Raw genomic sequence first — 168,260 nt, forward strand, 5'->3', positions numbered from 1 at the left:
GAATTTTCCGAGAATCACGCCGATAAATCTGGCGTCCCCTAGGGGATTCGAACCCCTGTACTCACCGTGAAAGGGTGATGTCCTAGGCCTCTAGACGAAGGGGACCTAAAGTCTTCCGTTTTGGTGGAGGTAAGCGGGATCGAACCGCTGACCTCTTGCATGCCATGCAAGCGCTCTCCCAGCTGAGCTATACCCCCGTACGGCGAAGAAGTGAGACTATAGCGCGGTTTTTTAGAGTTGGGAAGCCCCTCTCCCCAAAATATTTTGGAAAACAGGGCATGCGGCGCGCACCCTCGCCTCGCTGTCGTGGGCCTTGTGTGTGTCCGCCGTCATTGACTCAGCCCGCGCGCCTCGATGGCCCATAGCCCCTCTACGCGAGCGTGCCGCACCGCGACATATCGGTCGTAGAGATTGACCGTCGGATCGCAATGACCCGGCACAAGCAGCATCGGTTCGCCGAGCCAGGGCTTGCTGTCCTCGCCGGGCGATGTGAGTTCGAGTACGCCATGTTCGTCCGACGCGATGGCGTAATGCGGCTTACCCGGTTGCTGCGACGACCAGAAGTGCGGCAGCCCGGAATCGGTCGACACGCTCTTGAGCCCCGCGTCGCAGACAATGACACCCGCGCGGGCCGTGCTCATGACCGTCGACAACAGGAACAGGCCGTGGCGGAAGCGCCAATCGTCGCGCCATTCCAGCGAGGCGTAATGACCGTCGAGGAATACATACGAGCCAGGCTGGATCTCGGTATAAACGCCGCTCTCGATGTCGAACTCTGCCGTACCGGTACCGCCGCCCGTCACCACTGGACACGTAATGCCGCGTGCCTCCAGAAATCGCACGTAGGCCGATGCCCGGTCAGCGGCGAGCCGCGCCGCGTCTCGCCGCTGGTCCCAGCGATCGACGTGCTGCGCGCTGCCGTGATACGCCTGCAGCCCGCCGAAGCGCAACCCTTCGTAATGATCGATCGCGTCGATCAGTTTGCCCACGGCATGCGTCGAATCGACGCCGCATCGCCCCTGCCCCACGTCGACCTCGGGCAGCACCGCGATACGCACACCCGCGCGCTGCGCAGCCTTACCGAGCGGCGCCACCTGACGCACATCGTCCACGCAGACCGACAGTGCAACGCGCGAGGCCATCGCGACGGCCAGCGCGACACGCGCCTCGCCAACGAATTCGTTGCTGATGTGGATACTGCCGATGCCCGCATTGACGAATGGAATCGCCTCCGTCACCTTCTGGCAGCAAATGCCCACCGCGCCTGCCGCCATCTGCGCCCGGGCGATCGTGACGGACTTGTGCGCCTTGGCGTGCGGGCGCACCGCCACCCCGCGCGCCGCCGCCGCGCTCGCCATACGAGCGACGTTCGCGTCGAACGCGTCGAGATCGAGCAGCAACGAAGGCGTCGCCACCTGGGCGAGCGAATCGCCCACCCGGGCGACCGGAGGCACCGCAATGGGCCCGGAAGCCACGTTCGCAGACGTCGAAACCGTTTTGACCGAATCTGACATCACAATCCTCTGAAGGGCGCTTTCGGAATAAAGACAGCGATCATGAGGGCAGCGCGCGGGCCAGCACACACGCCACATGCTCCGCCGCCGCCTTCGCCCCATCATGAATCTGATGCCGGCAACTGGTGCCGTCGGCAACGACGATGGCGTTCGCGCCGCGCTGCCTGACCGCTGGCAGCAGCGCCAGTTCGGACATCGCACGCGAGGTGTCGTAGTGCTCAGCCTCATAACCGAAACTGCCCGCCATGCCGCAGCATGACGACTCGATCGATGATACCTTCAGCCCCGGCACCCAACCAAGTACGGCTGTGACGGATGAAAACGCGTCGAGCGCCTTCTGATGACAATGACCGTGCACCAGCGCTTCGTCGACCCCACCGGGCAACGCCCGCCATGTCACCTCGAAACGCCCCGCTGCCTGCTCACGAACCAGAAATTCCTCAAACAGGAACGCGTTCTCAGCCAACTTGCGGGCCGCATCGCCGAAGCCGTACCCAAGCACCTCGTCCCGCAGCGACAACAGGCACGATGGCTCCAGACCCACCACCGGCACGCCATGCTCGACGAACGGCAGCACGGCGTCGAGCAAGCGGCGCGCCTCCGCCTTCGCCTCTTGCACCAGCCCAGCCGCGAGGAAGGTACGTCCGCAGCACAATGGCCGCTCGCCCGCCGGCCGATTCACATGAACGGTGTAGCCGGCGGCTTCGAGCACGCGCTTCGCGGCGCGCGCGTTCTCCGGCTCCATGTAGTTGTTGAAGGTGTCGACGAAAAGCAGCACCTGGCGCGTCGCGGTCGACTCTGGCACAGGGGCGGCCGCGAGCGGTCGCTGCCCCTCCAGGAACGACGCCTTGAGCGCCGGCAGCGAGCGCTCCGGCGCCAGGCCGAGCCAGCGCTTCGCAGCGTTGCTGCCGGGCAGGCGCTGGGCCGCATCGAGCAGACCGCCGACGCGGCTGGCCCAGGGCGCATAGCGCGGCAGATAGGCGATCAGCCTGTCCCGCAGCGACACGCCATGGCGTTTGGCGCGCGCATGGCGCGCCTCGATCTTGAAGCGCGCCATGTCGATGCCCGTCGGGCACTCGCGTTTGCAACCCTTGCACGACACGCACAAGTCGAGCGCGGCCTTGACGTCGTCGCTCGCGAGTCCGTCGTCGCCCAACTGTCCGGAGACGGCCAGCCGCAAGGTGTTCGCCCGGCCGCGCGTCAGGTGCTGCTCGTCGCGGGTCACGCGATAGCTCGGACACATCGTGCCTGCATCGAACTTGCGGCAGTGCCCGTTGTTGTTGCACATTTCGACGGCCGACGCGAGGCCGTGCGTGGCATCGCCCCCGGTGTCGGGCGCCGTCTGCTCGCCGCTCAGCGCGTTGCGATGCACGTTCCACGCCGTCCAGTCGAGCGCGGGCGCGAGCGGCTCGGCCGCATAGCCGGGCGCGAAGCGAAACAACGCACGCGTGTCCATCTTCGGCGCCCGCACCATCTTGTCCGGATTGAAGCGGTTTTCCGGATCGAATAGTTGCTTGATCTCACCGAACGCCGCATTGATGCGCGGACCATATTGCCAGGCCACCCACTCGCCTCGGCACAGCCCGTCGCCATGCTCGCCCGAGTACGCGCCCTTGTATTCGCGCACAAGCGCCGCCGCTTCTTCGGCGATGGCCCGCATCTTCACCGCGCCGTCGCGGCGCATGTCCAGTATCGGCCGCACGTGCAGCGTGCCCACGCTCGCATGCGCATACCACGTACCCTCCGTCCCATGCCGATGAAACACCTCGGTCAGGCGCCGTGTGTACTCCGCGAGGTGCGCCAGCGGCACTGCGCAATCTTCGATGAACGACACCGGCTTGCCGTCGCCCTTCATGCTCATCATGATGTTCAGGCCCGCTTTGCGCACTTCCCAGAGCGCCTTCTGCGGCCCGGCGTCGGGCATCTTCACCACGCATTCCGGCAAGCCGAGATCCCCCATGAGCGCGGCGAGATCGTCGAGTTTTGCGCGCAACGCGCCAGCGTCGTCGCCGCTGAACTCCACGAGCAGAATCGCCTGCGGATTGCCGACAAGCGCCTGCTCGATCACGGGACGAAACGCGGGGTTGTGCATCGCGAGATCGATCATCGTGCGGTCGACCAGCTCCACCGCCACCGGCCCCAGCCTGACGATGTGCTGGGTGAGATCCATCGCCTGATAGAACGTGGGGAAGTTCACCACGCCGAGCGTCTTGTGCACCGGCAGCGGCGTGAGCTTGAGCGTGATCTGACGACTGTACGCGAGCGTGCCTTCGGAGCCGACCAGCAGATGCGACAGGTTGGCGACGCCGTCGTCCGTGTAGGCGCGCGGGTTGAGGCAGTCGAACAGATCGAGGTTGTAGCCCGCCACACGCCGCAGTACGCGCGGCACACGCTCACGCAATTCCTCGCGCTCACGCACGGCAATCTCGTGAACGCCCGCGAGAATCGCCTGCGTGCGGGCGTCGGCGGGAGGCGTACGCAGCGAGCCGAAGTGCAGTTGCGCGCCATCGGCCAGCACCGCATCGATCGCGAGCACGTTGTGCACCATGTTGCCGTACTCGATGGAGCGCGAGCCGCACGAGTTGTTGCCCGTCATGCCACCGATGGTGCATTGGGCCGCAGTCGACACGTCCACCGCAAACCACAGACCATGCGGCTTGAGCCACGCGTTCAGATGATCGAGCACAATGCCCGGCTCGACGGTGACCGTGCGCGCCTCGGCGTCGAACGCCACCACGCGGTTGAGCCATTTGCTGTTGTCGATGACGAGCGCCTCGCCGATGGTCTGGCCGCACTGGCTCGTGCCCGCGCCGCGCGCGAGCACCGGCACCCGCTGGTCGCGCGCGATGTCCAGGGCGCAGACCAGATCGTCCTGATCGCGCGGCACGACCACGCCGATAGGGAAAATTTGATAGATCGACGCGTCTGTCGCATAGCGGCCGCGACTCGCGCGGTCGAAGTAAATGTCGCCGCGCAACTCGCGGCGCAGACGGTCCTGCAACGGCGTGAGCGCAACCCCGCCGCGTTGCATCGGCATCAGATGGACGGGCTGGCGGATGAGATTCGCGGGCGCATTCGCGCGAGCGTTCGATGGGGAATTCATGACGTCTCTGACATTGGGCTGGCGGCGCCGTGGGCGCGCCGGGGGAGACCGGCCTGCGGCGGGCAGACGCGACGCCTGCCCGGCAGGTGCTTTCTAGAGGATGCCGCCGAGGTCGTCGGCGCCGAAATCGGCACGACTGCCGGACGGACCTCCTGGCTATGTCACGCGGCCTGACGCGCGCTGCTCGCCGCGCCCGCTTCGCCATCGAGTGCGAACTTGCTCTCAGGCTGCATGCGCAGGGCCAGCACTACGCCGAAGGCCATGAGAATCATGCTGCCGACGAACGGCAATTCCCAGTTGCCCGTGCGATCGATGAGATACCCCGAGAGGACTGGCGAGATGATCGCGGCCAGTGCCGAGCCGGTATTCATCATGCCGCTGGCCGTGCCCGAGTGTTCAGGCGCGATATCCATCGGAATCGCCCACATCGGCCCGATCGTCATTTCGGCGAAGAAGAAGCCGAAGGCGAGACATGCCACCGATACATACAACTGGTGCGTGAACAACATCGGCACGAGCGAGAGCAACGTGAGCAACATGCAGCTCGACACCATCCAGCTACGCGCGCGCTTCAGGCTGCCGGTGAGCGCGTATAGCTTGTCGGTGACGACCCCGCCCAGCGTATCGCCGATCACGCCCGCAAAAAACACACTCGAAGCGAACAGCGCCGACTTCTTCAGATTGAGGTCGTAGCTATGCAGGAAGTACTGCGGAATCCAGGACAGGAAGAGCCACAACGTCCAGCCGTAACAGAAATACACGAGGGTGACGGGCATCATGCGCTTGAAGAGCGGCCCCCATGGCACCGGTGCGCGCTTGGCTTTCGCCGCCGGCAGCACGGCCAGCTCGTCGGCCGTGATGCGCGGGTGCGCCTGCGGGCGCTCGGTGAACGTGAGTCCCCACAGGACCACCCAGACCAGGCTCACGATCCCGCACAAATAGAACGATTCGCGCCAGCCGTGCGTGGTCATGATGAAGACCACGACGGCCGGTGCCACGGCGTTACCGATGCGCGACGCCGCGTGCGTGATGCCCTGCGCGAAGCCGCGCTTTTCCTTGGAGACCCAGCGCGACATGGCCGACGTTGCCGCCGGGAACGTGGCGCCTTCACCGAGACCGAGCAGCAAACGGGCAAGCAGCAGCGTGACGAGACCGCCCGCCATGCCGGTGAGAATCGTCGCCACGGCCCACAATGCACCGCACGCCAGCAGCGTGCGCTTCGCACCGAAGCGGTCGCTCACCCAGCCGCCAATGATTTGAAAGACCAGATAGGGGTAAGCGAATGCGGAGAAGACGAGACCGATTTCCGTCTTGTTGAGACCGAATTCCTTGCCGAAACCTGCGGCCGCCGTACTGACGTTGACCCGATCGAGATAGGTGATGAAGTACATGGCGCATAGCATCACCAATACGACCCTTGTCGCTTTGAATAGCTTCATTGCATGTCTCCTGAAACATCCTGTGAAGCGCGCCCGCAACTTGCAGACAGCGCAAACGGTGTTGCTGGGGGGCACGGGCCCTTCTGGGGTGTGGCCCTGTGCCGTGTGAATGACACGTCAAGCGATGACTGCGTGGCCGTCGTCATGCGGCGGCGGCCCTGATGCCCACGCGCACTGGCGATGAAGGCACCTCGTCAGGCGGCGACCTTGAGCGACGGCGTGTCCTGCGCCTGCGCCAGAGCGTCCATCGCGGCAACCACCCCGGAACCGGCAAGTTTCACGCCGGAGATCTGTAATCCCATTTCGCAACCCGCGAGCGTTGCCATCAGGGTGAGGTCGTTGCAGTCGCCCAGATGGCCGATGCGGAACATCGTGCCGCGGATCTTTCCAAGCGCCTGACCCAGCGACATATCGAAGCGTTCGTAGATGCGCCTGCGCACCTCGTCGGCGTCGACGCCTTGCGGCATGACCACGCCGGTGAGCACCGGGCTGTACACCGCCGGGTCCTGGCACTGGATCTCCAGCCCCCACGCGCGCACCGCACGACGCGTTGCTTCGGCCAGACGCTGGTGGCGTGCAAACACGTTGTCCAGCCCCTCCTCGAAAATCATGTCGAGCGCTTCGGACAGGCCATAGAGCAAGTTGGTGTTCGGCGTGTAAGGCCAGTAGCCGGTCTTGTTCGCTTCGATAATTTCCTGCCAGCCCCAGAAGGCGCGCGGCAACCTGGCGTGACGTCCGGCATCGAGCGCCTTGGCCGACACGGCGTTGAAGCTGATTCCCGGTGGCAGCATCAATCCTTTCTGCGACCCCGAGACCGTGACGTCCACGCCCCACTCGTCGTGACGGTAATCGGCCGAGCCGAGGCCCGAGATCGTGTCGACGAGCAGCAGGGCGGGATGGCCTGCGGCGTCGATGGCGCGGCGCACGGCGGCGATATCCGACGTCACTCCGGTGGAAGTTTCGTTGTGCACCACGCACACGGCCTTGATGTCATGTGCGGTGTCGGCGCGCAGACGCGTTTCGATCATGTCCGGCTGCACGCCGCGACGCCAACCGTCGGTGCCGGGCAGGCCGACGAACTCAGGCGTCAGCCCAAGGTTCTCGGCCATCTTTTTCCAGAGCGTGGAGAAGTGCCCTGTCTCGAACATGAGCACGGAATCGCCCGGCGAGAGCGTGTTCGAGAGCGCCGCCTCCCACGCACCAGTGCCCGATGCCGGATAGATCACCACGGGCTGTTCGGTCTTGAAGATCTTTTTGATGTCGGCGAGTACCTTGCGCCCGAGCGCACCAAACTCCGGGCCACGGTGATCGATCGTCGGGTAGCTCATCGCGCGCAGAATCCGGTCGGGCACCGGACTGGGGCCGGGAATCTGCAGGAAATGGCGGCCCGAGGGATGGAAATCGAGCTTCAGCATGAACGTCTGTCTCCTCTTGAAAATTCGTTTTGCATTTTGCATGCAAAATACTTTATCAGAGCGGAAGACTTTCGCAAGCGGTAAGAAGCGCTTTCAATACAGTCGTTTACCCTGAACGCGCGGGTGCCTCGCGCGGTACGTTACAATCTCATTCATTGAGGCTTGCCGATTTTGAATGCAAAAAATGGAAAACACGTCGACGATTGCCGCCCCAGAGATTCCGCGTGTGGAGCGCCTGCGTCTGCACGACACGGTCGTCGAGCACCTGCGCAAGCTCGTCATCGAGGGTGTGCTCTCGCCCGGTGTAAAGCTCAACGAACGCGAGTTGTGCGAGACCCTCGGCATCTCGCGAACGCCGTTGCGTGAAGCTTTCAAAGTGCTGGCGGCAGAGGGGCTCATCGAGATCGCGCCGAATCGCGGTGCGAGCGTCGCGCGCATGACGGAGAAGGAAATCCGGGAGATGTTCGAGTTGATGAGCGCGCTCGAAGCGTTTTCCGGCGAGTTGGCCGCCGAGCGGATGACACCCGTCGAACTGGCCGAGATCAAGGCACTGCATTACGCGATGCTCGCTTGCCGCGCGCAGCAGGATCTGCCGGGCTATTACGCCCGCAATCAGGCCATTCACGACCGCATCAATGAAGCAGCGCGTAACGGCGCGTTGCGCCAGACCTATGTCTCGATCAATCGCCGTCTCATGGCGCTGCGCTTTCGCTCGAATTTCCACGCGGACAAATGGGACCGCGCCATTGCCGAGCACGAGCAGATGATCGATGCGCTGGAAAAGCGCGACGGCAAGCGCCTTGGCGAGATCCTGCGCAAGCACCTGCTGGCCAAGCGCGATGCCGTGCTGCAGATCCACGCTGAACCCGCGCACGACGCACCGGGCAACTGAGCCGGCCCCGCCCATGCAAAAAGGCGTGGGCGCCATTTGAACGGGTCCCGGCCGTGGAATCGATGTCCAGGTTCGGGGGCATTCAAATGGCGCCCACGCCTTTGTCTCAGGTTCTGCGCATGAATCTTCGGCGAGCTATCGCGGCCCGGAAGCCATGAAGCCATGCGTGCGTGGATCCGTGGATCCGTGGATCCGTGAAACCGTAAAGCCGTAAAACTGTAAAGCCGTGGATCCGTGATCAAAGCCGGCGCTCGGCCGCCTCGCGCGCACGACGTGCCAGCACCGCGGGCGACTCGAGCACTTCTCCCGCCAGGCTTGCGACCAGCGCGGCCACATGGCGACCATAGTGCTTGCCGGCGATCACGTCCGCCGGGTCGAGTGCATACGCCGCATCGACTTCCGTGCCCGGCGCCGTGACGGCGGAAAAATCGCCGGGACGCCGCCGATTGGACAACGTGCGCGGCGCGAGTTCGGAATCGTCGGCATCGGCCCACACCATTGCGTGCTGCGCGGCAAGCGCCGCGAAATAATCGAGCGTGTCGCGCTTTTGCTCGCCAGCGCGATAGCTGAACGAGAATCCGCCGGCCACCTTGTTGCGCCAGCCTCGCACGCGCCACATGCCGGTCGTCGCGTCGGCAAATGCCTTGAACGGGGCGGCGATCCCCCCTTGGAATGCCGGCGCGCCAAAGATGATGGCATCCGCAGCGGCCAACCGCGCGAGCATGGCGTCGTCGTGCCACTGTCCGTCGATGAATTGGTGCGGCTCGATGCTGAGCAATTGCGCGTGCGCACCGGCGTCGTTCACGCCCTGGGCGACAGAATGGGCAATCATGGCGGTTGCGCCGCCTTGCGAGTAATAGACGATTGCGATATTGGACATGGCGTAGTGCTTCCCGAATGGATGTCCGCCCCATGGCACCGCCGGGATCGCGCTTCCCTACGCTTCCTCTGGCTTGTCTGGACATCGGTCAAGGCCCAATGATGCCAGTGATAACCCTTAGGGAATAGCCCGCATCAACGGACATGACTGTTCCGCCAACGATAACAATCGAGCGGCCAGACGACGCTGTCGGCCATGCCCAGCCCCCACCTCACCGGAAGATAGCCTCCGACTGACCGAATGAATACGCTATCTCGCGACGTTCGGGCGAAAGCGTCCCCGCCCCCCGAGGGGGCGTCGCGTCACCTGTTGGGGGAAGTCAGCGTTTCCCGCTCGGCGTCATCGCCGCACCTGGGAAAATTCCGATGTATGAGCGGCCCCGCCCAGACGTCGCAGCCTGAGGGTCATCGCAAACCGGGCCTGAATGGTGAGGATGGTGTCGGCGCAATGGCGACCGCCCATCGACTCAACGTTGCACCGGCGCCCCAAGACGCACCGACAATTGGTCCGCCAACTCGCGCATCTGACGCCCAATGCGCCGTCCCGTCTCGGCGTCGATCTCGTTCGTGAGGAAGCTCACGGCAAGCGCTGCGACGGCGTGCTCGCCGCTCGCGTCGAACACCGGCGCGCCGAAACAGATCATGCCTTCATGCATCTGCCCGTTGTCGATTGAATAGCCATCGCGACGCACTTGCGCCATTTCTTCGGCCAACGCAGCAAAGGTCCCCACGCTGGCCCGCGTGAGCGGTTCGGGCCATGCGCCGGCGAGCATGTCGGCAGCCTCGCCGGGGGGCAGCGTCGAGAGCATGGCCTTGCCGGTTGCCGTGTAGGGCGCGGGTAGTCGCATGCCGATGCGAAATGTCACGCCGAGCGGCCGGTTGCCATTGTGACAGGCGAGATAGATGACCTCTGTGCCATCGAGCACGGAAAGCGTCACGGTTTCCTGGGCAAACGTGTGCGACGCTTCCCAGACGGTACGAAACTCTTCGGTGAGGTGGGTCTGCGACAGAAACGCATTCGCCCATCTCATCACATGCGAGCCCATCGTCATGCCGCCGTTGGCGTGGCGCTTCACCAGCCTGAGCTTGACCAGCGTGTCGCACAGACCATGCAGCGTGCTCTTGGGCACGCCCGTCGCTCGGGCCAGATCGGCGAGCGCGAGCGGTGTCGACGCCGCGCCAATCGCATCGAGGATATGAACGGCGCGCACCACGGCCGGCGATGTGGTCTTGATCGGCTCGGCGTCGAGGACGCCGGCGGCGGTGTTCGCGGGTATGTCGAGTTTGCGCTTGGGCATGGATCGGCAATCGAGATTCGAGATTCGAGATTCGGGCGTCAGGAACTGGCGACGGGGTCGTGCAGCCCAATCGGAGGCAGGCCACGCCATGTGCATGCGGCAGGCGGCAGGCGGCAGGCGAGTCGTGCGCGCTACGCCCTAGGAAAACCCCTTGGTTGCACCGACAACGTTCGATACGTAGAATCAAATTCAATATGAAGAATATCGTTCAATAGACGGAACAGCAAGCGCCTTTCGACATTCTGCGGCGCACCCTTTCATCAACGGGAATCGCCGGCGAACCCGGCCAACTGCCATGCAACTCAAAGACACCACCCTGTTAAAGACACTCGCCTGGGTCGACGGTCGATGGATCGCGGCCGACAGCGGCAAGACGTTCGACGTTCTCGACCCCGCCACGGGCGACGTGCTGGCAAAGGTGCCGGCACTTGGTGAGGCGGAGACGACGCGGGCCGTGGCTGCTGCCGAAGCCGCGCAGAAGCCGTGGGCGGCACGCACCGGCAAGGAGCGCGCCGCTGTCCTGCGCCGCTGGTTCGATCTGATGGTCGCGAACACGGACGATCTGGCGTATCTGATGACGCGCGAACAGGGCAAGCCGCTGGCCGAGGCACGCGGCGAGATTGCCTATGCCGCGAGCTTTATCGAGTGGTTTGCGGAAGAAGCCAAGCGTGTGGACGGCGACGTGCTCGCCACGCCCGCCTCGGACAAGCGCCTTGTCACGCTCAAACAGCCGGTCGGCGTGTGTGCGGCCATCACGCCATGGAATTTCCCGGCAGCCATGATTACGCGCAAGGTCGCGCCGGCATTGGCCGCTGGCTGCGCCATCGTGGTGAAGCCGTCCGAACTCACGCCGCTCTCGGCGTTTGCGCTGGCCGAGCTGGCCCACCGTGCCGGAATTCCGGGCGGCGTGTTCCAGGTCGTGACCGGCGACGCACGCGCCGTGGGCGGTGTGCTCACCGCGCATCCGAGCGTGCGCAAGCTGTCGTTCACCGGTTCGACGGGCGTCGGCCGCCTGCTCATGGCGCAGTGTGCGCCGACGGTCAAGCGCCTGTCGCTGGAGTTGGGGGGCAACGCGCCGTTCATCGTGTTCGACGATGCCGATCTCGACGCCGCGATCGAGGGCGCGATTGCGGCAAAGTATCGCAACGGCGGTCAGACGTGCGTGTGCGCAAACCGCTTCTATATCCAGGATGGCATCTACGACGCGTTCGCTGAAAAATTCACGAAGCGCGTCGCCGAGATGAAGGTTGGCAACGGTCTGGAGGACGGTGTGGTCATCGGTCCCCTGATCGAAGGCCGCGCCGTTGACAAAGTGGTGGCGCTGGTCGAAGACGCGAAATCGCGGGGCGGCCGCGTGCTGGTGGGCGGCGAGACGCACGCGCTGGGCGGCACGTACTATGCCCCGACGGTGATCGCCGACGCGACGTCGCAGATGCGCGTGGCCCGCGAGGAAATCTTCGGTCCGGTGGCGCCGTTGTTCCGCTTCACACGCGACGCCGATGCCGTGGCACTGGCGAACGACACCGAGTTCGGTCTCGCGGCCTATCTATACACGCGCGACATCGCACGTGCCTGGCGCACGGCAGAGGCTCTCGAGTACGGCATGGTCGGCCTCAATACCGGGCTGATCTCGAATGAGGTCGCGCCATTCGGCGGCATCAAGCAATCCGGGGTGGGCCGCGAAGGCTCGCACTACGGCATCGAGGAATACCTCGAACTGAAGTATCTTTGTCTGCAGGTGTGACGCGCCTGGCATCGGCACCGCACCGCACCGACATCGCCGAGGCAGCACGGCGCATCGGTCAACGACTCTCGTCAATGTCGCGTAGGTGTCGCATACGTGTCGCATAGGTGTGGCGTGGCGCCCGAGCCGATCTCAAAAGGACATCGAACATGAACGCTTTTCGTTTCCAGACGGTCCCGACCGTCGTGGTGGAATTCGGCGCGGCGCGTCGTCTGGGTGCGCTCATGCGTGAGCAATACCCGACGGGCACGCGCCTGTGCGTGGTGACGGACGGCTTTTTACACAAAAGCGGATTGCTAAGCCCGGCACTGGCAGATCTGGCCAAGCACGACTGGCAAGTCTCGGTGATCGACGATGTGATCGCCGACCCGCCCGAACACGTCGTCCTGGAAGCGGCCCAGCGCGCTCGCGCCGCCAACGCCGAAATCGTGCTGGGACTCGGCGGCGGCTCGTCAATGGACGTAGCAAAGCTGCTCGCCGTGCTGCTGCCCGGCACACAGTCGATCAACGAGTTGTACGGTATCAAGAAAGTGACCGGCACGCGCCTGCCGCTGGTGCAAATGCCAACGACAGCCGGCACCGGCTCGGAAGTGACCGCCGTGTCGATCGTCACCACCGGCGAGACAACGAAGATGGGCGTCGTCGCCCCCCAACTTTTCGCCGATCTCGCCATCCTGGACGCCGAACTCACCCTCGGCCTCCCACGCGCCGCGACCGCCGCCACCGGTATCGACGCGATGGTCCACGCCATCGAAGCCTATACGTCCGCAAAACTGAAAAACCCCATCTCGGACATGCTCGCCGTAAAGGCCCTCGACCTGCTCTCGCGTAACCTCCTGCCCGCCTGCCACGACGGCAACGACCGCAACGCCCGAGAAGCCATGCTGGTCGGCGCCATGTTCGCCGGACAATCGTTCGCAAACTCGCCCGTCGCCGCCGTTCACGCCCTCGCTTACCCCATCGGCGGCATCTTCCACGTCGCTCACGGCCTCTCGAACGCCCTCGTGCTTCCCCACGTCATGCGCTTCAATGCCCCAGCCACATCCAAACTCTACGCCGAACTCGCCGACGTTATCCTCCCCACCCAACCCGCCGGCAGCGATGAAGCCAAAACCCATGCCCTCATCGAATTCATCGACGCCTTGATCGTCAACACCGCCATCCCACGCACGCTGCGCGAAGTCGGCGTCAAACCCAACGACATCCCCCGCATGGCCCACGACGCCATGCTCCAAACGCGACTTCTCGTCAATAACCCCCGCGAGGTCTCTCAAGACGACGCGTCTGCCATCTATTCCGCCGCGCTCTGACCCGCTTACCCACCACTACTTCTCGCCCCTGCAGTGCCTCCCCGACGGACCGGGGCCCCTTTCCGCCGCTCAGACATAAACCCAACTCGCTGCAGAAAGGGGCCCCGCTCCGTCTCCCCCCCCCCCACACCTTCCCGCCTCATCCACATACGTTCACGTACATTCACTTACACCCCCAGGCGTCGCACAACGCCCGCGTCGCCGCAACGCCAAACCGCACACCCCGTCACCACGATTTCACAATGCATCAGAATGCGTAACGCACCCCGATCTGCGCGCCCCACGGCTGACTAATCCGACGCCCAGTCCCCGTCTCAACTTCCGCATACAACTGCAAATTCCGACGAGGCTGCCCCACTACGCCAGCACCAATCTCCGCCCGCGTCCCAGACTCGTCATTGTTGAAGTTGAGGCCGTTCACCGTAATCCGATTGCTCGTGATGAACTCCTGCGCAATCGCTATCTTCAAATACGGCTGCAACAATCCCCCTCCAGGCAATTCGAACGTCCGGCCAAACGCCGCCCCAATTCGCGCTTCAACCGACCCCGTGTGCGATGTGCTCGACGTCATGCCATTGGTCAACGTGAAGTCGTCCCCACTCACCCGCAACATCGACGCCTGAACGTACGGCTCGAAGAACCAACGATTCGCGAACTCGAGATGACGCCCAAATTCCAACGTCATCCCAATGCCGTTGTTGTTGAAACTGCCATGCGCCGCCACGCCATTGCTCATGACAGCATCCGCATCGTTCTGGAATCGATTGAGCTTGAGCACTCCATCAAAGTACCAGCCCGTCGCCCCCAGCCACGTCGCGTACAAACCCCCGGTGTAACTGTTCACGCCCCCCGTCGAACTGTTCTCGAAACTCAACTTGCTATGACTCGTGCCAAACATCACACCCACCAACCACTTCCCCCCCCACGCTTCCCCCACCTTGGCGTCCACACCCCCCATCACCCCATACTGCGTCTGACGATAGTTCGCCCCATCAGCCGGATGCGCATTGTATTGCTTGCCAAACGTCCGAACCCACACGCCGCTGCCACTCTGATCGCCAATGCGCAACTCGCCCAGCCGTGAGCGAAGCACCGACGCCTCCCCATACCAAACCGTCGGCCCCGCACCCGACAGTCCCAACACAGTTTCCGCACTCGGCGAGAGATCGCCCCCACTCCCGGCATCGCCGTCGCCATCCGGCGGAGGCGCATCGGTCACCAATGCCCAGTTGTTTCCCTGCTGCTCCAGACGATAGCTGTAAACCCCCGCATCCACCTTGCCACCCACGACCGAAAACGCCGCACCACCCCCGCCCGTGCGCACCAATGTGAGTGGAGAATAATCGGTGGGCTCCACGCCGGTGTTGCGCACATTGAGCGAATAGGCGCCCGTCGCATTGCCCGTCACATTGAGCAAGTCGCCGGTATGCGCCCCAAGGTTCGTGCTCATGAGAAACGTGCCATTGCCCGAGAGCGTACCCACCGTGAGCACATGGTTGGAAGCCGTCCCCACCGCAGCACCGGAAATATCGATACTGCCCCCGTTCATCGACACAGCAGATACGGTGTTGCTATTCGCCAGCAGCCACTTTGCCCCGGAATTCACGGCCAACGAGTTCAGATTGACCAGATCGCCGCTAAGCGTCGCATTGTTCTGCAACGTCAAATTGACCGTGGCAACCCCATCGCCACCAACGTTTCCAACGATGTTCGAGTTGTCGACCGTCGCGTTGGCCGTGATCGGGCCCGTCGCCTGCAAGGCATAACCATTGCTGCCGCTGAGCGTCGTGCCGCCGGAGATATCAATCGTCGCCGTGTGTCCTTCATACCCGGCGCCCGCTTGGGCCGGCTTCACCAGAATTGCCGGGCCGCTCGCCGCACTCACCTTCACGCCATCGAGCACCGTCGTAGACGTTGTCTGTGTCGTCTGATTGGTGGTGCTGGCAAGCACGCCCGACAGATTCCCGCTGATCTCACCACCCACCGCAGACACGGTCGAGTCGAAGTTGGCAACCCCCGCGTTAAGGCCCGACGACAACCCGGTACCGGCGCTTACGACCGAATTGGATAGCGAGAGCACGCCATTCGACGACACCGAAATGCCAAACTGCCCCCCGGAGATCGTGCTGCTGATGACGGACGCTGTCGGCGCGGACAGCCCGGCTTGGCCACCCATCAAGAGTCCAATTCCTGCGGCGCTTGACACCGTTGACGAGTTTCGGATGATGGCGCTGGCGTTCCGAAGCTCAACACCCGGCGCCGCTGTCGTCGACACAACGGTGGCATTCGAGGTCTCCAAGCCGCTTCCGGCTTCGATGAGTATCGAATTCGTCGCTACCCCGATGTCGAGCCCAAGCTTCGCGCCATTGATGACATCGAAACTCTCGGCAGGGTCACCCGGCGCGACGATGACCGTATCCGTGCTGATGGTGGTAGCGGCCGTCGCTGGCACTGCAAGCGAAGTCAGCGCGCACCCGATGGCCGTGGAGAGAACCCGCTTGCGGGGCTGCGAAGACAGACATTTAGGCATGACGCTGGCTCCTTGCACTAAGAATCACTACGGTGACAACCTCCATCAACTCCGTGACCTATTGCTCAAGTCCCACTGCATGCTCAGACGCCTATCGGGCCAACGTCGCGAGCGAACCCGCCCGAGACCGTCCCCGAGCCGCCAGTTCGTCGCATTGTAAGGCGAGGTAAGAAAATTGCGTTGCGGCGATGCAACACAGCCCCGGGCCGTGCCACCGGCCCAAATGGGGATACGCCATCGGTCTGAATGGCCGATGGCCGCGTGCGGCTATCGTTCGCCGAAGTGAGGCAGCGCCTGGCCCGCCCGCTGCTGCGTGGCCGCAAGCGCCTGAACGACGGTCTCGACCAGCACCGCAGGATCGACTGCACTCACGTCCGAGTCGGTCTGCAGAGGCGTCGACTGACAGCCCGGCGTGAGCCGAAGATACGGCGGTTCCGCCTTCGCGAAGAGGGTGACGCTCGGTGTCGCGGTCGTATGCGCGACGTGCATCAAACCGCCATCCGCCCCCACGAAGAGCGCGGCATTCGCGATGACGCGCTTAGCATCGCGCAACGTCAACTGACCAACATATGAGGTCAGTTGCAGATGGATGAACTTTGCCTGCATCAATGCGCCCGCCGCATCGGCACCGTTGCCTGAGCCCAGCAACACAATGCCGCTGGGCATCCCCGGCCGGTAAGCAATGTCGTACGCCTGCAAAAACTCGCGCCAATGCGCGTATGTCCGGCGCGGCTCGACGCCCCCCATCGCAAGCGCCAGAAACGGCCCCGGCGGCAAGTGCTCGGCAACGGCCTCAGGCAACGTGCACTCCTGCCGCAGATAGGGCTTGGCACGCGCAAACAACGCGTCGGATGCGAGACCGAGTGAAAAAACGTCGTTGACGGCCGCGAGACTGAATTGGGTCTGATTGCGATCGGGACCGTGAAAGAAGCGGAACAGGCAGGCAAACGGGAGCGACGGAAAATACGTTCGCTTCAGCCGCAGCGTCGGATAGTTGAACTCCTGCAGCACGACGACGTCGTATTCGCCCGGCTTCACGTTGGCAGGATCGTCGTAGACCCGCCGGAAGATGTCGTCCCCCTCGAATACGCTCTTGAGCCCCGGCGTAATCAGCAGATCGACGGGCCCCTCGCGCCCGCGCAGCAACGCGCGGCCGGACATGTCCATCACGGCGTCGCCCACCGATGCCTTGCCGCCGTATATCCACAGCACACGCGCGCCCGGCGCCACATGACGCACCTCACGGCTCGACTGCCCGCTCAGCGCGAGACGCAGGCGCCGGTGCAGGTATTTTTTGGCAACGCTCAACGATGACGTGCGCTGCATGAAGACGTCGGGCTCGTGGTACACCCACGCGTAAGGAATGCGGGTGCTCGGCTCGGTGAGGGCGCCCAGTCGGCGGGCAATGAAGCGCTGCAATGGCATGGTCGAATCGAGAGCGAGGCGGCCGCAGCGCTGGCCCGCGTGCACGTGAACCCGGTTCACATCAACGCGTCAGGCGGCGGCGTCAGAAGTTCGGAAGTATGCCACGTCTGCCCATGGGAACTGCGGCGCCGCCCCCGCCGACTGCACCGTCGGCACCGCTTTCCATCTCCCCTTCAGTCTCGCTCACACGACCTGAAAATGGTGGGTTCCGTCGCGATGCAACTGGTCGACGAGACCGAACTCCCAGTCAAGATAGGCCTGCATCGCCTGCGCCGCATTGTCGGTGCCTTCGTACGGCCGGCGGTAGCGGTCGTCGCGCGCGCTGGCCAGCCGGGTCTCCCCCGTCTCGAGCGGTAAGCCGGCATTGATCCACGCCTGCGTGCCACCGTCGAGCACGACGATCTCGGCGTCGGTCAACCGTCGCAGATCGGCCGCCGCAAAGCGCGCGAGCAGGCTGGAGCCGCAGGTGAGGACATAACGCTGCGCAGGACCGATTTTGTGCAATGCCTCGCCGAGGCGCGCACGAATGACGAACCACGCGCCCGGAATGTGACGCTTGACGTAGTTGACGCCCGACGTGACGTCGAGCACCGCGATTTGGCCAGGGACCGCCTCGTCAAGCCAGCGCGCGAGCACGGCCGGCGCGACGATCGCGACGTTCGCGGCAGGCGCACTCGGCGTGTACAACGGCCATCCCCCCTGGGCGCTGCGCGCGTCGGCGCCATGCGGCTCGACGACGTACACCGTCCAGCCCATCTGGGCGAGCCACGACCCGGTCATGTCCGCGCGTACGCCGTCGTCGTCGGCGAGCACGATCCACGCGCCGCGCACCGGCACCTGATGATCGGTCTCCTGCACGAGCTGTCCGCCCGGCGCACTGGCAAAGTCGGGCAAGTGCCCGGCAGCGTACTCTTCCGGCGTGCGCACGTCGAAGCGATACACGGTGCGCCCCGGCACGCTCAGCGACGGCACGTCATGCAACGCAATCCGGCGCACCCCGGCACGATCCGCAACGGCCGCGGCGCCGATGCGCGCGGCGGCCAGCGTCGCGTCGCGCACCGCGGCCGGGTGCCGGCGGTCCGCCCCATGCTCGAGCGCCTGACCGGCAAGCGTCCAACCGATGGTGCCGTTGCGCAAGGCGGCGACCGGGTTGGGCAATCCAGCGTTGACGAGCGATTGCGTGCCGATGATGCTGCGCGTGCGTCCGGCACAATTGACGATCACACGCGTGGACGGGTCGGGTGCGAGTTCGCGCACACGTAACACCAGCTCGGCGCCCGGGACGCTCGTCGAACCGGGAATGTTCATGGTCTGGTATTCGTCGAAACGGCGCGCGTCGACGACGACCACGTCGGCGCGGGCATCGAGCAACGCCTGCACTTCCTGCGCCGATAGCGACGGCGTGTGTCGCAGCCCCTCGACCCACTCGCCGAAGGCTTTGCTCGGCACATTCACGTCGCGGAAGACTTCACCGCCCGCGTCGAGGCCGCCCGTCAGCAAATTGACGTCGGTGTAGCCGAGCTTGCGCAGCACGCTGGCGGCGCGCGGCGCGAGGTCCTCGCCGTTGTACTCGCCATACACGACGACACGCGTGTCGCGCCGCGGAATGCGCGCCCAAGCGTCGATTTCCACGCGCGAGAGCGGAAGATTCGCCGCCCACAGCGGGTGCATCTGCGCGAACGGATCCTCTTCGCGCACGTCGAGCAACGCGATCTCCTCACGGGCGAGCAGCGCCGCACGCACGTCGGCGTAGGTCAGTTCGGGGAATGTCGGATCGCCAGCAGCGTATGTCTGGTCGGCCGTCTGCGACGGCGCGTCGGTCGAGGGAGAGGACACGGCAGTTCCTTGATTTCGTCAAACGTCGATTCGGTGCAAGTGTCGGTGCGACGCGCGTGCGCGTCTGTGCACGCAAACGGCCATTGTGGCAGAAGACGACAACGAGCGTATCGCCCGGCGCGCTGCGCTGCGCTGTAATAAGGAGCGCGCGCGCTCAAGTCCAATCGGATGCCTGGGGCAGCGATGCGCCACGGCTTCGGTCACGGCGCATTGGCATAACCGGAGACGAACCCTTTGCGTTCGCCCGATTCGGTGAACACGCTGCGATGCACGGCACCAATGTTGGCGCCATACACATGAATGCTGACCGACACCCGATCGTCGAAGGCGTTGCTCACGCGATGAATGTCACCCAGACGCGGCGAGAGCACTTCCACGTCGCCCGGCGACAGACGCACCGGCTCGCCTGCGACGACCGGCACGCCGTGTGCGTCGAGCAGGTAGGGTTGCGAATCCTCCGCCCCGCGCAGCATGCCGATCAGACCCCACACGGTGTGGTCGTGAATCGGCGTGCGCTGGCCCGGCCCCCACACAAAACTCACCATCGAGAAGCGCTGCGCCGAATCGCAATGCAACAGGTACTGCTGGTAGTGCTCGGGATGCGGCACCGCGAACGCCTCGGGCAACCAGTCGTCGCGCGCGACCAGTTGCGCGAGCAGCCCCTTCCCTGCGTCGAGCAGCGCCGTCTCATCCGGGTGTCGCGTCAACAGCCGAGAAAATGCGGCGACGAACGTGCGCAACGGTTCGAGTGCTTTGCCGTCGAGGCCGGGCAAATCGCCAGAAAGGGCAATGCCAGCGAATGATTGGGTCATATGAATTCCCGGAAAGGGTGACGCGATAGCCAACGAGGCGGGCGACGCCTGTGGTAGCGTGACGCTTTGCTTCTCACCTGCGCGTGCATCTCATCCACGCCCATTCCTCATGCTCGATTTCGACGCCGACGCGCTGATGCGCCTCGTCACCACCCCCATGCCGTTCGGCAAGCACAAGGGTACGCTGGTCGCCGATCTGCCAGGCAATTACCTGAGCTGGTTCGCCCGCGAAGGCTTCCCCCCCGGCGAGATCGGCCGCCTGCTCGCGCTGATGCACGAAATCGATCACAACGCGCTGGGCGAGTTGTTGCGTCCCCTGCGCGCCCAGGCGCAAGCCGCCCGCACCCGGTAAGCCGCACCAGCCCGCGCCGCAACGCCGAAGTCTCGACCAGCCCGACCGGCCCGACCGGCGCGACCATCCCGACGGTCTCGGCGATCCGGCAGACGTCAGGTTCGTACGGTGCCCGTGAGCAACGGCGGCAGACGGCGACGTACCCACTGCGTTTGCTGCTCGTGCGCATGCGCCAGTTGCAGCACTGCAAGATCGGCCTGCGCCGGCCCGATGATTTGCAGTCCCATCGGCAGACCGCGCGCATCGAATCCGACCGGTACGCTGACCGCCGGCAGCCCTGCAAGCGTCGGCCCGATCACGACTTCCATCCACCGGTGGTAGGTGTCCATCGGCTTGCCCGCCACCGACGACGGCCAGTGCATTTGTGCGTCGAACGGAAACACCTGCGCCGACGGCAGCAACAGGAAATCGTATCGCTCGAACAGACGCGCCAGCGAGCGGTACCACTCGCTACGATCCACGCTCGCGTGAAACACGTCGGCAGCACTCAGCGCGTCGCCCCCCGCAACCTCCCATTGCGCCTCCGGCTTGAGCTGGTCGCGACGCGACGGATCGGCATACATCGCGCCCAGCGCGCCGTTGACGAGCCAGTGACGCATCGTGAGCCACGTCCGCCAAAGCCGGTCCGGCGCGAAGTCCGGTGCGCACGGCTCCACCTCGCATCCCATCGCCGTGAAGTCGCGCAACGACGCCTCGCACAGCGACATCACGCCCGCTTCCATGGGCAGATGGCCGCCGTAGTCCCCCAGCCAGCCGAGCTTCACGCCCTTCACGTCGCGTTGCAGCGCGCTCGCGAACGGCACCGCGCCCCGGGCCAGGGAGAGCGGGCTGCGCGCGTCGTAGCCCGACTGTGTGTCAAGCAATTGCGCCACATCGGCGACGGTTCGTCCCATCGGCCCCTCGGTACTCAGTTGCTGGACGAAGATCTCCGGTGCCGGACCGTACGGCACCCGGCCCTGCGACGGCCGGAAACCATATACGTTGCCGAACGCCGCCGGATTGCGCAGCGACCCCATCATGTCGCTGCCGTCCGCTACCGGCAGCATGCGCAGCGCAAGCGCACTGCCCGCCCCGCCGCTGCTACCGCCCGCTGTGCGCGTCGTGTCGTAGGCGTTGCGCGTGGTACCGAAGACCGGGTTGTAGCTATGCGACCCCAGCCCGAACTCGGAGACGTTGGTCTTGCCGATGAAGATCGCCCCGGCCGCACGAATGCGTGCGACGCCGATGCTGTCTTGTGTGTCGGGCGCCGACGACGTGAGCGGCGAGCCCTTGCGCGTGGGAAACCCCGCGCAGGCCGCCAAATCCTTCACCGCGTGCGGCATGCCGTGCATCCAACCCAGGTACTGACCATCCGCCAACTGCCGATCGCGCGCGTCGGCCTGCGCGAGCAAGACCTCGGCATCGCGCAGGGCGACGATGGCGTTCACCGCCGGGTTGTACCGGGCGATGTGCGTGAGATAGGCCTGCATGACCTCACGGCACGACACACGGCGCGTGCGAATGGCGTCGGATAGCGCCAGCGCGTCGAGCGCAACGATGTCGTTCAGGGTCGTGGCAGAGGGCACCGCCGGGTCGGCTGGAACTGCCCTCGAATGAGCAGCCGAGGGCGGCTGGGCTGGCGCTAGGGCCATGTCTCTCTCCTTGGCGGGGCGTCATCGCGTGTGACGCCGTTGTCTGACCCGCCATTGTCGGTCAAACCCGCCCAGGATGCCGCAGGAAAATTATGCGCTCGTACGGCAACGGTGAAACGTACATTCACCGCTCAGCAACGCTCGGCGCGTCAATGCGCGAGCGGATCGAGACCGGTGGCCCCGACCTCCTTCGCGACGGCGGGCGCGGCCATGTACATCAGCAGCTTCTTCGCTTCTTCGGGGTGCGGCGCGTTGACCGGCACGCCGCCGGCGAAGCGCGTCACCGATTGCAGCGATTCAGGAATCTTTCCCGCGTACGTCACGCCCTTGACAGGCAACAACTCGCTCACCTGTTGCAGCCCCAGCGCATAGTCGCCCGCCGCCACCTTTTCCGCGACCGGCGTCTTCTGCACCATCACGCCCTTGCCGCGCATCTGATCGGCAATGCCAAGCTTCTTGAAGAGTTCGCGCTCGACATAGACGCCGCTGGCGCTATCGGAGTACGCGACCGATTTCGCGGCAAGCAGTGCGGCCTTGAGCTTTTCCGGCGTGCTGACGTCAGGCACCGGCGTCCCCGCTTTCACGACGACACCAATGCGCGAGTCGGCCAGATCGACCCGCGAATCGGCCCGCACCTTGCCCGCCTTGATGAGACCGTCGAGCGCGTAGCCGACCATGATGACGGCGTCGGCCGACTCCCCGCGCGCCAGACGGTTCGGGATCGCCTCGGGCGCCTTGCCCATCGAGGGACCCCACGCCGTGTCGACGTGATCGCCGCTCGACGCCTCGAATTTGGGCAGCAGCAACTTGTAGGCCGCCGTGAAGCCGCCGGAGTTCATGACGTGCAAGTCTTGCGCGCTGGCAGGCGCGGCGCCCAGCAGGGTTGTCACGGCAACTCCCGCGCCGAGCGCGACAAGCAGGTGTCGCGCCGAACGCGTGTGGACAGGACTGGAGATGGCTTTCATGGCAATGTCTCTCTGACTTTTTACTTTTGGAAGGAGGATGCGCGACGGCATCCGGTGCAGGAAAGGTTTGGAGTTCGGTACGGGTCTGCGCAGATATGCGGAGATTTGCGCGCAGATTTGTGCGCGAGTTTGTGCGCGAGTTTGTGCGCGAGTTTGTGCGCGGGCAGGCGCGCCCCCAGCGGCGGGGCGCACCTGCCGTGCGGCTCAACCCGCGGCGAGTTCGGAACGGGCACTGCCCTGCCCGCGAGGGCGGCCACGATACAGCGCCAGCGTCGCGCAGATAGCGCAGATCGCCGCGAAGCTCATCCAGTAGCCCGGTGCGGCTTTGTCGCCCGTGACATGGATCAGATACGTCGACAGCGCCGGCGTGAAGCCGCCGAACAGCGCCGTCGCCAGGCTATAGGCGAGCGAGAAGCCCGCCACACGCACGTCCGGCGGCATGATTTCGGTCAGCGCCGCGACCATCGCGCCGTTGTACATCCCGTAGAGGAACGACAGCCACAGCAGCGCGCACAGCATGTGCGTGAAGCTCGGTGCATGGACGAGGAACGACAGCACCGGATAGGCGGACACCAGCGTCAGCCCCGCGAAGAGCAACAGCACCGGTCGACGGCCGATACGGTCGGAGAGCGCGCCGCCAATCGGCAGCCAAATGAAGTTCGACACGCCCACGCACAGCGTGACGAGCAGCGCATCGGCGCTCGAGAGGTGCAGCACGCGCTTGCCGAATGTCGGTGCATAGACGGTAATCAGATAGAACGCCGTCGTGGTGAGCGCCACGAGCATCGTGCCGCCGAACACGACGCCCGCGTTGGTCATCATCGAGCGGAACACCTCGCCCACGGCGGGGTGATGCTTGCGTTGCTTGAATTCCTCACTCTCCTGGAGCGAGCGTCGCAGCGCGAAGATCACCGGCACGATCAGGCAGCCGACGAAGAAGGGCAGACGCCAGCCCCACGCCCCGATCTGCTGCGCGGTGAGCGTGACCGAGAGTACAAAGCCGAGCGCCGCCGAGACGACGATGGCCACCTGCTGGCTCGCGGACTGCCAACTCGTGTAGAACCCTTTGCGGCCCGGGGTGGCAATTTCCGCCAGGTACACGGACACGCCGCCGAGCTCGGCACCGGCAGAGAACCCCTGCAGCAAGCGCCCGATCAGCACGAGCACCGGGGCGGCGAGTCCGATGCTCGCGTAACCCGGCACGAAGGCGATGAGAAACGTGCCGCTCGCCATGATGACCAGCGTCGTGACAAGCCCCTTTCGGCGACCGACATTGTCGATATACGCGCCCAGCACGATGGCGCCGAGCGGTCGCATCAGGAAGCCCGCGCCGAAGACGGCGAAGGTCAGCATGAGCGACGCGAACTCACTGTCCGTCGGGAAAAAGACGTGAGAGATCTGGGTTGCGTAGAAGCCGAACAGGAAGAAATCGAACTGTTCGAGAAAGTTGCCGGCCGTCACGCGCAGGACCGCGCCGACTTTCGAGGGATGACGCGAACTCGCGTCTTGGGGGCGCTGTGACATGCGCTGTCTCCGTGTTACCTGCAGCCCGGGAGGTCGGGCCGCCAATGAATCGTCGCATGCGTCTCTTCCAGGAACGTATCGAACCGTCACGGACGCTTTTTGACGCCGCCAATGGTGCGCCGGAAGTTCCTGGCTTGTGAATTGCAAGTTTTGGAAGGATTAATGCACACACGCTATCAATCAAGGCGGGCTAATGCGTCTACCGAGCGGTAACAGGCTACACTGGGAAGCCTGCCCAAACGATCGGCGCCCCCCTCGGCGTCGGGGTCCGACGGGGCGTTTGCACGACTTCTTTCTTCTCGATGTCATGGCGATCAACTTCGATCTGAACGATTTGCAGGCCTTTCGCGCGGTGGCGCAGCTCGCGAGCTTCCGTCGCGCGGCTGAATCCATTCACATCTCGCAGCCTGCGCTCTCGCGCCGTATCGACAAGCTCGAGGAAGCGCTGGGCGTCAAGCTCTTCGAGCGCAGCACGCGTCGCGTCGCGCTCACCAATGTCGGACGGGCGTTTGCCCGCGACGCCGAGCGGATTCTCGACGATCTGGACAACGCACTGCTCGGCATTCGCGATGTGGCGTCGTCGAGCCTCGGGCATGTGACCATCGCGTGTGTCCCGTCTGCCGCGTATTACTTCCTGCCGCAGGTGATCTCGCGTTACCACCGGGCGTTTCCGCGCATTCGCGTCTCGGTGCTCGACGCAAGCGCCAACGAAGTGCTCGCGTCGGTGGCAAACGGCGACGCCGATTTCGGGCTGAATTTCATCGGCAGTCAGGAGCCGAATATCGAGTTCAAGCTCCTGCTGCAAGAGCGCTACGTGGCGGCGTGCCGGCGCGATCATCCGCTCGCGGGCAAGAAGCGCGTGACGTGGCGTGAGCTCTACGAATACGACTACATCGCGGTCGGCAAGGTCTCGGGCAACCGGCTACTGCTCGATCAGGCGCTCACCGCACTGCCTCAGCGCCCGCAAAGCATCTGCGAGACGCAGCACGTCACGACCATGCTCGGCCTGGTCGAAGCGGGACTCGGCGTGGCGGCCGTGCCGACGATGGCGATGCCGGGCAGCGATCATCCGCTGCTCACCAGCGTGCCGCTGGTCGATCCGGTGGTGACGAGACGCGTCGGCATGATTCGGAGCAAGGCGCGCCCGCTCTCGCCGGCAGCAGCCCAGTTGTATCGCTTTGTGGCCGAGATGAAGGTCGCGGCGCGGCGCCGCACGGGCGGGGATGCGCTATAAGCGAATCGCCGAGCGCGCACGCACGGAAACACTTTGTTACCCGCGTTACGCGCAGCGAAACTTTAAGGCGATGGCAGGACGATGCGGTGTCTTTATACTTGGCCCGCATCAACCCGAACCTTACTCAAGACTCATGTTCAAGCGAATTTTCCCGATGGCGGCGATGGCCGTGCTGGCAGCAACAACGTCCCTGACGGCCTCGGCCGGCGATATGAACAATGCACTCGGCGGTGCGCTGGGCGGCGTGGCAGGCGCGGCCGTCGGCGGCGCACTTGGCGGCAGCACCGGCGCGGTGCTCGGCGGTGCGGTCGGTGGCGGCGCCGGCGGCGCGGTGACATCCAACCGTCGCGAACGCACGGGCGCCATCATTGGCGGCGCACTCGGCGGCGGTGCGGGCACGGCGGCGGGCAATGCAATGGGCGGCCGCTCGGGCGGCCTGATCGGCGCGGCCGTTGGCGGCGGCGCGGGTGCCGCGCTCGGCGGCAACATGTCGCGCTCCAGTTCCTACGACGAAGGCCGCTACCACGGCAAGCACCGCGGCCATCGCAAGCATCATCACTGATCGGCCGGCATCGACCCACGTGCAGCGCCCCGCTACATGCGGGGCGTTGTCATTCGTGAAGCCATTTGCGCACGCCGCCGTTATGCACTACACGGCGCGGACTTCGAGACGCTTTCCCAACACGGCGAAGGTGCACTCCGCCGCATCGAGGCGGGAGGCATAGCCGAGCCTCAACAAGCAATCCACCTGCACCTGATCGACCCGACAGACGCGTCACGTCCCGCGCTGCGTCGGCAGGTACGGGCCAATGCCCGTCGGATAACTCCCAGGGATGAGCATCGACGTATCGAGACGGTCGATGTGCGTGCGACCGGTCAACGCCATCGTCACATCCATCTCCTTGGCAATGACCTCCAGCGCACGACGCACGCCCGCTTGCCCCATCGCGCCCAATCCGTAAAGGAACGGACGCCCGATCAGCGTCCCCTTCGCGCCCAGCGCCATCGCCTTGATGACGTCCTGACCGGAGCGAACGCCGCCGTCGAGCCAGACTTCCGTGTCGCGCCCCACCGCCGCCACGATGTCGGGCAGCGCACGGATCGTCGAGATCGCACCGTCAAGCTGACGTCCGCCATGGTTGCTCACGACAATGGCATCGGCGCCGGTGTCGCGGGCCGCGCGCGCGTCCTCGGGATCGAGGATGCCCTTGAGCACGAGCTTGCCGCCCCAACGCTTCTTGATCCACTCGACGTCACCCCAGGACAGACAGGGATCGAATTGCGCCGCCGACCATGCGGAGAGCGAACCGATATCGTCCACGCCCTTGGCATGTCCCACGATGTTGCCGAACGTGCGGCGGCGTGTCCCCAGCATGCCCATGCACCAGCGCGGCTTGGTCATCATGTTGACAATGTTCGGCAGCGTCAGCTTCGGCGGCGCCGACAGACCGTTCTTGATGTCGCGATGTCGCTGGCCGCCGATCTGCAGATCCATCGTCACCATCAGTGCCGAACACCCCGCCGCCTTGGCCCGATCGATCAGCCGTTCGATGAAGTCGCGATCGCGCATCACATACAACTGAAACCAGAACGGCCTCTTGGTATGCGCCGCCACGTCTTCGAGGGAACAGATCGACACCGTCGATAGCGTGAACGGCACGCCGAACGCTTCGGCGGCGCGCGCGGCGAGAATCTCGCCGTCTGCATGCTGCATGCCGGTCATGCCCGTAGGCGCGAGCGCGACCGGCATGGCGACCGGCTCGCCCAGCATCGTCGTGCGTGTACTGCGATGCTCGATGTTGACCGCGACGCGCTGCCGGAATTCGATCTTGCCGAAATCGGCCGCATTCGCCCGGTAGGTCGATTCGGTCCACGAACCCGAATCGACGTACTCGTAAAACATACGCGGCACGCGCCGCTGCGCAAGAACCCGCAAGTCCTCGATGGTGGTGATCACTGCCATGCTGCGTCTCTTCTTCCGGGAAGTCCCGACGGTCGTTCGGGAACGAGTGATTGTTCTCTGGATTTCTATTTCTGCTTGACGAGATCGACGAGCGACTGTGTGTGCTTGATGGTCTTGAGCACAATGTTCGACTGAATCGACATGACCGCAGGCGCGCGATACAACTCGTTGACGATGAAGTCCGAGTAATGCGAGAGATTCCGGGCCCGCACCGTGAGGATATAATTGGCCGACCCGGTAACGATGCGCGCGGTCACCACCTCAGGCCAGTTCTGCACGCACGCGAGAAACTTCTCATGCCACTGATCGACGTCCGGACGAAGCGAAATTTGCACTAGCGCCTCGAATTCCAGGCCGATGTGCTGGGCGTCCACGATGCAGCGGTAGCCAGAGATCACGCCGCGATCTTCGAGCAATTTCACCCGACGCAAGCAAGCCGACGGCGACAATCCCACGGCGTCCGCCAGTTCCTGGTTGGAGATGCGTCCATTGAGTTCGAGATGGCGGAGGATACGCAGATCGGCAAGGTCGAGGTTCATCGGCAGAATCCGTCAAGTTTCCACGGATTCTGGCAGATCCTTCGACTTGCCGCCAGTTGTCCGCCAGAAATAGCCGGAAAACGCAGTTCTTTGCTGCGACGCGAATGCCCGCGCCCTCGGGCTGTGCCTGAGCGGCATCCACCCCGTCTCCATCGCCAAGGTATGCGTCGGTAGCGCAACAGTTGATACGACTCGGGGGCACCGAATGGTACCCCCGCCGGGGGGCATTTGCGCCGGACTTACCTGGCCGACGTGCGCTGCCTGACGATTCGCTCCAGCAGGTACTGCGTCTGTTCGAGCACCGCTTCGCGCACGAGCCGGTTGCGCTCGGGATTGGGCTCGTTGGCCCACCCCATCGAACAGTCGACGGAGCGGCGCATCACACGAAACGCCATCCCCAACGTACTGATACACACGGCGCGAATACGCATCGCCTCGTTGTCGGGCGCCACCCCCGCGAGCCGCGTCACGATATTGGCCCCCACGGCGGAGAGCCGGCTCGAGAAGCGCTCGTGAAACACCTTGAAACCCGCCTCCGGTCCGAGTCCTGCCTGCTCACGGGCCATGAACATGTGCCAGCCTTCAATCTCCGGCACTTCCTCCATGAACCCCGCCTTGCGGTTCTGTAGCCCGCAAAACGCGTCGATGAGTTGTTTGTCGGTCGCGCCCGGATCGGCCACCACGCGCTCGGCCACCTCGATGGCTTCGCCCATCTGCCCCATCACGAGGCTCACGATGTACTCGACGCACGCCGTGTACACCCCCTCCTTGTTGTCGAAGTAATACTGCAGCGCAGGCGCGTTCACCCCCGCCTCGTTCGCGATGTCGCGGGTGGACGCCCCCGCAAATCCATACTCCCCGAAACACTTGATCGCCGCGAGGATGATGCGCGCGCGCGTCTCCTCGCCACGTTGATACCCCGTGTCAACCGCATGCCGTGGTCGCGCGGCTGCGCCCTTCGCACGGCCAGCGCGTGAAGCTCCTGTCATGGATGTCCTTGCTTGCCAAAACTTTCGTCAAAAATATAACACTTGACATAAATCGATCAACTGGAATAATTCTGCCGAACGGAATAATTTGGGAAACTGCTCATGACCACCGCAGCACCGGTCGAACCTGCGGACCCCGCGCGCCCCATCGCACGCGAGCCCGGCACCCCGGCCGCCAAGGCCGCTGACACCGCTAACACCGCCGACACCCACGACACGCCGCAATCGCCGATTCAGACGACATCCCCGGCCAATCCGCTTCGCAAGAAGATACTGCTCGGCGCGCTGGCGTTGGGCGTCGTCGCGGGTCTTGGCTGGGGCGCCGACTGGTGGTGGGTCGGCCGCTTCATCGAGTCGACCGACGACGCCTATCTGCAAGCCGACAGCATGACCGTCGCCCCCAAAGTGGGCGGGTACGTAACCGAAGTGCTGGTGGGCGACAACGAAACGGTGGCGGTCGGGCAGCCGCTCGCGCGGCTCGACGCCCGGCAATACCAGGCGGCTTTCGACGAGGCGCAGGCGAGTGTCGCGGCCCGCGAAGCCGATATCGCGCGTGCCCAGGCAGAGCTCTCCCAGCATGCGTCAGCGATTGCGCAGGCCCGCGCCGAACGGGACAGCGCACGGGCGAACGCCGCGTACTCGGCCGGCCAAGTCAAGCGCTACGTCCCCCTCGTGGCCACCGGCGCGGAAACCGACGAGCGCCTCGCTGAACTGCGCAACGCCAGCGCCCGCGCCGACGCCGCACTCAAGAGCAATGAGGCCAGCGTGCAGGAAAGCGAGCGCCAGACGGGCACCCTCACGGCGGCACTGGCACAGGCTCAGGCTCAATTGGCGGTGGCGCAGGCGAGCGCGCGCAAAGCGGAACTCGATCTCGCCGACACCGTCGTCAAGAGCCCGTTGGCCGGACGCGTCGGCGATCGCGCGGTGCGCGTCGGCCAGTTCGCCCAGCCGGGCACACGCCTGCTCACGGTCGTGCCCGTGCAGAACGTGTATCTGACGGCAAACTTCAAGGAAACTCAGGTCGGGCACATGCGGCCCGGCCAGCCAGTGACGGTTTACGTCGATGCGCTGCCGGGCGAGCCAATCCACGGGGTGGTCGACTCGCTTTCGCCAGGCACCGGTGCGCAGTTCGCGCTGCTCCCCGCGCAAAACGCGACGGGGAACTTCACGAAGATCGTGCAGCGTGTGCCGGTGCGCATTCGTCTCGACGTCCCGACGTCGCTCCGCGCGGTATTGCTGCCGGGCCTGTCGGTAACCGCAGACGTCGATACCCATCGCCATGCGGCGGCGACCTCCGCGAGCGCTGTTACGCCCGACATCTCTGCCACCCCCGCCGGACAGGCAAATCGGACGTCGGGCGCATCGGCAACACAACGCTCGCACAGCACGCCACGCGATGCGCTCGTCGGCCTCGCAACTCACGCGCCGGTGAACGCCGACGCCACACCATCGTCCGATCATGACGCGGCGCACCGTGGCTGAAGCTGACGCGGCGAACGCCGCCTCGCCTGCGTCGGCCACGCCCGCTCCGTTGAGACGAGACCAGGCGCGTAGCGCCGTGGCGGCGGGCGGCGGTGGCCGTGCAGGCCGTGCGGGCCATGACGCGGTGAGCGCCGACGCGCCACGCAATGCGTCGGCGTCGGACTGGATCGCCGTCGCGGCCGGTGCGCTGGGCGCGCTGCTCGCCACGCTCGACATCTCGATCACCAACTCGGCGCTGCCGCAGATTCAGGGGCAGATCGGCGCGTCGGGCACCGAGGGCACGTGGATCTCGACCGGCTACCTGATGTCGGAAATCGTCATGATTCCGCTCGCCGCGTGGCTCACGCGCGTGCTCGGGCTGCGACGCTTTCTGATGCTCAACGCCGTCTTCTTTACCCTCTTCTCGATGATGTGCGGAGCGTCGAGCAACCTGTCGGGGATGATCGTCGGCCGCATAGGCCAGGGCTTCGCGGGCGGGGCAATGATTCCGACGGCGCAGATGATCATTCGTACGCGCCTGCCGCGTCACCAGATGCCGGTCGGCATGGCGATGTTCGGCCTGATCGTGCTGCTCGGCCCGCTGCTCGGCCCGGTGGTCGGCGGCTGGCTGACCGAGAACGCCAACTGGCGCTGGTGCTTCTTTCTGAACCTGCCGATTTCGGCGGCGATCGTCACGTTGCTCATGCTTGGCCTCAAGCGCGAGCCGCCCCATCTGCAGGCGTTCTTCAAGGCGGACTGGCTGGGCATCGTGGGCCTCGCCATCGGCCTGAGTTCGCTCACCGTCGTGCTCGAGGAAGGACAACGCGAACGCTGGTTCGACTCGAATTTGATTCTCTGGCTCTCGGTCGCGTCCGTCATCGGCATCGGCATGATGCTGGTGGCACAGTTCACAGCCGAGAAGCCCATCGTCAAGCTTACGCTGCTGGGCAACCGGAATTACGCGAGTGTGATCTACATCGTGTTCACGGTCGGCGCGGGTCTCTACGGCGTGTCGTATCTGCTGCCGCAATTCCTCGCCTCGATCGCGGGCTACAACGCGCAACAGTCGGGCAACATCATGCTGCTCTCGGGGCTGCCTGCGTTCCTGATGATGCCGTTCCTGCCACGCCTAATCAGCCGCGTGGACATCCGTCTGCTCGTGATTCTCGGGCTGCTGTGCTTTTTCGCCAGTTGCATGCTCGATGTCGATTTGACGGCACAGAGCGTCGGACACGATTTCACTCTGTCGCAATTGCTGCGCGGTGTGGGGCAGATGCTCGCGATGATGCCGCTCAACCAGGCATCGATGGCCGCCGTCGACACGCAGGACGCGGGGGACGCCGCCGGTCTGTATAACATGGCCCGCAACCTCGGCGGATCCGTTGGGCTCGCGTTGCTCGGCACATTGATCGACCGCCGCACCGATTATCACGACGCCATGCTGCGCGAGACGATCACTGCCAACAACCCACTGGGGCAAGCCCATCTCACGGCCAATGCGGCAAGCTTCTTCGCACAGACGGGAGATAGCGTTCACGCCCAATTGCAGGCCACTGCTCAGCTTGCCGCCGAGATTGCGCGGCAGGCGAGCGTGATGACGTTTTCCGAAACTTTCTACGCACTGGGCATCGCGCTGCTGCTTTGCGTGCCGCTTGCCCTGCTGCTCAAGCAACCGACCGGATTCAGCACCGGCGGGCATTGAACAATCATGACGCTTCATTTCCGAACGCTGGTTTTCACAGCCACCCTACTCGTCGCCGGATGCACCGTCGGCCCGGATTATCGCGGCGCACCCAAGGTGGCGGGGAACGCACTGCGCGCAGGCGCGGCGTTTGCGCATGCCGGGACAGGCGTCGAGGCGTTCGCGCCCGCAGTCGCGCGGTGGTGGACTGCGCTTGGCGATCCGCAGCTCACGGCGCTCATCGACGACGCCATCGCCCACAGCCCTGACATACGCGCGGCCCAGGCGAAGGTGCGTCAGTCGCGCGCGAGCCTGCGCAGCCATCGGGCTGACCTGCTGCCGAAGGCTGGCGTCGATCTCGCTTCGGTGCGCACCCGCTCGCCCGACCTGAGCCTGCTCGGTAGCTCAGGCAACAGCAGTGGCCGCGGCCCGCTCGACCTCTTCGTCGCCGGATTCGACGCGAGCTGGGAAGTCGATTTGTTCGGTGCAACGCGGCGCGCCGTCGAAGCCGCCAGTGCCGACGCAGATGCCGCGTCGGACGATCTCGCTGACGCCCACGTGCAACTCGCCGCCGAAGTCGCACAAACGTACGTTGCGTTGCGCGATCAGCAGGCACGGCTGGGTCTGGTGCGTGATTCGGCACGACTCGAGAGCGAGATGCTCGCGCTCACCCGTCAGCGTCGCGCGGGGGGCGTCGCGTCGGAACTCGATGTCGAGCGGCTCGTCACGCAAGTGGCGCAGACGCAATCGCACGAGTTGCCGCTCGAAGCCGATATTATCGAATCGCTCGATCAGTTGGCACTACTGACGGGTCGCGCACCAGGCACGCTGGATACGGCGTTGAAAACGCCAAAAGCGCTACCGAACCTGCCGGCGAAGGTCGCCATCGGCGATCCGTCCGAGTTGTTGCAGGCGCGACCCGACATTCGCGCGGCGGAACGTCGTCTGGCGTCGCAAAATGCGCAGATCGGCGTACAGACCAGCCGCTGGTTTCCCAAGCTCTCGATCATGGGCGAACTCGGATATTCGGCACTGGATCCGGGCCATCTCGTGCGCAAGGACAATTTCAGTTGGATGGCGATGCCGCGCCTGCAATGGAATGTGCTCGACTTTGGGCGCGTGCAGGCCGGAGTCGACGGCGCGAAGGCCGGACGCGATCAGGCACAGGCAACGTATGAAAGCACCGTGCTGAGCGCATTGCGCGACGCCGATGTGGCGCTGGCACGTTATGGGCATCTGCGCGAAAACGTCAACCGGCTGCGCAGCGTGGAGGCCTCGGCCACGCGAGCGGCAACGCTGACACGTCAACGCTATCGCGCCGGCACCGCGAGCACGCTCGACTGGCTCGACGCGGAGCGCACCCGCTTTTCCGCCGAGCAAGACCGGATTGCGGGCGATGCGCAGCTTCTCAAGGCGTTCGTGACATTGCAAAAGGCGCTGGGCCTGGGATGGCAGGTGGGCTCGACGATCGGGTGAGCACCCACCTCATATCGCGCAGGCACGATGACGTTCGGACCTGGACGCCAGCATGCCGATCACAGCGAGCGTCGCCCGCGTGGCACCACGCTGTGCGTTTCGTACGCACAAACAAAAACGCTCCAGAAGCTTTCGCCTCTGGAGCGTTTTTTGCCAACTGGGTTGGCGCGGCTGGCAGGATTCGAACCCACGACCCCTTGGTTCGTAGCCAAGTACTCTATCCAACTGAGCTACAGCCGCACGTACAGCACACGAGACACCGATTTGACGATTTCAACGTCGTCGGCTGACCCTCTCAACGACGCAGGCCGAATGTATATGACACGCGGCGCGTCACCGGGAAGGACTCTCCCGAAAAACTAAGGGTCTCCCCGTGAGGAGACCCTCGAATTAAGTGGCGCGGCTGGCAGGATTCGAACCCACGACCCCTTGGTTCGTAGCCAAGTACTCTATCCAACTGAGCTACAGCCGCGTCGTGAGAACAGAATTATGTAAGAAACCAGCCCGCCACGCAAGTGATTTTTGCAATTCTTTTGCCATACCTCCGATTTGCCCGTCTCAGCGGACGTTTCATGCGGGATTAGCGCGGAATCCCCCTCACTGGCAAGTCTTTGCCGCTAGAGCAATTACTCCACGCAAACCCGCGTCAAATCAGGGCTTTCCATGTGCTCGCGCCGGAGATGGCACGGTATGCTACGGCTTTTTGCAGCGCGTCGAACGATGGCGCGTGTACCGCGCACGCGAGACCGGGTCGGGACGACAACCGGTTAGGAACCCGCTCTCCCGTTGTCAAAAAAAAGCGATGAAACCACGCACCGCTCGCCCCCTCTTCCCCCGGCGACGACGATGCGATAAAAACCAAATTCAAGGAGGCGCTCATGGAAAAAGTCTGGCTCAAGAGCTATCCGCCCGGTGTGCCGGCCGAGATCGATGTCAACCAGTATCGTTCGCTGAACGACCTGTTCCTGCAAAGCTGCCATAAGTTTGCAAATCGTCCGTCGTTCACGAATCTCGGTGTCACGCTGACCTTCGCCGACCTCGAGCGTGAATCGCGCAACTTCGCCGCGTATTTGCAAAGCCTGCCCGGGCTGGAACGCGGCTCGCGCGTGGCGATCATGTCACCGAACCTGCTGCAATATCCGGTCGCCGTTTTCGGCATCCTGCGCGCGGGGATGGTCGTCGTCAACGTCAATCCGCTCTACACCGCAGGCGAACTCGAGCACCAACTCAAAGACGCCGGCTGCGGGGCCATCGTCGTGATCGAGAACTTCGCCGCCACGCTGCAAAAGGCGTTGCCCAACACGCCCGTCAAGCACGTCATCACGACTGCCATTGGCGATCTCGTGCCCGCACCGAAGCGCTGGATCGTGAACTACGTCGTGCGTCACGTGAAGAAGATGGTGCCGGCGTGGAATATCGCCCACGCCGTGCCAATGCGCACCGCGCTGGCGCAAGGCGCACGCGCCAAACACCACGAAGTGCAGTTGGGCCACGACGACATCGCCTTCCTGCAATACACCGGCGGCACCACCGGCGTCGCCAAGGGCGCCATGCTCACGCATGGCAACATGCTCGCCAACATGTTGCAGGCGCGCGCCTGGATCGGCGAGGGCCTCGAGGAAGGCAAGGAGATCATCGTCACCGCCCTGCCCCTCTATCACATCTTCTGTTTGACGGCGAACTGCCTGGTGTTCCTCCAACTGGGCGCGCTGAACCTGCTGATCACCAACCCGCGCGACATGCCCGGCTTCGTGAAGGAACTGGGGAAGTGGAAGTTCACGTTCATGACCGGGGTGAACACGCTCTTCAACGGACTGCTCAACACCCCAGGCTTCGACCAGCTCGACTTCAGCTCGCTCAAGTGCGCGCTGGGCGGGGGCGCGGCCGTGCAACGTGCGGTGGCCGAGCGCTGGCAGAAGGTCACCGGCCATCCGCTGATCGAAGCCTATGGGTTGACCGAGACGTCGCCCGCCGTGTGTATCAACCCGCTTGGCAGCGAGTTCAACGGCTCCATTGGCCTGCCGATCTCGTCGACCGAGGTGAGTATCCGCAACGACGCCAACGAAGCGCTCGGCTTCGGCCAGGAAGGCGAAATCTGTGTTCGCGGCCCACAAGTCATGAAAGGCTACTGGAACCGCCCCGACGAGACGGCGAAGACCATCACGCCCGACGGCTGGCTGCGCACAGGCGACATCGGCACGATGGACGAACAAGGTTACGTGCGCATCACCGACCGCAAGAAAGACATGATCATCGTGTCGGGCTTCAACGTCTATCCGAACGAGGTCGAGAGCGTGTTGGCCATGTGCCCGGGCGTACTCGAATCGGCGGTCGTCGGCGTGCCGAGCGAGCGAACCGGCGAAGCGGTAAAGGCCGTGATCGTCAAGAAATCGAAGGACCTGACCGAGAAGGCGATCGTCGACTTTTGTCGCGAACACCTGACGAACTACAAAGTGCCGCACGTGATCGAGTTCCGCACCGAACTGCCGAAGACCCCCGTCGGCAAGGTGCTGCGTCGCGAGCTGCGCTAACGCGTCGCTACGTTGGGGCGTTTCCTCGGGCGCAACACCTTTTGGAGTCCGTTGCGCCGCATCGCCAATGGCCGGGAGCGATCCCGGCCATTTTCATCTCAGCCACCGCCACGTCGCCGCCTGCGTCGAACGAAACACCCCGTTTCGTAACCTTTGGTTACAGACGTTGTGCGCTCACCTTGGTAAAACAAGGGCACGTCGGCCAGGACTTCAGTTGGCACCCGTCGCGAGCCGCGTCAGAACGTGAGCAGCGGCTGCCATGCCGAAGGTGACTGTCACACACATGCTCGAGCCGAAACCGGCGCAGTTCAGGCCCTGTGGCCCGGCAGCGGGGTCCGGCCCCTCACCCGGCGCGCACGCCGCTTCCGGGTATTGCAGCGGCTCATCGGAGTACACGGCAGGCACGTTGAACTTGGCTTTCGGTCCACGGACAAATCCATGTTGCTTGCGCAATTGCGCACGTACTTTCGCAAGCAACGGATCCTGGATCGTGCGGGCGAGATCGTCGACGCGAATACGTGTCGGATCGATCTGACCGCCGGCCCCGCCAACGGTGATCAGACGCTGCTTGTGCGCCACGCACCACGCAATGAGCGCCGTCTTTACCCGTACGCTGTCGATGGCATCGACAATCCAGTCAAAGCCGCCACTCAGCATGACATCGAGGTTTTCCAGCGCGACGAAGTCCTCGATGAGCGTAAGCTGGCAGGCAGGATTGATGGCCAAGATTCGTTCGGCCATCGCGGTCACTTTGGGTTTGCCGTAGTTGCCGTCAAGTGCGTGCACCTGACGATTGGTATTGCTTTCGGCGACGTTATCGAGGTCGATGAGCGTGAGTCGGCCCACGGCGCTACGCGCCAGCGCTTCGGCCACCCACGAGCCCACGCCGCCGATGCCGATGACGGCCACATGCGCCTGGCGCAGGCGTGCGAGGCCGTCGTCACCGTACAAACGGGCGATGCCGCCGAAGCGGCGGTTCGCGTCAAAATCCTCCTCCGATGGCGTGGCAGGCACCGGAGCAACAACGATCGACGGGGTACTGTTCATGATGCGATGGATAACGTCCTTGAAATGGCTGGCGATCACGTTGGTCGCCATCGTGCTGGCATTCGCGGCGTTCATCACGTGGTTCGACTGGAACTACGCGCGGTCTTTCATCGACCGGGAGGTGAGCACCGCGACCGGTCGTCCGTTCCAAATCCGGGGCGACCTTTCGCTGCACTGGCTGGCCCCGAACGCACAGGCCCCAGGACTGGGGCGATGGCTGCCGCGGCCTCGCCTGATCGCGAATGATATCGTGTTGGGCAACGTTGCGTGGAGTCAGACGCCCAACATGCTGACGCTCGGCCGGCTCACGTTCTCGCTCGAATGGCTGCCACTGCTCGACAAGCGAGTGGTACTGCCCGAAGTCACATTGGCCGCACCGAAGCTCTTCATCGAGCAACAGGCCGACGGGCAAAACAACTGGACCTTCACGAAGGGCGACGGCAAGCCGTCGCCGTGGACGCTGCGCATCGGCCGCCTGATTCTCGAAGACGGCGTGGTACATGCCAATCTCATTCCTCAGCAGCTCGATCTGAGCGCGAACATCGCCACCATCGACGGGCAGGCGCCTTACGGCATCGGTGTCTCGCTCAAGGGCACCTTCCGAAAAGTCGCCGTCACCGGCAAGGCCCGCGCAGGCGATGTCCTCTCACTCGAAGATACCGGCGATCCTTACCCGCTCGACGCTAACGTCCGCATCGGCCGCACGCAGATCGCTGCGCAAGGCACGTTCACGAATCCGGCCACGCTGTCCGCGCTCGACATGCACCTGCATCTCTCGGGGCCGACGATGGCCGACCTGTATCCCATCACCGGCGTGCTGCTGCCGCAAACCCCCGCCTACGAGACCAATGGCCATCTGCTGCATACGGCCGGCGAATGGCGCTACGAGCGCTTCCAGGGCAAGGTCGGCCAAAGCGATCTCGCGGGCACGCTTGTGTTCCGTGAGCGGCAGCCGCGCAACGTGCTCCAGGGCGCCGTGGTGTCGAATCAGTTGCGGCTGGCCGATCTCGGCCCGGTGGTCGGCGCACCGAACCCCTCGGGAGGCGGCGATCTGACGGCCAAGCCGAAAGCGCCGCCGTCCGACAAAGTGCTGCCCGTCGAACCGTTCAAGACCGATCGCTGGCGCGCCATCGACGCCGATGTGCAGTTCACGGGACGCAAGATCATCAAGGACAAGAGCCTGCCGATCGACAACCTCGTCACCCACCTGGTGCTCGACAACGGCGTGCTCTCGCTGCGCCCACTGGAGTTCGGCGTGGCCGGCGGGCGCATCACGTCGACACTCGTGCTCAATGGACAGGCCGAGCCGATGAAGGTCGATTCGCAGATTTCGCTGCGCCACCTGAAGATGAAGCAGTTGCTGCCCGGCGTCGACCTCATGAAAACCAGCGTGGGTGAAGTCAACGGCGACGCCGCACTCACCGCAACCGGCAACTCGATCGCCGCGCTGGCCGCCTCGTCCAACGGCGAGGTCAAGGCGCTCATCGATCGCGGCTCCATGAGCAAGCTGTTGCTGCAGTATCTTGGGCTCAACGTGGGCAACATCGTCCTGACGAAGCTCTTCGGCGACAAGCAGATCGAGATGCGATGCGCGGCAGCAGACTTTGCCGTGCGCGACGGGGTCATGGACACGCGTACGTTCGTGATCGATACCGACGACACGAGCATCGGTGTCACCGGCCAGATCGATCTCAGGCGCGAGCATTTCAATCTGACGGTCCGGCCCGAGCCGAAGCACTTCGGTCTCCTGTCCTTGCGCTCGCCACTCTATGTGCGTGGCACGTTCAAGCATCCGGATGTCGGCGTCAGTGTCCCGACGCTGATCGCACGCGCGGGGGGCGCCATCGCGCTGGGCGTGCTCGCTCCTTACACCGCGCTCGTGCCACTGCTTGAACTCGGCCCGGGCAAGGACAGCCCATGTCGCGAACTGCTCGCCAGCCTGCAACATCCGCCGAGCCGACATCCTGCCGAGGTCGCACCGGTGCCCGGCGCCGCAACGAAAGGAGGCCAAGCCGAGAGCGACCGCCGCCGGCGGGCACCGGCAGCCGGGCCCGCGTTCGGCCCGGGCCGTGAAGCGCCATGAAGCGCCATGAAGCGCCATGAAGCGACTTGTTGCGACTTGTTGCGACTTGTTGCGACGTGAAGCGACGTGAAGCGACTTGATGCGACGTGATGCGCCCGACATTGATGACGAACACGTCGCGCAGCCAGCGCAATGCCCGTGTTCGCCACGGGGTGGGGTCGCTACCGCGTCACTCGATTCCGTGGCGTGACGATCACGGCAGCCCGAAACTACTTCATTCGTTAAATAATATGCTCCGGACGTCAAATGTCCATTCCACGGGGCGTTCGGGGGATCGATGCGCACGCAATGCGGCAAATCGTCACCTGCGCACATTCGCCGACTCTTCGCTATACTGTGTCGCATCCTCTACCGAAACACACCGACAACGATCGTCGTGACCCAGACGCTTTCTCTCGCGGACCTGCGCAAAAACTACGCCCTCGGCTCCCTCTCCGAGACCGACGTGGCGTCCAGCCCGTTCGATCAATTCCGATTCTGGTTCGAGCAGGCGCTCGCGGCCCAAATACCGGAACCGAACGCCATGACGCTCGCCACGGTCACGCCGGACGGCCGGCCGGACGCGCGTATCGTGCTGATCAAGGGCGCGGACGAAAGCGGTTTCACGTTCTTCACGAATTACGAGTCGCGCAAAGGACGGGAACTCGCCGCCACTCCCTACGGCTGCCTGCTGTTTCACTGGATCGAACTCGAACGCCAGGTGCGCATCGAGGGACGTGTCGACAAAGTGAGCGATGCCGAAAGCGATGCGTATTACCATTCGCGCCCGGTGGGCTCGCGTCTGGGCGCGTGGGCCTCGGTACAAAGCGCCGAAGTGGCGGATCGCAGCATCATCGAGCAGCGCGAAACGGAGTTCCGGCGCCAGTTCGGCGACGCCCCGCCACGCCCCCCGCACTGGGGCGGGTACCGGCTCGTGCCGGAGACCCTCGAGTTCTGGCAGGGCCGCGAGTCGCGCCTGCATGATCGCATCAAATATTTCCGGCTCGCCGACGGATCGTGGCGCGTGGCGCGCCTGTCCCCGTAAGCGTTGCGTCGGCGACGCCGGCGCGCTACGCCTGTCCGCCGTTCGACAACGGGGACATCGCTGTGCCGTCCGGCGCGGAGTGAAGTTTTTTTGGTGACACTTGGAGCACATCCATGTTGTGGGAGAAAAAACTCGAAAACTGGGTCAGCGGCGTCAAGACATCCTCCAACCTGCCGATCCGCCTCGCGCTCTGGAACGGACAGCACTATGATTTCGGTGCCTTCGACAACCCCAGCGTAACGTTGCGCATCAACGGCCCTGCGGCCATGACGCGTCTGCTCAGTCCCAGCCTCGACAATCTCGGCGAGGCCTACGTGAAGGGCGAAATCGACGTCGAAGGCAAGCTCGTCGACGTCATCGACATGAGTTACGCGCTCGCCGGCAGCAGCCTGACGACGTTGGGCCCACTCGAACGCGCGGTCCGCCACTTCAATCACAGCAAGAAGTCCGACAAGCGCTCGATCGAGTTCCACTACGACGTGTCGAACGCGTTCTACCAACGCTGGCTCGACAGGAACATGGTCTACTCGTGCGCCTACTTCGAGAACGGCGACGAAGACCTCGACACGGCGCAAGAAAAGAAGATCGATCACATCCTCACCAAGATCGAGTTGCAGCCGGGGCAAACGCTGCTCGATATCGGCTGCGGCTGGGGCGCTCTGGTCATTCGCGCCGCTCAGAAATTCGGGGCGAAATGCGTTGGCGTCACGCTCTCGCAGAATCAGTTCGATCTGGCGACCGAGCGGGTCAAGTCGCTCGGCCTCGAGAACCAGATCGACATCCGCCTTCAGGACTACCGCGACGTGGAAGGTCCGTTCGACCGCATCACGAGCGTGGGCATGTTCGAGCATGTCGGGCGTCGGCATCTTAAGGACTACTTCGCCAAAATGGCCTCGCTGCTCAAAGACGACGGTATCGCGATGAATCACGGCATCACGTCGACGGATCCGGATAGCGGCGAGACGGCGATGGGCGGTGGCGAATTCATCGACAAATACGTGTTCCCGAACGGCGAGTTGCCGCATATCAGCCTCGCGCTCGAGTCGATGCAGCGCGGCGGGCTCGAAGCGAGCGACGTGGAAAGCCTGCGTCGGCATTACGCGCGCACACTCACGCTGTGGTCCGAGCGCTTCGAAGCGCACGCACCGGTTCTGCGCGAGTTGGTGGGCGAAGAGCGCTTCCGCGTCTGGCGCGTGTATCTGGCCGGATGTGCGTATGCGTTCGAGCACGATCACGTCTCGCTCTATCAGATCGTTTGCCGCAAGGCGGGCCTCTCGGCCAAGCGCCTGCCCTGGTCGCGTCGTTACATGTACGAGAACCGATGAGCCAGTTCGATCTGTTTGGCGCGGCGCCTGACGATCCCCCGACAGGCCGACGTGCCAGACAAGTCGATGACACCATCGCGCCTGCCGAAAGCGTTCCACGCCGCAGCGGCGCAACGCGCCGCAGCGGTGTCGGTGCGGCCAGCGTCCCGCCCGCGATCCAGGCGCTGGGGGAGCGCTTGCCCGGCAACATTCGCCTGGGCACCTCGTCGTGGTCGTTCCCCGGCTGGAGGGGCATCGTCTGGGACGACGACTACAGCGACACCCAACTCTCGCGTCAGGGACTCACCGCTTATGCGAGGCATCCGGTGCTGGGCTGCGTCGGTATCGACCGGTCGTTCTACAAGCCGATGTCGATTGTCGAGTATCAGAAATACGCGCAGCAGGTGCCTGAGGATTTTCGCTTTCTGATCAAAGCACCGAGCGTGGTCACCGACGCGCTCGTTCGCGGGGAGAAAGGCGAAGGCGTGCGCACAAACCCGTGCTTTCTCGACGCGCGAATCGCAGCCGAGCAGTTTGTGGCCCCCTGTCTGGCCGGACTCGGGCCGAAGGCTGGCGTGCTGGTGTTTCAGATGTCGCCGCTGCCCGTAGAGTTGTTGCGCGACGTTCCTGAACTGATTCAACGCATCGAAGCGTTCTTCGCCGCCTTGCCGCCGTTATCGCCGTTACCGCAAGGCGAAACGACGCCGGACGGCAAAGCCGCGCCAGGGCCATGTTACGCGCTGGAGATTCGCGACGGTGCGTTGCTCACGCCACGTCTCATGCGGGCGCTGGGCCAGTTGGGGGTGCGCTATTGCATCGGTCTGCATGCGCGAATGCCGCACGTGGAGCGTCAGGCTGCGGCACTGGCCATGCTCGACGACGTCGGCGCCGGCCCCCTCATCGTGCGCTGGAATCTGAACAGCACACATCGCTACGAGCAAGCCAAGGCGAAATACGCGCCGTTCGACAAGATCGTCGATCCCGATCCGACAACGCGCGACGTGCTGGCCGCGCTCGCCACGCATTACGCCCTCGCCGGTCATCCCGTCTATGTAATCGTCAACAACAAGGCCGAAGGCTCGTCGCCGCTGTCGTGCCTGGCGTTGGCTGAACGCATCGCCGGGTTGTCCCAGGCGGCATCTGGCGCCGGCACGGCATGAAATCGGTCCGCCCGGCACGACGAAGCGCTTCGACGCCAAAGAAAACGACAATGGCCTGAGCCGGCGCAGACACCGGACTCAGGCCATCGTGATTGCATGGCAACGTACCTGGAAGTACTTACGCCACGAGATGCGGAATCGGCACGTCCGGATTCACGTCGGCCTCGTAATCCACGCCCTCGATCTCGAAGCCGAACAGACGCAGGAATTCGTGCTTGTAACCGACGAAATCCGTCAGGTCGTACAGGTTCTCGTCGGTCACCTTATCCCACAGTGCAGAGACTTCCGCCTGCACTTCCGGGGAAAGCTCCTTCTGATCGGTACGCACGCGACCTTCTTCGTCGAGCAGCGGCGTTGCACTATACAGGCTGTCCTTGTACAGGCCGTAAATCTGCTCGATACAACCTTCGTGCGTGCCCTTGGCCTTCATCACCTTGAACAGCAACGAGAGGTAGAGCGGCATCATCGGGATGGCCGAGCTGGCCTGCGTGACGAGCGCCTTGAGCACCGCCACGCGGGCGTCCCCACCGTTCGCGGCAAGCCGGGTGCGAATGCCCAGTACCTTCTCGTCGAGATCTTTCTTGGCCGCGCCGATGGAACCGTTCCAATAAATGTCGTGCGTGATCTTCTCGCCAAGATACGTGAACGCCGTCGTCTTGGCGCCAGGGGCGAGCACGCCCGCGTCGGCCAGTGCGTCGATCCACATCTGCCAGTCTTCGCCGCCCATGACGGCCACCGTGTTGTCGATTTCTTCCTGCGTGGCAGGCTCGAACACCGACGCCTTGACGACTTCCTTATCGGTATCGATGCCACGCAGCGTCACCGACTTGCCCACCGGCTTGAGCACCGACGTGAACACCTGGCCCGTTTCCGGATGCGTGCGGCGCGGCGCGGCCAGACTATAGACGACCAGATCGACCTGACCGAGATCGCGCTTGATCGTCTCGATGGTCTTGGCTTTGATTTCCTTGGAGAAGGCGTCGCCGTTGATGCTCGTCGCGTAAAGCCCCTTTTCGGTGGCCAACTTGTCGAACGCCGCGGTGTTGTACCAACCCGGCGTTCCCGGCTTGGTCTCGCTCCCCGCACGCTCGAAGAACACGCCCAGCGTCGCAGCGTCGCAGCCGAAGGCGGCGGTAATGCGCGCGGCCAGTCCATAGCCGGTCGACGCACCGATCACGAGCACCTTCTTCGGGCCGTTCGCGATCGGCCCCTGGGCCTTCACATATTCGATCTGTTGCCTGACGTTGGCTTCGCAGCCGACAGGATGGGTGGTGACGCAGATGAAGCCGCGCACGCGTGGCTTGATGATCATGGAAACCTCGTTCACAAAATTCGGTCATGCCGGCTCACCCGGCAAACACCGCGCATTGTAAACGAGGTCGGGACCGCCCCGGCTATTCGATCCGGCTTTCAGCCGTTCGGCACCGCCGGCTCGGACAATGCCGAGCCGATCTGCATTTAATCCGGCGCAGCCACGCTCGAGCGGTCGAGCCGCTTGGGAAACTGGATCTGGCGGATGCGACGTACCAGCAACGCGGCGACAACCGCCGCCATCCCCGTGAGCAGCACCCCGGCATGCACGGCGCTCACGAGCGTCTGGCGGGCGGTTTCAACCAACGGCATGCCGTCGATTCCCATCGCCCGCAGATCGGTCAGCAGGTCGGCGCGCAAGGCCGAATCGATCAGGATGCGCGGGTCCAGCGCACGCGCGACAGCATGCGCCGCAGGCGTGCCGTCGTAGCCCGACACCGCTCCGGCCACACCGCTGGCGTAGCGATGATTGACCAGCGTCCCCACGATCGTCGTGCCGAGCATGCCGCCCACCATCCGCGTCGACTGCAACAGCGCGGTCGTGATGCCGAAGCGTTCGCGCCCGGCAATTTCCTGCCCGAACACGTTCATGTTGTTCAGGATGAAGCCGATGCCAATGCCCGCACAGGCCATCATCAACGCCAGCAGGCCGTGCGACGTATCGCGATGCGCCAGCCCGACCCCGGCCGAGGCGATCGCCAGCAGGCAGAAGCCGAACATCAGCATGTTCGTGGGGCGCGACAAACGCACCACGACCGGTGTATTGATGAAGCTGCCCAGGGCGATGCAGGCGGCGATGGGCGTCGCGATCAGGCCGGCGGCCTGTGGGCTCAACCCGAATCCGCCCTGCAACAGCAACGGCGCGAAAAAGATCAGCGAATACATCACGAAGCCGATCAGCACCGATAGCGTGAAAAGCACCACGAGCTGGGGATGCCGGAACATATCGAGCGGCACAATGGGATGGGTCGCACGCCGTTCCGTGCGCAACAGCGCCCAGAAGCCGAACGCGGCGGCGGCGATCAGCAGCAGGTTCCCGAACGACGCACCGTGTGCCGGCAGGCGCTCGATGAGCACCTGAAAACCGCCGAGCACCACGGCGATCCACAGCGCACCTCGCCAGTCGACGCGAACGTCCCCCCGATGTACCGGCGCAAATTTGGGCAGGTATCGCCACACGAAATACAGCGCCGCCAGACCGACCGGCAGGTTCACGAAAAATGTGGAGCGCCAGCCAAAATGCTCGGAGAGCAGGCCGCCCAGTGACGGCCCCGCCGCCGTACCGATGCCGTAAGCCGTCGTGATCACCACCTGCCAGCGCACCCGCGAGCGGGCGTCCGGGAACAGATCCGGCACCGATGCGAAGGCCGTCCCGACCATCATGCCGCCCCCGATCCCCTGCAACCCGCGCGCGAACACGAGGAACGGCATGTTGGGCGCCAGACCGCACAGCAGCGAAGCGAGCGTAAAGGTCACGACCGAAGCGATCACGAACCGACGACGGCCAAAGTAATCGCCCAGCCGCCCAAAGACCGGCACCGTAACGACCGAGGCCAGCAGGTAAATACTCGCGATCCAAGCGTAATACTCGAAACCCTTGAGTTCGGCGACGATGGATGGCAGCGCCGTACTGACGACGGTCTGGTCGAGAGCGACCAGCATGTTGACGAGCGCGATGCCAATCATGGCCATCAACGCATCGCGAAAAGGCAGGGGGCGCACGGCGGACTACCTGAAGACTTCATGGAGGGAAGTCGCCATTCTATGCGAAAAATAATGAACATATGAATGGTGCGGCGCCCGTTACCAAAACGAGGCCTTGTCCGATACCGCTTTCGGACGCGCCTTTACCCCATAGGCATCCACACTCGGCATCATCGATGTGTCCCGGCCAATGCTGTCACACACACGCAGATAGCGTTGATACCCGGCGAGCGCGGCAGCATTGATAGGGCGTGTCAGCGTCGCCAAGCGCGGCGTGTTTCGGCAACACGATGCAAATTCGGCAATCCCGGGACCATTCACGAAAACCGCGCCGCAACAACGGCCGCACCATCGCTCGACGCTTCAGGAAGCGTCGTCGCCACTTCTCAGGAGATACGCCCATGAAACATCGCCCTGTGCGCGAAGACTATCGACGCTGGCTGGAGACGCAGGCCATCACGGCGTCAGGTGGCGTGTCGCGTGCGACGAGTACGCTCCCCGAACTGCCTGAAGCGTTGCCATTTTCCGGCTATGTCGTTTGGTTCTACGTCAGCTTTACGTATCTCGACATTCGTTTCGATCATCATCGTTTCGAGATCGTCACGCAGCAGGTGCCCAGCGCAGCCGAAGCGTTTTACTTCGACAGCCTCGACGCCGCCTATGGGCATGCCGCCGACGTGGGCGAGCCATGCCTGGTTCTGTCTGCAGACGCCGCAGGCGGACCTGTTCGTGTCGTCGGTTGACATGACCACCGACGCCTCGCGAACGCCGACTTGCCGGAGTGCCCTCTCTCATCGCCGCATCTACTTTCACGGAGCACTATGCCGTTCCTCGCTTTCGCAATCCCGTATGCGCACTCACTTGCGCACTCGCCTACGCACCCAGTTGGCACGTCGCACGACGTCGGCGGTGGTGCTGCCCCCAATGAGGTCGCCATCGATATGCAGCAGATCAGGAATCAACCGCATCCGGCGCCTCCCACTGCAAACAAGCCGAGCCTGTCCGAGGCACATTTTCGTCGGACGGCCTTCAAGTGCCAACCCGTCACGGTGAACGACTATTTCGACAATGCACTCGCCGAACTGGTGACGCCGCCGACCGAGTGCGGTGCCCGACGATATTCGAGCAATGCCGACCTCCGGGCTGCGCTTGGCGAAATTCTGACGTTTCACCCGGCGGCCGGCGCGTTTTCCGTCGAGGCACGCATCAAGGCGTTGAACCTTCGATCATTGCTTCGCGACGATCCGGGCTACCTGCCTGGCACACTCACCGCGCTGTGTCATGACGTCGGGGCACACAGCATCGCCTTGGGACGATTCGAATTCCAGCACGTCGATCAACCGGGTGAGGTCGAGTTTCTGTTTGCGGGAGAGAGCGAACTGGCGTTTCTGCACGAAGGCAATCCCTACGCGCCTCGTATCAGAGCGGATCACGCCGCGATACTCGACTTTCACTACCGGGCGGCAGGTATGCGCGGGCATACCAAGCTACCGCCCGCCGGCTATGCCCACGCAGCGAAAGACGAAACGCACCTCGAGGATTTCACGGCCCAGTTGGGACGCTGCCGCCAACGGGCCGACCTGGCAAGGTCGCCGCGCGCAACGACAGCGCAAAGGCCCATCTACAATCCACTCGACCAGATGCAGAACGGACCCTGCACAATACTGTGACGCCGAGCCGCGCCGCCGCCCCTGGTCTGTCGGCACGACGCAGGGAAGGCGGCGCACCGGGAACGGCGGCAGTCAATGCCGCCATGCCGCCATGCCGCTATGCCGCCTGCTTGAGGCGCCGTGCGAACTTCTCACGGAACTTCTTGAGCTTCGGCGCCACGACATAGGCGCAGTAACCCTGATCGGGATGCTGGCGGAAGTAGTTCTGGTGATACGCCTCGGCGGGCCAGAACGTCTGCGTGGGCACCACCTGCGTGACGATCGGTGCCGGATACGTCATCTCGGCCATCAGTTCGGCAACGAGATGCTCGGCCACCTCCTTCTGCCGCTCGTTCTGGTAAAAGATGGCGGAACGGTACTGCGTGCCAACGTCGTTGCCCTGGCGATTGACGGTGGTCGGATCGTGAATCTGGAAGAACACGACCAGCAGTTCCTCGAAGGTGACAACGTCGGGATCGTAGGTCAACCGCACCACTTCTGCGTGACCGGTATCGCCCTCGCAGACTTGCTCGTAGGTCGGGTTGTCGACATGGCCGCCTTCATAGCCCGAGACAACGGACTTGACGCCGTCGAGCTGCTGATAGCACGCCTCCAGGCACCAAAAACAGCCACCCGCCAACGTGGCAACTTCCATACGGGTATCGCTCGGGGAGTTCGTCTGCTCTGTCATCATGACCTCGCTTGTCGACTATGATTTTGCGGCAGTGCACCAACGCAAAAGGGCGGGCGATCGAAGCTTCGATCGCCCGCCCTATTGTGCAGAAGTCCGGTGAACGGCGCAAATATCGCTGCGCATCCCGCACGCCGCGCACGCGCCCCTTCTCAGCCCTGCAATTGGGTGATGAGCGGATGCAGGAGGCGCGCTCCCACGCGCGCGGTCAGACCGTCGCGGTCGTAGGTCGGGTTGTACTCGGCGATATCGGCCACGCGCAGCTTGCCCGAGCGGCGCACCACGCCGATGAGCGCCTCGACAACTTCGAGCGCCACGCCATGCGCCGCCGGCGCCGAGACCCCCGGCGCCTTCTCGCCCGGCAGCACGTCCATGTCGATGGTCAGATACACGTGACTCACCTGCGCGAGCTTCGTTTCGAGCTGCCCGCACATTTCCGGCAAACGGTGCGCCAGCATGGACTCGTCGAGCCAGTAATCCACATTGAGCGCCGCCGCCCGCTCGAACAGTGCGTCGGTATTGCTGTATCGGCTCACGCCCAGGCACGCGTAATGGAACGGCACCTGACGCCCCGCGAGCAACTGCGATATCTGCCAGAATGGCGTGCCCGAGCTGGCTGTGGGCTGGGCGCGCAGGTCAAAGTGCGCATCGAAGTTCAGGATCAGCATCGGCTCATTGCGCAGACGATCGCCGAAATGCTCGGCAACGCCGAGAAACGTCCCGTAGGCGATCTCGTGGCCGCCCCCCAGCACCACCGGACGTGCCCCCGCAGCCAAAACCTCGGCCACGCGATGGCCGAGCGCGGCCTGCGCCGCTTCGAGCCTGTCGTCGGCACACACGACGTTGCCGCCGTCGAACACGGCGGGGGTGCCTTGCACCGGCAAGCTCGCCAGTGCGCGACGCAGCATGTCGGGGCCGGCGACGGCGCCCTGCCGTCCGTGATTGCGGCGCACGCCTTCGTCGCTGCAAAAGCCCAGCACCACCGCGCCGCCGGCCACTTGTGACGCGTCGTAATCGCGCAGCACCTGATGCAGTCGCAGCGTATGGCCAGTCTCGCCAGTATCCACACGGCCTTGCCAGACCGCTCGATCTATTGTCATACGTTTGCCTAGCCTTACCTTGCGATGACCGCTTGCAGGAATTCTCGCGTACGCGCCTCGCGCGGCGCGGTGAAAATCTGCGCAGGAGGGCCGGCCTCGATGATCCGGCCCTGGTCCATCACGACCACGACATCGGCGACTTCCCGCGCGAAACCCATTTCATGCGTGACGACGAGCATCGTCATGCCGTCGTTCGCCAGCGCCTTCATGACCTGCAACACTTCGCCCACCAGCTCCGGATCGAGCGCCGACGTCGGTTCGTCGAACAGCATGACCTGCGGCTGCATGGCCAGCGCGCGGGCAATTGCCACACGCTGCTTCTGCCCGCCCGAGAGCGTGCTCGGGAAGACGTCGGCCTTCGCCGCCAGTCCCACCTTGGCGAGCAGTTCGCGCGCAACGGTCTCGGCCTCGCCACGCGTCATGCCGCGCAGCTTTCTCGGTGCGAGCGTGACGTTCTCGAGCACCGTCAAGTGCGGGAACAGATTGAACGACTGGAACACCATGCCCACGTCAGTCCGCAATTGATTGAGGCCGCTCTCACCCATCATCTTGCCGTGATCGACGAGCTTCTTGCCGACGATCTCGACGGTGCCCTGCTCGGCCGTCTCCAGCCCATTGCAGCAGCGCAGGAACGTACTTTTGCCCGACCCGCTCGGGCCAATGACAACGACCACCTGGCGCGCTTCGACTTCGAAATCGATGCCCTTGAGCACCTGAAGGCTGCCATAGGACTTGCCCAGTCCTTCGATCTTCAGGATCGGGGCGCCGAATTCCTTCTTCGTTGGGTTCATTGCACCGCACCTCCGGCACGCAAGGACTTCTCGGCGCGCTGCAACAGCAGCGTGGTGGTGCCGGTCAGAATCAAATAAACAAACGCGATCGCCAGATACACTTCCAGCGAACGGTACGACACGCTGATGATCTTCTGGCCTTCGTGCATCACGTCGTGAATCGTGAGCAGCGACACCAGGGCCGAGTTCTTGATCAGCGCAATGAATTCGTTGCCCAGCGGCGGAATCATGCGCACGATCGCTTGCGGCAGAATCACCGAGCGCATGGCAAGACCGTAAGGCATGCCAAGCGAGCGCGCCGCTTCCATCTGACCGCGCTCGATCGACTGGATGGCACCGCGCACGATTTCGGACACATAGGCACCGCTGTAGATGCCCAGGCCCAGCACGCCGCACAGGAAGGCCGGCAGCAGAATGTCGAACTGCGGCAAGCCGAAGAACAGGATGAACAGTTGCACCAGCAGCGGCGTGCCACGAATGAAGGTGACGTACGCGGTACAAATGCCATACCGAATGCGGTGCGCCGGGTTCAGGCGTCCCAGGCCGATCAGCAGACCCAGCACGCAGCCCAGCGCCAGTGCGCAGGCAGTTACCTCGACGGTAACGAGCGCGCCGCGTGCGAGGTCCTGCCAGTTGGCCCACACCGGCGAAAAATCGAGTTCCATGCGTACTCCATCAGTTGCGCTACGACTGCTTTCAAGTCATGCGTCGGCGGGGCCGTCACCCCCACGGGGCGACGGGTGACCCGCCGGGTAATGCGTTGCCGAGGTGCTTACTTCGCCGGGCCGAAGTACTTCGCGACCAGCGCGGCGTAAGTGCCGTCTGCACGCACTTTCTCCAGCGCCTTGTTCATCTCGTTGGTCAGCGCGGTCTCGTCCTTACGCACGGCAAAGCCATAACGCTCGACGGTCAACGTCTTGTCGAGCACTTTCACGACCGGATTGGCCTTCGCATACAGCAGCGCCGCCGGCTTGCCGGTCACGGCTGCGTCGGCGCGGCCGATCTTCACGAGTTCGAACATCTGGTCGTTCTTCTCGACTTCCACGCGCTCGACCTTCGGGTAGTTTTCCTTGAGGAACTGCACCGACTTCGTGCCCACCTGCACCGATACCTTCTTGCCGTTCAGATCGGCCGGCTCCTTGATGGCGGTGTTGTCCGCCTTGACCATGATCGCCAGACCGCCCGTGTAGTACGGATGCGTGAAGTTCACGACCTTCAGGCGCTCGTCGGTGATGTAGATCGCCGAGGCGGCCACGTCGACGCGCTTGGACAGCACCGCCGGGATCAGCCCCTTGAAATCGATGTCGGTCCATTCGACCTTCTTGCCCATGGCCTTCGCAAGCGCTTCGATCATCTCGACGTCGAAGCCGGTACGCTTGCCGTTCTCCACGTATTCGAACGGCGGGAACGTCGCGTCGGTGGCGACACGCAGCACGTCGTCGGCCGCGAAAACCTTGCTCGAGCAGGTGATGGCCAGCGCCATCGTGAACAGGATGTGACGCAATTTCATCTGGGACTCCTTCGTGTAGTCTCGGTCGGATAACCGGTTAAAAGTATTGCAATCGATTCGAAATACGCTCGGCTGCCGCCACCGTGAGGCGGATCAGCTCTTCGTGGCGCTGAGCCACACGCACGGCCGGCGCCATCAGGGTGATGGTGCCTTCCAGACGTTCCTTGGCGGCGAACACCGGGGCCGACACGCCCCAGACGCCGAAATCGACTTCGCTTTCGGACACCGCATACCGCTGCTTGCGAATCTCTTCGACCTGCGCCACCAGGCGTTCCTGCGCCACGGGCTGCCCCGTGAGTTGGCGCCCGATCAAGCTCTCACGGGTCGCTTGCGGCAGAAACGAGAGAAGCGCCTTGGCCGATGCGCCATGCACCAGCGGGTGCGCGCGTCCCTTGGCAAAGGAGCACCGCAGCGACTGCTCGCTCTCGTGCATGTCGAGGCAGACGACCTGACCATTCGCGGCCACGAGCAGGCCAACGGTCTCGCCAGTGCGCTGTACCAGCGCCTCGATCTCCTCGCGTGCCTGCGTGACAAGATGCGAGTTGTGGTCGAAACCCCACGCCAATTGCACGCCGACCGGACCCGGTTCGTAGAGCGCCTCATGGGCATGTTCCTGCACCAGCCCCCACTTCTTGAGCGGCACGAGGTGGCGGTAAACCGTAGAGAGCGGCAGGCTCGTTTGCGCGGCAATCTCGCGTGCCGCGATCGGTCGTCCATGACGCGCGACAGTCACAAGGACTTGCAGCACGCGCTCGGAGACCGAATGCGCTTCAGTGGTGTCCATCGTCTTGAAAACAAAAGAAAGCAAAAAGATCAGCGGGCTACGCGACCGATGACGACATGGGCGCTATCTTGCGACGCAATTCCCAAAGTAAAAAATTGAATTCTCACGCCATGGTAACAAAATGACCGATTACGCATAGGGAGTTTCCCTTATGCATCGCGGAAATCGCTGAAAAAAAACGCCGGTCCCCTTGTTCATCATGGGTTCCGGCGTTTTCAAGCAACCACTCAGTTCCAACTTTGAATACCGACTGCCACTCTATTTTTGCGATTCCGTTGTTTTCGATAACCACTCAATGAGAATCTGCTTCTGCACTTTCCCAAGGGCACTCTTGGGCAACCCGTCGCGAACGACGACCCGACGCGGCAATTTGAAGCGGGCGATGCGCGTGCCGAGGAAGTCGAGCACGGTTTGCTGCGTCGCCCGCTCCGAAGACGCGGGCACGATCACGGCAACGGGCACTTCGCCCCATCGCTCGTCCGGCACGCCCACGACAGCGGCCTCCACAACCCCCGGACAGTCGGCCAGCGCGTTTTCGATTTCCGCCGGGTAGATGTTCTCGCCGCCCGAGATGATCATGTCCTTGCTGCGGCCCACGACTTCGAAGCATCCATCCGCGCGCAGGCGCGCCAGATCGCCCGAGTGAAACCAGCCGCCCTCGAATGCGGCATGGGCAGGCGCCCGCCAGTACTCACGCATTACGTTCGGCGCGCGCACGAGAATCTCGCCCACCTCGCCGTGAGGCACCTCCCGCCCTGCGGCGTCGATCAGGCGCACTTCCACGCCCGGGCACGCCCGCCCGACCGCACCCGGATGCGCTTTCGCATCGCCAAAGCGCAACGCCATCGACACCGGGCCGGTCTCCGTCGCGCCGTAGACCTGCCCCAACGGAATCCCGCGCGCGTGGAAGGCGTCGATGGCCGACATCGGCACCACGCTGGAGCCGGCCATCACCCCGCGCAGCGACGATAGATCGGTTGTCTGCCACAGGGAATGCAACAGCACCGCGCGCATCGTGGCCGGCACCATCAAGGAAAGTGTCGGGCGATGTCTCGCGACGTCGGCAAGCCAGGCCGCCGGATCGAAGCGCGGGTGCAGCGTGACGCTCGCTCCGAGCAACAGTGCGGGCAATGTCTGGATGCACAAACCGCCGACGTGGAACATCGGCAGCGAGGAGAGCACGTGGTCATCGGCGCACATATCGTGCGCCCACCAACTGGCTTCGGCGTTCGCCAGCAGGCCGGCCTGCGTGTGCAGCGCCCCCTTCGGCTCGCCCGTGGTGCCCGAGGTGTACGCGAGCAATACCGGCGCATCGGCCGCGACCTCGGGGTAGACGACCGGCTTGGCCGACGGCACCGCAATCAGCCCCTCGATCGACGCAATGGCCGGCGGCGGGCCTGCGGCGGGGTTCTGTTCCAGCGCGTCGCGAATCTGGCGAGCCGTGTCGCGATGGGCCGCGTCGAACCATAGCACGCGTACCCCGGCGTGGCGCACGATAGCGGCCAGCTCCGGCACGGCGAGACGGAAATTCAGCGGCAGGAAGATGGCGCCCGCCCGCGCGCACGCGAACAGCAACGCCAGTTGCAGTTCGTCGTTCAGACCGAGACACGCGACGCGCTCACCCGGGGCGATGCGCCAGGTCTCGCGAAGATGCCCGCCCACGCGCTCGATGCGTCGCCACAAGGCCGCGTAGTCGGACCGCTGGACTTCATCGCCGACGCCACAGCGCAGCGCGAGGCGCTCCGGCGTGGTGCGTGCGTGGCGGGCAAGCGCTTCTACAAAAGGCGTCAACTTATTCTCCGTGACAAGACAGACCGCGAGGTGCCGGTCCCGCGACCGCTGCCTGGCGCGCGTCCGACGAGGCAACCGTCGACGGTCGTCCCCGCTTGGCTGCTTGGCTGCTTGGCTGCTTGGCTGCTTGACTGATTTACGGCCTGCGAGCGCCCCTTACTCGTCGCGCTCGCCGGGTTCGTAGAGCGCCTCACGCCCGATGCGATCGAGGCACAGCTCCGCCGTCCACGGCAGCATGAGGGCGCCGCACCGCGAATCACGATACATGCGTTCAAGCGGCAACGTCTTGAGCATCGATTGCCCGCCGCACGTGCGGATGGCGAGACGGCACAGCTCGTTTGCATTCTCCATGATCGTGTACTGCGCCGCATAGGCGCGCAGGCGCGCGTCCTTGCCCGGATCGGCGCGGCCGTCCTGCAATGCACGAAGGAACAACGCGCGCGTCTGCTCGAGCATGATATGCATCTGGGCGACGGCAATCTGCTTGGTCGGATACATACGGCGCTTGACCGGCGCGCCCATGCCCTCGGCTTCGCCGCGGAGATACCGTATGGTGAAATCGTATGCCGCCTGCGCGATCCCCATATATGTCGGGGCGAGTGTCATGAACATGTGCGGCCAGCGACTCGCGGCCTGGTAGTAGACACCGCGCGGCATCAATTGCAGTTCGTCGGGGACGAACACGTCCTTGAAGAGCAGCGTGCGCGAGACAGTGCCGCGCATGCCGAGCGGGTCCCAGTCGCCGGTCACGCTCACGCCCGGGGCGTCGCCGGGCACGGCGATGTAGAAGGTGTCCTTCATCGACAACTCGGGCTTGTCTTCGGTACACAGCACGCCATAGTAGTTGGCTGCGCCCGAGAGCGACGCGAAGATCTTGCGCCCATTGATCTTCCAGCCCCCATCGACCTTGGTCGCCGTCGTGCCGAACGGTGCCTTGCCCGCCGCGGCTGCACTGCCTTCGGAGAACGGTTGCGCGTAAATTGCGCCGTCCTGAATTACGCGCGCGAAATGATGCTCGCGATAGCGCGCATGCTCGGCGCGTTGCTCGGGCGTCATGTCGAGATCGTCGGCAAGAATGCCGGTCCACATCATCGAGCACGTGTGCATGTTGAACGTGAGCGCTGTCGCACCGCAATGGCGGCCAAGTTCGGCAGACACCATCATGTAGGTGGCGAAGTCGGCGCCAAGTCCCCCGTCCGATTCGGGAATGCACAACTTCAGCAAGCCTGCGGCGCGCATGTCGTCGTAGTTCTCGAATGGGAACGACGCCTCGCGATCCCAGCGCGCGGCGCGCGGCGCGAGCGACTCGCGTCCCACCTGCTCGGCCAGCGCCAGCAGGCGCCGCTGCTTGTCCGTGAGCGGGTAATGCTCGCCGACGATCGAAGGGGGCTGATAGGCCACGGTTGTCTCCTAGAGTGTTGCGAGGAAGGCGCACACCTCGGCGTTGAAGACCGCCGGATGTGTCAGATTCATCAGATGCCCCGCGCCGGGCAAGCAGACGTAGCGCGCCTGCGCGATGGATTCGGCCATGCGTGCCATGACTTTCGGCGGCGCATTGGTGTCATGCTCACCCGCGATGAGCAACACCGGCACCGCGAGACGCGCGAGTGCGGCACGCTGCTCGAAACCGACCAGCGCTTGCAGCGCCATGCGGTAAGCGTCGGGGGTCAGGGTGCCCATTGCGTCGACGGCGAGTGCGTGCGCGCTCGTACGTGCGGCCGTCGCGCACGCCTGCGGCGCGCCGAGCATGCCCGGCACGATCGCTTCCGCCATCTCGCGCAGCGTGCTGCCAGCGTCGAGCGGCGCCGTGCGCTGACGCACGAATTCGCGCTGAAAGTCGCCGTCCGGTTTGCCGAATGCGGGCGACGTGCCGCACAGGACGAGTGCTGCGATATCCCGCGTGAACGGCATGCCGCGCGCCATCAACTCCTGCGCGAGCATGCCGCCCATGCTGTGACCGACGAGCACGAATCGCGCTGGCCCCAGCGTATCGAGCAAAGCCCGCAGGCTGTCGGCGAGCGCCGCCATCGTCGGCTCGGCAGGCATGGCGCTCTCGCCGTAACCGGGCATATCCCAGGCCACCACACGATGGCCCGCCGCCACGAACGTCTCGAATTGCGCCGGCCAGACATGACGATTGCCGCCGATGCCATGCAGCAACACAAGCGTGAGCGGGCCGTCTCCCGCCGTGCGGCAGGCGGGCACGAGCGGCGTCATGATGCGAACTCGCCTTGCAACTGCCCGTCGCGCACCACAACGTCGCCGTCGAGCGCGACGGTGCAGCGCCGCAGTGGCAGATCGAAGTGGCCCAGCGTGTGACGTCCCGCCACTTCGTTGGCCCCCGTCGAATACAGGAAGTTGCCCGCGAACGCGCGCTGCTCGGTGCCGTTGCAATCACGCTTGTCGTAGCAGGCAAGTGCGTCCCAGCGCGCGCGGGGATTCAGGCCGAAGCCGACGTGAGAAACAGCGTAAGCCTCGCGATCGCCCCACGCGGCGAAATAGTCGCGCATCAGATCGACGTCGACGCCCTCGCCGTCGATGGCGACCACGTAGTCGTCTTCAATCGTGAGTGCGATGCGATCGCGCAGATATTGCTTGAACGTGAGGTTGATGTCGCCCGGCGCTAGCACGAGTTGTCCGTTCACGCTATGCGCGGCGGGAAACGCCAGCGCCAGACCGCCCGGCCAGTGCGCCACCTGCCCCGGCTTGGCGCACCAGCCCCAGACACCGCCCACGCGCGCGTTGCGAAGGCCGATGCGTAGATCGGTACCGGCCCCGGAGGTGACGTGCATGTTTGCCGCACCGCGCAAGCGCTTGATCGCGGCCCGAACCTTGGGCTCGAGCGCCGGATCGGTCGCGCAGCGCTCCAGAATTTCCGGATGTTCGTTGGAAACCATCAACACGCGCGCACCGCCGCCGAGAATGTCGGGCAGTTCGGGCGCATGCAGCAAGCCTTCGACGGTACAGTCGACGACCAGCGTCGCAGCCTTGAGCGCGGCGACCACCGGGGCCAAGCGGCGCAGCGCGTCGCTCGCACCGGTCGAGCGCACCGGTACCGGCGCGCTCACGCGCGGACTCGGCACGATGAGCCGAAACGGCGCAGCGCCAAGCGATTCGGCCGCGAGCTGCGCCAATTCCACGTTGACAGGCCGGGATTGCGTTTCGGCTACAATCGCCACCACATCGCCGGGCCCAATGTCGCAGCGCCGCAAGGTCTCGGCAAATACGTCGATCCACTTATGCTCGATTCGTTCGATCAGCATATCGTCTCCTGAGCGCCTGGCCCTCTCGCCCGCCAGGGACTTCGCCCCGTGGCACGCTGCCGGCCGTCACGCGTCTTGTCGATCTGTTGTTCGTGCCATAGTATATGAATATTCATACAAATCAACCCGATCAAATTTACCGGACGGGAGTGCAGGGACAGTGAACGCCAAACGCGCCGCAGTGCCAGATTTCGACAGCGCAGCATTTCGTCAAGCGCTCGGTCAATTTGCGACCGGGGTGACCGTCATCACCACGCGCGCCGACGACGGCTCGCTCATCGGGATCACCGCCAGTTCGTTCAACTCGGTGTCGCTCACCCCGCCGCTCATTCTGTGGAGCCTCGCCATGCGGGCAGGCAGCATGCCGGTCTTCCGCGAGAATTCGCACTACGCCGTGAACGTGCTGGCGTCCGATCAGCTCGACATCTGCCAACGCTTCGCCACCATGAAGGGCGACCGGTTTGCGGGCGTGCCGTATACGCTGTCGCCGTCGGGCACCCCGGTGCTCGATGGTGCGCTGGCCTGGTTCGAATGTCATAACCGCAGCCGCTACGACGAAGGCGATCACGTCATCTTCGTCGGCGAAGTCGAGCGTTGCGGCATCCATACCGATGTTGCCGGGCGCATGCCGCTCATTTTCCACGCGGGCGGCTTCCACAAGCCGCAGTCGCTCGGTTAAGCCGCATCATGTCTGCCGCCGGCGCGCCGTTCGTCGACGACTATCTGGCGTACCTGCTCGCCCGTGCAAGCACGCTGGTGTCCGATGAATTTCACCGCGAAGTCGCCGCCGCCGGACTCGGCGTGCCCGAGTGGCGCGTCCTCGCCACGCTGTCCGACGGGCGCGCACGCACCATCAATCAGCTCGCAGACATCGTACTCGCCAAGCAGCCGACGCTCACCAAAGTCGTCGACCGGCTGGAAGCGGCGGGCGATGTCGTGCGCGGTGAAAGCGCGACGGACCGGCGTCAGTCGCTGGTCTCGCTCACCGAGGTCGGACGCGAGCGTGTGGCCCCGCTGCTCGCCAGCGCTCGGCGCCACGAAGCCGGCTTGCTCGCCCGCTTCGGCACGGAACAATCCACGGCGCTCAAGGATTCGCTGCGCCGGCTGATCGACGAGATGACGCAAGCCACGCAGCGTCCGAAGTAGGCACGTTCCGAACACCGTGCGGCGGCGTCTGAAAATACAAATACGTCGGCGCAGGGAATCGTCAAAAATTCGACCGCATCATGATATTGTCGAATTTTATTTCACGAATTTACGAAAAAGCTTTCTCCACTATCAATTCCACGCTTCCCAGGCGACGAATACGCAAGCACTTGCGACGCGAATTCTTCTAAGATGCGCATATCGATTCACATGATTGCGCATGCCCATGACCGCCCCCTGCAACCCTCCAGCCGATAGGCGCGACGAGCGCCGCCTATGGGATATCAGCGCCCCGCTCACGAGCGACACGCCGGTTTGGCCGGGTGACACGCCGTTCTCGGAAGAAGCGATTTGGAAGATCGGACCGGGCTGCCCGGTCAACGTAGGGCGCGTCACGCTTTCGCCGCACACCGGCGCGCACGCCGACGCCCCCCGTCATTACGACGATGGCGGGGCCTTTATCGGTGAAGTCGCGCTCGAGACCTATCTGGGCCCATGCCGCGTGATCCACTGCATCGGTGCCGCGCCGGTCGTCACCCCGGAGTGGGTTGCGCCGCACCTGGCGAACGTGCCGCCGCGCGTGCTGTTGCGAACCTATCGGCAGGCGTGTGTCGCACGCTGGGACAGCACGTTTTGCGCCGTGGCGCCCGAGACCATCGACCTGCTCGCGTCGCACGGCGTGAAGTTGGTGGGTATCGACACGCCTTCGCTCGATCCGCAGGAGAGCAAGACGATGGACGCGCACCACCGTATTCGCGCACATCGCATGGCCATTCTCGAAGGTCTGGTGCTCGATGACATTGCGCCGTCCGATTATGAACTCATCGCATTGCCGCTCAAGTTCATGCGGCTCGATGCGAGTCCGGTGCGCGCTGTGTTGCGCGCCCTTTGACGACATGATGCGCGCCGGCCTGGCGACACGCGACCTTCTGTTTCCCTATAGCCTTCACTGATCAATCGCAAACCATGACGACTTCTCGCACCGATTGTCTGGCCCTTGACGCGGCCGACCCGCTCGCCCCGCTGCGCGCCCAATTCGCTTTGCCGCCCGACGTGATCTATCTCGATGGCAACTCGCTTGGCGCACGCCCGATCGCCTCGGCCAAACGCGCCCAGGAGGTGATTACGGCGGAATGGGGGACAAATCTTATTCGCAGTTGGAACGAGGCCAACTGGTTTGCCTTGCCCCGCACGCTGGGCGACGCTCTGGCACCCATCGTGGGCGCGGGCCAAGGCGAAGTCGTGGTGACGGATACCACGTCGAGCAATCTCTTCAAGGTGCTGGCCGCCTCAGTCGATGCGCAGCGCAAGCATGCGCCGCAACGCAAGGTGATCGTCTCTGAGCGCAGCAATTTCCCGACCGACCTGTACATCGTGCAGGGCCTCACTCGCCTGCTCGACGACGGTTACTCGCTGCGCCTGATCGATTCGCCGGACGAGTTGCACGGCGCGCTGGACGAGGACGTGGCCGTCGTGCTGCTCACTCACGTGAATTACCGCACCGGCGCCATGTACGACATGGCCGCCCGTACCGCCGAGATTCACGCAGCCGGCGCGCTGTCCGTGTGGGACCTGTGCCACTCTGCCGGCGCGGTGCCGGTCGATCTGAACGGCGCCAATGCCGATTACGCCGTGGGCTGCACCTACAAGTACCTGAACGGCGGGCCGGGCGCACCGGCATTCGTGTGGGTCAACAAACGCCTTCAGAACACATTCTGGCAGCCGCTGTCGGGCTGGTGGGGCCATCGCACGCCGTTCGCGATGCAACCGGAATATACGCCGGACAATGGCATCGGGCGGTACCTGTGCGGCACGCAGCCGATCGTCTCGCTGGCGCTGGTCCAGTGTGGTCTGGACATCTTCGCGCAAACGTCGATGGACGCCCTGCGGCGCAAGTCGCTGGCGCTGACCGATCTGTTCATCGAACTGGTGGAGACACGTTGCGCCCAATTCCCGCTCACGCTGGTGACACCGCGCGATCACGCGGCGCGCGGCTCGCAGGTGAGCTTTGAGCATCCGGAAGGGTTCGCGGTGATTCAGGCGCTGATCGCGCGCGGTGTCATCGGCGACTATCGCGAGCCGCGCATCATGCGCTTCGGCATGACGCCGCTGTACACGAGCTTTGCCGATGTCTGGGATTCGGTCGAGATTCTGCTCGACGTGCTGCGCACGGCCTCTTGGGACAAGCCAGAATTTCATCGCCGCGGTGCGGTGACCTGAGCGAGGAGTTTTCAGCATGCACAAGCCCCCCCACTCGACGCACGATCAACACGACACCGCGACGCCCGCGACGGACACCACGCCCGCACAGGGCGGGTGCCCGTTCGGGCACCCGCGCACGGACGAAGCCGCCCTGGACGCCCCGGATGCGCCGGCAGGTACGTCGCATACGGCAGCTACGTCAGATATGCCGGATGTATCGGATGTGTCGGATGTGTCGGATGTGTCGGTCAACGCGACGCAATGGCACGACGCGAAGCTCGATTTCTCGAAGAGCATGAGCTACGGCGACTATCTGTCGCTCGATCCGATTCTGAACGCACAGCATCCGCGCTCGACGGATCACAACGAGATGCTGTTCATCATCCAGCATCAGACGAGCGAGCTGTGGATGAAGCTCGCGCTCTATGAGCTGCAGGCGGCACGTACGGCCGTTCACAACGACGATCTGCCGCCAGCGTTCAAGATGCTCGCCCGCGTGTCGCGCATTCTCGAACAACTGGTACAGGCGTGGAGCGTTCTGGCGACGATGACGCCGTCGGAATATTCCTCGATGCGCCCGTCGCTGGGCAGTTCGTCGGGCTTTCAGTCGTATCAATACCGCATTCTGGAGTTCATCCTGGGCAACAAGAATGCGGCGATGTTGAAGCCCCATTCCCATCGTCCCGATCTCTTCCAACAGGTGGAAGCCGCGCTGCGAGCGCCGTCGTTCTACGACGAAGTGGTACGCCTGCTCGCGCGTCGCGGATTCGCGATTGCCCCCGAACGGCTGGAGCGCGACTGGACCACGCCGACACCGCACGACGAGACTGTCGAGGCGGCGTGGCTTGAGGTGTATCGCAACCCGTCGCAGCACTGGGCGCTGTACGAGATGGCCGAAGAGTTGGTCGATCTCGAAGACGCGTTCCGCCAATGGCGCTTCCGCCACGTGACGACCGTCGAGCGAATCATCGGCTTCAAGCAAGGCACCGGCGGCACAAACGGCGCTCCCTACCTGCGCAAGATGCTCGATGTCGTGCTGTTCCCTGAGTTGTGGCACGTGCGAACGTTGCTGTGATGTCGTCGTCGTGATGTCGTCGCCGCGACAACACCCACCGCATAGATCCGGCGAGCGCCCGCCCCTCTTGCCCAGGGCCGCGGCGCTTGCCCGTCCCCTGACTCCGCTCCAATGCTTGTTAAGTCGCTACGTCAGGGGACGGACAATCACCGCCATCGAGCAGCCTGCCACCCAACGCCCCTCACTTCGATGGATGCCGCCGGATCAATACCGTTGACGATCAGATTTGGGACCCGCCCTCAGTGCGACTTGACTCGCCTCGGAGTGGTGCGTGCGACCTCCCACACCACTCACCACCGATTCAAGCCTGCCCGCTCAGACGCGCGGCCAATTGCCTGAGACGCGGACCGATTTCCTCTCGAAAAACCGCATCCGGAATCGACGACGACGGCCCGCTGCAACTGATGGCCAGCCAGCGGTTCTGCCGCACATCGCGAAGCGGCACTGCTACCGCATTCACGCCTTCATGCCACTCGCGAAACGAGTAGCAACACCCCTCGCGCTTGTACGACTCAATCCCCTTGTCAACGCCCGATTGCAACGTGCCCCAACCGACGTTGCGTAACGCCGATGGATTCGCATCGTACGCATCGTGCAGGTCCGCGAGCATCGTCTCCCGCTCGGTCGGCGTCATGGCCGCCAAGTAGACGCGCCCCATCGAACTCGTCAACATCGACAGACGTGAACCCGCCGTCAATCCCAACGTGAGATGCGCCGAGTCGCTGCGCATGGTCTCGAGATACATCATGTCGATACCTTCACGACAACCCAGCGAAATCGAACACCCCATTTCCTTGGCCAACGCCCGCATGTGCGGACGTGCCAGCGTCAACATGTCGGTACCGCTCAAGAATGCATAGCCCAAGGCCAGCACGCCGGCATCCAACGCGTACTTGCCAAGCGCTGCGTCGTAACGCAGATAGCCCAGCTCCGTGAGCGTGTAGGCCAGTCGGCTGACCGTCGCCTTCGGCAACCCGGTGCGCGCCGCGAAGTCGCGATTGCCCAGCAGCACGTCGTCAGGACCAAAGGCGCGCAACAGTTCAAGCCCCCGCGCGAGCGCCGTCACAAACTTGCGCTCGTCGTGCGAAGGTGACACACCATGGGTCGGCGCGCCGGAAAAGGCAGACAGGGACGTTTTGACGACAACCATCGTGCACTCCACTTCAAATGAATTCGACCCAGGCATCCACCAACCGTTGCCGGGCAAAAAGCTTTAGTGTTAAACTAACTTCGATTTCAGAACATTGTTCCGCATTGCGGAACTTAAGTCAAGTCGTCGTACTTGGGTGGTCCGGGATACGGCGACGTATGCCCGACACCGGCAGGGCCGGCGAGGATTGTGTCAGCGCATTTTTCGAGAACATCGGAGGAGATAGGTCATGGCAGGCAATGCACAGTTTCATTGGGAAGATCCGCTGTTGCTCGACGCGCAGCTCACCAGCGACGAGCGCATGATTCGCGACGCGGCGGCCGCCTACGCGAACGACAAGCTCGCACCGCGCGTGCTCGAGGCGTTCCGTCACGAGCGCACTGACGTGGCGATCTTTCGCGAGATGGGCGAGATCGGCCTGCTCGGCCCGACGATTCCCGAACAGTACGGTGGCCCGGGGCTGAACTATGTGGCCTACGGCCTCATCGCGCGCGAAGTCGAGCGTGTCGATTCGGGCTATCGCTCGATGATGTCGGTGCAGTCGTCGCTCGTCATGGTGCCGATCTTCGAGTTCGGCAGTGACGCACAGAAACAGAAGTACCTGCCCAAGCTGGCGAGCGGCGAGTGGATCGGCTGCTTCGGTCTGACGGAGCCGAATCACGGTTCGGACCCGGCCGGCATGACTACACGCGCCAAGAAGGTCGCCGGTGGCTACGAATTGAGCGGCAGCAAGATGTGGATCACCAATTCGCCCATCGCAGACGTCTTCGTCGTCTGGGGCAAGCTCGCCGACGAGAATGGCGACGAGAAAATTCGCGGCTTCATCCTGGAGAAAGGCTGGAAGGGCTTGAGCGCACCGGCGATTCACGGCAAGGTCGGCCTGCGGGCATCGATCACCGGTGAGATCGTGATGGATCAGGTATTCGTGCCGGAAGAGAACCTGATGCCGGGCGTCTCCGGCCTGAAGGGACCGTTCACCTGCCTGAATTCAGCCCGATATGGCATCGCCTGGGGCGCACTGGGCGCCGCCGAATTCTGCTGGCACATGGCACGCCAGTACGTGCTCGACCGTCAGCAGTTCGGACGTCCGCTGGCCGCCAATCAGTTGATTCAGAAGAAACTGGCCGACATGCAGACCGAAATCACACTGGGCTTGCAGGGCTGCCTGCGTCTGGGGCGCATGAAGGACGAAGGCACGGCCGCCGTCGAGATTACGTCGATGATGAAGCGCAACTCGTGCGGCAAGGCACTGGACGTCGCCCGCATGGCGCGCGACATGCTCGGCGGCAACGGTATCTCCGACGAGTTCGGCATCGCCCGCCATCTCGTGAACCTCGAAGTGGTCAACACGTACGAAGGCACGCACGACATTCACGCCCTGATCCTCGGCCGCGCGCAGACGGGTATCCAGGCGTTCTTCTGATGAAATGACGCGATGAATCGGGTTGCACGAACCGCAAGCAATTGCGCAGTTCGTGCGACTTGTCGGGTACGCGTCGTCTCTTAGGCCGCAATTCGCGGGCCGTCAATCCCCCAGGCGACGGCGCGTACCCCACAAAAAATGCCAGCGCAAGCGCTGGCATTTTCGTTATTTGCTGCCGTCTTACGCGTTTTGCCGCGTGCCGGATTACTTGTTCGGCTGTGGCGTGAGACGCAAGTACGGACGCACGGCCTTGTAGCCCTTCGGGAATTTCTCCTTCAGTACGGCTTCGTCCTTGAGCGACGGCACGATCACGACGTCATCGCCGTCCTTCCAGTTCCCCGGCGTCGCCACCGAGTAGTTGTCGGTCAGTTGCAGCGAGTCGATCACACGCAGCACCTCGTCGAAGTTCCGCCCCGTGCTGGCCGGATACGTGATGATCAGGCGCACCTTCTTCTTCGGATCGATGACGAACAGCGAGCGAACGGTCAAGGTTTCGCTGGCATTCGGATGGATCATGTCGTAGAGCTGCGAAACCTTACGATCGCCGTCGGCCAGAATCGGGAAATTGACCGCGGTGTTCTGCGTTTCGTTGATGTCCTTGATCCAGCCCTTGTGCGACTCGGCGTCATCGACCGATAGCGCAATCGCCTTCACATTGCGCTTTTCGAACTCACCTTTGAGTTTGGCGGTCAGACCCAGCTCGGTGGTGCATACGGGCGTGTAATCGGCCGGATGCGAGAAGAGCACGCCCCAACTGTCACCGAGGAATTCATGGAACTTGATTTTGCCAACCGACGAGTCTTGCTCGAAATCGGGGGCAATGTCACCCAAACGCAATGTCATTTACAGTCTCCTTGAGAACCGTCAACTCAGTGGGGTCAAGACTATAGGATGCTGAGGTTGACCCGAACGAATAAATAATTTGCTGCACATAATTATTCGAAATATAGGGCGATCGAGATGTTGTTTAATGGCAACGACGCGTTGAAAGGGTTACGATACCACTCATATCCTTTCTTGTATTTTCCTCCCCGAACCGGGTAACGACAATGTCGCATATGCCTACCAACAAGGAGAAGTTCATGACCGATATCAAATCCGTATTGGCCGATGCCGAAGACCTGCTCAAGCAAGCCGCCAACACGACCGGTGAGCGCGCCTCCGAACTGAGCGACAAGGCCCTTGCACTGCTCAAGCAAGCCAAGGAAAAGGCTTCCGACGTGCAGGTGGTCGTCGTCGAGAAGAGCAAGCAAGCCGCTCGCGTGACCGACGACTACGTTCACGACCATCCGTGGCAAGCCGTGGGTATCGCTGCCGGCATCGGCGTGGTGATCGGCCTCTTGCTCAACCGCAAATAAGTTGCGCCGGCGCACGTCGTTTCCTCGCCTACTTTGCCCAAGGTGGAGCCCGCCTGACCGGTGCGACGGGTCAGGCGGGCCGCCCAGCCCAAGCCCAGCCCATGACCGACAATGATCGTACGACCCCACCGCAGCCTTCGCTGCGGCGCCTCGCCGGTGCGTTGCTCGAGATCGTACAGTCGCGCATCGAACTCATCGGCATCGAATTGACCGAAGAGAAGGAACGCCTGATGGGCGTGGCTTTTCTCGGCCTGGCCGCGATGCTCTTCGGTGTTCTCGCCCTCGTGTCGTTGACCGCGCTGGTGATCGTGATTTTCTGGGACACCTACCGCCTTCAGGCCATGTCCGGCATCTGTATCGTGTATGTGTTGCTCGCAGGCGGATGCGCCTTGCGCGCACGCAACATTCTGCGCGACGCCCCCATGCCGTTCGAGGCCACGCTGGCCGAGTTCGAAAAAGACCGCGACGCTCTGCGTCCGGACTGAAGGAGACCTGCTCGTGCCACTGGAACAGAATCGCCCGCGCCGAACGCGACCCTCGCGACCCTCGCGCCCCTCGAGGCGCTCGCGTCACGAGCTGCTCGCGATCCGCAAGGAACTGGTGCTCACACGCATCGCCATCGAGCGCGCCGAACTGATCCAGGCCTCGCACGTCACGCGCGAGCGCCTGAGAAATTTCCGCTGGGTACGCTACCTGCTGCCCGGTGGCTTTGCGAAGTTCTCCGGGCTTGGTGGGCTTGCCAACTCGGGACTCAAGCTCGGCGGACTGCTCGAACGCTATCCGCTGGTCAGTTCCGTGGCCTCGCTGGCCCTCACCGGTATGTCGCATACGCCTGTCGGGCGCGTCGTCAGACGTGCGCTCAAGTGGGGCGGTCTCGGTGTTCTCGCGTGGCAAGGCATCAAGCTCTGGCAAGATTCGACGAAACCGTCGAACCCTCACGCCAACGACGCCGGCGCTCTGCGCGCCGCGTCTGCACCCACCGCAGACACGTCCGGCCCCGAAGCTCACGACACCGGCACTACGCCGATCATGTAACCGTCGCGCGTGCCTCACGGCGCGCAGCGGCGGGCGACGCGGGCGCGACCATACGCATTGATCGTAATGCATATGCGCCGTCCGTGCCCTGCGACCCGCACGGTCCCCGCCAGCCATCCACGGGCCCGCGTTCGCATGAACCCGTTTTCTTCGAATGCCAGTCCCTCTGTCTCGTACAGCGCCCATTGCATTTCGACGCGCACGCCCTGAGGCAATGGGGCATGCCGCGCCAGCAATGTTTCCCCTGCGTCGAAGCGATCGTTTCGATTCTCATCGATGAATGTCACCCAGCCGCTGCTTAGGCTCGCACCATCGTGCGGCGCGATCGCAACGCGTCGGTGACGCCCCAATGCCTCTGCGCGCGCGGCTTGCATCGATGCCAGAATCGCGCGGGCGGTGATATCGACCCCCACCCGACGGCGAACTGACTCGATCGAAGGCGAAACCGCCAGCAACGCGATAGCCAGCACGGCCATGGCGACCACACACTCGAGCAACGTGACGCCCCGCGCAGGACGCAGATCACGACGCATCGCAACGCTCGCGGTGGGCATCCTGCGCGGGCATGTTGTTGGCGCCATCGCGCCACGCCACAACCTCGCGCCAATTGAGCAAACGCGACGAGAACGACGGCGATGGCCCACGGCTGCGTGCGTCTTGTGTTTGGCGCCGAACCTCGTAGATCGCCTGCAGGTAGACCCGCGTACCCGGCAAGTCACCGCACCCCATCGCGCTCACCCGATACCGGCGCACCGACGCATCGCGAACGGCCGGTTCGTCTGTGAGATAGGCCGAAAACGCGATTCTCTCGATGAAGTAGCGCGCGCTGCGCCCGGCGATGACTGCCGCACTGCCGTGCCAATCGACCGTGCGCCATCGCGGCACCTGCTTCTGATACCAGACATTGCCTCGGTGATTGGCCTCGATCACCCCATACGGCCCCGCGTCGAACACGGACCCGGCCGCCGCGATGTCCGCAGCGCGCTCGTCACGTGTGAGCACGTCGCGTGCGGCGGCAAGGGCGTTGTCGGCCGCTGAGAATGCTGCGGCACGATCGCTCGTATACGCGATGAAACGGCTCGCCAATTCACGATGGTGCATACCGGAGGCGGCGAGCGCCATCAAGGCGGCCAACCACATCACCATGAAGACGCCAACCATTTCGCCTCCTCCCCCACGCCGCCGTCGTTGCGACGATAGGCCACCGCATTGACCACATGCAAATGAACGTCTCCGGCATTGAACAGCCGCTTGGACTCCCGCCCCCCGGACGCCGCGTCGAAAACTTCGACCACACTCACCGCTCGCGGCTTTCCACCGCGTCGCGGCGCGCCACGCATGACCAGCGAAAACGCCACCGCCGCCACGTTTTCCCATCCCCCTTCACCGGGTGGGGGACGTGGCGGCCGGCGGCGCATACTGATGAACGGCGGCGTCCATCGCACCGGCCCCGTCCCGCCGTCACGAAACCCCAACCGGAGGTACATCGCCTCCACCCCGCCGACCAGCACTTGTGCCGGATGCAGGTCGGTCGCCGACATCCGGTGCTCACCATAACGGCAGTAAAGCGAGGGGACCGCGTCCTCTCCCTTGTCGACATAGAAGATGCTGAGATGACGGTCGTCCAGGCGCCCCGTTGTGCCGACTTGCCGTCCGGCGCAGTTGTGAAGCGCGCCATTGCCCTGCGAAAAGCCCGCGCCGTGGAACTGCACCTCGAGCATTGCGCTGCCCTGCCAACCGCGCCTCGGGCAAGTGTCCAGCGAGCCCGAGCACTCGGCGCTGGCCCTCAGCGACGGCCAGTCACGCGCGCCCTGCCCCGGTAGCCGGATCGCACCTTCCATCGGGTCCCAGTTGCGGTATCCCGCCATGCCGACCGCACGCGTGAGCTGGGTCAATGCAAAGACGGCGCGCTCGTTGACGTCGTATCGCTCGGCCTGCACCCGCCACAACCGGATGCCTGCGAGATAGATGGCCGTCGCCGCCGTCACGATCAGCAACCCGAGCGGCAAGGTCAGTACCCATTCAAGCAGCGTGAAGCCAGCCATGCGGCGCTTGCGCACGCCGCCCCATGCCCCGAAGCCCGCCCCGCTCATGGTTGACGGCGAACGCGCCACGCATCATCCCCGGACTGCGCGGGCGCAGCCATCGCCACCGCTTTCGGTAACGAAGCAAGCTCAGCAGATGACATGCCGCCCGCCGCCTGCCATCGTGCAAAGCCTTGTGCGCCGGCGGTGAGCGCCAGCAGCGTGAACATGACGTCCAGCAACGCCGCGCCCCGGGCCCGCGTCTTGCGCCGCACCCGGCTCACCGGCCCCACAGCCGGCTTTGCACACGTCAGTGGCGCGAGCGCTCGCAGCGGCAATGACCACGGCCCTCGCTCCCGGTTCGCAACGCGTGACGGCACGCACTGAGCGCGTCGCGCCGGCGTGCGAACGCGATTGGCCGATGCCTGGCGAAGCGTAGGCCGGTCCGCACGTCGAATTGGGTGTCGTTGATCTTGTCGCATGGTTCGGGTTCTCGTCGGGTGGATGACGCGTCCATCGTCGCGCACCGCGCACGACACGCCAATCGGACCGCCCCCCAAAACCCACCCCGCCATGCGCCACCTCACTTCTCATACGCAGCGAATCGCCAGGCCGTGCGTCACCACGCAACGGCGCACGAACCCATAAAAAACGGCGACCGAAGTCGCCGTCGTCTGGCTTGTCGTACCCAATCGGTTCAACGCTGCCTCGGTCGTCCGAATGCTGTCCGCATGTTGTCTAAATGTCGACCGGCCGCTGCACTGTCGGCCACACGGCACGCGAAAATCTCATCCCTTCAGTTCTTCGACGAGTGCCACATACGCCGACTGCGCCTCTTCTTTCGACTTGCCCTTGAGCATTTCCCAGGCGTCGAACTTGGCGCGACCGACGAAATCCGTAATGCCGGGACGCGCCCCCGACACGTCACCCTCCGTGCCTTGCTTGAACAGCGCGTAGATACGCAGCAACGTGAAATTGTCGGGGCGTTCGGGCAGCGTCTTGGATTGGGCTACCGCCTCGTCGAAGCGGGCTTGAAGATCGCTCATGGTGTCTCTCCCTGGAAATGCTGTCAGCTTATAAGTGCCCCGCGCGCCGGGTCGACCGCGTCATGGAACGCTCGCGTCCACGCTTGGGGTGTTGCGAATACAACGCAAACTAGGATATCGACGAAGCCGTAAGCGAGGTAGGGGCCAGCGTAGAACCCGGCGTCTAAACCTCTCGGGAACTGAGCCGATTATTCACGCGATACGGTGGATAAATGCAAAACGCCCGGCCATTGCCGGGCGTCTCGAACTTCAAGCGTTGCACCACCGCGAGACATTTGCGCTGCTCACGCCGCGCGCCTGCCTCACGACACGATCACGATGCCGCCGCAGGCGCGGACGCCACCCCGGCAGTTGCCGGAACCGTGCGCTCTTCCCAACCGCCGCCAAGCGCCTTGTACAGCGTGACGAGGTTGGTCCAGCGCGACAGGCGCGCGGCGATCAGCGACTGCTGCGCCAAGTACAGCGAGCGTTGCGAGACGAGTGCGCTCAGAAAGCTGTCCACACCGTTGCGATAGCGCAGATCCGAGAGCTTGTAACTCTCGTCGTTCGCCTTGACGAGCGACTCCTGCGCCGCGATCTGATCGTCGAGCGTGCCGCGCGCAGCCAAACCGTCGGACACTTCGCGGAATGCCGTCTGTATCGTCTTCTCGTAGTTGGCGATCTCGATACGCTTTTGCACCTTCGCCAGATCGAGGTTGGCAATGTTCTGCCCACCCGCGAAGATCGGCAGCGTGATGGTCGGCGCGAACGACCATGCGCCCTGCCCGCCCTTGAACAGATTGCTCAGCGACGCGCTCGCCGTGCCCGCGCTCGCCGTGAGCGAGATCGACGGGAAGAACGCAGCTCGCGCCGCGCCGATGTTGGCGTTGGCGCCCTTGAGAATATGCTCGGCCGCCGTCACGTCCGGTCGACGCAGCAGCAGATCGGAGGGCAGCCCGGCCGGCAGATCGGCGAGCAGACCCTGCCCGTCGAGCGGACGTCCCGGCGGCAGATCGGCCGGTATCGGCTGACCGATGAGCAGCGTGAGTGCATTCTCGTCCTGCGCGACCTGGCGCGTGTACTGCGCGTAATTCGCCCGCGCCGAATCCACCGGCGTTTGCGCCTGGCGCAGGTCCAGCCCGGAGGCCGTCCCCACGTCGAAGCTGCGCTTGGTCAGCGCGTACGACGACTCCTGGCTCTTGAGCGTGTCGGCCGTGAGCTTGAGCAGTTCCTGATCGGCCAGCCACGTAAGGTATGCCGTAGCCACCTCCGAGATCAACGTGATGTGCGCTGCCTTGGCGGTGTCCTCGCTTGCCAGGTACGTCTCCAGCGCCTGATCCTTCAGGCTCTGAATACGGCCGAACAGGTCGAGTTCGTACGACGTGAAGCCCACCCCCACCTGATAGCTGCGACTGATGCCGGCGCGCCCCGACGACGACATGTCCGCCGGCGAGCGCTGGATCGACGCCTGCCCCGCCGCCCCGACCGAGGGCAGCAGCGCCGAGCGCTGAATCTGGTATTGCGCACGCGCAGCTTCGACGTTGAGCATCGATACGCGCAGATCGCGGTTGTTCTGCAGCGCGATCTCGATCAGCTTCTGCAGACGGGGATCGGTGAAGAAGTCTCGCCAGCCCAGATCGGCGGCCACCACGGTATTGCTGCCCGCAGTGCCGTTCTGGTTCGCCGCCCCCGGCGTCTTGTAGGCCGGGCCGCTGGGGAACGACGTGGCAACCGGCGCCTCGGGCCGCTCATAGTGCGGCGCGAGGGTACAGCCTGCCAGGGACGCTGCCGCCAAGGCCATCGACAATGCTTTGTGCTTCATAGGTCAGTTTCCTTCCTTGGCGGGACCTTCGGTTGCGTCCGGGTCCGGGTTCGGTTTGCGCGCCTCCGGATGCTCCACGGTGTCCAGATCTTCATGGCCGATGCGCTTGCGCACCAGCACGAAGAAGACCGGCACGTAGTAGATCGCGAGGAATGTCGCCGCCAGCATGCCGCCAATCACGCCGGTGCCGATCGCGTGTTGCGACGCCGAGCCTGCGCCGTTGGAGATTGCCAGCGGCAACACGCCAAGCACGAACGCCATCGACGTCATCAGAATCGGGCGCAGACGCAGTCGCACGGCTTCCATCGTCGCTTCCTTCAGCGTACGGCCCTGCTCCTGCAGATCCTTGGCGAATTCCACGATCAGAATCGCGTTCTTCGCCGACAGACCCACGGTGGTGAGCAGACCCACCTGGAAGTACACGTCATTGGAGAGCCCGCGCAGCGTTGCGGCCAGCAGCGCCCCCAACACGCCCAGCGGCACCACCAGAATCACCGAGAACGGGATCGACCAGCTTTCGTACAGCGCCGCCAGACACAGGAACACGATCAGAATCGAGATCGCGTACAGCGCCGGTGCCTGCGAGCCGGAGATGCGCTCTTCGAACGACAGGCCCGTCCACTCCAGACCGATACCCGGCGGGAGCTGCTTCGCGATTTCCTCAACCGCCTTCATGGCGTCGCCCGACGACTTGCCCGGGGCCGGCATGCCCTGAATTTCCACGGCAGGCACACCGTTGTAACGCTCCAGACGCGGCGAGCCATAAACCCACTTGCCCGTCGCGAAGGCCGAGAACGGCACCATCGTCCCGCTCGCGTTGCGAACGTAGAGCTTGTTGATGTCCTGCGGCAGCATCCGGTCCTTCGCTTCCGCCATGACATACACCTTCTTCACGCGGCCACGGTCGATGAAGTCGTTCACGTACGACGAGCCCCACGATGCCGAGAGCGTCGTGTACACGTCGGCAATCGACAGACCCAATGCAGCCGCCTTCTCTTCGTCGACATCCACCTTGTACTGCGGCGTGTCGTCGAGACCGTTCGGACGCATGTTCGCCAGATTCGGGTTCTTCGACGCCAATCCCAGCATCTGGTTACGCGCGGCCATGAGCGCGTCGTGGCCGAGGCCTGCGCGATCCTGCAACTCGAAGTCGATACCGCCGGCATTCCCCAGCTCCGGCACCGACGGCGGGTTGATGGCGAAGATCATCGCGTCCTTCACGCTGGCGAACGCCTGATAAGAACGCGCGATCACGGCCTGCACCTTGAGATTGGCCGACTGCCGCTCATCCCACGGACGCATCATCGTAAACGCCAGGCCCACGTTCTGACCCCGGCCGTTGAAGCCGAAGCCCGTCACCGTGAAGATCGAACGCACCGCGTCCTTCTCCTGCTCGAGATAGTGCTTCTCGACCTGCTTCATCACGTTGAGCGTACGCTCCTGCGTCGCACCCGGCGGCAATTGCACGAGATTGAAGAAGTAGCCCTGATCTTCGTCGGGCAAGAACGCCGTCGGCATGCGCACGAACAGGAAGCCGACCACCGCCACGATCACCACGTAGACGATCAGCAACGGCGTGCTGCGCTTCAGAATGCGCTCCACCTGGCCCTGATATTTCTTCGAGCCACTGTCGAACGTGCGGTTGAACCAGCCGAAGAAGCCACGCTTCTCGTGCACCTCGCCTTTCTTGATCGGCTTGAGAATCGTGGCGCACATGGCCGGCGTCAGCACGATGGCCACCAGCACCGACAGCGCCATGGCCGCCACGATGGTCAGCGAGAACTGTCGATAGATGGCACCGGTCGAGCCGCCGAAGAACGCCATCGGCACGAACACGGCCGAGAGCACGAGCGCCACGCCCACCAGGGCGCCGACAATCTGGCTCATCGCCTTCTTTGTCGCTTCCTTCGGACTCAGCCCCTCTTCGGCCATCACCCGCTCGACGTTCTCGACCACCACAATGGCATCGTCGACCAGCAAACCGATGGCAAGCACCAGGCCGAACATCGAGAGTGTGTTGATGGAGAAACCGGCCGCGCCCATGATGCCGAACGTGCCGAGCAACACCACCGGCACGGCAATCGTCGGGATGATCGTCGCGCGCAGATTCTGCAGGAACAGATACATCACGAGGAACACCAGCACGATACCTTCGATGAGGGTCTTGATCACTTCCTCGATCGAGATCTTCACGAACGGCGTGGTGTCGTACGGGAAGTCGGCCTTCATGCCCGCCGGGAAATACTGCGCGAGTTCCGCGACCTGCTGCTTGACGGCAGTCGCCGTTTGCAGCGCGTTGGCCCCCGTGGCCAGCGTGACCGCGAGACCCGCCGCCGGCTTGCCGTTGTAACGGGCGACCACCTGATACGATTCGCCGCCCAGCTCCACGCGGGCCACGTCGCCCAGGCGCACCTGCGAGCCGTCCTTGTTGACCTTGAGCAGAATGTTGCGGAACTGCTCCGGCGTCTGCAGGCGGCTTTGCGCCATCACCGTGGCGTTGAGCTGCTGCCCCTTCACCGCAGGCGCACCGCCCAGCTCACCTGCCGAGACCTGCACGTTCTGCGCTTGAATTGCGTTCGAGACGTCGATGATCGTCAGGTTGTAGGCGTTGAGCTTCTGCGGATCGACCCAGACGCGCATCGCGTACTGCGCGCCGAAGAGCTGGACCTGACCCACACCGTTCACACGGCTGATCGGGTCCTGCACGTTGGCGGCGAGGTAATTCGCGAGATCGATGTCGGTCATCGAGCCGTCGTCGGAGTACGCGCCGATCACCAGCAGGAAGTTCTTGGTCGCCTTGGCCACCTTGATCCCCTGCTGCTGCACCTGCTGTGGGAGCAGCGGCGTAGCGAGTTGCAACTTGTTCTGCACCTGCACCTGCGCGATATCCGCGTTCGTGCCTTGCGCGAAGGTCAGCGTGATTTGCGCGGTACCCGAGCCGTCGGACGTCGACGACATGTACTCGAGGTGATCGATACCGTTCATCTGCTGCTCGATCACCTGCGTGACCGTATCCTGCACGGTCTGCGCCGACGCGCCCGGATAGGTCGCGGTGATCTGCACCGACGGCGGGGCGATCGGCGGGTACTGCGAGACCGGCAGCTTCAGAATCGAGAGCGCACCGGCCAGCATGATGACGATCGCGATCACCCAAGCGAAGATCGGGCGATCGATAAAAAACTTTGCCATGAATGTGGCTCCGCGTTATTGGGCTTTGGCGCTTGAGGCCGGGGCGGCAGCGGCCGCTGCCGGGGCGCTGGCACCCGCAGGCGCCTGCGTACCCGGCAACTGCGCCGGAACCGCCTTCGCCGGTGCGCCCGGGCGCACCTTCTGAAGACCGGACACGATCACTTGGTCGCCAGCGGCAAGACCCGAACTCACCAGCCACTTGTCACCGATCGCACGGTCGGCGACCAGTTGACGCAGCTCGACCTTGCCTTCCTTGTTCACGATCAGTGCCGTCGGCTGGCCCTTCTGGTCGCGCGTCACCCCTTGCTGCGGCACGAGCAGACCGCCTTCCTTCACCCCTTCCTGGAGTCTGGCGTGCACGAACATGCCCGGCAGCAACTCGCGATTCGGGTTCGGGAAAATGGCGCGCACGGTGACCGAGCCGGTCGTCTGATCGACGGTGATGTCGGAGAACTGCAGCTTGCCTTCGAACGGGTACTTCGAGCCGTCTTCCAGCGTCAACTCCACCTTGGCAGCGTTCTTGCCCGCGCTTTGCAGCTTGCCGTCGGCCAGCGCACGGCGCAGACGCAGGCCGTCGGCGGCCGATTGCGTCACGTCCACGTACATCGGATCGATCTGCTGAACGGTCGTCATCAGCGTGGCGGCGCCAGCCTGCACGTAGGCGCCTTCGGTCACCTGCGACAACCCCGTGCGGCCCGAAATCGGTGCCGGCACGTCGGTGTAGCCGAGGTTGATCTTCGCGGTGTCGACCGCGGCCTTGCCGGCCTGCACGTCGGCGTCGGCCTGAAGCGCGGCCGCGACGGCGTTGTCGTAGTCCTGCTTGGAGACCGCTTCGGCGGCCACCAGTTGCTTGTAGCGATCGGCCAGCAGCTTGGTCGACGCCTGATTCGCCACGGCCTTCGCAAGCGTTGCCTTGGCGTTCTCGTAAGCGGCCTGATACGTCGCCGGATCGATCTTGTAGAGGCGCTGCCCTGCCTTGACGTCACTGCCTTCGGTGAAATCGCGCTTGAGCACGATGCCGTCGACGCGTGCCCGCACGTCGGCAACGCGGAAGGGCGAAGTGCGTCCGGGCAGGTCGGTCGTCAGTGTTACGTTCTGAGGCTGCAGTGTCACGACGCCGACTTCCGGCACCATGCCCTGCGGCTGCTGCGGTTTCTTGCCGCACGCGGCCAGGGTCAATGCCGCAAGTGCGACGGCAGTGACCATCCCCAGTGAACTTCTCTTGACGTGCATATACGCCCCCGATAAATGGAATGCGGTCAGACAAATTGACAAATACGTTGCGACGATTGCGACGACGAAGCCCAGTCCGCAGTCCCGTCGCACAAAGGCAGGTCGGCGAATGCCTGAGGCCCGGAGGAGCGGGGCCATCAGTGAGGTTTTTCCCTAAGACGAAAGAGCTTAAATGTTCCCTGTGCAATTGAGCAAGCGGCTGCTATTATAGATACATTCATGAATGTATGTAAATCATATTGCGTCGCACGAATGCGCAGTCCTGTTTACATAGCATTTCGCAAATTTCCGCCGCCCCTGTGACACGACGATGGCCCGCAGAACCAAAGAGGAAGCGATCGAGACCCGCAATCTGTTGCTCGATACCGCCGAGACGGTGTTCGCTCAGAAAGGTGTGTCGCGCACGTCGCTTGCCGACATCGCCGAAGCCGCCGGCCTGACCCGCGGCGCCATTTACTGGCACTTCAAGAACAAGATCGACCTGTTCAACGCCATGACGGATCGCATCCGCCTGCCGATGGAGCGCATGATCGACGAGGAGTGCACTGAACCGGAGAACGGCGACCCAATGGCGCGCATGCATGAGATCTGCAAGCTCGTGCTCAGGGAAACCGCCCGCAACGAGCGCCGTCGCCGCGTGCTCGACATTCTGTTCCACAAGTGTGAATACACGAACGAGATGCTTTCGGTGCTTGAGCGTCAGCGCGAGGCATGCGCCGATGGCAAGCAGCGCATCATGCGAGACATGGAGCGCGCCATCGAGCGCGGTCAACTGCCCAAGGCGCTCGACACGCGCCGCGCGGCCATCATGCTGCACGCACTCGTTGTCGGCATGATGTCGGACTGGCTGTTCCTGCCCGACTATGACCTCGGCGCGGAGTGCGATGCCGTGGTCGACGGCTTCTTCGACATGCTGCGCACCAGTCCCGCGATGCAGCGCGCGAGCCCTCCCCCGCCGCCAGAAGCCGCCTGAGCGTACGCTTTCAGGCAAGGCACCCGCCCCTTCGCCAATTGCCACAGCGATTCATCGCCCAGCGCTCGTCAACGGGCGCTTCTGCATGGCTGCCGTGTCCGCACACTCCGTAGCGCACAACGTCCCGATTTTTCGGTTTCACCGCGCAATGTCGCCGCGCCGGATCGCGATCGTTCGCCGTGATACGGCGTATACCTGTACAGCGTCCAATCGTTATATATAATTCTACATAACGCGTTGCGCACATCGCGTGACCGGCCGTCCGACGGCGTCTGCGATATCGGCTCACGCAGACGTTCGCCGAATTCGGTGCCAGCCTCGCCATCCCATGCAGGAGACCCTTTCGTGAAAGCAGTCGTTCTCGCTCGCCGCAAGTCCCAAGTCCCGCAAAACACCGGCTCGATGCTGCGCCGCGCACTGCGCATTGCCGCCATTGGCGCGAGCCTGTTGTTTGCGGGCAACGCCGTAGCCCAGCAAGTGTTCGCCGCGGCCAGCATGAAAGACGCGCTCGACGCTCTGTCGGCCGCCTACACCAGGGAAACCGGCAAGAAGCCAGTGCTCGTCTATGGCGCCAGCTCGACACTGGCGCGTCAGATCGAGAAAGGCGCACCGGCCGATCTGTTCATCTCGGCCGACCAGGACTGGATGGACTACGCGCAGAAGCACGACCTGATCGACGTGGGCACACGTCGCAACCTGCTCGGCAACGCGCTGGTGCTGATCGCACCGGCCTCGACCACAGGCACCGTCGATCTGAGCTCAGGCACAGACCTCGACGCGAAGCTCGGCACCGGCAGGCTCGCCATGGGCGACCCCGCGCATGTGCCGGCCGGCCTCTATGGCAAGGCCGCGCTCGAAAAACTCGGCATCTGGTCCAAGGTGCAAGGCAGGGTCGCCGCCGCCGACAATGTGCGTGCCGCGCTGTTGCTGGTCGCACGCGGCGAAGCGCCCTACGGCATCGTGTACAAGACCGATGCCAATGCCGAGAAGCGCGTGCGGATCGCGGCCACGTTCCCCGTCGACAGTCATGCGCCAATCGTCTACCCCGTGGCGGTGACGAAGCAGGCCAACCGCAGCGACGCCGATCCGTTCTACCGATTCCTGCTCACACCGACAGCGCAGGCCACGTTCGCGCGCTTCGGCTTCAGCCGCCCGTAAGGTCATGAGCCTTACCCCCGAAGAATGGGGCATCGTCGAACTCAGCCTGCGCGTGGGCTTGCTGGGCACGCTGTGCAGCCTGCCGTTCGCGTATGCCGCCGCCTGGCTGCTCGCACGCTGCCATTTCCCGGGCAAGGCGTTGCTCGATGCCCTTCTGCATTTGCCGCTCGTGCTCCCGCCTGTGGTGGTCGGCTTCGCGCTGCTCGTGCTGTTCGGTGCACAGGGCGCCATCGGCAAACTGCTGCGCGAGTGGTTCAACTTCACCTTCGCGTTTCGCTGGACCGGCGCCGCGCTTGCCGCAGGCGTCATGGGTTTCCCACTGCTCGTGCGCGCCATCCGGCAGGCGCTCGAGGCGTCGGACACCCGGCTGGAACAGGCTGCGCAGACGCTCGGCGCGGGCCCTTGGCTCACCTTCGTCACCGTGACGCTACCGCTCACCGCCACCGGCGCATTGCATGGATTCGTGCTCGCATTTGCGCGCGCCCTCGGCGAATTTGGCGCGACCATCACGTTCGTCTCGAATATTCCGGGGCAGACACAGACCCTGCCGCTGGCCATCTACACGGCCACCCAGGTACCCGACGGCGACGCGATGGTCTGGCGCCTGTGCGCGATCTCGGTCGTGCTGGCCGTCGGCACGCTCATCCTCTCCGAAGTGCTGATCCGCTTCGGACATCGCAAGGCGCTCGGCCATGACGGTTGAAGTGCGCCTCCAACATCGGTTCGTCAGCTTTGCGCTCGATGTCGATTTCGCGGCGGGCATGGGCGTGAGCGCATTGTTCGGACCGTCGGGCAGCGGCAAAACCACCGTCGTCAATGCTGTGTCCGGCCTGCTCAAGCCCGACACCGGTCGTATCGTGGTGGACGGCGACGTGCTGTTCGACAGCAGCGCGGGTATCTGTCTGCCGCCATGGCGGCGCCGCATCGGCTACGTGTTTCAGGACGCGCGCCTGATGCCGCATCTCACGGTGCGTCAGAACCTGCTATTCGGTCGCTGGTTGCGGCGTCGCGACGTGGCCGCCGCTGGTGCTGGCGCGATTGCGTTGGCGCATGTAGTGGACGTCCTGGATCTGGCCCCGTTGCTCGGTCGTCGCCCCGGCGCGCTCTCTGGCGGGGAGAAGCAACGCGTGGGGATCGGCCGCGCGCTGTTATCGTGCCCGCGCATGCTGCTCATGGACGAGCCGCTCGCCTCGCTCGATCATGCGCGGCGCCTCGAGGTGCTCGACTACCTGAACCGGATCCGCCACGCGTTGAAGCTACCGGTACTCTACGTCACGCATTCGCTCGACGAAGTGATGCGGCTGGCCGATCAGGTGGTGCTGTTCAAGGAAGGCCGCACGATCTCGCAAGGGGCGCCGGCCGACGTGCTCAATGTGCATCGCGACGCGCTCGACAGTGCCGCCGAGTCGCCGGGCACCGTGCTCGAGACACGCATCGTCGCGCACGACCCCCGCTACGGTCTGACCGAGCTTGCCGTGAACGGGAGCGACACGGTTCGGCTTCGCGTGCCTCGCGCGGGCGGCGAGGCGGGCGACGCATGCCGCATTCGCGTGCGAGAGCGCGATGTCGCCATTGCGACGTCGGCCCCCGTCGACACCAGCGTGCTGAACGTGCTGCGCGCACGCGTGGCGACATTGCGCGATCTGGGCGACTCGGTCGAAGTCGGTGCCACACTCCTCGGCGATGCGACCGGCACCACGCTGCGTGCACGCATCACGCGCTTTTCCGCCGATCAACTGCAACTGACGCCGGGCCGCGACGTGTATCTGCTCATCAAATCGGTCGCCCTGACCCGGTGACTCGGTGACCCGATGGAGCGACGGCGCTACGGGGCGCCAGACGATGCCTTGCGATGCCTCGCGATGCCACGCGGCGCGGCACGGCGATGGCTGCACGGGGATCGCGGCACGAATGCGCAAGGCTTCGCAGCGGACCTCCCCTGCGAAGCCTTGTCGTGTGTTGCCGAGCGCCTAGTGGCTTTTGCCCATGGCATCACCCTTGCCCATTTTGCCCATGGCGTCGGGCTTGCTCATCGCGCCGCCCTTCGACATGGCGTCGGACTTGCCCATCGCATCGCCCTTGGACATCTTCCCGCTCCTGTCCATGTCTTTGCCCATGGCATCGCCTTTGCTCATCGCGCTGCCCTTCGACATCGCGTCGCCCTTGCTCATCGCGTCCTGCGCGAATGCCGCACCGGTGCCAAGCGCCAGTCCCATCGCCATGATGGCCAGATATCGCATCTTCATTGTCGTCGTCCTCAAAGAGTGAGTGAATCATTCAGTCGAGCGCGTGTTCGCGTCAACTTCCGCCGAACCAGTTGTATCCCTGGTCCTCCCAATACCCGCCCGGATACGTGTTGGTCACGAAAATCGCGCGGATATGCTTGGGATTCTTGTAGCCGAGCTTGGTGGGAATGCGCAGCTTCATCGGAAAGCCGTACTCCCGTGGCAGCGTCTGGCCGTCGTACGTGAGCGCCAGCAGCGTCTGCGGATGCAGGGCCGTCGGCATGTCGATGCTTGTGTAGTAGTCGTCGGCGCATTTGAAGCCGACGTAACGCGCCGTGGTGTCCGCCCCGATGCGCCCGAGAAAGTCGGCGAACGTGACGCCTCCCCAGCGGCCGATGGCGCTCCAGCCTTCCACGCACACATGGCGCGTGATCTGCTCGGCCGCCCGCGCACTGGCGAAGCCACGCAATGCGTCGAGCCGCCACGGGGCCTTGTCGGCAATCAGTCCGGACAACTCCAGCCGGTAGTCGCGTGCATCGACGGTGGGCGCTTCGTCCATCGAGTAAAACGCGTTGAACGGAAACGGACGCGTGATGCGCGACGCAGGAAAGGTCGGGGCCAGCGCGTCCCGACGAAACAGGGCAGCCTGCACCCGATCGTTCCAGCGCGACATCTTGTCGAGCGCAGATTCGACGCCGGCATTGTCGTCGAGCGAGCATCCCGAGAGCAGCGCGATGCCGCCGAGCGACAACGTGCGCGTGAGAAACGCCCGCCGCGAGGGCTCGGCGACACGCCGCGCCACCAGGGTACGCGCTTCGCGAAGAATCGCTTCGCCGTCGCGCACCACCGGTGCGTCGAGGGAAACATGGCGAGGCTTTCGCTCAATTGTCATGGCAACTCCGTAGCTCGTAGCCGGCGCGCTCAGCGACCGGTAATCATCGTGCGCAACGTGCGCGGCACCAGCGCGACCATCGCCACATGGACGGCGACGAACGCAACGAGGCCCGCCATCGCCAGAAAATGCACCAGACGCGCGCCCTGAAATCCGCCGAGTAGCGCGCACAGCCCTCCGAGCTGCACGGGCTTCCAGACCGCGAGCCCCGAGACCACGAGCAGGACGAGGTCGAGCACCGCAAACAGATAAGCGGCGCGCTGCACCTGGTTGTATTGCCGGGGATCGTCGTGCGCGAGACGGCCGCGCAGTGCCGCGCAGACATCGCGCCACACACCGCGCCACGTCAGCGGAAAGAAGCGGCGCGCGAGGCGGCCGCTCGTCAGGTTGAACAGAACGTAGACCAGCCCGTTGGCCGCCAGCAGCCACATCGCGGCGAAATGCCAGCGCAGGGCGCCGCCGAGCCAGCCGCCCAGCGTGATCTCATTGGGAAAGCGAAAGCCGAAGATCGGCGACGCGTTGTAGATACGCCAGCCGCTCGTGACCATCGCGAGGACGGCCAGCACGTTCAGCCAGTGGGTGACGCGCAGCCAACCCGGCTGCACCGGACCGGATCGCGCCGGGGGCTGCTTCACAGGCGGCGCAGGCGGCACGGGTGGCATGGGCTTCGTGAGGGTAGACATGGGGACCTCCATCGCTGGGTTGGCGTCGATGGAGCGAGTGTCACGTCAGGCCGGTGACGAAGTCCTCACGGAAGATTAACGTTTTCGTGATAGTCGAGCCGGCACGGAATCACGTGCGGCGCGACGGTGCCGAATCGGCGTCCGGATCCACGGCCTTGTCGCCTTTGAGATAGGCGTCGAACGTCGGGACATGCGCGTCGAGCAGCAGGCGGATTTCCTGGATCAGGGTGTCGTAATGTGCCGCGAGGTTCTGTGCGAACGGCGTGAGTCGCGCGCCCCCGCCCGACGCGCCGCCGATATGACGCGTGACGAGCGGCTCTCGGAATTCGTGGTTCATCGCTTCGACGAGCAGCCAGGCGCGCCGATACGACATGCCCATGTGCCGCGCAGCCGCGGAAATCGAACCGGTCGCCTCGATGGCACGCAGCAACGCGAGACGCCCCGGGCCGAACACCGGCGTGTCGCCATCGCGCACCCGCACCCGCACGTCGTAGCCCGCCTCGCCTGCCGGTGCCGGCACCTTGCTCGCCGCTTCCAGCGCTTCTGCCGTCGCCAGCAGCGCGCGAGCGCGCGCATCGCCGTCATGGGCGGCGGCCGCAGGTCCCGCCGCCGTCTTGCCCGCGCCGCCACGTTTGCCCGCTCGACGCTCAGCGGACATGGTTACCCCACATCACGATGACGATCAGGATCAGGGCCGCCACGGCCCATGGCCACCACCGCGCCAACTTGCGTCGCTTGGGCGGAGCATCGCGCAGAGCAGCGTGCGTCGCGAGCGCGGCGGCCACTTCTGCGTCGGCGGCGATCGGCGCGTTCGCTGCGTGATGCGGCGCGATGGCCGCCGTCAGGCGCCTGAAGAACTCGTCGGCGAGCTTGCGGGCCGCACTGGCTACGTCGGGCGTGTCCAGATGGGCGTACTCGCTGCCGAACTGCGCCTTCAGGTCATACGTCAGCACGGTACTCATCGGCCCCGGCGAATGCAACGTGACAGTGGCCGTGCCCCGCGTGTGACCGGCGGCAGAACCCAGGCCGTCGAAATTCAATGTGTACGACGTTGGCGCCATCACGTCGGTCATCGTGATCCGCCCGGACCAGCGACCGCCCACCGGCCCCAGCGAGGCCGTGGCGACGATCGTCCAGGTCGTATCGTCGATCCGCTCGATCGACTCGCAACCAGGAATGCATCCGCGCAGCATGCCCGGATCGTTCAGCGCGATCCACGCGAGGTCTCGCGCGACCGGCAACTGCCGGCTGTCATGTAGCTCCATTACCCCCTCCCGAGACGCCATGCGTTCGCGCGTGCGTGTTGCCGCGCAATCTCGAACGTCGAACCATTGTGACACGAGTCGCCCCGCGTCAGATCGCCGCCGCGGCAGCCCGCCGATTGCGCCGCATCGCGCGCCGCACGGCGGCCGGGCCGAGCGCAATATCGGCTGAAATACAGCGCAAGCCAAGGCAAGATATACTCGGCGGATCACATCGAGCGGTGAACGGTCGACGGTGGCCCGCGACTGGGGCGCTCGGCTGCCGCTTGCGTATCGGCGAAGGAACTCTGCTATGGACAGTGTCGATCTGGAAGTACTGAAGGCCGCCGTGCAGTGGACCCGCGCGGGCTTTTTCGTCACGCTGGGCACCGTCGTACGGACCTGGGGATCCGCCCCGCGTCCCGTGGGCTCGATGCTCGCCATTCGCGAAGACGGTCATCTGGTCGGCTCCGTGTCGGGCGGCTGCGTCGAGGACGACCTCATCGCACGCATTCGGGACGGCGACTGGCCCCAGGATCGCCCCCATCTCACCAGCTACGGCGTGACGGCCGAGGAAGCGCATCGCTTCGGGCTGCCATGCGGTGGCACGTTGCAACTGGTGCTCGAGCCGTTGCGCGACGCCGCGCGCATTCCGGAACTGCTCGACGCCATCGCACAATTCCGTCTCGTCGTGCGCGAGCTCGACATGACCTCCGGTGCGGTGCGCATCGCGCCGGGACACCACACACCGTCGCTCGAATTCGACGGCGTGCGTCTCATCACCTCGCACGGGCCGCGCCATCGGCTGGTGGTGATCGGCGCAGGACAACTCTCGAAGTATGTGGCGAGCATGGCGTGCGCACTCGACTATCACGTCATCGTTTGCGACCCGCGCAGCGAATACGCTGACGAATGGCATGTGGCCGGCACCGAACTCTCTCGCGAGATGCCCGACGACCTGATCGTGCGCCTGCAACTCGACTCGCATAGCGCGGTACTCACGCTCACCCACGATCCGAAGCTCGACGACATGGCGCTGCTCGAAGCGCTCAAGTCGCCCGCGTTCTACATCGGCGCCATCGGCTCGCGCGTGAACAATGCGCGACGCCGCGAGCGACTGTCGCTTTTCGACCTCAGTTCGACGGAAATCGAGCGGCTGCACGGGCCGGTCGGCATGCATCTCGGCGCGCGCACGCCGGCAGAGATCGCCGTAGCGATTCTCGCCGAGATGACGGCGATCAAGAACGGTATCGCCGTGAAGCAAACGTTCGCGACACGCACGGCCGACGCGAGCGTCGACAGCGAAGCCACGGCGTGCGGCAGCGCCGCTTGATCCGCGACACCCCGCCCCGTTTCCCCGGCATGGCGCTGCACACAAAAAAAGCGCCGCCTTTCGGCGGCGCAACTCGCTCACTCGTTGCAGAGTGGTACTGCCTGGGTTACCTCGTCATCCGTAGCATCTCAACGGGCACGACCGATCGGCACATCAGTCGTGCGGCCACAGGAATGTTGCTGCGGTGTGCCCCTTGGCGGATATCGTCACGTCCTTCGCCATGGGCTTACCGTTGTACGTTGCCTTCACGGTGTAGCGGCCTTCGGGCAGCTTCACCAGCATGAACGGCCCTTTCGCGCGCGTATCGAGCACTGTGGTCCCCCCGCGCAGAATCTGTACCTGAGCGTCGGCGACATACTCGTTCGCGCCGTCGCCCCGCGCCGCCATCTCGATGGACAGCGGCCAGCGCGGCGCTTCACGCTTGAACGCGCCCGACTCGTCGCTATCGATGCCGCCCGAGACGTATGTCACGTTGCCCTGCTGCATCGACGGCGGCAGCGTGCCGCCCTGCGCGTGGGCGACCGATATGCCGCCCAGACTCCCTGCCAGTGCTGCGGCGGTGGCGGCGGCCACCGACCAACGTTGCCATTTTTGCCACATGTTCAACCTCCCGTTCATGACATCACGATGCCGGATCGTACCGGCGGCGCGGCCGTCGCTGTATCGTGAGCGCCGCGCTCGCCAGCACACAAGGTAGTGCGTGGCATCCCGCCGTTGTCTTGCCCGGCACTTAACCGAGATCGACCGGGATGAAAATCTGCTGCCCGTCGCGCTGCACGAGCAACGCGACATTATTACCCGCCTTCTTGAGCTTATCGCTCAATTGCGAGGCGCTCGTCACGGGCGTGCCGTTGAGCGAGAGGATGATGTCGCCCGCCTGCACCCCCGCCTGTTCGGCCGGCCCACCGACCCGCGCCACCAGCAAGCCATGGGAGACCTGCGCCGCGCGCTTTTCCTCGGGCGAGAGTTCGCGCACCGCAAGACCCAGGCGGCCGTGCGTGGCCGAGTCGTCATTGCTCGCGACGTCCTTCTTCTCGTTGAGCGCCGCCACCGTGACGCTCACGTTCTGCTTCCCGCCATTGCGCCAGACGGTCAGCGTCGCCTTCTGCCCCGGACGCATGTCGGCAATCTTCTCCGGCAACTGCACCGAGTCTTCGATGGTCGTGCCGTTGACCGCCAGAATCACGTCGCCCGGCTTCAGATCAGACTTCGCGGCCGGGCCGTTCTTGTCGATGGACGACACCAGCGCGCCCTCGGGCTTGGGCAGACCGAACGAATTCGCCAACGACTGGTTCACCTCCTGAATCGTCACGCCGATGCGCCCACGGCTGACCTTGCCGTACTGCTGCAATTGCGCCTTGACCTTCATCGCCATATCGATCGGAATCGCAAACGACAGCCCCTGGAAGCCGCCAGTGCGCGAATAGATCATCGAGTTGATACCGATGACTTCGCCATTGAGGTTGAACAGCGGCCCGCCCGAGTTACCGGGATTGACCGGCACGTCCGTCTGAATGAACGGTGTGTAGTTCTCGTCAGGCAGCGCGCGTGCCTTCGCAGACACGATGCCCGCCGTCACGGTGTTGTCGAAGCCGTAAGGCGACCCGATGGCCACCACCCATTCACCGGCCTTCGATTTCGACGGATCGCCGATCTTCACCGTCGGCAGATTCGTCGCCGCGATCTTGAGCAACGCCACATCGCTCGCCTTGTCGCTGCCCACAACCTTCGCCTTGTATTCGCGCTTGTCGGTCAACTTCACCGTGACCTGACTCGCGTCGTCCACGACGTGGGCATTGGTCAGAATGTAGCCGTCCGAGCTCACGATAAAGCCCGAACCGAGGCTGCGCGTCGGCACGCTGCTGTCGCCCCCACCGTCGCCGCCGCCATCGTTGCCCGGCGCGCCGTAGAAGTGGCGGAAGAACTGGAACAGCGGATCGTTCTGATCCATGCCCGGCGGCATCTGCATGGCCGCTGAGCCGCCGCCCGCCGATGGTTTCCCATCGTGCGTCACACTAATGTTGACTACCGCCGGTCCGTATTGTTCCGCCAGTTGCGAGAAGTCCGGCACGAGCATGCGCGGCGCCGTATTCGACGTGTTCTGCGCGTTGGCGGCCGGGGCCGCGAGCACCGGATTGACTGGATTGGCCGCATTGGCATCGCTGACCATCTCGGCGGCCAGCGGCGCGCGCCAATGCTGGCGTCCCGCGACGTAACCGCCCGTCAATGCGACGAGCACGGCACTGGCAACCAAGGTACGAGTGAGCTTCGAGGTCCGCATGAGTCTCTCCTTACTGACGACCGCGTTTGACATGACTGTGATCGTAGAGAGGCTCCCTTAAGGCAACCTTAAGGCGAACAAAAAGTGACTCATCGAATACCGAGCAACCTCAATTCGCGCGCTATGCGTGACCGCAGCAGGTGTTTGAAAGGGCAACTCGCGTAGTTCGTCTTGCGTACGACGTATTCCGCTGACTACGGTGGCGAAGTGGCGCAATTCCGCGCCGCACGTTTTCGCCTACCGGAGAATCACGATGCATTCGATCGACACGCCGCTTCACCGCACGCACGCGTATCGCCGCGCCGCTCGCTGGATGGGATACGCCGGGACCGCGTTGTGCCTGGCATGGGGGGTATCCGCGAACGCCGCACAGGGCGACGGCTCACAAGGCAACGGCAACGGGATAGGCACGCAAGGTCCGGCCGATTCGACGCTCTCGCAAGGCCCGGTGCCGGGGTCGATGCAAGTGCAAAACGGCGCTTGCACGCCGGACTCGCCGTCCGACCAGGCCATCGTCGGCAAGTCGCTCGCGCAAGCGACATCGATGCTCCAGGGGTGCCCGTGGCGTATCGGCATGCAGGACGGCAAAGCGCTGCCGACAACGCGCGACTATCGCCCGGATCGCCGCACGCTCACGATTGAAAACGACAAGGTCACGAGAGTGACGCGCGGATGAGCGCGGATGAGCACGGATGAGCACGGATGATCTCCGGCACTCCCGTAAAGCGCGGTGCGAGATTGCACCGCGCGATAACGTGCCGCGGCGCAGCGATTGCCGTCAAAGCGCGCTGAGTCCGTACCGTGCCTAAAGCGCTGGCGGCGGTGCCGACGCCGCGCCGCCGAAGCTCACGCGCACGCGAAGCCCTCGACCGTTGCGCGCGTCGAACAACTCCACGCGCGCGCCATGCGCCTGCGCGATGTTGCGCACAATGGCGAGCCCCAACCCGCTGCCCTGCGCGCGTGGCGTGCTCGCTTCGTCTTGTGCCGCCGCGTCGGGCGACGGCGCCGGATATCCCGATGCCGCCCCGTCCGCCGACGACGCCGCTCCGCCGCGGAAGAACCGGTCGAACACCCGCTCGCGCTCGGCCGGCGCAATGCCCGGCCCGGTGTCTTCGATCTCCACCACCGAAGCCGGCGATGCCGCCACCAGACGCACGTCGACATGACCGCCGCGCGGCGTGTACTTCAGCGCGTTGTCGACGAGATTGCCGAAAAGTGTCTGCAACGCGTTCGCATCGCCTTGCACGCGACTGATCGCGCACAACGCGTCGGGGGCGTCCAGCCCGAGGTCGATCCCACGCGCAAGCGCCAACGCCGCATGATGCGCCACCACGTCACGCAGCAACGGTGCGAGCGGCACCTCGACGAATGCCGCCGCCGCACGCGCGGCGTCCGGCTCCTGCCGCGCAAGCGTCAGCAATTGCGCCACCATGCGTGAGGCGCGATGCACACCATCGCGCAAGTCCCGCATCGCCTCGGCACGTTCCGTCTCCGAATGCGCCCGATCGAGCAATTGCACCTGCAGTTGCAACGCGGCAAGCGGCGTACGCAATTCATGCGCCGCATCGGCCACGAACGCCTTTTGCTGCACGAGTGCCTCGTCGAGCCTGCCGAGCAGGCTGTTGAGCGCACGCACCAGCGGGCGCACCTCGTCGGGCAACCCGGCCTCGGGGAGGGCGTCCAGGGCGCCCGGCGCGCGCGCGTCGAGCGCCTTCGTCACGCGACGTAGCGGCCGCAACCCCCGCCCCACCACGATCCAGACGAGCAGCGCGAGCAGCGGCATTGCGACCACCAGCGGCAGCAGCGTGCGCAACGCCATCGACACGGCGAGCGAATCGCGAATCACCATCGGCTGCGCAAGCTGCACGACATTGTCGCCAACGAGCGCCGCGTAGACGCGCCAGTCGCCCTCGGGCGTCTGCACCGTCGTGAAGCCCAGTTCGGCGCGCGGCGGCAGCGGCGCGCGCGGGTGCGAGTAATACAACTCGACACCATTACGACTCCATATCTGGATGACGAGTCCCCCCGCGTCGCTGTGCACGCCCGGCGCGCTCGAGAATGGCTCGGCGGGCAGCGAAAGCGCCATTTGCTGCAACTGGAAATCGAACAGCGCGTTGGCCTCGGTGCGCGCCTGACGGAAGATCGCGATGCCCGCGAGCAGCAATGCCACTGCCAGCGTGATCAACAACCCCAAGAGAAGACGACGGCGAATCGAGCGCATCAGTTCGCCTCCGGTGCCGCCATGCCCGCAGCCGGGGGCGTCTGCCCCAGTTGCGCCGGCATCATATAGCCGACGCCGCGCACGGTACGGATGGCATCCGCGCCAAGCTTCTTGCGTAGCCCGTGGATGTGAACTTCGACCGCATTGCTCGCCACCTCCTCCCCCCAGCCGTAGATGCGCTCTTCGAGTTGCGCCTTGGACAGCACCGCCCCCGGCCGGTTGAGCAACGCTTCAAGCACCGCATACTCGCGTGCGGACAGCACCACGGGCACGCCGCCGCACGTCACTTGCCGCGTCGCGGGGTCGAGCACGATACCACCGTGACGCAGCAACGGCTCGCTGCGTCCGGCCTGACGTCGCACCAGCGCACGCAAACGCGCCGCCAGTTCGTCGAGATCGAAGGGCTTGACGAGGTAATCGTCGGCACCGGCGTCTAGCCCCTTCACGCGATCGGCAACGGCGTCGCGCGCCGTTGCAATGAGCACCGGCAGTGTCTGGCCGCGCGCACGTAGTGTGCGTAGCACATCGATGCCGTCACGACGCGGCAAGCCAAGGTCGAGCAGCAGTGCGTCATAGGGCTCGAGCGCGAGCGCGTCGAGCGCACGCTGACCGTCGCCGACATGATCGACGGTCCAGCCGTCCTGGCGCAGGCCTTTCATGACGGCCGTGGCGATCATCGCATCGTCTTCCACCAACAGAATTCGCATGGGTTGGGCACCGGTTGAGGCCATTTCCGGGCGTCACAGGCCGCCAACGCAACGTGGAATCGTGCTGCGTGATGTTGCCAATGGGTGACACTCGCCGGATTTCGACCCATTGTAGCGACAGTTCGTTGCATCACCGACTTACAATGGCACCCATGCGCCGCGCATGTCAGACGCACATCGCGGCCCGGTAACCCGACTGATTCCTTCGCCGCCGCGTCCGCTTCGCTTTGCCTGTGCCCGTCGTGCATCCAGGCCGTTCGGTTTCGCTGCGCGCAACACTGGAGAACCTCGCCCGTCATGCGCGCCCCTGACCTGCTCCGTAACGCCTCCCGGTCCGTGCCTCACCTGCCTAGCCTGCCTAGCCTGCGTCACCCTGACGCGCTGCAATCGCTGCGCCTGCACCGCATCCCGGGCCACGCCAAGCTGGGGGGGTTCGCCGCGCTGGCACTCGCGCTCGTCCTGAGCGCCCCCGTACAGGCGAAGCCCCTCAAGCACGCCAAGATGCCCAGGGTGCCGACGACCGACGCGCGCGCCACGCCGCTGCCGCCCGAGCTGGCACGCGCGCTCGCCGCGAGCAAGGTGCCCGCCGCGCACGTGAGCGTGATCGTCGAGAAGGTCGACAATCCGCTGCAAACACGCGGCCGCATCGGCCCCCCGTTGCTCGCCGTCAACCCGAACGTGCCGCGCAATCCTGCGTCGACGATGAAACTCGTCACGACGATTGCCGCGCTCGACACGCTCGGTCCCGACTACCGCTGGCGCACACAGGCCTTCACCGACGGGCAGTCGGACGGCCACACGCTCCACGGCAATCTGTATTTCAAAGGCTCCGGCGATCCGAAGCTCGTGCCCGAAGAGATGGAGAAGTTCGTTGCTCAGTTGCACAAGGCAGGGGTGACCGACATCGACGGCGACATTGTGCTCGATCGCTCGGCCTACAGCTCGGATATCGGTGAGTTGGGCGCCATTGATGGCGACACCGACCGGCCGTATAACGTCGCCCCGGATCCGCTGCTGTACTCGTTCAAAGCCGTCTCGTTCAGCTTCACGGGCAATCCGAACGGCACTGTCGACGTGGGCGTGCTGCCGCCGCTGGCGAATCTGCAAGTCTCGAACAACTTGTCATCGAGCGCTGCCGGCAACTGCGGCGACTGGCTCACCCGCATTCACCCCACCCTCAACGCCACGCCCGACGGCACCTATGTCGCGCACTTCTCGGGCACGTATCCAGCGTCCTGCGAGGACAAGGGCTGGAACGTGGCCGCCCCCGACCGCGATCGCTTCTTTCTCGGCGGCTTCCGCGCCCTGTGGCAAGCGTCGGGCGGACAGTTCAACGGCAACGTGCGCACGGGCGTCGTACCGCCGGATGCGCATTTGCTCGTCACGCATCGCGGTCAGACACTGGCCGAAGTCGTGCACGACATGAACAAGTTCAGCAACAACGTGATGGCCCGCCAGTTGTTCCTGACACTCGGACTCGCCGCCGATCACAACAAAGCGCCCGCGAGCCTCGCGCGCTCACGCGACGTGTTGAATCGCTGGCTCGACAAGAACGATCTTGCCATGCCGGGGCTCGTCGTCGAGAACGGCTCGGGCTTGTCGCGCATCGAGCGCATCAGCGTCGCCGAGCTGGCCCGTCTGCTGCAACACGGCATCAACAGTCCGACGGCCCAGGTGCTCGTCGAGTCGATGCCGACCGTCGGCGTCGACGGCACCATGCGCAACCGCCTGATGAATCGCGACGTGGCCGGCAATGCGCATATCAAGACCGGCACGCTCGACGATGTGAGTGCGGTGGCCGGCTATGTCGGCACGCGTTCCGGCGACATCTACGTCGTCGTCTCGCTGGTGAACGATCCGCGCGCGAGCAACGCACGCGGGTTCCACGACGCGCTCATCTCGTGGGTTTACGAGAACGCCCCCTGAGCCTGTTGGCATCGTGAAAAAGCGGCCAGGACGGGACTTTCGACGTTTCCCTCTAACCGACCCCGAATCGTTGCGCTTCGCCGCCGCATTGGCGTCAGAATAGACGTTCCATCGGTGCCACCTTCGCCAAGACGCGGGGGCACCGGTTCAGATGACCCCATCGTGAGGAGACGCGAGGTCATGAACGTCGAGTTGATTCTGCTGGCGCTCGCCCCGGTATTCGTGCTGTGCATCGGCGTGGAAGCCTGGTACTGGCGACGCCGCCGCCCCGGCATGTACAGCGTAAAGGACACCCTGAGCAACGCCACGCTCGCGCTCATGCATCAGGGTGCGGACAAACTGGCCTGGCTGCTCGTCGTGCCGTTTTATGCGTGGCTGTACGACCACCACCGTCTCTACACGATGCCGGGAGGATGGCTCGGTTTCCTGTTGCTCTTCGTCGTGCAGGACTTTCTCTATTACGTGTTTCATCGCGCCAGTCACCGTATCCGCTGGTTGTGGGCGGCGCACGTCGTGCACCACTCGTCGGAGCGGCTCAATCTGTCGACGGCGTTTCGGCAAAGCCTGATGTATCCCGTCGCCGGCATGTGGCTGTTCTGGACGCCGATGGCGCTGATCGGCTTCACGCCAACACAGATCGTCGGCGTGGTATTGCTCAATCTTGCCTTCCAGTTCTTCGTACACACGCAGGCGATTCCGAAACTGGGCTGGCTTGAATATGTGCTGAACACGCCGTCGATTCACCGGGCGCATCATGCCCGCAATCCTCGCTATATCGACCGCAACTATGCCGGGGTGCTGGTCGTCTGGGACCGCATGTTCGGCTCTTATGTCGAAGAGTGCGAAGCCGAGCCGTGCGAGTACGGCATCGTCGAGCCGATCCACACGCACAACCCGATCACGCTGACGTTTCACGAATGGCGAACGATGGTTCGCGACGTCGTCACGATGCCGGGCTGGCGCAACAAGGGGATGGCGCTGTTCGGGCCGCCTGAATGGCGACACGCGTGGCAGACGTCACAAGGGCCCGACGGGCAGGCCGTCGCGACGCCAGGGGCCGGATTACCTGGAAATGCGGACAGTGCAGGAACCGTGGGGGGCGTAGGCAGCGTCGGAGCATCGCGCAACACTCGCTGACGCTTCGCCGGGTCGGGTCTGGTCGGATCGAATCGCCACCGAGAGATGCAGGCTACGCGCACAGGAAATCCGCTACCGCGCGGCCGCGAAACTTACCGACCGCCGCCCATGCCGAGGCGTCTCGCAGGCGCGCGAGGCTGCAGAAGCAGCAGAAGCTGCAGGCTACGCGCGCTCGAACGCCGCTGCCGCGCGGCCGAGGCGATCGCCGACTGCGGCCCATGCGGGCGTGTCCGGCAGCCGCTCGAACAGAATGTGCGAGACGTTGGCGCGGTCGAGCCGGCGCAGCATCGCATAAAGGTCGGTCGCGAGGGCTGCGGGGGTGGGAGGCAGCACAATCTTCACGATATCGGTCGACGCTGAAATCTCGGCGGGCAGTGTCGCGAGCGTTGACCCGAACGCCGCCACCGCGACTCGCTCCCCGTCGGGGCGCACGGCCAGCGCCGGTGCGAATTGACCCGCATCGCACAGATACAGCGGTGTGCGTGGCGCGTAATGCGCCTTGAGCGTGCCCGACGCGCGCGGGGCATCGGCGTCGTGCATCGGCAGACGCGGCATCTCCCCCAGCACCTCGGCGATCTGCTCGGGCGTGATGTGCCCCGGGCGCAGCAGTGCCGGGAAACCGCGCGACAAATCCACAATGGTCGACTCGATACCGACGGCAGCCTCGCCACCATCGAGCACGTGCACGCTCACGCCCGGCAGTCCGGCGAACTCGTCGCGCACATGCTGCGCGGACGTCGGGCTCACCCGGCCGAAGCGATTGGCCGACGGGGCGGCGACACCCCCCTGCCCGCCCTTGATCCGGGCAAACTCGCGCAGCAACGCCTGCGCCACCGGATGCGACGGGCAGCGCAGCCCCACCGAATCCTGTCCGCCGGAGACGGCATCGGGAATATGCGGCGCGCGCTTGAGAATCAGCGTGAGTGGCCCGGGCCAGAAGGCGTCCATCAGCTTGCGCGCGGCAGGCGTGACGTGATCGCTCCAGTAGCCGGGGTCCGCTTCCGGGGAAAAGTGAACAATGACCGGATGATTGGCCGGGCGGCCCTTCGCGGCGTAGATGGCCGCGATGGCCACCGGATTCTGCGCATCGCCGCCGAGGCCGTAGACCGTTTCCGTCGGGAACGCGACCAATTCACCGGCCGCCAGTTGCTCGGCCGCCTGGGTGATCGCCTGGGCCGGCGGCATGACGATGTGCGGCGCTTGAGGCGAGGTCATCGCTCAGTCTTCCAGCGGGATATCGAGGCTCGCTGCGGCCGTCACGCATGCTTCGCGCGCTTCCTCCAGCGTCGCACCGGCAAACGTGATGTGGCCCATCTTGCGGCCCACGCGGGCGTCTTCCTTGCCATAGAGATGCAGACGTGCCGACGGCAGCGCCGCCACTTCGGCCCACGCCGGCGTGCGCGCACGCTGCTTGGCGTCACCCTCGAACCACACGTCGCCGAGTACATTGAGCATGACTGCCGGCGAGTGCTGACGGGTGTCGCCGAGCGGCAGACCGGCCATCGCACGCACCTGCTGCTCGAACTGGCTGGCAGCGCAGGCATCGATAGTGTAATGACCGCTGTTGTGCGGACGCGGCGCCATTTCGTTGGCGACGAGCGAACCGTCCGTAAGAATGAAGAACTCGACGCACAGCACGCCCACGTAACCCATTTCCGACGCAATCTTCGCCGCCGCAGCGCGCGCGGCATCGGCAACGTTCGGGGCGGCGTCGGGCGCAGGCACCGTCGTGGTGGCGAGAATCCCGTCGATATGCACGTTCTGTGCGAGCGGGTAGGTGGCCACCGCGCCGTCGGCACCGCGCGCGCTCAGCACCGACACCTCGAAGGCCAGCGCCAGACGCTTTTCCAGCACGCATGGCACGCCGCCGAGTGCAGCGTAGGCGTCGCGCGCCTCGGCGGCCGTACCCACGCGCACCTGCCCCTTGCCGTCGTACCCGAGCCGTGCCGTCTTCAGAATCCCGGGCAGCACGCGCTCGATCGCCGCGTCGTCAATCGCGGCGAGTGCCTCGTTCGATTCGATGACCAGATGCGGGGCCACCGGCACACCGCAGCGCTCGATAAAGCGCTTCTCCGCCACCCGATCCTGCGCGATGGCGACGCAGCGCCCGGCCGGGCTCACGATCGTGGAGGTGGCGAGGAAGTCGAGCGACTGAGCCGGCACGTTCTCGAACTCGGTCGACACGGCCGGGCACAGCGCGGCCAACTCGGTGAGCGCGGTCTCGTCACAATAATCGGCAACGATCAGGCGATCGGCCACGGCGCCGGCCGGACAGCGCGGGTCGGGGTCCAGCACGCACACCTTGTAGCCCATCGACTGGGCGGCAAAACAGAACATGCGGCCGAGTTGGCCGCCGCCCAGCATGCCCAGCCATTGGCCGGGAAGAACGGGCGCAGCAGAGGCAGAATTCATCTTCGTTGAGGCGCTGACAGTAGCAGGGACGTTCGTTTTTTAGAGCGCGGGCAGCGTCATGCCACGCGCCGCTTCGGTCTGCTTCGCGCGGAACGCTTCGAGCTTGCCGGCAAGCGCCTTGTCCTCGGCGGCCAGCATGGCGAGCGCGAACAATGCGGCATTCGCCGCGCCCGCCTCGCCGATGGCGAACGTGGCGACCGGCACCCCCTTGGGCATCTGGACGATCGAGAGCAGCGAATCTTCACCGCGCAGATATTTGCTCGGCACCGGCACGCCCAGCACCGGCACGGTCGTCTTCGCGGCGATCATGCCAGGCAGATGCGCGGCGCCGCCCGCACCCGCGATGATCGCGACGAGGCCACGCTCGCGCGCCGCCTCTGCGTAGCGGAACATGTCGTCCGGCATGCGATGCGCAGAGACGACCTGTGCCTCGTACGGCACGCCGAACTCGGCCAGTATCGCGGCCGCGTTCTTCATCACTTCCCAGTCCGAATTGGACCCCATGACTACGCCGATGCGCGGGGCCACAGCTTGTTTGTCGCTCATGTCGTCGATGCCCCGCTCAGGCCAGCGGCTGACCGGTCAGGCGCTCGAGCGCCTCGCGGTACTTGGCGGCCGTTTTCTCGACGACATCGTCCGGCAGCCGGGGGGCGGGCGGCGTCTTGCCCCACGGCTGGGTTTCGAGCCAGTCGCGCACGAATTGCTTGTCGAACGACGGCGGGTTGCTACCGACGGCGTACGAATCGGCCGGCCAGAAACGCGACGAATCCGCCGTCAGCACTTCGTCCATCAGGTGCAGCTTGCCGTTGTCGTCCAGACCGAATTCGAACTTCGTATCGGCGATGATGATGCCGCGTGTGGCCGCATACGCCGCCGCTTCCTTGTACAACCGAATCGAAATCTCGCGGATTTGCTCGGCCAGTTCGCGGCCAATGCGGCTCACCATCTCATCGAAGCTGATGTTCTCGTCGTGCTCGCCCAGCTCGGCCTTGGCCGCCGGCGTGAAGATCGGCGCCGGCAGTTGTTGGGCGTTTTGCAGACCGGCGGGCAAGGTCACGCCGCACACGGCGCCCGTCGCCTGATAGTCTTTCCAGCCGCTGCCGGCCAGGTAGCCGCGCACCACCGCTTCCACGAGGATCGGCTTGAGGCGCTTGACGACGACGGCACGGCCGGCGACCTGCGCGGCTTCGTCGCCCGAGACGACCGTCTCGGGGGCAATGCCCGTCAGGTGATTCGGCACGACGTGCCCGAGCTTGTCGAACCAGAAGTTGGCCATCTGGTTGAGCACCCGGCCCTTGCCCGGAATCGGCTCGCCCATGATCACGTCGAACGCCGAGAGGCGGTCCGTCGTCACGATCAGCAGCTTGTCGTCGCCGAGCGCGTAGTTGTCGCGCACTTTGCCGCGAGACAGGAGCGGCAGGCTCTTGAGGGAGGATTCGTACAGGGCGTTCGGAGCGGGGGTAGTCACGGCGGGACCCAATATCAGGAAGGGCAAAGGCGTAATTATACGCGCGTCGGCGGCCGATTCGCGAAGTTGTCGACCCGGCGCGTCGCCGGGCGCATTCACCACGCGCCCCCTGCTACCCCGACGCGCCCAGGCTCACTCAGGCCGGTGGAGGAACAGAGATTCCAGCCGCGCCTTTTCGGCCTCCTGGATCAGCAAGGCGACCACCGGAGCCCGCGAGACCGGGTTCGACAAGAACTCATTGTTTTGCAAGCACGCCCGATACCATCCGGCCACCGACTCTGCGTGGTAATACTTGTTGTCGCACATCAACCCGTAATCGTCGAACGACACGAGACGCACGGCCTCGGCGCTGTCCGGGTCGATATCCTCCTGCGAAATACGGTCGATGTGCCCGTCCATGTACGAGGGACTCAGGAACCTCACACCACTGAGCACATTGAGCTCGTCGCGCAGCCAGAGCAAGGCCATGCCGGCCGGCAAGCCCCCGGAGGCCAGCAGCGGCGCGACCGCTTCGAAGTTCGCCTCCAGAATATCGGCCGCACGGCGCCGACCGGCATCGGTCTGCCAGTCGGCGGCGGCGGACCCGCGCGCGTCGGCAAATTCCGGCAGACGTTGCCGGAGCAGGTGGACCTTGCGCTCCCAGCGCGGCTCGCCCCGCCCTGGGCTGCGCAGCATGTCGAGCAATCGCGCAAACTCGGCAATGAGATCGAAGCTGCGGGAAGCCGCATTGATATGGTGGTCGCTCGCCTCGGAACGCTGCGCGACCACCGTTGCGATGAGCGCGTTGCGCAGCCCGATGTCGCCGTGCTTGAGTTGCAGTGCCGCACTGGCGATCACCGCGCACGGCCGGGCAATGCCCCGCTCCGAACACACGAGTGCGATCTTGCCGGGGTTCTTGCGCATGAACTCCGCCACGCCCCGCCCTGCACGCCACAATACCTCGCGGGAAATCTCGGCGTCGAAGCGCTCCATGCCGGCGAATTCCATGAACTGCACGCGCGACAGACTGCCGTCGAGTTGGACAGGCGGCTGCGTCGCGCGCCCAGCACGAGTGTCGCGCTCAAGCCCGTCACGGCGTGCGACGCTGGCAATGTACTCGCTGATCGGACGCTCACTGTATCCCGGCGTGCGCGGCGCGGCCGACGGATCGTCGGATTCGGCAGACATCTGCATCGTTCCGGGTTCGACACAGAAAATCGCGCCGATCTGCGGGTGGGCCTTGAGTATGCGGGTGAGCACGTGTGCCTCGGCCGGAATGGCCGTCGGCCCGACGACGAACGGATGTCCGCCCAGCTCGATCAAACCGTAACGCGTGCATTCGTTGCCCATCCGGATCAATCGCGACGTGTTGACGTCATAGACGTCGGCCCACGCTTGTGCGTCCCTCTGCAGCGCAGCCCCCCATTCCGGCGCCGGATCGTAGCATCCCCAAAGCCGAATCGGCTTGCAAACGTCGGCGTTGCCTGGCGCGCGGTCGGCATCACGGCCGCGCCAGTCGGCGGCCATCGTCATCGTCGTTGTCACCGACGGTCCCGGCGTCGGCTCGTGCCGGGCGGCCGGCGCCAAGTCCCGCTGCACTCGCGACCCCGCGTGCGGCGTCTGAGGGCGGTTCGAGACGGACGTCATCGCGCTTGCCATGGGCGTGCTACGCGACGATGACCGCGACGACTCGTCGGAACTGGGACTGGACAACCCCAGACACCGGCCGAGGGACTTGGGAATGCAATTCGATGGCATCAATAACTCCGGTGGGCCCATTGACATGGGCGAGATGGGCGGGAGGCACCGGAGACTGACATGCGACGCCCTGCCGGACTTCGGAATTTGGCGGATCGCTGTCGCTTTGCACCGCCGCAGCCATGTGCTTTGGCGCTTCACCCTCGACCGGAGATTGTCTGGAGAACGAAACGATGGCCTCGATCGTCGATGGCAAGTCGATGGCAAGTCGATGGCGTGGCGTGTCGATGGCGTGGCAATACCGAGCGCCACGATCCGCGCAGCGCTCGGCGGCAAGTGCCCTTTGCCGAGGCCCAAAAAGAAAAGGCCCGGCTTTTGCTCCAGCGTGCGCTGTCAAAAGCCGGGCCTGCGACCCGGGCGTCGCGGATGTCCGACGGGCTTGGCCCATCGACACCCCGCCGCCCGGGTCGGGCAGCGGCCATGCGGGACAAGCCCCGCGTGGCCGCGATGCGTCCGATTACTTCACGATCTGTGCGAGATCGCCGCTCTTGTACTTCTCGGCCATCTTCTCGAGGGCGACCGGCTTGATCGTGCCCGCCTGCCCTTCGCAACCGAACGACAGATAGCGCGCCTTGCAAACCAGCTTGGCGGCTTCGCGGGCCGGCTTGAGGTAATCGCGCGGGTCGAACTTGCTCGGGTTTTCGAACAGATAGCGACGAACCGCGCCGGTCATGGCCAGACGGATGTCGGTATCGATGTTGATCTTGCGCACACCGTGCTTGATACCTTCGACGATCTCTTCGACCGGCACGCCATACGTTTCTTTCATGTCGCCGCCGAATTCGCGAATCTCCGCGAGCAGTTCCTGCGGCACCGACGACGAACCGTGCATCACGAGGTGGGTATTCGGAATGCGACGGTGAATTTCCTTGATGCGGTCGATGGCGAGAATATCGCCCGTCGGCTTGCGGCTGAACTTGTAAGCGCCGTGCGAGGTACCGATGGCGATGGCCAGCGCGTCGCACTGCGTCTGGTGCACGAAGTCGGCCGCCTGATCGGGGTCGGTCAGCAGTTGCTCGCGCGTCATCGTGCCGTCGGCGCCATGGCCGTCTTCCTTGTCGCCCTTCATCGTTTCGAGCGAACCCAGCACGCCCAGTTCGGCTTCCACCGTCACGCCGATATAGTGCGAGAACTCGACCACCTTCCTCGAGACTTCGACGTTGTACTCGTAGCTGGCGACCGATTTGCCGTCGGCTTCGAGCGAGCCGTCCATCATTACGCTCGAGAAGCCGCTCTTGATCGCAGCCATGCACACGGCCGGCGACTGGCCGTGATCCTGATGCATCACCACCGGGATGTGCGGATAGGCTTCCACGGCCGCCGAGATCAGGTGCCGCAGAAACGCTTCGCCAGCGTACTTACGGGCACCGGCCGAGGCCTGCATGATGACCGGCGCACCGACTTCGTCGGCGGCGGCCATGATCGCGGAAACCTGCTCCAGATTGTTGACGTTGAAGGCCGGCAGACCGTAGCCGTTTTCGGCGGCATGGTCGAGCAGCTGTCGCATAGAGACTAGGGGCATGATGTTCTCCTTGGAATCACAAAACTAAGCAAATCTTTCCTCGATCCAGAGGCGCCCCCTCATGACGACGGCTCGCGGGCGGCGCGGCGCGCGCGCCTCGCCGCACTCGCGCGGCCCCTTCGTCATGCGTGGCCCACCTGGACAATCTTCAACGTATTGGTACCACCGGGCTGCCCCATCGGCTCACCCACGGTCAGCACGATGGTGTCGCCGTGCTTGACCACCCCGCGCGAGAGCAGCAGTTGCTCGGCCTGCTTGAGCGCCTGATCGCGATCGAGCGTGGCGTCGGCGCGCATCGCGTAGACGTTGCGATACAGCGCCATCGTCCGGTGGCTGCCGAGCTGCGAGGTGAGCGCAAAAATCGGCACATGGATCTTGTGGCGGGACAGCCACAACGCGGTCGCCCCCGACTCCGTCAGGGCCACGATCGCTTTCGCGCCAAGATGATACGCGGTAAACAGGGCGCCAGCGGCAATCGTTTGGTCAATGCGCGTAAAAGTTTGGTCAAGCCAGTCGCGGTCGAGTTCCACCGACTCCGAGCGCTCGGCTTCGACGCAGATCGCCGCCATCGCCTCGATCGTCTCGACCGGATACTTGCCCGCCGCGCTCTCGGCGGAGAGCATCACGGCGTCGGTGCCGTCGAGCACCGCGTTGGCGACGTCCGACACCTCGGCGCGGGTGGGCACCGGATTGTGGATCATCGACTCCATCATCTGCGTGGCCGTGATGGTGAGCTTGTTCATCTCGCGCGCGAGCTTGATCATGCGCTTTTGCAGGCCCGGCACTGCCGCGTTGCCCACTTCGATGGCCAGATCGCCACGGGCGACCATGATGCAGTCCGACGCCGCCAGGATTTCCTCCAGCGCAGGGATGGCTTCCGCACGCTCGATCTTCGCGATCATGCGCGGCTTGATGCCGTAGGGCTCGCCGGCCACGTTGGCCAGGCGGCGCGCCATTTCCATGTCGGTCGCGTTCTTCGGGAACGAGACCGCGACATAATCGGCGCCCAGCGCCATCGCAGTCTTGATGTCGTCCATGTCCTTGGCCGTGAGCGCCGGCGCCGTCAGCCCGCCGCCCTGGCGGTTGATGCCCTTGTTGTTGGACAGATCGCCGCCGACCTTCACGGTCGTATGGATCTCCTGGCCGTTCACGTGATCGACGATCAGCACGATCAGACCGTCGTTGAGCAGCAGCACGTCGCCCGAACGCACGTCGCGCGGCAGTTCCTTGTAATCGAGCCCGACACGCTCGTCGTTACCGATCTCGCAGTCGGCGTCCAGAATGAACTTGGCACCGGCCGCGAGCGTCACCTTGCCGTTCTCGAACTTGCCGACGCGAATCTTCGGCCCCTGAAGGTCGGCCATGATGGCCACTTCGCGGCCAGCCGCCTTGGCGGCCGCGCGCACCATTTCGGCGCGCTCGATGTGATCCTGTGCCGTGCCGTGCGAGAAGTTCAGCCGAACAACGTCGACGCCGGCGGCGATCATGCGCGAGAGCACTTCCGGCGTGCTCGATGCCGGACCGATGGTGGCGACGATCTTGGTGGAGCGGTTCATTACATCCATCTCTTCATCCTCTTTTGGTAACAGCGCGTTCGACATTGCTGGCGCTTAGAGGTTTGTAGCGCATTTAGGCCGTCGTAGGTTAACCAAAAAGTTCGTATTGTCCGTACGAAATCGTTTGATTCGATCTCTGACGTTCGCAATAAGCCGATCAAAATCGCGCTATCGACGCGCATTTCGGTTCGCCTGACCGGCCTGCGAGCCCCGCTCCACCTGGCTTTGTGCAATCAGTTCGCTTCGCGCGCGCGTTGTTGAAGCACGTCGACGGCAGGCAGTGTCTTGCCCTCGAGAAATTCGAGAAAAGCGCCGCCGCCGGTCGAGATGTAGCTGACCTGATCGGCAATGCCGTATTTGGCGATGGCGGCGAGCGTATCGCCGCCGCCGGCGATGGAGAAACCCGGGGCGGCGGCAATGGCGCGCGCCAGCGTCTCGGTGCCGTGACCGAATTGGTCGAATTCGAACACGCCGACCGGGCCGTTCCACACGATGGTGCCTGCACCCGCCAGTTGCTGGGCAAGCTTGGCGGCCGTTTGCGGACCGATGTCGAGGATCATGTCGTCGGGGGCCACGTCGGCAGCCGCCTTCACGCTCGCTTCGGCCGTGGCGCTGAACTCCTTGGCGCACACGACATCCGTCGGGATCGGCACCGATGCACCGCGGGCCGCCATTGCGTCGATGATGGCGCGGGCTTCACCGACCAGGTCGGCCTCGGCGAGCGACTTGCCGATCGGCAGGCCGGCGGCCAGCATGAACGTGTTGGCAATGCCGCCGCCCACGATCAGGTGGTCGACCTTGTCGGCCAGCGACTTCAGAATGGTGAGCTTGGTGGAGACCTTGGAGCCGGCCACGATGGCCACGAGCGGGCGCGCCGGGGCGTTCAGCGCCTTGCCGAGCGCTTCGAGTTCTGCGGCGAGCAGCGGGCCGGCACAGGCGACCGGCGCGTACTTGGCCATGCCGTGCGTTGTGGCTTCGGCCCGGTGGGCAGTGCCGAACGCGTCGTTGACATACACGTCGCACAGTCTGGCCATCTTCTGCGCCAGTTCGTCGTTGTCTTTCTTTTCGCCCTTGTTGACGCGGCAGTTCTCGAGCAGCACGACCGTACCCGGCGCCACCTCGAAGCCACCATCGACCCAGTCGGCGATCAGCTTCACGTTGCGTCCGAGCAGTTCCGAGAGGCGTTGCGCGACGGGCGCAAGCGAGTCGGCGGGCTTGAACTCCCCTTCCGTCGGACGGCCGAGGTGCGAAGTGACCATCACGGCCGCACCGGCGTCGAGCGCCATCTGAATGGCCGGCACCGACGCGCGAATACGCGTGTCTTCCGTGATACGGCCCTCGTCGTCTTGCGGCACGTTCAGATCGGCACGAATGAAGACACGTTTGCCGGCGAGGCGGCCCTGGGCGATCAAATCGGTAAGACGTACGACGGAAGCCATGAGAATCCGGAATAGAAGGTGGGAAAAACATGCATTTTAACTGATCCGACCGCCCGGATGCCCATTTTGGACAGCGAGGGTTCCACCTACAGGAACAGGCGTCCGAGCGTATAGACGATCATGCCCACCCCGATCATCTCGATCATGTTGCGCCGCCAGACGAACCAGCCGGTGGCGGCCACGGCGGCCGCCAGCTTGTGGTTATGCCAATGCAGCGCGAACTGATGATCGATCAGAAACACCTCAGGCACCACGATCACGGCAAGCGCCGCTGCCGGGGCGTAGCGCAGCGCGCGTTGCAGGCGCTGCGGCAGCGTCACGCGCTCGCCCCCGAGCAGGAAGAATGTGCGTGTGAGGATAGTGACGGCGGTCATCGCCACGAAGGCGAACCAAATTTCGACGGGGGTCATGAGCGTCGCTCCCCGGGGGGGCTCGCCTGCGCACCGTCGCGCGACGCGCCATCGGGCGGGGCCGTGTGCGGGCTGGCCAGCGCAAGCCGCTTTGCATGACGCGCGGCAAGTTCATCGCACACCATGCCGGCCGCAAGCGCCCCAAGGACGCCGAGCACGAGATTGAGCCGATAAGGCAGATCGAACGCGAACAGGCCGATCACGGACGCGAGCGTGACGGCCAGCATCGTCGAGCGACTGCTGATCGTGTGCACCATCATGGGAATGAGGGCAAGCGTACCCGCGAATGCAAGGCCCCAGCTATCGGGCACCAGCGCGCCAAGCATGATGCCGAGCATCGAGGACACGTGCCAGACCGCCCAATTGGTGAGCGTAATGCCGTAATACGTGCCTTCCTTGCCGGGCACATAGCCGGTCGCGAACTTCTGATTCATGAACATCACGAATCCGAGATCGCCGTTCAAATACCCGAGCACGATGCGCCGGGGCAGCGACAAATAAGAGAAATGCGGCTGGAGCGCGGCGCTGAAGATCACAAAGCGCAGATTGACGATGGCGACGGTGAGCAGAATGGTCCACAAGGGCATGCCGGCCGCGAACAGCGGCAAGGAGGCCAACTGCGCCGACCCGGCGTAGAGCATCAGGCTCATGCCGAAGGCTTGCGGCACGGTCAGAATCGATTTGCCCATGGCGACCCCGGTCACGAGTCCCCACGAGAAGATCGCCGGCATAAGCGGCGAGATGATACGGAAACCGGCCGCGAACCCGTCACGTTCGGCGGCTGGCAGACGAAGCATTGGCATGGTCGGTTTGGGGGGCGAGCACCGAAGCGTTCGGCACAGTGTCTGGCGTTGCGGGGCAAAGCGGTCCCGACGGCGCCCGGCACGCCCAAGGTGGCCGCAAGCGGCCACAACGTCCGCCAGGGTTGCCGGAGTGTCTCCTGAATATATTCATCATTGGCGGCGAACGACAGGCCATTATAGCCAGGGTAAATGTTTGCTTACTACGCCGTGCACGCCTATCAGTACGTTTTCTGCGGCCGCAATACCCGAGGTGTCGCGTACGCGCCACGCGGGGGGCAGCCAAGGTGACACGAACGGGCATCTGGCATGGCTGCGGTCGTTGCGAGCCATCCGCAAAGGGCTGCGGCTGCTTTACAATAGCGACTTTTGGTCAGCGGCCAGTCGTCCCCCGTTGTCTTCCGTTGTGTCGTTAAGGGCGCCTGCCTTGCAATCCCCAAAACCCCGAATTCCCATCACGGTCCGAATCCCATGAGCGAAGTCAAACAAATGCCGGTCGTCGAAGTCGGCGCGGAAGATCTGCCGGTCCATTGCCCGAATCCGAAGATGGAAGCGTGGAGCGCCCATCCGCGCGTGTTTATCGATGTGACGCATGGCGAAGCGGCCTGCCCGTATTGCGGCACGCGTTATCGCCTCAAGGCCGGCGTCACGCTCAAGGGCCACCACTGAGCCGCGTGATGCTGCCCCGACCGGCGGGCCGCAGCGCGCAGTTGTCGCGCTACGCCGCCCGGTTACCTCTGCGTATCTTTGCTACGCTTAACGTATAGAGTCTCCGCCACGATGCATAAAGCCTTGGTGATCGCCCCCAACTGGATTGGGGACGCGCTGATGGCGCAGCCGTTGTTCACCCTGCTCAAGCGCCTGCATCCGCGTCTGACGATCGACGCGATCGCGCCCGGCTGGGTCGCCCCGGTACTGGAGCGCATGCCGGAGATTTCGCGCGTCGTCGCCACCGACCTCGCGCACGGCAAGTTGCAGCCGCTCGAGCGCTACCGGCTCGCGAGCGTGCTCGCCGACGAGGGTTACGACGCCGCCTACGTGCTGCCGAACTCGCTGAAATCGGCGCTGATTCCGTGGCTGGCGCGCATTCCGTTGCGCATCGGCTACAAGGGTGAGCAGCGCTACGGCCTGCTCAACGTGCGTCACGCCAATCCGCGCAAGGACGAGCGCCCGCCGATGGTGCACCATTACGCGGCGCTCGCGTTCGCGCCGGGGGCCAAGCTGCCCGAAACGCTGCCCACGCCGCGAATCGACGCCGATCTGAACGAGTCAGCCCGTGTGTACGCGCGCTTCGCGCTCGATCTGCGCGTACCGCTCGTGGTGTTTTGTCCGGGCGCCGAGTTCGGGCCGGCCAAGCGTTGGCCGCCCGGTCACTTCGCGCAGCTCGCCCAGTTGGTGCGCCGCTCGTTCCCGTATGCGCAGATCATTGCGCTCGGCTCGGGCAAGGATGGCGCGCTGGCGCAGCAAATCGCGGCCGACGCGCCGTTCGTGCGCAATCTCTGCGGACAGACGTCGCTGGCCGAGGCGTGCGCGCTATTGGCGCGCGCGAATGCGGTGGTGAGTAACGATTCGGGCTTGATGCACGTCACGGCGGCGTTGCGCCGCCCGCAGATTGCCTTGTTCGGTTCGTCCGATCCGCGCCACACGCCGCCGCTGTCCGACCAGGCGCATGTCCTGTGGCTACAATTGGAATGCAGCCCGTGTTTTGCCCGCGAATGTCCGCTGGGCCACACGCGCTGTCTCAACGAGCTGATGCCCGAGCACGTGTTCGCGAATCTGCGCAACATACTGCTCACGCAGCGCTGATCCGGCACCCGGCGGTGCCGTCGTCAGCCCGATTCCGGTCACACTCAACGGTAACTCCTCATGCCACGCTTTGTCCGTCTGTTCGATGCCGCCAGTGAAACCATCATGGCCTTTTATGACGCGCTGCGCCGGGGGCAGACGGATCGCGCCATGTCGCTCTGGGCGAACGAGGATTTCGTCAGCTATATTCGTCCCGACGGCACCCGCTGGGACGGTCTGGAGCAGATTCGCAGCGGTTTGGTCGCCCAATTCACGCAAAGCGTAGTGCTCATCGATTCGCTCGACACAACCGAGTACGACACCGTCGGCACGGTCGTGCACACGGCGACCGAAGCGATCCGTGTCGGCACGGAAGACGCCAGTCAGACGACGGCCCAGCTCATCCACACAACGTATGTGCTGGTGCACGAGCAAGGCGACTGGCGCTTCGCCCACATCCACTCCAGCCCGTTGCCGCCGCATGCCGTCGAGCAGTTCAGCCTGATGATGCATGCGCGCCCGGACGGGCTGCACTGAGCACAGGCACGTAACGACGATGACGGCGCGCCCCGCGACGTTCCTTCCCCAGGACTACCGGCCGCCGCGGTGGCTGCCGGACGGGCACAGTCAGACCATCTACCCCGCGCTGCTGGGCTGTCGCCCGTCGGTCGAATTCCGGCGAGAGACATGGGAGACGCCCGACGGCGACTTCGTCGATGTCGACTGGCTGGTCTCGCCACCCGCAGCGCACAAGGCGCCGCCCGCGCCTGAAGGGCTCGTTGAAACGCCGCTCGTCGTCCTGTTTCACGGCCTGGAGGGCAGCTCGGGCAGCCACTATGCCCGCACCCTGATGCGTGAAGTCGAGGCCCAGGGCTGGCGCGGCGTGATTCCTCACTTTCGCAGTTGCAGCGGCCGCATGAATCGCGCGCCCCGCTTCTATCACTCGGGCGACAGTACGGAAGTCGACTGGATGCTGCAACGATTACGCGCGAACACATCGGGCCCGATCTTCGCGGCGGGGGTGTCGTTGGGCGGCAATGTACTGCTGCGCTGGCTGGGCGAGCGCGAGGGACACGCAACGCAAGTCGTGAGCGCTGCGTGTGCGATTTCGGCGCCGCTCGATTTGCGGGCGGGCGGGCTGGCACTCTCGCATGGGTTCAACATGGTGTACACGCGCAACTTTCTGGGCACGCTCAAGAAGAAGGCACTCGCCAAGCTGGACCAGTACCCCGGACTTTACGACCGCGATCTCATGATGGCCGCGCGCGATCTCGGCGAATTCGATCACGTGGTGACGGCACCGTTGCACGGCTATCACAGCGCGTTCGACTATTACACGCGCGCGTCGAGCAAGCCGATTCTGCCGGCCATCGAAGTGCCGACGCTGGTCATCAATGCGCGTAACGATCCGTTCCAGCCCGCCAACGTGTTACCTGGCGGCGACGATGTCGGGCGCTGCGTGCGGCTCCTGCAACCCCCGCACGGCGGCCACGTCGGCTTCATGAGCGGGCCGTTTCCGGGCCGCATGACGTGGATGCCACGCACGGTGATCGACTACTTCCGTCAATTTTTGCCGACTGCGGCCTGAGGGTGACTTATGGATGAAATCGTTCGACAGGCGATGGCCAAATGGCCCAACGTGCCGCATTGCTATGGGTGGCTCGCGCTCGATCGTCGTGGGCAGTGGCGCATGCGTGACGACGCGGCTCAGGCGGCGGGCGCGCCCGGCGATCCGATTCGTCATGCCGCGCTGGTCGCGTTCATCGCGCGCAACTACGCCTGCGACGATGCCGGGCGGTGGTATTTCCAGAACGGGCCGCAACGCGTGTACGTCTCGCTCGCCTATGCGCCGTTTGTGGTGCGGCTCACGTGGGATGCTGCCGCGAACGGCGGCCGCGGTGCGCCGGTGCTGACCGATCAATTGGGGCGTGTGTTCGTACCGCAGGCGTGTCTGCTCGATGAAGACGGGAATGTGGCGTTCGTGGGGGCCGCATCCGGTGCGCAAGGGGGTGTCGCGTCGAGCGAAAAAGCGCCGCTCGCCTTGCTGCACGATCACGACATCGATCTGCTGACGCAGGTGTCCGATCTGGCGCAGGCGTTCGAGGTTGCACAGACGTCGGACGACACCGCTGACGCCAAGGGCGCGGTGCGCCTGCATTGGCGCAATGGCGACGCACTGCCCTTCGCGACGGTGCATGCCGGCACCCTGCCGCAGACCTATGGATTCGAACGCAATCCGCAGGCGGACGTCTCGAGGACATGAGCGGTCAAACCGCGACACCCCGGCGCGCTTGTTGCGCTTGTTGCGCTTCGTCGAACGCGTCGGGATCGCGGTCGGTATGGAACCACTCGACACCGTCGCGTTCCACATGCCAAGGCAGGACGCGAGGAGCCAATCCAACGGCAGGTAAGCGAGGAATGGGGACACGGTGCGAGCCGATAAATTTCACCACGACCGAACGTCGGCCGTGGCGATCCTGCGACAGGAATCAGTGAGCGGCTACATCACTGAGCGGCTACGAAGCGGCGAATTCGGTCACAGCCTCGGCACGCACATAGCGGTGCGGTCTGCACGGCTCATCCAAACTGCTTATCGAAGTCCTTCTCCTCTTCCTTGTCTTCCTTGTAGCGACGCTGGAACTCGTGCAGTCGCGCGTCGATGGTCGACAATTCGTAGAAGTCGGCGTCGCCCGCGTCGCGTGCGAGCTTCAACTGGCTGACGGCCGCCATCCACTGGCCTTGCAACGCGTACTGTTCCGCCAGCGCTTCGTGCTGACGCGCACGCTTGCCATCCGCCGCCCAGGCCCCCGCCAAGGCGCGCCACCAGATCGGCTCGCTACGATATCGCTGGACCTGCGCCTGCAGGAATTTCGTCGCTTCGGGAATGCGCTGGCTTGCGATCAGGGCGTCTGCATAGGCCATGTCGGCGGCCTGCGAGAGTGGGAACGCCGCACGGGCTTGCGCAGCCACGCGCAAGGCTTCGTCCGGCTTGCCCGACAAGCGCGCGATATCCGAGTCAAGCACGGCCAGACTCGGGGTGCCCGGCCCGGTACCCCCAAACGCCGCACGCGACTTCTCCAGCGCCTCGCGCGCCGGCCCCCAGCGACGCTGCTTGAACTCCGCCAGCGCCACGGCGTACCACGCCCCCGCCACGTTCGATGCGGTCTGCGTGCGGATGGCCGTGCGTTGCGCGTCGGCGACTGCGGCGAAATCGCTCGCGGACTTCTGCTGCAACACGAGCGCGCGCGCGCGTACAAAGGCGTATTCGGGCGACTGCTCGGGCTGACGATAAGGGGCATTTCGCGAGCGATTGAGCATGTCCGCGATACGGTCCGTGGTGAGCGGGTGAGTCCGCACATATTCCGGCACACCGGCCTCGTTGATCGCATCTGCGCGTTGCAGCCGCTCGAAGAAGGTCGGCATCGCATACGTGTCGAAGCCTGCGGCCTGAAGCAACTGGAAGCCGACCCGATCGGCCTCGCGCTCCGCGTCTCGCGAAAAGCGCAATTGGCGGTCCACGGCCAGTCCCTGCCCGCCCATGGCGATCCCCATGCCGAGGTCCGAGCTGCGCGCGCCGATCCCGGCGAGCAGGCCGAGCAGCATGCCGCCGAGCGCGATCCACGAATTCTGGGCCTGTTGGCCGAGCATTCGCGCGATGTGATGTTGCAGGACGTGTCCCGTCTCGTGCCCCACGACCGACGCAAGCTCGGACTCGGTACGCGTGGCGACGATCAGTCCCGTGTTGACGCCGATGAACCCGCCGGGCAGCGAGAAGGCGTTGATTGCGGAATCGCGCACGACGAAGAATTCGAAGCTCTGGCTGGCATCCAGCCCTACTTTGCGGGTGGCCGACACGAGCTTGCTGCCCAACGCGTTGACGTAATCGGATAGCAGCAAATCGGACAGGTAATCGGGATCGGCGCGAATTTCGCGCATCACGCGCTCGCCCAGTTTGCGCTCCATCGCGGGCGACAGGTCGTCGGCAGAACTTTGGCCGAGCGAAGGCAGCGACTGCGCAGCGGCCTGTGTCGGAACCACAGCAGCGGCGAACGTCATCGCGGTCATCACGGGGAGCATGGCCCACGCCAATGCGCGCCGCCAGCGAGCGACGCCGCTCGCGTGACCGATTTGTGGGCGCGAACGCGTCGCGTTCGCAGTCATGCGCACCGCCGGCACCCGGCGTAAGCGGGACCTTGCGACGGACAGTTCGACGGATGGTTCGACGAAAGCGGGCGCGACAGGAGAATCATGCGAGATATGCGAATCGAGGCGCAGAACGAACGTGACGAGCGCGTCATGGAAATGGGCGCCGGGTGGCGCTGATCATTCGGGGCTGCTGCTATGATAGCAGCCAGACGTAGACGTTCCGCGGCATCGCCGGAACATGGGCAATTCTGCCGAAATTCTGCCGAATCCACGTACGCGACGGGCGCCCGCGCGTTCTGCCCGACGCATCCCGCAACACCTTCTCAGCATCGACTCATGTCAGAACTCACCCATTTCGACACCGCCGGACAGGCTCACATGGTTGACGTCGGCGGCAAGGACAGCACGCATCGTATTGCGGTCGCGCGTGGCACCATTCGGATGAAGCCGGAAACCCTGGCGCTGATTCGCAGCGGCACGGCCAAGAAGGGCGATGTGCTGGGCATTGCCCGTATTGCCGCCATCCAGGGGGCGAAGCGCACGGCCGATCTGATTCCGCTTTGTCATCCGCTGGCGCTCACACGGGTCACCGTGGAATTCCTGGTCGACGAGAGCGCGAACGCCGTACATTGCCGCACGCAAGTCGAGACCATTGGCCGCACGGGGGTCGAAATGGAAGCGCTCACCGCGGTTCAAATCGGCTTGCTGACGATTTATGACATGTGCAAGGCCGCGGACCGGGGCATGACCATGACCGACGTACGGGTGATGGAGAAGCATGGCGGCAAGTCGGGCGATTGGGTGGCGCAGGACTGACCCGGACGCGCTGTCCCGAACGCCACTTGGCTCGCTACGCTCGATATCGAGTCCAGCCCGATCATATGACGCCATGCGCTCGACGCCGGACACCCGCGAAAGCCACCCCGCAGCGCAGCCTGCGGGATCCGGCCGCCTCAATATCGCCTCAATATCGCCTCAATCTGGTCTCAATCTCGCCTCAATCTCACCTCAATCTCGCCTCACCCTCGCGTCAAGTCGCTGCACGTCGCGGCCACCTTGCTCGCCGTCTGACGTTGCGGCCAGAAGTACCACAACGCCCCCAGCACCTGCAGCGCGACCAGCACCGTCCAGGCGGAGAAATGCCCTTGCGTGCTGTGTGCTGCATACGCACCGAGCATGGCTCCGACCCCCACCTGACACAAAAAGATCAACAAAAAGATGACGAGAGTGAGCGACGTGTTCACGCGCCCGATCAGGGTGCCGTGGAAATGCTCCGCCAACACCGCATACGACAGAATGCCCGTGCCGCCGAAAGCTCCGTAGGCCGCCCATAGCCAGACTGGCGGAATCGGTGCGCGCAGCACGAGCAGCAACTGCACCACGACGAACAACAGCATGCCGGCGCCCGAAAATGCGAACACGCTCACGCCACGGCGCTCGAGCGAGCGCGCCGCCGCGCCGAACACCACGCTGCCGGCCATCATCGCCAACCCCACGACTGACACCAGCGAGGCCGCCTGCGCCTCCGACAGTCCTTCAACGTCACGCATGAACGGCGCCATCCACAGCGATTGCATCGCGTAGAAGACCCCCTGCGTGATACCGGAGAGCGACGTCACCTTCCAGAACATCGCACTGCCCAGCACCTGACGAACGCCCTGCAGCGCCTCGGACAGCCCGCCCGACGCATGCGATCCCGGCTTTTCGGGCGCACCGAACCACAGCGCCACCGACATGAAGACCGTCAACGCGGCCAGTCCGAACGACACCGTGCGCCAGTCCGTCAGGCCGAGCAGCCAGTTGAGCGGTGTACCTACCACCACCCCGCCCATGCCGCCCACGGCCATCACCAGACCGTTGAGCAACGGCAGGCGCGCCACCGGAAACCATTGCGCCAGTGCCTTGAACGCGCTGCCCAGGCACACCGACACGCCAACGCCGATGAGCAGACGCCCCACCATCAGTGCACCAACGCCTTGCGCCAGTCCGAACAGCGCGGCCCCGGCAGCGGCCATCAGCAACACGGCCGCCCCCACCCGGCGCGGGCCAAATTTGTCGAGCAATACGCCCGCAGGCAGTTGTGCGCTGGCGAAGCCGAGAAAGTACAGGCTCGTCAACAACCCGAGGTCGGCGGATGAGAGGCCGAGGTCGCGCGTCATGAACGGCGCGAACCCGATGTTCACGCCACGGTACACATATGAAACGAAATATCCGCCGGCAAACAGCACAAAGATGCGAAGTGCTTTCGACATGAAGCCATACCCTAGTGAATTACTTGGGTATCGATTGTCGGCGGAACGACCTCATGAAGCCAACGAAACCTTTGCGCTCGCATTGTGAGTAGAATTTGACATCATGTTTCCCCAACTCCCTCCCCTCCAATCGCTACGCGCGCTTGAAGCTGCGGCCCGTCACCGTAGCTTCACCCGCGCGGCCGAGGAATTGAATTTGACGCACAGTGCGGTGAGCCATCACATGCGCTCGCTCGAGCAGCAACTGGGTACGGCACTGTTTCGCCGCGTGGGTGCCCGGATGGTCCCGACGAGCGTCGGCGCGCGTCTGGCGGAGCGGGTACGCATTGGAATGTCCGAACTCGACGAGGCGATCACCGAGGCACGGGCAGGCAGGGCCCCCGGCGCGGCGCCCGTCACGGTGCGCCTGGAAATCAGCGTGATGACCGATCTGGCGGCGCAATGGCTGATACCCCGGCTGGACCGCTTTAGCGAACAGCATCCCGGCATCGACCTCATGCTGCGAATTCACGCAGACATCGCTGCTCCCGACCCGTATTCGGTCGATGTGGGTATCTGGCATCAACGTGTTGAACAGACGGGCTTCGTTACGCGCAAGCTGCTCGACGACTACGTGATCGCCGTATGCCACCCGGATCTGATCGCGCGGGTCCCGGGGTTTACCGTGGCGGATACCGACAAGTTGCCGATGCTGCGCTTCGCGCATCGATCTTGGCGCGACTGGCAAGTCGCCGCTGGCCTGCCGCCGCATGAACCCACACGCGGGCCGATTTTCGACGATTCGGGATTGCTCTTGCGGGCCGCAATTGCGGGACAGGGCGTCGCCACGACACGCAGTCTGCTCGTGCGCGATGCGCTCGCGTCGGGCGAGTTGGTGCAAATCGGCGATGTGCGCATACCGCCGAGCCTCGAATATCACGTGAACTGGCGGGAGAATCATCCGCGCGAGCGTGCGATTCACGCGTTCTGGCAATGGATGCAGGACGAGATCGCCGCCACGACACCGCTCGTCACCCCGCGCATTCGAGGCGGCAATGACGGCGTTTCGCCAGCTCAGACCTGACGCGCAGGCATAAAAAAACGGCAACGAATTCCGGAGAACTCGTTGCCGTTTTGGTGCGGGCTTCAACTGCTGAATCGAAAATTCCGCGGCGAAGCCCGGCGACCCGGCATTCGGGGCGCCTTTCGACGCCCGTCATGCAGTCTCTTGCGAGACTTACATACCCATGCCCATGCCGCCCATACCGCCCATGTCACCCATGCCGCCAGGCATCGGTGCGTCTTCCTTCGGCAGTTCGGCGACGGCGCAGTCGGTCGTGAGCAGCAGGCCCGAGACCGAAGCAGCGTTTTGCAGTGCAGTGCGGGTGACCTTCGTCGGGTCCACGACGCCCATTTCCACCAGGTCGCCGTACTCGCCGCTCGAAGCGTTGTAACCGTAGTTGCCCTTGCCGGCAATCACGTTGGCCACAACGACGCTGGCTTCTTCGCCGCCGTTGGCAACGATTTGGCGCAGCGGCTCTTCCATGGCGCGCAGCACGATCTTGATGCCGGCGTCCTGGTCGGGGTTGTCGCCCTTGATGCCCGAGACGGCCACGCGAGCGCGCAGCAGTGCAACACCACCGCCGGGGACAATGCCTTCTTCCACGGCAGCGCGCGTAGCGTGCAGTGCATCTTCGACGCGAGCCTTCTTTTCCTTCATTTCGACTTCGGTCGCAGCGCCAACCTTGATCACGGCAACACCGCCGGCCAGCTTGGCCACGCGCTCTTGCAGCTTTTCACGGTCGTAGTCGCTCGTGGCTTCTTCGATCTGGGCGCGGATCTGCTTGACGCGCGCTTCGATGTTCGAGCCTTCGCCGGCGCCATCGATGATGATGGTGTTTTCCTTGCCGATTTCGATGCGCTTGGCTTGGCCCAGTTCGTTGAGCGTCGCCTTTTCCAGCGTCAGGCCGATTTCTTCGGCGATGACTTGGCCGCCCGTGAGGATGGCGATGTCTTCGAGCATGGCCTTGCGACGATCGCCGAAGCCCGGGGCCTTGACGGCGCAGGTCTTCAGGATGCCGCGGATGTTGTTCACCACCAGCGTTGCCAGGGCTTCGCCCTCGACATCTTCGGCGATGATCAGCAGCGGACGGCCAGCCTTGGCGACTTGCTCGAGCACCGGCAGCAGGTCACGAATGTTCGAGACCTTCTTGTCGAACAGCAGGACAAACGGGTTCTCCAGGATCGCGACTTGCTTTTCCGGGGTGTTGATGAAGTAGGGCGAGAGGTAGCCGCGGTCGAACTGCATCCCTTCGACGACGTCCAGTTCGTCTTGGAGCGACTTGCCGTCTTCGACGGTAATCACGCCTTCCTTGCCGACCTTGTCCATCGCCTTGGCGATGTAGTCACCGATCGAGGTGTCGCTGTTGGCCGAGATCGAGCCGACTTGTGCGATTTCCTTGTTGGTCGTGCAGGGCTTGCTGATCTTGCGCAGTTCTTCGATGGCGGCGGTCACGGCCTTGTCGATACCGCGCTTCAGGTCCATCGGGTTCATGCCCGAGGCAACGTACTTCATGCCTTCGCGCACGATCGACTGAGCCAGCACCGTGGCGGTGGTGGTACCGTCACCGGCGTTGTCGCTGGTCTTGGAAGCCACTTCCTTGACCATTTGCGCGCCCATGTTCTGGAGCTTGTCCTTGAGTTCGATTTCCTTGGCGACCGACACACCGTCCTTGGTCACGGTCGGGCCGCCGAAGCTGCGCTCGAGCACGACGTTTCGGCCCTTCGGGCCCAGGGTCACCTTGACTGCGTTGGCGAGAATGTTGACGCCCTCGACCATCTTGGAACGAGCGGCATCGCCGAAAACGACTTCTTTAGCTGCCATTGCATTAACTCCTTGAATACTTTACGTAGATGTCTGGGGGGAGACAGACTTAGGCGGCCACGACGGCCATGATGTCTTCTTCACGCATGACCAGCAGTTCCTGGCCATCGACCTTCACGCTTTGGCCGGCGTACTTGCCGAACAGAACGCGGTCGCCCACTTTCACGTCGAGTGCGATCGACTTACCTTGATCGTCTTTCTTGCCCGGGCCGACCGCCAGGATTTCGCCCTGATCCGGCTTTTCAGCGGCGGCGTCAGGGATCACGATGCCCGATGCGGTCTTCGTTTCGTTGTCCAGGCGCTTGACAATAACGCGGTCATGCAAGGGACGAAGGTTCATTACAAGCTCCTCTTTCTCTCTGTGAGATCGACAAAACCTAAATATGCAGTCATTTGCATATTCGGTGAATTCATGGCGTTAGCACTCTGCGCCAACGAGTGCTAATTATAGGGACGGGGTTTGACGATTTCAAGACTCGGGGTTTTCCCTTATCCATATGTCGAGATTCACTGAATTTTGAACTTTGTTCACTCAACTTTGAACTCGCCAGATCGGCAGTCGACACAAACCCTATGAAATCAATGACGTACGGAAGCAACCGCAGCTCTCACCCTTGATGGGCACCCCCGTTTGCTACGACCGAAGTGACGAACAGGTACGTGATTTGTGCAGCAAATCGCTATGCGCATGCGGCCCTGCCTCAAACAAAACCATGTGCCAGGCGGGCTTTTGCTCGCCCTCCCGAACGATGACAAGCCTTGCAGAAACAGTGAAACGCCCGTTCATGCGCATCGAATTGAACTGCCAAGCGTGCCCGCCCTACCGGTACGCGTACGAGATGTGCCCGCGTGAAAACGTGTGTGAGGCCGCGGACGCCCCCTCAAAAGCAAGAAAATTTCGAACAATCAAATTTTCTTGAAATGTATAGCACATCTCATACCTCCAAGGAGAAACAAAACCACGAATTCTCTTGATTTTGAGAAATTCTCGACCTAGGCTAACTAGAATTCCCGACGTGGAGAGGTGTCCCCATGACTCCGTTTGCACATCGACTCAGGTCAGCAAGAACCGCTTTAGGAATCTCGCAGGGAGAGCTCTCAGCACGTGTGGGATACCGCCAGAGTTATATTTCTGCGATCGAGTGTGGCGTGAAACTGCCAAAGGACGAGGAGTTGGTCGATCGAACGATCTCCGCGTTAAAGCTGACTGACGAAGAAGGGCGACTTCTGCGAAGGGCATTCCAGCAGTCACAGCGCTATCACTTCCCACCTACAGGAACACCGGCATTTGCGTACGACGTATGTGCGCGACTATCCGAAGTAATCCCCAAATTGACGCCGGCTGATATCAGGGCTCTGGACGAATTCATCAGCCTACTGCGGCGAGTACAGCCGATTTCCGATGTCGATGGAGTCAGTCCATCGGCAGCTACCGCAAACGGGAGATCGCGATGAACAAATAAAAACGCCGTCAAGCCCATAAAGGACCTGACGGCGCCGCGCACATCTTTCGATACGCGCCCTACACAAGCTCAGTATTGGTGGCGTTCGCGGCAAAGTCAAGCCCTCTGAACACTTCCCATCCGGGGAGTCGGTCTCGTATTGCTTGGAGAACGCCATGCCTGCCGCCAGAACGCTCGTCTCTGCCGCGCCACATCGACGCGTCGGTATCATCCCCTGCCCGTGGTTTCAACCAAACCGGATCGAATACGAAAGTCTGCTCGAACGAGACTTTGCGCGAGTAGCGCTATTTGAACCGCACGTTACTGCGATAAGCCATCAACCGTTCAAGGTCGACCTTGGGGATCATAGAACTTATACCCCCGACTTCTTGCTCATTGGCCGCAAGGTACCCCTCATCGTTGAGGTCAAACCGGAATCACGAGCGCGAAGCCCTCGAACGGCACAGTTACTTGCGCAAGCAAGAGCAGTGCTGCGCGCATCAGGTTATGACTTCATGGTCGCGACTGAGCAATACATCCGCAGCGACAATCGACATGAACGTGCCGCTGTGTTACTGCGCCACGCCCGCAGCCAAATTCCGCAGACGACGCTTGACTTAGTAATGCACATTGCTGCCGCCTCATCCACATGCCCCTTAACAATTGCGTCACTTGCCGAACGAGCAAATGTTCCGATCGCGACAATCTTGCATTTGATAGGGCGCAGACGCCTTCGCGTTGGTCCCTCACTGCATTTCGGGTTGGACGAGATTGTGAGCGTCGTGGGAGTAGCGCCATGAGCAAAACATATTCGCTTGCAGCGGGGCTTGTCGTCGGCATAGGGGAGGCTCGCTGGGAGTTGCGCCGCCTTCTCGATAACCAAACGTGTCAGTTGGAAAATCAGACGACAGGCAGAGTCCGCCACGTACAGATATCTTCGCTGACTCACAATGTGATCACCGGGCAATGGAAAATCGTTCGCCCCTCCACCGAAAAACCTTCCTCAAGTCCAACCGGTGAGCCCCAATCACTGTTTTGCCCCGAATCGCTAAACAATGCACAGAAAGACGCATATTTGCGTGCCCACACTTATGTCCGCTCGTTAAGGCTACGTGGAATAACGAAAGGACAACGTGCTCGCGTGTGCCTTGCGATCCCCGAGATAGCAAACGAGATCGGCGATCCGCTTCCGCCCAAGTCATCAACCGTAATGCGTTGGATGCGCATGCACGAGCGTTCCGGCAATGATCCTGCCAGCTTGATTGCCAAATCGGCAAGACGCGAGTCGTCACCGCGAATGTCAGTGCGTACGGCTGAGATCATCCGTAACGTGCTCCAGCGGCACTACTTCAAACGAGCAGGCGTCACATTAGTAATGGCCCACGCGCTCGCGGCGAATGAGCTAGAAAAAGCGGCAAATAGAGGGGACTTACGTATCGAAGAGGCAACCGCTAGCCCTTCCACCGTACGCCGAATCGCGGCAGAGGTTTCCCCCTACGACCGAGACAGAATCCGTCTTGGCATGCCGCGCGCCCGGGCAACCTGGCGATTTGCAGAAAAGGGACAGTACGCTACACGCCCGCTCGAGCGCGTCGAAATGGACCATACACTGCTCGACCTGTGGGTGATCGACGACGACCTAGGAATTCCACTGGGACGCCCAACGCTCACGTTGCTCGCATGCGCCTACAGCGGTTACATCAATAGCTTTTTCATCTCGTTCGAGGGTGAATCACTCGCGCGAATGATCAGAAGTATAAAAATCGCCATCGAACCAAAAGACAAAATCGTCGGGGCGGCAAAGCTCGACAACCCCTGGCATGCGCATGGATTGTGGGAAACACTTGTGGTCGACAACGCACGGGCTTGCCACTCCGAGCAATTCAAACAAATCGGCATCGACCTGTGCATGGACATCGAATACTGTCCGGTACGTCAACCATGGTTTAAGCCGGTGATTGAGCGCTTTATCGGTGAGATCTGCCAACAACTCCCTAACCCTGGAAAACCATCCAAGCCCGGCAGGCACCCCGATCCGATCAATCCTCAATCTGAAGCATGCGTGACGTTCAGTGACCTGTGCGCAGGAATTCTGAAATGGGTGGTGGACGTTCACCCTTTTACGATAAATCAGCGAAAGCTCGCTCGTCCCATTGACCTCTATTTGGAAGGACTCGACAGTTGCCCTGCTCCCGTCTTCGTGGAGAGTTACGCAAGCCTCGACATTCTTGCGGGGATAACCAAGACCAGCACGGTTGACCACAACGGAATCGTATGCAACTGGATTCAGTACGCGAGCGACGATCTCCGGAGAATGCGTCACGCTGTGGGCACCAAATTCAAGGCGACATACAAGCTTGATCCATACGACTTAGGTCAAATCTACGTGCAACACCCCAAAGACAAAACCTGGGTGACAGTGCCAGCGAAAAATCAGGAATACGCCACGGGCCTGACGCTGACGCAACACAAACTGATCCGCCAAGCAGCAAAAAGTCACCTGACCCAGGCGAATGCGGAGCGTGAGCTTCGACGCACCCGACTTGCGCTCCAGGAGCATTGGAATCAGGCCATCCGCTCCGGAAAACGATTGAAGGAGTCGCGACGTATTGGCCAGACACACAACCGGAACTCTGTGGATGCGCTGGATCCTCGACAACGCTCAACTCAGAGCGTTCGCCCCGAGACTATTCTTCCCGACGACCAACTGAGCTTTTCCAACCAGCCGACTCCATCGTTTACCACTTTTCTCCTCAATGAAAGGTGAATCGCACGCGGTCTCGAGTGTTTCCGCCCCCCTGTGAAAGCCCAGCAAATACTGAGGTGACATATGCCATATAGCGATAAAGCACTGACCGTTGGACGTAAGTTGGAGCAGGTGGTAATCACCCACTCGGCCTTCACTCAAGTCGTCGAAGGCATTGGAAGAATTATCCAACTGGGGAATGACCTCAGCTCACCACGTGGGGTCGCTTTGATTGCACCTAGCGGCTGCGGCAAATCATTGCTGGTCGATTTGCTGAAACGAAATGCCTACGGCTGGTCCTTCCTTGAGCCACATTCCATTCTCGTCGCAGCGCTGAAAGAGGCTCCCACAGTTGCGCACATTCAAAGGGAATTGCTCAAGTGCTTCGATTACCCCATCACAATTCGTACGACTGAGAGCACAAACGCTGCCGTCAACAACATCCTGGTCACTGCGATTGCACAACGAAAGACCCAGCTTATCGTCATTGACGAGTACCAGCATGTGTTCTTGGCGGGGAAAGACGGTGTTAGGCGAACGGTTAACGACTGGCTAAAGCGCATCATGTCTGTGACAGAAAGGCCAGTCCTCCTCACGGGCACGGAAGCACTAGCCGCGCTTCAGGAAGCCGACCCGCAAATCAGCGCTCGGATATCCGGCACGTTCCGCCTCTTCCCCTTCAAGCACGACGCCGAGTGGAAGGGGGTACTTCGAGCCTATAGCGAAAATTGTCCAGACGTCGATCTGAGCAACCTTAGTAGCGAATGCTCTCGCGAACTATTCATTGCAAGCCAAGGAGTATTCCGCCTACTAAAAGGCCTTGTAATCGAGTCGGCCATGATCGCCGTTGATGACGAAAAGCCCGCAGTTTGTAGAGATCATCTTCGCCAAGCCTTTTACCAAATCTTCGGACCAGCCACGTCAAGAGAAAACCCATTCGTATGATGCTCTTGCGCGAGGGAACACAACCGTTTCCACTGATCGACGAAATTTGGCCCGGTGAAGACGGGGTTGGGTATGCGTTGCGAATGGCAACGCAGAACGCGCTGACGTTCCATCAGTTGGCATCCCACCTAGCTTCACCGGGTCATCGGTATCTTCCGAACTCCGCTGCGTCAGAGCTCGCGTTCATGTTTGGAGCCTCAACGCTCAAGGTGGCCAACGCAATCGTTGCACGCCACCGTCGCGGCAACGTCGTTGAAGCCGAATTTCTGTCTCATACGTTCCACAGAGCGAAGCACCTTCGTCAAGCACACCCCCAGGTATGCCCGCTCTGCTTGCAAGAAGGTGGACACGCACGCGCATCATGGTCAATTACATTGGTGTGTTGTTGTACCGTCCACAAAACCGCCCTCATAGATCGATGCGGATGCGGCCGCACTCTGTCATGGCGCAGAAAGAATCTACAAACCTGCGAATGTGGGAGCGACTTCCTTGATCACATACAAGTCATGCAGCCAGCGCCGCGCGGTGCACTGGCAATCTGCAAACAAATCGAAACGTTACTCGGCTTCACAACGTTCAGACTTCATCCTGAGTCGGATTGGATATCACGATTCGATGCCATCTCCGTCGACACATTTCTCAGACTGATCTGGATTCTGGGCAATCGAGCAAGTACAAAACGTCCATCGATCGCCACGTCATCGAACGGAATCGTGGACTCAACCACTGCTCGACAAGTCACCGAGGCGGCCTACGATGAGCTAAAGCAGTTGGCCAACGGAAGAATCTTATTAAGACGCACGATGCGAACTGCAATTGAAGCGATAAGGCAAGACGCTACAACGGTCCCCGATCGACAATTGCTTGACTCCCTGCTGCTCAAAATTACGCGCCCGGTCGCCTCCGGACGCGTGTTGGCAGGTCAGCGTTCAGTTCAACTTGCACTTTTTGAGTGACGACCTCATGTCAAAATTGCCGTCGCTGCTCGTCGCACCTCAGCCGATATCTGATGAATCTTCGGCATCGTGGTTCTACCGGCTGTGCAACCTTCATCAAAGAAGCGCTCGCGATATTCTCAGCGCGATGGATATCACGCGAATGTCGGATCCAGACATTGATTTGACCGAGGAGCACGTTCGCATTCTCATTCGCGGAACACAAATCCCGGCCACGCGCGTTGCACCACTCGCGAAAACATTCGTACATATACCGCGATCCGCGCGACGCCTCGTCCTTCGGCATGAAGCACCGGATGGCACGGGGACTTATGCATATTGCCCACAATGTTTGGCCGAAGACGAGGAGCCGTACCTACGCATCGCCTGGCGTGTCATTCATTGGGAATTTTGTTCGACGCATCTGGTAAAGATGTGCACACGATGCTGGAAGTGCGCCGGCTATTTACGAGCGCAACGCGTCGCGAGCAGAACCCACGCAACGAGTTTGAGGTTCTGCGCAGAATGCAATGCTGACTTAGGAATGGCGCCCCGAGAGGACGTATCGGAATCATGCGACGTTGAACTGGCCCTAGCGACTCAGAAAGCTTACGTCGCGGCGTATCTTAGAGGCTATTTTCTGATGCCACCGGTACAAGAGCGACTATCTTTGGATTTCTTAATCTGGTGCCATCGCAGATCGATTCCCCTGATGGGAGTGGCGACACCGCAAATGAATGCCATGCAACATGCACTCTCCCAACCCGAGCGAGCACGATGGATGGCGCAACTTTACCGACGCTTTGTACGGCACCTTAAAAGACACGCCGAAAATTGCAAAACCTGATGAGCACCGGGGAAACAGCATGCATTCATTTGCAGCACAAGGCGGTCACACCAGCGATAGTGCCTACGCGCGCTGGCCTAGCTGCTGGAGTCGTTGACGATGGATAGTATCGAGCCGAGCGACTGTACGCTGATGCAGTCCTCCGGCGCCGTATTTTGCCGGTCGACCAAAACGGCTTGCATGCCGAACGAGCGAGCGCCTCTGTAGTCGGCCAACAGCGAATCTCCCACCATAAGCACGTTCTCAGGCTTCGTTTCCAACGAGTTACACGCCAGCGCAAAAATACGCGCGTCGGGCTTAAGCCAGCCACACTCAAAGGACCAAATGCAGACATCCGGTCTAATCGGCAATTGGTCAAGAGCGGGCTCCGCATACTGCTTCGCCAAGTTCGACACCAAACCAATTTTCACGCCCGACGCCGAAAGTGTGCGCAGTGCAGCATCTGCATCAGTGAACAAGTCGATACTAGCCAACTCATCGTGCAACTCAGCAGTAAAACGGCGAACTTCACCAGAACTCACGTCAAATCGCCTACCAATGTCTTCGCCTGAAATGTCTCGCGTCATCGCCATCTCGATAACCGAGCGTGGACTACTGGTCCGTTTTGCCAGAGCCAAGAATGGATGCCTCTTGCGGCGGATGTCACACAGAGTTCCGAAAACATCGAAGAGAACGGCATCAATCCTCAAGATGGATACCTCCTTCACTACTCCGTCACGCTGGGCCCATCGCGGAGACCGTCTTGTATCCCTCTTGCTGGATTCAAGGAGCATACCCCGCTTTCATGTTGTCGCAGCATCTTCGTTACGCCATGTTAGCCTAACGACCTCTTGATTTGCCCCAAATGTTGCCCCCTCCCCTCAATGGCTCATTAGGCGATTTGACTCCGGGCGAGTTCCAACTCGCACACCTTAGCGCCGGAAATCTCTCGGTTAAGGTGCTCGGTTAAGAGAGGGGAGGTCAGTTGGTCATGCAGCCTCATTGGCACGATCTTCTCTCGCAAATTCACGCCACAAAAAAGTATCTTTAGATACTAATATAATTATGAGAAAATACTCGAATGGCACTCAAAAAAGTATCATTCGGTTCCGTAAAAATCCAGAAGCTTCGTCGGGTAACCCTTGACCAGAATCTTCTGGATACACTCGGACTCAACATTGGTGACAGCGTCTGCATCGACCTTGACACCGAAAATGAGGCCGTCGTGATTACGCGGGCGTCAAAAACGAAGGCCGAATACCCCGAAATGCCCGTTAAGGCAGGGAAGACCCGTGCAAAACGATAATCAGAATTTTCGCTCGGCGGGGATGACCGGCGCCGTCTCACAGAGCAAGCACGACCGCGAACGAAGAAAAGCCCTCGGGATTTATTACACGCCTCCTGAGGCAGCCAAATGGCTTGCAGGATGGGCGATCCGCTCACCCAAAGACACTGTGCTTGAACCCAGTTTTGGCGGATGCGCTTTGCTGTCGGCTGCCGTCAGTATATTCAGCTCCCTTGGTAACGCAACGCCGTCTGCACAGCTGTACGGTTACGACGTTGATCCCGCGGCGTTTGAACACTTGGTCCAGATGGGCATTGACAATCCAGACGGACACTTCAAAAAGCAGGACTTCCTACAAAGTACCTCGGGCGCCGTTCTCGTCGACGCGGTTATCGCGAACCCGCCGTTCGTGTCCTATCACCGCCAAACTGAAGAACAACGCATCGTCTCCGCGAAGATCCAACAACAGTACCTGCCATCGTTGCCCAGGATGGCCAGCCTATGGGCATCATTTCTGCTCCACTCGATGAGCTTCCTGCGCCCGGGAGGGCGAATGGCCTTCCTCTTACCGAACGCCATCGGTACGGCAGACTACGCTAAGCCGTTGCTCGCTCACATTCGGACTCGCTTTGGGAAGGTCGAACTTGTTCACGTAACGGAGCAGATGTTTATCCAAGCAGGGGCGGGCGAGCGTATCTCGCTGCTCCTGCTAAGTGACTTTGCTCCGCGCTCGCTGCAAAACCCTACGCCGATTGCTGCGCGGAACATTACAAACATTCGTGAGCTCGTGACAAGTGTGGGAATGCTTGACGATGACGACGTCGTCACCACGACGGACGTAAGGGACGTGGCAGCGGCATCGCTGGCTCGGCTTCATGAAGACGTCCTTGTCGAACTGGGATCTAAAGCGTCCGTGCAAATCGGCGAAGTCGTCGGAGATATCCGGACGTTTGTTCGCCCATTGTCAGCCTGGGCGAACGACGGCATCGCTCACAAACATCTCGCTCCGCTGCTCACGCGCTCGTCACAAATTAGCGGCATCTGGTTGCCTGACGTTCAATCCCAGCACTCGTCGGCCAACGTACCGTATTTGCTACTGCCTCCGACCGGAAGGCTCCCGAACGCGATCAAGCAGTTCCTGTCTCGATACTCCGACGAAGAGATCGCCGAGAACAAGACATTTGGGAAGCGCGATATCTGGTATCGATGCAGCTATGAACGAGACGCTGACGCATTCATCGGGTCACTGAGTCATGAATATCCCCGCATCATCGGAAACGACGCCGGGATTAGTTGCTCAAATGCCTTCTATAAAATTTCGACTCACCGCGCAGATGGTCTGGCGCAATGGCTTCCGATCTTGAGCCTAACGACCCCACTCCGGCTTGCCGCGGAGGTCCTCGGCCGTGTGCGCGGAAGTGGTGGGATCAAGCTCGAGCCGAGTGACGTTCGCAAGCTGTCCATCCCTCATACCCTGCCGAAATTGCCTAAACGGGAGCTCTTGGAAGCTCGCACCAAACTGGGCAAGCTGGTGTCTGCCGGGGAGTTGGAGGCTGCGAGCCAATACGCGGACGCATTGGTTTTTCTTCAGCCGGGCCTGTTGGACGCAGCAACGATGTCAGAACTTCGCGCGCATCGCATTGCTCTAAATCGCCGCCGCATCACAACACGCAATCGCGCTGGCTAGTGTTCCTCGTATATCTTTTTAGCGTAGAACGACTCGTCTGCATTGGCCTGCTGAGACAGAAAATCCGCGCAACTTTGGAAGTAAGGCCCCAAGATCGTGCGCTCCGCTGCCCGCACCTGTTTTCGCCATGTCGGACTTGTGCGGGCAGCGGAAATTGATGCATCTCGGCCGAACTCAATGAATAGCCAATTGAGCACCAGTGCCAGCGACATCGGTTGCGCAGGGATTCTTGGTTGCGACCATGCAGGCAATAAGTGCGCAATATCACCAGGCGCGTACCCCGCGTCCTCATGATGCCCGCTCAACTTCCCACACATCTGCAGATGAAAAGTCGGCTTAGGCTCAGCTAGGTTCCTAGCTGCCACCGGTTCGAAGTCAAAATGAAATTTTCGTGCTACGTACTTAGAAGGCGGTCCATGGGCACCGATCAACACGCTATAAGTAAGTTGACAGATTTCATCCTTGCCCTTCGTCGCCTCGCCATAGCACCCAACGTGGAATTCCCGCTCCACAGCAACCGCTCCATCCTCTCGTAGTCGAGTCGGAAGCGTAAAGCTTAAATTAAAGTCGATTGGTACCGAGGTGGCGGCGGGAACGATATGCGCCTTAGACGCCGCCGCCTTCAACGAGCTAAGGCGGCCAAAAGAAGACTCGACCATAATCCCCTTAAGTGCCGCGTACTCAAGTTCTTTTAGTTGTGAAAACTTAATCAATCTTAGTTTCCCCCGCCTTTGCCCAGCCGCAACCGCGACGAAAAGCCAAGCAGCGCCCCCTCTTCGCTTGAGAAGGGAACAGTATGTCGATGGTGTACCTGAACACGCCGTGACTTCGAGGCGTCCACGTAGGCAATCACGTCAGGCGAAGGGCCCTGCAGCCCCGAGACGGCACAAACACTAAAATCGTGTTCAGCCACACCTTCAAGCTTTCTCCCCGCGCTCTGCGGCATTAAGCTAACGTGATCGGGGAGAATTCGATACAAGACATCCGTCAATGAAGATGCCCACCACAAGGGACGACTCTCCGTTGCAAACGGGCCAACATACAACGCATCGTTAAACCGATCCTTTACCCTTACCAAAAAGGCGGTCTCCGTCAATCCGAGGAGAGTTGCCGCCTCTAGGGAGTCGCATAGGAACCCAGGTCGCTTCATAAGTACATTCAGAACCCACCGAGCTACGCGGTGGGCTGAAGTGCTATGTACGAAGGTGCCCTCGAACTCCTCGGGCAATATGTTCAAGAGCGCATCGCGATCCGCTTGCGGTGCCCCCAGAGCATCGATCAACAGGCCTCGAATCGGCTCTTTGTCTGGAAAGCAAAGCAACCCGAAATCCTGTGCAATCGCAAAGATCACTTCGAGGTTGGCTTCGGTATTGACCTCGGTCAGCGGAACAAGATACGTGTACTCGGATATATCTTCGGCATTGAAGTCGTCCGACTCGATCGCTTGTCCACTTAAGCAAACTATTGGCGTCGAAGGAAGCTTCAAGCGCAGCAAATGTGCGAGCGCAGAACCGTGCATCCCAAAGGGCCGTTTGGCTTTCGGCACCTTGGAAAAATCATGATCTAAAAGGATCAGGTTAGGTGGATGGTCTACCCAACTGTCCACTTGTGCATCCAACTCAGCCAAGAAATTCTCGGTCAGCTCGATCCCCTTCACCGTAGCCTCGACTTGCTCGCCGCGCAACTGACCGGGCATGCTGCCGTCCCAACTATTAAACCGATCAGGCCTGTCATCGATCCACGAAAAATTGAACTTAATGCTCACGGCAACTCTACCTCCACGCATGCGGACCATCCAGCATCCGGATTAATGAACTGAATATCGCCACCACGGGCACGAAGGATGTCGCGGGCAATCGACAATCCCAAACCGCTACCAGTTCCGAAGATAGTCGCGTCTTCCGGATTGGCATGCTCCTCCAACCGGTCATAGAGCAAGCCGTTTGGATCGGAAATAAATGGCGTAAATACGTCCGAGAAATGCACGGGATCGAGCCCCATACCATTATCGGCAATCCTCAAAAATACCTTCTCGCCCAACTCTTCTGCCCAGATGCGAATGCTCTTCCGCGAGCCCCCATCCGCGATCAACGATTTGATCGAATTTGACAACAAATTGATCAGTACGGAATATATTTCGCCTTCAACGAAGGGACCAACCAACGTAGCGATGTTGACGTTAGCTGAATCAACGTTGATGTCATAGTTATCAATCAACAATCGAAAACAGCCCACGGCCTTATCCACCGCAGACTTCAGGTTGACGTCATCTGCGCGCTGATCGCTACGGAAGGCGCCCACAATACCTGTCATATCGACCAGTTGGGAAAGCTGCGATTGAGTAGCCCCAAGCTGCAAACTTAACGCGCTCAACTCAGCTTCGTGCCCTGGAATTTTTCCCGCCAAAGCTCTTAAGCGCGCCGACCCCGCTCCCAACGAAGACATCGCACCACGCACTTCATGAGCAAAAAGGAGCGTCAGCGTTGATGCAGACGCGACCAAGCGAAGATGCCGCAATTGACTAAGGCTCTCTTCGCTGATCGCCTCTAGCGCCTTCACCGTCCGCAAAAGTGATTGTTTTGTCTGGGCTCGCTCCTCCTCAGGAAGCGTTGTCACCAATCGTCCAATCTGCTGTCGGAGGAATTGAGCGGCGCGAGGCCCAACTTCGGCTTCAAACTTTTGTGTGTCGAGTTGGAGAGCCGGCGGAAGGCTTGCAATCGCGTCTCGCGTACTGGAAATCTCTCGTTGCCGAATGTAGGACTCTCGATGGATAGTCGCCCACTCAATGGCCAACCGAGCAAACCTGCGAAGGGACTCGAAGACCGGAGTTTCAACAAAGCCCTGTCGATCCAGCCGCGGCTCCAAGCCGGCAATGTCCGCCGACACATCAACGTGCCCAAGATAGTTGCGCATGCCCAACATATTCAACAGCACTCGGGCTGGCTCTATTCCCAGAACCGTTTTCGAAAACTGGAACGCCTCTTCATCACCCGGACGGCCCTGCCGCCGACCGCGGTCTGCGTCGATTTCCAGCCAGTCGTCGCCAGGATTGCCGTAGGGGTACATTCGAAAACCACTGTAGCGGACCTGGACACCGCCCCAATCGTCGATCAATTTATGGATCACGTAATTTGCGAGCAGGGCTGGCTCACGAACTCCGTCGCCCTTGGAGTCGGGCAAGATGCCAACACGTAGTTTCGCCCCGTAAATGTCTCCAAACCTGGGGCCAGTAACATACGTCCTCTTGCCGCCCAAGCCGAAGGCATGAAGCGTAAATTGCGCACAGCCATCGGCGCGAACCTCCGCCTCCAGCGTTCCCCATGACGCATCGATTACCCGCTCACGAAGGTTGATCGAATCCGAAGCGACTCCGGGAGCATCCAGGGCAATATCGAAGCCAGGATCCTCTTCGAAGTGCTCGCGCCAAGTTCCCGAGTTTCCTGCCATGACTGCCAACTGCCGACGAACGTAGTCGTAACCACGAATTTGCCACTCGTCAACGTCCGCATCAGAGATGACTAACCTAGTTCCGGTTGCCTGCACGTCATCAACAATTTGAATAGTGCCTTCACAGGGGATTGATTCGACCAACCTGCCGGGCGTGAAATCGCCCCACTTGAACGTCACGCTAGTGATCGTTTTTTGTTGCTCGCCACCCGCTCCGGTTGTACTGGCAATTGTCTGCAGCTCAAGTTGCCGTCCCAACCGCCGACATGCGAACCGTCCGACACCCTTGCGCCCAGTGCGTGGCCGCCCAAAGCGGCGACTGTGAGGGTCAGACTCCTTGTTGTTGGTGCCAATGCGCATCCAAAAATTGGCAACCTCGTCGGGCGTCATTCCACTACCGTTGTCTTCGATGACAATCTTCGGGCCTCCGTTCGGCATCGGTTCAATCTTTACCCGAACCTCAGTGGCATCAGCGTCGTAAGCATTTTTGACAAGTTCCGACAATGCGACATGAACGGTCGAAACCAGCTTCTCACCTAGCTCTCGGAGAAGAGCACTGTCTACTGTGAAGTTAAAAGTGGTCGCTGTACTCATTGAATATTTTCTTGATCTGCCTGACCGCTTCAGTTCCCCGTTCGCCTTCCACCAAAATCCCAGTGGTGTCGACACATTTGAACGGGATCCCCAATTCCGTGCAACTCAATCACGCAAGAGCGTGACGCAAACCCGCGCTGCTGCTCGCAACATCGATTACGGTACCACTACATCAAAGCGAGCGCGCCCAACATCTGCGTCAGGCATCCGGCGCAAGTGTGTCTACGTCGAGCGGGCCGTTCTTGCCCGTTCGTCTCCGCGTACAAACGATCCCCGTTAAGAGTCCCGGCAACGTTGACATGGTTCACATCCGTGCTCACCGACTAGCCTTCAAAAATCAATTGCGCGCAAAACGCTTCCACGACCAGCTTCTCATCGCCACGCTTGTCGTTGTCCAGGTCTTATTGGCTACTGGTCCATGAAACTGTCGTCCCATGGAAAGGCACTTCCAAGTCGGTTCCAACAATTTGGTTAGGACCGACGGCATTCACGGGAGGGTGGCCGATTACCTTGCCCGCCACTTGCCCGTATAGCGTCAGAGTCCCGTTATTGATGACGTTTCGTGCGACTTGCCCATGCACAACAGCAGCCCCGCCTTGTTCAATGATCAAGCCTCCTGCGAGTTGGCCGTTCACTATCAATCGTCCGCCCGAGCGAACGTAGGTCGTACCAGTGACCTGTCCCCTGGTCTCGTGGTCGCCGTCAACAATCAAATCGCCTTTGTGCTGCATGATTCCCTCCGGTTGTTCCCCATTTTCCGTTGTTCACGCCGCAAATTCAAAACGTCTAATTTTGCTTATGCGCCGCCCGGCACCGCGATTGGCGACCTGTACGAGATCACTCGCATGCTTCGAGTCGACAACATCGTCACGAACCAAAACACGCTTGCCGTTTTCCTCGACCACCCAGATCTCGTACATCGTGTTTTTCCTATCTATCCCGCCTTAATCTTGTCAGCGAAGAGGTCTAGCCGATTGAGGCATTGGGCGACTACTTTGTGAACTTCCTCCGCCGGCGCAGAGGTCGCCACCGTAACGTAGCTCGAATCAGCGTCTCCCAAACCCTCGCGCTTCTGAATTACCCAGCCTTCCGGCACGAAATGCGCTAACTCGGTCGGAAAAAGGTTCAGTGCGTGGGCCACTTCGTCAGCAGTCTTTTCGGTGCGAAAGGGGTCAGCCAGCGACGGCCCATTGTAGAAATAGTAAGCGCGGTAGGTGAATAGATTCATGAGCGTTCCTTTATGCTCTTCCGAGCTTACGCCGCCTGAAAAGTTGTCTGTTCGCGCGACTTGAAGTTATCGATCGCCTCTTTTTCCGACTCAGTTAGTGCGCGTCGAGCGCGTCATTCCACAACTTCATCATGCGGGCCGCGTCTGCGCGTGACTCGGGGTTGTCGGGTCCCAGAAGCGCGACTCTGTGAGACCGGTACCGTCTTCAGCCTCAAACATGACCCACGGCATGGTCGGATCACCACGACTTGCTCGGACAGTGCAAGGTACCCGCACATGTGAGAGGTCTTGGCGAACACGTTGAACACAACGACACGCCCGCCGCCGGAAATGCCCCGCTTTGCAGCCAAAAGGCACCGGCGCTTCGCATGCTCCATTTGCTTTCGATCATGGGCATACCCAGAAGGCCCTTCAAAATACATGTCGTTCTCAAGATGCACGTATCGGCATTCCAGCGAAATCTCCCGTGCGAGCGTAGACTTTCCTGCGCCAGGGAGGCCGCGAACAATCACGAGTTGCGCATCATCAAACATCGACTTTTTTCCTAGTCAGCCTTCATGACGTGAGCGAGCAACTTCCTATCATGCTCTTTCACGCGCTGCGCACCATTTTTTCGGCCGTGTCTCTGATCGAATTTCGCCTTCTTCAGACGCTTCTCGATCTTGGTCTGCTTGCTCGCATGTTGGCGCGGATTCATAAGCTACCCGCCTCAATTTGATCGATCTTGGCGATGGAGTAAACGTAGCGCGGTTTCCCAGTGCCATTGGTTGCCCGCAATACGAAGCGCTCGTCATCGTCGTAAAGGCGAACTTGGACAGTTGCGCCTTTGTGCTCAAAAGTTTCAAAAATCATCATTCTTCCCGTGTACTTTGCCCACTAGGCCTTTGGTCCACCCCCTGACTGTGGGAGAGGTATAGAGCTTGTATCCGCCAAAAACCGCGACCGCCACACCCGCAGCGGGCCATGCCGCCGCGACGGCGATCGCCGTGATCCCACCCACCATGCCCCCCCCTCCAGCGGCAACTGCCCCACCTCCGAGGGTCGCGAGCGCCGACGACGTCGCAGCCGCTCCAGTCAAGCCTGCTGCCTCGGCAACTGCAACCGCAGCAGTGAAAACATAGCCCGCATTCGCTACTCCCGCTGCCGCGCCAGTAGCGATCGCTGCGCCAGCGGCTGTCGTATTCCCCGTCTCCAACTAAAGTCCCTTTGTTGTTTTTTCGAGTCAGAAATGATCGACTGAAAGCACGATACAGTTTGCATCACGGTGTATTACACCACCGATCTCACCCCGTTCCACACCGTCGGGAATGTCGAGGCTCACATCAAGTACGACCTTGGGTTGCAAGCATATTCATTTTCTCCGATCCGTCTAACCAATTGTCATTGCCGCCAAGTCGCGGACGATTGGGCCTGGCGCTTTCTCTGCCATGTTTCCAGCAGAATGCAGCAGAATGATGGCTACTGTATGCGCCGAATGAATGGCACGACGTGCGTGCCTTCCTTCGAGCCGGTACTGCACGGTGCCGTAAGGGAAAGAACCAAATAATCAGGACCTGCTGTACGAGGGCGATATCTGGTCCATGATTGAGTTGAACTCCCCCTCCGATACTGAGACCAGCGGCTCGAATCGCCCTTTCTCATCGTCAAACACCCATTCAGCGCATTGGCAATCGTCTGCGGCCTCATCACAGTTCTTGCACGGACTTGAGCAGATCTCAATCATTCTATCGATCGCGGTCGATGGATCGTCCGGATCATAGATGTCTGAGTAATATCCATCATCGCCAACACGGATATCTCCTCGTGCAAACAAAAAAACATCTTCGACCTCTCTAAACTCCCAACCACACAAAGCGCGGAAAGTCGGACGGAGCACAACGCGGCAGTAGTCGAATCGATATTTTTCGAGATGACACATAACGCGCCCGTCGACTTCGACCAGGCTTTTGAATGAGACCTCCCCATATCGCAGATCCTTGTACCTCTTCGGATCGATCCGGATGTGCTTTAAGGCGTTGTTGACCGCATCGATCAATTCCATCTTTCGGTTGCCGAGATATGCACCAGCAACTGCGAAGTTCGCATCGAACGATTTAACGAGGTCCTTTCGCTGCGCACCCATTCGGGCCTCTTTACGTATGGCAAGCAGGTAGTCGACGCTGTGCGCCAAGAGAAGATTGGCTCCAAAGGCCCTGTGCAACGAAACCGCACCACCTTCTAGATCTTGCTCGAAATCGAGCTTTGCTGGCTCGAGTATGAATTTTACGTAGTGGCAATAGTCCTCGCAGGCGAGGCGAAGACCATCCGTCATGTGAACTTCGGGTAGAGCACTTCGTGCGTTCAGTATCGCCATCAATCAAACCTCACTTGTTTGTGTGCTTTACCAAATCTTGAGCACATCCATCAAACCTCATTCCCCCACTTGCCTGACCATTGACGTTACTTCCCAAGTGGCGGATTTTCCGCGGAAGATTGCTCGCTCCGACAATGCATCTTCATCAGCCGATGAGGGTGACGATTGCCGTCGTCCATGGACAACTCGTAACAAATTGTAACCAATCAGATATGAATTCGTCTCTTTATTCTCAGATGATCTAGAACGGGATCGGTTGAGATGCGGTAATTTCCTACCGAGCTTCTGGAACTGCGGAAGGCGGTCTCTTATGCATCAGCAATTACACATACAAGAACCATACAATCCGAGAAAATTTGACAAAAGGGGAGTTAAGGCAGGCGGCGCAACAGCCGACGGACGTAGTTTGGGGGAATGAAATATGGACTTTTCCCAATCTGTCTGAAATGGCAGGTGGAAACCGGAGTACTTTAGATTCTCTACGTAGCCCATGCTTACGCCGCACTCCCCCCAAATAAGGCAGGAGATCGGGTCAGAAAAGTTCAATGTGCAGCGACTCAACCGCCGTATAGTTCAAAATTAAGAGAACCTTGAGTTCAAAGTTGCGGGAAGGACTAAGCCAGAGAACTTTGATCTGGCGTCATGCGCGGTTCAACGTCCAATGAATCTCGACACCATATCGAGAAGCAGCGAATCTTGAATTCAGCTCAACAATGATTGAGTCCATCGTGCTTGACCGTAAAAAATACATCGAAAAATCAGCCACATAGCACCATGCGACGCGCTCGTCATGTGACTTGGGCACAGATTCCGGTGAATCGAGCCGACCGGATAAATGACACGATCACTGGCGCAGGCGCGCCAGGACACCCAACTGAACCGCCCTACGCGTTCGCGCAGGCCGTCCAGTGTTCGACCGCGGAACGCGTGATATCGACCTGGTGTGTCACGGCATGCCGACTAACCGACGACGAACACGGTTCCATCAGGTTCGGCATAAATCACCAAGCCATACGAGCCGACCTTCATTGCGCACGCCCATGCCGACGCAAAATCGGAATGACGGGCAATGCGGACATGTCGCCCCGGATTTCCGAATATCGGCCTGCCGTCTGTCGCCTCCGGTCCCTTTATGACAAAGGCGCCCTTCGCACATTGCCATACGGCAAATCCCGCAAACGCCACTCGACCCGGCGGACGTATCACCTTCCGCGGGTTATCCGCATCGCCTCTGCGTAGGTCTTTTCTGATTTTCTTTGCCCAACCCACGACGTTGTCGTAACGCTCTTGCCTCGACACGAGAACTCCATTTCCGATTTTGACGGTTGACGATTCTCGGGGGGAGTGGTCAGGCAGAGCGGAGCAGGTCGGGAAGATCGTGACTTGTTGTCGCGCTTTGCGCGCCGAGCTTGCGACAAAAGGCCCCGTCTATCGACACGGCGATATCGCGTCTGCCTGAATGCCAGGGCAATTATTCATGGATCGTTTCATGTGAACATCCGTGCTAACCACTGAGGTCAGATGCGTAAAGGAAGGTCACTTATTTCCGGGCCGATCAAACACTCCGCGCTCATGATGAAATCCGACAGCAAACTTATTGGCCTGATAGAAAATTTCCCGGTCTCAGCGAGTCTTAAAGAATCCGATACCGGCAGATTCATCATCAACAACCATCACAATCTCAGGCAGTTTGGAATCGAGAATTGGAGGGACATCACCGGACTGAGAATCCAGGACATCTCATTCCCCCAGTCGGAATGGGGACGGCAGTATGCAAGATCGGTTGAAATGCTTGATATCGCCGTCCGCGAAAGCAAATCACCCACGATCCGGAGAGGTCGTTTTATCGATAAATGCGGCGATGTGCAAATGGAAGAAGTGACGAAACTCCCAATATTCGGATTCCATGGGAAGGTACTCGGCATCGTCAGCTACCGCCACGACGTGACGCGAACACTTCCGCCAATTTCGATCTATCAGCTTTACCGACATTTCCATCCAGTTGCAGAAGCGATCAAGCGATCACTGGTTTTCTTCGGTGTCGATACACACTTCTTGTCTCTGCCCACTGAAGCACAGATTTGCACATTCCTGCTCAGGTCCGAGCGCTATTCCAATAAGGAGGTCGCCAGATTCATGGGGATCTCCGATAGAACCGTCGAGTGTCATTGCGCGGCCCTGCGGAACAAGATTGTCGATGGCGATCTTGCGCACGCCATACTCACCCTCAAGCGAAACATGCCATGCGACCGAAATTCAATCCAGTATTAAAAATCGCATTAACGGCAAATACGGTCGAATGGTATGAATTCTCTCTCACGGCATTCATGGCATTGGAAATCGGCCGGCTCTTCTTTCCAGCTTCCAGTGACAAGAATGCGCTGATGCTGAGCTTTCTCGTGTTCGCGAGCAGTTATCTGGCACGTCCCTTCGGCAGCCTGTTTTTTGGACTCATGGGAAATCGGCGCGGTACAGGTTCAGCGCTAAAGCTGAGCCTGCTTGGGATGGCGATCCCGGCATCGCTGATCGCATTCTTGCCGACGTATCAGACAGCGGGATATGTTGCGACCGTTCTGTTGTTGCTGCTGAAGGTCCTGCAGGGCTTTTGCGCGGGCGGAGAGGCGCCACTCAGCGGCTACTACGTCTCGTTTAGCGCGGACAGTCGGAATCGAGGGTTGTATTGTGCACTGGCAGCGGGTAGCGGCTTGCTTGGAATGTTGCTGGCATCGGGGACGATCTTCGCGCTCCCGCACGTTGCCAATTCGTTACGTTTGGCAGATTCGCCCTTCTCCGAATATGTGCCTGATACGTGGCGATGGCCCTTTCTTCTTTGCGTGCCCTTGTCCATCCTGATTTATCTTCTAAGGTCATCGATCGCGGTCGATCGGAAGCAGGAGACGCGCCTCACGCCGCATGCACGCTCGGCAACGCCGCTGGTACAAGCCTTCATCCTGGTCGCATTCCTGGAAATTGCCATCTATTCGTTGTTCGTGTGGATGCCGAGCTATTTGCGTAGTTACCTCGGCATATCCAGCAGCGACGCTCGCTTGTCAAACGTCGCAGCGTTACTGATCCTGTTCGTCTCGATGGTGGCGTCGGGCTACATCTCTCGCTTCGTCGACGCATCCAGGCTAGCCGTCGCTGGCATCGTTTCGTTGGCGATTGGCGTCTACCCGCTGTTCTACATCCTGCAGCAGGGCAATTTCGCCGCACTGGTGACTGCTCAGGCCGCGTTCGGCATCATGACCGGATGCTTGGGTGGCGTGATCTTCGTCATTTTGCCCGACCTGTTCAAGCACAGTTGGGGAGACTTCGGCATGGCCGTCACTTACTCATTCGCAACGGCACTGCTGGGCGGGACCGCGCCAGTCGTATGCGCTTACCTGATCAACGTGACGGGCCTTCTGAGCGCACCGGCGATCTACATCGCAGCAAGCGGCGTGCTGGCGGCCCCCGTGGCCTATCGTGTCTCCCGCGCGAATCGTCCCCCGTTGATCGACCCGCCTGCGCGCAACCACGCCGGTAGCCTCTGTGTTTCTCGAACCGGGCGTTCATCGCCATGAAACCGATCACACGCGTTCCGCCCGTCTGTCTGATAACTCCCGAACCGCAGCGAAACGAGCCGCTGAAGGTATTTATCGAGCCATTGGACTTCGCGTTGAGGGCCGGCATCCGTTGGTTGCAGCTACGCGCCAAAGCCGTGACTTCTGCGCAGTACGTCTGGCTGGCCGGAAGATTCATGAGCTTCCGCTGTATCACCCGCATCGCGACGGTATAGTCGTCCATCGACGATCGCAAGCAGTTCACGCCGTCGTCCAGCTCACTGAACCGGGCGCGTAGAATGTGAAATCATGTCACATAGAATTCCCTCGATTCGATGCGCATACGTCATAACGCCGCTCTTACGGCACTCCTTGCCGCCGCACTTTTCGGTGCGACTACGCCACTGGCCAAGGCACTTCTTGGGTCGCTCTCGCCGTTTATGGTCGCGGGACTCTTTTATCTCGGCAGTGGGGTCGGGCTCGCCATCGGAATTCTGATCCAGCGCCTTCGTCACACCGACGACGAGCGGAAAAACGACAGCCGAATCCAGGCGGCCGAGGTGCCGTGGCTTCTTGGCGCGATTGCCGCAGGCGGTGTAGCCGGCCCAGCGCTGCTGATGCTCGGCCTGAGCACAACACCTGCCGCGACGAGCTCGCTGCTACTTAATCTGGAAGGCGTGCTTACCGCCGCTATTGCGTGGGTCGTGTTTCGCGAGAATGTCGACTTGCAGATCTTTCTCGGAATGGTCGCAATTGTGATTGGCGGCGCTGCGCTGTCTTGGCAGCCCGGCGTTGCTGGCGTGCCGGCAGGTGCGCTCCTCATCGTCGGCGCTTGCGTTGCATGGGCCATCGATAACAACCTGACGCGCAAAGTGTCGACGAATGATGCAATGGTCATTGCCTGCGTTAAAGGGCTTGTGGCAGGTTCCGTCAATCTTTGCATCGCGCTCGTGCTGGGCGCCCACCTCCCAAGCTTGGTCGGGATCGCTGCGACCATGCTCACAGGTTTCGCCGGATAAGGCGTAAGCCTCGTGCTCTTTGTCGTCGCGTTACGTAACCTTGGAACGGCGCGGACCGGCGCGTACTTTTCAGTGGCGCCATTATTTGGCGTTGCACTATCGTTGATTCTGTGGCCGGAAATACCACCGCTATCGTTCTGGGCCGCGGCCGCCCTCATGGCCATAGGGGTTTGGCTTCATATTCGCGAGCGCCACGAACATGTGCACACGCACGGCGACCTACACCACAACCACCGGCATCGCCACGACGAGCATCACCAGCATAGCCACGACTTTGCGTGGGACGGCAGCGAGCCACATACCCATCCACACCGGCACGAACCGATGACCCACACGCATGCACATTTTCCCGACATCCATCATCGGCACGTCCATTAGCGCGCCGGGTCCGGCATCGCTTGGATGGTCGCCCCTCAATGCGACGAGTCAACCGCGCACCACACGGGTCCGATTGTGCCTGCCGCCCCCGGCACAATCCGGCCGGGGAACGCCGCTCGTCTTCCAGATCTAAGCAACGACACCGACAACCAACCCCCAACTCGGCGTTGCGCTTTTTTCTGCCAATGGTGTGGACCGCCTGTCGTTGAATCGATGCGGGCGCAACCAGTCATAGCGCTGCCTGCGTTGGGCGGTCAATGCCGCCTCCCATTGCATTGAACCTGCTTGCAACGCAGCTTTCCCCTAGCGACGACATTTCGGGGCTCGACTGAACTTGCGCTCCGATCCGCGATGTCACCGCATGCGAGGACGAAATCGAGGGTGCCGCCGCGCCCAAGTATCCGGGCAATGCATTTGCCTCGCAATTGACCTGAACATGTCGTGATCCACCGGAAATTCGCACTGCTCGGCCGCGCCGCACACACCTCGGATTTCCCTGACCTCAGGACTCGTGGCAACGACAGCTCCCTCGCGCCGACCGAAATCAAAGCTCCCCGCAAAACGAGTCCAATTACCGACTCATATAGACACATAATTACCATATTGAGTTACATTTATTGACTCAATATGTTATTTGCGTTAAGTTTAGAGCGCATGATGACCTTTCAACGACGGCGCCCCAACGGTGGAGGATAGGGTGGATACAGTCCGACGGTATCGAAGCGGCGAGGCGGCAAAACTCGTCGACATGCCCGCTGCGACGTTGCGCATCTGGGAACAGAGATATGGCGTGGTTTCGCCGCCCACCAGCGCCTCGGGTCAGCGGCTGTATTCCGACGTGGATGTCCACCGACTCCGAACCATCAAGTCCTTGGTTGACCGAGGGCACGCCATTGGCTCGATTGCTCACCTGGACGGAGAACAACTGAGTCACTTGGCGAGCGGCAGGAGCGAATCGGCGTCTCCAGACGAACCTGCCCGCAGGACGAATCTGTTTATCGTGGGATTCGGCGACAGCGCGACGCTCGATATGCCGCAAGGCGTGAAGGGCATCCGGCTTGACACCCTTCAAGAAATCCCCTCCGCCGACGGCAAGGAATCCAGCGCCAATTGCATCGTCATGTGGGTGGAGGCGCTCCACGAAGATGGCGTCCTTGCGCTCATCGCGGCTGCGCAGAAAGCCCAATGCGAGCAAATGCTCGTGGTCTACTCCTTCGGCACGCGACGGGCAACCGACCTCGCGCAGCTGGAAGGCATCAAACTCAGACGAGCGCCCAATGCCCTGCTCCAGGCGAACGTCATCATCTCCGAGTTTCTGCAAGCGTTGCGTCAGAGCGACTCGCGCGGCGCGGCCAGCGAGGGAGTCTGGCTCAGGTCGCCGCGCCGCTTCGACAACGAAATGCTCACGCAGGTGGTCTCCAGGTCTACGACCATCGCCTGCGAGTGCCCCAAGCATCTTGCCGAATTGATTCTGCAGATTTCGGCATTCGAGCGATATAGCGACGCTTGCCAGTCGCGCTCGCCGGCGGATGCCTTGCTTCATCAGCACCTCGGTGACGCGGCAAACAAAGCGGTCGCCATGTTCGAAGACGCCCTGGCCGCGGTGGCCAAGCATGAAGGCTGGCCCATTCCGGGTTTCGAGCGCCACGACGGCTGACCGGCAAATCGGAGCGGCGGCTATTTTTTTCAGGAGAACCTCATGGGCGCGATTATCGATTCCCAACCCGCCATCACCCAAGGCGCCGCGGAAGGCCTCCCGTTGTCGCAAGTCATCCGGCAACGCTTGCGAAACGCAAACGTCCGGTTTCATGCCAATGACAACATCGCGGCCTTTCTGCGCGAAGGCGATGTCGACACATTGCAAGGCGAAGTTGCGACGCACATCGAGAATGCGCTTCGCGCGCTGGTCATCGACGTCGACAATGACCACAACACGCGAGAGACCGCCAAGCGCGTCGCAAAGATGTTCGTAAGAGAAGTGTTCGCGGGACGCTATGAACCACCGCCCGCGATCACGGAGTTTCCCAACATCGGCCAACTCAACGAACTCACGCTGATCGGCCCCCTTCGGGTAAGGAGCGCGTGCTCCCATCATCTGTGCCCGATCATGGGCCACGCCTGGATCGGCATATTGCCGGATGCGACCTCAAATCTTCCCGGCTTGTCGAAATACGCCCGACTCCTCAATTGGATCATGGCAAGGCCACAGATTCAGGAAGAAGCCGTCAAGCAGATCGCCGATTTGCTCGAAGAGAAAATTGCGCCGGACGGGCTCGCCGTCGTCATGGAAGCCGATCACTTCTGCATGCATTGGCGCGGCACCAAGGACGATGGGGCGCGCATGGTGAGCAGTGTCATGCGCGGACGTTTTCTCGAGGATCCCGCGTTGCGCCGCGAGTTCCTTGCATTAATGCCGAAACGTTCCCCGTAATGCATTGATCGAGCAGAATCCGCTTCTGAGACGCCACCATGACAATCACTGAGATCTGCCAGCACGCTTGTCCGACAAGCGCAGAAATCTGCGGTGTTTCGTCGGAGGATGTGTCTGTCAGCACGTGTTCGGCAGCGCCCCGAGCGCTTCATGTCCCCCATCAGTCGTCACATGCGGATCACGCGACTCTGGCGGACATGCTCACGTGCGCTCAGCGTGGAGACGAGCAAGCGTTCGCGCAGGTGTACCAGCACACCTCGTCGGCCGTGTTCGGCGCGCTGCTCCGCATCGTCAACCATCGGGCTGAGGCCGAAGACTTGCTTCAAGACGTCTACATGGCGTTATGGCAGCGCAGACTGGTTTTCGATGCGCAACGCGGCGACGTCTTGCCATGGCTACTGACGGTAGCCCGACATCGCGCGATCAGCTATTTGCGCAAGCGTCAGCATGCCACGCTCGATGACTCACTGATGTCGTCACTTCCCTCGGATGCCGAGTCCCCACCCGATGTCCATGAGAAAAAGCATGACAGGCAAAGACTTGCACTCGCCATGGCCACGCTATCCGCGCAACAAAGACAGGCCATCACGATCGCGTACTTCGGCGGGTTCACGTATTCGGAACTGGCGCAGACCCTAGGAGTGCCGGAAGGTACCGTGAAAAGCTGGATTCGTCGCGGCCTTGCAAGGCTGCGGGCGATGCTCGAATACTAAAAATTTTCCCCAGCGTTTCCAGTACGCGCGCAAGCATTCGATGTCAACGTACGCGGTATACGACGCGTTCCGACAACATCATCACCATCCACAAAGGGAGGTACGGTCATGGCAAACGCGTTTCACGCCAGGAATTCAATAGGGTCACGCTTGCTCGGCGCCCTGTCGTTGATCGTCGTTTTTCTCTCAGGTTGCGCAAACACGAACCCACCGCCCGGCGTCACCCCCGTGTCGCCATTCGATGTGCGTCGCTACCAAGGACGTTGGTACGAACTCGCTCGCCTCGATCACTCCTTTGAGCGCGGCATGTCCGATGTCTCCGCCACCTATACGCCGCAGCCGGACGGCACTGTCCGCGTGGTGAATCGAGGCTTCGACACCGCGAGCGGACGTTGGCGGGAGGTGACCGGGAAGGCGAAGTTCACCGGTTCGCCCTCTGTCGCGTCGCTGAAGGTGTCGTTTTTCGGACCGTTTTACGGCGGTTACCATGTCGCCGCGCTCGATCCCGATTATCGCTGGGCATTGGTGCTGGGGCCGAACACGCGCTACTGTTGGATTCTGGCAAGGGACAAGCACATGGACCCGAACGAACTCAAGCGCATCGTGGCCCGTGCGCAAGCGTTGGGGGTCGATACCATGTCACTTGTCCGGGTGACCCACGAGCGCGCAGATTCTGCGCAATGACCCTGCACGGCAAGTCGTTCCTGCCCAGCAAGATCTGCCAGTCTTGCGGCCGTCCATTCACCTGGCGCAAGAAGTGGGCACGGGTGTGGGAGGACGTCAAGTACTGCTCTGAGCGTTGCCGGCGCGCACGTCGGTAAGTTCGCCAGACATTACCCCGCCCTCCTGGTGATTGGTCATTGGCGAATGGCGATTGGCGCTTGCCTCAGTGTTAGCGCGAGCCCGTCGTTTCCGCGCACTTCCCCGACAACATCCCTTGCGCTTGCGAGACGATTTCAATCAGCAGATCGGCAACCAGTCGCACCCGCGGCGAGCGCTTGACGTCTGGATGCATGACTAACCAGATGGGTCGCGCGATGGGGCAGGCCGGCTCTGAAATCAGCGTCAACGCGGAATCCTCCGCTGCCAGAAAATGGGGAAGCGCCGCAATTCCAAGGCCCGCTCGGGCTGCGTTGAGCAGGGCAGACAGGTCATTGCTGCGGAGAATGAAGCGGCGTTCTCCCGCCACCTTGTTCAGCCACTGCTGTTGCGGCACTTGAACAAGGCTGTCGTCGTAGCCCAGGAACGTCCATTCCGCTTCGGCACGATCCGCATAGCCGTGCGCGGCATATAGGCCGTAACCCATGTCGCCGATACATCGCGCCGCGAGTCCTGGCGCTGTCGGCCGAGACATGCGAACGGCCAAATCTGCCTCCCCGCGCGCCAGATTGACATCGCGCGACTCGCCGATCACTTCCAGTTCCAGGCTGCTCCACTGAGCGTGTGCGCCGGCCAGTCTGGGCACCAGAAAATGGCCAGCCATCGCCGGTGGTGCGGAAATGCGGACCGTCCCCTGTAATGAGGACACGCCCAGTGCAACCCTGGAAAACGCCTGTGCCTCGTCATCGAGCCGCGCCGCATGGGTCGCCAGTGTTTCGCCCTCGGGGGTCAACGACCACCCTTTCGGCAAGCGGTCGAACAGCCGAATCCCCAGCGCCTGCTCCAGTGCCTCCACACGCCGGGCGACCGTTGAATGCTCGACGCCAAGGCGACGGGCCGCGCCCGACAGGCTTCCCACACGCGCCAGCTCGAGGAAATACCTGACGTCGTCCCACTGTAGGGGATGCTTTTCGGGAAGAGAACGATCTGTGTATTTTTGCACAGCAAATGACAAATTATTGGGAATTGTTGACTGATTTTGCTCAATGTACGCTTCACTTGCAAGCTCACTTACAGGAAAACAGCCATGTCCCGCCAATCCGTTGATAGTGCAACGCCGCAACAAGCCACCCAAGTCTTCATCGAACAGTACGGCGACGCATCCGAACTGTCCCTGCGCCACGTAACGCTTGCGCCACCGGCCGCCGGGGAAATTCGTGTTCGCCACACGGCCATCGGCGTCAACTTCGTCGACATTTATCACCGCACGGGCCTTTATGCCTTGCCGGCCTTGCCTGCCGTCTTGGGGGTCGAAGCAGCCGGCATTGTTGAAGCCGTGGGGCCCGGTGTCGACACGCTGACTCCCGGACAGCGCGTTGCTTACGCAGGACCGCCCGCAGGAGGCTACGCGAGCGCGCGCAATCTGCCCGCCGACCGGGCACTGGCGATCCCCGACGATATCGCCGACGACACCATCGCCAGTCTGCTTCTGCGCGGCATCACGACCCAGATGTTGTATTCGCATGTCTACCCACTGAAAGCGGGCGATACGGTATTGGTGCATGCCGCCGCCGGTGGTCTGGGCCTGGTGCTGGTGCAATGGGCCAAGTCCCTCGGCGCCCGCGTTATTGGAACGGTCGGCTCGCCAGCCAAGGCCGCATTGGCGAAGCGACATGGCCTCGATGAGGCGATCCTCTATCGCGAACACGATTTTGTGGCAGCCGTGCACAAGCTGACGGAAGGCCGTGGCGTCGATTACGCGATCGACGGCATCGGCGGCCAAACGCTGCTCCAGACGCTGGGCACGGTCCGGCCGTACGGCATGGTCGCCAGCGTTGGCCAAGTCGCGGGAGACATGGGTCCATTGGACCCCGCGCTGATCGGACCGGCGCGCTCGATTGCCTTCTCGCGCCCCAGCGTCTTCCGCTTCATGTCCGATCCGGACCTCTATCGTGAAGGGATGCTGGCAACGTTCAAGCAATTGCAGAGCGGTTTGAAGGCAAACATCGGCACAGTGCTGCCATTGGCGCAGGCGGCCGAGGCTCAGCGCCGCCTCGAGGCCGGCGAGACGAGCGGCTCCATCCTGCTGCGCCCTTGATTCGGGGTGACAGGTCAGCGCACCACGAGCGCTGAGCGACGTTTAAGTGCTCCGCCGTGCGCCTTGCGTCGGCGCGGTCGCCGATTCGGCCCGATTCGGCTCGATGATGCGCGATCGCGTGTCGGTGGCGTCTCGGTGGCGTGCCTGCTTATCCAACACACCGACAACGCGCCGGACAGGCCGCTTCCGCGTGATGTCGCAGATGCACCACTCGGAGCCGGTACAATCGCGGGAAAAATATCTTCGGCGATCCCTTGCGATGACGTCAGCTTCATCTGTCCGACCTGTCCGTTCCTTGCTTTGTGAGCGTCGTGCGCGTGGCGCGTTTGCCTTTGCCCTGCTGGCCGCAGCGCTTGCCGGGTGCAGCGCGCCTGCGCCGCGCGCCGCCCCGGAGGCCGCGCCGGCAGCGCGCACGTCGACCATCGCGCCCGCGCCGGCCTCGCCTGCGGCTGAAGCCCCGCAAGCGTCAGCCCCGCTGCCGTGGTGCGTGCAGACCTCGCTGCGCGAGGAAGACGACCTGATGCGCAACTTCGGCGGCATTCCCGCAGGCATTCGCCGTATCGAGGAGACGCGCTTCATCGCTCGCTACGACCGCGCCACCGGCAAGGTAGGACCGCTCGACAACGGCAATCGCTTCGTGATGGATTTCGACGCGCAGGGTCACCTGCTCGCGAGCACCGACCGCGGTCGATATACCTATGACGCCGCAGGCCGGTTGCGCAGCATCGACGGGGCTCCGGTCGACTGGCAAGGCGCCGATGCCTGGATCGTGCACGGCACCGCCCATCGCGCGACGTGGAGGGAGCAGGTGCGTCAGGCGCGCGACGGTCACCTCGAATGGACACGGCGCCGGGTCGCCACCGCAAACGGCGCGCATCGCCATCGCCCGGGTACCCTGCAGGCGCGTCTGTTCGACGACGAATGCTTTGCGCTCTCGCGTCAATGGGAAGCCCCCAACGAAGCGCGTCAGGTCATCACGGCCGACGGCAAGGCACGCCCGGCGCCGAAGGTGGTCTCCTACCGGTCATTCGCGAGCGTGGAGCGCAAGCCCGACGGCCGCCGCATCGTGCGCGACAACGGTGCCGCCGCCCTCATCGACGGCCAATGGCTTGCGCTGGCATGGGACAACGAGGTCTCGGAATACTCGCCGCGTCACGAACTGATGCGCGTGACGCGCACCGACGCCGCCACCGGAGCGCGTCATGTCTCCGAGTACCACTACCGGCATGACCGCCGTGGCAATGTCGTCCGCGTCGTGATCACGTCGCCGGCGGCCCCCGGCGAGCGTGTCGACCCGTACGCCAATGTCTTCGTGCGCAAGCTGACTTACTTCGATGCAACACCGACAGCATCGATGGACCGCAAGCTCACGTCGGCAAAGTGAACCGGAACGTCGCGCCCTGCCCCGCCGAACCGGCCGTGTCCACCAACGTGATGCGCCGACCGTGCAGTTGCAGGATGCGATGCACGATGCGCAGTCCCAGCCCGCCCTCGCGGCGCGCGCCTCCCACGGTGAAGGGGCGCTCGAAGAGGCCTTCGCGCGCACTCTCGGGAATGCCCGGGCCGGTATCGCTCACCTGCACTTCGATCTCTGCACCGATGTGCGCGACGGCCACCGTGATCTCCCCGCCCGACGGCGTGTAACGCAAGGCGTTGTCGAGCAGGTTCGTGAACACGCGCTCGATCAGACCGAGATCGGCTCGCGCGGCCGGAATTTGCGGCGCGAGTTGCGCGCGCAGCACCACCCCGCGCGACTCGGCGCTCAGCTCGAATTTCTGAAAGACGTCCTGTATGAGATCCGTCACCGAGAAGCGCTCGGCCTCGGGCTGCACGAAGCCATGCTCAAGTCGCGCCAACTCGAACAGAGACTGCGCCAATGCGCCGACCTTTCGGCTCTGGTCGAGCGCAATGCCCAGATAGCGCCGCCGCTCGGCAGGCGTGAGTGTGGCGTCCTTGAGCGAGAGCGTCTCCAGATAGCCGTGCAGCGAAGAAAGCGGGGTGCGCAGATCGTGTGAGATGTTGGCGATGAGTTCGCGCCGTTCCTGATCCTGACGCGTCAGCGTGCGCCATTGCGTTCCCAGCCGCTCGACCATTTGCCGGAAGGCGCGCTCGAGCACCACGATCTCGTCGTTCGGACGCGCCTGCTGCGACGCCAGTTCATCGGCCGACACAGCGGGCAACGGCACCGGGGCTGCATCGATATCGAACTCGCGCACCGAATCCGTCAAGCGCCGCAACGGCCGTGTGATGAGCGCGAACGCCGCCAGGCCGGCAATCAGACACAGCGCGGCCACCAATCCGATCGACCAGAGTGCCGTATTGAGCGCAGCGCTCGTCGCCCCGCGTGCCGCGAAGCGGTCGTGCGCCTCGCCGAGCAGAACAACGTAGATGTAGCCGACCTCGCGACCATCGACCCTGAGCGGCGCGGCACTGAATACCTTGCGAACGTCGGCATTACGCGGGTCGTCGCCATAGATCGGCAACGCCTCGCCATCGAGCAGGCGATGCACAGGCGCGAGATCGATCTGCATGCGCCGCAAGTGGCCTTCAGGCGCGGCATGACCGGTGATGCGTCCCTGCGGATCGAGCAGATACACTTCCACGCTCGGGTTCACGACCATGAGCTGCCCGAACAGCCGCCGTACGGCATCGGGCTTCATGCCGTTCGCGTCCATGAGCTGGGCGTTAGCGGCAATATGTTCCGCGAGCCCGCGCGAGAGCCCCTGGATCACTTCGGCTTCGTGCATGCGATTGGCGCGCACCTGCATCCACGCCGACGTGCCGCAGCACACCAGCAGCAACACGGCAAACACCGCCGACAGACGCTGCGTGAGGGTGAGATTCCAGCGGCGCATCATGCGGCTCCTGCGTCGGCGCCCAAGCCGTCGGGCCCGCCGTCGCTTGCGAACTTGTAGCCTCGTCCCCAGACGGTGAGGATGCGGGTGGGCTGCGCCGGATCGGCTTCGATCTTGGCGCGCAGGCGATTGATGTGCGTATTGACGGTGTGCTCGTAGCCCTCGTGCTGATATCCCCAGACCGCATTGAGCAGATCCATGCGCGAGAACACCTTGCCCGGTTGACGCGCGAAAAAGTACAGCAGATCGAACTCGCGCGGCGTGAGATCGAGCCGCTTGCCGCTCAGCGACGCCTCGCGTGCAATCGGGTCGATGAACAAGCCCGCCGTCGCCAGACTGCCCGCGTCCATGCGCGCGTTGCGTGCTAGCGCGTCGACCCGCCGCATGAGCGCCTTGACCCGCGCCACCAGTTCCAGCACCGAGAATGGCTTGGCCAGATAGTCGTCTGCGCCCAGTTCCAGCCCGAGAATCCGGTGGACTTCGCTCGCGCGCGCACTGGTGATGATGATGGGCGTGTAGCGGGTCATCTCCCGCGCGCGACGACAAATCTCCAGTCCGTCGACGCCGGGCAGCATCAAATCGAGGATGAGCGCATCCCAGCCGCCCTCGGACAACCGACGAAGGCCTTCGTCGCCGTCGGCGCAGTGCACGACTTCGAATCGCTCGTCGCGCAGATGCAGCGTGAGCAGGTCGGCGATATGCACGTCGTCTTCGACGAGCAGAACACGGCGCGGCGATTCCATCGCAGGGAACGCTCCCGGAAAAATGAGTCTTGAAGGCCCCATTGTGCGCAGTTCACGCGCCGTGAGGTATCACGAATTGTTTAATTTTACGTGAGGACTTTGCCACCACCTGCGCACTACCCTTGAGTCATGGATCCAGCGCGGACTCCTGCTCAGAGATGCGCCCCGCCGCCCCGCTCCCCTGCGCAGGCGGCGGTGGGCGAGCCCCGCGCCGGATCGGCCTACTGACCGGAGGATTTCATGCGTTATTCCGATAATCATTCGCGCAAGCCGTCGCGCGCGGTCGCGGCAAGCGCCGGCACCAAGCCGTCGCGCCGCGCATTCCTGTTGAGCGCCACGGCAGCGGCAGCCGCTGCCGCCGCTGTCGCCGCCGGGCTGGGATCGCGTCTGGTACGCCCCGCACGCGCCGACGACGCCCGTCGCACCAACGCCCCCGAGCACTTCGAGGTCGCCTACAGCGACGCCGAATGGCGCAAGCGCCTGACACCCGCACAATACGAGATCCTGCGCCAACAGGGCACTGAGCGCCCCTACTCGAGTCCGCTCAACGACGAACACCGTGCCGGCACCTTCGCGTGCGCCGGCTGCGCACTGCCGCTCTTTTCTTCCCGCACGAAATTCGACAGCCACACCGGTTGGCCAAGCTTCTGGACGCCGCTCGAGCATGCGGTGGGGACACACACCGACACGACCTTCGGCATGGTACGCACGGAAGTTCATTGCCGGCGTTGCGGCGGGCATCTGGGCCATGTGTTCGATGACGGTCCGAAGCCGACAGGCCTGCGGTATTGCATGAACGGCCTGGCCATGACGTTCCATCCGCAACCCGCATGACTATCGCGTTCGCGTGGCCAACGCCACTCCCGACCGGGGTGCGCCGCCCGGTCAGCCGCCCGGTCCCCCGCCCTCAGCCATGGGGGGCGTCTCATAACCCTGCGCGTCGCCCGGCCGATGGGCGTTGCTCAAGGAGCGCTTCATGACCTTGCTCATCCTTGCCTACCTCGGCGGGATTCTGACGATCGTCAGTCCGTGCATTCTTCCGGTGTTGCCGTTCGTTTTCTCGCGAGCCGGTCAATCTTTCTCGCGCAGCGTGCTGCCAATGCTCGCGGGCATGGTGCTGATGTTCGCGCTGGTCGCAACGCTCGCCGCCGTCGGCGGAAGCTGGGTCGTGCAGGCCAACCAGTATGGCCGCTGGCTCGCCCTCGCCCTCGTTGCGCTGTTCGGTGCAACGCTGCTCTTCCCGAAACTCGCCGAACGCCTCACGCATCCGCTCGTGTCGCTGGGCGACCGGCTATCGCAGTCTGCGCGCGGTGACGGCACCGCCGCGGGCAACGCAGCCGCAGGCCCGCGTCCCGGGGCGTCGTTCCTGCTGGGCATTGCCACCGGCCTGCTCTGGGCCCCGTGCGCAGGCCCGATTCTCGGCCTGGTCCTCACAGGGGCAGCGCTACAAGGCGCAAGCGCCGGCACCACACTCCTGCTGATCGCCTATGCGGCCGGTGCCGCCACGTCGCTCGGGCTGGCTCTGATCGTCGGCGGACGCGTCTTCTCTGCCATGAAGCGCTCGCTCGGGGCAGGCGAATGGATTCGTCGTGCGCTCGGTGGGCTGATGCTGGCCGGCGTCGCGGCCATTGCGCTGGGTCTCGACACTGGCGTGCTTGCGCAACTCTCGACGGCCTCGACGGGAAGCCTTGAGCAAAAGCTCGTCGACCAGCTTGGCGCACGTCGTCACGACACCGCCGTTGCCAAGGCGTCGCCCGCCGACCAAGCCAATGCTGGCGCCAACGCTAACGCCAACGCCAACGCCAACGCCAACGGACCTGCCCCGGTGGCCGCCGGCAATGCGATGCTGCGCACCGCCGCCGATGCCCCCGCACCGTTGCCCGTCGAGGGCCAATTGCCCTCGCTCGACGGCGCCGTGCAATGGCTGAACTCGGCACCGCTCACCGCGCAAGCCCTTCGCGGCAAGGTCGTGCTGGTCGACTTCTGGACTTACTCCTGCATCAACTGTCTGCGCACGCTGCCCTATGTGAAGGCGTGGGCACAAAAATATCGCGACCAAGGTCTCGTCGTCATTGGCGTACATGCCCCCGAATTCGCGTTCGAGCGCGATATCGGCAACGTGAAGAAGGCCGTGCACGATCTGGGGGTCGACTACCCGGTCGCCATCGACAACAACTACGCCATCTGGCGCGGCTTCAACAACCAGTACTGGCCCGCGCATTACTTCATCGACGCGCAGGGTCGGGTGCGTTATCACCACTTCGGCGAAGGCAACTATGCCGAGTCTGAACGCGTGATCCAGCAACTCCTGCGCGAGGCGGGTGCCAAGCAGGTCGCCAGCGGCATTGCCGATGTGCAAGCGACGGGTGTCCAGCAAGCCGCCGACATGCGTGACGTTCGCTCGCCCGAGACGTATGTCGGGTACGAACGCGCGGACAACTTCGCCTCTCCGGGCGGCGTCGTGCGCGATCAGGCCAACGTTTACCGCGCGCCGTCAATGCCTTCGCTCAACCACTGGGGTTTGGCCGGTGGTTGGCGCGTTGGCGCGCAGGCCGCCATCGCCACGCAGAGCGGTGCCGGTATCGTCTATCGCTTTCATGCCCGTGACCTGCACCTCGTGCTCGGGCCCAACGTCGGCGGGGTCGGCGGGGTCGGCGGGGTCAGCGGCAAGCCCGTGCGATTTCGCGTAACGCTCGACGGCCAAGCCCCCGGCAACGCCCATGGCGCCGACGTCGCGCCCGATGGCACCGGCACCGTGACCTCGCAACGCCTGTATCAGTTGGTACGCCAGCCGGGCGAGGTACGCGATCACACGTTCGCCATCGAGTTTCTCGATCCTGGCGTGTCCGCCTACGCCTTCACGTTCGGTTGATGCTGTTTGCGCTCGACGGGGCGCGACGAGACACGGCATCTCACGTCGCGAACCTGCCCCCATTTCAACAACTGCCACCACCGAGGCGTCCAAGGACGCCGGGAGATTTCAAATGACCCCATTCGATCTGCATCAATCGCCCCAAGCCCGCGACGAAACCGTGGGCCAATCGAAACGTCGCATGTCACCCGTATCCCGGGTGCGACGTGTACTGCTCGGCGCCGCCGCAGCCGCCGCCGGCGTGCTCGTCTTGCAAGTTGGCGCCTACGCGTTCGGCGGCGCCGAAGCGGCGGTCGAAATCGCCGCCCCGAAGCTCGACGAGCCCGCCACGGCGGCCCGCACCGAGACGGCCGTGTTCGCCGGGGGTTGCTTCTGGGGGGTGCAAGGCGTCTTTCAACACGTGAAGGGCGTGACGAAGGCCGTGTCCGGTTACGCGGGCGGCACCGCAAAAACGGCCGATTACGAAACCGTCAGCAGCGGGTCGACGGGGCACGCCGAATCGGTTGAAGTGACGTTCGATCCGCAGCAAGTCTCATATGGGAAGCTCCTGCAGATCTATTTCTCCGTCGCGCACAATCCGACCGAGCTCAATCGTCAAGGGCCCGACACCGGCACGCAATACCGCTCGGCCGTATTCCCGATGAGCGAGGCGCAGCGGCATGTCGCCGACGCATACATCGCACAGCTCGACGCCTCGCATGCTTACGCCAGGCCGATCGCCACGCGGGTCGAAAAGTACACGGGCTTCTACGCCGCCGAGACCTATCATCAGGACTTCCTCGCCGAGCACCCGACGTATCCGTACATCGTCATCAACGACCTGCCTAAAGTGAAAGACAACAAACGCCTCTTTCCCGCGCAGTATCGCGACACCCCCGTGCTCGTGAAGACGGCCGCCACGAAGTAGGCCACTGCTGCGGCGAGCGCCATGGGGTTGCATCGAAGATCAAGCCCGTGCGTTCCTCGCCGCAGGTCGCATCACTGCGCCTCGTCGGCGAGTTTGTACACACGCAGCCGGTGTCCGTCCGGGTCGGACGCGACAAACGTGCGCCCAAACGGCATCGTCGTCGGCGCCTGCAAAATGGTGATGCCCCGCGCACGCCAGTCTTCCCATGTGGCGTCCACATGTGCGCTGGACGCCACCGGCAACACGATTTCGCTGCCGCCCGGCGGCGCAATGGCCGTCGGCGCCACACCAAAGCGCGCCCACAGCCCGAGCTTCAGTCCCGACGCAAACACGAACAACGCATACCCGGGTGACACATCGACCGGCTCGAGATCGAATAAATCAGCATAAAACGCCGCACTCTCGGGAGGGCTCGCAACATACAGATTGACCATGTTCGGATGCATCGTGACTAGCTCCTGTCGATTGTTATGAATGACATCTCGCCTCGTCGGCCCCCGAATGTTCGGGGCCGCCGCGCGCTGCCATGGATGACATCGTACGAAAGCATGCTGTCAATTTTTGTCAGTAGTGACAAACGCTCCGGACGGTTGCGAAGACTGCCGGGCCTCACGTCCTGCCGGTCGTTTCGCGCCAGGTCTTGAGCAACGCGCGCCGCCCACGCGGGTAGCGCGTCTCGGTCACAACCATCGCCACGATGCGGTCCGCGCGGAAATGGCGAAAGCCCTCGCGTAGTTCGCACCACGCGACAATCATGCGGATACGGTCGAAGTAGCCGAGCGCGAATGGCCAGACAACGCGCTCGGACACACGTCCGGCTTCGTCGCGGTAGGACAACTGGAGTTTGCGCTCGGCACGAATGGCTTCGCGAATGTCGGTCAGATCGACGATCGCCGGTGGCAACGGGTCGCCCGGCCCGATGAGCAGCGTCGATGCCTCGAGCGCCCCGCGCAGGTCGGCGGGGAGTACCGCCGCGATCTTGGCCAACGCATTGGCTGCGGCTTCGGCCAACGCGCCGTCGGTGCGCTTGGCGACCCAGCGCGAGCCCAGCACGATGGCCTCGATTTCCTCTTCCGAGAACATCAGCGGCGGGAGCAGAAAACCCGGCTTCAGAACGTAGCCCACGCCCGGCGCACCCTCGATGTGCGCGCCCTGCGCCTGCAACACGGCAATGTCCCGGTAGAGCGTGCGCAGGCTCACGCCAAGCGAATCGGCCAGCGCCGCCCCCGCGACCGGGTAACGGTGACGGCGCAGCAATTGCATCAAAGAGAAGAGGCGTTGTGTGCGAGACATGGCGCGTCATTATGCGCCATGTCGTCCCGCGCGACGGGGCATTCGATCACTTCTGGCGAAGTTGTCTGACGATCTCGGAATTCACGTCGCCCGCCTGCGCGCCATAGGCCACACGCAGGTAATTGCTAAGCTCGGAGACCTGCGCATCGGTGAGTTGCCGGGCAAAGCCGGGCATGTCCTGCATCGCTTCCAGTCCCGGGAATTGCTGCGGCTCGATGCCGTCGAGGATCGCGACAATCAGATTGCGCGGGTCCTTCTGGCGCACCGTCGAATTCCCCAGCATCGACACGGCCACATGCGGCTTGCCCGTGCCGTCGGCCGCATGGCAGCCGGCGCAAACCGCGAGGTACAGATTGCGGCCCGCCTTCAATCGGCTCGTGTCGGGATGCGCCGGCAACGGCGTCGGCGCAGGCGGCGAATCGCCGAGCAGATACGTCGATAGCGCGCGCAGATCGTCGGGCGTGAGGAATTGCGTGCTCAGATGCACCACCGGATACATCTCGCCGAATGCCGACCCTTGCGGGGCGATCCCCGTGCCGAAGAACGTTTGCAGATCCTTGAGCGTCCAGCCGCGTGCCGCGAGCGCTTCGGGTGTCACGTCGGGCGCGGCAATCCGCGCAAGCGCCGCCCCGCCGAGCGGCTTCGCGCCGTCCAGTTGCCCGAACGTGCCGCGCGGAGTATGACATTCCGCGCAATGACCCAGGGCGTTCGCAAGGTAACGCCCGCGAAGCCAGTCGGCGGACTGCCCCTTCGAAGCATCGGGCAGCGTGTCCTTCAGGAACAGCCAGTCCCACACGCGCATGCCGAAGCGCAGGTTGTACGGGAACGAGAGATCGTGCTTGCGGTTCGGTACGGCGGCCGGCTTCACCGACATCAGATACGCGTAGATGGCGTCGCTGTCCGCGCGGCTCATCTGCCGATACGAGGTGTATGGCATGGCCGGATACAACGCCTTGTCGGGAGCCACCCCGTCGTGAAGCGCCCGGTAGAAGTCGTCGGCCGTCCAGCCACCGATGCCGTTCGTCTTGTCCGGGGTGATGTTGGTACCGTAGAACGTACCGAACGGCGACTTGAGCGGTACCCCGCCCGCAAATGGCGCACCGCTCGCGCTCGTGTGACAGGCCGCACAATCGGCCGCACGCGCCAGATACCTGCCGCGAGCCACCCATTCCGAGGAAGCATTCGCCGCCGAAGCCGCCGACGCGGGGGACCCCGCCTCAGCGCTGACCGGCGATACCGTGGCGTTCGGTGCATTCAGTGCATTCGATGCACTCGATGCGTCCGCCACCGCCGCATTCGCCACCGGCGAAGGCGAAGGCACCATCGACGTCTTGGGCATCGGCGGCTGCGCGGGCCGAGGCGGCTTGGGCGCCGTCGAGTCGTTGCAGGCGGCCACGAGCAGCACCGCAGCAAGGCAAGCGGCGCGTGCGCTCCATCGGGTGACGCGATTCAGGCCCATGGCGTATCCCCTCATTTCGCGTCCCTCATTTCGCGTCCCTCATTTCGCATCCCTCATTTCGCGTCCTTGATGCAGCCGGGCGTCTTGAGAACGACATCGCGCACGGCCTCGTAATAGCGGACGTACCCCGTGCACCGGCAGATCTGATCGTTGAGTCCTTCGGTGATCGCGGCTTCAAGATCGGCGCGCGCAACCGGATTGCGCTTCAGACGCTCGATCAGCACCGTCGCCGCGTTCACGAAGCCCGGCGTACAGTAGCCGCACTGGAAGCTGAAGTGATCGAGAAACGCCTGCTGGATCGGCGCGAGCGTGAGCTTGCCGTCGGCATCGCGCGTCGCATGGCCTTCCACCGTACGCACCGTCTTGCCGTCGAAATAGTTCGCGCCCGTGATGCAGGTGCGCACGGTTTCGCTGCTACCGTCCGCATGATCGACGATCACCACGCAGGCGTGACAGATGCCCTGCCCACACCCCAGGCGCGACCCCGTCAGGCCCAGCGTCTCATGCAGAAAGTCGATCATCATCAGACCGGCGGGCACGTCCATCGGTCCGTGCGATGCGCCATTGACCTTCACGCTCACGGGCAAGGTTTCCCACGGCGCCTTGCTGCTCTGAGAGGCCGTCGTCGCGCTCGCGGCGCCCGGTGCCGATGCGGCGCTCGCGCCGTTCATGTCTTGTCCCGCGCCGATCGTCGCCGTGGCGTCCGACGCGGCCTGCGGTGCGCTTGAAGCATCCGTCATGCCAGTACCTCCTGGATCTTCTCCGGTGTCACCGGCAAATCCGTAAATCGATGGCCGATCGCGTGCGCGAGACCGTTCACAATCGCGCCCACCACAGGAATCATGACCACTTCCGCGATGCCCTTGGGCACGTCGGTCTCGGAAATCGGTGGCAGCACTTCCCCCGTTTGCGTCCACACAGCCACGTCGAGCGCACGCGGCAGGTGATATCGGTTGAAGTTCCACGTGCCGTTGCCCGGACCCTCTTCGTAAAGCGGCAGATATTCGTGCAACGCGTGGCCGATGCCCATCGCGAGACCGCCCTGCAATTGGCCGGACACCAGTTGCGGCGAAATCTGGTTGCCGCATTCGACGATGGAATGGTGCGCGAGCAGTTCGACCTTGCCGGTCGCCTCGTGCACCGACAGTTCGACGAGGGTGCCAACGGCGCTGTAGTAGGTCACAGCGGCGTTGTTGCGTTGCACCGGCGGGTAATACACGCGCTTGCGGTCGATGGTGCGGTAGCCCGTGCCCGGCACGGGGGCTGCGATCTGCATCCCTGCGAGCGCTGGGTTGAGTGATGTGTTGAGCGACGATGCGCCGTTCGCGCCTGACGCACCGGCGGCGGCCGCCGCAGCGACGGCCGGTGATGCGGGCTTTGTCGGGGCATTGCCGCTGCGATGCGGGCCCCTGACGACAGGCGTTTGTGCGGCAGACAACGGTACTGCCCCAACCGTCGGGTTCGCACTGCCCTGACCAAAGCGCAGGGCAATGCCGTCGACGGGCAATCGCTGGGTTACACCGTCCCCGAGATCCCAGTCCGCTTCAGCCCACTGCCACCGGTTGAAGACGTGCACCGTCGCGCCGGTCACCCGTCCCAATGCGTGTGCCGTCTTGGCGAGCAAGGGTAACGGCAGCGGCTCGAGCCCTGCGGCCGAGAGCCTGCCGTCAACCCAGCGCGCGTCTTCAGGACGTACCACCAGCGGTGCGGCCTGACCGCCGCCGAGTCCGCGCCCCCAGATCGACAGCGCCGCCGGCCATAGCCCTTGCATGAAGAGCAAGCGCGCCGCTTCTCGCGTGCTGTGGGTGAAATAGAACGCGGAGTTCGTCGCGCTCGACGGCGACGCATATCCCGGCGACCAACGCGGATTGGCAGCGAATCTATCCTGATCGGCCTGCGACATCAGATACGGGTCGCCGCTTGTCACCACGGGGAGCTCCGGCCAGTCGGTCATCGCGATATGCACTTCCGTGGCGGGCATCCCGAGCCATTTCGCCACGGCAACGGCCTGCGACGTCGACGTGCCCGTGCCGATCTCGGCGGCCGTGTGATACAACGAGATCTTGCCGGTCTCGTCGATCTCCACGCGCGCGAACGAGGTTTCGGCACCCGTGCCGAAGTCCTTCTGCACGCAGGCGAATCCCACCCCATAGCGACGCCCCGGATGCGCCGCCTCGAACTCGGCCTTCTTCTCGTCTCGCTGCGTCCACAGCGGATGCGCCTTGGCGCGGGCAAGCACTTCGTCCACACGCACGGCACCCGCCGGAATTGCACCCTGGGTGTTCTTCATGCCCGAACGCAAGGCGTTCCTGAGGCGGAAATCGATGGCGTCGACGCCGAGTTGCGCCGCCATCTCGTCGATCATCATTTCGGTGGCCGCCATCGACTGCAACGTGCCATAGCCGCGCGCCGAGCCGGCGTCGATCGCACGTGAGGCCAATGCGACGCTGGCGAGATCGCTCTGCGGGAAGTAATAGATCGACTGGGCCGCCGTCGCCGCGACCATCGCCACCGAGGGCGAGAAGTTCATCCGGCCACCGCCATTGCACTCCATGTCGGCAGCAAACGCCTGGAGCAGGCCGCTCTGCTTGTCGACGCCGATGCGATACCGCAGCGTGAACGCGTGGCGCTTGAGCGACGTTTGGAACTGTTCGTAGCGATCGTTGGCCAGCCGCACGGGCAGCCCGTCGCCGTACATCGCCGCCGCCAGACCGTAAAACGGCATGTTGTAGTGATCCTTCGATCCGTAGCCCACGGTGTAGCACGGGTAGACGATCAGGCGCTTGACCGGGAAGTGGCCCTTGGCAGCCATGGCCGCAGCGTTCTCCGCGACTTCCGACGGCGATTGCGTCGGCACGACCATGTGCAGCGTCTGTGACGCCGCGTCGTACCAGCAGTTGGCGTTATCGGGCTCGAGCGCCGCCGTATCGACCGACTGGGTGCGGTACTCGCGCGACATCACCAGCCAGTCGGCCGGCGGGTGTGCGAGCGACTCGCGAATCGTGTCCGCGTGGGCCATGCCTTGTTCGTCGAGCTTGCCGTGGTCGTTGCCGTCGGGCCAGACGGGCAGATGCTTGCGCATCATGCTCGGGAAGATCGGTGCGTCTTTCAGACTCGAGTAGACGTCATCGTCATATGCCGTCTTGCCGCCCACGCGCACAAAGCGGAAGCTGCCCCAGGGATCGCGTTCGAGCGGGCCCGTGACGTCGCCGTAGCGAATGATCTCGTCGTGAAACTTGAGCTTGTCCTTGGCAAAGCGAAATCGCGTGAAGTCGCGATAAATCAGAATCGCCACCGCATGCCCCAGATAGGCAGGCGTCTTGCCGGCCGGCAGCAGCATGTCATCGCCGTAGAACGCCGGGAAAGCGATCCCGTCGCGCGCGAGATCCTCGGCCGTCACGACGCGGTCCGGTTGCAGCCCGTCGGCCAGGCGCGAAAGATCGAAGCCGAGATACGGACGATCGGCCAGCGTCGTGCGCAGCACGAAAGCATGCGCTTGCTGCGCGGGCCAGCCCGGCATGTCGCGGGCGCGCACGTCGCGCGCGAAAATCTTGGCGCCGGTCACCTTGGCCGTGCCATCGATGCGGAACTTCGCTTGCCCCTTGGCGGCGTCCCACGCAACCGGGGTGAGATTCCTGTCTTCGAACAGCGCAGCGAACGCACGACTGCCCAACGGCGCGATGTACACCGAAATACCTGCGATCACCGTCACCTTGAGAAACCCACGACGCGACACGGCGAAGCCAGGTGCGGTATCGGGACTCGTGGACGGACCGGAAGCGTGGGGGGATTCGGACGCAGCATCGGGTCGAGCGTCATCGCTCGACACAGCCGCAGGTGGACAGTGTTTTCTTGGCAGGCGCGGCATAAGCGTTCCGTCCGTCTTGTTTTGGGGGGATGTATCACGATCACAAAGCTCGCGAACCACAAAACGGCACTGCAACGATCACGGGGCCGCAACGCCGGACACCCCGCCATCGACCCACGATGCATGATCACAATGCGTGACATTCACCTGCCGTGATGCGCTCGCGAAGTCCTACAGGAACACGCCTCATGAGTGACATCGGACGTGTCAAGGCTACACGCCGACTCCGCGAATGACAAGGTTGAACATGACGCTCTGCGCGAGCACGGGGGTGAGGGGGCACGCGCTGCACGCCGTGCGGCGGGCGAGCGGGGACGATATTCCGACGGCGTGATGTTGCTTATACCCAGTGAAGAATGCCGCTATATCCTTTTGGACATAGCGGCATCGAATTGATTGTGCAGCGCGGGTTGCGGCGCGTTCAGGCGATACGCAACTCCATGCACGTGAGATCGAGCCAACGGCCGAACTTCGTGCCGACTTCGCTGAACGTGCCGACATTACGGAAGCCGAGCTTTTCGTGCAGACGGATCGAGGGCGCGTTCTGCGCTTCGATGCTCGCGATCATCACGTGAATGTCGAGAATGCGCGCGCGCTCGATGAGCGCACGCATGAGCGTCTCGCCAATGCCGCCGCCGCGCGCATTCTTGTCCACATAGATCGAATGCTCCACCGTGTGACGATAACCGTCGAATGCGCGCCAGTCGCCGAACGACGCGTATCCCACAACCTTGTCTTCGCGCTCGGCCACGATCACCGGATACCCTCGCGTGACTCTCGCCGCGAGCCATTCGCGCCGGTTGTCGGTGTCGACGAGCACTTCGTTCCAGATGGCCGTCGTGTGCTCGACGGCGTCATTGTAGATATCGCGAATGGCGGGGAGATCGGAATCGATGGCGTCGCGAACGATGAGCGAAGAAGTCATTTGGGTGGTCCCGCAAACAAGAAGCCGCGGATGACGGCATGAACGATGCATCCATTTTACTGGAAATTAATTTCCAGTAAAATGGATAACATGAACATCAACGAACGCATTGCCCGCTGCGTGCGCGAACTGCGCAACGAGCGCGGCTACTCCCTTGACACGCTGGCGGAGCGCAGCGGCGTGAGTCGTTCGAGCATTTCGCTTATCGAGCGGGCACAGACCAGCCCGACGGCCAACGTGCTCGACAAGCTTGCGACGGCGCTCGACGTCACGCTCGCGTCGTTGTTCGACGCACACGCCGAGGAAGGCACGCCGCCCTCCCCCCTCGCGCGCCGTGCCGACCAGCCGGTCTGGACCGATCCGGATTCCGGCTACGTAAGACGCAATCTTTCGCCGGCGCAGCCGTCGCCGCTACAGTTCGTCGAAGTGCAGTTCCCGGCGGGCGAGCGTGTCGCCTACGATACCGGAGCGCGAGACAACGAAGTCTGGCAGCAGATCTGGATGATCGACGGCACGCTGGAAATTACGCTGGGCAACGTCACATGGCGGCTCGATAGCGGCGATTGTCTCGCGATGCGGCTCGATCAACCGATCGGCTTCCACAACCCCACGCCGGCCAGCGCACGCTATCTCGTCGGGCTCGTCACGTTACCGTTCGTCGCCACGAAGCGAGTCCCATGACGCCACCTTCCGCGTCGCTCATGGCGTTGGCCCCCGGCGGATTGACGCGAGGCGGGGAGGTGTACGCAAGGGAAGTCGGTGAGACTTAGTTACCGAAATAAGTCGTGCCTGCCTGTTGCAGGCCACCAACCGATCCAGCCGTCACGGGTGTAGCCGCGGCCGCCGATTGTGCACCGGACACAGCCTTCGGATACACGGTGTCGTGTTGCACGACCCGCCCCGCCTGCTGCGCCTGGATCAGATCGTCACGAACCTGAGCGCGAGTGAGTACGCTGGTTTGTGGCACCCATGAGAATTCCGAAGGACCGTCGAAAGCGTCGCTGGCGAACGCCGAACCGGCCGACACGGCCAGCATAGTGGAAATCAAGGCAGAGGTAATAAGCGCGCGCTTCATGATGTTTCTCCTGTCTGTTGAGAGAGGCGATGTTCAATTCATCGTCGACAGTTGAAGTCTATTCGTGCGCACATTGATGATAAATACGATGTTTTATAATCGTTTATTTCCAAAAATGAAATAAACGATGCTGCGGAGGCGAATGCACTTCTCCTTGCACGTCCTCATCGCCCCCCCGTGGAGCCGTTGACAGCACACGTCAAGCCGACGGCACTCAGACGCTGGATGGCACGCGATACCGAACGGTCGCATTCGCGCAACTTCTGGCGCCACACGGGTAACACGTCTGCCGCAGTGAGCGCTCTATCGAAGGCGACCAGAAGCAACGCAATGTCGCGCATCGCTCGGTGGATGCAGGTCTGGTCCGCCTCGTTCATTCATATCTTCATCAATTTTCCGAGTCCCCTCGCGCGGCGCATGTTTCGGTACCCGCAACGCCGGGGCCGTGCGGGACGATACGGAAGTGGCTTGGCGGAAATCTAGCTGCAACGGGCGTTTCAGAATGCTTTACGCGCTTCACTTACCCATATAAGCGAGCACTCGCTTCGGAAACCGAAAAAATTGTGCGAAACCTGCGCGCAATCGTGCGCAGCGCATCGGGTCACGAAGGCGTTGATGCTTGGGGGAGGGTTTTCAGGGCGCCGGGAGAAACTCGGTAAAATCCGCAGCGGCATGGGGTGCGCGCAGAACGCGGCCTGTGCCCCGAGACGCCGGGCATGGTCACGGCATCTCGTCGAAGTCCACGGCGCGCACGCCGCTCAATGGAAGACAAGTCTCAGATGAAAGCGCCCTGCAACCTGATTACTGGTGAAGTGCGGACGAAGATCCGCAGCATGATTCTCGCCTCAGAACTCAAACCGGGACAACGTCTCATCGAAGACGAACTGATTCAGTTGCTCGGGGTCGGCCGCACCCCCGTGCGCGAAGCACTGCTCATCCTGCAGGGTGAAGGTTTTATCGCCCGCAATCGCGGCTGGGAAGTCCAGGGCGTCGATCATCTGCAAGTCCGTGCGATCTTCGAGAGCCGGGTGGCGATCGAAGCCGCGACGGCGCGACTCGCCGCCCGCAAGATCACGCCGCACGCCTGCGACACGCTGGCCGCGCTCATCGAGCAGATGGAGCCGGGAGACCACTTGCCGCGCTTGGCCCTGAACCGTCTGAACACTGAATTCCACAACCTGATCGCGAAGGCGGCAGACAACGTGGTACTGGCTCACTTTAACGAGCGGGCCCAGTTCTATTACTGGGCGCTGCGCATCCCGGTCATGTTCTCGGATGAACAATTAACGGCCACCAACGCGCAGCACCGCGAATTGCTCGCCGCCCTGCGCGCGCACGACGAAGAACGGGCCGAGCGGATCGCGCGAGGCCATGTCGAGACAACGATGGGTATCGTCGAGCCGGCGTTGCCGCGATGAATCGACACAGCGAACGGGCCAGCCACGCACGGCCTGCGCCCCGGCCTCAGCGCACCAGGTAGCCTGCAACGCGCCAACGGTTATCGATGCCGAGGACCGTCGTCACCATCTCGCTTGCCTTGGCCTTGTTCTCAAAGACCGTGTCGTATTGAATCACCACGTATTCGCCGTCCGGCTGGCCGGGAAGGGTGCGCGTGAACACGGCGTCCTTGGTCGTGCGCGACTTCACTTTCCCCAGCGGCGCTCGGGCCGCTTGCAGGCTCCGCGCCCAGGCGTCGGCCGAGATCGCTCGCTGAAACACCGGCGCCGCCTGCGACCAACTCTGCTTCGCACGATTGACGTCCGCGAGTCCGAGCCAGAGGTTGGCGGCTTCGAGTGGAGGACGCACGTCGCGGTTGACATCGACTGCCGGTGCCCGCACGTTGCTGCCCGGTGCGGAAAACAGCGGCGGCTGAGCCAAGCGGCGCTGCAGCGGTTCTTGCTGCGCCTGGACTGGCATGACGCACAGGCTTGCGGCTACGGCCACACCGAGGGCCAGCGTCGGCAGGCGAAACGAACGCCACTGCCGCAACCGGTGCAAACGCTTGGGACGAGGTAACGCGTAGGGGCGGGTCATCGGCATTGACGCAAACTCCTTGGCATAAAAGATGACGGGTCCCGCCATTCTACTGGCGCGTAACGTACATAACGTACATAACGCGCGTAGCAGCGTACATTACAATGCACAGCATATGCCCGCTTCCCCCCGTTGGTCATCGCCATGTTGACGACGTCCCTGCTCGCGATCACCTCACTGCTCAGCTTCATGATGTTGCTGATCATGGGGTCTCTTCTACGCTCGCGCGTGGCAGGCGTTCGCGAATGGTGCTTCGCCAATGTCGCCGTGCTCGTCGCCCTGCCGCTGTTTGCCCTGCGCGGTATCGTTCCCGACTTCCTGTCGATTCCGGTTGCCAACGTCACGCTCGCCGGCAGCCTGCTGCTTTACTACGCGGGCTGTGCCCGCTTTCTCGGCCAGCCGCCGCATTGGCGGGTGCTTTGCGCATCGCTGGGCGTGCTCGCCGCCGCGGTCCTGTTCTGGTTTTACGGCACGGACGATCCGCAGATGCGCGTTGTCGTCGTCTCCGCCTATCACTCGGCGTGGTTGATCGCGACGTCCGTGCTCATTGCGCGGCACGTCCCGCCGCGCCGGCATCCGTACAATTATTGGCTGACGGCCAGCCTCGCGGCGGCGTTCGCCATCGGGCATGCCGTGCGCGGCGTGATTTTCGCGTGGACGTCTGCGCCCGGCCCCGAAGTGTTCGCGCCCACGACGTTCAACGCCGTGATGCTGACCATCGGCACGATTGTCATGCCGGCCATGACGATGGGTTCGGTCATGATGATTCACGACGCCATGCTTGCCACGGCCGAAGAAGCCGCCAACCGCGACTATCTGACCGGAGCGCTCTCACGCAAGCACTTCGACCTGCTCGCGCGTCAGGAGATGGCACGGGCGCTGGCCCGCAGTTGGCCGCTGTCGATCGTGGTCATCGATCTCGACCATTTCAAGCAGATCAACGACACGCACGGTCATGCGGGCGGCGACACCGTGCTTCGCGAATTCGTGAAGCTCGTACGCGAGAGTCTGCGGGAGGGCGATGTTTTCGGGCGGCTGGGGGGTGAAGAATTTGCAGTGCTGTTGCCGGGCACGGACACGCCGGGGGCGATCCGCATTGCCGAGCGGCTGCGCACGCAGGCGAGCCGCCATCTGGTGGCCGGTCCATTCGGCGTGTGTCATTACACGCTCAGTGGCGGTGTGGCGACCTGGCACGCGCATGAAAGCCTCGAAGCGCTTTGCATGCGCGCCGACCGGGCACTGTATGCCGCCAAGATTTCCGGACGCAACCTCGTGCTCTCCGATGTGCTTTCCAGCGACGAGACGACATCCGAGGCAGGCTGATTCGGCGCGTCTCGGCTGTTGTGCGTCAAGGGCGTGAGCCGCTGGCCGCGTCGGGGAAGAACTCGTGCCGCATGCGCGTGACATACGCCCTCAGGTTCGGATGCGCCTCGATCTCGTCGCGCAGTGTCATGCGAAATTGCGGCGACATCGCGCTCGCGATGAATCCGAAGGCCGTGGCATCCGCGCCGCACGGCGCGTTCCCGAAAAAGTACGGTTTGTCGCCAAGCAGTTGCGCGGCGGCTTGCGCGCCGCGCTTGAGCAATTGTGTCCGCTCGTTCGGCGTATAGCGCCCGGTGCCCTGCCCGTGGAGCGTGCGACGGACTTTGCGACGAATAAGCCCTTGCGCGAGCGCACGCACTGGCCAGGGAATTGCCTTGAAGAACGACGCCGGTCCCTTGGCGAAATTCTCGTCGTCACACCAGCGCGCCTGCACCACGTGCCAATAGAAGTGATCCTCCAGCGCCTTCTCGAACATCCATGCCGCGCCGCGTTGTTCGGGCGTGAGACCGGCGTCGAAATCGAACCCGTATTTGTGTTCGATGTGCAAGCGGATCAGCGTCGAGTCCGCCACGATCTCGCCGTTGTCATCGATATAAGGCAGTTTGCCCTTGGGCGCGCGCCGAAATCCGCCGCGATCCGTCTGATACGGAAGTCCGGCGAGTTTGAGCAGCATCTCCGCCTTGACGACGAACGGACTCGCGTCGGGCAGCCCGAAGGCCGGGCCGAAGGTGTACAGGGTCAACATCGAGGGCAAGCTCCTGTGCGGTTGGCATGGCGCAGAGTATTACATGCGAAGACGGCGGCGGCGACCCTGGCAAACTGCGTCGGTTTAGGTGGCTCGACCACTGTTGTTTTATACAGTATCATGTTCTCCAATCGAGGAATGTCATATGGAAATCATCGACTGGGATCAACGAGCGCTGAACGCGGCCGAACGCGACCTTGCCGGCATCGTACACGCGATCACCGCGCGTTATATGCAACAGCGTCCTGGGGCTGCGCAAGCCGCATTGTCGTTCGCTGGCGCGGAAACGGACGGCTTGGGCCGATCGAGTCCATCGAGCGAAGCGATATCGGCGTTGACGCTGAACTGGCGTACGCTCGTGGCTATCGCCGATGAGGCGGAGGCGGATATCGGGCTGCAGGCGCGACATGAGCCTTGGGTGCTTGCGCGCCTGCTCCGTTTGCCGGGCGACGAGGCCTTGCGTCGTGACGGCGAACTGCCGCCACTCGATGCGCTCGTCGATCTGGACTGGCCGGACGCCCCGGCCCCGGCGGCGTTCCGCGCCATCGTCGCGGCATTCGCCGGAGACGATCTGCAGGCTGACGACGCGGGCCCGTTTGCGGTGGGCCCATCAGTCTTTTGCATCGCTTCGCGGGCCAAAAGTTCGGCGTGCCCGGCCTGAGCCTTGGCCGACGCTCATCCGCTCAACGAGGTTCAGGAAGTGTTTGACATCGCGACCGAAGACGCCAATGCCCCCGTCCTCCCGGAGGGGATGGACCCGGATACACTTGCTCGCGCGCTCCCGTCGCCGATGGTGTTCGTCGATCTGGAGACGACGGGCGGCAATGCACTCGACGACCGCATCACGGAAATCGGGGTGGTGGAAGTTGGCCCGCATGGGGTGGAACAGTGGAGCACATTGCTCGATCCTGGCGAGCCGATTCCGCCGTTCATCCAACGGTTGACTGGGATTACCAACGAGATGGTGCGCGGTCAGCCGTCGTTCGAGACACTGGCGCATGGGCTGTCGGAACGCCTGCACGGCAAGCTCTTCGTCGCCCACAATGCACGCTTCGACTATGGCTTTCTCAAGAATGAGTTTCGGCGCGTCGGCATCTCGTTTCAGGCGGACGTGCTTTGTACGGTGCGTCTTTCGCGCCTGTTGTTTCCCTCGGCGGCGCGCCATGGTCTGGACGCGCTGATTGCACGCTTCGGCCTCGCCCCGCTTGGCCGCCATCGCGCACTGGCCGACGCCGATCTGCTGTGGCAGTTCTGGCAGAAGCTCCACACGATTTACGCGCCCGACTTGATCCATCAAGCGGTGCAACGTGTCACCAAGCGCTCGAGTCAGCCGCCGCAGTTGCCTGATGAGGCCATCGATGCGTTGCCGAATGGCCCAGGCGTCTACCTTTTCTATGGTGAAGACGACAGATTGCTTTACGTTGGCAAGAGCGTCGACATCCGGGCGCGCGTGCGCTCGCACTTTTCCAGCGATCATCAAGTCGCCAAGGATCTACGCATCTCGCAGGAAATCAGGCGTGTGGAAGCTCGGCGCACGGCAGGCGAGCTTGGCGCGCTACTGCTGGAATCCCAATGGGTCAAACAGTTGCAGCCGGTGCACAACCGTCTGCTGCGCCGGGCGTCCCCGCTTTATAGCTGGCAGCTCGCATCGGATAGCGATACCCCGCAGTTGGTGAGTGCGAAGGCGGTCGACTTCGCCAGCGCCGAGGCCTTGTATGGCACCTTCTCGTCGCGCACGCGGGCGGAGAACGCGTTGCGGGTGCTGGCTGACGAACATCGCCTGTGCTGTGCTCAACTCGGGCTGGAGAAAGTTGCAGCGGGGCGTCCGTGTTTTGGGTACCAGGTTAAGCGTTGTGACGGCGTGTGCGTCGGTGATATGTCGCAGGCTGTGCACACCGAGCGGGTTCGGGACGCGCTCGCCACATTGCGGTTGGAAACCTGGCCGTACGATGGCCCCATCGCGATCGAAGAACGGGGCACCCACGCAGCCGAAGTCGAATATCACGTGATCGACCGCTGGCAGTATATGGGTAGCGTGAAGACGCGAGAGGCGCTTGACGCCTTCGTGGAGCGCATGCCCGCCGTGACCGGCTTCGACCCCGACATTTACCGTCTGCTGGGCCGGCGCCTTGCTGCATCGCAGCGGATGAACGACGCGGCCGAGGCCGCCGGCACTTCGGAAGCGAAGGGGCCCGTGGCATCGGTGACATCCGCTGCATCGACGGCACCGGCGGCACCGGCGGCATCGGCGGCATCGGCGGCATCGGCGGCATCGGCGGCATCAGCGGCATCAGCGGCATCGGCAGTGTCCGCCTCGGTGCGTCGGGCGCCGACATCGCTAAAGGTTCTGCAATTGAGTCGTCCGGCGTTTCGCCTGAGTTCGCTCGAACTACCAGCAGATACTCACGGCGGACGAAGCGTAGCGTTGTTGCGCCGTCGCCAACCACGCGTCGAAGATCCTGCCCAGCTTCGGCTGGCGTTCGACACTGACTAGCCACGCGAAAATCGGGGAGCACGTTCGCCAGGTGTGCGGGCACAATTATGCGTCTTTCACCGTCGAGCCTTCCGCCAACCGATGCCTCTGGCGATTTCGCTAGGCACGCGGATGCCATTTGCTTCGAGCTCCTTCTCGGACGGTATGGCATTCGGCGAAGTTGGGGCAATCCCCCTGCGGCACCAACTGGGCGGATTTACCGTCAAAACGCAACGTTAAGACGTGTTAGCGTACGTTGTCGATCACCGAGTCACTGAATCACCGAATCACCGAATCATCGAATCACTCACTGGCTCAGTGAAGCATCGAAACGACGAAACAATGCAGCTATTTCACGAGGCCACTTTGGCATTGTCGGACGATAATGGCACCGGCTTCCCGTTCCTTGGAGATCAGATGGCAAAATCGTTCCAGCGTTATACCCTACGTGTTCAGCTTCAGCATATCGAACCGCCCATCTGGCGTCGCATCGCAGTTGAAGGTACTGAGTCGCTACGTAAGCTGCATCATATTGTGCAGGCGGCGTTCGGCTGGACGGATAGGCACCTCCACGACTTCCTGATCGACGGAAATACCTACGCCATGTTCGAGGTCGACGATGTGCTGGACTTCGCGAATCCGGACACGACGTTCGACGACCGCAAGATTCGATTGCATAAGGTCGTGCAGCTTGGCTCGCGCGTGCTTTATCGATACGACTTCGGAGATGGCTGGGATCACGACATTGTCGTTGAGAAGGTCGAAACGATTGAGCGCGAACCCTGGGGCGTAGCGACTGTTATTGATGGGGCTCGCGCTTGCCCCCCGGAAGATGTCGGTGGCCCGCCCGGATATGCGGCGTTTCTGGACGCACTGCAGAACCATCCAGAAAGCGAAGAGGCCGAACATTACAGAAGCTGGGTTGGCCCCGGGTTTGACGCGGAGTTGTTCGACTTGCGCGCTGCCAACGCCGCACTGCTGCGCATGGCCGCTAATCGCTGGGGTACGCGCTAGCGAACGTCGTCAAGACGGTGCGGCTCGACACTGACCGATGTCGCGCTCCGCTACAGGAGTCTAAGGGCGGGTGAGATCAACCTCAAACACCATGAGACCTGACCTGTTCCAACGAATCGCGAGTCGAACCAACGGGGAGATCCAGGCATGTGAGCGCCGCGACGATTTGTCGACCTGCATCGCAGCGATCGAGCCGTGGCAATCGAGGCGTGCCGACAGAGTATCGTTCCGCGACTCGGTTTGAGATGATCTGGATGAAATTACGCGATCAAGCGAATTGATCTTCGAAGCACCCGCGCTCGTGCATGAACCAAGATCGGCCACATAGGAAGACTCGGCCCCTTGAATTGGTTGCGAAATGCGCCTCGCCTTCGTTGAAGGCTCAGCCCCCGCTGGCATCGACCAGCGGGATTGAATTGGATAGGAAGATAGGAAGAGGCGGCGCAAGAACTGCTCGCAGAAAAGCAAAAACCCCTTGCTGCGCGTTGCAGCAAGGGGTTTTTAGGGGAGCCTGACGATTACCTACTTTCACACGGGTATCCGCACTATCATCGGCGTGGAGTTGTTTCACGGTCCTGTTCG

General features: G+C 62.9%; 151 protein-coding genes, 4 tRNA genes and 1 pseudogene. 67 read left to right on the forward strand and 89 right to left on the reverse strand.

The features are described from left to right. Positions 1–29: 29 nt before the first annotated feature. From ACE3UG_RS06290 to ACE3UG_RS06315, 6 genes are all read right to left on the reverse strand, one after another. A tRNA-Glu gene (locus tag ACE3UG_RS06290) sits at positions 30–105 on the reverse strand. A 16-nt stretch (positions 106–121) separates the two neighbouring features. Then, a tRNA-Ala gene (locus ACE3UG_RS06295) sits at positions 122–197 on the reverse strand. 132 nt (positions 198–329) lie between these two features. Continuing rightward, complete coding sequence (locus ACE3UG_RS06300) at positions 330–1,415, reverse strand: DSD1 family PLP-dependent enzyme (RefSeq protein ID WP_374621537.1); 1,086 nt, start codon at positions 1,413–1,415, stop codon at positions 330–332. Between the two features lie 139 nt (positions 1,416–1,554). Next, positions 1,555–4,617 carry an FAD-binding and (Fe-S)-binding domain-containing protein gene (locus tag ACE3UG_RS06305; protein ID WP_374621151.1) on the reverse strand — a complete coding sequence of 1,021 codons (3,063 nt, stop codon included), beginning with the start codon at positions 4,615–4,617 and terminating at the stop codon, positions 1,555–1,557. A 161-nt stretch (positions 4,618–4,778) separates the two neighbouring features. After that, positions 4,779–6,056 carry an MFS transporter gene (locus tag ACE3UG_RS06310; protein ID WP_374621154.1) on the reverse strand — a complete coding sequence of 426 codons (1,278 nt, stop codon included), beginning with the start codon at positions 6,054–6,056 and terminating at the stop codon, positions 4,779–4,781. A gap of 194 nt (positions 6,057–6,250) precedes the next feature. Further along, positions 6,251–7,471, reverse strand: a complete 1,221-nt coding sequence (locus tag ACE3UG_RS06315; protein WP_374621157.1) for an alanine--glyoxylate aminotransferase family protein — start codon at positions 7,469–7,471, stop codon at positions 6,251–6,253. A 175-nt stretch (positions 7,472–7,646) separates the two neighbouring features. On the opposite strand from ACE3UG_RS06315, the gene ACE3UG_RS06320 reads away from it, so the two are divergent. After that, the gene (locus tag ACE3UG_RS06320; protein WP_374621160.1) at positions 7,647–8,363 is read left to right on the forward strand and encodes a GntR family transcriptional regulator; all 717 of its coding nucleotides are present in this window, start codon (positions 7,647–7,649) and stop codon (positions 8,361–8,363) included. Positions 8,364–8,601: 238 nt separating this feature from the next. Here ACE3UG_RS06320 and ACE3UG_RS06325 read toward each other — a convergent pair whose 3' ends face one another. Both ACE3UG_RS06325 and ACE3UG_RS06330 read right to left on the reverse strand, forming a co-directional pair. Further along, entirely contained in the window at positions 8,602–9,243 is a 642-nt protein-coding gene (locus tag ACE3UG_RS06325) for a flavodoxin family protein (protein WP_374621163.1), read from the reverse strand. 466 nt (positions 9,244–9,709) lie between these two features. Beyond that, positions 9,710–10,540, reverse strand: coding sequence for an IclR family transcriptional regulator (locus ACE3UG_RS06330; protein WP_374621166.1), 831 nt, complete (start codon positions 10,538–10,540; stop codon positions 9,710–9,712). Between the two features lie 295 nt (positions 10,541–10,835). On the opposite strand from ACE3UG_RS06330, the gene ACE3UG_RS06335 reads away from it, so the two are divergent. Both ACE3UG_RS06335 and ACE3UG_RS06340 read left to right on the forward strand, forming a co-directional pair. Then, positions 10,836–12,284 carry an NAD-dependent succinate-semialdehyde dehydrogenase gene (locus ACE3UG_RS06335; protein ID WP_374621169.1) on the forward strand — a complete coding sequence of 483 codons (1,449 nt, stop codon included), beginning with the start codon at positions 10,836–10,838 and terminating at the stop codon, positions 12,282–12,284. Between the two features lie 149 nt (positions 12,285–12,433). Next, positions 12,434–13,594, forward strand: coding sequence for an iron-containing alcohol dehydrogenase (locus ACE3UG_RS06340; protein WP_374621172.1), 1,161 nt, complete (start codon positions 12,434–12,436; stop codon positions 13,592–13,594). Positions 13,595–13,841: 247 nt separating this feature from the next. Here the strand turns inward: ACE3UG_RS06340 and ACE3UG_RS06345 are convergent, their stop codons facing one another. The 4 genes from ACE3UG_RS06345 to ACE3UG_RS06360 all read right to left on the reverse strand — a co-directional run bounded on the left by ACE3UG_RS06345 (position 13,842) and on the right by ACE3UG_RS06360 (position 20,197). Next, positions 13,842–16,124 (reverse strand): autotransporter outer membrane beta-barrel domain-containing protein, encoded by a 2,283-nt coding sequence (locus ACE3UG_RS06345; RefSeq protein WP_374621175.1) that lies wholly within the window; start codon positions 16,122–16,124, stop codon positions 13,842–13,844. Between the two features lie 267 nt (positions 16,125–16,391). After that, positions 16,392–17,549, reverse strand: coding sequence for a glycosyltransferase family 9 protein (locus ACE3UG_RS06350; RefSeq protein WP_374621178.1), 1,158 nt, complete (start codon positions 17,547–17,549; stop codon positions 16,392–16,394). Between the two features lie 183 nt (positions 17,550–17,732). Next, positions 17,733–19,307 carry a rhodanese-related sulfurtransferase gene (locus ACE3UG_RS06355; RefSeq protein ID WP_374621540.1) on the reverse strand — a complete coding sequence of 525 codons (1,575 nt, stop codon included), beginning with the start codon at positions 19,305–19,307 and terminating at the stop codon, positions 17,733–17,735. A gap of 278 nt (positions 19,308–19,585) precedes the next feature. Continuing rightward, complete coding sequence (locus ACE3UG_RS06360) at positions 19,586–20,197, reverse strand: cysteine dioxygenase (protein ID WP_374621181.1); 612 nt, start codon at positions 20,195–20,197, stop codon at positions 19,586–19,588. Between the two features lie 109 nt (positions 20,198–20,306). Between ACE3UG_RS06360 and ACE3UG_RS06365 the strand changes: the two genes are divergently transcribed. Then, complete coding sequence (locus tag ACE3UG_RS06365; protein ID WP_374621183.1) at positions 20,307–20,549, forward strand: DUF3820 family protein; 243 nt, start codon at positions 20,307–20,309, stop codon at positions 20,547–20,549. Positions 20,550–20,644: 95 nt separating this feature from the next. On the opposite strand, the gene ACE3UG_RS06370 is transcribed toward ACE3UG_RS06365, so the two are convergent. The 3 genes from ACE3UG_RS06370 to ACE3UG_RS06380 all read right to left on the reverse strand — a co-directional run bounded on the left by ACE3UG_RS06370 (position 20,645) and on the right by ACE3UG_RS06380 (position 24,669). After that, a complete protein-coding gene (locus ACE3UG_RS06370; RefSeq protein ID WP_374621185.1) occupies positions 20,645–22,180 on the reverse strand; it encodes an amidase in 1,536 nt (511 codons plus the stop codon). Between the two features lie 149 nt (positions 22,181–22,329). Continuing rightward, on the reverse strand, positions 22,330–23,145 hold the full coding sequence (locus tag ACE3UG_RS06375; protein ID WP_374621188.1) for a substrate-binding domain-containing protein: 816 nt from the start codon (positions 23,143–23,145) through the stop codon (positions 22,330–22,332). Positions 23,146–23,349: 204 nt separating this feature from the next. After that, a complete protein-coding gene (locus ACE3UG_RS06380) occupies positions 23,350–24,669 on the reverse strand; it encodes an MFS transporter (RefSeq protein WP_374621191.1) in 1,320 nt (439 codons plus the stop codon). 307 nt (positions 24,670–24,976) lie between these two features. Between ACE3UG_RS06380 and ACE3UG_RS06385 the strand changes: the two genes are divergently transcribed. Further along, entirely contained in the window at positions 24,977–25,903 is a 927-nt protein-coding gene (locus tag ACE3UG_RS06385; RefSeq protein ID WP_374621543.1) for a LysR family transcriptional regulator, read from the forward strand. A 133-nt stretch (positions 25,904–26,036) separates the two neighbouring features. Next, on the forward strand, positions 26,037–26,465 hold the full coding sequence (locus ACE3UG_RS06390; protein ID WP_374621193.1) for a hypothetical protein: 429 nt from the start codon (positions 26,037–26,039) through the stop codon (positions 26,463–26,465). A 213-nt stretch (positions 26,466–26,678) separates the two neighbouring features. Here ACE3UG_RS06390 and ACE3UG_RS06395 read toward each other — a convergent pair whose 3' ends face one another. The 3 genes from ACE3UG_RS06395 to ACE3UG_RS06405 all read right to left on the reverse strand — a co-directional run bounded on the left by ACE3UG_RS06395 (position 26,679) and on the right by ACE3UG_RS06405 (position 29,394). Beyond that, positions 26,679–27,866, reverse strand: a complete 1,188-nt coding sequence (locus tag ACE3UG_RS06395) for an L-lactate dehydrogenase (protein WP_374621196.1) — start codon at positions 27,864–27,866, stop codon at positions 26,679–26,681. Between the two features lie 65 nt (positions 27,867–27,931). Continuing rightward, on the reverse strand, positions 27,932–28,405 hold the full coding sequence (locus ACE3UG_RS06400; RefSeq protein WP_374621199.1) for an Lrp/AsnC family transcriptional regulator: 474 nt from the start codon (positions 28,403–28,405) through the stop codon (positions 27,932–27,934). A 239-nt stretch (positions 28,406–28,644) separates the two neighbouring features. Beyond that, positions 28,645–29,394 carry a CerR family C-terminal domain-containing protein gene (locus ACE3UG_RS06405; protein WP_374621201.1) on the reverse strand — a complete coding sequence of 250 codons (750 nt, stop codon included), beginning with the start codon at positions 29,392–29,394 and terminating at the stop codon, positions 28,645–28,647. Between the two features lie 102 nt (positions 29,395–29,496). Between ACE3UG_RS06405 and ACE3UG_RS06410 the strand changes: the two genes are divergently transcribed. From ACE3UG_RS06410 to ACE3UG_RS06420, 3 genes are all read left to right on the forward strand, one after another. Continuing rightward, on the forward strand, positions 29,497–30,876 hold the full coding sequence (locus tag ACE3UG_RS06410) for an HlyD family secretion protein (protein ID WP_374621204.1): 1,380 nt from the start codon (positions 29,497–29,499) through the stop codon (positions 30,874–30,876). Between the two features lie 124 nt (positions 30,877–31,000). After that, positions 31,001–32,557 (forward strand): DHA2 family efflux MFS transporter permease subunit, encoded by a 1,557-nt coding sequence (locus ACE3UG_RS06415; RefSeq protein ID WP_374621546.1) that lies wholly within the window; start codon positions 31,001–31,003, stop codon positions 32,555–32,557. 6 nt (positions 32,558–32,563) lie between these two features. Then, complete coding sequence (locus tag ACE3UG_RS06420; RefSeq protein ID WP_374621206.1) at positions 32,564–34,012, forward strand: efflux transporter outer membrane subunit; 1,449 nt, start codon at positions 32,564–32,566, stop codon at positions 34,010–34,012. Positions 34,013–34,175: 163 nt separating this feature from the next. On the opposite strand, the gene ACE3UG_RS06425 is transcribed toward ACE3UG_RS06420, so the two are convergent. After that, positions 34,176–34,252: transfer RNA gene (locus ACE3UG_RS06425), tRNA-Arg, on the reverse strand. Positions 34,253–34,407: 155 nt separating this feature from the next. After that, a tRNA-Arg gene (locus ACE3UG_RS06430) sits at positions 34,408–34,484 on the reverse strand. Between the two features lie 406 nt (positions 34,485–34,890). On the opposite strand from ACE3UG_RS06430, the gene ACE3UG_RS06435 reads away from it, so the two are divergent. Continuing rightward, entirely contained in the window at positions 34,891–36,543 is a 1,653-nt protein-coding gene (locus ACE3UG_RS06435) for an AMP-binding protein (protein ID WP_374621208.1), read from the forward strand. A gap of 210 nt (positions 36,544–36,753) precedes the next feature. On the opposite strand, the gene tcdA is transcribed toward ACE3UG_RS06435, so the two are convergent. After that, on the reverse strand, positions 36,754–37,590 hold the full coding sequence (tcdA, locus tag ACE3UG_RS06440) for a tRNA cyclic N6-threonylcarbamoyladenosine(37) synthase TcdA (RefSeq protein ID WP_374621549.1): 837 nt from the start codon (positions 37,588–37,590) through the stop codon (positions 36,754–36,756). A 19-nt stretch (positions 37,591–37,609) separates the two neighbouring features. Here tcdA and ACE3UG_RS06445 point away from each other — a divergent pair, with 19 nt between their 5' ends. The 4 genes from ACE3UG_RS06445 (at position 37,610) to ACE3UG_RS06460 (ending at position 43,161) form a co-directional block, all read left to right on the forward strand. Further along, positions 37,610–39,673 carry an AsmA family protein gene (locus tag ACE3UG_RS06445; RefSeq protein ID WP_374621211.1) on the forward strand — a complete coding sequence of 688 codons (2,064 nt, stop codon included), beginning with the start codon at positions 37,610–37,612 and terminating at the stop codon, positions 39,671–39,673. Positions 39,674–40,049: 376 nt separating this feature from the next. Further along, positions 40,050–40,697 carry a pyridoxamine 5'-phosphate oxidase gene (pdxH, locus tag ACE3UG_RS06450; RefSeq protein ID WP_374621214.1) on the forward strand — a complete coding sequence of 216 codons (648 nt, stop codon included), beginning with the start codon at positions 40,050–40,052 and terminating at the stop codon, positions 40,695–40,697. A gap of 113 nt (positions 40,698–40,810) precedes the next feature. After that, positions 40,811–42,022, forward strand: a complete 1,212-nt coding sequence (locus ACE3UG_RS06455) for a class I SAM-dependent methyltransferase (protein WP_374621217.1) — start codon at positions 40,811–40,813, stop codon at positions 42,020–42,022. After that, positions 42,019–43,161 carry a DUF72 domain-containing protein gene (locus tag ACE3UG_RS06460; protein ID WP_374621219.1) on the forward strand — a complete coding sequence of 381 codons (1,143 nt, stop codon included), beginning with the start codon at positions 42,019–42,021 and terminating at the stop codon, positions 43,159–43,161. The genes ACE3UG_RS06455 and ACE3UG_RS06460 overlap by 4 nt, the downstream gene beginning before the upstream one ends. 118 nt (positions 43,162–43,279) lie before the next feature. Here the strand turns inward: ACE3UG_RS06460 and fabV are convergent, their stop codons facing one another. Both fabV and ACE3UG_RS06470 read right to left on the reverse strand, forming a co-directional pair. Next, on the reverse strand, positions 43,280–44,473 hold the full coding sequence (fabV, locus tag ACE3UG_RS06465; protein WP_374621221.1) for an enoyl-ACP reductase FabV: 1,194 nt from the start codon (positions 44,471–44,473) through the stop codon (positions 43,280–43,282). Between the two features lie 146 nt (positions 44,474–44,619). Further along, a complete protein-coding gene (locus ACE3UG_RS06470) occupies positions 44,620–46,158 on the reverse strand; it encodes an MFS transporter (protein ID WP_374621552.1) in 1,539 nt (512 codons plus the stop codon). A 419-nt stretch (positions 46,159–46,577) separates the two neighbouring features. Between ACE3UG_RS06470 and ACE3UG_RS06475 the strand changes: the two genes are divergently transcribed. Both ACE3UG_RS06475 and ACE3UG_RS06480 read left to right on the forward strand, forming a co-directional pair. Continuing rightward, positions 46,578–46,919, forward strand: a complete 342-nt coding sequence (locus ACE3UG_RS06475) for a hypothetical protein (protein ID WP_374621223.1) — start codon at positions 46,578–46,580, stop codon at positions 46,917–46,919. A 306-nt stretch (positions 46,920–47,225) separates the two neighbouring features. After that, on the forward strand, positions 47,226–47,846 hold the full coding sequence (locus ACE3UG_RS06480; protein ID WP_374621225.1) for a hypothetical protein: 621 nt from the start codon (positions 47,226–47,228) through the stop codon (positions 47,844–47,846). A gap of 97 nt (positions 47,847–47,943) precedes the next feature. Here ACE3UG_RS06480 and msrA (ACE3UG_RS06485) read toward each other — a convergent pair whose 3' ends face one another. From msrA (ACE3UG_RS06485) to ACE3UG_RS06530, 10 genes are all read right to left on the reverse strand, one after another. Then, a complete protein-coding gene (msrA, locus tag ACE3UG_RS06485) occupies positions 47,944–48,519 on the reverse strand; it encodes a peptide-methionine (S)-S-oxide reductase MsrA (RefSeq protein WP_374621228.1) in 576 nt (191 codons plus the stop codon). 149 nt (positions 48,520–48,668) lie between these two features. Next, positions 48,669–49,616, reverse strand: coding sequence for a formimidoylglutamase (gene hutG, locus ACE3UG_RS06490; protein ID WP_374621230.1), 948 nt, complete (start codon positions 49,614–49,616; stop codon positions 48,669–48,671). A gap of 14 nt (positions 49,617–49,630) precedes the next feature. Continuing rightward, a complete protein-coding gene (locus ACE3UG_RS06495; RefSeq protein WP_374621233.1) occupies positions 49,631–50,407 on the reverse strand; it encodes an amino acid ABC transporter ATP-binding protein in 777 nt (258 codons plus the stop codon). Further along, positions 50,404–51,072, reverse strand: coding sequence for an amino acid ABC transporter permease (locus ACE3UG_RS06500; protein WP_374621236.1), 669 nt, complete (start codon positions 51,070–51,072; stop codon positions 50,404–50,406). The genes ACE3UG_RS06495 and ACE3UG_RS06500 overlap by 4 nt, the downstream gene beginning before the upstream one ends. A gap of 107 nt (positions 51,073–51,179) precedes the next feature. Next, positions 51,180–51,917 (reverse strand): transporter substrate-binding domain-containing protein, encoded by a 738-nt coding sequence (locus ACE3UG_RS06505; RefSeq protein WP_374621238.1) that lies wholly within the window; start codon positions 51,915–51,917, stop codon positions 51,180–51,182. 37 nt (positions 51,918–51,954) lie between these two features. Next, positions 51,955–52,701: an IclR family transcriptional regulator gene (locus ACE3UG_RS06510; protein WP_374621241.1), complete on the reverse strand. Its 747-nt coding sequence runs from the start codon at positions 52,699–52,701 to the stop codon at positions 51,955–51,957. 258 nt (positions 52,702–52,959) lie between these two features. Continuing rightward, positions 52,960–54,492, reverse strand: coding sequence for a class I adenylate-forming enzyme family protein (locus tag ACE3UG_RS06515; RefSeq protein WP_374621243.1), 1,533 nt, complete (start codon positions 54,490–54,492; stop codon positions 52,960–52,962). 156 nt (positions 54,493–54,648) lie between these two features. Further along, positions 54,649–55,893: an acyl-CoA dehydrogenase family protein gene (locus tag ACE3UG_RS06520; RefSeq protein WP_374621246.1), complete on the reverse strand. Its 1,245-nt coding sequence runs from the start codon at positions 55,891–55,893 to the stop codon at positions 54,649–54,651. 9 nt (positions 55,894–55,902) lie between these two features. Next, entirely contained in the window at positions 55,903–56,709 is an 807-nt protein-coding gene (locus ACE3UG_RS06525) for an alpha/beta fold hydrolase (RefSeq protein ID WP_374621248.1), read from the reverse strand. Beyond that, positions 56,706–57,755, reverse strand: coding sequence for a peptidase M29 (locus ACE3UG_RS06530; protein WP_374621251.1), 1,050 nt, complete (start codon positions 57,753–57,755; stop codon positions 56,706–56,708). The genes ACE3UG_RS06525 and ACE3UG_RS06530 overlap by 4 nt, the downstream gene beginning before the upstream one ends. Positions 57,756–57,915: 160 nt before the next feature. Here ACE3UG_RS06530 and ACE3UG_RS06535 point away from each other — a divergent pair, with 160 nt between their 5' ends. From ACE3UG_RS06535 to kynA, 5 genes are all read left to right on the forward strand, one after another. Then, a complete protein-coding gene (locus ACE3UG_RS06535) occupies positions 57,916–58,434 on the forward strand; it encodes a flavin reductase family protein (protein WP_374621254.1) in 519 nt (172 codons plus the stop codon). An 8-nt stretch (positions 58,435–58,442) separates the two neighbouring features. Beyond that, entirely contained in the window at positions 58,443–58,901 is a 459-nt protein-coding gene (locus ACE3UG_RS06540; protein WP_374621257.1) for a MarR family winged helix-turn-helix transcriptional regulator, read from the forward strand. 226 nt (positions 58,902–59,127) lie between these two features. Then, positions 59,128–59,793: an arylformamidase gene (gene kynB, locus ACE3UG_RS06545; RefSeq protein WP_374621555.1), complete on the forward strand. Its 666-nt coding sequence runs from the start codon at positions 59,128–59,130 to the stop codon at positions 59,791–59,793. A 74-nt stretch (positions 59,794–59,867) separates the two neighbouring features. Continuing rightward, the gene (gene kynU, locus ACE3UG_RS06550) at positions 59,868–61,121 is read left to right on the forward strand and encodes a kynureninase (RefSeq protein WP_374621260.1); all 1,254 of its coding nucleotides are present in this window, start codon (positions 59,868–59,870) and stop codon (positions 61,119–61,121) included. A gap of 16 nt (positions 61,122–61,137) precedes the next feature. Beyond that, positions 61,138–62,178, forward strand: a complete 1,041-nt coding sequence (gene kynA / locus ACE3UG_RS06555) for a tryptophan 2,3-dioxygenase (RefSeq protein WP_374621263.1) — start codon at positions 61,138–61,140, stop codon at positions 62,176–62,178. A gap of 301 nt (positions 62,179–62,479) precedes the next feature. On the opposite strand, the gene ACE3UG_RS06560 is transcribed toward kynA, so the two are convergent. After that, positions 62,480–63,328 carry an IclR family transcriptional regulator gene (locus ACE3UG_RS06560; protein ID WP_374621266.1) on the reverse strand — a complete coding sequence of 283 codons (849 nt, stop codon included), beginning with the start codon at positions 63,326–63,328 and terminating at the stop codon, positions 62,480–62,482. Positions 63,329–63,557: 229 nt separating this feature from the next. On the opposite strand from ACE3UG_RS06560, the gene ACE3UG_RS06565 reads away from it, so the two are divergent. Further along, the gene (locus ACE3UG_RS06565) at positions 63,558–64,751 is read left to right on the forward strand and encodes an acyl-CoA dehydrogenase (protein WP_374621269.1); all 1,194 of its coding nucleotides are present in this window, start codon (positions 63,558–63,560) and stop codon (positions 64,749–64,751) included. Between the two features lie 204 nt (positions 64,752–64,955). On the opposite strand, the gene ACE3UG_RS06570 is transcribed toward ACE3UG_RS06565, so the two are convergent. Continuing rightward, positions 64,956–65,594: a peroxiredoxin gene (locus tag ACE3UG_RS06570; RefSeq protein ID WP_374621271.1), complete on the reverse strand. Its 639-nt coding sequence runs from the start codon at positions 65,592–65,594 to the stop codon at positions 64,956–64,958. Positions 65,595–65,833: 239 nt separating this feature from the next. Here ACE3UG_RS06570 and ACE3UG_RS06575 point away from each other — a divergent pair, with 239 nt between their 5' ends. From ACE3UG_RS06575 to ACE3UG_RS06585, 3 genes are all read left to right on the forward strand, one after another. Next, complete coding sequence (locus ACE3UG_RS06575) at positions 65,834–66,109, forward strand: YqjD family protein (protein ID WP_017231663.1); 276 nt, start codon at positions 65,834–65,836, stop codon at positions 66,107–66,109. 101 nt (positions 66,110–66,210) lie between these two features. Further along, entirely contained in the window at positions 66,211–66,594 is a 384-nt protein-coding gene (locus ACE3UG_RS06580; protein ID WP_374621274.1) for a phage holin family protein, read from the forward strand. A gap of 13 nt (positions 66,595–66,607) precedes the next feature. Next, the gene (locus ACE3UG_RS06585; protein WP_374621277.1) at positions 66,608–67,144 is read left to right on the forward strand and encodes a hypothetical protein; all 537 of its coding nucleotides are present in this window, start codon (positions 66,608–66,610) and stop codon (positions 67,142–67,144) included. Between the two features lie 14 nt (positions 67,145–67,158). Here ACE3UG_RS06585 and ACE3UG_RS06590 read toward each other — a convergent pair whose 3' ends face one another. From ACE3UG_RS06590 to ACE3UG_RS06620, 7 genes are all read right to left on the reverse strand, one after another. Continuing rightward, positions 67,159–67,677 (reverse strand): GspH/FimT family pseudopilin, encoded by a 519-nt coding sequence (locus tag ACE3UG_RS06590; protein WP_374621279.1) that lies wholly within the window; start codon positions 67,675–67,677, stop codon positions 67,159–67,161. Further along, positions 67,667–68,305, reverse strand: coding sequence for a hypothetical protein (locus ACE3UG_RS06595; RefSeq protein WP_374621282.1), 639 nt, complete (start codon positions 68,303–68,305; stop codon positions 67,667–67,669). The genes ACE3UG_RS06590 and ACE3UG_RS06595 overlap by 11 nt, the downstream gene beginning before the upstream one ends. After that, positions 68,284–69,237, reverse strand: coding sequence for a PilW family protein (locus tag ACE3UG_RS06600; RefSeq protein WP_374621285.1), 954 nt, complete (start codon positions 69,235–69,237; stop codon positions 68,284–68,286). The genes ACE3UG_RS06595 and ACE3UG_RS06600 overlap by 22 nt, the downstream gene beginning before the upstream one ends. A 719-nt stretch (positions 69,238–69,956) precedes the next feature. Continuing rightward, the gene (locus ACE3UG_RS06605) at positions 69,957–70,214 is read right to left on the reverse strand and encodes an acyl-CoA-binding protein (RefSeq protein ID WP_374621288.1); all 258 of its coding nucleotides are present in this window, start codon (positions 70,212–70,214) and stop codon (positions 69,957–69,959) included. Between the two features lie 313 nt (positions 70,215–70,527). Further along, complete coding sequence (gene adeC / locus ACE3UG_RS06610; RefSeq protein ID WP_374621291.1) at positions 70,528–72,015, reverse strand: AdeC/AdeK/OprM family multidrug efflux complex outer membrane factor; 1,488 nt, start codon at positions 72,013–72,015, stop codon at positions 70,528–70,530. A 3-nt stretch (positions 72,016–72,018) separates the two neighbouring features. Continuing rightward, positions 72,019–75,204: an efflux RND transporter permease subunit gene (locus tag ACE3UG_RS06615; protein ID WP_374621294.1), complete on the reverse strand. Its 3,186-nt coding sequence runs from the start codon at positions 75,202–75,204 to the stop codon at positions 72,019–72,021. Positions 75,205–75,219: 15 nt separating this feature from the next. Beyond that, positions 75,220–76,437, reverse strand: a complete 1,218-nt coding sequence (locus tag ACE3UG_RS06620; protein ID WP_374621297.1) for an efflux RND transporter periplasmic adaptor subunit — start codon at positions 76,435–76,437, stop codon at positions 75,220–75,222. A gap of 310 nt (positions 76,438–76,747) precedes the next feature. Between ACE3UG_RS06620 and ACE3UG_RS06625 the strand changes: the two genes are divergently transcribed. From ACE3UG_RS06625 to modC, 4 genes are all read left to right on the forward strand, one after another. Further along, positions 76,748–77,410 carry a TetR family transcriptional regulator gene (locus ACE3UG_RS06625; protein WP_374621300.1) on the forward strand — a complete coding sequence of 221 codons (663 nt, stop codon included), beginning with the start codon at positions 76,748–76,750 and terminating at the stop codon, positions 77,408–77,410. 345 nt (positions 77,411–77,755) lie between these two features. Further along, positions 77,756–78,568: a molybdate ABC transporter substrate-binding protein gene (gene modA, locus ACE3UG_RS06630; RefSeq protein ID WP_374621303.1), complete on the forward strand. Its 813-nt coding sequence runs from the start codon at positions 77,756–77,758 to the stop codon at positions 78,566–78,568. A gap of 4 nt (positions 78,569–78,572) precedes the next feature. Further along, a complete protein-coding gene (gene modB, locus ACE3UG_RS06635) occupies positions 78,573–79,271 on the forward strand; it encodes a molybdate ABC transporter permease subunit (protein WP_374621306.1) in 699 nt (232 codons plus the stop codon). Further along, the gene (gene modC / locus ACE3UG_RS06640; RefSeq protein WP_374621309.1) at positions 79,261–80,367 is read left to right on the forward strand and encodes a molybdenum ABC transporter ATP-binding protein; all 1,107 of its coding nucleotides are present in this window, start codon (positions 79,261–79,263) and stop codon (positions 80,365–80,367) included. The genes modB and modC overlap by 11 nt, the downstream gene beginning before the upstream one ends. A 171-nt stretch (positions 80,368–80,538) precedes the next feature. Here modC and ACE3UG_RS06645 read toward each other — a convergent pair whose 3' ends face one another. The 5 genes from ACE3UG_RS06645 to ACE3UG_RS06665 all read right to left on the reverse strand — a co-directional run bounded on the left by ACE3UG_RS06645 (position 80,539) and on the right by ACE3UG_RS06665 (position 83,633). Continuing rightward, complete coding sequence (locus ACE3UG_RS06645; RefSeq protein WP_374621311.1) at positions 80,539–80,814, reverse strand: pentapeptide MXKDX repeat protein; 276 nt, start codon at positions 80,812–80,814, stop codon at positions 80,539–80,541. A 52-nt stretch (positions 80,815–80,866) separates the two neighbouring features. Continuing rightward, positions 80,867–81,685 (reverse strand): molybdopterin-dependent oxidoreductase, encoded by an 819-nt coding sequence (locus ACE3UG_RS06650; RefSeq protein ID WP_374621314.1) that lies wholly within the window; start codon positions 81,683–81,685, stop codon positions 80,867–80,869. Between the two features lie 29 nt (positions 81,686–81,714). Continuing rightward, positions 81,715–82,368, reverse strand: a complete 654-nt coding sequence (locus tag ACE3UG_RS06655) for a cytochrome b/b6 domain-containing protein (RefSeq protein ID WP_374621317.1) — start codon at positions 82,366–82,368, stop codon at positions 81,715–81,717. 109 nt (positions 82,369–82,477) lie between these two features. Next, positions 82,478–83,026 carry a winged helix-turn-helix domain-containing protein gene (locus ACE3UG_RS06660; protein WP_374621320.1) on the reverse strand — a complete coding sequence of 183 codons (549 nt, stop codon included), beginning with the start codon at positions 83,024–83,026 and terminating at the stop codon, positions 82,478–82,480. Next, on the reverse strand, positions 83,016–83,633 hold the full coding sequence (locus tag ACE3UG_RS06665; protein ID WP_374621322.1) for a CoxG family protein: 618 nt from the start codon (positions 83,631–83,633) through the stop codon (positions 83,016–83,018). The genes ACE3UG_RS06660 and ACE3UG_RS06665 overlap by 11 nt, the downstream gene beginning before the upstream one ends. A 289-nt stretch (positions 83,634–83,922) precedes the next feature. On the opposite strand from ACE3UG_RS06665, the gene ACE3UG_RS06670 reads away from it, so the two are divergent. Continuing rightward, positions 83,923–84,942 (forward strand): XdhC family protein, encoded by a 1,020-nt coding sequence (locus ACE3UG_RS06670; RefSeq protein WP_374621325.1) that lies wholly within the window; start codon positions 83,923–83,925, stop codon positions 84,940–84,942. Between the two features lie 153 nt (positions 84,943–85,095). On the opposite strand, the gene ACE3UG_RS06675 is transcribed toward ACE3UG_RS06670, so the two are convergent. Then, entirely contained in the window at positions 85,096–85,542 is a 447-nt protein-coding gene (locus ACE3UG_RS06675; protein ID WP_374621328.1) for a carboxypeptidase regulatory-like domain-containing protein, read from the reverse strand. Positions 85,543–85,672: 130 nt separating this feature from the next. Beyond that, positions 85,673–87,223, reverse strand: a complete 1,551-nt coding sequence (locus ACE3UG_RS06680; RefSeq protein WP_374621330.1) for a DegQ family serine endoprotease — start codon at positions 87,221–87,223, stop codon at positions 85,673–85,675. Positions 87,224–87,476: 253 nt separating this feature from the next. Between ACE3UG_RS06680 and ACE3UG_RS06685 the strand changes: the two genes are divergently transcribed. Beyond that, complete coding sequence (locus tag ACE3UG_RS06685) at positions 87,477–87,899, forward strand: hypothetical protein (RefSeq protein ID WP_374621333.1); 423 nt, start codon at positions 87,477–87,479, stop codon at positions 87,897–87,899. Between the two features lie 129 nt (positions 87,900–88,028). Here the strand turns inward: ACE3UG_RS06685 and ACE3UG_RS06690 are convergent, their stop codons facing one another. Beyond that, positions 88,029–89,444 (reverse strand): ATP-binding protein, encoded by a 1,416-nt coding sequence (locus ACE3UG_RS06690; protein ID WP_374621335.1) that lies wholly within the window; start codon positions 89,442–89,444, stop codon positions 88,029–88,031. Further along, complete coding sequence (locus tag ACE3UG_RS06695) at positions 89,444–90,151, reverse strand: response regulator (RefSeq protein WP_374621338.1); 708 nt, start codon at positions 90,149–90,151, stop codon at positions 89,444–89,446. Before ACE3UG_RS06695 ends, ACE3UG_RS06690 begins: the two co-directional genes overlap by 1 nt. 297 nt (positions 90,152–90,448) lie before the next feature. On the opposite strand from ACE3UG_RS06695, the gene dacB reads away from it, so the two are divergent. Continuing rightward, positions 90,449–92,077: a D-alanyl-D-alanine carboxypeptidase/D-alanyl-D-alanine-endopeptidase gene (dacB, locus tag ACE3UG_RS06700; protein ID WP_374621341.1), complete on the forward strand. Its 1,629-nt coding sequence runs from the start codon at positions 90,449–90,451 to the stop codon at positions 92,075–92,077. Positions 92,078–92,257: 180 nt separating this feature from the next. Further along, positions 92,258–93,214 (forward strand): sterol desaturase family protein, encoded by a 957-nt coding sequence (locus tag ACE3UG_RS06705; protein WP_374621344.1) that lies wholly within the window; start codon positions 92,258–92,260, stop codon positions 93,212–93,214. A gap of 162 nt (positions 93,215–93,376) precedes the next feature. Here ACE3UG_RS06705 and ACE3UG_RS06710 read toward each other — a convergent pair whose 3' ends face one another. The 10 genes from ACE3UG_RS06710 to ACE3UG_RS06755 all read right to left on the reverse strand — a co-directional run bounded on the left by ACE3UG_RS06710 (position 93,377) and on the right by ACE3UG_RS06755 (position 104,555). After that, positions 93,377–94,429, reverse strand: coding sequence for an L-threonylcarbamoyladenylate synthase (locus ACE3UG_RS06710; RefSeq protein WP_374621347.1), 1,053 nt, complete (start codon positions 94,427–94,429; stop codon positions 93,377–93,379). Between the two features lie 3 nt (positions 94,430–94,432). Continuing rightward, complete coding sequence (locus ACE3UG_RS06715) at positions 94,433–95,626, reverse strand: 5-(carboxyamino)imidazole ribonucleotide synthase (protein ID WP_374621350.1); 1,194 nt, start codon at positions 95,624–95,626, stop codon at positions 94,433–94,435. A 39-nt stretch (positions 95,627–95,665) separates the two neighbouring features. Beyond that, the gene (gene purE / locus ACE3UG_RS06720; RefSeq protein WP_374621353.1) at positions 95,666–96,172 is read right to left on the reverse strand and encodes a 5-(carboxyamino)imidazole ribonucleotide mutase; all 507 of its coding nucleotides are present in this window, start codon (positions 96,170–96,172) and stop codon (positions 95,666–95,668) included. 16 nt (positions 96,173–96,188) lie between these two features. Further along, positions 96,189–97,094, reverse strand: a complete 906-nt coding sequence (locus tag ACE3UG_RS06725; protein ID WP_374621355.1) for a phosphoribosylaminoimidazolesuccinocarboxamide synthase — start codon at positions 97,092–97,094, stop codon at positions 96,189–96,191. 132 nt (positions 97,095–97,226) lie between these two features. Further along, on the reverse strand, positions 97,227–98,720 hold the full coding sequence (locus ACE3UG_RS06730) for a hypothetical protein (protein WP_374621357.1): 1,494 nt from the start codon (positions 98,718–98,720) through the stop codon (positions 97,227–97,229). A 568-nt stretch (positions 98,721–99,288) separates the two neighbouring features. Then, positions 99,289–100,353, reverse strand: coding sequence for a class II fructose-bisphosphate aldolase (gene fba, locus ACE3UG_RS06735; RefSeq protein WP_374621360.1), 1,065 nt, complete (start codon positions 100,351–100,353; stop codon positions 99,289–99,291). Positions 100,354–100,475: 122 nt separating this feature from the next. After that, positions 100,476–101,909, reverse strand: a complete 1,434-nt coding sequence (gene pyk / locus ACE3UG_RS06740; RefSeq protein ID WP_374621363.1) for a pyruvate kinase — start codon at positions 101,907–101,909, stop codon at positions 100,476–100,478. 233 nt (positions 101,910–102,142) lie between these two features. Next, positions 102,143–103,348, reverse strand: coding sequence for a phosphoglycerate kinase (locus tag ACE3UG_RS06745; protein ID WP_374621365.1), 1,206 nt, complete (start codon positions 103,346–103,348; stop codon positions 102,143–102,145). An 86-nt stretch (positions 103,349–103,434) separates the two neighbouring features. Next, complete coding sequence (locus ACE3UG_RS06750; protein ID WP_374621368.1) at positions 103,435–103,758, reverse strand: AzlD domain-containing protein; 324 nt, start codon at positions 103,756–103,758, stop codon at positions 103,435–103,437. Further along, complete coding sequence (locus ACE3UG_RS06755) at positions 103,755–104,555, reverse strand: AzlC family ABC transporter permease (protein ID WP_374621558.1); 801 nt, start codon at positions 104,553–104,555, stop codon at positions 103,755–103,757. The genes ACE3UG_RS06750 and ACE3UG_RS06755 overlap by 4 nt, the downstream gene beginning before the upstream one ends. 474 nt (positions 104,556–105,029) lie before the next feature. Here ACE3UG_RS06755 and ACE3UG_RS06760 point away from each other — a divergent pair, with 474 nt between their 5' ends. From ACE3UG_RS06760 to ACE3UG_RS06780, 5 genes are all read left to right on the forward strand, one after another. Then, entirely contained in the window at positions 105,030–105,227 is a 198-nt protein-coding gene (locus ACE3UG_RS06760) for a zinc-finger domain-containing protein (protein ID WP_374621371.1), read from the forward strand. A 111-nt stretch (positions 105,228–105,338) separates the two neighbouring features. After that, the gene (waaF, locus tag ACE3UG_RS06765; RefSeq protein WP_374621373.1) at positions 105,339–106,364 is read left to right on the forward strand and encodes a lipopolysaccharide heptosyltransferase II; all 1,026 of its coding nucleotides are present in this window, start codon (positions 105,339–105,341) and stop codon (positions 106,362–106,364) included. Between the two features lie 60 nt (positions 106,365–106,424). Next, the gene (locus ACE3UG_RS06770; protein WP_374621376.1) at positions 106,425–106,880 is read left to right on the forward strand and encodes a nuclear transport factor 2 family protein; all 456 of its coding nucleotides are present in this window, start codon (positions 106,425–106,427) and stop codon (positions 106,878–106,880) included. A gap of 19 nt (positions 106,881–106,899) precedes the next feature. Then, on the forward strand, positions 106,900–107,931 hold the full coding sequence (locus ACE3UG_RS06775; protein WP_374621378.1) for a YheT family hydrolase: 1,032 nt from the start codon (positions 106,900–106,902) through the stop codon (positions 107,929–107,931). A gap of 9 nt (positions 107,932–107,940) precedes the next feature. Next, positions 107,941–108,606, forward strand: a complete 666-nt coding sequence (locus tag ACE3UG_RS06780) for a DUF2946 family protein (RefSeq protein WP_374621382.1) — start codon at positions 107,941–107,943, stop codon at positions 108,604–108,606. Positions 108,607–108,920: 314 nt separating this feature from the next. Here ACE3UG_RS06780 and ACE3UG_RS06785 read toward each other — a convergent pair whose 3' ends face one another. Beyond that, positions 108,921–110,504, reverse strand: coding sequence for a M48 family metalloprotease (locus tag ACE3UG_RS06785; protein ID WP_374621384.1), 1,584 nt, complete (start codon positions 110,502–110,504; stop codon positions 108,921–108,923). Positions 110,505–110,825: 321 nt separating this feature from the next. Here ACE3UG_RS06785 and moaC point away from each other — a divergent pair, with 321 nt between their 5' ends. Continuing rightward, positions 110,826–111,305, forward strand: a complete 480-nt coding sequence (moaC, locus tag ACE3UG_RS06790) for a cyclic pyranopterin monophosphate synthase MoaC (RefSeq protein ID WP_374621386.1) — start codon at positions 110,826–110,828, stop codon at positions 111,303–111,305. Positions 111,306–111,508: 203 nt separating this feature from the next. Here the strand turns inward: moaC and ACE3UG_RS06795 are convergent, their stop codons facing one another. Further along, positions 111,509–112,741 (reverse strand): nitrate/nitrite transporter, encoded by a 1,233-nt coding sequence (locus ACE3UG_RS06795; protein ID WP_374621388.1) that lies wholly within the window; start codon positions 112,739–112,741, stop codon positions 111,509–111,511. A 103-nt stretch (positions 112,742–112,844) separates the two neighbouring features. Here ACE3UG_RS06795 and ACE3UG_RS06800 point away from each other — a divergent pair, with 103 nt between their 5' ends. Next, entirely contained in the window at positions 112,845–113,804 is a 960-nt protein-coding gene (locus tag ACE3UG_RS06800) for a LysR substrate-binding domain-containing protein (RefSeq protein WP_374621390.1), read from the forward strand. A 153-nt stretch (positions 113,805–113,957) separates the two neighbouring features. Here ACE3UG_RS06800 and groL read toward each other — a convergent pair whose 3' ends face one another. Continuing rightward, positions 113,958–115,604 (reverse strand): chaperonin GroEL, encoded by a 1,647-nt coding sequence (groL, locus tag ACE3UG_RS06805; protein WP_374621392.1) that lies wholly within the window; start codon positions 115,602–115,604, stop codon positions 113,958–113,960. A 49-nt stretch (positions 115,605–115,653) separates the two neighbouring features. Beyond that, a complete protein-coding gene (gene groES, locus ACE3UG_RS06810; protein ID WP_150591096.1) occupies positions 115,654–115,944 on the reverse strand; it encodes a co-chaperone GroES in 291 nt (96 codons plus the stop codon). Positions 115,945–116,636: 692 nt separating this feature from the next. On the opposite strand from groES, the gene ACE3UG_RS06815 reads away from it, so the two are divergent. From ACE3UG_RS06815 to ACE3UG_RS06840, 6 genes are all read left to right on the forward strand, one after another. Further along, positions 116,637–117,059, forward strand: coding sequence for a multiprotein-bridging factor 1 family protein (locus ACE3UG_RS06815; RefSeq protein ID WP_374621395.1), 423 nt, complete (start codon positions 116,637–116,639; stop codon positions 117,057–117,059). A 163-nt stretch (positions 117,060–117,222) separates the two neighbouring features. Then, positions 117,223–117,846, forward strand: coding sequence for a TnsA endonuclease N-terminal domain-containing protein (locus tag ACE3UG_RS06820; protein WP_374621397.1), 624 nt, complete (start codon positions 117,223–117,225; stop codon positions 117,844–117,846). Beyond that, positions 117,843–119,813: a Mu transposase C-terminal domain-containing protein gene (locus ACE3UG_RS06825; protein ID WP_374621400.1), complete on the forward strand. Its 1,971-nt coding sequence runs from the start codon at positions 117,843–117,845 to the stop codon at positions 119,811–119,813. The genes ACE3UG_RS06820 and ACE3UG_RS06825 overlap by 4 nt, the downstream gene beginning before the upstream one ends. A gap of 63 nt (positions 119,814–119,876) precedes the next feature. After that, positions 119,877–120,737: a TniB family NTP-binding protein gene (locus ACE3UG_RS06830; protein ID WP_374621403.1), complete on the forward strand. Its 861-nt coding sequence runs from the start codon at positions 119,877–119,879 to the stop codon at positions 120,735–120,737. Continuing rightward, positions 120,734–121,693, forward strand: coding sequence for a TniQ family protein (locus ACE3UG_RS06835; protein WP_374621405.1), 960 nt, complete (start codon positions 120,734–120,736; stop codon positions 121,691–121,693). Before ACE3UG_RS06830 ends, ACE3UG_RS06835 begins: the two co-directional genes overlap by 4 nt. Before the next feature lie 7 nt (positions 121,694–121,700). Further along, positions 121,701–122,519 carry a TniQ family protein gene (locus ACE3UG_RS06840; protein ID WP_374621407.1) on the forward strand — a complete coding sequence of 273 codons (819 nt, stop codon included), beginning with the start codon at positions 121,701–121,703 and terminating at the stop codon, positions 122,517–122,519. Positions 122,520–122,596: 77 nt separating this feature from the next. Here the strand turns inward: ACE3UG_RS06840 and ACE3UG_RS06845 are convergent, their stop codons facing one another. Beyond that, a complete protein-coding gene (locus ACE3UG_RS06845; protein ID WP_374621410.1) occupies positions 122,597–123,208 on the reverse strand; it encodes an HAD family hydrolase in 612 nt (203 codons plus the stop codon). Positions 123,209–123,579: 371 nt separating this feature from the next. On the opposite strand from ACE3UG_RS06845, the gene ACE3UG_RS06850 reads away from it, so the two are divergent. Together ACE3UG_RS06850 and ACE3UG_RS06855 are read left to right on the forward strand one after the other, a co-directional pair. Beyond that, positions 123,580–123,804: a hypothetical protein gene (locus ACE3UG_RS06850; protein WP_374621412.1), complete on the forward strand. Its 225-nt coding sequence runs from the start codon at positions 123,580–123,582 to the stop codon at positions 123,802–123,804. Beyond that, positions 123,791–125,470 (forward strand): N-6 DNA methylase, encoded by a 1,680-nt coding sequence (locus ACE3UG_RS06855; RefSeq protein ID WP_374621415.1) that lies wholly within the window; start codon positions 123,791–123,793, stop codon positions 125,468–125,470. Before ACE3UG_RS06850 ends, ACE3UG_RS06855 begins: the two co-directional genes overlap by 14 nt. Here ACE3UG_RS06855 and ACE3UG_RS06860 read toward each other — a convergent pair. The 9 genes from ACE3UG_RS06860 to ACE3UG_RS06900 all read right to left on the reverse strand — a co-directional run bounded on the left by ACE3UG_RS06860 (position 125,467) and on the right by ACE3UG_RS06900 (position 133,050). Next, positions 125,467–126,183 (reverse strand): hypothetical protein, encoded by a 717-nt coding sequence (locus tag ACE3UG_RS06860; protein WP_374621418.1) that lies wholly within the window; start codon positions 126,181–126,183, stop codon positions 125,467–125,469. The genes ACE3UG_RS06855 and ACE3UG_RS06860 overlap by 4 nt on opposite strands. Positions 126,184–126,185: 2 nt before the next feature. Then, positions 126,186–127,235: a hypothetical protein gene (locus ACE3UG_RS06865; protein ID WP_374621420.1), complete on the reverse strand. Its 1,050-nt coding sequence runs from the start codon at positions 127,233–127,235 to the stop codon at positions 126,186–126,188. Beyond that, on the reverse strand, positions 127,232–129,511 hold the full coding sequence (locus ACE3UG_RS06870) for an ATP-binding protein (RefSeq protein ID WP_374621423.1): 2,280 nt from the start codon (positions 129,509–129,511) through the stop codon (positions 127,232–127,234). The genes ACE3UG_RS06865 and ACE3UG_RS06870 overlap by 4 nt, the downstream gene beginning before the upstream one ends. Before the next feature lie 401 nt (positions 129,512–129,912). Next, complete coding sequence (locus ACE3UG_RS06875) at positions 129,913–130,242, reverse strand: hypothetical protein (RefSeq protein WP_374621426.1); 330 nt, start codon at positions 130,240–130,242, stop codon at positions 129,913–129,915. 33 nt (positions 130,243–130,275) lie between these two features. Continuing rightward, complete coding sequence (locus tag ACE3UG_RS06880) at positions 130,276–130,431, reverse strand: hypothetical protein (RefSeq protein WP_374621428.1); 156 nt, start codon at positions 130,429–130,431, stop codon at positions 130,276–130,278. Between the two features lie 14 nt (positions 130,432–130,445). Further along, positions 130,446–130,739: a hypothetical protein gene (locus ACE3UG_RS06885; RefSeq protein WP_374621431.1), complete on the reverse strand. Its 294-nt coding sequence runs from the start codon at positions 130,737–130,739 to the stop codon at positions 130,446–130,448. 113 nt (positions 130,740–130,852) lie between these two features. Further along, positions 130,853–131,272: an AAA family ATPase gene (locus ACE3UG_RS06890; RefSeq protein WP_374621434.1), complete on the reverse strand. Its 420-nt coding sequence runs from the start codon at positions 131,270–131,272 to the stop codon at positions 130,853–130,855. Positions 131,273–131,432: 160 nt separating this feature from the next. Further along, positions 131,433–131,594: a hypothetical protein gene (locus tag ACE3UG_RS06895; RefSeq protein ID WP_374621436.1), complete on the reverse strand. Its 162-nt coding sequence runs from the start codon at positions 131,592–131,594 to the stop codon at positions 131,433–131,435. A gap of 691 nt (positions 131,595–132,285) precedes the next feature. Beyond that, complete coding sequence (locus ACE3UG_RS06900; RefSeq protein ID WP_374621438.1) at positions 132,286–133,050, reverse strand: hypothetical protein; 765 nt, start codon at positions 133,048–133,050, stop codon at positions 132,286–132,288. Positions 133,051–134,664: 1,614 nt separating this feature from the next. Here ACE3UG_RS06900 and ACE3UG_RS06905 point away from each other — a divergent pair. The 8 genes and pseudogenes from ACE3UG_RS06905 to ACE3UG_RS06940 all read left to right on the forward strand — a co-directional run bounded on the left by ACE3UG_RS06905 (position 134,665) and on the right by ACE3UG_RS06940 (position 141,996). Further along, positions 134,665–135,363, forward strand: a complete 699-nt coding sequence (locus ACE3UG_RS06905; RefSeq protein WP_374621440.1) for a helix-turn-helix transcriptional regulator — start codon at positions 134,665–134,667, stop codon at positions 135,361–135,363. Continuing rightward, entirely contained in the window at positions 135,336–136,655 is a 1,320-nt protein-coding gene (locus ACE3UG_RS06910) for an MFS transporter (RefSeq protein ID WP_374621442.1), read from the forward strand. The genes ACE3UG_RS06905 and ACE3UG_RS06910 overlap by 28 nt, the downstream gene beginning before the upstream one ends. Positions 136,656–136,969: 314 nt before the next feature. Beyond that, positions 136,970–138,031: pseudogene (locus ACE3UG_RS06915) on the forward strand (DMT family transporter). A gap of 697 nt (positions 138,032–138,728) precedes the next feature. Then, positions 138,729–139,688, forward strand: coding sequence for a MerR family transcriptional regulator (locus ACE3UG_RS06920; protein WP_374621445.1), 960 nt, complete (start codon positions 138,729–138,731; stop codon positions 139,686–139,688). 42 nt (positions 139,689–139,730) lie between these two features. Then, positions 139,731–140,462 (forward strand): GTP cyclohydrolase I, encoded by a 732-nt coding sequence (gene folE / locus ACE3UG_RS06925; protein ID WP_374621447.1) that lies wholly within the window; start codon positions 139,731–139,733, stop codon positions 140,460–140,462. A 197-nt stretch (positions 140,463–140,659) separates the two neighbouring features. After that, a complete protein-coding gene (locus ACE3UG_RS06930) occupies positions 140,660–141,175 on the forward strand; it encodes a sigma-70 family RNA polymerase sigma factor (protein ID WP_374621450.1) in 516 nt (171 codons plus the stop codon). A gap of 108 nt (positions 141,176–141,283) precedes the next feature. Beyond that, positions 141,284–141,859 carry a lipocalin family protein gene (locus ACE3UG_RS06935; protein WP_374621452.1) on the forward strand — a complete coding sequence of 192 codons (576 nt, stop codon included), beginning with the start codon at positions 141,284–141,286 and terminating at the stop codon, positions 141,857–141,859. Continuing rightward, positions 141,856–141,996, forward strand: coding sequence for a DUF2256 domain-containing protein (locus tag ACE3UG_RS06940; RefSeq protein ID WP_374621454.1), 141 nt, complete (start codon positions 141,856–141,858; stop codon positions 141,994–141,996). The genes ACE3UG_RS06935 and ACE3UG_RS06940 overlap by 4 nt, the downstream gene beginning before the upstream one ends. A 71-nt stretch (positions 141,997–142,067) precedes the next feature. On the opposite strand, the gene ACE3UG_RS06945 is transcribed toward ACE3UG_RS06940, so the two are convergent. After that, the gene (locus ACE3UG_RS06945) at positions 142,068–142,997 is read right to left on the reverse strand and encodes a LysR family transcriptional regulator (protein ID WP_374621561.1); all 930 of its coding nucleotides are present in this window, start codon (positions 142,995–142,997) and stop codon (positions 142,068–142,070) included. A gap of 84 nt (positions 142,998–143,081) precedes the next feature. Here ACE3UG_RS06945 and ACE3UG_RS06950 point away from each other — a divergent pair, with 84 nt between their 5' ends. After that, positions 143,082–144,092: a quinone oxidoreductase gene (locus ACE3UG_RS06950; protein ID WP_374621456.1), complete on the forward strand. Its 1,011-nt coding sequence runs from the start codon at positions 143,082–143,084 to the stop codon at positions 144,090–144,092. Positions 144,093–144,387: 295 nt separating this feature from the next. Next, positions 144,388–145,476, forward strand: a complete 1,089-nt coding sequence (locus tag ACE3UG_RS06955; protein WP_374621459.1) for a hypothetical protein — start codon at positions 144,388–144,390, stop codon at positions 145,474–145,476. Here the strand turns inward: ACE3UG_RS06955 and ACE3UG_RS06960 are convergent. Continuing rightward, positions 145,460–146,950: an ATP-binding protein gene (locus ACE3UG_RS06960; protein ID WP_374621461.1), complete on the reverse strand. Its 1,491-nt coding sequence runs from the start codon at positions 146,948–146,950 to the stop codon at positions 145,460–145,462. The genes ACE3UG_RS06955 and ACE3UG_RS06960 overlap by 17 nt on opposite strands. After that, on the reverse strand, positions 146,947–147,690 hold the full coding sequence (locus ACE3UG_RS06965) for a response regulator transcription factor (protein WP_374621464.1): 744 nt from the start codon (positions 147,688–147,690) through the stop codon (positions 146,947–146,949). The genes ACE3UG_RS06960 and ACE3UG_RS06965 overlap by 4 nt, the downstream gene beginning before the upstream one ends. A gap of 240 nt (positions 147,691–147,930) precedes the next feature. On the opposite strand from ACE3UG_RS06965, the gene msrB reads away from it, so the two are divergent. The 3 genes from msrB to msrA (ACE3UG_RS06980) all read left to right on the forward strand — a co-directional run bounded on the left by msrB (position 147,931) and on the right by msrA (ACE3UG_RS06980) (position 151,469). Then, the gene (gene msrB, locus ACE3UG_RS06970) at positions 147,931–148,524 is read left to right on the forward strand and encodes a peptide-methionine (R)-S-oxide reductase MsrB (protein WP_374621467.1); all 594 of its coding nucleotides are present in this window, start codon (positions 147,931–147,933) and stop codon (positions 148,522–148,524) included. 142 nt (positions 148,525–148,666) lie between these two features. Beyond that, positions 148,667–150,562: a cytochrome c biogenesis protein DipZ gene (locus tag ACE3UG_RS06975; RefSeq protein ID WP_374621469.1), complete on the forward strand. Its 1,896-nt coding sequence runs from the start codon at positions 148,667–148,669 to the stop codon at positions 150,560–150,562. A gap of 181 nt (positions 150,563–150,743) precedes the next feature. Beyond that, positions 150,744–151,469, forward strand: coding sequence for a peptide-methionine (S)-S-oxide reductase MsrA (gene msrA / locus ACE3UG_RS06980; RefSeq protein ID WP_374621472.1), 726 nt, complete (start codon positions 150,744–150,746; stop codon positions 151,467–151,469). Between the two features lie 71 nt (positions 151,470–151,540). Here msrA (ACE3UG_RS06980) and ACE3UG_RS06985 read toward each other — a convergent pair whose 3' ends face one another. The 6 genes from ACE3UG_RS06985 to ACE3UG_RS07010 form a co-directional block, all read right to left on the reverse strand. Beyond that, positions 151,541–151,915, reverse strand: a complete 375-nt coding sequence (locus tag ACE3UG_RS06985) for a VOC family protein (RefSeq protein WP_374621475.1) — start codon at positions 151,913–151,915, stop codon at positions 151,541–151,543. A 163-nt stretch (positions 151,916–152,078) separates the two neighbouring features. Further along, a complete protein-coding gene (locus ACE3UG_RS06990; RefSeq protein ID WP_374621478.1) occupies positions 152,079–152,762 on the reverse strand; it encodes a helix-turn-helix transcriptional regulator in 684 nt (227 codons plus the stop codon). A gap of 46 nt (positions 152,763–152,808) precedes the next feature. Continuing rightward, entirely contained in the window at positions 152,809–154,221 is a 1,413-nt protein-coding gene (locus ACE3UG_RS06995) for a cytochrome c (protein WP_374621480.1), read from the reverse strand. 53 nt (positions 154,222–154,274) lie between these two features. Beyond that, positions 154,275–154,961, reverse strand: coding sequence for a (2Fe-2S)-binding protein (locus ACE3UG_RS07000; protein ID WP_374621483.1), 687 nt, complete (start codon positions 154,959–154,961; stop codon positions 154,275–154,277). After that, positions 154,958–157,957, reverse strand: coding sequence for a xanthine dehydrogenase family protein molybdopterin-binding subunit (locus ACE3UG_RS07005; protein WP_374621486.1), 3,000 nt, complete (start codon positions 157,955–157,957; stop codon positions 154,958–154,960). Before ACE3UG_RS07005 ends, ACE3UG_RS07000 begins: the two co-directional genes overlap by 4 nt. Before the next feature lie 553 nt (positions 157,958–158,510). Next, a complete protein-coding gene (locus ACE3UG_RS07010) occupies positions 158,511–159,014 on the reverse strand; it encodes an N-acetyltransferase family protein (RefSeq protein ID WP_374621488.1) in 504 nt (167 codons plus the stop codon). Between the two features lie 90 nt (positions 159,015–159,104). Here ACE3UG_RS07010 and ACE3UG_RS07015 point away from each other — a divergent pair, with 90 nt between their 5' ends. Beyond that, positions 159,105–159,695 carry a helix-turn-helix domain-containing protein gene (locus ACE3UG_RS07015; RefSeq protein WP_374621491.1) on the forward strand — a complete coding sequence of 197 codons (591 nt, stop codon included), beginning with the start codon at positions 159,105–159,107 and terminating at the stop codon, positions 159,693–159,695. A gap of 85 nt (positions 159,696–159,780) precedes the next feature. On the opposite strand, the gene ACE3UG_RS07020 is transcribed toward ACE3UG_RS07015, so the two are convergent. Both ACE3UG_RS07020 and ACE3UG_RS07025 read right to left on the reverse strand, forming a co-directional pair. After that, entirely contained in the window at positions 159,781–160,089 is a 309-nt protein-coding gene (locus tag ACE3UG_RS07020; protein ID WP_374621494.1) for a DUF4148 domain-containing protein, read from the reverse strand. A gap of 164 nt (positions 160,090–160,253) precedes the next feature. Further along, positions 160,254–160,466: a hypothetical protein gene (locus ACE3UG_RS07025; RefSeq protein ID WP_374621497.1), complete on the reverse strand. Its 213-nt coding sequence runs from the start codon at positions 160,464–160,466 to the stop codon at positions 160,254–160,256. Between the two features lie 402 nt (positions 160,467–160,868). Between ACE3UG_RS07025 and ACE3UG_RS07030 the strand changes: the two genes are divergently transcribed. Then, on the forward strand, positions 160,869–161,507 hold the full coding sequence (locus ACE3UG_RS07030; protein ID WP_374621500.1) for a GntR family transcriptional regulator: 639 nt from the start codon (positions 160,869–160,871) through the stop codon (positions 161,505–161,507). A gap of 46 nt (positions 161,508–161,553) precedes the next feature. Here the strand turns inward: ACE3UG_RS07030 and ACE3UG_RS07035 are convergent, their stop codons facing one another. Beyond that, complete coding sequence (locus ACE3UG_RS07035) at positions 161,554–162,129, reverse strand: DUF4019 domain-containing protein (protein WP_374621502.1); 576 nt, start codon at positions 162,127–162,129, stop codon at positions 161,554–161,556. Positions 162,130–162,267: 138 nt separating this feature from the next. Between ACE3UG_RS07035 and ACE3UG_RS07040 the strand changes: the two genes are divergently transcribed. Next, on the forward strand, positions 162,268–163,446 hold the full coding sequence (locus ACE3UG_RS07040; protein WP_374621505.1) for a GGDEF domain-containing protein: 1,179 nt from the start codon (positions 162,268–162,270) through the stop codon (positions 163,444–163,446). 25 nt (positions 163,447–163,471) lie between these two features. Here ACE3UG_RS07040 and ACE3UG_RS07045 read toward each other — a convergent pair whose 3' ends face one another. Further along, positions 163,472–164,191 (reverse strand): glutathione S-transferase C-terminal domain-containing protein, encoded by a 720-nt coding sequence (locus ACE3UG_RS07045; RefSeq protein WP_374621508.1) that lies wholly within the window; start codon positions 164,189–164,191, stop codon positions 163,472–163,474. Positions 164,192–164,336: 145 nt separating this feature from the next. Here ACE3UG_RS07045 and ACE3UG_RS07050 point away from each other — a divergent pair, with 145 nt between their 5' ends. The 3 genes from ACE3UG_RS07050 to ACE3UG_RS07060 all read left to right on the forward strand — a co-directional run bounded on the left by ACE3UG_RS07050 (position 164,337) and on the right by ACE3UG_RS07060 (position 167,678). After that, positions 164,337–164,852: a hypothetical protein gene (locus tag ACE3UG_RS07050; RefSeq protein WP_374621512.1), complete on the forward strand. Its 516-nt coding sequence runs from the start codon at positions 164,337–164,339 to the stop codon at positions 164,850–164,852. A 90-nt stretch (positions 164,853–164,942) separates the two neighbouring features. Then, positions 164,943–166,685 carry an exonuclease domain-containing protein gene (locus ACE3UG_RS07055; RefSeq protein WP_374621564.1) on the forward strand — a complete coding sequence of 581 codons (1,743 nt, stop codon included), beginning with the start codon at positions 164,943–164,945 and terminating at the stop codon, positions 166,683–166,685. A 396-nt stretch (positions 166,686–167,081) separates the two neighbouring features. After that, on the forward strand, positions 167,082–167,678 hold the full coding sequence (locus ACE3UG_RS07060) for a plasmid pRiA4b ORF-3 family protein (protein ID WP_374621567.1): 597 nt from the start codon (positions 167,082–167,084) through the stop codon (positions 167,676–167,678). A 382-nt stretch (positions 167,679–168,060) separates the two neighbouring features. Here the strand turns inward: ACE3UG_RS07060 and ACE3UG_RS07065 are convergent. Beyond that, positions 168,061–168,260: hypothetical protein (locus ACE3UG_RS07065; RefSeq protein ID WP_374621515.1), on the reverse strand; the 200-nt coding region annotated here is incomplete at its 5' end.

Origin of the sequence: Pandoraea sp. (assembly GCF_041919235.1) — a bacterium.
Classification (GTDB): domain Bacteria; phylum Pseudomonadota; class Gammaproteobacteria; order Burkholderiales; family Burkholderiaceae; genus Pandoraea.

Excerpts from the sequence above, each read along its gene's own strand:
- ACE3UG_RS06305 (WP_374621151.1), bottom strand. The coding sequence starts at position 4,617 with ATGAATTCCCCATCGAACGCTCGCGCGAATGCGCCCGCGAATCTCATC.
- ACE3UG_RS06310 (WP_374621154.1), bottom strand. The coding sequence starts at position 6,056 with ATGAAGCTATTCAAAGCGACAAGGGTCGTATTGGTGATGCTATGCGCC.
- ACE3UG_RS06315 (WP_374621157.1), bottom strand. The coding sequence starts at position 7,471 with ATGCTGAAGCTCGATTTCCATCCCTCGGGCCGCCATTTCCTGCAGATT.
- ACE3UG_RS06320 (WP_374621160.1), top strand. The coding sequence starts at position 7,647 with ATGCAAAAAATGGAAAACACGTCGACGATTGCCGCCCCAGAGATTCCG.
- ACE3UG_RS06325 (WP_374621163.1), bottom strand. The coding sequence starts at position 9,243 with ATGTCCAATATCGCAATCGTCTATTACTCGCAAGGCGGCGCAACCGCC.
- ACE3UG_RS06330 (WP_374621166.1), bottom strand. The coding sequence starts at position 10,540 with ATGCCCAAGCGCAAACTCGACATACCCGCGAACACCGCCGCCGGCGTC.
- ACE3UG_RS06335 (WP_374621169.1), top strand. The coding sequence starts at position 10,836 with ATGCAACTCAAAGACACCACCCTGTTAAAGACACTCGCCTGGGTCGAC.
- ACE3UG_RS06340 (WP_374621172.1), top strand. The coding sequence starts at position 12,434 with ATGAACGCTTTTCGTTTCCAGACGGTCCCGACCGTCGTGGTGGAATTC.
- ACE3UG_RS06345 (WP_374621175.1), bottom strand. The coding sequence starts at position 16,124 with ATGCCTAAATGTCTGTCTTCGCAGCCCCGCAAGCGGGTTCTCTCCACG.
- ACE3UG_RS06350 (WP_374621178.1), bottom strand. The coding sequence starts at position 17,549 with ATGCCATTGCAGCGCTTCATTGCCCGCCGACTGGGCGCCCTCACCGAG.
- ACE3UG_RS06360 (WP_374621181.1), bottom strand. The coding sequence starts at position 20,197 with ATGACCCAATCATTCGCTGGCATTGCCCTTTCTGGCGATTTGCCCGGC.
- ACE3UG_RS06365 (WP_374621183.1), top strand. The coding sequence starts at position 20,307 with ATGCTCGATTTCGACGCCGACGCGCTGATGCGCCTCGTCACCACCCCC.
- ACE3UG_RS06370 (WP_374621185.1), bottom strand. The coding sequence starts at position 22,180 with ATGGCCCTAGCGCCAGCCCAGCCGCCCTCGGCTGCTCATTCGAGGGCA.
- ACE3UG_RS06375 (WP_374621188.1), bottom strand. The coding sequence starts at position 23,145 with ATGAAAGCCATCTCCAGTCCTGTCCACACGCGTTCGGCGCGACACCTG.
- ACE3UG_RS06380 (WP_374621191.1), bottom strand. The coding sequence starts at position 24,669 with ATGTCACAGCGCCCCCAAGACGCGAGTTCGCGTCATCCCTCGAAAGTC.
- ACE3UG_RS06385 (WP_374621543.1), top strand. The coding sequence starts at position 24,977 with ATGGCGATCAACTTCGATCTGAACGATTTGCAGGCCTTTCGCGCGGTG.
- ACE3UG_RS06390 (WP_374621193.1), top strand. The coding sequence starts at position 26,037 with ATGTTCAAGCGAATTTTCCCGATGGCGGCGATGGCCGTGCTGGCAGCA.
- ACE3UG_RS06395 (WP_374621196.1), bottom strand. The coding sequence starts at position 27,866 with ATGGCAGTGATCACCACCATCGAGGACTTGCGGGTTCTTGCGCAGCGG.
- ACE3UG_RS06400 (WP_374621199.1), bottom strand. The coding sequence starts at position 28,405 with ATGAACCTCGACCTTGCCGATCTGCGTATCCTCCGCCATCTCGAACTC.
- ACE3UG_RS06405 (WP_374621201.1), bottom strand. The coding sequence starts at position 29,394 with ATGACAGGAGCTTCACGCGCTGGCCGTGCGAAGGGCGCAGCCGCGCGA.
- ACE3UG_RS06410 (WP_374621204.1), top strand. The coding sequence starts at position 29,497 with ATGACCACCGCAGCACCGGTCGAACCTGCGGACCCCGCGCGCCCCATC.
- ACE3UG_RS06420 (WP_374621206.1), top strand. The coding sequence starts at position 32,564 with ATGACGCTTCATTTCCGAACGCTGGTTTTCACAGCCACCCTACTCGTC.
- ACE3UG_RS06435 (WP_374621208.1), top strand. The coding sequence starts at position 34,891 with ATGGAAAAAGTCTGGCTCAAGAGCTATCCGCCCGGTGTGCCGGCCGAG.
- tcdA (WP_374621549.1), bottom strand. The coding sequence starts at position 37,590 with ATGAACAGTACCCCGTCGATCGTTGTTGCTCCGGTGCCTGCCACGCCA.
- ACE3UG_RS06455 (WP_374621217.1), top strand. The coding sequence starts at position 40,811 with ATGTTGTGGGAGAAAAAACTCGAAAACTGGGTCAGCGGCGTCAAGACA.
- ACE3UG_RS06460 (WP_374621219.1), top strand. The coding sequence starts at position 42,019 with ATGAGCCAGTTCGATCTGTTTGGCGCGGCGCCTGACGATCCCCCGACA.
- fabV (WP_374621221.1), bottom strand. The coding sequence starts at position 44,473 with ATGATCATCAAGCCACGCGTGCGCGGCTTCATCTGCGTCACCACCCAT.
- ACE3UG_RS06470 (WP_374621552.1), bottom strand. The coding sequence starts at position 46,158 with ATGATTGGCATCGCGCTCGTCAACATGCTGGTCGCTCTCGACCAGACC.
- ACE3UG_RS06475 (WP_374621223.1), top strand. The coding sequence starts at position 46,578 with ATGAAACATCGCCCTGTGCGCGAAGACTATCGACGCTGGCTGGAGACG.
- msrA (WP_374621228.1), bottom strand. The coding sequence starts at position 48,519 with ATGATGACAGAGCAGACGAACTCCCCGAGCGATACCCGTATGGAAGTT.
- hutG (WP_374621230.1), bottom strand. The coding sequence starts at position 49,616 with ATGACAATAGATCGAGCGGTCTGGCAAGGCCGTGTGGATACTGGCGAG.
- ACE3UG_RS06495 (WP_374621233.1), bottom strand. The coding sequence starts at position 50,407 with ATGAACCCAACGAAGAAGGAATTCGGCGCCCCGATCCTGAAGATCGAA.
- ACE3UG_RS06500 (WP_374621236.1), bottom strand. The coding sequence starts at position 51,072 with ATGGAACTCGATTTTTCGCCGGTGTGGGCCAACTGGCAGGACCTCGCA.
- ACE3UG_RS06505 (WP_374621238.1), bottom strand. The coding sequence starts at position 51,917 with ATGAAATTGCGTCACATCCTGTTCACGATGGCGCTGGCCATCACCTGC.
- ACE3UG_RS06510 (WP_374621241.1), bottom strand. The coding sequence starts at position 52,701 with ATGGACACCACTGAAGCGCATTCGGTCTCCGAGCGCGTGCTGCAAGTC.
- ACE3UG_RS06525 (WP_374621248.1), bottom strand. The coding sequence starts at position 56,709 with ATGACGCCGCTCGTGCCCGCCTGCCGCACGGCGGGAGACGGCCCGCTC.
- ACE3UG_RS06530 (WP_374621251.1), bottom strand. The coding sequence starts at position 57,755 with ATGCTGATCGAACGAATCGAGCATAAGTGGATCGACGTATTTGCCGAG.
- ACE3UG_RS06540 (WP_374621257.1), top strand. The coding sequence starts at position 58,443 with ATGTCTGCCGCCGGCGCGCCGTTCGTCGACGACTATCTGGCGTACCTG.
- kynB (WP_374621555.1), top strand. The coding sequence starts at position 59,128 with ATGACCGCCCCCTGCAACCCTCCAGCCGATAGGCGCGACGAGCGCCGC.
- kynU (WP_374621260.1), top strand. The coding sequence starts at position 59,868 with ATGACGACTTCTCGCACCGATTGTCTGGCCCTTGACGCGGCCGACCCG.
- kynA (WP_374621263.1), top strand. The coding sequence starts at position 61,138 with ATGCACAAGCCCCCCCACTCGACGCACGATCAACACGACACCGCGACG.
- ACE3UG_RS06560 (WP_374621266.1), bottom strand. The coding sequence starts at position 63,328 with ATGGTTGTCGTCAAAACGTCCCTGTCTGCCTTTTCCGGCGCGCCGACC.
- ACE3UG_RS06565 (WP_374621269.1), top strand. The coding sequence starts at position 63,558 with ATGGCAGGCAATGCACAGTTTCATTGGGAAGATCCGCTGTTGCTCGAC.
- ACE3UG_RS06570 (WP_374621271.1), bottom strand. The coding sequence starts at position 65,594 with ATGACATTGCGTTTGGGTGACATTGCCCCCGATTTCGAGCAAGACTCG.
- ACE3UG_RS06575 (WP_017231663.1), top strand. The coding sequence starts at position 65,834 with ATGACCGATATCAAATCCGTATTGGCCGATGCCGAAGACCTGCTCAAG.
- ACE3UG_RS06580 (WP_374621274.1), top strand. The coding sequence starts at position 66,211 with ATGACCGACAATGATCGTACGACCCCACCGCAGCCTTCGCTGCGGCGC.
- ACE3UG_RS06590 (WP_374621279.1), bottom strand. The coding sequence starts at position 67,677 with ATGCGTCGTGATCTGCGTCCTGCGCGGGGCGTCACGTTGCTCGAGTGT.
- ACE3UG_RS06595 (WP_374621282.1), bottom strand. The coding sequence starts at position 68,305 with ATGGTTGGCGTCTTCATGGTGATGTGGTTGGCCGCCTTGATGGCGCTC.
- ACE3UG_RS06600 (WP_374621285.1), bottom strand. The coding sequence starts at position 69,237 with ATGAGCGGGGCGGGCTTCGGGGCATGGGGCGGCGTGCGCAAGCGCCGC.
- ACE3UG_RS06605 (WP_374621288.1), bottom strand. The coding sequence starts at position 70,214 with ATGAGCGATCTTCAAGCCCGCTTCGACGAGGCGGTAGCCCAATCCAAG.
- adeC (WP_374621291.1), bottom strand. The coding sequence starts at position 72,015 with ATGAAGCACAAAGCATTGTCGATGGCCTTGGCGGCAGCGTCCCTGGCA.
- ACE3UG_RS06615 (WP_374621294.1), bottom strand. The coding sequence starts at position 75,204 with ATGGCAAAGTTTTTTATCGATCGCCCGATCTTCGCTTGGGTGATCGCG.
- ACE3UG_RS06620 (WP_374621297.1), bottom strand. The coding sequence starts at position 76,437 with ATGCACGTCAAGAGAAGTTCACTGGGGATGGTCACTGCCGTCGCACTT.
- ACE3UG_RS06625 (WP_374621300.1), top strand. The coding sequence starts at position 76,748 with ATGGCCCGCAGAACCAAAGAGGAAGCGATCGAGACCCGCAATCTGTTG.
- modB (WP_374621306.1), top strand. The coding sequence starts at position 78,573 with ATGAGCCTTACCCCCGAAGAATGGGGCATCGTCGAACTCAGCCTGCGC.
- modC (WP_374621309.1), top strand. The coding sequence starts at position 79,261 with ATGACGGTTGAAGTGCGCCTCCAACATCGGTTCGTCAGCTTTGCGCTC.
- ACE3UG_RS06645 (WP_374621311.1), bottom strand. The coding sequence starts at position 80,814 with ATGAAGATGCGATATCTGGCCATCATGGCGATGGGACTGGCGCTTGGC.
- ACE3UG_RS06650 (WP_374621314.1), bottom strand. The coding sequence starts at position 81,685 with ATGACAATTGAGCGAAAGCCTCGCCATGTTTCCCTCGACGCACCGGTG.
- ACE3UG_RS06655 (WP_374621317.1), bottom strand. The coding sequence starts at position 82,368 with ATGTCTACCCTCACGAAGCCCATGCCACCCGTGCCGCCTGCGCCGCCT.
- ACE3UG_RS06660 (WP_374621320.1), bottom strand. The coding sequence starts at position 83,026 with ATGTCCGCTGAGCGTCGAGCGGGCAAACGTGGCGGCGCGGGCAAGACG.
- ACE3UG_RS06665 (WP_374621322.1), bottom strand. The coding sequence starts at position 83,633 with ATGGAGCTACATGACAGCCGGCAGTTGCCGGTCGCGCGAGACCTCGCG.
- ACE3UG_RS06670 (WP_374621325.1), top strand. The coding sequence starts at position 83,923 with ATGGACAGTGTCGATCTGGAAGTACTGAAGGCCGCCGTGCAGTGGACC.
- ACE3UG_RS06675 (WP_374621328.1), bottom strand. The coding sequence starts at position 85,542 with ATGTGGCAAAAATGGCAACGTTGGTCGGTGGCCGCCGCCACCGCCGCA.
- ACE3UG_RS06680 (WP_374621330.1), bottom strand. The coding sequence starts at position 87,223 with ATGCGGACCTCGAAGCTCACTCGTACCTTGGTTGCCAGTGCCGTGCTC.
- ACE3UG_RS06685 (WP_374621333.1), top strand. The coding sequence starts at position 87,477 with ATGCATTCGATCGACACGCCGCTTCACCGCACGCACGCGTATCGCCGC.
- ACE3UG_RS06690 (WP_374621335.1), bottom strand. The coding sequence starts at position 89,444 with ATGCGCTCGATTCGCCGTCGTCTTCTCTTGGGGTTGTTGATCACGCTG.
- ACE3UG_RS06695 (WP_374621338.1), bottom strand. The coding sequence starts at position 90,151 with ATGCGAATTCTGTTGGTGGAAGACGATGCGATGATCGCCACGGCCGTC.
- dacB (WP_374621341.1), top strand. The coding sequence starts at position 90,449 with ATGCGCGCCCCTGACCTGCTCCGTAACGCCTCCCGGTCCGTGCCTCAC.
- ACE3UG_RS06705 (WP_374621344.1), top strand. The coding sequence starts at position 92,258 with ATGAACGTCGAGTTGATTCTGCTGGCGCTCGCCCCGGTATTCGTGCTG.
- ACE3UG_RS06710 (WP_374621347.1), bottom strand. The coding sequence starts at position 94,429 with ATGACCTCGCCTCAAGCGCCGCACATCGTCATGCCGCCGGCCCAGGCG.
- ACE3UG_RS06715 (WP_374621350.1), bottom strand. The coding sequence starts at position 95,626 with ATGAATTCTGCCTCTGCTGCGCCCGTTCTTCCCGGCCAATGGCTGGGC.
- purE (WP_374621353.1), bottom strand. The coding sequence starts at position 96,172 with ATGAGCGACAAACAAGCTGTGGCCCCGCGCATCGGCGTAGTCATGGGG.
- ACE3UG_RS06730 (WP_374621357.1), bottom strand. The coding sequence starts at position 98,720 with ATGACGTCCGTCTCGAACCGCCCTCAGACGCCGCACGCGGGGTCGCGA.
- fba (WP_374621360.1), bottom strand. The coding sequence starts at position 100,353 with ATGCCCCTAGTCTCTATGCGACAGCTGCTCGACCATGCCGCCGAAAAC.
- pyk (WP_374621363.1), bottom strand. The coding sequence starts at position 101,909 with ATGAACCGCTCCACCAAGATCGTCGCCACCATCGGTCCGGCATCGAGC.
- ACE3UG_RS06745 (WP_374621365.1), bottom strand. The coding sequence starts at position 103,348 with ATGGCTTCCGTCGTACGTCTTACCGATTTGATCGCCCAGGGCCGCCTC.
- ACE3UG_RS06750 (WP_374621368.1), bottom strand. The coding sequence starts at position 103,758 with ATGACCCCCGTCGAAATTTGGTTCGCCTTCGTGGCGATGACCGCCGTC.
- ACE3UG_RS06755 (WP_374621558.1), bottom strand. The coding sequence starts at position 104,555 with ATGCTTCGTCTGCCAGCCGCCGAACGTGACGGGTTCGCGGCCGGTTTC.
- ACE3UG_RS06760 (WP_374621371.1), top strand. The coding sequence starts at position 105,030 with ATGAGCGAAGTCAAACAAATGCCGGTCGTCGAAGTCGGCGCGGAAGAT.
- waaF (WP_374621373.1), top strand. The coding sequence starts at position 105,339 with ATGCATAAAGCCTTGGTGATCGCCCCCAACTGGATTGGGGACGCGCTG.
- ACE3UG_RS06770 (WP_374621376.1), top strand. The coding sequence starts at position 106,425 with ATGCCACGCTTTGTCCGTCTGTTCGATGCCGCCAGTGAAACCATCATG.
- ACE3UG_RS06775 (WP_374621378.1), top strand. The coding sequence starts at position 106,900 with ATGACGGCGCGCCCCGCGACGTTCCTTCCCCAGGACTACCGGCCGCCG.
- ACE3UG_RS06780 (WP_374621382.1), top strand. The coding sequence starts at position 107,941 with ATGGATGAAATCGTTCGACAGGCGATGGCCAAATGGCCCAACGTGCCG.
- ACE3UG_RS06785 (WP_374621384.1), bottom strand. The coding sequence starts at position 110,504 with ATGACTGCGAACGCGACGCGTTCGCGCCCACAAATCGGTCACGCGAGC.
- moaC (WP_374621386.1), top strand. The coding sequence starts at position 110,826 with ATGTCAGAACTCACCCATTTCGACACCGCCGGACAGGCTCACATGGTT.
- ACE3UG_RS06795 (WP_374621388.1), bottom strand. The coding sequence starts at position 112,741 with ATGTCGAAAGCACTTCGCATCTTTGTGCTGTTTGCCGGCGGATATTTC.
- ACE3UG_RS06800 (WP_374621390.1), top strand. The coding sequence starts at position 112,845 with ATGTTTCCCCAACTCCCTCCCCTCCAATCGCTACGCGCGCTTGAAGCT.
- groL (WP_374621392.1), bottom strand. The coding sequence starts at position 115,604 with ATGGCAGCTAAAGAAGTCGTTTTCGGCGATGCCGCTCGTTCCAAGATG.
- groES (WP_150591096.1), bottom strand. The coding sequence starts at position 115,944 with ATGAACCTTCGTCCCTTGCATGACCGCGTTATTGTCAAGCGCCTGGAC.
- ACE3UG_RS06815 (WP_374621395.1), top strand. The coding sequence starts at position 116,637 with ATGACTCCGTTTGCACATCGACTCAGGTCAGCAAGAACCGCTTTAGGA.
- ACE3UG_RS06820 (WP_374621397.1), top strand. The coding sequence starts at position 117,223 with ATGCCTGCCGCCAGAACGCTCGTCTCTGCCGCGCCACATCGACGCGTC.
- ACE3UG_RS06825 (WP_374621400.1), top strand. The coding sequence starts at position 117,843 with ATGAGCAAAACATATTCGCTTGCAGCGGGGCTTGTCGTCGGCATAGGG.
- ACE3UG_RS06830 (WP_374621403.1), top strand. The coding sequence starts at position 119,877 with ATGCCATATAGCGATAAAGCACTGACCGTTGGACGTAAGTTGGAGCAG.
- ACE3UG_RS06835 (WP_374621405.1), top strand. The coding sequence starts at position 120,734 with ATGATGCTCTTGCGCGAGGGAACACAACCGTTTCCACTGATCGACGAA.
- ACE3UG_RS06840 (WP_374621407.1), top strand. The coding sequence starts at position 121,701 with ATGTCAAAATTGCCGTCGCTGCTCGTCGCACCTCAGCCGATATCTGAT.
- ACE3UG_RS06850 (WP_374621412.1), top strand. The coding sequence starts at position 123,580 with ATGGCACTCAAAAAAGTATCATTCGGTTCCGTAAAAATCCAGAAGCTT.
- ACE3UG_RS06870 (WP_374621423.1), bottom strand. The coding sequence starts at position 129,511 with ATGAGTACAGCGACCACTTTTAACTTCACAGTAGACAGTGCTCTTCTC.
- ACE3UG_RS06875 (WP_374621426.1), bottom strand. The coding sequence starts at position 130,242 with ATGCAGCACAAAGGCGATTTGATTGTTGACGGCGACCACGAGACCAGG.
- ACE3UG_RS06880 (WP_374621428.1), bottom strand. The coding sequence starts at position 130,431 with ATGTACGAGATCTGGGTGGTCGAGGAAAACGGCAAGCGTGTTTTGGTT.
- ACE3UG_RS06885 (WP_374621431.1), bottom strand. The coding sequence starts at position 130,739 with ATGAATCTATTCACCTACCGCGCTTACTATTTCTACAATGGGCCGTCG.
- ACE3UG_RS06890 (WP_374621434.1), bottom strand. The coding sequence starts at position 131,272 with ATGTTTGATGATGCGCAACTCGTGATTGTTCGCGGCCTCCCTGGCGCA.
- ACE3UG_RS06895 (WP_374621436.1), bottom strand. The coding sequence starts at position 131,594 with ATGATGATTTTTGAAACTTTTGAGCACAAAGGCGCAACTGTCCAAGTT.
- ACE3UG_RS06900 (WP_374621438.1), bottom strand. The coding sequence starts at position 133,050 with ATGACGGATGGTCTTCGCCTCGCCTGCGAGGACTATTGCCACTACGTA.
- ACE3UG_RS06905 (WP_374621440.1), top strand. The coding sequence starts at position 134,665 with ATGATGAAATCCGACAGCAAACTTATTGGCCTGATAGAAAATTTCCCG.
- ACE3UG_RS06910 (WP_374621442.1), top strand. The coding sequence starts at position 135,336 with ATGCGACCGAAATTCAATCCAGTATTAAAAATCGCATTAACGGCAAAT.
- folE (WP_374621447.1), top strand. The coding sequence starts at position 139,731 with ATGGGCGCGATTATCGATTCCCAACCCGCCATCACCCAAGGCGCCGCG.
- ACE3UG_RS06930 (WP_374621450.1), top strand. The coding sequence starts at position 140,660 with ATGCTCACGTGCGCTCAGCGTGGAGACGAGCAAGCGTTCGCGCAGGTG.
- ACE3UG_RS06935 (WP_374621452.1), top strand. The coding sequence starts at position 141,284 with ATGGCAAACGCGTTTCACGCCAGGAATTCAATAGGGTCACGCTTGCTC.
- ACE3UG_RS06940 (WP_374621454.1), top strand. The coding sequence starts at position 141,856 with ATGACCCTGCACGGCAAGTCGTTCCTGCCCAGCAAGATCTGCCAGTCT.
- ACE3UG_RS06950 (WP_374621456.1), top strand. The coding sequence starts at position 143,082 with ATGTCCCGCCAATCCGTTGATAGTGCAACGCCGCAACAAGCCACCCAA.
- ACE3UG_RS06960 (WP_374621461.1), bottom strand. The coding sequence starts at position 146,950 with ATGATGCGCCGCTGGAATCTCACCCTCACGCAGCGTCTGTCGGCGGTG.
- ACE3UG_RS06965 (WP_374621464.1), bottom strand. The coding sequence starts at position 147,690 with ATGGAATCGCCGCGCCGTGTTCTGCTCGTCGAAGACGACGTGCATATC.
- msrB (WP_374621467.1), top strand. The coding sequence starts at position 147,931 with ATGCGTTATTCCGATAATCATTCGCGCAAGCCGTCGCGCGCGGTCGCG.
- ACE3UG_RS06975 (WP_374621469.1), top strand. The coding sequence starts at position 148,667 with ATGACCTTGCTCATCCTTGCCTACCTCGGCGGGATTCTGACGATCGTC.
- msrA (WP_374621472.1), top strand. The coding sequence starts at position 150,744 with ATGTCACCCGTATCCCGGGTGCGACGTGTACTGCTCGGCGCCGCCGCA.
- ACE3UG_RS06985 (WP_374621475.1), bottom strand. The coding sequence starts at position 151,915 with ATGCATCCGAACATGGTCAATCTGTATGTTGCGAGCCCTCCCGAGAGT.
- ACE3UG_RS06990 (WP_374621478.1), bottom strand. The coding sequence starts at position 152,762 with ATGTCTCGCACACAACGCCTCTTCTCTTTGATGCAATTGCTGCGCCGT.
- ACE3UG_RS06995 (WP_374621480.1), bottom strand. The coding sequence starts at position 154,221 with ATGGGCCTGAATCGCGTCACCCGATGGAGCGCACGCGCCGCTTGCCTT.
- ACE3UG_RS07000 (WP_374621483.1), bottom strand. The coding sequence starts at position 154,961 with ATGACGGATGCTTCAAGCGCACCGCAGGCCGCGTCGGACGCCACGGCG.
- ACE3UG_RS07010 (WP_374621488.1), bottom strand. The coding sequence starts at position 159,014 with ATGACTTCTTCGCTCATCGTTCGCGACGCCATCGATTCCGATCTCCCC.
- ACE3UG_RS07015 (WP_374621491.1), top strand. The coding sequence starts at position 159,105 with ATGAACATCAACGAACGCATTGCCCGCTGCGTGCGCGAACTGCGCAAC.
- ACE3UG_RS07020 (WP_374621494.1), bottom strand. The coding sequence starts at position 160,089 with ATGAAGCGCGCGCTTATTACCTCTGCCTTGATTTCCACTATGCTGGCC.
- ACE3UG_RS07025 (WP_374621497.1), bottom strand. The coding sequence starts at position 160,466 with ATGAACGAGGCGGACCAGACCTGCATCCACCGAGCGATGCGCGACATT.
- ACE3UG_RS07030 (WP_374621500.1), top strand. The coding sequence starts at position 160,869 with ATGAAAGCGCCCTGCAACCTGATTACTGGTGAAGTGCGGACGAAGATC.
- ACE3UG_RS07035 (WP_374621502.1), bottom strand. The coding sequence starts at position 162,129 with ATGCCGATGACCCGCCCCTACGCGTTACCTCGTCCCAAGCGTTTGCAC.
- ACE3UG_RS07040 (WP_374621505.1), top strand. The coding sequence starts at position 162,268 with ATGTTGACGACGTCCCTGCTCGCGATCACCTCACTGCTCAGCTTCATG.
- ACE3UG_RS07045 (WP_374621508.1), bottom strand. The coding sequence starts at position 164,191 with ATGTTGACCCTGTACACCTTCGGCCCGGCCTTCGGGCTGCCCGACGCG.
- ACE3UG_RS07050 (WP_374621512.1), top strand. The coding sequence starts at position 164,337 with ATGGAAATCATCGACTGGGATCAACGAGCGCTGAACGCGGCCGAACGC.
- ACE3UG_RS07055 (WP_374621564.1), top strand. The coding sequence starts at position 164,943 with ATGGACCCGGATACACTTGCTCGCGCGCTCCCGTCGCCGATGGTGTTC.
- ACE3UG_RS07060 (WP_374621567.1), top strand. The coding sequence starts at position 167,082 with ATGGCAAAATCGTTCCAGCGTTATACCCTACGTGTTCAGCTTCAGCAT.